Origin of the sequence: uncultured Sulfitobacter sp. (genome assembly GCF_964021855.1) — a bacterium.
GTDB lineage: Bacteria > Pseudomonadota > Alphaproteobacteria > Rhodobacterales > Rhodobacteraceae > Sulfitobacter.
Map to the genome: position 1 here is coordinate 402,488 of NZ_CAXHZD010000001.1, position 226,292 is coordinate 628,779.

At 57.7% G+C, this 226,292-nt stretch carries 226 protein-coding genes, 1 tRNA gene and 2 riboswitches (2 of these 229 running past the window's edge); of the genes, 132 read left to right on the forward strand and 95 right to left on the reverse strand.

All coding sequences use genetic code 11. From position 1 onward, the window contains the following. Positions 1-117, forward strand: partial view of an Hsp70 family protein gene (locus AADJ11_RS01895; RefSeq protein ID WP_341232867.1) — the 3' end only. It extends 1,155 nt beyond the left edge of the window; only the last 117 of its 1,272 coding nucleotides appear in the window; its start codon lies off the left edge, out of view; its stop codon occupies positions 115-117. Positions 118-120: 3 nt separating this feature from the next. Here AADJ11_RS01895 and AADJ11_RS01900 read toward each other — a convergent pair whose 3' ends face one another. Continuing rightward, entirely contained in the window at positions 121-1,401 is a 1,281-nt protein-coding gene (locus AADJ11_RS01900; RefSeq protein WP_341232868.1) for an acetylornithine deacetylase/succinyl-diaminopimelate desuccinylase family protein, read from the reverse strand. Between the two features lie 100 nt (positions 1,402-1,501). Then, entirely contained in the window at positions 1,502-2,752 is a 1,251-nt protein-coding gene (locus AADJ11_RS01905) for an aminotransferase class V-fold PLP-dependent enzyme (RefSeq protein ID WP_341232869.1), read from the reverse strand. A 144-nt stretch (positions 2,753-2,896) separates the two neighbouring features. Between AADJ11_RS01905 and AADJ11_RS01910 the strand changes: the two genes are divergently transcribed. Continuing rightward, entirely contained in the window at positions 2,897-3,748 is an 852-nt protein-coding gene (locus tag AADJ11_RS01910) for a formate/nitrite transporter family protein (protein WP_341232870.1), read from the forward strand. Between the two features lie 77 nt (positions 3,749-3,825). Then, the gene (locus tag AADJ11_RS01915) at positions 3,826-4,746 is read left to right on the forward strand and encodes a YihY/virulence factor BrkB family protein (RefSeq protein WP_341232871.1); all 921 of its coding nucleotides are present in this window, start codon (positions 3,826-3,828) and stop codon (positions 4,744-4,746) included. A 76-nt stretch (positions 4,747-4,822) separates the two neighbouring features. Here the strand turns inward: AADJ11_RS01915 and AADJ11_RS01920 are convergent, their stop codons facing one another. From AADJ11_RS01920 to AADJ11_RS01935, 4 genes are all read right to left on the reverse strand, one after another. Further along, a complete protein-coding gene (locus AADJ11_RS01920) occupies positions 4,823-5,200 on the reverse strand; it encodes a hypothetical protein (RefSeq protein WP_341232872.1) in 378 nt (125 codons plus the stop codon). Next, positions 5,200-5,529: a DUF883 C-terminal domain-containing protein gene (locus AADJ11_RS01925; RefSeq protein WP_341232873.1), complete on the reverse strand. Its 330-nt coding sequence runs from the start codon at positions 5,527-5,529 to the stop codon at positions 5,200-5,202. The genes AADJ11_RS01920 and AADJ11_RS01925 overlap by 1 nt, the downstream gene beginning before the upstream one ends. Positions 5,530-5,667: 138 nt before the next feature. Further along, the gene (locus AADJ11_RS01930) at positions 5,668-6,567 is read right to left on the reverse strand and encodes a glycosyltransferase family 2 protein (protein ID WP_341232874.1); all 900 of its coding nucleotides are present in this window, start codon (positions 6,565-6,567) and stop codon (positions 5,668-5,670) included. A 142-nt stretch (positions 6,568-6,709) separates the two neighbouring features. Further along, positions 6,710-7,519 carry a response regulator gene (locus AADJ11_RS01935; RefSeq protein ID WP_341232875.1) on the reverse strand — a complete coding sequence of 270 codons (810 nt, stop codon included), beginning with the start codon at positions 7,517-7,519 and terminating at the stop codon, positions 6,710-6,712. Between the two features lie 102 nt (positions 7,520-7,621). Between AADJ11_RS01935 and AADJ11_RS01940 the strand changes: the two genes are divergently transcribed. The 4 genes from AADJ11_RS01940 (at position 7,622) to AADJ11_RS01955 (ending at position 10,468) form a co-directional block, all read left to right on the forward strand. After that, positions 7,622-7,777: a NepR family anti-sigma factor gene (locus AADJ11_RS01940; protein WP_341233645.1), complete on the forward strand. Its 156-nt coding sequence runs from the start codon at positions 7,622-7,624 to the stop codon at positions 7,775-7,777. Beyond that, positions 7,774-8,331 (forward strand): RNA polymerase sigma factor, encoded by a 558-nt coding sequence (locus AADJ11_RS01945; protein ID WP_341232876.1) that lies wholly within the window; start codon positions 7,774-7,776, stop codon positions 8,329-8,331. Before AADJ11_RS01940 ends, AADJ11_RS01945 begins: the two co-directional genes overlap by 4 nt. 2 nt (positions 8,332-8,333) lie before the next feature. Next, positions 8,334-10,055 carry a sensor histidine kinase gene (locus AADJ11_RS01950; protein ID WP_341232877.1) on the forward strand — a complete coding sequence of 574 codons (1,722 nt, stop codon included), beginning with the start codon at positions 8,334-8,336 and terminating at the stop codon, positions 10,053-10,055. A gap of 254 nt (positions 10,056-10,309) precedes the next feature. Then, complete coding sequence (locus AADJ11_RS01955; protein WP_341232878.1) at positions 10,310-10,468, forward strand: hypothetical protein; 159 nt, start codon at positions 10,310-10,312, stop codon at positions 10,466-10,468. Positions 10,469-10,488: 20 nt separating this feature from the next. Here AADJ11_RS01955 and AADJ11_RS01960 read toward each other — a convergent pair whose 3' ends face one another. Beyond that, on the reverse strand, positions 10,489-11,040 hold the full coding sequence (locus AADJ11_RS01960) for a cupin domain-containing protein (RefSeq protein ID WP_341233646.1): 552 nt from the start codon (positions 11,038-11,040) through the stop codon (positions 10,489-10,491). 177 nt (positions 11,041-11,217) lie between these two features. On the opposite strand from AADJ11_RS01960, the gene gabT reads away from it, so the two are divergent. Next, positions 11,218-12,603 (forward strand): 4-aminobutyrate--2-oxoglutarate transaminase, encoded by a 1,386-nt coding sequence (gene gabT, locus AADJ11_RS01965; RefSeq protein WP_341232879.1) that lies wholly within the window; start codon positions 11,218-11,220, stop codon positions 12,601-12,603. 117 nt (positions 12,604-12,720) lie between these two features. Here gabT and AADJ11_RS01970 read toward each other — a convergent pair whose 3' ends face one another. Then, on the reverse strand, positions 12,721-14,337 hold the full coding sequence (locus AADJ11_RS01970) for an FMN-binding glutamate synthase family protein (RefSeq protein WP_341232880.1): 1,617 nt from the start codon (positions 14,335-14,337) through the stop codon (positions 12,721-12,723). Positions 14,338-14,783: 446 nt separating this feature from the next. Between AADJ11_RS01970 and AADJ11_RS01975 the strand changes: the two genes are divergently transcribed. The 7 genes from AADJ11_RS01975 to AADJ11_RS02005 all read left to right on the forward strand — a co-directional run bounded on the left by AADJ11_RS01975 (position 14,784) and on the right by AADJ11_RS02005 (position 26,518). Then, complete coding sequence (locus tag AADJ11_RS01975; protein ID WP_341232881.1) at positions 14,784-15,743, forward strand: TAXI family TRAP transporter solute-binding subunit; 960 nt, start codon at positions 14,784-14,786, stop codon at positions 15,741-15,743. 116 nt (positions 15,744-15,859) lie between these two features. Next, a complete protein-coding gene (locus AADJ11_RS01980; protein ID WP_341232882.1) occupies positions 15,860-18,628 on the forward strand; it encodes a TRAP transporter permease in 2,769 nt (922 codons plus the stop codon). A 169-nt stretch (positions 18,629-18,797) separates the two neighbouring features. Next, entirely contained in the window at positions 18,798-19,889 is a 1,092-nt protein-coding gene (locus tag AADJ11_RS01985) for a carbon-nitrogen hydrolase family protein (RefSeq protein WP_341232883.1), read from the forward strand. 78 nt (positions 19,890-19,967) lie between these two features. Beyond that, positions 19,968-22,706 carry an aminotransferase class I/II-fold pyridoxal phosphate-dependent enzyme gene (locus AADJ11_RS01990; protein WP_341232884.1) on the forward strand — a complete coding sequence of 913 codons (2,739 nt, stop codon included), beginning with the start codon at positions 19,968-19,970 and terminating at the stop codon, positions 22,704-22,706. A 17-nt stretch (positions 22,707-22,723) separates the two neighbouring features. After that, complete coding sequence (locus AADJ11_RS01995) at positions 22,724-24,184, forward strand: biotin carboxylase (protein WP_341232885.1); 1,461 nt, start codon at positions 22,724-22,726, stop codon at positions 24,182-24,184. An 18-nt stretch (positions 24,185-24,202) separates the two neighbouring features. Then, a complete protein-coding gene (locus AADJ11_RS02000; protein ID WP_341232886.1) occupies positions 24,203-25,174 on the forward strand; it encodes a C45 family peptidase in 972 nt (323 codons plus the stop codon). A 21-nt stretch (positions 25,175-25,195) separates the two neighbouring features. Then, positions 25,196-26,518 (forward strand): aspartate aminotransferase family protein, encoded by a 1,323-nt coding sequence (locus AADJ11_RS02005; RefSeq protein ID WP_341232887.1) that lies wholly within the window; start codon positions 25,196-25,198, stop codon positions 26,516-26,518. A gap of 55 nt (positions 26,519-26,573) precedes the next feature. Here the strand turns inward: AADJ11_RS02005 and AADJ11_RS02010 are convergent, their stop codons facing one another. After that, positions 26,574-27,134, reverse strand: coding sequence for a type 1 glutamine amidotransferase domain-containing protein (locus AADJ11_RS02010; RefSeq protein ID WP_341232888.1), 561 nt, complete (start codon positions 27,132-27,134; stop codon positions 26,574-26,576). Positions 27,135-27,299: 165 nt separating this feature from the next. Between AADJ11_RS02010 and AADJ11_RS02015 the strand changes: the two genes are divergently transcribed. The 7 genes from AADJ11_RS02015 to AADJ11_RS02045 all read left to right on the forward strand — a co-directional run bounded on the left by AADJ11_RS02015 (position 27,300) and on the right by AADJ11_RS02045 (position 36,275). Then, positions 27,300-27,947 (forward strand): paraquat-inducible protein A, encoded by a 648-nt coding sequence (locus AADJ11_RS02015; RefSeq protein ID WP_341232889.1) that lies wholly within the window; start codon positions 27,300-27,302, stop codon positions 27,945-27,947. Positions 27,948-27,958: 11 nt separating this feature from the next. Continuing rightward, positions 27,959-28,564 (forward strand): paraquat-inducible protein A, encoded by a 606-nt coding sequence (locus AADJ11_RS02020; protein ID WP_341233647.1) that lies wholly within the window; start codon positions 27,959-27,961, stop codon positions 28,562-28,564. Beyond that, a complete protein-coding gene (locus AADJ11_RS02025) occupies positions 28,557-30,641 on the forward strand; it encodes an MlaD family protein (RefSeq protein WP_341232890.1) in 2,085 nt (694 codons plus the stop codon). Before AADJ11_RS02020 ends, AADJ11_RS02025 begins: the two co-directional genes overlap by 8 nt. A gap of 3 nt (positions 30,642-30,644) precedes the next feature. Beyond that, complete coding sequence (locus tag AADJ11_RS02030) at positions 30,645-31,208, forward strand: ABC-type transport auxiliary lipoprotein family protein (RefSeq protein ID WP_341232891.1); 564 nt, start codon at positions 30,645-30,647, stop codon at positions 31,206-31,208. A gap of 235 nt (positions 31,209-31,443) precedes the next feature. Continuing rightward, positions 31,444-33,573: a polysaccharide biosynthesis tyrosine autokinase gene (locus AADJ11_RS02035; RefSeq protein ID WP_341232892.1), complete on the forward strand. Its 2,130-nt coding sequence runs from the start codon at positions 31,444-31,446 to the stop codon at positions 33,571-33,573. Positions 33,574-33,688: 115 nt separating this feature from the next. Beyond that, the gene (locus tag AADJ11_RS02040; protein ID WP_341232893.1) at positions 33,689-34,696 is read left to right on the forward strand and encodes a hypothetical protein; all 1,008 of its coding nucleotides are present in this window, start codon (positions 33,689-33,691) and stop codon (positions 34,694-34,696) included. Positions 34,697-34,712: 16 nt separating this feature from the next. Then, on the forward strand, positions 34,713-36,275 hold the full coding sequence (locus AADJ11_RS02045; protein ID WP_341232894.1) for a phosphate ABC transporter substrate-binding/OmpA family protein: 1,563 nt from the start codon (positions 34,713-34,715) through the stop codon (positions 36,273-36,275). On the opposite strand, the gene AADJ11_RS02050 is transcribed toward AADJ11_RS02045, so the two are convergent. From AADJ11_RS02050 to dnaK, 4 genes are all read right to left on the reverse strand, one after another. Then, positions 36,272-36,871: a hemerythrin domain-containing protein gene (locus AADJ11_RS02050; RefSeq protein ID WP_341232895.1), complete on the reverse strand. Its 600-nt coding sequence runs from the start codon at positions 36,869-36,871 to the stop codon at positions 36,272-36,274. The two genes, AADJ11_RS02045 and AADJ11_RS02050, sit on opposite strands and share 4 nt — an antisense overlap. 54 nt (positions 36,872-36,925) lie before the next feature. After that, positions 36,926-37,687: a DNA repair protein RadC gene (radC, locus tag AADJ11_RS02055; protein WP_341232896.1), complete on the reverse strand. Its 762-nt coding sequence runs from the start codon at positions 37,685-37,687 to the stop codon at positions 36,926-36,928. A gap of 100 nt (positions 37,688-37,787) precedes the next feature. Next, entirely contained in the window at positions 37,788-38,948 is a 1,161-nt protein-coding gene (gene dnaJ, locus AADJ11_RS02060; protein ID WP_341232897.1) for a molecular chaperone DnaJ, read from the reverse strand. Between the two features lie 77 nt (positions 38,949-39,025). Continuing rightward, positions 39,026-40,933 (reverse strand): molecular chaperone DnaK, encoded by a 1,908-nt coding sequence (dnaK, locus tag AADJ11_RS02065; protein WP_341232898.1) that lies wholly within the window; start codon positions 40,931-40,933, stop codon positions 39,026-39,028. A gap of 210 nt (positions 40,934-41,143) precedes the next feature. Between dnaK and AADJ11_RS02070 the strand changes: the two genes are divergently transcribed. Beyond that, on the forward strand, positions 41,144-41,746 hold the full coding sequence (locus AADJ11_RS02070) for an alpha-ketoglutarate-dependent dioxygenase AlkB (protein WP_341232899.1): 603 nt from the start codon (positions 41,144-41,146) through the stop codon (positions 41,744-41,746). Between the two features lies 1 nt (position 41,747). On the opposite strand, the gene AADJ11_RS02075 is transcribed toward AADJ11_RS02070, so the two are convergent. Then, positions 41,748-42,572: an ABC transporter permease gene (locus AADJ11_RS02075; RefSeq protein WP_341232900.1), complete on the reverse strand. Its 825-nt coding sequence runs from the start codon at positions 42,570-42,572 to the stop codon at positions 41,748-41,750. 113 nt (positions 42,573-42,685) lie between these two features. Here AADJ11_RS02075 and cysQ point away from each other — a divergent pair, with 113 nt between their 5' ends. The 9 genes from cysQ (at position 42,686) to AADJ11_RS02120 (ending at position 52,918) form a co-directional block, all read left to right on the forward strand. Beyond that, a complete protein-coding gene (cysQ, locus tag AADJ11_RS02080) occupies positions 42,686-43,483 on the forward strand; it encodes a 3'(2'),5'-bisphosphate nucleotidase CysQ (protein WP_341232901.1) in 798 nt (265 codons plus the stop codon). Further along, positions 43,483-44,283 (forward strand): manno-octulosonate cytidylyltransferase, encoded by an 801-nt coding sequence (locus AADJ11_RS02085; RefSeq protein ID WP_341232902.1) that lies wholly within the window; start codon positions 43,483-43,485, stop codon positions 44,281-44,283. Before cysQ ends, AADJ11_RS02085 begins: the two co-directional genes overlap by 1 nt. Further along, positions 44,280-45,512: a glycosyltransferase gene (locus AADJ11_RS02090; protein WP_341232903.1), complete on the forward strand. Its 1,233-nt coding sequence runs from the start codon at positions 44,280-44,282 to the stop codon at positions 45,510-45,512. The genes AADJ11_RS02085 and AADJ11_RS02090 overlap by 4 nt, the downstream gene beginning before the upstream one ends. A gap of 110 nt (positions 45,513-45,622) precedes the next feature. Next, the gene (galU, locus tag AADJ11_RS02095; protein WP_341232904.1) at positions 45,623-46,516 is read left to right on the forward strand and encodes a UTP--glucose-1-phosphate uridylyltransferase GalU; all 894 of its coding nucleotides are present in this window, start codon (positions 45,623-45,625) and stop codon (positions 46,514-46,516) included. Positions 46,517-46,537: 21 nt separating this feature from the next. Beyond that, a complete protein-coding gene (galE, locus tag AADJ11_RS02100; RefSeq protein WP_341232905.1) occupies positions 46,538-47,521 on the forward strand; it encodes a UDP-glucose 4-epimerase GalE in 984 nt (327 codons plus the stop codon). 1 nt (position 47,522) lies between these two features. Further along, positions 47,523-48,719, forward strand: a complete 1,197-nt coding sequence (locus AADJ11_RS02105) for a glycosyltransferase family 1 protein (RefSeq protein ID WP_341232906.1) — start codon at positions 47,523-47,525, stop codon at positions 48,717-48,719. A 64-nt stretch (positions 48,720-48,783) separates the two neighbouring features. After that, positions 48,784-49,794 carry a glycosyltransferase family 2 protein gene (locus AADJ11_RS02110; RefSeq protein ID WP_341232907.1) on the forward strand — a complete coding sequence of 337 codons (1,011 nt, stop codon included), beginning with the start codon at positions 48,784-48,786 and terminating at the stop codon, positions 49,792-49,794. Next, positions 49,791-51,488, forward strand: a complete 1,698-nt coding sequence (locus tag AADJ11_RS02115; protein ID WP_341232908.1) for a beta-1,6-N-acetylglucosaminyltransferase — start codon at positions 49,791-49,793, stop codon at positions 51,486-51,488. The genes AADJ11_RS02110 and AADJ11_RS02115 overlap by 4 nt, the downstream gene beginning before the upstream one ends. 2 nt (positions 51,489-51,490) lie before the next feature. Beyond that, entirely contained in the window at positions 51,491-52,918 is a 1,428-nt protein-coding gene (locus tag AADJ11_RS02120) for a nodulation protein NodH (protein WP_341232909.1), read from the forward strand. Positions 52,919-52,925: 7 nt separating this feature from the next. On the opposite strand, the gene AADJ11_RS02125 is transcribed toward AADJ11_RS02120, so the two are convergent. From AADJ11_RS02125 to cobO, 16 genes are all read right to left on the reverse strand, one after another. Further along, on the reverse strand, positions 52,926-53,390 hold the full coding sequence (locus AADJ11_RS02125; protein ID WP_341232910.1) for a PTS sugar transporter subunit IIA: 465 nt from the start codon (positions 53,388-53,390) through the stop codon (positions 52,926-52,928). A gap of 43 nt (positions 53,391-53,433) precedes the next feature. Next, positions 53,434-54,000, reverse strand: coding sequence for a ribosome-associated translation inhibitor RaiA (gene raiA / locus AADJ11_RS02130; RefSeq protein WP_341232911.1), 567 nt, complete (start codon positions 53,998-54,000; stop codon positions 53,434-53,436). Positions 54,001-54,251: 251 nt separating this feature from the next. Beyond that, positions 54,252-55,010 carry an LPS export ABC transporter ATP-binding protein gene (gene lptB / locus AADJ11_RS02135; protein ID WP_341232912.1) on the reverse strand — a complete coding sequence of 253 codons (759 nt, stop codon included), beginning with the start codon at positions 55,008-55,010 and terminating at the stop codon, positions 54,252-54,254. Next, positions 55,010-55,453: a lipopolysaccharide transport periplasmic protein LptA gene (lptA, locus tag AADJ11_RS02140; protein ID WP_341233648.1), complete on the reverse strand. Its 444-nt coding sequence runs from the start codon at positions 55,451-55,453 to the stop codon at positions 55,010-55,012. The genes lptB and lptA overlap by 1 nt, the downstream gene beginning before the upstream one ends. Positions 55,454-55,500: 47 nt before the next feature. Beyond that, the gene (gene lptC, locus AADJ11_RS02145; RefSeq protein ID WP_341232913.1) at positions 55,501-56,052 is read right to left on the reverse strand and encodes an LPS export ABC transporter periplasmic protein LptC; all 552 of its coding nucleotides are present in this window, start codon (positions 56,050-56,052) and stop codon (positions 55,501-55,503) included. Between the two features lie 62 nt (positions 56,053-56,114). Further along, positions 56,115-57,077, reverse strand: a complete 963-nt coding sequence (locus tag AADJ11_RS02150; protein WP_341232914.1) for a KpsF/GutQ family sugar-phosphate isomerase — start codon at positions 57,075-57,077, stop codon at positions 56,115-56,117. Further along, a complete protein-coding gene (locus AADJ11_RS02155; protein WP_341232915.1) occupies positions 57,074-57,688 on the reverse strand; it encodes a ribonuclease D in 615 nt (204 codons plus the stop codon). The genes AADJ11_RS02150 and AADJ11_RS02155 overlap by 4 nt, the downstream gene beginning before the upstream one ends. A gap of 55 nt (positions 57,689-57,743) precedes the next feature. Continuing rightward, complete coding sequence (locus AADJ11_RS02160; protein ID WP_341232916.1) at positions 57,744-58,514, reverse strand: PaaX family transcriptional regulator C-terminal domain-containing protein; 771 nt, start codon at positions 58,512-58,514, stop codon at positions 57,744-57,746. Further along, entirely contained in the window at positions 58,504-60,528 is a 2,025-nt protein-coding gene (gene paaZ / locus AADJ11_RS02165; RefSeq protein WP_341232917.1) for a phenylacetic acid degradation bifunctional protein PaaZ, read from the reverse strand. The genes AADJ11_RS02160 and paaZ overlap by 11 nt, the downstream gene beginning before the upstream one ends. Before the next feature lie 10 nt (positions 60,529-60,538). After that, positions 60,539-61,603 (reverse strand): 2Fe-2S iron-sulfur cluster-binding protein, encoded by a 1,065-nt coding sequence (locus AADJ11_RS02170; RefSeq protein WP_341232918.1) that lies wholly within the window; start codon positions 61,601-61,603, stop codon positions 60,539-60,541. Positions 61,604-61,606: 3 nt separating this feature from the next. Beyond that, on the reverse strand, positions 61,607-62,074 hold the full coding sequence (paaD, locus tag AADJ11_RS02175) for a 1,2-phenylacetyl-CoA epoxidase subunit PaaD (protein ID WP_341232919.1): 468 nt from the start codon (positions 62,072-62,074) through the stop codon (positions 61,607-61,609). Beyond that, positions 62,068-62,790 carry a 1,2-phenylacetyl-CoA epoxidase subunit PaaC gene (gene paaC, locus AADJ11_RS02180; RefSeq protein WP_341233649.1) on the reverse strand — a complete coding sequence of 241 codons (723 nt, stop codon included), beginning with the start codon at positions 62,788-62,790 and terminating at the stop codon, positions 62,068-62,070. Before paaC ends, paaD begins: the two co-directional genes overlap by 7 nt. Positions 62,791-62,819: 29 nt before the next feature. Further along, positions 62,820-63,113 carry a 1,2-phenylacetyl-CoA epoxidase subunit PaaB gene (gene paaB, locus AADJ11_RS02185; RefSeq protein ID WP_341232920.1) on the reverse strand — a complete coding sequence of 98 codons (294 nt, stop codon included), beginning with the start codon at positions 63,111-63,113 and terminating at the stop codon, positions 62,820-62,822. Positions 63,114-63,119: 6 nt separating this feature from the next. Beyond that, a complete protein-coding gene (gene paaA, locus AADJ11_RS02190; RefSeq protein WP_341232921.1) occupies positions 63,120-64,112 on the reverse strand; it encodes a 1,2-phenylacetyl-CoA epoxidase subunit PaaA in 993 nt (330 codons plus the stop codon). A 30-nt stretch (positions 64,113-64,142) separates the two neighbouring features. Beyond that, the gene (gene pcaF / locus AADJ11_RS02195) at positions 64,143-65,348 is read right to left on the reverse strand and encodes a 3-oxoadipyl-CoA thiolase (RefSeq protein ID WP_341232922.1); all 1,206 of its coding nucleotides are present in this window, start codon (positions 65,346-65,348) and stop codon (positions 64,143-64,145) included. Between the two features lie 224 nt (positions 65,349-65,572). Further along, a complete protein-coding gene (gene cobO, locus AADJ11_RS02200; RefSeq protein WP_341232923.1) occupies positions 65,573-66,184 on the reverse strand; it encodes a cob(I)yrinic acid a,c-diamide adenosyltransferase in 612 nt (203 codons plus the stop codon). A 37-nt stretch (positions 66,185-66,221) separates the two neighbouring features. Then, a riboswitch (cobalamin riboswitch) is annotated at positions 66,222-66,430 on the forward strand. A 93-nt stretch (positions 66,431-66,523) separates the two neighbouring features. On the opposite strand from cobO, the gene AADJ11_RS02205 reads away from it, so the two are divergent. Genes AADJ11_RS02205 through cobJ form a run of 7 tightly spaced genes read left to right on the forward strand, consistent with a single transcriptional unit; the run spans position 66,524 to position 74,540 of the window. After that, a complete protein-coding gene (locus tag AADJ11_RS02205) occupies positions 66,524-66,934 on the forward strand; it encodes a DUF1636 domain-containing protein (RefSeq protein WP_245764234.1) in 411 nt (136 codons plus the stop codon). 1 nt (position 66,935) lies between these two features. After that, on the forward strand, positions 66,936-67,994 hold the full coding sequence (gene cobW, locus AADJ11_RS02210) for a cobalamin biosynthesis protein CobW (RefSeq protein ID WP_339762060.1): 1,059 nt from the start codon (positions 66,936-66,938) through the stop codon (positions 67,992-67,994). Between the two features lie 6 nt (positions 67,995-68,000). After that, positions 68,001-71,309: a cobaltochelatase subunit CobN gene (gene cobN, locus AADJ11_RS02215; protein ID WP_341232924.1), complete on the forward strand. Its 3,309-nt coding sequence runs from the start codon at positions 68,001-68,003 to the stop codon at positions 71,307-71,309. Continuing rightward, positions 71,306-72,430 carry a cobalamin biosynthesis protein CobG gene (locus AADJ11_RS02220; protein WP_341232925.1) on the forward strand — a complete coding sequence of 375 codons (1,125 nt, stop codon included), beginning with the start codon at positions 71,306-71,308 and terminating at the stop codon, positions 72,428-72,430. Before cobN ends, AADJ11_RS02220 begins: the two co-directional genes overlap by 4 nt. Positions 72,431-72,436: 6 nt before the next feature. After that, entirely contained in the window at positions 72,437-73,066 is a 630-nt protein-coding gene (locus AADJ11_RS02225) for a precorrin-8X methylmutase (protein WP_341232926.1), read from the forward strand. After that, entirely contained in the window at positions 73,063-73,791 is a 729-nt protein-coding gene (cobI, locus tag AADJ11_RS02230) for a precorrin-2 C(20)-methyltransferase (RefSeq protein ID WP_341232927.1), read from the forward strand. Before AADJ11_RS02225 ends, cobI begins: the two co-directional genes overlap by 4 nt. After that, positions 73,788-74,540, forward strand: a complete 753-nt coding sequence (gene cobJ / locus AADJ11_RS02235) for a precorrin-3B C(17)-methyltransferase (protein ID WP_341232928.1) — start codon at positions 73,788-73,790, stop codon at positions 74,538-74,540. Before cobI ends, cobJ begins: the two co-directional genes overlap by 4 nt. On the opposite strand, the gene AADJ11_RS02240 is transcribed toward cobJ, so the two are convergent. Continuing rightward, positions 74,513-75,268 (reverse strand): cobalt-precorrin-6A reductase, encoded by a 756-nt coding sequence (locus tag AADJ11_RS02240; RefSeq protein ID WP_341232929.1) that lies wholly within the window; start codon positions 75,266-75,268, stop codon positions 74,513-74,515. The genes cobJ and AADJ11_RS02240 overlap by 28 nt on opposite strands. On the opposite strand from AADJ11_RS02240, the gene cbiE reads away from it, so the two are divergent. From cbiE to AADJ11_RS02295, 11 genes are all read left to right on the forward strand, one after another. Next, positions 75,267-76,466, forward strand: coding sequence for a precorrin-6y C5,15-methyltransferase (decarboxylating) subunit CbiE (gene cbiE / locus AADJ11_RS02245; RefSeq protein ID WP_341232930.1), 1,200 nt, complete (start codon positions 75,267-75,269; stop codon positions 76,464-76,466). The genes AADJ11_RS02240 and cbiE overlap by 2 nt on opposite strands. Next, positions 76,463-76,825: a cobalamin biosynthesis protein gene (locus tag AADJ11_RS02250; protein WP_341232931.1), complete on the forward strand. Its 363-nt coding sequence runs from the start codon at positions 76,463-76,465 to the stop codon at positions 76,823-76,825. Before cbiE ends, AADJ11_RS02250 begins: the two co-directional genes overlap by 4 nt. Further along, positions 76,822-77,616, forward strand: coding sequence for a precorrin-4 C(11)-methyltransferase (gene cobM / locus AADJ11_RS02255; RefSeq protein ID WP_341232932.1), 795 nt, complete (start codon positions 76,822-76,824; stop codon positions 77,614-77,616). Before AADJ11_RS02250 ends, cobM begins: the two co-directional genes overlap by 4 nt. After that, on the forward strand, positions 77,609-78,943 hold the full coding sequence (locus AADJ11_RS02260; protein ID WP_341232933.1) for a cobyrinate a,c-diamide synthase: 1,335 nt from the start codon (positions 77,609-77,611) through the stop codon (positions 78,941-78,943). Before cobM ends, AADJ11_RS02260 begins: the two co-directional genes overlap by 8 nt. Continuing rightward, the gene (gene cobA / locus AADJ11_RS02265) at positions 78,940-79,665 is read left to right on the forward strand and encodes a uroporphyrinogen-III C-methyltransferase (protein ID WP_341232934.1); all 726 of its coding nucleotides are present in this window, start codon (positions 78,940-78,942) and stop codon (positions 79,663-79,665) included. Before AADJ11_RS02260 ends, cobA begins: the two co-directional genes overlap by 4 nt. Then, positions 79,662-80,435: a precorrin-6A synthase (deacetylating) gene (cobF, locus tag AADJ11_RS02270; protein ID WP_341232935.1), complete on the forward strand. Its 774-nt coding sequence runs from the start codon at positions 79,662-79,664 to the stop codon at positions 80,433-80,435. Before cobA ends, cobF begins: the two co-directional genes overlap by 4 nt. A 57-nt stretch (positions 80,436-80,492) precedes the next feature. Continuing rightward, positions 80,493-80,691, forward strand: a riboswitch (cobalamin riboswitch). A gap of 143 nt (positions 80,692-80,834) precedes the next feature. Continuing rightward, the gene (locus AADJ11_RS02275) at positions 80,835-81,620 is read left to right on the forward strand and encodes a DUF4198 domain-containing protein (RefSeq protein WP_341232936.1); all 786 of its coding nucleotides are present in this window, start codon (positions 80,835-80,837) and stop codon (positions 81,618-81,620) included. Between the two features lie 7 nt (positions 81,621-81,627). Further along, on the forward strand, positions 81,628-82,245 hold the full coding sequence (gene cbiM / locus AADJ11_RS02280; protein WP_341232937.1) for a cobalt transporter CbiM: 618 nt from the start codon (positions 81,628-81,630) through the stop codon (positions 82,243-82,245). After that, positions 82,242-82,826: a cobalt ABC transporter permease gene (locus tag AADJ11_RS02285; protein ID WP_341232938.1), complete on the forward strand. Its 585-nt coding sequence runs from the start codon at positions 82,242-82,244 to the stop codon at positions 82,824-82,826. Before cbiM ends, AADJ11_RS02285 begins: the two co-directional genes overlap by 4 nt. Before the next feature lie 3 nt (positions 82,827-82,829). Then, the gene (cbiQ, locus tag AADJ11_RS02290) at positions 82,830-83,618 is read left to right on the forward strand and encodes a cobalt ECF transporter T component CbiQ (RefSeq protein WP_341232939.1); all 789 of its coding nucleotides are present in this window, start codon (positions 82,830-82,832) and stop codon (positions 83,616-83,618) included. Beyond that, positions 83,609-84,259 carry an ABC transporter ATP-binding protein gene (locus tag AADJ11_RS02295; RefSeq protein ID WP_341232940.1) on the forward strand — a complete coding sequence of 217 codons (651 nt, stop codon included), beginning with the start codon at positions 83,609-83,611 and terminating at the stop codon, positions 84,257-84,259. The genes cbiQ and AADJ11_RS02295 overlap by 10 nt, the downstream gene beginning before the upstream one ends. 17 nt (positions 84,260-84,276) lie before the next feature. Here the strand turns inward: AADJ11_RS02295 and cobS are convergent, their stop codons facing one another. From cobS to AADJ11_RS02360, 13 genes are all read right to left on the reverse strand, one after another. Then, on the reverse strand, positions 84,277-85,026 hold the full coding sequence (cobS, locus tag AADJ11_RS02300) for an adenosylcobinamide-GDP ribazoletransferase (RefSeq protein WP_341232941.1): 750 nt from the start codon (positions 85,024-85,026) through the stop codon (positions 84,277-84,279). Beyond that, a complete protein-coding gene (cobT, locus tag AADJ11_RS02305) occupies positions 85,023-86,033 on the reverse strand; it encodes a nicotinate-nucleotide--dimethylbenzimidazole phosphoribosyltransferase (RefSeq protein ID WP_341232942.1) in 1,011 nt (336 codons plus the stop codon). The genes cobS and cobT overlap by 4 nt, the downstream gene beginning before the upstream one ends. After that, on the reverse strand, positions 86,017-86,526 hold the full coding sequence (gene cobU / locus AADJ11_RS02310) for a bifunctional adenosylcobinamide kinase/adenosylcobinamide-phosphate guanylyltransferase (RefSeq protein ID WP_341232943.1): 510 nt from the start codon (positions 86,524-86,526) through the stop codon (positions 86,017-86,019). The genes cobT and cobU overlap by 17 nt, the downstream gene beginning before the upstream one ends. Positions 86,527-86,621: 95 nt before the next feature. Beyond that, positions 86,622-88,511: an ATP-binding protein gene (locus tag AADJ11_RS02315; RefSeq protein ID WP_341232944.1), complete on the reverse strand. Its 1,890-nt coding sequence runs from the start codon at positions 88,509-88,511 to the stop codon at positions 86,622-86,624. 483 nt (positions 88,512-88,994) lie between these two features. Beyond that, a complete protein-coding gene (pqqE, locus tag AADJ11_RS02320) occupies positions 88,995-90,101 on the reverse strand; it encodes a pyrroloquinoline quinone biosynthesis protein PqqE (protein WP_341232945.1) in 1,107 nt (368 codons plus the stop codon). Next, on the reverse strand, positions 90,098-90,373 hold the full coding sequence (gene pqqD / locus AADJ11_RS02325) for a pyrroloquinoline quinone biosynthesis peptide chaperone PqqD (protein WP_341232946.1): 276 nt from the start codon (positions 90,371-90,373) through the stop codon (positions 90,098-90,100). Before pqqD ends, pqqE begins: the two co-directional genes overlap by 4 nt. 3 nt (positions 90,374-90,376) lie before the next feature. Beyond that, the gene (gene pqqC, locus AADJ11_RS02330) at positions 90,377-91,126 is read right to left on the reverse strand and encodes a pyrroloquinoline-quinone synthase PqqC (RefSeq protein WP_341232947.1); all 750 of its coding nucleotides are present in this window, start codon (positions 91,124-91,126) and stop codon (positions 90,377-90,379) included. A gap of 1 nt (position 91,127) precedes the next feature. Then, positions 91,128-92,021 carry a pyrroloquinoline quinone biosynthesis protein PqqB gene (gene pqqB / locus AADJ11_RS02335; protein ID WP_341232948.1) on the reverse strand — a complete coding sequence of 298 codons (894 nt, stop codon included), beginning with the start codon at positions 92,019-92,021 and terminating at the stop codon, positions 91,128-91,130. 24 nt (positions 92,022-92,045) lie between these two features. Next, on the reverse strand, positions 92,046-92,150 hold the full coding sequence (gene pqqA / locus AADJ11_RS02340) for a pyrroloquinoline quinone precursor peptide PqqA (RefSeq protein WP_093916145.1): 105 nt from the start codon (positions 92,148-92,150) through the stop codon (positions 92,046-92,048). A 101-nt stretch (positions 92,151-92,251) separates the two neighbouring features. Beyond that, complete coding sequence (locus AADJ11_RS02345; protein WP_341232949.1) at positions 92,252-92,935, reverse strand: response regulator transcription factor; 684 nt, start codon at positions 92,933-92,935, stop codon at positions 92,252-92,254. A gap of 9 nt (positions 92,936-92,944) precedes the next feature. Further along, on the reverse strand, positions 92,945-94,516 hold the full coding sequence (locus AADJ11_RS02350; RefSeq protein ID WP_341232950.1) for a HAMP domain-containing sensor histidine kinase: 1,572 nt from the start codon (positions 94,514-94,516) through the stop codon (positions 92,945-92,947). Between the two features lie 34 nt (positions 94,517-94,550). After that, positions 94,551-95,342: an ABC transporter permease gene (locus tag AADJ11_RS02355; protein WP_341233650.1), complete on the reverse strand. Its 792-nt coding sequence runs from the start codon at positions 95,340-95,342 to the stop codon at positions 94,551-94,553. Positions 95,343-95,344: 2 nt separating this feature from the next. Then, complete coding sequence (locus AADJ11_RS02360) at positions 95,345-96,064, reverse strand: ABC transporter ATP-binding protein (protein WP_341232951.1); 720 nt, start codon at positions 96,062-96,064, stop codon at positions 95,345-95,347. A 251-nt stretch (positions 96,065-96,315) separates the two neighbouring features. Here AADJ11_RS02360 and AADJ11_RS02365 point away from each other — a divergent pair, with 251 nt between their 5' ends. From AADJ11_RS02365 to AADJ11_RS02425, 13 genes are all read left to right on the forward strand, one after another. Further along, complete coding sequence (locus tag AADJ11_RS02365; RefSeq protein WP_341232952.1) at positions 96,316-97,233, forward strand: hypothetical protein; 918 nt, start codon at positions 96,316-96,318, stop codon at positions 97,231-97,233. 94 nt (positions 97,234-97,327) lie between these two features. After that, positions 97,328-98,284, forward strand: coding sequence for a MoxR family ATPase (locus AADJ11_RS02370; protein WP_341232953.1), 957 nt, complete (start codon positions 97,328-97,330; stop codon positions 98,282-98,284). Then, positions 98,281-99,186: a DUF58 domain-containing protein gene (locus AADJ11_RS02375; RefSeq protein ID WP_341232954.1), complete on the forward strand. Its 906-nt coding sequence runs from the start codon at positions 98,281-98,283 to the stop codon at positions 99,184-99,186. The genes AADJ11_RS02370 and AADJ11_RS02375 overlap by 4 nt, the downstream gene beginning before the upstream one ends. Further along, complete coding sequence (locus AADJ11_RS02380; protein WP_341232955.1) at positions 99,183-99,551, forward strand: hypothetical protein; 369 nt, start codon at positions 99,183-99,185, stop codon at positions 99,549-99,551. Before AADJ11_RS02375 ends, AADJ11_RS02380 begins: the two co-directional genes overlap by 4 nt. Continuing rightward, on the forward strand, positions 99,544-100,506 hold the full coding sequence (locus tag AADJ11_RS02385; protein WP_341232956.1) for a VWA domain-containing protein: 963 nt from the start codon (positions 99,544-99,546) through the stop codon (positions 100,504-100,506). Before AADJ11_RS02380 ends, AADJ11_RS02385 begins: the two co-directional genes overlap by 8 nt. After that, entirely contained in the window at positions 100,503-101,402 is a 900-nt protein-coding gene (locus AADJ11_RS02390; RefSeq protein WP_341232957.1) for a VWA domain-containing protein, read from the forward strand. Before AADJ11_RS02385 ends, AADJ11_RS02390 begins: the two co-directional genes overlap by 4 nt. Next, on the forward strand, positions 101,399-102,073 hold the full coding sequence (locus AADJ11_RS02395; protein WP_341232958.1) for a hypothetical protein: 675 nt from the start codon (positions 101,399-101,401) through the stop codon (positions 102,071-102,073). The genes AADJ11_RS02390 and AADJ11_RS02395 overlap by 4 nt, the downstream gene beginning before the upstream one ends. Next, positions 102,070-103,293 carry a hypothetical protein gene (locus AADJ11_RS02400; RefSeq protein WP_341232959.1) on the forward strand — a complete coding sequence of 408 codons (1,224 nt, stop codon included), beginning with the start codon at positions 102,070-102,072 and terminating at the stop codon, positions 103,291-103,293. Before AADJ11_RS02395 ends, AADJ11_RS02400 begins: the two co-directional genes overlap by 4 nt. Positions 103,294-103,409: 116 nt before the next feature. Then, positions 103,410-104,129 (forward strand): response regulator transcription factor, encoded by a 720-nt coding sequence (locus AADJ11_RS02405; protein WP_341232960.1) that lies wholly within the window; start codon positions 103,410-103,412, stop codon positions 104,127-104,129. Between the two features lie 2 nt (positions 104,130-104,131). Further along, positions 104,132-105,298, forward strand: coding sequence for an FIST N-terminal domain-containing protein (locus tag AADJ11_RS02410; RefSeq protein ID WP_341232961.1), 1,167 nt, complete (start codon positions 104,132-104,134; stop codon positions 105,296-105,298). Between the two features lie 2 nt (positions 105,299-105,300). After that, the gene (locus AADJ11_RS02415; RefSeq protein ID WP_341233651.1) at positions 105,301-107,520 is read left to right on the forward strand and encodes a PAS-domain containing protein; all 2,220 of its coding nucleotides are present in this window, start codon (positions 105,301-105,303) and stop codon (positions 107,518-107,520) included. Positions 107,521-107,601: 81 nt separating this feature from the next. After that, positions 107,602-108,264, forward strand: coding sequence for a hypothetical protein (locus AADJ11_RS02420; RefSeq protein ID WP_341232962.1), 663 nt, complete (start codon positions 107,602-107,604; stop codon positions 108,262-108,264). Further along, positions 108,261-108,617 carry a hypothetical protein gene (locus tag AADJ11_RS02425; protein WP_341232963.1) on the forward strand — a complete coding sequence of 119 codons (357 nt, stop codon included), beginning with the start codon at positions 108,261-108,263 and terminating at the stop codon, positions 108,615-108,617. Before AADJ11_RS02420 ends, AADJ11_RS02425 begins: the two co-directional genes overlap by 4 nt. A gap of 8 nt (positions 108,618-108,625) precedes the next feature. Here the strand turns inward: AADJ11_RS02425 and AADJ11_RS02430 are convergent, their stop codons facing one another. After that, positions 108,626-109,441, reverse strand: a complete 816-nt coding sequence (locus tag AADJ11_RS02430; protein ID WP_341232964.1) for a quinoprotein dehydrogenase-associated SoxYZ-like carrier — start codon at positions 109,439-109,441, stop codon at positions 108,626-108,628. Positions 109,442-109,612: 171 nt separating this feature from the next. On the opposite strand from AADJ11_RS02430, the gene AADJ11_RS02435 reads away from it, so the two are divergent. Continuing rightward, positions 109,613-110,656 carry a quinoprotein relay system zinc metallohydrolase 2 gene (locus AADJ11_RS02435; protein ID WP_341232965.1) on the forward strand — a complete coding sequence of 348 codons (1,044 nt, stop codon included), beginning with the start codon at positions 109,613-109,615 and terminating at the stop codon, positions 110,654-110,656. 16 nt (positions 110,657-110,672) lie between these two features. Here the strand turns inward: AADJ11_RS02435 and AADJ11_RS02440 are convergent, their stop codons facing one another. Next, positions 110,673-111,290, reverse strand: coding sequence for a hypothetical protein (locus tag AADJ11_RS02440; protein ID WP_341232966.1), 618 nt, complete (start codon positions 111,288-111,290; stop codon positions 110,673-110,675). Between the two features lie 163 nt (positions 111,291-111,453). Between AADJ11_RS02440 and AADJ11_RS02445 the strand changes: the two genes are divergently transcribed. The 7 genes from AADJ11_RS02445 (at position 111,454) to AADJ11_RS02475 (ending at position 117,715) form a co-directional block, all read left to right on the forward strand. Continuing rightward, entirely contained in the window at positions 111,454-112,566 is a 1,113-nt protein-coding gene (locus AADJ11_RS02445; RefSeq protein ID WP_341232967.1) for an S-(hydroxymethyl)glutathione dehydrogenase/class III alcohol dehydrogenase, read from the forward strand. 5 nt (positions 112,567-112,571) lie between these two features. Continuing rightward, positions 112,572-113,396, forward strand: a complete 825-nt coding sequence (gene fghA / locus AADJ11_RS02450; RefSeq protein WP_341232968.1) for an S-formylglutathione hydrolase — start codon at positions 112,572-112,574, stop codon at positions 113,394-113,396. Positions 113,397-113,427: 31 nt separating this feature from the next. Continuing rightward, the gene (locus tag AADJ11_RS02455; protein WP_341232969.1) at positions 113,428-113,823 is read left to right on the forward strand and encodes a cytochrome c family protein; all 396 of its coding nucleotides are present in this window, start codon (positions 113,428-113,430) and stop codon (positions 113,821-113,823) included. A 125-nt stretch (positions 113,824-113,948) separates the two neighbouring features. Continuing rightward, on the forward strand, positions 113,949-115,751 hold the full coding sequence (locus AADJ11_RS02460) for a methanol/ethanol family PQQ-dependent dehydrogenase (protein WP_341232970.1): 1,803 nt from the start codon (positions 113,949-113,951) through the stop codon (positions 115,749-115,751). 68 nt (positions 115,752-115,819) lie between these two features. Then, positions 115,820-116,335, forward strand: a complete 516-nt coding sequence (locus AADJ11_RS02465; protein ID WP_341232971.1) for a c-type cytochrome, methanol metabolism-related — start codon at positions 115,820-115,822, stop codon at positions 116,333-116,335. Next, on the forward strand, positions 116,316-117,161 hold the full coding sequence (locus AADJ11_RS02470; RefSeq protein ID WP_341233652.1) for a substrate-binding domain-containing protein: 846 nt from the start codon (positions 116,316-116,318) through the stop codon (positions 117,159-117,161). The genes AADJ11_RS02465 and AADJ11_RS02470 overlap by 20 nt, the downstream gene beginning before the upstream one ends. A 50-nt stretch (positions 117,162-117,211) precedes the next feature. Beyond that, positions 117,212-117,715 (forward strand): PQQ-dependent catabolism-associated CXXCW motif protein, encoded by a 504-nt coding sequence (locus tag AADJ11_RS02475; RefSeq protein WP_341233653.1) that lies wholly within the window; start codon positions 117,212-117,214, stop codon positions 117,713-117,715. On the opposite strand, the gene AADJ11_RS02480 is transcribed toward AADJ11_RS02475, so the two are convergent. From AADJ11_RS02480 to AADJ11_RS02490, 3 genes are read right to left on the reverse strand one after another with little or no spacing between them, the layout of a single operon-like run. After that, complete coding sequence (locus AADJ11_RS02480) at positions 117,716-118,528, reverse strand: quinoprotein dehydrogenase-associated SoxYZ-like carrier (RefSeq protein WP_341232972.1); 813 nt, start codon at positions 118,526-118,528, stop codon at positions 117,716-117,718. It lies immediately after the preceding gene. Further along, a complete protein-coding gene (locus AADJ11_RS02485; RefSeq protein ID WP_341232973.1) occupies positions 118,525-119,514 on the reverse strand; it encodes a YncE family protein in 990 nt (329 codons plus the stop codon). Before AADJ11_RS02485 ends, AADJ11_RS02480 begins: the two co-directional genes overlap by 4 nt. Next, positions 119,456-120,001: an SRPBCC family protein gene (locus AADJ11_RS02490; RefSeq protein WP_341232974.1), complete on the reverse strand. Its 546-nt coding sequence runs from the start codon at positions 119,999-120,001 to the stop codon at positions 119,456-119,458. The genes AADJ11_RS02485 and AADJ11_RS02490 overlap by 59 nt, the downstream gene beginning before the upstream one ends. 260 nt (positions 120,002-120,261) lie before the next feature. On the opposite strand from AADJ11_RS02490, the gene AADJ11_RS02495 reads away from it, so the two are divergent. From AADJ11_RS02495 to AADJ11_RS02525, 7 genes are read left to right on the forward strand one after another with little or no spacing between them, the layout of a single operon-like run. After that, on the forward strand, positions 120,262-121,446 hold the full coding sequence (locus tag AADJ11_RS02495; RefSeq protein ID WP_341232975.1) for an ABC transporter substrate-binding protein: 1,185 nt from the start codon (positions 120,262-120,264) through the stop codon (positions 121,444-121,446). Positions 121,447-121,458: 12 nt separating this feature from the next. Further along, a complete protein-coding gene (locus tag AADJ11_RS02500; RefSeq protein WP_341232976.1) occupies positions 121,459-122,430 on the forward strand; it encodes a YVTN family beta-propeller repeat protein in 972 nt (323 codons plus the stop codon). A 42-nt stretch (positions 122,431-122,472) separates the two neighbouring features. Continuing rightward, positions 122,473-122,910 (forward strand): hypothetical protein, encoded by a 438-nt coding sequence (locus AADJ11_RS02505; protein WP_341232977.1) that lies wholly within the window; start codon positions 122,473-122,475, stop codon positions 122,908-122,910. 17 nt (positions 122,911-122,927) lie between these two features. Further along, positions 122,928-123,176 (forward strand): PepSY domain-containing protein, encoded by a 249-nt coding sequence (locus AADJ11_RS02510; protein WP_341232978.1) that lies wholly within the window; start codon positions 122,928-122,930, stop codon positions 123,174-123,176. Between the two features lie 26 nt (positions 123,177-123,202). Next, a complete protein-coding gene (locus tag AADJ11_RS02515; protein ID WP_341232979.1) occupies positions 123,203-124,168 on the forward strand; it encodes an ABC transporter substrate-binding protein in 966 nt (321 codons plus the stop codon). A gap of 6 nt (positions 124,169-124,174) precedes the next feature. Continuing rightward, positions 124,175-124,930 carry an ABC transporter permease gene (locus tag AADJ11_RS02520; protein ID WP_341232980.1) on the forward strand — a complete coding sequence of 252 codons (756 nt, stop codon included), beginning with the start codon at positions 124,175-124,177 and terminating at the stop codon, positions 124,928-124,930. Beyond that, a complete protein-coding gene (locus AADJ11_RS02525) occupies positions 124,927-125,523 on the forward strand; it encodes an ABC transporter ATP-binding protein (RefSeq protein ID WP_341232981.1) in 597 nt (198 codons plus the stop codon). The genes AADJ11_RS02520 and AADJ11_RS02525 overlap by 4 nt, the downstream gene beginning before the upstream one ends. A gap of 6 nt (positions 125,524-125,529) precedes the next feature. Here the strand turns inward: AADJ11_RS02525 and AADJ11_RS02530 are convergent, their stop codons facing one another. The 4 genes from AADJ11_RS02530 to motA all read right to left on the reverse strand — a co-directional run bounded on the left by AADJ11_RS02530 (position 125,530) and on the right by motA (position 127,863). Next, a complete protein-coding gene (locus AADJ11_RS02530) occupies positions 125,530-126,225 on the reverse strand; it encodes a YoaK family protein (protein WP_341232982.1) in 696 nt (231 codons plus the stop codon). Positions 126,226-126,314: 89 nt separating this feature from the next. Continuing rightward, positions 126,315-126,746, reverse strand: coding sequence for a hypothetical protein (locus tag AADJ11_RS02535; RefSeq protein WP_341232983.1), 432 nt, complete (start codon positions 126,744-126,746; stop codon positions 126,315-126,317). Then, a complete protein-coding gene (locus AADJ11_RS02540; protein WP_341232984.1) occupies positions 126,743-127,000 on the reverse strand; it encodes a hypothetical protein in 258 nt (85 codons plus the stop codon). Before AADJ11_RS02540 ends, AADJ11_RS02535 begins: the two co-directional genes overlap by 4 nt. After that, the gene (motA, locus tag AADJ11_RS02545) at positions 126,997-127,863 is read right to left on the reverse strand and encodes a flagellar motor stator protein MotA (RefSeq protein WP_341232985.1); all 867 of its coding nucleotides are present in this window, start codon (positions 127,861-127,863) and stop codon (positions 126,997-126,999) included. Before motA ends, AADJ11_RS02540 begins: the two co-directional genes overlap by 4 nt. A 97-nt stretch (positions 127,864-127,960) precedes the next feature. Between motA and AADJ11_RS02550 the strand changes: the two genes are divergently transcribed. The 6 genes from AADJ11_RS02550 to AADJ11_RS02575 all read left to right on the forward strand — a co-directional run bounded on the left by AADJ11_RS02550 (position 127,961) and on the right by AADJ11_RS02575 (position 133,585). Next, positions 127,961-129,079: a hypothetical protein gene (locus AADJ11_RS02550; RefSeq protein ID WP_341232986.1), complete on the forward strand. Its 1,119-nt coding sequence runs from the start codon at positions 127,961-127,963 to the stop codon at positions 129,077-129,079. 188 nt (positions 129,080-129,267) lie between these two features. Continuing rightward, the gene (locus AADJ11_RS02555; protein WP_341232987.1) at positions 129,268-129,702 is read left to right on the forward strand and encodes a MucR family transcriptional regulator; all 435 of its coding nucleotides are present in this window, start codon (positions 129,268-129,270) and stop codon (positions 129,700-129,702) included. A gap of 42 nt (positions 129,703-129,744) precedes the next feature. Beyond that, positions 129,745-130,701 carry a flagellar motor protein MotB gene (locus tag AADJ11_RS02560; protein WP_341232988.1) on the forward strand — a complete coding sequence of 319 codons (957 nt, stop codon included), beginning with the start codon at positions 129,745-129,747 and terminating at the stop codon, positions 130,699-130,701. 305 nt (positions 130,702-131,006) lie between these two features. Then, positions 131,007-131,642: a hypothetical protein gene (locus tag AADJ11_RS02565; RefSeq protein ID WP_341232989.1), complete on the forward strand. Its 636-nt coding sequence runs from the start codon at positions 131,007-131,009 to the stop codon at positions 131,640-131,642. Positions 131,643-131,683: 41 nt separating this feature from the next. Next, on the forward strand, positions 131,684-132,910 hold the full coding sequence (locus AADJ11_RS02570; RefSeq protein ID WP_341232990.1) for a flagellar hook-length control protein FliK: 1,227 nt from the start codon (positions 131,684-131,686) through the stop codon (positions 132,908-132,910). A 12-nt stretch (positions 132,911-132,922) separates the two neighbouring features. Beyond that, the gene (locus AADJ11_RS02575) at positions 132,923-133,585 is read left to right on the forward strand and encodes a flagellar hook capping FlgD N-terminal domain-containing protein (protein ID WP_341232991.1); all 663 of its coding nucleotides are present in this window, start codon (positions 132,923-132,925) and stop codon (positions 133,583-133,585) included. Between the two features lie 12 nt (positions 133,586-133,597). Here AADJ11_RS02575 and AADJ11_RS02580 read toward each other — a convergent pair whose 3' ends face one another. From AADJ11_RS02580 to flgF, 5 genes are all read right to left on the reverse strand, one after another. Next, the gene (locus AADJ11_RS02580; RefSeq protein WP_341232992.1) at positions 133,598-134,122 is read right to left on the reverse strand and encodes a hypothetical protein; all 525 of its coding nucleotides are present in this window, start codon (positions 134,120-134,122) and stop codon (positions 133,598-133,600) included. Positions 134,123-134,204: 82 nt separating this feature from the next. Beyond that, positions 134,205-134,975, reverse strand: a complete 771-nt coding sequence (locus AADJ11_RS02585; RefSeq protein ID WP_341232993.1) for a flagellar basal body L-ring protein FlgH — start codon at positions 134,973-134,975, stop codon at positions 134,205-134,207. Next, positions 134,972-135,631 carry a flagellar basal body P-ring formation chaperone FlgA gene (gene flgA, locus AADJ11_RS02590; RefSeq protein WP_341232994.1) on the reverse strand — a complete coding sequence of 220 codons (660 nt, stop codon included), beginning with the start codon at positions 135,629-135,631 and terminating at the stop codon, positions 134,972-134,974. Before flgA ends, AADJ11_RS02585 begins: the two co-directional genes overlap by 4 nt. Then, positions 135,631-136,416: a flagellar basal-body rod protein FlgG gene (gene flgG / locus AADJ11_RS02595; RefSeq protein WP_341232995.1), complete on the reverse strand. Its 786-nt coding sequence runs from the start codon at positions 136,414-136,416 to the stop codon at positions 135,631-135,633. Before flgG ends, flgA begins: the two co-directional genes overlap by 1 nt. Positions 136,417-136,441: 25 nt before the next feature. Continuing rightward, positions 136,442-137,185, reverse strand: coding sequence for a flagellar basal-body rod protein FlgF (flgF, locus tag AADJ11_RS02600; RefSeq protein ID WP_341232996.1), 744 nt, complete (start codon positions 137,183-137,185; stop codon positions 136,442-136,444). A gap of 100 nt (positions 137,186-137,285) precedes the next feature. Here flgF and AADJ11_RS02605 point away from each other — a divergent pair, with 100 nt between their 5' ends. The 12 genes from AADJ11_RS02605 (at position 137,286) to AADJ11_RS02660 (ending at position 148,422) form a co-directional block, all read left to right on the forward strand. Continuing rightward, positions 137,286-139,061, forward strand: coding sequence for a hypothetical protein (locus AADJ11_RS02605; RefSeq protein ID WP_341232997.1), 1,776 nt, complete (start codon positions 137,286-137,288; stop codon positions 139,059-139,061). A 102-nt stretch (positions 139,062-139,163) separates the two neighbouring features. Further along, the gene (locus AADJ11_RS02610; protein WP_341232998.1) at positions 139,164-140,432 is read left to right on the forward strand and encodes a flagellar hook protein FlgE; all 1,269 of its coding nucleotides are present in this window, start codon (positions 139,164-139,166) and stop codon (positions 140,430-140,432) included. A gap of 13 nt (positions 140,433-140,445) precedes the next feature. Then, complete coding sequence (flgK, locus tag AADJ11_RS02615) at positions 140,446-141,864, forward strand: flagellar hook-associated protein FlgK (protein ID WP_341232999.1); 1,419 nt, start codon at positions 140,446-140,448, stop codon at positions 141,862-141,864. 8 nt (positions 141,865-141,872) lie between these two features. Beyond that, the gene (locus AADJ11_RS02620; protein ID WP_341233000.1) at positions 141,873-142,955 is read left to right on the forward strand and encodes a flagellin; all 1,083 of its coding nucleotides are present in this window, start codon (positions 141,873-141,875) and stop codon (positions 142,953-142,955) included. A 16-nt stretch (positions 142,956-142,971) separates the two neighbouring features. Next, the gene (locus AADJ11_RS02625) at positions 142,972-144,072 is read left to right on the forward strand and encodes a flagellar basal body P-ring protein FlgI (protein WP_341233001.1); all 1,101 of its coding nucleotides are present in this window, start codon (positions 142,972-142,974) and stop codon (positions 144,070-144,072) included. A gap of 11 nt (positions 144,073-144,083) precedes the next feature. Next, positions 144,084-144,386: a hypothetical protein gene (locus AADJ11_RS02630; protein WP_341233002.1), complete on the forward strand. Its 303-nt coding sequence runs from the start codon at positions 144,084-144,086 to the stop codon at positions 144,384-144,386. Continuing rightward, positions 144,383-144,760, forward strand: a complete 378-nt coding sequence (locus AADJ11_RS02635) for a hypothetical protein (protein ID WP_341233003.1) — start codon at positions 144,383-144,385, stop codon at positions 144,758-144,760. Before AADJ11_RS02630 ends, AADJ11_RS02635 begins: the two co-directional genes overlap by 4 nt. A 104-nt stretch (positions 144,761-144,864) precedes the next feature. Further along, positions 144,865-145,701 (forward strand): flagellin, encoded by an 837-nt coding sequence (locus AADJ11_RS02640; protein ID WP_341233004.1) that lies wholly within the window; start codon positions 144,865-144,867, stop codon positions 145,699-145,701. A gap of 135 nt (positions 145,702-145,836) precedes the next feature. Next, positions 145,837-146,673, forward strand: coding sequence for a flagellin (locus AADJ11_RS02645; protein ID WP_341233005.1), 837 nt, complete (start codon positions 145,837-145,839; stop codon positions 146,671-146,673). A 90-nt stretch (positions 146,674-146,763) separates the two neighbouring features. Beyond that, positions 146,764-147,171, forward strand: a complete 408-nt coding sequence (gene flaF, locus AADJ11_RS02650) for a flagellar biosynthesis regulator FlaF (protein WP_341233006.1) — start codon at positions 146,764-146,766, stop codon at positions 147,169-147,171. Position 147,172: 1 nt separating this feature from the next. After that, positions 147,173-147,598 carry a flagellar biosynthesis repressor FlbT gene (locus AADJ11_RS02655; RefSeq protein WP_341233007.1) on the forward strand — a complete coding sequence of 142 codons (426 nt, stop codon included), beginning with the start codon at positions 147,173-147,175 and terminating at the stop codon, positions 147,596-147,598. 14 nt (positions 147,599-147,612) lie between these two features. Next, on the forward strand, positions 147,613-148,422 hold the full coding sequence (locus AADJ11_RS02660) for a DUF1217 domain-containing protein (RefSeq protein ID WP_341233008.1): 810 nt from the start codon (positions 147,613-147,615) through the stop codon (positions 148,420-148,422). 9 nt (positions 148,423-148,431) lie between these two features. Here AADJ11_RS02660 and AADJ11_RS02665 read toward each other — a convergent pair whose 3' ends face one another. Genes AADJ11_RS02665 through fliF form a run of 5 tightly spaced genes read right to left on the reverse strand, consistent with a single transcriptional unit; the run spans position 148,432 to position 153,109 of the window. Continuing rightward, positions 148,432-149,487 (reverse strand): flagellar motor switch protein FliG, encoded by a 1,056-nt coding sequence (locus AADJ11_RS02665; protein ID WP_341233009.1) that lies wholly within the window; start codon positions 149,485-149,487, stop codon positions 148,432-148,434. Between the two features lie 24 nt (positions 149,488-149,511). Further along, complete coding sequence (fliP, locus tag AADJ11_RS02670; protein ID WP_341233010.1) at positions 149,512-150,348, reverse strand: flagellar type III secretion system pore protein FliP; 837 nt, start codon at positions 150,346-150,348, stop codon at positions 149,512-149,514. Continuing rightward, positions 150,335-150,778, reverse strand: coding sequence for a FliM/FliN family flagellar motor switch protein (locus AADJ11_RS02675; protein ID WP_341233011.1), 444 nt, complete (start codon positions 150,776-150,778; stop codon positions 150,335-150,337). The genes fliP and AADJ11_RS02675 overlap by 14 nt, the downstream gene beginning before the upstream one ends. After that, the gene (locus AADJ11_RS02680; RefSeq protein WP_341233012.1) at positions 150,765-151,427 is read right to left on the reverse strand and encodes a FliH/SctL family protein; all 663 of its coding nucleotides are present in this window, start codon (positions 151,425-151,427) and stop codon (positions 150,765-150,767) included. Before AADJ11_RS02680 ends, AADJ11_RS02675 begins: the two co-directional genes overlap by 14 nt. Beyond that, on the reverse strand, positions 151,424-153,109 hold the full coding sequence (gene fliF, locus AADJ11_RS02685; RefSeq protein ID WP_341233013.1) for a flagellar basal-body MS-ring/collar protein FliF: 1,686 nt from the start codon (positions 153,107-153,109) through the stop codon (positions 151,424-151,426). Before fliF ends, AADJ11_RS02680 begins: the two co-directional genes overlap by 4 nt. Before the next feature lie 181 nt (positions 153,110-153,290). Here fliF and AADJ11_RS02690 point away from each other — a divergent pair, with 181 nt between their 5' ends. From AADJ11_RS02690 to AADJ11_RS02705, 4 genes are read left to right on the forward strand one after another with little or no spacing between them, the layout of a single operon-like run. Continuing rightward, positions 153,291-153,845 carry a flagellar basal body-associated FliL family protein gene (locus AADJ11_RS02690; RefSeq protein ID WP_341233014.1) on the forward strand — a complete coding sequence of 185 codons (555 nt, stop codon included), beginning with the start codon at positions 153,291-153,293 and terminating at the stop codon, positions 153,843-153,845. A gap of 2 nt (positions 153,846-153,847) precedes the next feature. Then, on the forward strand, positions 153,848-154,789 hold the full coding sequence (locus AADJ11_RS02695) for a FliM/FliN family flagellar motor switch protein (RefSeq protein ID WP_341233654.1): 942 nt from the start codon (positions 153,848-153,850) through the stop codon (positions 154,787-154,789). Next, the gene (locus AADJ11_RS02700; RefSeq protein ID WP_341233015.1) at positions 154,770-155,150 is read left to right on the forward strand and encodes a flagellar motor switch protein; all 381 of its coding nucleotides are present in this window, start codon (positions 154,770-154,772) and stop codon (positions 155,148-155,150) included. The genes AADJ11_RS02695 and AADJ11_RS02700 overlap by 20 nt, the downstream gene beginning before the upstream one ends. Then, positions 155,147-155,776, forward strand: coding sequence for a hypothetical protein (locus tag AADJ11_RS02705; protein ID WP_341233016.1), 630 nt, complete (start codon positions 155,147-155,149; stop codon positions 155,774-155,776). The genes AADJ11_RS02700 and AADJ11_RS02705 overlap by 4 nt, the downstream gene beginning before the upstream one ends. Before the next feature lie 3 nt (positions 155,777-155,779). Here the strand turns inward: AADJ11_RS02705 and AADJ11_RS02710 are convergent, their stop codons facing one another. Genes AADJ11_RS02710 through flgB form a run of 8 tightly spaced genes read right to left on the reverse strand, consistent with a single transcriptional unit; the run spans position 155,780 to position 162,001 of the window. Continuing rightward, on the reverse strand, positions 155,780-156,898 hold the full coding sequence (locus AADJ11_RS02710; protein WP_341233017.1) for a flagellar type III secretion system protein FlhB: 1,119 nt from the start codon (positions 156,896-156,898) through the stop codon (positions 155,780-155,782). Then, the gene (locus tag AADJ11_RS02715) at positions 156,899-157,657 is read right to left on the reverse strand and encodes a flagellar biosynthetic protein FliR (RefSeq protein ID WP_341233018.1); all 759 of its coding nucleotides are present in this window, start codon (positions 157,655-157,657) and stop codon (positions 156,899-156,901) included. A 3-nt stretch (positions 157,658-157,660) separates the two neighbouring features. Further along, positions 157,661-159,745 carry a flagellar biosynthesis protein FlhA gene (gene flhA, locus AADJ11_RS02720; RefSeq protein WP_341233019.1) on the reverse strand — a complete coding sequence of 695 codons (2,085 nt, stop codon included), beginning with the start codon at positions 159,743-159,745 and terminating at the stop codon, positions 157,661-157,663. Continuing rightward, positions 159,742-160,572 carry a lytic transglycosylase domain-containing protein gene (locus tag AADJ11_RS02725; RefSeq protein WP_341233020.1) on the reverse strand — a complete coding sequence of 277 codons (831 nt, stop codon included), beginning with the start codon at positions 160,570-160,572 and terminating at the stop codon, positions 159,742-159,744. The genes flhA and AADJ11_RS02725 overlap by 4 nt, the downstream gene beginning before the upstream one ends. Further along, positions 160,569-160,838, reverse strand: coding sequence for a flagellar biosynthetic protein FliQ (locus AADJ11_RS02730; RefSeq protein WP_341233021.1), 270 nt, complete (start codon positions 160,836-160,838; stop codon positions 160,569-160,571). The genes AADJ11_RS02725 and AADJ11_RS02730 overlap by 4 nt, the downstream gene beginning before the upstream one ends. Before the next feature lie 3 nt (positions 160,839-160,841). Continuing rightward, on the reverse strand, positions 160,842-161,168 hold the full coding sequence (locus tag AADJ11_RS02735) for a flagellar hook-basal body complex protein FliE (protein WP_341233022.1): 327 nt from the start codon (positions 161,166-161,168) through the stop codon (positions 160,842-160,844). Positions 161,169-161,175: 7 nt separating this feature from the next. Next, complete coding sequence (gene flgC, locus AADJ11_RS02740) at positions 161,176-161,586, reverse strand: flagellar basal body rod protein FlgC (protein WP_341233023.1); 411 nt, start codon at positions 161,584-161,586, stop codon at positions 161,176-161,178. A gap of 10 nt (positions 161,587-161,596) precedes the next feature. After that, positions 161,597-162,001, reverse strand: coding sequence for a flagellar basal body rod protein FlgB (flgB, locus tag AADJ11_RS02745; RefSeq protein ID WP_341233024.1), 405 nt, complete (start codon positions 161,999-162,001; stop codon positions 161,597-161,599). A gap of 68 nt (positions 162,002-162,069) precedes the next feature. Here flgB and AADJ11_RS02750 point away from each other — a divergent pair, with 68 nt between their 5' ends. Next, positions 162,070-163,413 (forward strand): FliI/YscN family ATPase, encoded by a 1,344-nt coding sequence (locus AADJ11_RS02750; RefSeq protein ID WP_341233025.1) that lies wholly within the window; start codon positions 162,070-162,072, stop codon positions 163,411-163,413. Positions 163,414-163,528: 115 nt separating this feature from the next. Continuing rightward, entirely contained in the window at positions 163,529-164,158 is a 630-nt protein-coding gene (locus AADJ11_RS02755) for a 4'-phosphopantetheinyl transferase superfamily protein (protein ID WP_341233026.1), read from the forward strand. On the opposite strand, the gene AADJ11_RS02760 is transcribed toward AADJ11_RS02755, so the two are convergent. The 6 genes from AADJ11_RS02760 to AADJ11_RS02785 form a co-directional block, all read right to left on the reverse strand. Continuing rightward, positions 164,125-164,688, reverse strand: a complete 564-nt coding sequence (locus AADJ11_RS02760; RefSeq protein ID WP_341233027.1) for a sigma-70 family RNA polymerase sigma factor — start codon at positions 164,686-164,688, stop codon at positions 164,125-164,127. The genes AADJ11_RS02755 and AADJ11_RS02760 overlap by 34 nt on opposite strands. A 148-nt stretch (positions 164,689-164,836) precedes the next feature. Continuing rightward, the gene (locus tag AADJ11_RS02765; protein WP_341233028.1) at positions 164,837-166,114 is read right to left on the reverse strand and encodes a lysine N(6)-hydroxylase/L-ornithine N(5)-oxygenase family protein; all 1,278 of its coding nucleotides are present in this window, start codon (positions 166,112-166,114) and stop codon (positions 164,837-164,839) included. Beyond that, entirely contained in the window at positions 166,111-167,160 is a 1,050-nt protein-coding gene (locus AADJ11_RS02770; protein WP_341233029.1) for a GNAT family N-acetyltransferase, read from the reverse strand. Before AADJ11_RS02770 ends, AADJ11_RS02765 begins: the two co-directional genes overlap by 4 nt. Then, positions 167,160-168,098 carry an alpha/beta hydrolase-fold protein gene (locus AADJ11_RS02775; RefSeq protein WP_341233030.1) on the reverse strand — a complete coding sequence of 313 codons (939 nt, stop codon included), beginning with the start codon at positions 168,096-168,098 and terminating at the stop codon, positions 167,160-167,162. Before AADJ11_RS02775 ends, AADJ11_RS02770 begins: the two co-directional genes overlap by 1 nt. Further along, positions 168,095-169,261 carry a PLP-dependent transferase gene (locus AADJ11_RS02780; protein WP_341233031.1) on the reverse strand — a complete coding sequence of 389 codons (1,167 nt, stop codon included), beginning with the start codon at positions 169,259-169,261 and terminating at the stop codon, positions 168,095-168,097. Before AADJ11_RS02780 ends, AADJ11_RS02775 begins: the two co-directional genes overlap by 4 nt. Next, positions 169,258-170,583, reverse strand: a complete 1,326-nt coding sequence (locus AADJ11_RS02785) for an MATE family efflux transporter (RefSeq protein WP_341233032.1) — start codon at positions 170,581-170,583, stop codon at positions 169,258-169,260. The genes AADJ11_RS02780 and AADJ11_RS02785 overlap by 4 nt, the downstream gene beginning before the upstream one ends. Before the next feature lie 183 nt (positions 170,584-170,766). Between AADJ11_RS02785 and AADJ11_RS02790 the strand changes: the two genes are divergently transcribed. Together AADJ11_RS02790 and AADJ11_RS02795 are read left to right on the forward strand one after the other, a co-directional pair. Beyond that, complete coding sequence (locus AADJ11_RS02790; protein WP_341233033.1) at positions 170,767-170,970, forward strand: MbtH family NRPS accessory protein; 204 nt, start codon at positions 170,767-170,769, stop codon at positions 170,968-170,970. Further along, on the forward strand, positions 170,967-174,842 hold the full coding sequence (locus tag AADJ11_RS02795; RefSeq protein WP_341233034.1) for an amino acid adenylation domain-containing protein: 3,876 nt from the start codon (positions 170,967-170,969) through the stop codon (positions 174,840-174,842). Before AADJ11_RS02790 ends, AADJ11_RS02795 begins: the two co-directional genes overlap by 4 nt. An 86-nt stretch (positions 174,843-174,928) precedes the next feature. Here AADJ11_RS02795 and AADJ11_RS02800 read toward each other — a convergent pair whose 3' ends face one another. The 4 genes from AADJ11_RS02800 to AADJ11_RS02815 form a co-directional block, all read right to left on the reverse strand. Further along, a complete protein-coding gene (locus AADJ11_RS02800) occupies positions 174,929-175,738 on the reverse strand; it encodes an ABC transporter permease (protein ID WP_341233035.1) in 810 nt (269 codons plus the stop codon). Further along, positions 175,731-176,498, reverse strand: coding sequence for an ABC transporter ATP-binding protein (locus AADJ11_RS02805; protein ID WP_341233036.1), 768 nt, complete (start codon positions 176,496-176,498; stop codon positions 175,731-175,733). Before AADJ11_RS02805 ends, AADJ11_RS02800 begins: the two co-directional genes overlap by 8 nt. Positions 176,499-176,560: 62 nt before the next feature. Next, positions 176,561-177,580, reverse strand: a complete 1,020-nt coding sequence (locus AADJ11_RS02810; protein ID WP_341233037.1) for an ABC transporter substrate-binding protein — start codon at positions 177,578-177,580, stop codon at positions 176,561-176,563. A gap of 31 nt (positions 177,581-177,611) precedes the next feature. Then, positions 177,612-178,289, reverse strand: a complete 678-nt coding sequence (locus AADJ11_RS02815) for a GntR family transcriptional regulator (protein WP_341233038.1) — start codon at positions 178,287-178,289, stop codon at positions 177,612-177,614. A gap of 179 nt (positions 178,290-178,468) precedes the next feature. On the opposite strand from AADJ11_RS02815, the gene AADJ11_RS02820 reads away from it, so the two are divergent. Beyond that, entirely contained in the window at positions 178,469-179,407 is a 939-nt protein-coding gene (locus AADJ11_RS02820; protein WP_341233039.1) for an alpha/beta fold hydrolase, read from the forward strand. Positions 179,408-179,438: 31 nt separating this feature from the next. Here AADJ11_RS02820 and AADJ11_RS02825 read toward each other — a convergent pair whose 3' ends face one another. The 3 genes from AADJ11_RS02825 to AADJ11_RS02835 are packed head-to-tail and all read right to left on the reverse strand — an operon-like array spanning position 179,439 to position 182,181. Beyond that, positions 179,439-180,227: an ABC transporter ATP-binding protein gene (locus tag AADJ11_RS02825; protein ID WP_341233040.1), complete on the reverse strand. Its 789-nt coding sequence runs from the start codon at positions 180,225-180,227 to the stop codon at positions 179,439-179,441. Then, entirely contained in the window at positions 180,227-181,168 is a 942-nt protein-coding gene (locus AADJ11_RS02830) for an iron ABC transporter permease (protein ID WP_341233041.1), read from the reverse strand. The genes AADJ11_RS02825 and AADJ11_RS02830 overlap by 1 nt, the downstream gene beginning before the upstream one ends. Beyond that, positions 181,165-182,181: an iron ABC transporter permease gene (locus tag AADJ11_RS02835; RefSeq protein ID WP_341233042.1), complete on the reverse strand. Its 1,017-nt coding sequence runs from the start codon at positions 182,179-182,181 to the stop codon at positions 181,165-181,167. The genes AADJ11_RS02830 and AADJ11_RS02835 overlap by 4 nt, the downstream gene beginning before the upstream one ends. Before the next feature lie 208 nt (positions 182,182-182,389). Here AADJ11_RS02835 and AADJ11_RS02840 point away from each other — a divergent pair, with 208 nt between their 5' ends. From AADJ11_RS02840 to AADJ11_RS02865, 6 genes are all read left to right on the forward strand, one after another. Next, positions 182,390-183,304, forward strand: coding sequence for an ABC transporter substrate-binding protein (locus AADJ11_RS02840; protein ID WP_341233043.1), 915 nt, complete (start codon positions 182,390-182,392; stop codon positions 183,302-183,304). 112 nt (positions 183,305-183,416) lie between these two features. Next, positions 183,417-185,564 carry a TonB-dependent siderophore receptor gene (locus AADJ11_RS02845; protein ID WP_341233044.1) on the forward strand — a complete coding sequence of 716 codons (2,148 nt, stop codon included), beginning with the start codon at positions 183,417-183,419 and terminating at the stop codon, positions 185,562-185,564. A 197-nt stretch (positions 185,565-185,761) separates the two neighbouring features. Next, a complete protein-coding gene (locus AADJ11_RS02850) occupies positions 185,762-186,454 on the forward strand; it encodes a MotA/TolQ/ExbB proton channel family protein (protein WP_341233045.1) in 693 nt (230 codons plus the stop codon). Between the two features lie 4 nt (positions 186,455-186,458). Next, positions 186,459-186,839, forward strand: a complete 381-nt coding sequence (locus AADJ11_RS02855; protein ID WP_341233046.1) for a biopolymer transporter ExbD — start codon at positions 186,459-186,461, stop codon at positions 186,837-186,839. 3 nt (positions 186,840-186,842) lie between these two features. Then, positions 186,843-187,280, forward strand: coding sequence for a biopolymer transporter ExbD (locus AADJ11_RS02860; protein ID WP_341233047.1), 438 nt, complete (start codon positions 186,843-186,845; stop codon positions 187,278-187,280). Then, entirely contained in the window at positions 187,277-188,128 is an 852-nt protein-coding gene (locus AADJ11_RS02865; RefSeq protein ID WP_341233048.1) for a TonB family protein, read from the forward strand. The genes AADJ11_RS02860 and AADJ11_RS02865 overlap by 4 nt, the downstream gene beginning before the upstream one ends. On the opposite strand, the gene AADJ11_RS02870 is transcribed toward AADJ11_RS02865, so the two are convergent. Next, a complete protein-coding gene (locus AADJ11_RS02870) occupies positions 188,118-189,032 on the reverse strand; it encodes a LysR family transcriptional regulator (RefSeq protein ID WP_341233049.1) in 915 nt (304 codons plus the stop codon). The genes AADJ11_RS02865 and AADJ11_RS02870 overlap by 11 nt on opposite strands. A gap of 127 nt (positions 189,033-189,159) precedes the next feature. Here AADJ11_RS02870 and AADJ11_RS02875 point away from each other — a divergent pair, with 127 nt between their 5' ends. The 6 genes from AADJ11_RS02875 to acnA all read left to right on the forward strand — a co-directional run bounded on the left by AADJ11_RS02875 (position 189,160) and on the right by acnA (position 196,704). Further along, positions 189,160-189,855 (forward strand): RraA family protein, encoded by a 696-nt coding sequence (locus AADJ11_RS02875; RefSeq protein ID WP_341233050.1) that lies wholly within the window; start codon positions 189,160-189,162, stop codon positions 189,853-189,855. Continuing rightward, positions 189,848-190,810 (forward strand): hydroxyacid dehydrogenase, encoded by a 963-nt coding sequence (locus tag AADJ11_RS02880; protein ID WP_341233051.1) that lies wholly within the window; start codon positions 189,848-189,850, stop codon positions 190,808-190,810. The genes AADJ11_RS02875 and AADJ11_RS02880 overlap by 8 nt, the downstream gene beginning before the upstream one ends. A 118-nt stretch (positions 190,811-190,928) precedes the next feature. Beyond that, the gene (locus AADJ11_RS02885; RefSeq protein WP_341233052.1) at positions 190,929-191,426 is read left to right on the forward strand and encodes a tripartite tricarboxylate transporter TctB family protein; all 498 of its coding nucleotides are present in this window, start codon (positions 190,929-190,931) and stop codon (positions 191,424-191,426) included. 10 nt (positions 191,427-191,436) lie between these two features. Next, a complete protein-coding gene (locus AADJ11_RS02890) occupies positions 191,437-192,939 on the forward strand; it encodes a tripartite tricarboxylate transporter permease (RefSeq protein ID WP_341233053.1) in 1,503 nt (500 codons plus the stop codon). A gap of 29 nt (positions 192,940-192,968) precedes the next feature. Next, entirely contained in the window at positions 192,969-193,946 is a 978-nt protein-coding gene (locus AADJ11_RS02895; RefSeq protein ID WP_341233054.1) for a tripartite tricarboxylate transporter substrate binding protein, read from the forward strand. A 151-nt stretch (positions 193,947-194,097) separates the two neighbouring features. Beyond that, on the forward strand, positions 194,098-196,704 hold the full coding sequence (acnA, locus tag AADJ11_RS02900; RefSeq protein WP_341233055.1) for an aconitate hydratase AcnA: 2,607 nt from the start codon (positions 194,098-194,100) through the stop codon (positions 196,702-196,704). Between the two features lie 192 nt (positions 196,705-196,896). Here the strand turns inward: acnA and AADJ11_RS02905 are convergent. Next, positions 196,897-196,982 (reverse strand) — tRNA-Leu (locus AADJ11_RS02905). Positions 196,983-197,186: 204 nt separating this feature from the next. Between AADJ11_RS02905 and AADJ11_RS02910 the strand changes: the two genes are divergently transcribed. Continuing rightward, entirely contained in the window at positions 197,187-198,170 is a 984-nt protein-coding gene (locus AADJ11_RS02910) for a complex I NDUFA9 subunit family protein (RefSeq protein WP_341233056.1), read from the forward strand. A 56-nt stretch (positions 198,171-198,226) separates the two neighbouring features. Here the strand turns inward: AADJ11_RS02910 and AADJ11_RS02915 are convergent, their stop codons facing one another. After that, a complete protein-coding gene (locus AADJ11_RS02915) occupies positions 198,227-199,030 on the reverse strand; it encodes an undecaprenyl-diphosphate phosphatase (RefSeq protein ID WP_341233057.1) in 804 nt (267 codons plus the stop codon). Positions 199,031-199,255: 225 nt separating this feature from the next. Here AADJ11_RS02915 and AADJ11_RS02920 point away from each other — a divergent pair, with 225 nt between their 5' ends. From AADJ11_RS02920 to AADJ11_RS02950, 7 genes are all read left to right on the forward strand, one after another. Continuing rightward, entirely contained in the window at positions 199,256-200,689 is a 1,434-nt protein-coding gene (locus tag AADJ11_RS02920; RefSeq protein WP_341233058.1) for an NAD(P)-dependent oxidoreductase, read from the forward strand. Positions 200,690-200,722: 33 nt separating this feature from the next. Continuing rightward, the gene (locus tag AADJ11_RS02925) at positions 200,723-201,166 is read left to right on the forward strand and encodes a GFA family protein (protein ID WP_341233059.1); all 444 of its coding nucleotides are present in this window, start codon (positions 200,723-200,725) and stop codon (positions 201,164-201,166) included. Beyond that, entirely contained in the window at positions 201,163-205,695 is a 4,533-nt protein-coding gene (gene gltB / locus AADJ11_RS02930; RefSeq protein WP_341233060.1) for a glutamate synthase large subunit, read from the forward strand. Before AADJ11_RS02925 ends, gltB begins: the two co-directional genes overlap by 4 nt. 136 nt (positions 205,696-205,831) lie before the next feature. Then, entirely contained in the window at positions 205,832-206,557 is a 726-nt protein-coding gene (gene mtgA, locus AADJ11_RS02935; RefSeq protein WP_341233061.1) for a monofunctional biosynthetic peptidoglycan transglycosylase, read from the forward strand. A gap of 58 nt (positions 206,558-206,615) precedes the next feature. Then, a complete protein-coding gene (locus tag AADJ11_RS02940; RefSeq protein WP_219579179.1) occupies positions 206,616-207,281 on the forward strand; it encodes a glutathione S-transferase family protein in 666 nt (221 codons plus the stop codon). Between the two features lie 63 nt (positions 207,282-207,344). Next, positions 207,345-208,373 (forward strand): tRNA epoxyqueuosine(34) reductase QueG, encoded by a 1,029-nt coding sequence (queG, locus tag AADJ11_RS02945; protein WP_341233062.1) that lies wholly within the window; start codon positions 207,345-207,347, stop codon positions 208,371-208,373. Between the two features lie 65 nt (positions 208,374-208,438). Then, the gene (locus AADJ11_RS02950; RefSeq protein ID WP_341233063.1) at positions 208,439-210,445 is read left to right on the forward strand and encodes a hydantoinase/oxoprolinase family protein; all 2,007 of its coding nucleotides are present in this window, start codon (positions 208,439-208,441) and stop codon (positions 210,443-210,445) included. Between the two features lie 284 nt (positions 210,446-210,729). Here AADJ11_RS02950 and msrA read toward each other — a convergent pair whose 3' ends face one another. From msrA to ade, 6 genes are all read right to left on the reverse strand, one after another. Continuing rightward, complete coding sequence (msrA, locus tag AADJ11_RS02955) at positions 210,730-211,239, reverse strand: peptide-methionine (S)-S-oxide reductase MsrA (RefSeq protein WP_341233064.1); 510 nt, start codon at positions 211,237-211,239, stop codon at positions 210,730-210,732. Next, positions 211,236-211,685: a peptide-methionine (R)-S-oxide reductase MsrB gene (gene msrB / locus AADJ11_RS02960; protein ID WP_341233065.1), complete on the reverse strand. Its 450-nt coding sequence runs from the start codon at positions 211,683-211,685 to the stop codon at positions 211,236-211,238. Before msrB ends, msrA begins: the two co-directional genes overlap by 4 nt. 74 nt (positions 211,686-211,759) lie before the next feature. Beyond that, positions 211,760-212,629 (reverse strand): DMT family transporter, encoded by an 870-nt coding sequence (locus AADJ11_RS02965; protein WP_341233066.1) that lies wholly within the window; start codon positions 212,627-212,629, stop codon positions 211,760-211,762. A gap of 132 nt (positions 212,630-212,761) precedes the next feature. Next, on the reverse strand, positions 212,762-213,052 hold the full coding sequence (locus tag AADJ11_RS02970) for an HU family DNA-binding protein (protein WP_175498591.1): 291 nt from the start codon (positions 213,050-213,052) through the stop codon (positions 212,762-212,764). 128 nt (positions 213,053-213,180) lie between these two features. Beyond that, positions 213,181-214,644 (reverse strand): AMP nucleosidase, encoded by a 1,464-nt coding sequence (locus AADJ11_RS02975; RefSeq protein WP_341233067.1) that lies wholly within the window; start codon positions 214,642-214,644, stop codon positions 213,181-213,183. Continuing rightward, a complete protein-coding gene (gene ade / locus AADJ11_RS02980; protein WP_341233068.1) occupies positions 214,641-216,443 on the reverse strand; it encodes an adenine deaminase in 1,803 nt (600 codons plus the stop codon). Before ade ends, AADJ11_RS02975 begins: the two co-directional genes overlap by 4 nt. 87 nt (positions 216,444-216,530) lie before the next feature. Here ade and AADJ11_RS02985 point away from each other — a divergent pair, with 87 nt between their 5' ends. The 7 genes from AADJ11_RS02985 (at position 216,531) to AADJ11_RS03015 (ending at position 224,345) form a co-directional block, all read left to right on the forward strand. Then, a complete protein-coding gene (locus tag AADJ11_RS02985; RefSeq protein ID WP_341233069.1) occupies positions 216,531-217,286 on the forward strand; it encodes a class II aldolase and adducin N-terminal domain-containing protein in 756 nt (251 codons plus the stop codon). A 24-nt stretch (positions 217,287-217,310) separates the two neighbouring features. Further along, entirely contained in the window at positions 217,311-218,471 is a 1,161-nt protein-coding gene (locus AADJ11_RS02990) for an acyl-CoA dehydrogenase family protein (RefSeq protein ID WP_341233070.1), read from the forward strand. A gap of 276 nt (positions 218,472-218,747) precedes the next feature. Beyond that, positions 218,748-220,763 carry an acetate--CoA ligase family protein gene (locus tag AADJ11_RS02995; RefSeq protein WP_341233071.1) on the forward strand — a complete coding sequence of 672 codons (2,016 nt, stop codon included), beginning with the start codon at positions 218,748-218,750 and terminating at the stop codon, positions 220,761-220,763. A gap of 12 nt (positions 220,764-220,775) precedes the next feature. Then, a complete protein-coding gene (locus AADJ11_RS03000) occupies positions 220,776-221,555 on the forward strand; it encodes a carnitinyl-CoA dehydratase (protein WP_341233072.1) in 780 nt (259 codons plus the stop codon). A 70-nt stretch (positions 221,556-221,625) separates the two neighbouring features. Next, the gene (locus AADJ11_RS03005) at positions 221,626-222,885 is read left to right on the forward strand and encodes a glycosyltransferase family 4 protein (RefSeq protein ID WP_341233073.1); all 1,260 of its coding nucleotides are present in this window, start codon (positions 221,626-221,628) and stop codon (positions 222,883-222,885) included. Between the two features lie 7 nt (positions 222,886-222,892). After that, positions 222,893-223,747, forward strand: a complete 855-nt coding sequence (locus AADJ11_RS03010; RefSeq protein WP_341233074.1) for an SDR family oxidoreductase — start codon at positions 222,893-222,895, stop codon at positions 223,745-223,747. Between the two features lie 13 nt (positions 223,748-223,760). Continuing rightward, positions 223,761-224,345, forward strand: coding sequence for an exopolysaccharide biosynthesis protein (locus tag AADJ11_RS03015; protein WP_341233075.1), 585 nt, complete (start codon positions 223,761-223,763; stop codon positions 224,343-224,345). Here AADJ11_RS03015 and AADJ11_RS03020 read toward each other — a convergent pair whose 3' ends face one another. Both AADJ11_RS03020 and AADJ11_RS03025 read right to left on the reverse strand, forming a co-directional pair. Further along, positions 224,346-225,038, reverse strand: coding sequence for an ATP-binding cassette domain-containing protein (locus AADJ11_RS03020; protein ID WP_341233076.1), 693 nt, complete (start codon positions 225,036-225,038; stop codon positions 224,346-224,348). Further along, positions 225,025-226,292: the 3' portion of a thiamine/thiamine pyrophosphate ABC transporter permease ThiP gene (locus AADJ11_RS03025; protein WP_341233077.1), read on the reverse strand. 289 nt of this gene lie beyond the right edge of the window; 1,268 of the gene's 1,557 nt are visible here — the last part of the coding sequence; its start codon lies beyond the right edge, outside the window — the gene reads right to left on this strand; it ends in the stop codon at positions 225,025-225,027. Before AADJ11_RS03025 ends, AADJ11_RS03020 begins: the two co-directional genes overlap by 14 nt.

The window sequence follows — 226,292 nt, forward strand, 5'->3', positions numbered from 1 at the left end:
ATCGACATGGCGATGCGCCGCGCCTTTCCGCAAGCTGAACTGCATCGGGGTGCCGCGATGACCGCCATCGTTGACGGGTTGGCCATCGCAGCATCTGATGCGTTTTCTGCCGGTTAGAGCCTATTCTTTCGGCAAAAGCAGCGTTTCCAAGGCCGCACCCATGACGCAGGCGCTGTCGATCATGTCATCGATGCCGATATATTCATCCGGCTTATGCGCCAGCTCCAGCAGGCCGGGGCCATAGGCTATACAGTTCTTGAGCTTGCCAATTCGGTCGATGTGTTTCTGGTCATATGACCCCGGCGAGGCGACGTATTCAGGGGCCTTGCCCATGATATCCTGGATCGCGTTGGCCACTGTTTGAACAACGGGCGCGTCGCGGTCTGTCATTGAGGGCAGGACCGAGTTTAGCTCGGTCAGTTCATAATCGAAATCGACCCGCGTTTCCCGCAAACCTTCGAGCAATGCGCGCACTTCGCCGCGCACTTGATCAAGCGGCTCTTCGAGCAGGAACCGTCGGTCGATGGTGATCCGGCAACTGTCAGGCACGCAATGGGCGGGCAGGCCATCGAAATCAGCGTCGTTTTCCTTTTGCCCGCCATGGATTGAATTGATGTTCATGGTCGAACTGCGCGCCCCTTCGGGTACCACGGGCATGTCAGTGTGACGCGCGGCCATGGCGGGGAACAGTTTGTTCTCAAATTCTGACAGGACGGCCCCCATGTGCCGCACCGCGCAATCGCCAAGGAAGGGCATAGATCCATGGGCGATCTCGCCTTTGGTTTCAATCTCGGCCCACCAGCCGCCGCGGTGACCCAGACAAATGCGGTCTTTTTGCAGGGGCTCTGGAATGATCACATGCTGGACACGGTCAGGGTTAAAGAACCCCTGTTCTGCCAGATAGGCCACGCCGCCGTAACCACCGGATTCCTCATCCGCAGTGCCTGAAATTTCGATGGCGCCGGAAAAGTCGGGATGGGTTTCGATAAACGCCTCGGCCGCGATGATCGATGCGGCCAGCCCGCCCTTCATATCGCAGGTGCCGCGCCCGTAAATCTTGCCATCCGAGATTTCGGCCCCGAAGGGATCAAAAGTCCAGCCGGCACCCACCTCGACCACGTCGGTGTGGCTGTTGAAATGCACGGTTTCGCCAGCGCGCGTCCCTTCGCGCCGGGCGATGATGTTCCAGCGCGGGTATTTCGTACTGTCGCCGGGGGTGCCATGGGCGCGGATCAATTGTGTCTCGAACCCGTGCTTTTTCAGCCGCTGGTCAAGGTATTCGCAAATCAATCGGTAGTCGCGGCCCGGCGGGTTAAGCGTCGGAATGCGGATCAAATCTTGGGTGAGGGCGATGAGGTCATCGCGCTTGGCAGTGATTGCTGCGGAAAGTATGCTTGTCATGGGCGCATGTTTGAACGGACGCGTCGATATGGCAAGCGGTGTCTTGGGTTGGGCCGTCGGATTTGAGTTTATTTTGCAAAATGAAACATACCCGGCGTGATTATTCAGCGATGTCCTTGATTGCAGTGAGAAATGCGCGGACTTCGTCGAGCGTATTGTAGTGGCACAGCGACACGCGCACGGCGGCATCAAGGCCAAGCGGCGTCAGGATGTTGCCCGAGTAATGATCGGCCTTGCGCAGGTGGGTGCGGATACCTTGGGCGTTCAGCTGTTCTACGATTTTGGCGGCGGGGACGGATTTGAGGGCAAAGCAAACCAACCCTTCGCGGTGGGGGTTGTCGGTGCCGCCCAGAATGGTGACATCCGGCAGATCGGCCAGACCGGCAAGGTTACCCGTGCCAAACAGCATGGCATCGGTCAGCTGTTTTTCATGGTCGTGGATGGCGGCACCGGCGGCTTCGATCTGGGCGCGGGGGTCGGTTTCGTCCGATACCTGCTGCCCTAGCCATTCGAAATAGCGCACCACGTCGCTGAACGTGGCATAGGATCCGGTATCGCGGGTACCCATTTCCCAATTGCCCGCCGGACCGCCCCGCAGCGTTTCAATAGGCAACGCGCTAAGGCGATCAGACACCCAAGCAATGCCATAGCCGTGGCGCGAGAACAGTTTGTAGGGCGAGATCACATAGCCGTCGATGTCATAGCTGGCGATGTCGATGCGCCCGTGGCTGGCGTGCTGAATGCCATCGACAAAGACGAACGCATCGGGGGCCACCGCGCGGATCGCTGCAGTGATACCGGCCACATCATTGGCGATGCCCGTAACGGGCGAGGTATGCAGGATCGTCGCGACCCGGACATCCGGCGTCATCAGCGCGGCATAGGCGGCGGGTGTGACCTGCCCCGTCGCATCATCATGGGGGACGTTGATATAGGGTTTGCCCGCCATGCCCGCCCAATGCTGCGCCGCACTGCGCGAGGCAGGGTGTTCAACGCTAGAGCCGATGACCGCGCCATCGGGGGTGCCCATGGCGGCGGTGCGGATCAGGCGGAATGTTAGCTCTGTCCCGCTTTCGCCGACGAAGAACTGGCCGCCCGTGGCATTAAAGAAGACCGCCATATCGGCCTTGGCCTGTTTGATTTTCGCCACAAGCGCATGAGAGGCGGGATTGTCGCGGCCCTGATTATCGGGGATCGCAGCAAAGAGCGCCGAGGTTTCAACGACCGCGTTCAAGGTCAAAGCGCCGCCTGCGTTCTCAAAGAAAATGCGCGGCCCTTGGAAGGGGCAGCTGTCGACATGGGCGAATTTGGCGCGGATTGCCTGTGTGAGTTCGGAATTTTCGGTGAACATTTTTGGCCTGCCTGCGTTAGCTTATGTGATTGTGTGATTTCTGCGCTAGATTAACCCCAAATCACAACCACAATTAATTGCTTTGGTCATATGCATCTGCGCGCGACCGGGCGCAGAACGTCACCTATTTGCGGGAGCAGCCAAATGGCCCCATTGATTCAACGCAGCGTGTCCCGGAAAAAACGCCAAGAGGCGGAAGACGACGAACGTTCAGTCTCGCAGGCGACATCCCTGTCGCCCAAGCTGATCTATGAGGTGATCCGCCGCGAAGGCGAGGAAGAGCTGTCGCGCACGAAACGGTCGCTGATCTGGTCGGGCATCGCGGCGGGCATCATGATCAGCCTGTCGGTTTTGGGCGAGGCGATCCTACGGACCTATCTGCCGGACACGCCTTACCGGTTTTTGGTCGAAAACCTGGGCTATTCGCTGGGTTTTCTGGCGGTGATAATGGGCCGGATGCAATTGTTTACCGAAAACACGATCACCACTGTCTTGCCGGTGATGCGCGCCAAAACATGGCATTCGATTATGTGTATGCTGCGGCTGTGGGGCATTGTTCTAAGCGCGAATGTGGTGGGCGCATTTGCCGCTGCGATGTTGTTTATCTGGACGCCTGCATTGTCGCCCGACATCATTCCGGCGATCTTGGAATTGTCGCATCACGCGACGCATATGGGCGCGTTTGAGGGGTTCTGGCGTGCTATTCCCGCTGGCGTGATTGTCGCGTTGATTGTGTGGATGTTGCCCCAAGCGGATGAATCATCGTTCTTTTTGATTCTGGTCTTTACCTGGCTGATCGCCGCCGGGGATTTCGCGCATATCGTCGCGGGATCGGTCGAGATGGCCGTGATGATCCTGGATGGTCAGTTGGGCCTCGGCGGGGCGCTGTTTGGTTTCTTTATACCGGTGCTTGCGGGTAACATCGTTGGGGGTACGATCATCTTTACCCTCGTGGCTTGGGGTCAGGTGCGCGACGAGGTAGAAGAAGAGGAATAGAACCTATGGCGGCGGTTGCCGTTTGATAGGTGGCGGGCGGCCAGCAAGAAAAGGCGCAGTTTTGGGGATATACTTTGGTGCATAGGGTCAAGCTTTATTGGGCGGCTTTCAAGGCAACCATCGCTGATATCAGCGAGTTGAATATCGCAATGGTCGCGGCCGGGGTCGCCTTCTATGGGATGTTGTCGCTGTTTCCGGCGCTGGCTGCTTTGGTGACGCTTCTTAGCCTGATCTCTGACCCTGTCGTTGTGATCGCCCAGTTGGAAGAGATGCGCGGCCTGCTGCCAGACGACGTTTACAAAATCATGAACAAGCAGATTGTGTCTTTGGTGACTACCAGTTCAGAGACCTTGGGGTGGGCGGGGGCAGTGTCGGTTCTTGCGGCGCTTTGGTCGGCGCGGGCCGGGGTTGGTGCGATGATGATCGGCCTGAACAGTGTCTATCACGAGCGGAACCGCAATTTTGCGCGGCATTATCTGCAGGCTTTGGTGCTGACCTTTGGGTTGGTGATGGTTGGGATCATCGCGTTGCTAACCGTGGTGATTGCGCCCATCGTCTTGTCGTTTATTCCGCTTGGCAGGTCAGGTGTGATCGTTGCGGATTTGATCCGGTGGAGCATTGCGATCACGGTATTGCTGGCGGGAATCGGCGTTTTGTACCGCTTTGGGCCGAACCGGCGTGGCGCACGGGCGCGGTGGCTGACGGTGGGGGCAGTGTTTGCCGTCGTGTCTTGGGCCATCGTGTCGTATTTATTCAGCTATTACGTCGCCAATTTCGGGAATTACAATCAGGTTTACGGGTCCATTGGGGCGGTTGTTGCGATGCTGGTTTGGCTGTGGATCAGCAGCTTTTTGGTGCTGATGGGCGCGTCATGGAATGCGCAGGTTGAATTGCGCATGCGCCCTGATACCACCATAGGCCCCGCGCGCCCGGCAGGGGAACGGGGCGCTGTCGTCGCGGATGGTTTCGTCACACCGGACGAAAGCGAACCCTTATAAGGGTCTAAGTTTTGGGGGAATGCGCCAGTGGCGTGAAAGCCCCGCCCATTGCCGGACGGGGCGTTGGTATAAGAGATTAAAGTCTCGTTTTTTTGCCAGCGTTGAAACCGTTGATCAGCGCGACCACGATGCCCACGATACCTTCGATTCCGGTTGGGCCCATTGCCCTGCGTTCGGCTTCTAGGCGCAGCAGTTCTGCTGCTCTTTTGCGTTGCAGGTGGCGTGACCGGATGTTCATTGCGGCGATCATCACCAGCCCAACGCCAAAAAACAGGCCGCCCATGATCAGGCAGGCCGTCAGCGCCGTGGTGATTGTGAGCAAAAAGAGCCACGCCGCAACGGCAAGAAATACCGATCCGACCATCAGGCAAATGCCAGCGCCCAGACCGATTGCTGCGGTCTGGGCTGTTTCGGTTGCCCGCAAGGCAACTCTATCCAATAAAACGTTCAGCATTACCGACGTGCCGCGATTAGCCCGACCAGAAAACCGACGCCTGCTGCGATACCCATCGCGGTCGCTGGCTGCGTGCGAATGAAATCTTCTGCGTTTTGCTGTGCTTCGGCGGCTTTTGCTTTGCCAAGGTCGGCATAGTCATGTGCGGCTGTCTTGGCTTGGTTCGCGGCATCACGAGAGGCCGTTTTGCCATATGTGCTGACAGAGCTTGTGAGCGCTGCGATGTCCTCTTTTAGGATCGAAATTTGCAGGGAAAGATCCTCTACGGTGACGTCCTTGGCCGCTTTTACGTCTTTTGCAGCGGCGTCTTTTGTCATTTCCTTAACCATTTCTAGTCTCCTTAATTAACTGAATATCTTGCATTACAAACGCGTGGGGAGTGATTCAGTTCCAGCCTATCATAGTCGATCTGCCGCCCGAACATAATGTGACGGACCGACGCGCAGCGGGTGGGCAGCGTTGGCCATTCAGCAGGCATTGGTTGTGCGTTCCTGATCTGCACCGAAATATGTCTTGAACCAGCTGGGCAGCGTGACGCGATGCTTGAACACCTTTGACGCGCTTCTAAGCACATTTTCTTTTGCGTCGCGGTAGGGATCGGAAATGATGGCCTCATATGCCTCGTCGCGGGCGCTGGCCCAGTCCTTGTCGTCATAGCGGACAAGATGCAGGTAAAACCGCGCGGCGACTTTGTCGGCCTCTTTCCATGCAGCGCCAGGCAGGCCTTTGCCAGCGGTGTTTCCGATGCCGATGCGGTGTTCATTGGCGATCTCAAGCGCCCTTAGGTTGGCGTATTTGAGATGGGCCAAATACACGCCCTTGGGCAGATTAAACGGTGCGGTGGCCAGCTTGTCCGGCGCAACCTTGATCCCGTGACGCCACAGGGCAGTGCCGCGTTTTGTTGCCCAGGCTTTGCTGTAATGTCCGGTAAAAACTGCCGTAGACCGGTGGCCCAACGCCATCTGACACTCAGCCAGAACCCGGTCATTGATCGTTTCGGCAACATCAAGACCCAAGGCAAAAACCGCATCCGAGGACGTTTCAAAGATATCCTCGAAAGACGTATAAATCGCCGGGTCAAAGCATACCAATTCGTCAACATCGGTCTGAATGGCCCAATCATAGGTCTGGCCCAAGTCATCCGCGAATTCATTCAGAAACTTGCCGCGCTTGCGGTCGAACCCTTCTAGGGTGTCGCGCGGAATCGTTGTGATATTGGCCTGCGGGCAGAGGTCGGCGATCATCGGGTCATGCCCGTGCGCGACGATATAAAGGTGCTCGTATCCCAGTAAGCGACCGTAATGCGTATACCACTGCGACAGCGCCCAGTAATCTTTGTAAACCATTGTGATCGCACAGGTGCTCATAGGGTCCTTTATGCCGCCTGCGAAACCTGTGACAAGGTTTTTTGCGATGTACGGCTGGCCAAGCGAACCCGGCCTAAGCCCCCCGACGCAAAAAGGCCGCGCAGTGGTGCGCGGCCTTTTAATTCCGGTCCTTGCAAAAGGATCAGGAGTTGAGCGTTTCCGTCGACGAAAAGAACATCGCCTGCGACACAGCCGAGACAACCTGATCAACGCTATAGGGCTTGGAGATCAGGAACGCGGGCTCAGGCTTGTCACCGGTCAGCAGGCGTTCAGGGAATGCGGTGATAAAGATCACGGGGCGGTGGCCCAGATCGGCCAGCAGATCGTTGACCGCGTCAATCCCGGAAGAGTTATCCGCAAGCTGGATATCGGCAAGGATCAGGTCAGGCACGTCGGCCTTGCCCAATTTAACCGCTTCGTCGCGGGTGCGGGCGATGCCGGTCACGCGATGGCCCATGTCGGCGACAATGGATTCAATGTCCATCGCAATGATCGCTTCATCTTCGATGATCATGACCGAACCTGTGACGCTATCGGCCATTTCACGGCGGGCGATTTGTACCAACTGGCCGGCCTCTTCCTCGTCCACATTGATGATCTGGCCAACTTCGGCAAAGGAGAAACCTTCGATGGTGTGCAACAGCAACGCTTCGCGGCTGTGGTTGGTCAGTTTCGCAAGGTGTTTCTGGGCACGTGCACGTGGGCCAGTCTCGCCTTCTTCGATCGGGGCACCGGCGCTTGACCAGATGCCGTACAGAACTTTGAAGATCCCTGTCCGAACGTCTACTCCGTCCAACATCGACCGATCTACCAGAATGGCCTCGAGCGCTGCTGCTGCAAATGCATCGCCGCTGGTTTGACTGCCCGTGAGTGCGCGTGCATAACGACGCAAGTATGGAAGGCATTGACCCAACGCGTCGCTGACACTCGTGTTTTCTGTGACGTCCGTCATTTATCGTTGTCCTTTTAAAATAATTATGGAACCAAACCCCGCAGATGCGTGTTTAGTTCCACATGGTGTGCAGAATATATGTCAAAGTCAGGAAAAATGTCGATGCAATTGGGCAATAACGAAGAAAAAGAACGTTTCATCGACGAAAACCTTCGACGTGTCTACGACGAGACGATGGAAGAGGGCATTCCCGACAAATTCAAAGACTTGTTGAACAAACTAAAAGAGCAAGAGAAAAGCGGCGGAAAATCCGAATGAACGGTTCAGACCCGCGTGATGAACTGGTCGAGCATTTGCCGGCCATGCGCGCCTTTGCCATCAGTTTGACCCGAAACGGGGCCATCGCGGATGACATGGTACAAGATACCGTGGTCAAAGCTTGGACCAATATCGATAAATTCGAGACCGGTACCAACATGCGGGCTTGGCTGTTCACCATTCTGCGCAACACCTATTATTCGTCGCGTCGCAAGTCGAACCGCGAAGTCGCGGACGTGGACGGTGTATTTACCGAAAGCCTGGCCGAAAAACCTGCACATGACGGCCATATGCAAATGACAGATTTCCGCAAGGCGCTGGGCGAATTGAAAGACGAGCAACGCGAGGCGCTGCTATTGGTCGGTGCGTCTGGTTTCTCGTATGAAGAGGCCGCAGAAATGTGTGGCGTTGCCGTGGGGACTATCAAAAGCCGTACCAACCGCGCGCGGGCCCGCATCGCCGAACTTATGGGCCTGCGGGATGACGAAAGCCTTGAGATGACAGATGATGCGACAATGTCAGTTATTTCGTCGTCAAAAGTTTCGTCCTTTTAACGATGACTTCGGGCTTTCCTGGCACTGATGTCTTTCGGGGGCTGACCTTTCGGGTTTTGCTGTTTCTATCGCTTGCGCTGTTGCCGATCGGGTTAATTTCGGTCGTGCAAACCCGCGAGATCGCAGAGCAAAGCATGATAAACGCCGAGCTTTCATTGCTGGCGATTACGGAACAGGCGTCGTCGAACGAAAGCAGCATTATTCAAGAAGCGTTTGGCGGGGCTGATGCGCTTGCGTCCGTGGTGAACCTGATCAAAGCCGACAGTTTCTCGTGCAGTGCGTTTTTGCGTGAATATCAAAAGACCTCCAACCTTTATACGCTGGTTAGCTTTGTCAGGGTCGACGGGCAGATGGAGTGTGTGTCGAACGGTATCGCCACCGACTTGAGCGAAAACACGAATTTCAAAAAGCTAATGATCAGCAAAAAGCGCACAGCGAATTTTTCGCTGCGACCCGCGGTCAGCCCGGAAGCTGTGCTGATCGTCAGCGCGCCGCTAAGGGTAGAGGGCGAATTGCTGGGCTTTGTGAACATGTCGATCCCTGAGCGTGTTTTCCGCGAGGGCGTGGAGCCTGACCTAGAGATCAGGCCCACCGCCATGGTAACCTTCAACGCCGAAGGTGAAATTCTGACAACCGAAAACGACCGCGAAATGGCCCGTCAAGAAATGCCGTCTGTGCAAGAGCTTAAGTGGTATGCTGGGCAATCGGGCCGCGTAATCCGCGCCACCAGCGTGCGCGGCGATGACCGCGTTTATGCAATCCTGCCAATCGTGCCCGGTGTCGTCTACGCGATGAGCGTCTGGCCCGAGGATTCCCCCCTTCTTACGGCGGGCGCATCGACGCGGCTGAACCTGGTGCTGCCGGTCGTAATGTGGATCGCCAGCCTGATCGTGGCATTCTGGGCGCTGAACCGGCTGGCAATCAAACACATCCGCAAACTGGGCCGTCAGATGCGCCATTTCGCGCTGAACAGAACCTTGCCGCGCACGGCGCTTGGCGGGGTGGTTCCGACCGAAATCGTCAACATGGAAGAAGCGTTTGTGGGGATGGCTGAATCGATCCTGCGGGACGAGGCCCGGCTGGAAGACAACCTGCGTCAAAAGAACATCCTTTTGAAGGAAGTGCATCACCGGGTTAAAAATAACCTTCAGCTGATTTCGTCCATTATGAACATGCAGATCCGGCAGGCCAGCACGCCTGACGCAAAGCGTGTTTTGCAGCGCCTTCAGGACCGTATTCTAAGCCTCGCGACGGTGCATAAAAGCCTGTATCAAAACGATAATCTGACCCGCGTTGATGGCGGTGTCTTGATGCACGAGATCGTTAACCAACTGCTGAGTGTCGGCCTGCCAAGTGGGTCCGGGATCACGGTGACCCAGAAATACGAGGCGATCCAACTGGACCCCGACGATGCGGCACCGCTGACATTGCTGGTGTCCGAAGCGGTCACCAACGCGCTGAAATATGTTGCGGTTGGTCAGACGGACAAAGGCTGGATCGAGGTTAATCTAAAGTACACGGCCCCTGAAATGGCCTTGCTGACCGTCAAAAACTCCACCGGTCACGGTGAAGTTGAAAAAGGCACCGGTTTGGGGTCACGGCTGATCAACGCATTCTCGCGGCAGCTGAATGGTCAGTTCGAGATCATAGAAGAGCCTGACAGCTATACCCTGTCGGTCGAATTCCCGGTGCCGCTGAAATCAAAGATCGTTTACGATTATTAGCGGCCCTTTGGGCGGCAGCTTGGCTGTCCACCCTCGGCCGCGGGTTCAGAAATCTTTAACCCTGCGCGCGTTAGACTGACGGAAATCTAGCGAAAAACCGTCAATCACAGCACCCCGGATGCCAATGCCGTGTGTTGCCTTTTGGGCGACTTCACGAAAGCAGCCGTGAAACGTGATCGCTGCTTTGGAACATTACGCAGTTCGGGCCGTTGACCCCCTGAATCGCGAAACACATTTTTTGAAAGGAGGTAGCTGTGACGATAGATCTATTCATAGGATCGCTGATGATCCTGACGCTGGCTGCCCTCGCCATAGTATCTTTGACGACGCGCAAACGGGATGACGAGAAACGCAACAAGTGGTCGTCATTTCGATCCGACGACGACGATCAAAACAATCTGCCGGGCATGTAAGTTAATGCGCTATCCGGTTATCAGAAGCTCGGTGGTGTACAGGCGCTGAACACGACGCAGACCGTGTCGCTGATGTTTCTGAACCGATGCGGCAGACGGCTGTCGAACAGATACCCGTCCCCCGCGGCAAGCACCTCAACCGTGCCATCGACAGTCACTTCGACTTCACCTGAAATGACGATCCCTGCTTCTTCACCCTCGTGAACGATCCACTCCGGCCCGGTGTCCGCACCGGGTTGATACGTTTCATACAACACTTGCAGGGTGTGCTTTTCCGCGTTGCCAAGCTGGCGCAGGGAAACCTGCTCTTCGCTTGACGGGGATACTTCGGTAAATTCATGCTTTCGGTAAAAGACTTTGGGGGTTTCTTGATCTTCCAGCGTGGCAAAAAATTCGGCCATGCTAATGGGGATCGCGTCTAGCAAGCTTTTGAGCGAGGCAACCGACGGGCTGGTTTTATTCTTCTCGATCAGTGAAATCGTGCCGTTGGTGAGCCCGGCCAAACTGGCAAGCTCTCGTTGGGAAAGCCCGCGTTCTTCCCGAATCTTTCTTAGCCGTTGACCTATGTTCACGTCTGGCCCCTGAATTTTTCTTTTTCGATCTCTAGCCTGTATCTGTGCGCGATCACAGGCAAATTTTGGCGCAGCATTGATATGGGCCATTGTTTGAATTGAAACATGATTGACAATTAAATTAAACGCAATAATAGGATTTTAAACGCACTCTGCTTCGTTCAAAAGGAATTTCATATGTCCAGCACAGTCAAAAAACAGCATCGCAAAGGCGCGGCCAAGAAATCGACTAAAAGCACAGTAGTTCCAGACATGCTGGAAGCGAATGTTGCAATCGCCACGAACGAGCAACTGATTGCCCGCCGCGAGCAGGCCGTGCCGCGCGGTGTTGCCTCTGCTGCCCCGATCTACGCGAAATACGCCGAAAACGCTGAGCTGTGGGATGTAGATGGCAACCGCTACATCGATTTCGTTGGTGGTATTGGCGTGCTGAACACCGGCCACCGTCACCCCAAAGTGGTCGCAGCTGCGAAGGCCCAAGAAGATCAGTACACGCACACCAGCTTTCAGGTTGTGCCCTACGGCCCCTATATCGAGCTGGCCGAGAAACTGAACGCGCTGGCGCCCGGTGATCAGCCGAAAAAGACGTTGCTGGTGACCACAGGTGCCGAGGCTGTTGAAAACGCGGTAAAAATCGCGCGCGCCGCGACGGGTCGCCCCGGTGTGATCGCCTTTACCGGCGGGTATCACGGCCGCACATTGCTGACGCTGGGCATGACCGGCAAGGTTTCCCCCTACAAAAAAGACGTGGGCCCGTTCCCGTCCGACATTTTCCGCGCGCCGTTCCCGTCGCAGCGTGATGGTATCACCGTCCAAGACGCGATTACCGGCCTGAAAAACCTGTTCCTGACAGATGCGCAGCCGGAACGCGTTGCCGCCATCATCATCGAGCCTGTCTTGGGCGAGGGCGGGTATACCCCCGTGCCGTTCGACATGATGCAGCAGCTTCGCGACATCTGCGACGAACACGGCATTCTGCTGATCGCGGATGAAGTGCAAGCCGGCTTTGGCCGCACAGGGACGTGGTTCGCGATTGAGCATTCCGGCGTTGTGCCAGACTTGATCACCGTGGCGAAATCCATGGCAGGCGGATATCCGTTGGCCGGCGTAATTGGCCGCGCCGACGTGATGGATGCCATGGCCCCCGGCGGTTTGGGCGGCACGTATGGCGGTAACCCAGTCGCATGTGCGGCGTCCCTAGCTGCCATCGCGGCAATCGAGGAAGAAGGCCTGCTGGCGCGTTCAACATCGATGGGCGAACATATCAAGGCACGTTTCGCCGAGATTGGCGCACGTTCGGCACCCTTCCGGATGTGGGACATTCGCGGCTTGGGCGCGATGATTGCGGTTGAATTCGTAACAGACTTTGACACAGCCACACCTGATGGTGATTTCACCAAACGTGTCATCGCCCATGCGCTAAAGCGTGGCCTGCTGCTGCTAAGCTGCGGCATGCATGGCAACGCGATCCGCGTGATGGTGCCACTGACCGCATCGGATGAGATTGTCGAAGAAGGTCTGAACATTTTCGAAGCGGCTGTTCAGGCTGCGATGGCTGAATAAACCCCAGACCTATAATATTGAAAAAGGCGCGCCGGGAAACCAGCGCGCCTTTTTATTTGGGCGGCGTTTTCTTTCAAAGAAAACGGGCTGGAATTTTTAAAAATTCCGGCACCTGCATCAATCGAAGGGCACGAAACTTGATGCCTGCGCGCGGTCCCAACGGGTCTTGTTGCCCCTATAATCCAACGCCTTGTCATCCAGCAGATACCCTTCGGGCAGATAGCCATAGACCTCGTCCCCTTGCACCATGCTTTTGTCGCCCTGACGCAGCATTAGGTGGCGCGGCAGGAATTCGCTGGGGTTCTCCAGCCCGGCAGCACCGGTCATTTCGCCCAAGGCTTTCAGCGTATTGCGGTGAAACCGTGCGACGCGTTCGCTTTTGTGACCGACATCCAGCGCGCGTTGGCGTATTGGGTCTTGGGTCGCGACGCCAACGGGGCAGTGGTTCGTGTGGCACGCCTGCGCCTGAATACAACCGATCGCAAACATGAACCCGCGCGCTGAATTGCACCAATCCGCGCCCAGTGCCAGACATCTTGCGATGTCGAATGCCGACACAACCTTGCCCGCCGCACCCAGTTTGACCTGATCGCGTATGCCCGCACCGCGCAGGGTGTTGTGCACAAAGGTAAGGCCTTCGACCATTGGCATCCCGACATGGTTCGCAAACTCAAGCGGTGCGGCACCTGTGCCGCCTTCGGTACCGTCAACGACGATAAAATCCGGTACGATCCCGGTTTCCAGCATCGCTTTGACCATGCACATGAATTCACGCTGGTGCCCGATGCACAGCTTGAACCCCACAGGCTTTCCGCCCGACAGGTCGCGCAACTGGCCCAAGAACTCCATCATCTCGATAGGGGTGGTAAAGGCAGAATGCGCGGCGGGTGACACGCAATCCTGACCCATGGGAATATCCCGCGCTTCGGCAATTTCGGCGCTGATCTTTGAGGCAGGAAGCATTCCGCCATGTCCGGGCTTTGCGCCCTGGCTTAGCTTGAGTTCGACCATCTTGATCTGGTCGCTGCTGGCTTGGGCTTTGAACTTTTGCGGATCAAATTGACCATCGGCAGTGCGGCACCCGAAATACCCCGAGCCGACCTCGTAAATCAGATCACCGCCGCCGTCGCGATGATAGCGGCTTACGCCACCTTCGCCGGTGTCATGGGCAAAGCCGCCCATCTTGGCCCCCTTATTCAACGCGCTGATCGCATTGGCGGAAAGGGAACCAAAGCTCATCGCGGAAATGTTGTAGATCGACGCATCATAGGGTTGTTTGCAAGCGTCATTGCCGATGCGCACGCGGAAATCGGTGTCTGTGATATGCACGGGTTGCACGGAATGGGTGACCCAGGAATAACCTGCATCGTAAACACGCATCCGCGTGCCAAAGGGCCGCGCGTCTTCTTGGCCTTTGGCGCGCTGATAGACCAAAGACCGGTCATCGCGGCTAAATGGTTCTTCGTCCTGATCGGATTCAATGAGGTACTGCCGGATTTCCGGGCGTATCCCCTCAAAGAAGAACCGCATGTGGCCCATTACGGGATAGTTGCGCAGGATCGAGTGCTTTTCCTGAAAAACATCATAGACGCCCATCATTGAGAGCGCCCCGAAAAGCGCGAGCGGTATGATGAACCAGATCGACCAAGTCACCAGAAAGACGAGGGAAAGCAGGGCTAAAAAAAGCACCCCCGCAAACGTTCCAAAACGGGCGAGGGACGGGATTCTTTTCATGCATTCTCCTGCGGGTGCGCCCATTTTAGGCAGTTTTTCGAGGCTGACATAGCCTATAGCATAAATACTTGGGATTTCACGAGGGTGCCACAATTTATCCGATACAATTAAAAATGCCGTCGTTTGATTTTCTCAACACTGCATGTGTGTTTGTAACTATCGTCACCGACCGTCTTTCCAAAAGCATTTTAAATCAATTGGTTGTATTGGTTCCATACCGGCACAAGTGACTGGCGAGCATTAAATCCAACGCCGATACACCAATAGGATGCAGGGGTGCGACCAAGGTCGCCGACGCTGAAACCGGTGTTTTTGACGTGTATTCAACCTCTAGACTGCAATAAATTGGCTTGTTTTACTCGAAAATATCTGCGCTCATTTCAGGTATCTATGAAACCCCGCGCTGAATGACGGGGGGTCTGGGAAAAAGTTGGGAGACTATCAAAATGACACTTTTCAAGTCCATCGCTATTGCTTCCGCGCTTGTCGCGGGCACCGCAGCGACAGCACAAGAAAAATTCATCACCATTGGTACCGGCGGTCAAACCGGCGTTTACTTTGTTGTGGGTCAATCGATCTGCCGTCTGGTGAACCGTGACAGCGCCAAAACCGGTCTGAAGTGCACAGCGCCTTCGACAGGTGGTTCCATCGCCAACATCAACGCGATCAAAGCGGGTGATATGGATATGGGCGTTGCCCAATCCGATTGGCAGTACCACGCCTATAACGGCACTTCTAAATTTGAAGGTGAAAAGTTCGACAAAGAGCGCGCGGTGTTCTCTGTACACTCTGAACCGTTCACTGTGATTGCACGCGCCGACGCGGGCATCGACAGCTTTGACGATCTTAAGGGCAAGCGCGTGAACGTGGGTAACCCCGGTTCCGGTCAGCTGGCCACAATGGAAGTCGTTCTGGACGCCAAAGGCTGGTCCATGGATGATTTCGCGCTCGCTTCCGAGCTGAAGCCAGCCGAGCAAGCCGCCGCATTGGGCGATAACAAGGTTGATGCGATCATCTATACCGTGGGCCACCCGAACGGATCGATCCAAGAAGCGGTTTCCACAGTCGACGCCAAGCTGGTTCCAGTTGAAGGCGAAGCAATCGACAAGCTGGTCGCTGAAAACCCGTTCTATGCATATGCGACCATTCCCGGTGGCATGTACAAAGGCACAGACAGCGATGTGAAAACATTCGGTGTGAAGGCGACGTTTGTGACATCGTCCGATGTTGACGACGCCGTGGTGTACGAAGTTGTAAAAGCTGTGTTCGACAACTTTGACCGCTTCAAAAAGCTGCACCCTGCGTTTGCGAACCTTCAAGAGGAAGAGATGATCTCTGGCGGTCTGTCCGCACCTCTGCATGACGGTGCTGCAAAGTACTACAAAGAGCGCGGTTGGATCGAATAATCTAACCCAAGCTAACCTAGAAAGCGGGCGCGCCCCGCTTTCTACGGGCTGCAAGGCCCGCCAGATACCAAAAAAGCGGCACTCGTCCTAAGATGGGGCCATCAGGGGGACTACACATGTCAAACAAAGATCAACAGCAAGCCGCTGCCGTCGAAGCCGGAGCCGCAGGGCGCGCGGGCCTAAGTCAGGCGGAACTGGATGAACTTGTTGCGTCTTCTGACACGGGCGGCCGTTCCGCGACGGGGAGCGTTGGCTTTTTCCTCGCGATGATTGCCCTTGCGTGGTCGCTGTTCCAGCTTTGGATCGCGTCACCCATTCCGTTTGTTGTGGGCTGGGGCGTGTTTAACGACACCGAAACCCGGTCTATCCACCTTGCGTTTGCCTTGTTCCTTGGCATCACCGCCTTTCCCGCCGCCCGCACCAAAGTACAGCTGGGCCTTGGTCTGATTGTGCCGATTGTGTTGGCCTATCTGTTTATGGTCGCTGCCAAAGACGGAACGCCGACATGGTGGATTCCGCTGGTCGCCCTTGGTGTTGTTGCCACCGTTTTGCTGGGCTCCCCCAAAGACCGCGTTCCGGTTTGGGAATGGGCCTTGGCCATCGTCGGTGCCGCAGCCGCGCTGTATTTGTTTGTTTACTATCGTGATATTTCCAGCCGCGTTGGCGCGCCCAACATGCAAGATACCGTGGTTTTCGTGATCGGTATCATGATCCTGCTAGAGGCAACGCGCCGCGCGCTTGGCCCGGCTTTGATGATCGTGGCCTCGGTCTTCCTGATCTACAATGTGCTTGGGCCGGTCATGCCCGACATCATCGCGCATAAGGGCAACAGCCTGTCCGAGATCGTGAACCACCAGTGGATCACCACCGAAGGTGTGTTCGGCATCGCGCTTGGTGTTTCGACGTCATTCGTCTTCCTGTTCGTTCTGTTCGGCGCGCTGCTGGATAAGGCCGGTGCGGGCAACTACTTTATCCAGGTCGCGTTCAGCATGATGGGCCACATGAAGGGCGGACCTGCGAAGGCGGCTGTTGTGTCCTCTGCGATGACGGGGCTGATCTCGGGTTCGTCCATCGCGAACGTGGTGACCACGGGTACATTTACCATTCCATTGATGAAAAAGGTCGGGTTCAGCTCTGAAAAGGCTGGCGCGGTCGAGGTTGCATCGTCCGTGAACGGCCAGATCATGCCGCCCGTTATGGGCGCTGCGGCGTTCCTGATGGTTGAATATGTGGGCATCCCCTATTTCGACGTGGTCACGCATGCGTTTTTGCCTGCGGTGATTTCCTACATCGCGTTGGTTTATATCGTGCATCTTGAGGCCTTGAAGGCCGGTATGGTCGGGCTTGAACGTCCCTATACGCCCAAGCCGATTGTGCAGCGTTTGCTGGTGACCGCGTTTGTCGTTGCGGCGATCTGCGCGCTTAGCTTTGCGGTGTACTATGGCATGGGCTGGTTGCGCCCTGCGTTCCCGAACAGCGCGGGCTACATCATCTTTGGTGTGCTCACGGCGGTTTATGCGGCGCTGCTGTATATCGGTTCCAAAGAAGAGCCGCTGAAGCTGGACGATCCGAACGAGCCTGTCACGCGTTTGCCGATGCCCGGTCCAACGGTGCGTTCCGGTTTGCACTTTATCCTGCCAATCGTCGTGCTGGTTTGGGCGCTTATGGTTGACCGTCTGTCCCCCGGCCTGTCGGCGTTCTGGGCGACCACCTATATGGTGTTCATCTTGGTCACCCAGCGTCCGCTGATGGCGATTTTCCGCGGCGAAAGCCAGTTCGCCAATGACGTGGTTGAAGGTGTCAAAGACCTGATCGACGGCTTGGTCGTTGGCGCGCGCAACATGATCGGTATCGGCATCGCCACTGCGACTGCGGGTATCATCGTGGGCGTTGTCAGCCAAACCGGTGTGGGGTCCGCTTTGGCCGATGTGGTCGAGGTCCTGTCGGGCGGCAATATCCTTGCCATTTTGTTCCTGACGGCAATCTTGTCGCTGATCCTTGGCATGGGTCTGCCGACCACGGCGAACTATATCGTTGTGTCCGCGCTGCTTGCCCCTGTCATCGTGACCTTGGGCCAGCAGAACGGTCTGATCGTGCCGCTGATCGCTGTGCACCTGTTCGTGTTCTACTTTGGCATCATGGCCGATGTGACGCCGCCGGTGGGTTTGGCGAGCTTTGCCGCTGCTGCTGTATCTGGCGGTGATCCGATCAAAACCGGTGTGGTTGCGTTTTTCTACAGCTTGCGCACCGCAGCACTGCCGTTCCTGTTCATCTTCAACACCGAATTGTTGTTGATCAATGTGACGATGGTTCAAGGTATATTCGTCTTCATTGTCGCGACCTTTGCGATGCTGCTGTTCGCGGCGGCAACCCAAGGGTGGTTCCTGGCCAGAAACCGCTTCTATGAAACCATCGCCCTGCTGCTGATTGCATTCACGCTGTTCCGGCCCGGTTTCTGGATGGATATGGTGTTCCCACCGTATCTTGAGGAAGCACCAGCCGAGATCGTGCAAGCCGCAGCCGATACACCCGTTGGCGAGAATTTGCGCCTGCGAGTGTCTGGTGTCGGTGATCTGGGTGATCCGATTGAATTTGTGGCGCTGCTGCCGATTGGCGAAGGAACCACAGGCGAGGAGAAGCTGGAAGCAGCAGGTATCGTGACGCGCATGGATGGCGACAAGATGATCATCGACGATGTGCTGTACGATTCATCTGCGGCAGCTGCCGGTCTGGACTGGGATCAAGAGGTTCTGCGCGTTCTCAAACCTGTGTCCGTGCCCAGCAAATACTGGATGTTTATCCCGGCGCTTTTGCTGCTTGCCTTGGTTGTGGTGCTGCAAAGAGGCCGGAATTCACGTGGCATTCGCCAGACGACAACGGGGTAAACAATAGAGCAATGTGCGTGTCACGCATACAAGCCATGCACAGGGCGCTTAAGGGGCCAGCACGTCACCTGTTTAGTATTCTGAACAGACGGGGTATGGACTGTCCAACTTGGGCCTCTGGCGGGAATATGTCCCGCCAGAAACGCCCCTTTGGACGGAGTAAGTTCTTATGACACCTTTTGCGATTGCAGGCGTGCAAATGTACGTCAATGCGTTGGAATCCAACGTCGATGGTATGATCCAGCGGCTGGATATTCTGATGGCGCGTTTCCCGTGGACACAGATGGTTCTGTTTTCCGAACTGGCCCCCTTTGGCCCGTTGGATCGCTTTGCCCTGCCGCCGGAAAATGAAGCGCTTGAGAAGTTTCAAGCCGCCGCGCGCAAGCACCGCGTTTGGCTGATCCCCGGATCGATGTTTTTGAAAAACCCCGAGGATGGCCGCGTTTATAACACTGCCGTGGTGATCAACCCCGAGGGCGAGATTATTCGCCGCTATGCCAAGATGTTCCCGTTCCGGCCGTATGAATCCGGCATCGCGGCAGGCACTGAATTCTGCGTCTTTGACGTACCAGAAGTCGGCCGTTTCGGCCTGTCGATCTGCTATGACATGTGGTTCCCGGAAACCACACGGCAACTGACCAGCCAGGGTGTCGAAGTTCTTTTGACGCCTGTTCTGACCGGCACCACCGACCGCGACGCCGAACTGGCCATCGCGCGCGCAACGGCGGCGCAATTCCAGTGCTATGTCTTTGCGGTAAACGGCCTTGGGGCGGGCGGTGTTGGCAAATCCTTGGTCGTTGATCCGACATCGATGGTGCTGCACCAATCCGCTGGCCAAGAAGACATGTTCCCGATCGAAGTTGACTTGTCGATGGTGCGCCGTCAGCGTGAAACCGGTATGAAGGGTTTGGGTCAGGTTCTGAAATCCTTCCGCGACCGTTCGACCGATTTTTCGGTCTATGATCGCAGCAGCGGAACCGATGCTTATTTGAACACGCTTGGCCCGCTTGAAATACCTCATCAAGGTACGCGTGCAGGTCTGCATGTTGATGTGCCCGCGCAACTTATCCCTGATGCGCCAACCTTTAAGGGGCAAGATGCGACACCCAGCTTCGCACACGAACCTTTACCAAACCCAACTGCTGGAACAGCGACAGTTCCGGCTGAACCTCATGTCGCTGCGGTCCCTGCCGCTGCACCACCTAATCCACCCGTAAAACCCGGCGCACCCGCCGGAAGCGGTCCAACATCCAGCGGCTAAGCTTGTGTATCTTGTCCCGGCCAATCTTTGGTCGGGACGCAGGATGCAAAAGCGGACGCCCTAACCGGAGTACGATTGATGCATTCTATGAACAACTATTCGTCGGCAATTCAGTTGCGGTCGGACAGGTGGAGCGCACTGCGCGGGGCGGCAACAGCCCTGACCCGCAAAGCAAGCCCCGCAGAGATCGAAAAACTGCGGGGAACATGCCAAGAGCTTTTTGCATCGCTTGCCCTGATTGAACCCTATTGGGCATTTCCGGGCATGCCCGCGTTCGAACATCTTCAGCGGATGCTGAATCACAACAACTTTGAAGACATGGCATTCGCCATCAACCGCATCGCCCGTGGGCTGACGACAGGGGCCTATCGCCGCCGGTCTATCCCGCTTGAGCGTGACAGCATCGACAACGAAGAACATGACGACGAGGCAATGCTGTCCCCCGAAGCGCGGGCGCTGACCAAGCCGTATTTCGAGGTGTTGATCGTTGACGATGTAAGCGAACAGCAAGAACGCTGGCTGAAATCCAACGTCAGCCGCATGCGCCGCCCCGAAGACCCGTTTCATTACGAGGCGGTGGTCGTCAAATCCATCGAAGACGCGCTGATTGCCGTGCTGTTTAACTACAACATCCAAGCCATCGTTGTGCGCCCGGGTCTGACGCTGAAATCCAAAATGGATAAACAGATTTTGACCCGTTATCTGGCGCGCGCCGGTGGTCAGGAAGAGATCGAAAAACTGCAGCCCGAAAACTATGGCCCCGAACTGTGCCGGATGATCGCCAAGGTGCGGCCTGAGCTGGATGCCTATCTGGTCACTGAACGGTCGGTCGAAGACATCGCAGGCCTTGATCTGGGTATCTGTCGGCGGGTTTTCTATAACCAAGAAGACTTTATGGAGCTGCACCTGAACATTCTGCGCGGTGTGCAGGCGCGGAACAAATCGCCGTTTTTCACAGCGCTTGTCGAATACTCCAAACAGCCCACGGGCGTTTTCCACGCAATGCCGATCAGCCGCGGCAAATCGATCACCCGTTCGCACTGGATTCAGGATATGGGCGCGTTCTATGGGCCCAATATTTTCCTTGCCGAAACCTCTGCCACGTCTGGCGGGTTGGACAGTTTGCTGGAACCTCATGGCCCGATCAAAGAAGCGCAAGAACTGGCGTCGCGGGCATTTGGATCAAAGCAGACGTTCTTTGCCACCAACGGTACATCGACCTGTAACAAGATCGTCGTGCAGGCGCTGGTACGGCCCGGTGACATCGTGCTGGTCGACCGCGATTGCCATAAATCGCACCACTACGGCATGGTGCTGGCGGGCGCGCAGGTCTGTTACCTTGATAGCTATCCGTTGAACGAATATTCGATGTACGGTGCCGTGCCCCTGCGCGAGATCAAGCAGCAATTGCTGACGCTCAAGGCGGCGGGAAAGTTGGATCAGGTGCGCATGTTATTGCTGACCAACTGTACCTTTGACGGGCTGGTTTATAACGTCGAACGCGTCATGGAAGAATGTCTGGCGATCAAGCCTGACCTCGTTTTCCTGTGGGACGAAGCATGGTTTGCCTTTGCCCGTTTCAACCCGACCTATCGCCAGCGCACCGGCATGAATGCCGCGAACACCCTGCGCGACAAGTTCAAAACGGCCAAACACGCCGAAGCCTATGAGGCACAGCAGGCAACGCTGAAAGATGCAGATGAGGAAACCCTGCTGAACACCCGGCTGATCCCGCCGCCGACGTCGCGGGTCAGGGTCTATACCACGCAATCGACACATAAAACGCTGACATCTTTGCGTCAGGGGTCGATGCTGCACGTCAACGACCAAGACTTTAAAGGCGAGGTGGAGCAGTCGTTCCACGAAGCTTACATGACCCACACATCGACATCGCCCAACTATCAGATCATTGCGTCATTGGATGTCGGGCGTAGGCAGGTTGAGCTGGAAGGGTTTGAATTCGTCCAACGCCAGATCGAAGCGGCCCTGTCCATGCGCCGTGCGATTGCCGACCATCCGCTGCTCAGCAAATATTTCAAGGTGCTGACCGCAGGGGACATGATCCCCGAGGAATATCGCGAAAGCGGGGTCACCAGCTATTACGATCAGGAACAGGGCTGGACCGACATGTGGGACTGCTGGGAGAAAGACCAGTTCGTTCTGGATGCCAGCCGCGTGACCCTGTTGGTGGGCGGCACGGGCTGGGACGGTGACACGTTCAAGACCGATATCCTGATGGATAAATACGGCATCCAGATCAACAAAACATCGCGCAACACCGTGTTGTTCATGACCAACATCGGCACGACACGATCCAGCGTAGCCTATCTGATCGAAGTGCTGGTCGAGATCGCCAAATCGCTGGATGATCTGCTGGATGATGCCAGCAAGATGGAACGCCGCTCGTTCGACAATCGCGTGTCGAACCTGATGGAAAACTATCCACCGCTGCCAGACTTCAGCCGTTTTCACGATGCATTCCGCGCCGATAACGTGACCTCGGAAGGGGATATTCGCACCGCGTTCTTCCTCGCTTATGATGAAAAGAACACCGATTATCTGGACCTTAACGGCACCCTACGGGAGGCGATGGATGCGGGTGAAACGGTCGTATCGGCCAGCTTTATCATCCCCTATCCGCCCGGCTTTCCGATCCTTGTGCCGGGGCAGGTCGTCAGCCAGGAAATCCTGTCCTTCATGCGCGCCTTGGATGTCAGCGAAATTCACGGCTACCGGCCCGATCTGGGGCTGCGTGTCTTTACCGATGCTGCGCTCAAACGTGTGCGCAAGAAAAACCTCTCGTCTTCACCTGAATAACAAAAGGAACCCATCCTATGTCCACGACTGTTCTCAAGAATATCTCGGAAATCCGCCGGTTCTTTCACCGTAACGAAGACCCGATCTATTTCATCTCGGCCACCAATTTTAACCTGTTGGGTCTCGATGAATGGGTGAAGAACTTTAAATATATCTGCTACATCGACTGCTACGGCGGCAAGCACCCTAACGTGTTCTGCCCGTCCGAACAGCCGCACGCCGAATTCCAAAGCATCGAAGACATCAACAACTATCTGTTGCAGCACAAAGAGGTGATTGATTTCATCAAACGTCGCGGTGGCAAGCCCAAGTTTGTGTTCCTGATGTTCGACGAGGAAACCGAGCGTCTGTCCAAAGAACTGGGTGCCGATGTCTGGTTCCCCAAGGCCAAACTGCGCACCAAGATGGACAACAAGATCGAAACCGTCCGGATCGGCAACAAGGCGGGCGTGCCATCGGTGCCGAACGTGCTGGCCGAAGTCAAAAGCTATGAAGATCTGAAAAAGACCTGCGAAAAGGCAGGTATCGGTCACGATCTGGTGCTGCAATCGGCCTTTGGTGACAGCGGGCACACCACGTTCTTTATCAAATCCGAGGCTGATTTCCGTCGCCACGAATCCGAGATTGTCGGCGAGGGCGAGATCAAGATCATGAAGCGCATCGATTGCCGTGGTTCCGCGATCGAGGCTTGTGCCACCAAAGAAGGTACAATCGTTGGGCCGCTGATGACCGAGCTGGTCGGTTTCAAAGACCTGACACCCTATCGGGGCGGCTGGTGTGGCAATGAAATCCTGTCCACGGCCTTCCCGCCCAAAGTGCGCCAACGCGCGCGCGAACTGACGTTCAAGTTCGGTGAACAGCTGCGCAAGGAAGGGTATCGCGGGTATTTCGAGCTCGATTTCCTGATCGACAAAAAGACCGGCGATCTGTGGCTGGGCGAATTGAACCCGCGCATCACCGGCGCGTCATCCATGACCAACCACGCGGCATTTGCCCATGCCGATGCGCCGCTGTTCCTGTTCCACTTGCTTGAGTTCTCAAAAAAGAAATTCAATCTGGACACGGCCGAGCTGAACGATCGTTGGGCCGACCCCGCGATGATCGACGGCTGGTCGCAAATGGTGATCAAACACACCGAAGACAGCGTTGATATCTGTAGCGATGCGCCGGAAACCGGCATCTATAAGATGCTTGAAGACGGGCGTGTGGTGTTTGACCGTTTCGATTATCACCGCCGTGCGGTCGAATCTGAAAACGAAGCGTTCTTTTTGCGCATCCTTCAACCGGGTGATTACCGCTATGAGGGGGCCGATATTGGCATCCTTGTGACCCGCGGCCGGTCGATGACCAAATCATTCCAGTTGAATGAGCGCGCGAAAAAGTGGATTCACGGCATCAAGCAGTCGGTGCACGGTCGGCCTTTGCCTGTGGCAGAGGCAGGTCCAGCGTTTTCAGACCCGGCTTTTAAAATTCTCTAAGCCCCGAGAGGCCAGCACATGCTTTGGCGTGCGATATCAGAAGAAACGCCCGGTCCCAAATGGGCCGGGCTTTTCGCAGAATACTGGCCTCACTACCGTAAATGGTGGTTGAAGGAGGGCGAATCCGTGCGCCCGACCTATGCGGAATGCCTGCGCGCGCTGAAAACCCACATGCCCGAGATGGTCCCGCTGTATGAGGAACTGTGCGAGCAGGCCGGCGGCGGTGATCTGGCCGCGCGGTTCCTAAGCTTTTATTGTCCGCCGCCCTATCTGTCGGGGTGCAGTCAGGCCGTGTGGGGCGGCAGAGAACCGGTTTTGGTGCGCAATTACGACTACAACATCAACGCTTTTGACAGCTTGGTTTTGCACACGGGCTGGCAGGGCCGCAAAGTTATGGGCACCTCGGACGGGTTGTTCGGGTTGGTGGACGGTGTGAATGACGCAGGCCTGTCGATATCGCTGACCTTTGGCGGCAGGCGCGTCGTGGGTGTGGGGTTTGGCGTGCCGCTTATCCTGCGCTATGTTTTGCAAACCTGCGAAACCACGGAACAGGCAGGCGAGGTGCTGGCGCGCGTCCCAACGCATATGAGCTATAACGTCACCGTGCTGGACCGAAAACGCAAGTATCTGACGGCTTTCATGGCCCCTGATCGCGAGGCATTGATCACCAATGCCGCTGTGGCAACCAACCATCAAGAAACCGTTGAATGGATCAGCCACGCACGGTTCACAGCCACGGTCGAACGCGAGCGGTATCTGCTGCAACGCTTGCGTTTCCACCGCGACCCCGAGGAAAAGTTCATCGGCACGTTTCTAAAGCCGCCCTTGTATTCGCATGCCTTTAATGCCGGTTTTGGCACGCTATACACCGCCGTCTACCGCCCCCGAAAACGCGAGATGGAACTGCGTTGGCCCGGAACGGTCTGGCCCCAGACGATTGACAATTTTGAGGAAGGGGCGCGCAACGTGTTGCTGCCCGGTGCTGCTTAACCCTTAGCCAAGGATAACCCCATGTCGCATGTCTTTCCCCGTCACACCCGCAACCTGCCCCCGGTCGCCGTCAGTGGCGAGGGGTGCTATCTGACCGACGCCAGCGGCAAACAGTATTTAGACGCCTCAGGCGGCGCGGCGGTGTCGTGCCTTGGCCATGGTGACCACGAGGTGATTGATGCGATCAAGGCGCAATTGGACAGCCTTGCCTATGCGCATACGGGGTTCTTTACCTCTGAACCGGCTGAGATCCTTGCCGATCTGTTGATCGAACATGCGCCGGGCGATCTGGATCGTGTCTATCTGGTGTCCGGCGGGTCAGAGGCGGTCGAGGCCGCGCTGAAACTTGCCCGTCAGTATTACGTGGAACGCGGCCAGCCCGACCGTGGCCGCATCATCGCCCGCAAGCAAAGCTATCACGGTAATACCATTGGCGCGTTATCGGCGGGCGGAAACGAATGGCGGCGCGCGCAATTTGCGCCGTTGCTGCTGGATATCAGCCATATCGATCCGTGCTATGAATACCGCCTGATGCACGACGGCGAAACGCCTGAGGAATACGGCCTCCGCGCCGCCAACCTGCTTGAGGCGGAATTGCTGCGCGTCGGCCCTGAAACCGTGATGGCATTCATTGCCGAACCTGTGGTGGGGGCGACGTCGGGCGCGTTGACCGCCGCACCGGGGTATTTCAAACGCATCCGCGAGATTTGCGATCAATACGGCGTGTTGTTGATCTTGGACGAGGTCATGTGCGGCATGGGGCGCACCGGTGCGTTGTTTGCTTGCACGCAAGAAGGCGTGAACCCGGATATCTTGTGTATCGCCAAAGGGTTGGGCGGTGGATACCAACCCATCGGGGCGATGCTGTGCACGGCAGAGATTTATCAGGCCATCCGAGACGGCACGGGCTTTTTCCAGCACGGGCATACCTATGTGGGCCACCCCACGGCCGCCGCCGCCGGTGTCGCGGTGGTTTCTGCCGTGCTGGGGCGCGATCTGCTGTCCAACGTGCAACGTCAGGGGAACAAGCTGCGCAGCGCGTTAAATGCGGCCTTTGGCCAGCATCCAAACGTCGGTGATATTCGGGGTCGGGGCTTGTTCATGGGCGTTGAAATGGTGGCTGATCGCAGCACCAAAGCGCCGTTTGATCCGTCCATGGGGATCGCTGCAAAGATCAAGAAACACGCGTTTGAAAACGGCCTGATCTGCTATCCTATGGCGGGCACGATTGACGGGAAAACCGGCGATCACGTGTTGCTGGCGCCGCCCTTTATCATCACGGATGCGCAAATTGACGAACTGGTCGAAAAGCTATCCAAAAGCATTACGCAGGCCTTGGGCTGAAAACCAAAAAGGCAGGGCGTGAACCCTGCCTTTCCGATACGATACGCAAGCTGGTTTAGGCAGCTTCGCGGTCGTGTTTGCCTTCTTCGACCTCTTCAACGATCTTTGCGATGAACGCGTCCAGATCTTCGGGCGAACGGCTGGTGATGATCGCTTGATCAACCACAACTTCGCTGTCCTCAAAATGCGCGCCGGCATTTTTCAGATCGGTGGCGATGGACCCGTAAGAGGTTGCTTTGCGGCCCTCGATAATACCGGCCTCGATCAGCAACCAAGGTGCGTGGCAGATGGCGGCAATGGGCTTGCCTGAATCGCCAAACGCTTTGATCAGCGCAACGGCGTCTTTGTTCGCGCGCAGAATGTCGGGGTTCATTTGACCGCCGGGCAGGACAAGAGCGTTGTAATCATCAACACTTACGTCGGCCAGTGCCTTGTCAGCGGGAACAGTGTTGCCCCAATCTTTCTGATCCCAACCTTTGATGTCTTCGCCATCGGGGGTCACAACATGCACTGTCGCACCTTTGGCGCGCAGGTCATTCAGGGGGCGCTCAAGCTCGGATTGCTCAAAACCATTGGTTGAAAGGATCATGATTTTTGCATTTGAAATCTGTGTCATCGTTACTCTCCTTCATGCTCGTTATTTGCTTCTCCCTCCCAACACTTGTGTGGCGAATTCGTTCCAGCCAGCGATCAAGGATTGCACGGGCAGATACGCGTTTTCATGACTAAATCGTGTGCGGATTTGCATATCAAATGCCGAAAGACACTGTATAAAAGCGCTATGAAGGACACCGCAGATCTAGACACACAAATTCCGCTGACAGACCTGATTGTCTGTCCCAAATGCGATGCCGTGTATCATCTGAAAATCCCCAAAATGGGTGAAAAGGCGGTTTGCCAACGCTGTCACACCTTGCTGATCGCACCCCGGCACAAAGCGGGCCTGATTATCATCGCCATCTCAATCGCGACGTTCATTTTGATCATTGGTGCGGCGTTTTTTCCGTTCCTCAATATCGACGCGGCAGGCAACAAAAACTCGGTTTCGGTGATCGATGCGGCATTGGCATTTTCAAGCGGGCCGCTTTTGCTGCTGGCCTTGGCGACGGCGGGTTTGATCCTGATCGTTCCGTTGATCCGGGTGGTGATCACGCTTTATGTGCTGGTCCCCGTTGTGCTGGATTTACCCCCCGCCCGATATGCGATGCAGGCCTTTCGCGCGTCCGAGGCATTGCGCCCGTGGTCGATGGCCGAGATTTTTGCACTGGGCTGCGCAGTGGCACTGGTCAAAATCGCCGATCTGGCAACGGTCGGGTTTGGGCCTGCATTCTGGATGTTTGGCGGTTTGGTGGTTCTGGTGGTCGCCCAAGAGAACTTTATTTGTAGATGGTCTGTATGGAATTCTCTGGAACACCCAAAAAAATCCTAAGCGCGCGGCAGATGGGCCTTGTGGCCTGTACCCGTTGCACCCAAGCGTGGCCGATGGGCACGCAGATTTGCGGGCGGTGCGGGCACAAGATGGTGTCGCGTGACTATGGCAGTCTGCAACGTGTCTGGGCATTCTGGGTGGTCGGGCTGATGTGCTATATCCCGGCAAACGTGTACCCGATGCTGCGCACCAAGACGTTGTTTCAGAACGACGAAAGCACGATCATCAGCGGTGCGGTGGAATTGGCCCATCACGGTGCCTTTGGGGTGGCGGCGATCATTCTGGTCGCGTCGGTCGTCATTCCGTTGGCCAAATTCTGGGCCATTGCTTATCTGGCGATCAGCGTCAAAAGCCGCCGTATGGCCTCGAACAACGCGCGGCATTTCATGTATGAAATCGTCGAATACATTGGCCGCTGGTCGATGATCGATATCTTTGTGGTTGCGATTTTATCATCTCTGGTGCAACTCAAGACACTAGCCACTATCAATCCCGGTCCGGCGAGTATGTTCTTCGCACTTTCCGTGATTTTCACTATGCTTTCCGCACAGGCTTTCGATTCCCGTATGATTTGGGATGACCAAGCAGGGGATGGGGATTCCACGCAAAATGACTGATACACCACCTGACGTGCCGATCAAATCTGCGCGCAAGATATTCCTAAGCGGCGCATCGATCGTTTGGATCATCCCGTTTCTGGCGCTTTTGGTTGCATTGGGCGTGGCCTGGCAAAGCTATAACGCGCGCGGACCACAAATTTTTATCGAGTTTGAAAACGGTGCGGGCATCAAGGCGGGTGAAACCGAATTGCGGTTTCGCGATGTAACCGTTGGCCGGGTCGAGGCGGTTGGGTTTTCGCAAGGTTTGGACAAGGTGGTCGCCACAATCCGCGTCGACAAGGACGTTGCCCCCTATATCGATAACAGCGCTGCCTTCTGGATCGTTCAACCCGAAGTGTCGGCCCAAGGCATTACCGGCCTAAGCACCGTTTTGAGCGGTGTTTACATCGAAGGGTCGTGGAATGATGAAATTGGTTCATTCGCCAACCGTTTTAGCGGCGCGGAATCTGCGCCCCTGATCAGGACCGGCCAAACCGGTTTGCAGATCGCATTTCGCACCGTAGGAAATGGTCAACTGACAGACGACGCGCCGATCCTGTATCGCGGCATCGAAGTGGGCCGTCTGGGCAAGGCCGAGATCGCACCCCGCGGTAATTTCGCAATCGTCGAGGCGTTGATCTATGAGGAGCACCGCAATCTGGTGAACAGTTCCACCCGGTTTTGGGATAGCTCGGGGTTCAGTGTTTCAATTGGCCCCGGCGGGGCCGAGATCGACTTTGCATCCATCGCCACCCTGATCGGTGGGGGCATCACCTTTGATACTTTCGTTTCAGGGGGCGGTCGCGTTCAAGACGGGACGGTTTTCGAAATTTTCCCAAGCAAAGAAGAGGCGCGCAACGCGGTCTTTAATTCGTCTGCGGTTGAACCGGTCGAGCTGAGCGTGATCTTTGACGAGAATATCTCGGGCCTTGCTGTGGGTGCGGTGGTCGAGCTGAGCGGGTTGAACATTGGTCAAGTCGAAGCACTGTCCGGAATCGTGGATTATAACCAGTTTGGCGACAGCCGGGTCCGGCTGAACGCGACCCTGTCTATCCAGCCCGCGCGTCTAGGCTTGCCCGGCGAAGTGTCTGCAGAAAGCGCCTTGGCGTTTTTGCAAGATCGCGTGGCGAACGGCTTGCGCGCCCGTTTGGCCAGCGCCAGTTTGCTGACCGGCGGCCTTAAGGTGGAAATGGTTATTGTCGAGGATGCCCCATTTGCGCGGCTCGAGGCGACGGCGGATGGTTTGCCTGTCATGCCGACCACCAAAAACGAGACATCGGACGCTGCCGCCACCGTTGAAGGCGTGTTTACCCGGATCAACAACCTGCCCATCGAGGAATTGCTGAACAGCGCCATCGGCCTGATGAATTCCGCTCAGGCATTTATTGGTAGCGACGAGTTGCAACAGACCCCAAAAGACGTGCGGACGCTTATCAACGAGGTTACTGGACTGGTCTCATCCGACTCCGTTCAGAACATCCCCGTCAGTCTGAATGCAACATTGTCGCGGGTGGAAACCTTGGTTGCGACGCTCGAGCAAGAGCAGATGGCCAAGCGTCTGTTGGATGCGCTGGATGCGGTATCCGGTGCTGCTGATGGCTTTTCGACCTCTATTGAGGGGGTGCCTGAACTCATTACAGAAGTGCAAGCTGTTGCCGCCAAAGCCAGCGATCTTGAGCTTCAGGAATTGGTGGACGAGTTGACGGCACTAACCCGCTCTGCCGAGGCTGTGATTGATACGCCAGAGGCAGTTGCCCTGCCGGGATCGTTGAAAAACGCCTTGGACGAGCTGAACTATACCTTGCAAGAACTGCGCGAGGGTGGTGCGATCGAAAACGTCAATCAAACCCTGGCGTCGGCACGCAATGCAGCCGACAATATCGCTGTATCAGCAAAAGATCTGCCTCAGATCGTGGACCGGCTATCGGCCCTTTTCGATCAGGCCAGCCGTACCATCGAAGGCTATGACGAGGGCGAGAAGATCAGCCGATCCGCACAGGAAACCATGCGGGATATCCAAAAAGCGGCTGATGCGCTTGCATCTTTGGCCAAGACCATTGAACGTAATCCAAATTCGCTATTGCTGGGACGCTAGAACATGAACGTCGTACAAAATATCGCAGCTCTGGGGTTGTGTTTGGCTTTGGCCGCTTGCGGGTCCGCGGACCGCTATGCCGTAACGCTCCCTCCCGTGACAGAAACGGTGCGCATTGCATTCCGGTCGGTAGAGGTGCGTGATGTCTCTCTGCCCAGCTATGCGGCGGCTGATGAAATACACATCCGGAAGAATGACGGTACCTTGGTCAGTTCGACCGACACGCTCTGGGCGGACGCGCCAGAACGGGCCGTGGCGCTGGAAATTAGCGAAAGCCTGTCCCGGTTGACCGGCCGGCCTGTCGCGTCAGAACCGTGGCCTTTCGAGGCATACCCCGACGCCCGGCTAGAGCTGCGCTTTACCGAGCTGTTGGCAACCGAAACAGGACAGTTTCGCGCAACTGGCCAGTACTTTGTCGCGGTTTCAGGGGGCGGCAGGGAACGGTCGGGCCTGTTCGACCAAAGCGTTTCATTTGACCCCAAAAGCGGCCCGGCGGGCATTGCCAGCGCACGCGGTCAGCTGATCTTTCGGCTTGCAGAATTTATTGCTAAAGAAGGTTTGAAGTAACAGAATGGATAATACGCGGCGAGCAAGTGGGTAAAAGTCAACTTTATGTTGAAATTCTTGCCTAACCCATTAGTAGTCCACCCCATATTCAGGGGTCTCGCAATTGTAGATGCTGGGCAGTACCGCACAGCTTGGGCAGGCGAAATTCAATCGATCAAGCTTTATTTGAAAGTGCTTTGGTAGCGGGACGGCCTCCAACACGTTGGCTGCCTCTTTTAAGAACGACAGGAACAAGATGAGCGATACTTTGCAAAAGAACCAAGGCAGTCTTGAAGCCGAAGAAGACACGATCGACCTTGCTGCTTTGATCGGGACCCTGTGGCGTGGCAAGTGGCTTATTGCATTTGTGACCATCTGCGTCATGGGTCTGGCCATATACTACGCTTATTTCAAAGCCGTTCCCATGTACCGTTCTACTGCGGTTGTTATTCTCGACACTAAACAGGACAATTTTGCAGGCTTGCCCTCAATCGCGGGTGGTTTGTCGGGAGATAATGCCGAGGTCAATACTGAGGTTGAAGTATTAAGGTCACGCGGCCTTGCCGAGAAGGTAGTCGAGCGACTGAATCTTATAGAGGATCCGGAATTTAACTCTGAACTCAGAGAACCTTCGCTCATCGGGCGCGGGATCAAGGCGGTCAAATCGGTTTTTGGTTCGGGTATGTCCGAGGAAATGGCCCAAAGTGAGACGCTACAAGAAAACAGAATTCGCGATAACGTCACAGAGCAATTGCTGCGCCAGGTATCCGTTGGCAATATTCGACAAAGCTTGGTTTTCAACATCTCTGCGGAAACCCAGTCGCCGGTCAAGTCTGCCAAGATCGCAGATACTTTCGCTGAAACCTATATTCGCAATCAGCTGGAAGTAAAATTCACAGCCACTGATCAAGCCACAGAGTGGTTGAGCAACCGTGTGTCCGAGTTGCAAATTGAACTCGAGACCGCTGAAAAGAAAGTGAAGAGCTTCACCGCGCAGACGCAGCTTGTGTCGATCGAAGGTCTAGAAGCACTTGAGCGCCAGATTAAGGATATGCGGGACCGGATCTCCAATGCCGAGATATCGAAGATAGAGCTTGAAACGACGCTGAGCGCTTTGAACAACGCGCAAACCACCGAGGAAAAGCTGGCTGCCGCAAAAGACGCCACACTGACCCGCATTGCACGCGATGGGCTCACGTCGGAAGCAAGCGAGAACGCTTTTAATGCACGATATCAAACAATCCTGGACCGTGTTCGGGTCGACACCGCAAGAGCTGAACAGCAATTAACCACGTTGCGTTTGTCGGAAGTTGAGTTGGGGAGACAGGTCGCGAGCCAAGGCGAAGACCTGATTGTGCTCCAACAGTTGACCCGCGAATCCGAGGCAACCCGCCTGTTGTACGAATATTTTCTAACGCGGCTGAAAGAGACCTCTGCCCAAGAGGGTATTCAGAAAGCAGACAGCCGTATTTTATCACATGCTGTTGTACCTGCTGTGCCAAGCGCACCCAAGAAAACGCAGATCGTCGCGCTTGCGATGATCCTTGGTGCGATGATTGGTGCGGGCATTGTACTGCTTCGTGAATACAGAATGAGCACATTCCGCACGGCAGATGAACTCGAGAGTCACACAGGCATTAATGTCTTGGGGCAGGTGCCGCTCATCCCGACCCGCGCGCGTCAAGATACCTTGCAGTATCTCTCAGACAAACCAACGTCAGCTGCGGCCGAGGCCATCCGAAATCTGCGGACCTCCTTGATGCTTTCGAATATGGATAAGAAACCGCAGGTCATCGTGTCGACCTCATCGATCCCGGGCGAGGGTAAGACCACTGTGTCGCTGTCCTTGGCGAAATTTCTGTCAGGCCTTGGAAAGTCGGTTCTGCTGATCGAGGGCGATATCAGGCGCCGCACGTTGAACGAATACTTCCCGACGCTGCCAACGACAGGAATCGCATCTGTTCTCAACCAAGATGTTGATTTTGCCGACGCGATTCATCGTCCAAAGGGCTTTGACGTAGACGTTCTGGCCGGCGAGAAAACCAATGTGAATGCGGCGGATATTTTTTCGTCTGATACATTCAAGGCATTTATCGCCGAGATGCGTAAGCGATATGATTTTATTATCATCGATACGCCGCCGATACTCGTTGTTCCTGACGCACGTATCATTTCGGAAAGTGCCGACGCGATCCTGTTCTCTGTGAAATGGGACAGCACAAGCAGGGCGCTTTTGGATGAATCCATGCGTATGTTCCAAAATTCGAACCAGCGTATTACTGGTTTCGTATTGAGCCAGATTGATGAAAAACGGATGAGAAAATACGGCTATGGTGACAAGGGCGGTGCCTATTCTCAGTACGGAAAAGGTTATTACGATATCTGATAGGGCAGGATAGGGCTGCCCAGAAAAAGCCATATTCATACCCCCACCCTGCCTTAGCTTAGACGCGGTTATGTACGACATTTAACTGGGAATCATTCCCAGTGAGGTCTTGGACATGTCACGTACGAAAGAAATCCTTACCGTTGCAGGCACATTGGGCTGTGCCCTAAGCATTGGTTTCATCATGCAAAACTCTGACGCGGCCGCAAAACGGTATGGTGCGGCGTTAGATGCAGAGGCGCGGGAGCGTCATCTTCAGTCTCTAGACGCTGAAACATCAATTCTTGAAGTTCAAGACATCGAGCTGACATCGGCAGCGTTCAGCCTTCAACCCGGTGAAATTGACAGCGCCAGCCCGGCCCCGGACAGAAATGTAACCTTGGCCACAACATCCGAGGGTGAGAGTTCTGCGCTTGAGCCAACACCGCAAGCCCCCCTTAATGCCTGCGAGATTACTGCCGAGGCGCGCCCGATGGCTGCTGCGATGGTAAATCTTACGCTTAAGGCGACGTGCCTCCCGAATGAGCGGGTTAATATTCATCATAAAGGTATGATTTTCACGCAAACCACGTCGGCGACTGGTGATCTGAATGTCACTGTTCCAGCGCTCAGCGAAACAGCGGTTTTTGTTCTCGCTTTCGGGAACGGGGAAGGTGCCGTGGCGCAGACCGAGGTTGAAGATCTGGTTGATTTTGATCGGGTGGTCTTGCAATGGAAAGATGTATCTGGTTTTCAGATGCACGCGTTTGAGTTCGGTGCCAGCTATGACGATGCCGGCCACATCTGGTCGGGCAACCCGCGCGATACGGCATCTGCAATCACGGGCGAGGGTGGCTTTGTCACACTGAACGGCGATACGGGCGCTGCGTCCCCCATGATGGCCGAGGTCTATACGTTTCCTGTGGCCCATGGCCGTGGCAACGGCAGTGTCGCGCTAAGCGTTGAGGCCGAGGTAACAACAGCCAATTGCGGTCAAGAAATCGAAGCACAGACGCTGGAATTGATGCCGGATGATGGTATCCGCACACGCGATCTGACACTGGCTGTCCCCGATTGTGATGCAGTGGGCAGCTTTCTGGTGTTGAATAATCTGTTCGAAGACCTGAAACTTGCCAGCAACTAAATAAAGCTGAGGTCACATGCTCACTTCTCTACGTGCGGCGGTTTTCGCCGCACTCTTCTTGTCTGGCTGGGCGATACAACTGGCGGCGCAAGATGTTGCGCTTACCTCACGTGATGGCAAGATCGAGCTGAGCGGTACCTTGCTCGGCTTTGACGGCGAGTTTTATCGGGTCGAGACGGAATATGGCGAACTGACCATCGATGGGTCAGGCGTTCAATGCGCGGGGCCAGGCTGCCCAAACCTTGAGAAATACGTGGCAGAGCTGCGGTTGTCCGGGTCGGCGACCATGGGGCAGGTGTTGATGCCCGCCTTGATCGATGCCTTTGCCAAGCGCAGCGGCTACCGTGCGCTGCGACAAGACGGTGAAGGCACCCATTTTAACTATCAGCTGAGAGACCAGAAAACCGATGATCTGGTCGGCCGCTTTAGTTTTCATGCCAGCAATTCTGACGAAGGGTTTGCGGATTTATTGGCGGATGAGGCCGATATCGTGATGTCGCTGCGCGAGATGCGCCCGCAAGAACGCCAGCGCGCCCGCGAGGCAGGGCTTGGTGACATGACGGGTCTGAACCGCAGCCGTGTGCTGGCCTTGGATGCGGTTGTGCCTGTCGTGTCGCCCTCTAACCCGATCACGTCAATTTCGCCGGCTATATTGGCGCAGGTGTTCGCGGGCGAAATTACAAATTGGGAAAAACTGGGCGGGCCGGATGCGCCGATTGATCTGCATCTGCCCAGCGACAGCAGCGGGTTGGCGCAGGCGATTACAGATCAGGTTTTGCGCCCTGCCGGATTGGAACTGACAACTGATATCACGCGACATGCCCTGCCCGAAGATCTGGCGAAGGCGGTGACGGGCGATACCTTTGCCTTGGGGATCACCAGCTATGCCGAGCGGCGCAACACCGATGTGCTGACGCTTACGGGAAGCTGCGGTTTTGCCTTGGACGTGTCCCGCAGGACGGTCAAAACCGAGGATTACCCCCTGACTGCGCCGATGTTTTTATACTTTCCGGCACGGCGCTTGCCGCAGTTGGCGCGGGATTTTCTATCTTTCACCCGCAGCCCCACGGCGCAGATCGTGATCCGTCGCGCCGGATTTGTGGACCAAACCCCCGAAGAAATCGCGATTGATGATCAGGGCAACCGTTTTGCCAATGCCATCAGCGTGGCGGGGCCGGAAACCTCGTTAGAGGAATTGCAGCGCATGACCGCGACATTAACCCCGATGGCGCGGCTTTCCACCACCTTCCGCTTTGAGGCGGGATCGGTGCGGCTGGACGCACAATCGCGGTCAAATGTGCAGCAACTGGCCCGTGCGCTTGAGCTGGGCCAATATGATGCGCGGCGTTTGCTGTTTGTCGGGTTCAGCGATGGCGAAGGGGCCGCGCGCGGAAACCGTGAAATCGCCCTGCGCCGGGCCGAGGCCGTGCGCCGCGCCGTCACGACTGCGGCGATTACGGTTAATCTGGAACGCGTTACACTGGATGTTGATGCCTTTGGCGAGGCGATGCCGATGGCCTGTGATGACAGTTCCTGGGGGCGTCAGGCAAACCGGCGGGTCGAGGTATGGGTGCGTTAGCGGAATTGCGGCGGATCGTATTTCAGCAAAACCGGTACAACCAATTCTTCCTCGTCCGTCAGATGACGGTTCAGCATCGGACGAAAGGCATCAAGCTGCCCCTTTAGCGCGGCTGTCGCATCGATAAACCCGTCGGTCGCGCCGTCATGTTGCAAGACAGCATTTGCGCTGTTTGCGAGGTCGGACAGGATGCCATCAAGGCTGTGATGGTCGGCATCCAGAATATCAAATCCCCGCTCGGCAGTTTTCTCAAGCTTTGCCATGATGGGGAAATATTGGGCATCTTCGATCTGGTGATGCCCGTGCAGCTCGTTAATCAGCATCCCGCCAAACCGGTGCAGCTTGCGCTTGTATTGGTCTGGCCCCTCAACCCGATCTAGGGCCGCTTTCGCATCGCTGTCCAACTGATCCAACAGGCGGCGGAACATCAGGTGACGGTCCAGCCAAAAGGCGATCAACTGCGAATAATTGGGATTCTGCACCCATCCGGCGCGGGGATATGCCTCGATCAGGCTGCGCAGTGCATCGGGCAGGCCGCTGCGTTGCGACAGGGACAAGTCATCGGGAATGGGCATATCAATCATGGTTAACGTCATATCCGGCGCAGCCTATGCCGTAAATTCCGCAATTCTGAACAGGTCAGCCGCGGTTTATAGGTAGCCTTCGGAACGAAAACTAAGCTCGGTTGATTTTCCGATGATCAAATGGTCATGCAAGGTCATCCCAAGGGCCGCGCAGGCGGCCAATACCTGCCCTGTCATGTCGATGTCAGCTTGCGACGGGGTTGGGTCGCCTGATGGATGATTATGCACCAAAATCAACGCACTGGCGTTCAGTTCAAGCGCGCGTTTTGCAACCTCGCGGGGGTATACGGGCACGTGGTCAACCGTTCCCTTGGCCTGTTCTTCGTCTGCTATGATCACATTCTTGCGGTCCAGATACAGCACGCGAAACTGTTCGGTTTCGCGGTGGGCCATCACGGTGTGGCAATAATCCAAAAGAGCATCCCAGCTGGACACCACATGTTGCTGCATGATTTTTGACCGGGCCATGCGGTGGGCGGCGGCCTCGATAATCTTGAGCTCTACGATCACGGCGTCCCCGACGCCTGCAATGTCACGCAAGCGGGCCTCTGGTGCGGTGACGACACGGTTAAAGTCGCCAAAACGATCCATCAGTGCATTGGCCAGTGGTTTGACGTCGCGGCGCGGAATGGCCCGGAACAAGACCAATTCCAGCAGTTCGTAATCGGGCAGGGGGTCGGCCCCACCTTGCATGAAGCGCGCCCGCAGCCGCTGACGGTGATTAGCGATGTAGGAAGGTTGCTTGGCCGGTGCGGGCGTTGTTTGCACGGCCTCGTCCCGCAGAAACGGGAACACGGGATCAGCAAAAGAGGAGGTATTTTTCCGCATACCAGCACCATTTCGCAATGGTGGTTAGGATTGCGTTAATTTGCGCGGATCGTGGCGCACGGGGCAGGTCAGGTGGGGCAGTAGTTGCCCCACCTTGGTGTTAGCCCTTCATCGTATCCCAAAAGGATTTCACCGAGGAAAAGAAGTTGCTGGATTCCGGGTTATTATTCTCGGATTCCTTTTCAAACTCTTGCAGCAATTCTTTTTGGCGGCTGGTCAGGTTCACGGGTGTTTCGACAGCCAGTTCGATAATCATATCGCCTGCGCCACCGCCGCGCAGGGGCGGCATGCCCTTGCTACGCAACCGCATTTGACGGCCTGATTGGCTGCCTGCCGGGATTTGCACACGCCCGCGACCACCATCGATGGTAGGCACCTCGATGCTGCCGCCCAATGCTGCCGTGCTCATCGAGACGGGAACGCGGCAAAACAGGTTTGGCCCGTCGCGTTCAAACAGCTCGTGATCCTGCACTTCGATAAAGATGTACAAATCACCCGACGGCCCGCCACGCATCCCAGCCTCGCCTTCGCCAGCAAGGCGGATGCGTGTACCGGTTTCGACACCGGCAGGGATGTTCACGGACAGCGCGCGGTCTTTTTCAACGCGCCCTGCACCCCGGCAAGATTTGCACGGGTTCTTGACGATCTGACCCATGCCTGAACAGGTTGGGCAGGTACGTTCAACGGTAAAGAAACCCTGCTGCGCCCGTACCTTACCCATACCTGAACAGGTGGGGCAGGTCGTGGGTTCAGCGCCACCTTCGGCACCCGACCCGTTACACGAATTACAGGCAACCGACGTCGGCACATTGATCGATTTTTGCATCCCCTTGAATGCTTCCTCGAGGGTGATGCCAAGGTTGTACCGCAGGTCAGCACCGCGCGCGGCACGACGTCCGCCGCCCCCGCCACCGCGTTGGCCCATAAAGTCGCCGAACAGGTCGTCAAACACGTCGGAAAAGGCAGACGAGAAATCGCCCTGACCACCGCCGCCGCCGAAACCACCGGGCCGTTGGCCACCGCCGCCCATGCCACCTTCGAATGCGGCGTGACCATAACGGTCATAGGCCGCTTTTTTCTCGGCGCTTTTCAGAACCTCATAGGCTTCGTTCGCTTCTTTGAACTGGGCCTCGGCCTTGGGGTTGTCGGCATTGCGATCGGGGTGCAATTCCTTGGCTTTGGTACGATAGCCTTTTTTGATCTCTTCGGCGGATGCCCCTTTGGCAACGCCTAGTATCTCGTAATAATCACGTTTGGCCATGTATTAGCTCCTACGCTGAAACGTGACGGGCCGGCCCAGCAATCGGACCGGCCCCATCAGTGGTTTCAATGGCACACTTACGTGCGCTTGTTGTCGTCCAGATCTTCGAAGTCGGCATCAACGATGTCGTCATCACCGTGGGGCGCATCTGCCGCCTCGGCCACGTCTTCGTTGCTGTCCTGAGCGTTCTTATAGATCGCTTCGCCCAGTTTCATCGCTGCTTCGGTGACGTTCTGAATGCCCGATTTGATCTTATCGACGTTGTCGGTTTCCAGTTCATCGTTCAGGGCCGCGATGGCCAGTTCGATGGCTTCGACGGTGGTTGGGTCAACCTTGTCAGAATGCTCTTCCAGCGACTTTTCGGTCGAGTGGATCAGCGATTCCGCTTGGTTTTTCGCTTCGATCAGCGCGCGACGCTCTTTATCTGCATCGGCGTTTTCTTCGGCGTCTTTCACCATCTGTTCGATATCCGCATCGGACAAACCACCAGAAGCCTGGATCGTGATCTTTTGCTCTTTGCCTGTGCCTTTATCCAGCGCGCCAACAGCAACGATACCGTTCGCGTCAATGTCAAAGGTCACTTCGATCTGTGGCATACCGCGTGGTGCTGGCGGGATGTTTTCCAGATTAAAGGCACCAAGGATCTTGTTGTCCGCAGCCATTTCGCGCTCGCCTTGGAACACGCGGATGGTCACAGCATTCTGGTTGTCTTCGGCAGTCGAGAAGACCTGAGATTTTTTCGTTGGGATCGTGGTGTTACGATCGATCAGACGGGTGAACACGCCGCCCAATGTTTCGATACCCAGCGACAGTGGTGTAACGTCAAGCAGAACAACGTCTTTCACGTCGCCTTGCAGAACACCGGCTTGAATGGCCGCACCCATGGCAACAACCTCGTCAGGGTTCACACCCTTGTGCGGCTCTTTGCCAAAGAATTTGGTCACTTCTTCGATGACGCGCGGCATGCGGGTCATACCACCAACCAGAACGACTTCGTCGATGTCGGATGCCGAGATGCCCGCGTCTTTCAACGCAGCGGCGCATGGCTTCATCGATGCTTTGATCAGGTCGCCAACCAACTGTTCCAGCTTGGAGCGGGTCAGTTTCATCACCATGTGCAACGGCGAGCCGTCTTTGCCCATCGAGATGAACGGTTGGTTGATCTCTGTCTGGCTTGCGCTGGACAGTTCGATCTTGGCTTTTTCTGCCGCTTCTTTCAGACGCTGAAGCGCCATCTTGTCTTTGGTCAGGTCAACGCCGTTGGATTTTTTGAATTCATCCGCAAGGTAGTTCACGATGCGCATGTCAAAATCTTCACCGCCCAGGAACGTGTCCCCGTTGGTGGATTTCACTTCGAACAGGCCGTCGTCGATTTCCAGGATGGTTACGTCGAATGTACCACCACCAAGGTCATAGACCGCGATTGTTTGCGTTTCTTTTTTGTCCAAACCATAGGCCAAAGCAGCCGCTGTCGGTTCGTTGATGATCCGCAGCACTTCAAGGCCGGCAATCTTACCTGCGTCCTTGGTGGCCTGACGCTGGGCGTCGTTGAAGTATGCAGGCACAGTGATAACCGCTTGGTTAACTTCTTCGCCCAGATACGATTCAGCTGTTTCTTTCATCTTACCAAGGATGAACGCCGAGATTTGCGAAGGGGAGTATTTCTCGCCTTTGGCTTCGACCCATGCGTCGCCGTTGCCGCCGTCGATGACTTTGAACGGCAGGTTCTTTTTGTCCTTGGCCAAATCCGGGTCATCATTGCGACGACCGATCAGGCGCTTAACGCCGAAAATTGTGTTTTCTGGGTTTGTGACCGCTTGCCGCTTGGCAGGCTGGCCGACCAGACGTTCATCGTCGGTAAAGGCGACGATGGATGGTGTTGTACGTGCACCTTCCGCGTTTTCAATTACGCGAGGCTGGCTGCCGTCCATAATGGCGATACAGCTGTTGGTGGTTCCTAGGTCGATACCAATTACTTTGGCCATGATTTGATCCCTCATTGAGTTAAGGCGATGACACGGGACTAGGGCCCATTGTGGCACCCACGCCCCGATCTTTGTACGCTAAAGGCCGGATGCCTTCAGCGGTTCGATGGGTATATAAGGAGCAGTTCTGGACCCTGCAACCGTTGCATGAGAAAGGAATAGGAGAATCTGTGTGGATTTTTCGGTATTCGGGCTAGGAGAGGCAAATAAATGACGGTTTTGCGTTTACGTGGCTTTGAAATCCACAAAGCGTTGCTTGATGCCGATGCGCAGCGGGCTGTGCTGGACGATGTCCGCACGGTTGTAAAAGCGGCCCCGTTCTTTCGTCCTGTCACGCCGGGCGGGCAAAAAATGTCGGTCCGTATGACGTCAGCCGGTAAATACGGCTGGATGACCGACGCCGATGGCTACCGCTATGCAGAGGCGCATCCAAACGGTCAGGTCTGGCCTGCGATCCCCGACCGGGTCATGGCCATCTGGGACCGTTTAACGGGTCTGGATCGCAAGCCTGAATGTTGTTTGATCAATTACTATGCGGCTGACGCCAAAATGGGCATGCACCAAGACCGCGACGAGGCCGATTTCAGATGGCCGGTCGTATCGGTTTCGCTGGGAGACGAGGCATTGTTTCGCATCGGCGGGCAAAAACGCGGCGGCAAGACCGACAGCGTCTGGCTGCAATCGGGGGATGTTGTGGTGATGGGCGGCGAGGCGCGGTTGAACCACCATGGCGTTGATCGCATCCGCGCAGGGTCATCCAAGCTGCTGCCCAAGGGTGGCCGCATCAATTTGACGCTGCGTGTGGTCGAATAACCTAGCGGCGCGCGTTCCAGCTGGCCGAGGCATGCTTGCGCGTATAAAATTCGCCCATTAGGCCAATCACCATCAAAACCACGCCGACCCAGACGGCATATTCCCAATTGCTGTAGCGCGGGTTGTAATTGATAAACGCAAAGCCGCGCGCCTGATCAATGATGTGAAACAGCGGGTTCCAGTCAAACATCGCCAGCATGAAGGTGGGCAATGTGTTGGCCAGAAACATCTTGCCTGACGCAATCATGTTCGCCCGCTGGTACAGCGACGTAAAGATGGTCGTGAATGAAGGGGCCCAGGGTTTGATCGCCAGCAAAACCATCCCCACGGCCACGCCGGTAAACCATGCCACCATCATCATACCAAACACGCCGGACCAGTCGTAGATATCCACCGGATTAAACGCGAGGTGATAGACCGACATGATCATCACCAGCGAAAGCATCTGGATATAAAGCGACCCTAACGCCGACGCCGCCAGCGCAATCATGGTTGTCATGGGCGCGTGTTGCATCATGGCGCTTGCCGGCCCTTCGGACCCGACCACGGCTGTCACCGTTTTCGTATGCATCATATACAGGAAAATGCCGCTCATGATGTAGATAACGAAATCGCCCCGGATGGCCGAACCGCGCATCCCAAGGACCGTAAACATCACATAAAACACGCCGACGAACATGACCGCCTGAAAGATATTGATACCAATCGCGGCAAAGGCGTTATTGTGCTGCTTGCGCACCTGCCGGACAACAGAATGGTACACCAGCTCTGCCATAGACAGGGCACTTGCCAATGGCCCTTTGGCCGCGCGTCGGTGTTGGAACATCTCAAAAGCCTCTATGCTTTAGGTGTTAGCACGGAATTCTTGCTGTTCCGTCAATCTGTAATCATAAGGGGTTTGCTTACAGTAATCAACGAAACTCAGGGGACCGCGTCATTATGGATTATCAAAAGCTGGTAACAGTTATGCGGCGTCTGTCGCTTGAGGCTGGCGACAAGATCATGGAGATCTATGGCGCTGATGATTTCGAGGTTAAGACCAAGTCTGACGAAAGCCCGGTCACCATTGCCGATGAGGCCGCAGACAAGATTATCTCGGACGGTTTGCGCGCCGCATTTCCGGATGTGATGCTGGTCACCGAAGAACAATCCGAAACCCATTCCGCGCGTGGTGATACGTTTTTGATCGTCGATCCGCTGGATGGCACCAAAGAGTTCATCAACCGTCGCGGTGATTTCACCGTGAACATCGCCCTTGTCGAAGGGGGCGTGCCGACCCGTGGCGTTGTTTACGCCCCTGCTCGCCGGCGCATGTTCTTTACGCTGGCAGATGGCAGCGCGGTCGAAGAAACCGGTGATTTCCCCAAAGATGAAATGGGTCCGGTCACGCCGATAACAGTCTCTACCGCGGATAATACGGCGCTGATGGTGGTTGCATCGAAATCCCACCGTGATCAGGCGACGGATGATTACATCGCCAAGTATAACGTGCAGGATATGAAAAGCGCGGGATCGTCTTTGAAATTCTGCCTAATCGCGACGGGCGAGGCTGATCTGTACCCCCGCGTGGGCCGCACGATGGAATGGGACACAGCAGCAGGTCACGCGGTGCTGAACGGTGCGGGCGGGGCAGTTGTCCGCTTTGATGATTTGACGCCGCTGAAATACGGCAAGGCCGATTTCGCCAACCCGTTCTTTATCGCCCACGCGCCGGGCGTTGAGCTAAAGGCCTCCTGATGTCTGTTCTTATTGTCATTCCCGCCCGCTATGCATCGACCCGCTATCCGGCCAAACCTTTGGCGATGCTCAAAGGGGCCAGCGGCACATCGCGCAGTCTGATCGAACGCAGTTGGCGCGCCGCCTGCGAGGTGCAAGGCGTCGATAAGGTGGTTGTCGCAACCGATGATGATCGGATCAAAACCGCCGCCGAAGCCTTTGGTGCCGAGGTCGTCATGACCTCGGTCGATTGTGCCAACGGAACCGAGCGCTGTGCCGAGGCACATGCGGTTTTGGGCGGTGGCTATGATATCGTTGTAAACCTTCAGGGCGATGCGCCCCTGACCCCGCATTGGTTCGTCGAAAGCCTTGTACAGGGTCTAATAAACGCCCCCAAAGCGGGCATTGCGACCCCAGTGCTGCGCTGCGATGGTGCTGCGTTGAACAGCTTGCTGGCCGACCGCAAAGCGGGCCGCGTAGGCGGCACAACATCGGTTTTTGCCGCCGATCATAGCGCGATGTATTTTTCGAAAGAGGTGGTGCCCTTCACCTCGAAAACCTATGGCGACGCTGATCCGACACCGGTTTTTCACCATGTTGGTGTCTATGCATATCGCCCCGATGCACTGGCGGCTTACCCGTCATGGCCCGTCGGCCCGCTGGAACAACTCGAAGGGCTTGAACAGCTTCGGTTTATGGAAAACAGCCATACGGTTTTGTGCGTTGAGGTTGAGGCAAAAGGCCGCCAGTTCTGGGAGCTGAATAACCCCGAAGACGTGCCCAAGATCGAGGCAATGATGGCGCAGATGGGTCTGGAATGACCGATCTGCCTGTCAGCGTTGTGATCGTCAGCCGTGGACGCCCACAATCGCTGGCACGCACGCTGACAGGCATTTCCCAACTACAATACTGGAACTTCGAGGTCGTCGTTGTCGCTGACCCCGCCGGTATCGCCTCGGCGGCTGCTTTACCCTTTTCTGATGCGTTAAAGCTGGTGCCGTTCGATGTGCCCAATATCTCGGCTGCGCGTAATCTGGGGATTGGCCATGCGGCTGGCGACATCATTGCATTTATCGACGATGATGCGGTGCCCGAACCGATGTGGCTGCGCCGTCTGGTGGCACAGGCCAGCCAAAGCGACGTTGCCGCGATGGGCGGCTATGTCCGGGGTCGCAACGGGATTTCCTTTCAATGGAAGGCGGCCAGCCTTGATCACCACGGGCTGTCCCACCCCCTGACATTGGACACGGATCAAGCGACGGTTTTGCGCCCAACGGAAACCAGCGCCATCAAGACCGAAGGCACTAATATGGCGTTTAGACGCGATGTGCTGGTTGATCTGGGCGGCTTCGATCCGGCCTTTCACTATTTTCTGGATGAAACCGATCTGAATATGCGGTTGGCAAAGGCAGGCCATGCCACGTCGATTGTCCCCCTCGCCGAGGTGCATCATGGATACGCCGAGAACCGAATGCGGTCGGCGGCGCGGGTGCCGACCGATCTGTATGACATCGGGGCAAGCTGGGCGGTCTTCCAACGTAAACATGTGGCTGAGGACGCAAGACCTGCCCAATGGCGCAGCCTGCGGGATGAACAACGCAAGAGGGTGCTTAGGTTTCTGCAATCTGGCCAGCTGGAACCACGCGACGTTAAGCACCTGATGAAGCAGCTGGATCTGGGATATGCTGAGGGACAGAACCGAAAAGAGGCACCAACTACGCTGCCGAAACATGGGATTGACCCGTTCCGGCGGTTTCCCGCTGTACCCAGACCGGCCAAGATGATCGTAAGCAGGCCGCTTACCGCTGCCGCCGATCGCAATCGGGCGTTGAACGAACTGGCTGCGGGCCACATCGTGACGTTGCTGATAATTTCACCAACTGCGGTATTTCACCAACTTTCCTTTTCCGATGACGGATTGTGGGTGCAAAGGGGTGGGCTGTTCGGTAAGGTCGAGCGCACTGATAAGTTGATTAGTCTTTCGTCCAGAGCCAAGAAGGCAAAGCGCGAAAAGCGCCGTGTTGCCGTGCAAAGAGGGTTTAGTCATTAGACGAAACGAAGATCCGGACTATATTAACGCCAAGCTATTCAAACAAAACGGATATAGTGCTTTGCTGTTTTGCAGGGCAAAACCGATAACGCACAAAAAAGGCTGCTGCTATGCGTAAGAAGGTAACAAAAGCAATTTTCCCTGTGGCTGGGCTGGGCACGCGGTTTTTACCGGCGACCAAATCGGTGCCAAAGGAAATCATGACCTTGGTCGACCGCCCCTTGGTTCAATACGCGATTGATGAGGCCCGCGCGGCAGGCATCAAGGAATTCATCTTTGTCACCTCGCGGGGCAAGGGCGCTTTGGAAGATTACTTTGACCACTCTCCCGTGCTGGAGCAGGAGCTACGCTCAAAGGGTAAGACCGAGCTGTTGGAGGTTTTGAAGAACACCAACATGGACAGCGGTGCGATTGCCTATATCCGCCAGCACAAGGCGCTTGGGCTTGGCCACGCGGTTTGGTGCGCACGCCGTTTGATTGGCGACGAACCTTTTGCTGTGATGCTGCCTGACGATGTGATTGCGGCCGATAAACCCTGCCTGCAACAAATGGTCGAGGCGTATAATGAAACCGGCGGTAACATGGTCGCCGCGATGGAGGTCGCCCCTGACCGCGTGTCGTCCTATGGTGTGCTGGACGTGGCGGATGATCAGGGCGAACTGGTCAAAATCCGCGGCATGGTAGAAAAACCCAAACCCGAAGACGCGCCATCGAACCTCGCCGTAATCGGGCGCTACATCCTGTCGCCCAACGTGCTGCGCAATCTTAATCAGCTTAAATCGGGTTCGGGCGGTGAAATCCAACTGACCGACGCGATTGCGGCCGAGCTGACACAGGGCAACGATGTCTATGGCTACCGGTTCAAAGGGCAACGCTTTGACTGCGGGTCCAAATCCGGTTTCTTGCAGGCAACGGTATCCTTTGGTCTGGCCCGTGCTGATCTGCGCGATGATCTGCATGGATATTTGCAAGATATCATGAGCGTCGATAAAACGGCTCAGTAAGGGTCTAGCAAAGGCAAACTGATGGCAAATGTATTGGTGACAGGCGGCGCGGGCTATATCGGCTCACACGCTTGCAAGGCGCTTGCCGCTGCCGGGTTCACGCCGGTGACCTTTGATAACTTTGTCACCGGTTGGCGCGACGCGGTCAAATTCGGCCCGATGGTCGAGGGTGACCTGCTGAATCGCGCTGAAATTGACGCAGCTTTTGCCGAATACAAACCTGTGGCCGTGATGCATTTTGCAGCGCTTAGCCAGGTGGGTGATAGCATGGTGCAACCGGGGCTTTATTGGCGCAACAACGTTCAAGGGTCGCTGAACCTGATCGAAGCGGCCGTCGCGGCCAATTGCAAAAACTTCGTATTTTCATCTACTTGTGCCACCTATGGCGATCACGACAATGTTGTGCTGGATGAGAATACCGTGCAGCTGCCCATCAACGCATATGGCGCATCGAAACGCGCGATCGAAGACATCCTGCGCGATTTCGAGGTGGCGCATGGCCTGAAAAACGTGATCTTTCGGTACTTTAACGTGGCGGGTGCTGATCCTGACGGCGAGGTCGGTGAATTCCACCAGCCCGAGACCCATCTTGTGCCACTGATGCTGGATGCCATTGATGGCAAGCGGGACGCGTTAACCATCTTTGGCACCGATTATGATACACCTGATGGCACCTGCATTCGCGACTATGTGCATGTTTGCGATCTGATTGATGCGCATGTTTTGGGGCTGAATTGGTTGCTGGATGGCAAACCCAGCCGCGTTTTTAACCTTGGCACGGGGACGGGTTTTTCGGTGCGCGAGGTGATTGATCGCAGTCGCGAGGTCACCAATCGTGCGGTACCGATCAAAGAAGGCGCGCGGCGCCCCGGCGATTGCACCAAGCTGGTTTCAGGATCAACCCGCGCGGCAGCGGAACTGGGATGGGCACCAAAGCGGTCGACCATGTCGCAAATGATTTCTGACGCATGGAGATGGCATCAAACTGGCCACTACAATTCATAATATGCCCGCCGCACGCTTGCTGGATGTCACGCGGACCCTGCGCCGCGCCAGACGTATGGCGACGGGTGTGGATCGGGTCGAACAGGCGTATCTGGCGCAGTTTCTGTCCGATGATACCCCGTGCTTTGGCCTTGCGCGCACGCCGCTTGGCTATCTGTTGCTGGACCGCGCGGGCTTGCAGGGCATTCAGGACCGCATTGGCGGGCGTGTCGATTGGGGTGCGCCTGACGGGCTGTCGCGGCTCCGGCGCGGCAGGGCGATGGAGGTAAGGCGCGCCGAGGCGGATTTCAGGCGGCTTGCCATCGCGCGTACTGCTGTTTGGCGACTGCCACGGTTGATCAAAAACCTGCCCGACCCCTGCCAGTATTTCAATGTGGGTCACAGCAATCTTTCGCGGCGCGTGTTATCGACGCTTAGCAAACATGGGCTCGATATTAACGTTCTTATTCATGATGTTATCCCGCTTGAATACCCGCAGTATCAGCGCCCCGGTTCCGTTGAACCGTTCAGAGACAAATTGAAAAACGTACAAAAATGGGCTGATCGTGTCATTTATAATTCGGCAGATACCAAGGCCAAAGCCGAGGCGCAGATGACGACGCGGGGCGAAACGCCCGCCGGTATTGTCGCGCATCTGGGAACAGTTTTGCCGAAACCTGACCCGTCTGAACTGCCGCATGGCCAGCCCCCGGCAGAACCCTATTTCGTCACTGTCGGCACCATTGAGCCGCGCAAAAACCATAAGTTTCTGCTGGATATATGGGATGAAATGGGCCCTGACGCACCGCTTTTGCTGATCTGTGGCGCGCGCGGCTGGAACAATGACGCAGTGTTTGCGCGACTTGACGCGTTGGGCCCCGACAGCCGGGTGCGTGAAGTTTCAAACCTGTCTGACCCGGCCCTTGCGGCGCTGGTGCAATCGGCCTCTGGCAGTCTTTTCCCCAGCTTGGCTGAAGGCTTTGGCCTACCGCCGCTTGAGGCGCTGATGCTGAAAACACCGGTTTTATGTAACGATCTGGACGTTTTGCACGAGTTTTTGGGTGACATCCCTGTTTACGCAAGCGTTTCCGATCACTATCAGTGGACAAGGATCATAAAAAACTGGGCGAACACAGCTGAAATGCAAGAAACCCCGAGGGGGCTCCAAGGGCCGACGTGGAAAAAACATTTCAACATAGTGTTAAGTCCGAGAGCATAGGCTGTCCGCGCGTGGGCAACTTTGGTAAGGGCGGCAAGCACACCCCGAGAATGAAGGGCAGTTTTTGGGTATAATTCAGTCATATCGGCTTCGGCTGCAGCGCAAGAGATGGCGCATTCGCGCGTTTCGTAAACGCCGCGAGCTAAAGCAGATCGTGAACCGTACCAACCAGATCAAGCCTGATGATATCTTGCTGTTTTGCACCCAGCGAAACGAGCAAATCCGCCTGCCGTATTTTCTGGATTACTACCGCAAAATGGGTGTCGGCCATTTCTTTATCGTGGACAATGACAGCGACGATGGATCGGCTGAATATCTGGCACAGCAACCCGATGTATCGGTATGGGGCGCGCGGGCCAGCTATAAACGTGCACGGTTTGGGGCTGACTGGCTGAACTGGTTGCAGATGAAATATGCACATGGGCATTGGACGCTGACGGTCGATCCGGATGAATTTCTGATCTATCCGTTTTGCGACACACGCCCCTTGCGCGCGCTGACCGATTGGCTGGATGCGTCGTCGATCAAATCCTTTTCTGCGATGCTGCTTGATATGTATCCAAAAGGGCGTCTGGACGAACAGCCCTATCAATCCGGCCAGAACCCGATGGAAATTGCATCGTGGTTCGACAGCGGAAACTATTCAATGTTCCGCAATTTTAGTTTTGGAAATCTGTGGATTCAGGGCGGGCCGCGTGCGCGTGTGTTCTTTAAGGACGATCCTGAAAAGGCACCTGCCTTGAACAAGGTGCCGTTGGTCAAATGGGACCGGCGCTATGTCTATGTCAGTTCGACCCATATGCTGCTGCCGCGTGGCTTGAACCAGGTCTATGATGAATGGGGCGGGGAAAAAGCATCGGGCGTGCTGCTACATGCGAAATTCCTTGATACCTTCAGCGCCAAGGCGCTTGAGGAGCTTGAGCGCGGCCAGCATTACGCGGGGTCGGTCGAATACAAGGCCTATGCCGATAATCTGCAAACGGATCCCCAGCTTTGGTGCAAATGGTCCGAACGCTATATCAACTGGCGCCAGCTGGAGATTTTGGGCCTCATGTCCAAGGGGAACTGGGCATGACGGTCGGTGTCGTCATGTTGGTGCACACGGCCCTTGGCCGTGCGGAGCAAGTCGCCCGCCATTGGTCGGCCGCCGGCTGCCCCGTTGTGATCCATGTCGACAAAAGCGTACCGCGCAAGGTTTACGATAACTTTGTAAGCAGCCTGTTGGATGTGCCGGATTTGGCGTTTTGCAAACGCTTCCGCTGCGAATGGGGGACGTGGGGCATCGTCCAGGCATCGCAAGCCGGATCAGAGATGATGCTGGCGCAGTTCGAAGATGTGCGCCACGTGTACCTTGCATCAGGCTCTTGCCTGCCGCTGCGCCCGGTCAAGGAATTGATTAACTATCTTGCCGCGCGGCCAAGAACCGACTTTATCGAAAGCGCCACAACCGCAGACGTTCCATGGACCGTCGGTGGTTTGGACGAAGAACGATTTACCATGCATTTCCCATTCTCATGGAAACGGCAGCGGTTCTTGTTTGATAAATCCGTCGCCATCCAGCGTGGCCTGAACCTGAAACGAAAGATGCCTAACGGGGTTGTCCCGCATATGGGGTCGCAATGGTGGTGCCTGACCCGTCAGACGCTGTCGGCCATTCTGCAAGACCCCGATCGCAAGGCATATGATACCTATTTCCGACGTGTCTGGATCCCCGACGAAAGCTATTTCCAGACCCTATCGCGGCTGTATTCGACCAAAGTTGAAAGCCGATCACTGACCCTGTCCAAGTTCGACTTTCAGGGAAAGCCGCATATTTTCTATGATGATCACCTGCAGCTTTTGCGCCGCTCGGATTGCTTTGTCGCGCGCAAGGTCTGGCCCTATGCAGATCGCCTGTACAACGCGTTCTTGACGGATGAAGATAACGCGCTGAGCAAGACCGAACCGAACCCCGGCAAGATCGACCGGATTTTTGCCAAAGCGGTTGAACGCCGGACCCGCGGGCGTTCGGGCCTGTATATGCAAAGCCGCTTTCCCAACGAAGACTGGGAAAATGGCGTGACCGCCGCGCCCTATTCCGTGTTTCAGGGGTTTTCTGAGCTGTTCGAGAATTTCGAGCCATGGCTGGCGAAATCCACGGGGTCGCGGGTGCATGGCCATCTGTTCGCGCCGGATCGGGTTCACTATGCCGACAACCAAACCGCGATCAACGGCGCGCTTAGCGACAGTGCGACGGTACGCGATTATAATGCCAAGGCATTTCTGACCAACCTGATCTGGAACACACGTGGCGAACGGCAGTGTTTTCAGTTTGGGCCCGGCGACAATCAGGATGTCTGCTGGCGGATCGCAAAAGACCCCAATGCGCAGGTTTCTGTGATCACCGGTGCGTGGTCTGTGCCCCTGTTCCGGTCAAACAAGGATTTTTCGGTCATCCGTCGCACCGCCGCCGCGTTGCAAAAGATTGAAAACGAACACATGAATATCCTCCGCTCGCCCTATACCAAGGCACGGGTGCGGATCTGGAACATGGCTGAATTTATCGAAGCCCCGATGGAGCCGCTTCAGGGGATATTGGACGAGATTGGCCATGCAAAGCTGAAACGCATCTCAGAAGTGCCTAAAATGGTTGATCTTTCCGGGTTCGGGCAGTTCTTGCAGAACCTCAAAAACCAAGGGATGCACCCGCATCTTATGGGGGATTTCCCGGTTGAACGGGGTGTTGCCGCTACTCAACCGTCGCCGCGCAAGCCCTATCTGGTGAAATAACCATGGCACCCAAATTCGAAAGCTTTGTCGTCTTTGCCGAAATGCGGACCGGGTCGAATTTTTTGGAGGCAAACCTGAACGCGTTCGAGGGTATCAGTTGCCATGGAGAGGCGTTTAACCCGCATTTTATCGGTTATCCGAACGCCACTGATATTTTAGGCGTCGATCAGGAAACACGTGACACCGACCCCACTGTGTTGCTGTCTGCCATTCGCAATACATCAACAGGCTTGGGCGGCTTTCGCTATTTTCACGACCATGACCCCCGTGTGCTGGACACCCTGCTAAACGACGACAGCTGCGCCAAGGTTATTCTGACGCGTAATCCCGTCGACAGCTATGTCAGCTGGAAAATCGCCCGGGCCACCGGCCAGTGGAAACTGACCGATATGAAGGCGCATAAAGCGGGCCAAGCCGTATTTGACGAGGCAGAATTTTCCGCCCACCTAGAGGCATTGCAGGCGTTTCAATTGCTGTTGCTGAACCGTCTTCAGACCTTGGGGCAAACGGCGTTCTATATCGCCTATGAAGACCTGCAAAATGTCGATGTGATGAACGGGCTGGCACGGTTTTTGGGTGTGGACGAGGTGTTGGAAGGCTTGGACAAAAGCCTGAAAAAACAAAACCCTGATCATATCTCGACCAAAGTCAACAACTACGATGACATGCTGGCCGCGCTTGGGCGGCTTGACCGTTTCGATCTGACCCGCACCCCGAATTTTGAACCGCGCCGGGGGCCGGTGGTGCCGTCCTATGTCGCGGCAGCTGATGCACCTTTGCTGTATCTGCCCCTGCGCAGCGGGCCCGAGCCACAGGTGTTGGATTGGTTGGCTGCGGTCGATGGCGTTGGCCGCGACGATTTGCGCAGCAAGATGAACCAAAAGGACCTGCGCCAATGGAAACGGCGCAATGTGGGGCATCGCAGCTTTACCGTGCTGCGCCATCCGGTGGACCGTGCCCATGACGCGTTTTGCCGCCACATCGTCACGACGGGCAAGGGCAGCTATACCCAGCTGCGCGCCAACCTGATCCGCCGCTATAAACTGCCCTTGCCCGAGGGGGAGCCGGATGCGAGCTATGACGTCGATGCGCATCGTTCGGCGTTCAAGGCGTTCTTGGTTTTCCTCAAGGGGAACCTGAACGGGCAGACCGCCATTCGTGTCGATCAGGCGTGGTGTAGCCAAGCGCAGGCGTTGCAGGGCTTTGGCGAATTTGCCCTGCCTGACCGCATTATTCGCGAGGCGGATCTTGCGCATGAACTGGCTGAGCTGGCCGAGGACGTGGGTCTATCGACGTCACCAGCGATCACGCTACGCCCGGCAACCACCCCGTTTGCGCTGTCAGACATCTATGATGCCGAGATCGAGAAGCTCGCCTCGGACGCATATCAGCGTGATTATATGATGTTCGGGTTCGACAGCTGGCAATAACGCGGGGCTAGGCCGCTTGCGTGGCCTGCGATTCGGTCAGGATGGTGTACAGCGTCGCAGGCTCAGGGTTGGCCCGCAGCTTGGAACAGACAGACGGGTCGCGCAGGGTCCGCGATACCAGCGCCAACGCCTTGAGATGTTCAACACCGGCATTTTCCGGCGCGAACAATGCAAAGGCGATATCGACCGGCTGGCGGTCGACTGCATTGAAATCGATCGGTTTGTCCAACAGCACAAATGCACCCAGAACAGAATCCAACCCTTCCAGCCGCGCATGCGGCAGCGCAACCCCATGACCGACACCTGTCGGACCAAGGGATTCGCGCGTTTGAAGCGCCTCGATTACGGCACCGGAATCCATACCATAGGCATGAAACGCCAGCTCACCAATATCATGGAGCAGGCGCTTCTTGCTTGATGCAGACGTCAGGACTTTTACAGCCCCCGGCTTTAGGAGTGTCGCAAAATTCATTCTGCTCGCTCAGTTCTGGGCCGCCTTCGTGCGATCCGTTGTGTTAGGACGGGTCGATCCAGCCGATGTTTCCGTCATCACGACGGTAAACAACGTTTATGCCTTCTTTACCCTCTTTGCGAAACACGACGACAGGTGATCCTGAAATCTCCATCTGCATCACGGCTTCTCCGACAGACAAGTTTGCGATTTTTGTCTGCATTTCGGCAATGATCATCGGTTGGAGGGACTCGGGTTCCTGCGCATCTGAATCGCTTTCTGAGGCGAGGATATACGAGGAAGCGCCGAAAAGTTCAACAGGGTCCGACCGCTCTCTGTGGTGATCTTTCAACCGACGCTTGTAGCGACGAAGTTGCTTCTCCATTTTGGCTGCGCACGAATCAAAAGATCCATAAATATCAGTAGCATGAGCTTTGGCCGAAGCGGTCAGCCCAGTCGAGAGATGCACCGTTGCTTCGCACACGAATTCATGTCCGGACTTGGAAAAGACGACATTCGCATCCGTTGGACGCTCTGCGTATTTTTTCACCGCTTCGCCCAGTTCCGTTTTCACATGAGTCTGCAGGGCTTCGCCGATGTCGATCTGTTTGCCACTGATTTGGTACCGCATATACTCTCCTTATTCATATCGTTCTGAACTGCGTCACAAACCGCGAAATTCGCGGCGTGGGGCGGGGTCAGATGCGGGTGAATGACGATCTGTCCAGATTGAATGCCATCGGCCCTTTGTTGAAAGGGTCAGATAGGACAAACATGGAACGCAGTGTCGCCATATCCCTATTGAGCGCCCGAATGACACTGATTGTCAAATGAATCTGGTAGGTAATTGTGCGAAAATCAGCTGAGCAATTTCATCAAAAATTAAGAAATGCGGAAATTGTCACCCAGATAGACGCGCCGCACGTTTTCGTTCTGAACAACTTCGGACGGAGTGCCTGACATCAGAACCTTGCCTTCGTGCAGGATATAAGCGCGGTCCACGATCTCGAGGGTTTCGCGCACATTGTGATCGGTGATCAGCACGCCAATGCCGCGTTTCTTCAGATCAGCGACCAGATGGCGGATGTCATCAACGGAAATCGGATCGACACCGGCAAAGGGTTCATCAAGCAAAAGGTATTTAGGATCGGCGGCCAGACAGCGCGCGATTTCAACGCGGCGACGTTCACCACCCGACAGCGCCAGCGCGGGGGCGCGGCGCAGGTGTTCGATGGAAAATTCGGACAGCAATGCCTCAAGCCGTTCACGGCGCTTGCGCACGTCGGGCACTGAAATGTCCAAGATGGCCGAAATATTGTCCTGCACGCTTAACCCGCGAAAAATGCTCATCTCTTGGGGCAGGTAGCCGATGCCCAGTTGCGCACGGCGGTACATGGGCAGCGTAGTGACATCCTTGCCATCGATGGTGACGGTGCCACCTTCGGGCATGACCAACCCGGCCACCGCATAAAATGTCGTCGTTTTGCCCGATCCGTTGGGGCCAAGCAGCGCCACGACCTCGCCCCGGTCCAGATGCATCGAAAAATCGCGGATCACGGTTTTCTTGCGATAGGACTTGCGCAGATGTTCGATCCGCAGCCCGCCGCCGCCTTGTTCTATCGTCAATGGGGGCGTTGGCATCAGTTGTCGTTACCTGTTTGCAGGACCGTTTTAACGCGCCCCGTCATTTGCGCCGTGCCGTCAGACAGATTTACGCTCATCTTTTCAGAGCTTAGCGCATTACGCCCTTGAACCAGTAAAACATTGCCGGACATCACGATGGTTCCGCTGTCGATATTATAATCCGCACGCTCCGATTCGGCAGCATCTGCACCAGATACCAGCGTAACGCCGCCTGTCGCCTCAAGCCGTGCGATACCTTCGGATTCAGCGCGATAAACGACGAGAACACGCGCCGCCGTCAGCCGCATTTCACCCTGACCGATCAATACATTTCCTGTGAAAATCGCTGTGTCTGTGGTCTGATCGACCGACAGGTTATCGGCCGTAATCTCGACCGGCAGGCTGGTGTCCTGGCGGATCGATCCAAAGGCGACATTGGCCCCTTGAGCCGCCACAGACATGGCGGTGAACAACAAAAATAGCGGCAGCAGAAGGTATTTCACGCAGGTTACTCTATTAAAGGTTTCGGTTTATATATCAGCTTCACCCGATTTGTGAAAAACAATTGGGTGGCACCGCCATCTTCTGATTGTTCGACTGTCATTGAACCCGCCTCAAGCACGCCTTCGGGCGTTGTGCCGTAGACGGGGCCGGGGGAATTGATGCTAAGCGACGACAGGCCCGACGTCATGAAATCGCTTGTCATGCGGTACCCGTTCGAGGTCATGATAATCACGTCATTGGTCAGTTGCGCGGTATTGCGGCTCAGGTTGATCTCGGCCTCGCCAGACTGCAGCCGATAGGTGGTGCCTTGCGCCGTTTTGATCGTCACGCGGATATTTTCCGCTTTGTTTGCGCCAATCTTTCCTTCCGGCGTGGTCAGGACGTCGGCATAGAACATCAGCTCGTCCCCTTGCGCGGTAGAACCGGTAAAGAAGGGCGCGGTGATCTGTTGGTCGCGCAGCCTTTCTTGAATCTCTTTTTCCGCGAACGGGATAGCCTCACCCGGGTCAATGGCGCGCGACAGCAAGAACAAGGTCGACAGCAGCGCCAGGGCCATAAGCGGGAACAGCACCTTTAGCCAAGAGACTGTTCTGGTGTAGCGGTCCCCCTGCACTTTGGTTACCCCAGTCCGACGCGCAGGCAGTCGTGAATATGGATCAGGCCCGCTGGGATATTCTTGCCATCCGGTTCAACGACCAGCAGGCAGGTGATCTTGCGCGCATTCATCATCGCAACCGCCTTTTCAGCCAGTGCATCAGGCGCAATCGTGACGGGCGTCGCTGTCATGACGTCGCGTGTGGTCTTGGACATCAACCCATCCAGATGACGGCCCAAATCGCCGCTGGTGATGATCCCGGCAAGGGTGCCCGCGGCATCGGTCACGATGACCACGCCGAATGATTTACTGCTCATCATCATCAAGGCGTCAGACATCGGTGCGTCGTCTTTGACCATGGGCAGGGCATCGCCTGTGTGCATCAGGTCGGCCACACGGCTTAGCCGCGCCCCCAATTTGCCGCCCGGGTGGAATTCGCGGAAATGTTCGGCTGTGAACGACCGGTTTTCCATCAGCGCAATCGCAACCGCATCGCCCATGGCTAATGTCATGGTGGTCGATGTCGAGGGGACAACGCCGGTGCCGCAGGCCTCGGGCAGTTGGGGCAGCAACAAAACTACATCGCATTGCGCGCCAAGGCTGCTGCCCTCGCGGCTGGTGATGCCGATCAAGGGTATGGAAAAACGCCGCGAATAGGCGATCAGGTTGGCCAGTTCAGGGGCCTCGCCGGAATTCGAAATCGCCAACACCACATCATCGCCGGTGATCATCCCCAGATCGCCGTGGCTTGCCTCGGCGGGGTGGACGAATTGTGCGGGCGTGCCGGTGCTGGCGAGGGTCGCCGCGATCTTCTTGGCGATATGGCCGGATTTGCCGATGCCCGTGACGATCACACGGCCACGGGTGGCGACCAGCACGTCAATTGCCTGACGAAACCGATCATCCAGACTGTCAGCCAAAGCCGTCAGCGCGTCAGCCTCGGTGCGGATCACGCGCCGGGCGGTATCTAGGAATGGGGTGCTCATACGTGTGCAAAAATATCCGTGTCGGGCCAGCCTGCCAGATCTAGTTGGGCACGGGTGGGAAGAAAATCAAAACACGCTTGCGCGATGTCCATGCGGTCTTCGCGCAGCAGCATCACGTTCAACGCATCGCGCAGCTTGTGCAGGTGCAATACATCTGACGCGGCATAATCAATTTGTGCTTTGGTCAGCTTCTCCGCACCCCAATCGCTGGATTGTTGTTGTTTGGAAATATCGACGCTCAGCAATTCTTGGCACAGCTTTGCCAGCCCGTGACGGTCGGTATAGGTGCGTACAAGGCGGCTGGCGATTTTGGTGCAATAGACGGGTGCGGCCTTGGCCCCGAACCGGTTCAGCATCGCGGCGATGTCAAAGCGGCCAAAGTGAAACAGCTTGAGAACGTCAGGGTTTTCCAGCAGCGCACACAGGTTGGGCGCGGTAGTCTGGTCCTTGGCGATCTGCACCAGATGCGCGCGGCCATCCCCGCCAGAAAGCTGCACAACGCACAGACGGTCGCGGTGTGGATGCAGGCCCATAGTCTCGCAATCAATCGCGACGATTGCACCCAGATCAAGGCCGTCTGGCAGGTCATTTTGGTGTACTTTATGTGTCATGCCATCCCTATATCGCCCTCGCGCGCTTTGGGAAAGCACCGCTTTTTGGCGAGGGTTAAGCGGTGGCAATCTGCGTCGGGTCGGGCTGTGGATAACGCGCCAGCAGATCAGCGACCAGAACATGGGCTTTAAACCCGACCCAATCATCCCTGATCAGCGGTTTTGGCAAGGCCGGATGCTTGAGCGCCAGCCGCCGCCAGTTGTGCACGATCAAGCAACGAAGGGTCGCGATTTCAAGCGGGGTCAGTGCGTCCGGGGCGGGCAGATTTTGCGCCGCATGGGTCAGTGCCGTATGCAGCTGGGTGTAGCTTTCGGTCAAGGTTTGCGGCTCTAACTCGGCCTTAAGCCAATCAGGCGCGTCCGTACCGGCTGTCACATAGGCATCTTTTGGCGGTGCGATATTTGCCGGGCCGACAAAGACGCGCGGTCCCACTTGGGTGAACCCCTCAAGACCCAGGCTGTCGATATCGGTGGATTTCAGCAACAGCATTTGCCAGCTCGGGCACAGATCATCCGGGGGCGTGTAGATACGCGCGCTTGCCGTATCCGCTTGGGCGCGGCCATCGGGCGTCAGGCTGTGCAGGCTGATGCGCCCTTGTTTTTCAGACGCGATCCAATTGTCCTTGCGCAGCCGGTGCAGGGCGACACGGGCGGCCTCGGGCCGGACATCCATCGCCGCCATGATTGTGGATAACACAGGCCCATCGATCACATCGCCTTCGCGCCGCGCAAGATCACCGAACAGGCTGATCATCAGGGACCAGACCCGCTGCCCGCCAAGTTTTTTCAGCGCAGAGGTCGCATGGGCGAAATCATCAGTAAGCATTCATCGTCAGCAGTTCATATTCGGCCACAGCGGCATCATTCTGATTGGTCAGGGTTACATGCCAGCGTACCTCACCATATTCGTCATTGCGAGGGGTCTTTGCCTTGACGCTAAGCCGTACTTTGATGCTGTCGCCCGCCTGAACAGGGGCCATAAAGCGCAGATTATCCAAGCCGGTGTTCGCCAAGACGGGGCCGGGATCGGGCTGCACGAACAGGCCCGCCGCAAAGCTTAGCAATAGATAGCCATGGGCCACGCGACCCGGAAAGAACGGGTTCGCCTTGGCAGCATCTTCGTCCATATGGGCATAAAACGTATCGCCGGTGAAATGCGCAAAGGTTTCGATATCGTCCAGCGTGATGGTCCGGCTGGCGGAATTGAACGTCTCGCCCAGATCAAGATCGCCAAAGACTCGCGTGAACGGGTGATCGCGGTCGGATATCTCAGTTGCACCCGGCACCCATTGTTTTCCGATGGCGGTCAGAATGTCGGGGCTGCCCTGAATGGCGGTGCGCTGCATGTAATGCATGACCCCACGGATGCCGCCCAATTCTTCGCCACCGCCCGCACGCCCCGGCCCGCCATGCACCATATGGGGCAGGGGGGCACCGTGGCCTGTCGCCTCGGCCATGGATGTGCGGTTGTTGAAGTAAAGCCGCCCGTGGAACGCACCTGCGCCCATCGCCATTTGCCGCGCGATATCCCCGTCGCGGGTGATGACAGAGGCGACCAGCGATCCTTTGCCCTTGTTCAGCAGCTCAATCGCATGGTCGGTGTCGCGGTAGGGCATGATGGTCGAGACCGGGCCAAATGCCTCGGTATCATGAACACGGACCGCGTCGTCTGGGTCTGCACAATAGAACAGCATCGGCGGGACGAATGCCCCTTTTTCGCGGTCAACACCATCAACGGTAAAGCTGTCAGGGTCACCAAAGACGCGCTCGGCCTCCGCCCCGATCAGCGCGGCCTTTTCCAGCACGTCACGGCGTTGAGATTGCGAGACTAACGCGCCCATTTTTGTGGTTTCCAACCGTGGATCACCGATGGTCACCTTGGCCAGTTGTGCGGAAATTGCGGCGATCATTGCGTCGATATGCGGCTCTGGCACCATGATCCGGCGAATGGCCGTACATTTCTGTCCAGCTTTCGCGGTCATCTCGCGCTGGACCTCTTTGACGAACAGATCGAATTCGGGCGTTCCTGGGGCCGCATCAGACCCTAACACGGACGCATTCAGGCTATCTTGCTCGGACGCAAAGCGAACCGACCGTTCCAACAACGCGGGATTGCTGCGCAGATTGTTTGCGGTTTCGGCAGAGCCCGTGAAGCTGACCACATCCTGACAATCGAGGTGATCCAGCATATCGCCCAACCCGCCGGTCACCAATTGGATCGCGCCATCTGGCAGGATGCCGGACTGGATCATCAGCCGAAAACACGTCTCGGTTACATAACAGGTCGCCGTTGCGGGTTTCACGATGGCGGGAACGCCGGCCAGCAGGGTCGGGGCGAGCTTTTCCAGCATTCCCCAGACCGGAAAGTTGAACGCGTTGATATGGACGGCGACGCCTTGCAGCGGCGTACAGATATGCCGGCCCATAAACTGACCCGCACGGCCCAATTGTTCGGGTGGACCATCCAGAAATACCTGATCATCCGGCATCTCGCGTCGGCCCTTGGCGGCATAAACCTGCATCGTGCCGATACCGCCATCCACATCGATCATATGGTCGAATTGGGTGCCGCCGGTGTCGAAACTCAGGTCATATAGGCTCTGTTTATGGTCTTTTAGATAGCCAGCTAGCGCCTTGAGCATCTTGGCGCGGTCATGAAACGTCAGTTTGCGCAGGGCGGGGCCGCCAACATCATGGGCAAACGACAACATCGCCTGAATATCCAGCGCGTCATTCCCCGCCTGCGCGATCACCTCGCCGGTAATGGCGCTGGCGATGCTGCGCGAACCGGCCCCCGGATTGATCCACTGTCCAGCGCCAAAGCTTTGAATGTCGCGCATGATAGGCTCCTTAGTGATGATCGTAATCGATAACGAGGGTGTCGCTGACCGGATAACTTTGGCAGCTCAAACGATAGCCGCGTTCGACTTCGTAATCCTCCAACGCGTGGTTCGACAGCATTTCAACCTCGCCCTCGGTCACCTTGCACATACAGGTTGAACAAACGCCCGCCTTGCAGGCAAATGGCGCATCCAGATTGTTTTCCAGCGCAGCCTCAAGCACGGATTGGCCTTTGGTCATGGTGAAACTATGGGCGGCACCGTCAATGGTTACGGTCACTTGCGTAAGGGCTTGGTCTTCGCTGCGCTTGGCCATTTCCTGCTTGGCCAGACGCCCTTGCTGGCTTTCGCTGAACAGCTCGAATTTGATCTGATCAGGCTCTAACCCGTGGGTTTTTAGAGATTCTGCAATGGCCAGCATCATCGGCTCCGGCCCGCAGATAAACGCGGTATCGATGTTTTTGATGTCGATCCAGGTCTTGAACAAAGCATCGCATTTGGCTTGATCGATGCGCCCTGTAAACAGGTCAATGTCCTGACCAGATTCAAGCATGTGGATCACACTCAGCCGCCCCATAAAGCGGTTCTTGAGGTCTTCGAGCTCTTCGCGAAACATGATCGTGTTCACGGCGCGGTTTGCATAGACCAGCGTAAAGGTCGATTGCGGCTCGCGCATCAAAACCGTTTTCAGGATCGACAACACTGGCGTGATCCCCGACCCGCCTGCAAACCCGAGGTAATTCTTCGAGATATCAGGCTCTAACGCGGTGAAAAACTTGCCTTGGGGCGGCATCGCGTGCAGCGTATCCCCGACCTTGAGCGTTTCATTCGCAAAGGTGGAAAAGGCCCCGCCGTCAACGCGTTTGATCCCAACCTGCAACACCCCATCATCCAATCCGGCACAGATCGAATAGTTGCGACGTAACTCTGTACCGTCGAAATCCTGCTTGAACGTCAGATATTGGCCTTGGGTAAAATCAAATGCGCTGGGGTCTTCGGGCTGAAGTGTCAGTACCACCGCATCGCGGATCGTGTGGTGAATATCAGTCACTAATAAGGGGAGAAATTGGTTCATAGGTCAGATGCACTTGAAATAATCAAAGGGTTCCAGACAGTCGGTGCAACGCCATTGCGCCTTGCAGGGGGTCGATCCGAACTGGCTGATCTTTTCCACATGCGTGGATTTGCAGCGGGGGCAGTGTTGCGGACCGCCGGCGGGTTGGGGCGGGGCGATCCCGTAACCTTCAAGCTTGGCGCGGCCGCTATCCGTCATCCAATCTGACGTCCAAGCAGGCGAAAGTTGCCGCTTTAGAGCCAGTTTTTCGATCCCATGCCCGCGCAAGGCGGTTTCGATATCAAGGTTGATGATCGTGGTGGCGGGGCAGCCGGAATAGGTGGGCGTTACCGTGACCTCAAGCGTATCATCCTGCCATTGGACATCGCGGATAATTCCCAGATCGGTCAGGGATATGACAGGAATTTCGGGGTCTGGCACAGCGTCAAGCCAGCCCCAAACAGTCTCTAACGTGGGTCTTTCGACTACCATGTGGCATCCGGATAGGCGCGTTGCAGCCATTGCATTTGCGTCAGCATATGGCCCAGATGTTCGGAATGCCGCTTGCCTGATTTACCACCCTGATGCCCAAAATCATCCTGCGGTTTCGTCAGCGTGGCGGCGGTGAACACATCGTCCAACAGCGCGTCATAGGCAGGCCGAAGCGACGTTGGATCGGGCGCAATGCCCGCATCAACCATCGCGGCATCCACATCGTCTGAGGTGAACATTTCCCCGACATAGGGCCACAATTTATCCAATGCGGCCTGCATCCGGGTGTGGCTTTCCTCGGTCCCGTCGCCCAGACCAATCACCGTGTCGGTGGCGCGTTCCAGATGATAGGTTACCTCTTTCGATGACTTCTCGGCGATGGCGGCTATCTGTGTGTTGCTGCTGTCCATCAGCGCGTGCAATTGCGACAGATGCCACGCGTCAAACAGGAACTGGCGCATCATGGTCTGGCCGAAATCACCGTTAGGCTGTTCGACTAGTAACAGATTGCGAAAATCCCAAACATCTCGGTGAAACGCCAGCTTGTCGGCATCGCGGCCTGCGTCCTCAACCTCTCCGGCTAGGTCCAGCCACAGGGTCGTTTGCCCGATCAGATCAAGCGCCGTATTGGCCAGCGCGATGTCTTCTTCGAGGACGGGCGCATGGCCGCACCATTCGGACACGCGGTGGCCCAGCACCAACGTATTGTCGCCCATGCGGCACAGGTATTCGAAAAGGTGGTCGCTCACATTGCACCCACTTCATCGGGGATGTCGAAAAACGTCGGGTGGCGATACACTTTGTCGTTGGCAGGCTCATAAAGCGACCCTTTTTCCTCGGGCGAGGAGGCGGCGATATCAGAGGCTTGGACGACCCAAATGCTGACGCCTTCATTGCGGCGGGTATATACATCGCGGGCGTTCTTGATCGCCATTTCGGCGTCAGGCGCGTGCAGTGATCCGACGTGGCGGTGGCTTAGCCCGTGTTGACCACGGATGAAAATTTCGAACAGGGGCCATTCTTGTGTGGGGTTGGTCATGTCAAATTACTCCGCTGCCAGTTTCGCTGCGCGCTTTTTCGCGGCGTGGGCCATCAGCCCGTCACGCACCCATGCGCCGTCATCCCACGCCTTGTTCCGCGCGGCCAAGCGTTCCTTGTTGCAGGGGCCGTTGCCGCGCAGCACGTCAAAGAATTCATCCCAATCGGGCTGGGTGAAGTCATAATGCCCGCGTTCCTCGTTCCATTTCAGATCGGGGTCGGGGACGGTCAGGCCCAGATATTCGGCCTGCGGGACGCATTCATCGACGAATTTCTGGCGCAGCTCGTCATTGCTGTTCATCTTGATCTTCCACGCCATGGATTGCGCCGAATGGACCGAATTTTCGTCAGACGGGCCGAACATCATCAGTGCGGGGCCCCAGAAACGATTCAACGCGTCCTGCGCCATCTTTTTCTGCGCTTTTGTGCCATTCGCCATTTTCATCATGATGTCGTAGCCTTGGCGCTGGTGGAAAGATTCCTCTTTACAGATGCGGACCATCGCGCGGGCATAGGGGCCGTAGGATGTACGCTGCAATGGCACCTGATTCATGATCGCGGCACCATCAACCAACCAGCCCACAGCGCCCATATCTGCCCATGTTAGGGTCGGATAATTGAAGATCGAGGAGTATTTCATCTTGCCCGACAACAAGTCGCGGGTCAGTTGGTCGCGGGTGACGCCAAGGGTCTCGGCGGCACAATAAAGATACAAACCGTGGCCTGCTTCATCCTGTACCTTCGCCAGCAGGATCGCCTTGCGTTCCAGCGTGGGCGCGCGGGTGATCCAGTTACCCTCGGGCAGTTGGCCGACGATTTCAGAATGGGCATGTTGGCCGATCTGCCGGATCAGGTTCTTGCGATACCCGTCCGGCATCCAGTCTTTCGGTTCAATTTTGCCGCCTGCGTTAATCCGTTCCTGAAAGGCGCGTTCTTGCGGATCCATTTCGTCGAGGGATTTGACGCCTTCGCCGGTGGATTTGATCATCTGTGCATACATCGTTCAGATCCTTTCAGGTGGGATTAACAGTTAGCTTGCGCGTTCCAAAATGATGGCGACCCCTTGGCCGACACCAACGCACATGGTGCACAAGGCATAGCGGCCGCCTGTGCGTTTCAATTGCAGCGCGGCGGTCATAACCAACCGTGCGCCGGACATGCCCAGTGGGTGACCGATGGCAATCGCACCGCCATTGGCATTCACATGCGGCGCGTCGTCGGCAACCCCAAGGGCGCGCAGGGTGGCGATGCCTTGGCTGGCGAAGGCCTCGTTCAGTTCGATCACATCCATCTGGTCGATGGTCAGACCGGCGCGGGCCAGAACCTTTTGGCTGGCAGGGACCGGGCCAATACCCATGACGCGCGGTTCAACACCGGCGGCTGAAATACCCACGACGCGGGCAATCGGGGTCAGGCCGTGCTGGTTGGCAGCGGCCTCGGACGCCATCAGCATCGCGGCGGCACCGTCGTTTACGCCAGAGGCATTGCCGGCGGTGACCGTCAGGTCGGGGCCGTTGATCGGGCGCAGTTTGGTCAGCGCTTCCATCGACGTGCCGGGCCGTGGGTGTTCGTCGCGGTCAAATACAATCGGATCGCCCTTGCGTTGCGGGATTGTGACTGGCGCGATTTCATCCGCGAAAATGCCAGCCTTGTCTGCAGCATCCCAACGGTCTTGGCTGCGTTTGGCAAATGCGTCTTGATCGGCGCGGCTGACGTCATAGTCGGTGGCCACGTTATCGCCGGTTTCAGGCATCGATTCGACGCCATATTGCGCCTTCATCTTGGGGTTCACGAACCGCCAGCCGATGGTGGTGTCATAGACGGCATTGTTGCGCGAAAACGCGGTTTCGGCCTTGGGCATGACAAACGGCGCGCGCGTCATGCTTTCAACGCCGCCAGCAATCGCCAGATCCATATCGCCTGCCTTGATCGCGCGGGCGGCGGCACCGACGGCATCCATGCCCGAGGCGCACAAACGGTTGATTGTGGCACCCGGCACATCCACCGGCAGGCCAGCTAGCAATGCGGCCATACGCGCCACGTTACGGTTATCTTCGCCCGCTTGGTTGGCACAGCCAAAGATCACATCGTCCACCTTTGACCAATCCAGGTCAGGGTGGCGCGCCATCAGCGCAGCGATTGGCACAGCAGCCAGATCATCGGCCCGAACCGATGACAAAGCCCCGCCAAAACGGCCAATGGGTGTGCGCTGTGCGTCACAAATGAAAGCGTCCATGAAAGTCTCCCTTGATTAATGAGCCTAGGGATAGTCGCGATTCGCCGCAACTTAAATGTTACTTAAATGAAGAATAATTTTACAATATGTAACATGATTAAGACGTCGCTAAACAGCATTAAACGCGTGGAGTCGAAGGGGCGAGACCACGCGTTCAGGGTCGCCGTAAGCGACGTAACTATATGAAAGAAGACAGGATAAACGCAGCAGCTTAGTGCTGCGGCTTACATCTCCACGCCGTTTTGCGCTTTGATACCATCGCGGAACGGATGCTTGACCAAGGTCATCTCGGTGACCAGATCGGCGGCTTCGATCAGCTCTGGCTTGGCGTTGCGGCCGGTCAGGCAAACATGGGTCATCGCCGGTTTCTGGTGCAGCAGGAAATCCACCACCTCGTCGATGTCCAGGTAATCATAGCGCAGGGCGATGTTGATCTCGTCCAGCAGAACGAACTGAATTTCGGGGTCCAGGATCTGTTCCTTGGCCATCTTCCAACCGTTTTGCGCGGCGGCGATATCGCGTTCGCGGTCTTGGGTTTCCCAAGTGAACCCTTCGCCGGACACGAAGAACCGGCATTCATCGGCAAAACGTTCGGTCAGGAACTTGCGCTCTCCGGTGACCCAATTGCCTTTGATGAACTGCACCACAGCGCAGGGCATACCATGGGCAATGCAGCGCATGATCATACCAAAGCCCGAGGATGATTTCCCCTTGCCTGCACCGGTATGCACGATGATCAAACCCTTTTCGTCGGTCTTGGTCTGCATCATCTTATCGCGCGCAGCCTTAATCTTGCGCATCTTTTCGGTATGGCGGGCGTTGATGTCCTCGGTCATTGGGGTTCCTCGTTCTTGACAAGTCTCGTGGATTAGGACCATCTGCCCTTATGCTGGTTCCTGTGTAAACAGGTGAAAAGGGAATGTGTATCCGGTTTTATATCGGTAAATACAGCCGCCCCCGCGACCGTGAACGGATTTGAGGAGGATCAACGCCACTGGCCGAAGGCTGGGAAGGCAGATCCACCGTGGGCCAACGCCCGACAACCGTGAGCCGGGAGACCTGCCAGCAAGAGATGCCAAGACCGGACGGGGTGTTCCGGTGTCGGGGTTTGTTCCGTGTGTCGGTTCGCCTCGTCATCAGACCCGCGTTCCATTTACCAGATGGGACCGAGGACCATGAAAGATACTGAACAAAACGCCACCGGCGGCGGGCAACCAACACAGCTTTTGGTTTGCGTGAAATGTCGTCGTGGCCAAGAAACGCCCGAAGATGACCGGCGGCCGGGTCAAGCGCTCTATGACCGGATTGTCGCACTTGATCTGCCCGATGGGGTGCAGGTGGCCCCGGTTGAATGTCTGCAAAACTGCGACCACGGGTGCACCGTTGCACTGCGCGGGGACAGTGACAAATGGACCTATGTTTTCGCCAATGTAGACGAGGGCGACCACCCCGAGATGATCCTGGACGGGGCCGCGCGCTATCATGCGACCCGCGATGGTTTGATCCCTTGGCGCGAACGCCCTGAACACTTCAAACGCAATTGCGTTGCCCGCATTCCCCCTCTTTCTCAACCGCTGGAGTCCTGAGATGACTGATTTCGCAAAATTGCCTGTAACCGTGATCACCGGCTTTCTGGGGTCTGGTAAAACGACACTGATCCGCAACCTGATGCAAAACCCCGGCGGCAAACGTCTGGCCATTATCGTCAACGAATTTGGCGATGTGGGTGTTGATGGTGATATCCTGAAAAGCTGCGCCATCCCCGATTGCCCCGAGGAAAACATTCTGGAACTGGCGAATGGCTGCATTTGCTGCACCGTTGCCGATGATTTCATTCCCACGATCGAGGCATTGATGGCGCTGAACCCGCGCCCCGATCACATCTTGATCGAAACCTCTGGTCTGGCGCTGCCCAAGCCGCTTTTGAAAGCGTTTGATTGGCCTGATATCCGGTCGAAGATCACTGTGGACGGCGTCATCGCGCTGGCCGATGCCGAAGCCGTCGCAGCAGGTCGTTTCGCGCCCAATGTCGCAGCGGTCGATGCGCAGCGTCTGGCGGATGAAAGCATTGATCATGAAACGCCATTGTCCGAAGTATTCGAAGATCAGATTTCCTGCGCCGATATCATTTTGCTGACCAAGCCTGATCTGGCTGGTCCCGAGGGCGTTGCCAAAGCCAAAGCATTGATCAACGCAGAAACGCCGCGCCCCTTGCCCATTATCGAGGTGGCCGAAGGTGTGGTTGATCCGCGGATCATTCTGGGGCTTGAGGCCGCCGCCGAAGATGACATGGACGCCCGACCCAGCCATCACGACGGCCATGATGATCACGAACATGACGATTTTGAATCAATTGTCGTGGATATTCCTGAACAGACTGACCCTGCCGCCTTGGTCGCCGCCATCGAAGGGCTGGCGCGCGATCACAACATACTGCGGATCAAGGGATACGCCGCTGTGACAGGCAAGCCCATGCGCCTTTTGGTGCAAGCAGTTGGTGCGCGTGTGCGGCATCAATATGACCGACCATGGGGCGCAGATGAGGCGCGCCAAGGGCGTTTGGTTGTGATTGCCGAGCATGATGATATCGCCCCCGATGTGATCCGCGCCGCCTTGGGCGCTGTGCAAAGCCAGGCTGCCGAGTAACCAGATATGCATGTCATATTTCGGGAAAGCCATGGGTTGGAGGAGACCGACACACCAACAGATCTGGGGCAGGACGCCGCAGATCTGGTGGTGCTTTCGCTATCTGATTCCGATCTGGGGGCCTTTGCCGAAGCATGGCATCGGGGCGGCGGGGCCGAGGGGCGTCTGCCGTCTTTGCGATTGGCGAATATCGCCGCATTAAAACACCCGCTGTCCGTCGATACCTATGTGGAAAACACATTGTCCGGTGCGCGCGGCATCTTGATCCGATTAATTGGCGGCGTGCCCTATTGGCCCTATGGGCTGCAACAAATCCGCGCGCTGGCCCAATCACGCGGGATTGCTTTGGCGGTTTTGCCTGCCGATGGCCGCGCCGATAGCCGTCTTGATGATATGTCGACATTGCCCGTCTCGACCCTGCGCAGGTTATCGCATCTGTGCACGACGGGCGGGGTGGTTGCGGCGCAGGCTGCACTGGCGCAACTGGCGCTGGCGGCGGGGTTATATGCCGGACCGGTGCAGGGGGCCAAAGGGTTGCCCTCCGTTGGCGCATGGACGCCTGAAACCGGGGCGGCCTGCCCGGTGGTGGCAATGGGTCACTCCGCCGCTTTGGCTGGGCGGTCGCGGATCGTAATTGTTTTTTATCGCTCGTATCTGGTGGCCGCTGATCTTGCGCCGATCACGGCGCTGTTTGACGCATTTCGCCAGCGCGGCTGCGATGTGATCGCGTTGTTTGCCCCCTCGCTCAAGGCTCCTGATGCGGCGGGCTGGCTGCGCAGGCAGATCACCCAACTGGCCCCCAGTGCCATCGTGAATGCCACCGCATTTTCGGGCAAGGGTGACGATGGCACCTCCCCCCTTGATGCCGCCGGTGTGCCCGTTTTTCAGGTGGCGCTGGCCACCTCGACCCGCGACGCGTGGAGTGAGGCCGAGCGCGGGCTATCCCCCGCCGACCTTGCAATGCATGTTGTCCTGCCCGAGGTCGACGGCCGTATTATGGCTGGCGTCGCGTCGTTCAAACAACCGGGCACGCGCGACGATCATCTGCAGTTTTCCCGCTACGCCCATCAGCCGGACCCCAGCCGGATCACGGCCATCGTCGGGCGTGTCATGGGCTGGCTTGATCTGGCGGCCAAGGCTCCGCAAGCGCGGCGCGTGGCGCTGGTGCTGTCGACCTATCCGGGCAAGGATTGGAACATGGGCCATGCGGTTGGTTTGGATGCCCCCCAATCGGCCACCGCTATTCTGGACGACCTAACCGCTTCTGGATATCAGACAGGATCGCCCGATGATCTGCCCCTGCAAGACGCCCTGCTGGCCCGCAGCGCCCGCTGGCCGCTCAGTGCTTACAAGGCCGCGTTGGCCCGCCTGCCGCAGCAATTGATCGATGATCTGGAGGAAGCTTGGGGTGCCCCCGAAGCAGATACAGACGTTGAAGACGGCGCATTTTGCTTTGCCGCCGTTCAGCGCGGCCATGTCGTGACCGCACTGCAACCCGAACGCGGCACACCGCAGGGGCGCGAGGACAGTTATCATGATTTGTCGCGGGTGCCGCGCCATGCCTATGTCGCCTTTTATCTGTGGCTTCAGCAAGAATGCGATGCGCTGGTTCATATTGGTGCCCATGGCACGCTGGAATGGCTGCCGGGCAAGTCCGTCGCGCTGTCGGACGCCTGCTGGCCAGAGGTACTGACCGGAAGCCTGCCGGTGATCTATCCGTTTATCGTCAATGACCCGGGCGAGGCCGCGCAGGCTAAACGGCGCATTGGCGCGGTGACGTTGGGCCATATCCCGCCGCCGATGCAAGTCAGCGAAACGCCCGACCGCTTGGCGCGGCTCGAGGCGTTGCTGGATGAATTTTCGAATGCTGACGGGTTGGACCCGCGCCGCCGTGACCGGCTTCAGGGCGATATCCGCGCCGAAGCACAGGCGCAGGGTGTCGAAGCTGATCTGGGGTTGGATGACGCGTCGTGCAGCGCCGAGGCGATTGGCCGGATCGACCGGTTTGTCTGTGACATCAAGGAAAGCCAGTTTGGCGTTGGTCTGCATATTTGGGGCCGACCACCTGCAAGTGATACGGCGTTTGCGACCGAAAGCTCGGTTCAAGGGGAACGCCGCGCGCTGTTGGACGCACTCGACGGGCGTCGCATTGCCCCCGGTCCGTCCGGTTCACCCTATCGCGGGCGGCGCGATGTGCTGCCGACCGGGCGCAATCTGTTCACGACCGATCCGCGCGCGGTGCCCACGCGGGCGGCCTATGCGCAGGGTCTGGTGCTGGCGCAAGAACTGGTCCGGCGGCATTTACAAGACGAAGGCGACTGGCCGCGCGGCGTGATCGTTGATCTGTGGGGGTCGGCCACCATGCGCACCGCAGGCGAGGAATTCGCCATGGCGCTGGCGCTGCTGGGCGTGCGCCCGGTCTGGGATGCGGGATCAGAGCGTGTTTCGGGCATTGAGGTTCTGCCCATCGCCGAGCTGGACCGCCCGCGCGTTGACGTGACCCTGCGGGTGTCCGGCCTGTTCCGCGATGTGTTTCCGACCCTGTCCGCACTTTATGCGCAGGCGGTGCGCGCTCTTGCTGCGCGTGAAGAGGCACCGGATTGGAACCCGTTCGCCGGACGTGCGGAACTTGCCCGTGTCTACGGGCCTGCGCCGGGGCAGTTCGGGTTTGGCATGGGGTCCGCGCTGGAAACCTATGACGATGCAAGCCGACGTGCGGCGGGGGAGGCATGGCTGAAGGCGAGCAGCTGGGCGCTGGATGGCGACGCCGCCGTGCAAGACCCCAGCGGTATCGCCAACCGGGTCGCCAGTGCCGACAGTTTTGTCCACCTTCAGGATTTGCCGGAAACCGATCTGCTGCTGGCCAGCGATTACGCCACTCACGAGGCCGGCTTTGCCGCAGCGCAACGGGTCACCGGTGGGCAGGCCAAGCTGTACCATCTGGACAATACCGATCCCGAAAACCCTCGCGCGCGGGGCCTGACCGAAGAAATTGCCCGCGTGGTTCATGCCCGTGCGGCGCATCCGGGCTGGATTGCAGGCATGAAACAGCATGGATTCCGCGGCGCGGCCGAGATGGCGGCGACTTTGGATCACATGGCCAGCTTTGCCCATCTGGCAGGTGCCGTACCGCCGCATTTGTTCGATTTGTACCACGATGCCACCTTGGGTGACCCTGAAACCGATGATTTCTTGCGCGATGCGAACCCGCAGGCCCATGCAGCGATGCAGGCGCGCTTTGCCGCGTTGTTGCGGGCCGGGCTATGGCAAACGCGGCGCAATTCGGTGCTGGCAGGTCTGGAGGCATTGTCGTGACCCAAGCGCCCATGGTCAAAGGCTGGTGCCCCGGTGCCTATCAGCCGATGATGGCGGCCGATGGGTTGGTCATGCGGGTGCGGCCAAAACTAGCGCGGCTCACGGTGGATCAGGCGCGGGGGCTGTGCGATATCGCTCTGCGCTATGGGTCGGGCCATATTGATCTGACCAACCGCGCAAACCTGCAAATACGCGGTGTAACCGAGGCCGATCATGACGCCGTTTTAATGGGGCTGGGCGGGCTTGGCCTGCTGGATGAAGACCCCGCGATGGAGCGTCGTCGCAATATCCTTGTCGCGCCGTTCTGGACCGCTGACGATATGACGGCGACCCTGACCGCGCAGCTTTTGGCGCGTTTGGGGGATTTGCCGGACTTGCCAACCAAGGTGGGCTTTGCCGTTGATTGCGACCCCGCTGGCCCGCTGTTGTCCAACGATCCCGCCGATATACGGCTGGAGCAGGGCCATGACGGCCTGATCCTACGGGCCGATGGCTGTGCCACTGGTCGCCCTGTGACCCTGCACACCGCAATCCCTGCGTTGATCGAAATGGCGATCTGGTTGGCGGATCATGTCACACCACAGGCGCGGCGCATGGCGGCTGTGGTCGCTGATACGCCCTTGCCCAAGGCTTGGACGGCCAGCCCGCCTTCGCCACCGCAGTCACGCCCGCACTTGGGTAGCAACTTCGGTGGCCCCTTAATCGGCGCGCCCTTTGGGCAAATCGATGCGCGTGCCTTGCTGCGCATACTTGGCGATGCGCAGGGGCTGCGGGTCACACCATGGCGGGCGTTTGTGCTTGAGGGGGCCACCGCCCCCAGTGACCCCGCATTTATCACCACTGCTGATGATCCGCTGATGCGCGTCGATGCCTGCCCCGGTGCGCCGCTTTGTGCCTCGGCCAGCGTGGAAACCCGCGATCTTGCGCGCCGATTGGCACCGCTGGTCACGGGCAGCCTGCATGTGTCGGGCTGTAGCAAAGGCTGCGCACGGGCGCGGCCGGCTGACCTTACCCTCGTCGGGCGGGACGGGACATTTGATCTTGTGCGGGGGGGCCGCGCAGGTGATACCCCCCTTAAAACAGGGCTGCGCCCTGATAAACTGCTGACCGGAGAATTCTGAACCCTCATGTCTTACAGCTATGAAATGGATGGCGCGGCCATCTACAAACAATCCTTTGCCATGATCCGTGCCGAGGCCGATCTGGACGCGTTTTCACCGCAAGAGGAACCCATCGTCGTGCGCATGATCCATGCCTGCGGGATGGTCGGTCTGGAAAAACACGTGCGCCTGTCGCCGGGTTTTGCCGATGCGGCGCGCGCGGCTTTGGCGAATGGCGCACCGATCCTGTGCGATGCGCGCATGGTGTCCGAAGGGGTGACCCGGGCCCGCCTTCCGGCGGACAATCAGGTAATTTGCACGCTGCATGATAGCGCCGTGAAAGACATGGCGGCCCAAATGGGCAACACCCGCTCTGCCGCCGCGCTCGAGCTGTGGCGGCCCCATCTGGCGGGTGCGCTGGTTGCGATTGGTAATGCACCCACCGCGCTGTTTCATCTGCTGAATATGCTGGAAGACCCCGATTGCCCGCGTCCGGCTGCGATCATCGGCTGCCCTGTCGGCTTTGTCGGGGCGCGCGAAAGCAAGGATGCCTTGTGGGCGGATCAACCCGTGCCCAGTTGCATTGTCGAAGGGCGTTTGGGTGGCAGTGCCATTACCGTCGCGGCGGTCAATGCCATCGCGAGCTATGCCGAATGACCGTTGGTACGGTTCATGGTGTCGGCCTTGGCCCCGGCGATCCTGATCTGATGAGCCTGCGCGCCCACCGTTTGCTGACCGGCGCGCGCCATGTCGCGTTTTTCCGCAAGGCGGGGCGTGATGGTCAGGCCCGCAAGATCATCAACGGGTTGCTGCGGCCTGATGTGGTCGAATTCGCCATGGAATATCCCGTTACCACGGAAATCCCCCTGACCGACCCGCGCTATAATGAAATTTTGTCGGGTTTCTATGCTGATTGCGCCGCGCATCTGCGCGGGCTGGCAGAGGGCGGCGAAGATGTGGTTGTGCTCAGCGAGGGCGACCCGTTCTTTTATGGATCGTTCATGCATGTCTATACGCGGCTGCGCGATCACGTGCCGGTTCAGGTCGTGCCTGCCATCACCGGCATGTCTGCCGCTTGGACAGCCACGGGCGCGCCGATCACGTGGGGCGATGATATCCTGACCGTGCTGATGGGCACCTTGAACGCGCAAGAGCTGACAGCGCGGATGAAAACCACCGATGCGCTGGTGGTTATGAAAATCGGCCGCAACATCGACAAGGTACGCGATGCGCTAAAGGCGGCGGGCAAATATGACGATGCGTGGCTGGTTGAATATGCCAGCATGCCGGGCCAGACCGTGCAACGCCTGTCAGAGGCCGAAGACCGCGTGACACCGTATTTTTCGATCATTGTTGTGCACGGGCAGGGACGGCGGCCATGACCGGTTGGGTGAAAATCGTCGGGCTTGGCCCCGGTGCGGATGATCTGGTCACCCCGCAGGTGGCGGATGCCTTGGCCCAGGCCACCGATGTGATCGGCTATATCCCCTATGTCGCGCGTGTTGCTGCGCGCCCCGGCCTGACCCTGCACCCCAGTGATAACCGGGTCGAGCTGGACAGGGCGGCCCACGCACTGACCTTGGCAGCAGACGGGCAGCGCGTTGTGGTGGTATCGTCTGGTGATCCGGGCGTTTTCGCCATGGCCTCGGCCGTTTTCGAGGCGCTTGAGGACGGGCCAGCTGAATGGCGCGAGTTGAAAATCGACGTGCTGCCGGGGATCACAGCAATGCTTGCCGCCGCCGCGCGGGCTGGCGCGCCACTGGGGCATGATTTCTGCGCCATTAACCTAAGCGACAACCTCAAGCCGTGGGCGTTGATCGAAAAACGTCTGCGACTGGCGGTCGAGGGCGATTTCGCGATGGCGTTTTATAACCCACGGTCAAAATCGCGGCCCGATGGCTTTGTCCGCACGCTTGAGGTGTTGAACGAAGCCTGCGGCGATGAGCGGCCCATCATCTTTGCGCGCGCGGTTTCCACACCGGATGAAAATATTCGCGTGGTGGCATTGCCCGATGCACGGCCTGAAATGGCAGACATGCGCACAGTCGTTATTGTCGGGGCGTCAAACACGCGGGTGATCGAAGGGGCGGATGGCCCCATCGTTTATACTCCCAGATCGGTCCTGCCATGATTGATCCAGTCCAGAACCGCAGCCACATCATGGGCCTCGGGGCGGTTGGGCAATGCGGGTCGGTCGATCATGATCATAGGGATTCCAAGGGTACGGGCGGCCAACAGCTTGGCCTGCGCGCCGGTCCCGCCGGAGTTTTTGGAGACGCCACGGGTAATACCGTGGTCGCGCATAAGCGCCAGATCGCCGTCGGCGGTGAATGGCCCGCGATCCAGCACGATTTTATGATCGGGAAAGGGCAATGGCCCATCGGGCGCATCAATCAGGCGCAGCAGATAGAAATGCTGCGGGTTGGGCGCGAATTCGGCCAGATGCATCCGGCCGACGGCCAGAAAGATACGCTCGGGCGGGCCGTTAAGTGCGGCAACGGCACCTTTGATGTCGGGCACGTGGGTCCAACTGTCCTGCGCGGTGGCCTGCCACGGCGCGCGGGTCAGCGCGATCAGCGGCGTGCCGGTTTGCCGGGTGGCGATAACGGCGTTGTGGCTCATCTGCGCGGCAAAGGGATGCGTCGCGTCGATCACATGGGTGATGTTGTTATCGCGGATGTAGCGTGCCAGCCCTTCGGGACCGCCAAACCCGCCAGAGCGTTGCGGCAGCGGTTGACGGATCGGTCTGGCCACACGGCCCGCCAGCGACACGGTGCCGGACAGCCCAACGCGGTGCATTTCGTTGCACAGCGCTGTGGCCTCGGTCGTGCCGCCCAGGATCAGGGGGTTGGTGTGCATGGCTGACTCGCTTTGGTTGACCATCATTGGACTGGGCGAAGATGGCGCAGATGGCCTTGGCTCTGCAAGCCTTGCGGCGTTGGCAGAGGCAGAAATCGTCATGGGCGCGCCGCGTCATCTGGATTTGCTACCAGATGTGCAAGCCGAACGGATCGTCTGGCCGGTGCCCTTTGCCGATGGGGTTGATCAATTGCTAGCGCTGCGCGGTCGGCGGGTTGTGATGCTGGCCTCGGGTGATCCGTTCTGGTTCGGGGCGGGGACCAGCATGATGCGCCACCTTGCACCGGGGGAATGGCGCGCATTGCCGGGCGTATCGACCTTTTCACTGGCAGCGAGCGCGATGGGTTGGCCGCTTGAGGCGACACAATGTTTCGGCCTGCACGCGGCCCCGTTGACCCGGCTGCGCCCGGCCCTTGCCCAAGGCGTGCGGCTGATCGTGTTGTTGCGCGATGGGGCTGCGGTTGCGGCGCTGGGGGACTACCTGACGGCGCAAGGTTGGGGCGCTTCAAATGTTTGCGTTCTTGAGGCGCTGGGCGGACCGCGAGCACGGCGCAGTGATCTGATGGCTGCCGATTTGAGCGGCGCTGAATTCGGGCATCCTGTCTGCGCCGCAGTGCAGGTTGCGGGCGATGGTGTTCCCCTGCCGCTTGCCAGTGGCCGCCCCGATGAATTCTTTGACAGCGACGGCACCATGACAAAGCGCCCGGTGCGCGCGCTGACCTTGTCGGCGCTGGCCCCGCGCCCGTTTCAGCATTTGTGGGATATTGGTAGCGGGTCAGGATCCATCGCGATTGAATGGCTGCTGAGCGATCCAAGCCTAAGCGCCACCGCGATCGAGCTAGACACCACGCGTGCGGCGCGGATTGTGTCAAACGCCGCCGCCCTTGGGGTGGACCGGTTGCACGTGGTCGAAGGCGCTGCACCGCATGCGTTGGCGACACTCCCCATGCCCGACACGGTTTTCGTGGGGGGCGGTTTGTCGGCGTCGCTGCTGGATTGGATTTACGACACTGTACCATCCGGCACGCGGTTGGTGGCAAATGCCGTGACATTGGAAAGCGAAACGCTGTTGATGCAGGCGCAATCGGCCCGTGGCGGCGATCTGCTGCGGATTGAGCTGGCCCAAGCGGCACCGCTGGGCACAAGACGCGGCTGGAAATCCAGCTACCCCATTGTGCAATGGAGCGTGACACTATGATCGTTGCAGGTTTCGGATTTCGCAAGTCGGCTGACGTGAACAGCCTGCGCAGTGCCCTTGCGCTGCATGATGTCACACCCGATCTGATCGCCACGGCGGCGGCGAAAGCGGGCGATACACCCTTTGCCGATCTGGCGCGGGCGCTTGGCGTGACTGCCAATGCCGTGCCGCCTGAACACCTGATGGCGCAACCGGTGCTGACCAGTTCCACCGCTTCGCAGAAAACCTATGGCACTGGCAGCGTCGCCGAAGCGGCAGCCCTTGCGGCAGCCGGACCGGGCGCACGTTTGCTAGGCCCCCGCCTGATTTCACCTGACACGTTGGCAACCTGCGCCATCGCTATTGGAGACCCAACATGACCATTCATTTCATCGGCGCTGGCCCCGGCGCACCTGACCTGCTGACCCTGCGTGGCCGCGATATCATCGCATCCTGCCCTGTGTGCCTATATGCCGGATCGCTGGTGCCCGAGGCGATTTTGGATCACTGCCCCGAAGGGGCGACCATCATCAACACTGCGGCGCTGGATCTGGATGCGATCATCGCACATATGCAAACCGCCCATGCGGCGGGGCAGGATGTGGCGCGGCTGCATTCGGGGGATTTGTCGGTCTGGTCTGCCATGGGCGAACAGATGCGCCGTTTGCGCGCGTTGGACATCCCAGTTTCGGTGACACCGGGTGTGCCGTCTTTTGCCGCTGCTGCTGCCGCCCTTGGGACGGAACTGACCCTGCCGGGGTTGGCGCAGTCGGTTGTGCTGACCCGCACGCCGGGCCGCGCATCCAGCATGCCCAAGGGCGAGACGCTGACCAACTTTGCAGCAACGGGCGCGACGCTTGCCATTCACCTTTCGGTGCAAAATATCGCATCTGTCACCGCCGATCTAACCCCGGCCTATGGCGCTGATTGCCCCGTCGCCGTGGTCTACCGCGCCAGTTGGCCGGATCAGCAGATTATCCGCGGTACGCTGGCCGATATCGGCGGGCGGCTTGGCGCGGATATTACCCGCACGGCGCTGATCCTTGTGGGGCCTGCGCTGGCGGGCGAAGGGTTCGACGAAAGCTGCCTATATTCGGTGGATTACGACCGCCGCTATCGCCCGCAAACGGCGGACAGCCCATGGGCAGGATGGAGCGAAGGCGATGACTGATACCGCAGGTTTCCCGCCCGGCCTGATGATATCGGCCCCGTCATCGGGCACCGGCAAAACAACCGTGATGCTGGGCCTTTTGCGCGCTTTGTCCGAGGATGGGCTAACCGTGCAGCCCTATAAATCGGGGCCTGATTATATCGACCCCGCGTTCCACCGCGCCGCCTGCGGGCGGGCGTCGTTTAATATGGACACCTGGGCCATGGGGCCGAATTTGCTGGGGGCCGTTGCGGCGCAAGCCCAAGGTGCAGATATCTGTATCGCCGAAGGGTCGATGGGTCTCTATGATGGTGTAGCAACGCGCGGGCAGATCGGATTTGGCAGCAGTTCCGAAACCGCTGCGCGCATGGGCTGGCCGGTTGTTCTGGTGGTTGACGTCAGCGGGCAGGCACAGTCGGCGGCGGCAACGGCATTGGGATTCAAGGCGTATATGCCGGATCTGCCCTTTGCTGGCGTGATTTTGAACCGGGTCGCATCGCCGCGCCACGAACGGTTGGCGCGTCTGGGGATGGAGAAAGCGGGCCTGACGGTACTGGGGTCCTTGCCCCGGCGCGGTGATCTGGCGCTACCCGAACGCCATCTGGGTTTGATCCAAGCGGTCGAACATCCCGATCTTGAGGAAGCGATCAAGGGTTACGCCAATTTCCTGCGCGATCATATCGATCTTGCGGCGATCCGCGCGGCGGCTACTGGTCAACCTGCGCAAGCCGGCATGTTCCACTTGCCCAAACCACCCGCGCAACGCATTGCCTTGGCGCAAGACGCGGCGTTTTCGTTCACCTATCCGCATCTGCTGGAAGGCTGGCGCGCTGCAGGGGCCGAGATATTGCCATTCTCGCCCTTGGCGGATGAAGCGCCGGATGCCAGTGCGGATCTGGTCTGGCTGCCGGGGGGATACCCCGAATTGCACGCCGGACGTCTGGCAAGCGCCGACCGTTTTCGCGCGGGGCTGGTAAAGCACGCGCAAGATCGCCCCATTCATGGGGAATGCGGTGGCTATATGGCGCTTGGCGCTGCCTTGATCGACAAAGACGGGGTATCGCACCAGATGGCTGGGCTTTTGGGGCTGGTGACAAGCTATGAAAAGCGCAAGTTCCACCTTGGTTATCGTCGGGTTGAACTTGTCGCGGGGATGCCGGGATTTGACGCAGGGGACAAGCTGTTCGGGCATGAATTTCACTATTCGACGATCCTTGAACAACCTGATGCGCCGCTGGCCAAAGTGTCGGATGCTGATGGCAACCCCGTGCCAGAAACCGGATCGCAGAACGGGCATGTGACGGGCACGTTTTTCCATCTGATTACACCACAAGAGGCCCCAAAATGACCGGATTTGTCAGCTTTGTCGGGTCGGGTCCGGGGGATCCTGAGCTGTTGACGCTAAAGGCCGTTGACCGGTTGAAACGCGCCGACGCGGTTTTGTTTGATGACCTAAGCGCCGGGCCGATCCTTGAATATGCGCGCAACGGTGCGGATCTGATTGGCGTGGGCAAACGCGCCGGACGGGCCTCGCCCAAACAGGACCACGTTAGCCGCCTTTTGGTGGATTACGCACAGATTGACCAACGGGTCGTGCGTCTGAAATCCGGCGATGGCGGGTTGTTTGGCCGTCTTGAGGAAGAGCTGGTCGCGTTGAGAGCCGCTGGCATCCCCTACGAGATTATCCCCGGTATTCCGTCGGCGGTGGCGGCTGCGGCGGCCATCGGCATTCCACTGACGCGCCGGTTGACTGCGCGGCGGGTGCAATTTGTAACGGGCCACGATGTGACAGGCAAATTGCCGGGGGATGTGAACCTGCTGGCGCTTGCCGATCCTGCCGCATCAACGGTTGTCTTTATGGGCAAACGCACATTTCCGGCGTTGCTGGAAAAGCTGTTGGCCCATGGGTTGCCCGCCGACACCCCTGCCATTATGGCCGAGGACGTCAGCCGCCCAGAACAGCGCATCACACGGGCGACGGTCAGCGATCTGGCCGAGCAGCTGGCGCTTGAGGTCGGCAATAGCGCGGCATTGATCCTTTACGGCCCCTTGGCGCACGAGCTGCCATGAGCGCCGCACCGCATCATACAATCGAGGACCTTTGGCTGATTGGCATTGGTACAGGCAGCCCCGCCCATGTCACGGGCGAAGGGATGCAGGCGTTGCGCGATGCGGCGGTGATCCTTGTACCAGACAAGGGCGACGATAAGGGCGATCTCTTAACCCTGCGACACAATATCTTGACGCAAAGTGGCACGGCGGCGCAGGTCATCCGGTTTGAATATCCGGTGCGCGATCCGGCGTTGCCCTATCAGGACCGCGTCGCGCAGTGGCACGATGAAATCGCGCGCCGTTGGCAGGCAGCCATGGCCGAGGCTGACCGTGCAGGCCCCGTCGCGTTGTTGGTGTGGGGCGATCCGTCGCTGTATGACAGCACCCTGCGCATTGCGGGCAGGCTTGCCCCCGCACCGCGTCTGCGCGTTGTGCCCGGGATCACCGCCATTCAGGCGCTGACGGCGGCACATGCCTTGCCCCTGAACACGGTCAATGGCCCGGTCACGATCACCACCGGTCGCCGCCTGCGCGATCAGGGATGGCCGCAAGGGGCCGAAACAGTGGTTGTGATGCTGGACGGCGATTGCACCTTTCAAGACTTGCCCGCCGATACGCTGATTTGGTGGGGCGCGTTTTTGGGCATGCCAGAGCAAATTCTGGATCACGGCCGGATTGGCGATGTGGCAGACCGGATCGCCCAGACAAGGGCAGATGCCCGGGCGCAGCATGGCTGGATCATGGATACCTATCTTTTGCGCAAGGATGCTAACGGTTCTGGCGAATAGACTGACCCGCAGGTTTCGGCGCAGCTTTAGTGATTGACGTTGCCCGCACCGATCTGCCAAGACTGAATTATGACCGGTCCCGATCTTTTCGGGCGAAAGAGGGAATGTAGTGCGGCGCATCGGCGTCAAATCTACAGCTGCCCCCGCAACTGTCAGCGGCGAGCAGGGCCAAATACGTCACTGGAGCAATCCGGGAAGGCTGGCCCAACGCATTGACCCGCAAGCCAGGAGACCTGCCGGACACGCGCCCCATGGTAAACGGGGTGCATTCACTGGGCGCCGGGGTGTGCGTTTGGCCGTGGCAACCGCGCGCCAGTTTGGGTGTGTCGTCCCGGTCCAACCATATCCTTGGCGGTCGAATTTATACGTGCCGGGTGTGGCGCCAAGATGAGACTACTGATGAAAAAACTACTGCTCGCCAGTGCCGTTGTGCTGACACTGCCTGCGATGGCTTCGGCGCATTTCTTGTTGGAATATACCACCAATACCATGATCGACCGGCCCGGTGATGTGCCGGTCAAACTGATCTTTTGGCATCCGATGGAAAATAGCCATGTGATGAACCTGGAACGCCCGCAAGAATTTTACATGATTCACAATGGCGACAAGACCGATCTGATGGACAGCCTAGAGCCTGTACAATTCACCGGCGGTCAAAACACCGGTGCAGCGTTCAAGGGTTATGTGCCTGTCAAACGGTCGGGCGATTACGTTTTGGTCACGGTACCCACGCCGTATTACGAAGAGGCCGAGGATATTTATATCCAGCAGATCGCCAAGGCATTCCTGAACCGCAACCAGTTGCCAACAGATTGGATGAACCCGGTTGGCCTGCCCACGGAAATTGTACCCCTCAACAAACCCTATAACATCATCGCCGGATCGACATTTACCGGCCAAGTGCTGGCAGACGGCCAGCCGGTTTCCGGCGCGCAGATCGAGATTGAGTATATGGCGGCAGAGCCGGACATGAACAGCGCATCGGCCAGTATGCCGGTTGTCAGCGCCATGCCGGGCGGCGCGATTGTCGCGATATCGGATATGAACGGGTATTTTTCCTTTGGGGTGCCACGGGCGGGCTATTGGGGCTTTGCCGCGCTTGGGTCTGGACCCGTCACAGAACATGAAGGTAAGGAACTGAGCCAAGACGCCGTGATCTGGATCCGCGCGTGGGACATGGAGTGATACGCGCATGCATATCGTAGACGGAGCGCTGTCCAATACTGTTGTGATCGCTGGTGCAGTTGCTGCAGCGGGCGGTATCGCAATGGGTCTGCGCAGCCTGACGTTGGAGCGTATTCCAACGGCGGGTGTGCTGTCGGCCAGCTTTTTCGTGGCGTCGTTGATCTATGTGCCTGTTGGGCCGTCTTCGGTGCACCTGATTATGAACGGTCTGGCCGGAATTTTGCTGGGCTGGGCCGCCTTTCCTGCGCTGTTTGTCGGCCTTGTGCTTCAGGCGATATTCTTCGGCTTTGGCGGGTTGACGGTTCTGGGCGTCAACACCGTCAACATTGCCCTTCCGGCGGTTGTGGTCGGGTTGATGATGCGCCGGCTTGTGGCATCTGGCACGCCGACGGCGGGGGCGATCTGGGCCGGGATTGGTGGCGCGTTGGCAATTGCGCTGACAACCGGCGTCGTGGCCATTTCGCTGGCAGCATCGGGGGATGAATTCATTCCGGCCGCCAAGCTGGTGTTCTTTGCCCATATCCCTGTCATGATCATCGAAGGGCTGTTGACCGGCTTTGCCATTCTGCTGGCCCGCAAGGTGAAACCGGAACTGTTTGACACCGCGAAGGGGGTACATGCATGAAACGCTTTGTCCTGCTCTTGCTGCTATGTGCGGCCCCGATCCCCGCGATGGCGCATAAAGTTCTGCTTTCGGTTTTTCCATCCGGTGACGTGATTGAGGGCGAGGTGGGATTTTCAAACGGGACCATGGCGGTTGATCAGTTGATTACCGTGAGGGCCCCCGATGGCACCGTACTGGGTGAAACAACAACAGATTCCGACGGCTTTTTCCTGTTCAAGCCGGTATTGCCAGTCGCCCATATCTTTCGCGGCAATCTGGGGGCGGGGCACGTGGCCGAGGTGAAGCTGCCCGCCGAAGAGGTCGCGGAAATTTTGGGCAAACCGGTGCAATCCTTTGACACGGCAACGACGTCTGGTGCGGGTGTCCCTGTCGGCGGAGCCACGACCGGTGCGTCACTGTCATCCCAGCAACGTGCGGCGATCGCCGAGATTATGCGCGATGAAATTCGCCCGCTGCGCCGCGAGATGGCCGCGACACGCGAACACCGTGATTTGCAGTCTATCTTGGGGGGCATCGGATATATCGTTGGTCTGTTCGGCCTAGGGTTTTATCTGGCGGCGCGCCGCAAGCTGGCGGCTTAGACCTTGGCGCATGTGCTAGAGCAAGGGGACACGACGCTGACCGAAACTGGTGCGGCGCAGGTGTCGGGCCTCATCGGCGGCTTGGACCCGCGGGTGCGTATTCTGGCGGCCATCGGCTTTGGTATTGTGGTGGTTGGCCTATCTTCGCTGACCGCGCTTGGCACCGCGATGGTGCTGTCAGCCGCTTTGCTGTGGGCGTCTCGCTTGCCCCTAAGGCCCACCTTGAAACGCATGGCAATGATGGATGGCTTTATCATCTTTATGCTGGTGCTTTTGCCGTTTTCCATTCCCGGCGACCCGATCTTTACCCTTTGGGGGATTGCGGCCAGTTGGCAGGGGCTGTGGCGTGCTGTGGAAATTGCGCTGACGGCCAATGCGGTGATCCTTGCGCTGATGACGCTTGTCGGCACGATGGAGCCTGTGACGCTGGGCCATGCCTTGTACAAAATGCGGGTGCCTGAAATCCTGGTGCATCTGTTGATGTTCACCATCCGCTATATCGAGGTGCTGCGCGAAGAATACCTGCGGCTGCGCGGCGCGATGAAGGTGCGCGGTTTTCGCCCCGGTACGAATTGGCACACCTATCGCAGCTTTGGCTATCTGGTCGGCATGATGCTGGTGCGCGCGATTGAACGATCCGAACGTATTCTGGGCGCGATGAAATGCCGTGGGTTTTCCGGGCGTATCTATCTGTTGCAGAATTTCACCCTGACGTCAGCCGACAGGCGCTTTTCCCTTTTGTTCGTGATAGCCATGGGCCTGCTGATTTTTCTGGAGCTGGCATGGCGCTGATCGAGCTTGATGATATCCATTTTTCTTACCACGGGCAGCCGCCAATCTTGTCGGGTGCGTCTTTACGGCTGATGCCGGGGCAACGGCTGTCGCTGACCGGGCCAAACGGGTCCGGCAAATCGACGCTTTTGCGGGTGATCCTTGGCCTGCAAACCCCACAACACGGAACCGTGCGCGCCTTTGGCACAGAGCGCAGCCAAGAGGCCGATTTTCACGAGGTCAGACGCCGTATCGGGTTGGTTTTTCAGGATGCCGACGACCAGCTGTTTTGCCCCACCGTGGCCGAGGATATCGCCTTTGGCCCGCTGAACCTTGGTAAATCCAAGGACGAGGCGATTGAAATTGTCGACTGTCTGTTAGAGCAATTGCGCCTCACGCATCTGCGCGACAGGATCACGCACAAGCTGTCGGGGGGCGAAAAACGTCTCGTGACCTTGGCGACGGTTCTGGCGATGGAGCCTGAGGTGCTGTTGCTGGACGAGCCGACAAACGCGCTGGATACTCAAAACGAGGCCCGGCTGGTCGAGATTTTGCAAGATTTGCCACAGGCGATTTTACTGGTGAGCCATTCTGCTGAATTTCGCAGCCAGATCACGCAGGAGAAGGTCGAAATCCGCGCAGGTCAAATCTTCGCGGCCTAAGCCAACGACGCTGACGATCAACCGGCCAGCATTGCAAGCGTTGCCCATGCGCTGGTCTCGGATAAAAACTGTACCGTCCCCAATACGTCACCGGTTTGGCCCCCGATGCGGCGTCGGGCAATAGCGGCCACAAGGGTCGCAACCAAGGTGACCACAGCCAACACAATCACCCCATGCCAGCCCAGCACGAGAATGGCGACAAAAGCCAAGCCCGCCCAAAGCATCCAGCTTGTATCGCCACCGCTGGAGAGCACGCCTAGACCATCTGTTCTGGCCAAGGGCATCGTTGCCGAGCAAACCGTCATCGCAATCCGGCTAAGAACGCCGATGGCCAGAAAGCTCAGGATGCCAGCCTGCCCGCCAAGCTGTGTCAGGGCAGCAATCCAAACCGCGCAGCACAGGATCAGCGCGAGCACGCCATAGCTGCCGATCGCGCTGTCGCGCATGATTTCAAGGCGGCGCGCCTTGTCTTGGCCGCCCCAGATGCCATCGGCAAAATCGGCCAGCCCGTCCTGATGCATCGCACCGGTGGTCAGTATCACAGCCCCGAGCGTCAGGACCGCAGCAAGGGCAGGAGTCGCCCCGATACAGATGCTTAGGCCGTGGACACCCCACGCGATCAACCCGACGATCAAGCCCACCAAGGGGTAGGCCCACCGTGCCTCGGCCAGTGATGGTGCGGGGTCTTGCAGATGGCCGACGGGCAGACGCGTGAGCATCATGACCGCCAGCCGTACCTCGGCAAGTCGCCCCGCGAAATCGGTCATCCGCCAGAAACCCCGGCCTGGGCAAAGGTTGCCATACCGTTGTGGCATTCCAGTGCGGCGCGCAATACGCCAAGCGCCAAGGCGGCACCGGACCCTTCGCCAAGGGCCATGTTCATCGACAGGATCGGCGTCTTTTGCATCGCGTCGACCATCAGCTTGTGACCGGGTTCGGCGCTGGCATGGCCAACAAGGCAATGATCCAGCAGCGCAGGTGCGGTATCGTAAAGCGGCGCAACCGCTGCGGTGCAGATGTAGCCATCCAGAATGACGGGGATCGAATGCGCCCGCGCGGCAAGGACCGCGCCGCAAATCGCTGCCTGTTCACGACCGCCCAGTGCGGCCAGCATCGCCATGCCGCGCGCCGCGCTGTGCAAGGCAACGCCGGTTTCGACAACCAGCGCCTTCAGCTTTTGACCATCGCTGTCTGACCCGGTGCCGCGCCCGACCCATTGCGCTGCACCCCCGCCAAAGGTGGCACAGGCCAAGGCGGCGGCGATTGTCGAATTACCAATCCCCATCTCGCCCAAGATCAACACCGATGCGTCGGGATCAACGGCCTCTGCGCCGGTTTGCAGCGCCTTGATTGTCTCGGCCTCGGTCATTGCGGGGCCTTGGGTGAAATCCTGTGTGGGCTGGTCCAGATCCAGCGCCACAACCGACAAATCCGCCCCGCTGGCGCGGCACAGCTGGTTAATCGCGGCACCGCCCGCCTCGAAATTTGCGACCATCTGCACGGTGACTTCTTGGGGAAACGGGTTGACCCCTTGGGCGCAAATGCCGTGGTTGCCAGCAAAGACCAAGGCCTGCGCCTTTTTGATGACGGGCATTTCACTGCGCTGCCATCCCGCCATAAAGATCGCCAGTTCCTCAAGCCGGCCCAGCGATCCGGGCGGCTTTGTCAGGGTGTTTTGGCGTTCGGATGCTGCGGTCGCAGCGGCCTGATCGGTTTCAGGAAGAACCAGTTTGGCAATATCATCAAGGGACGTCAGATCAGACAGGATGGTCATTAGTTTTTACTTTCATTGGATAGCCCGCAACACACAGCACAACAGAGCCGCACGCCCGCGCAATAGTTTGATTGACCCAGCCAGCTGCATCACGGAAATCGCGGGCCAGTTTGTTTTCAGGAACGATACCGCCGCCGACCTCGTTTGTGACAAAAATCACCGGGGCAGTTTGGGCCGCAATTGTCTCAACAAGGGTTTCAGTCTCGGTGCGCCAGTCCTTGTCCGATAGCATAAGATTGGTCAGCCACAGCGTGAGGCAATCGACCAGACGCGGGTCGCCGCCATCCGATTGCGTAAGCGCGTTTTCCAGATCAAAGGGGGCTTGAACGGTTGTCCATTCAGGGCCGCGCCGCTTTTGATGTTCAGCGATGCGCGCTTCCATTTCGCTGTCATGTGCTTGGGCGGTTGCGATGTAAATCGCCTTGCCGGTCGGCTCCAAGGCATAGCCTTCTGCCAGTGCAGATTTGCCTGATCGCGCGCCGCCTGTAATCAATAAAGACTGTCCCATGGATAAGGGAAAAAGCAGGTTTCGACATGAAAGGGAAGCCGAAAGGCCACGCAAACCGCGCCAAAAACCACCGCGTCGTTTCAGGCACCGCCCTTGCCGCCATCCGCATCCAGCGCACCGTTGATCGCGGCCAACAAATCGCGGCGCATCACCGGCTTCATCAGCCGGATATCTTCGGGGCGCAGGCCGTTGCCGTGTACCGTCGCCTCTGACGCGTAGCCGGACATAAAGACCACCGGCAAGGTGCCTCTGATCTCGCGCAGTTCTTTGGCAAGGCCGGTACCCTGAAGCCGCCCGGGCATTACTATGTCGGTCAACAACAGATCATATGTCGGGTCCGCTTCAAAAATCTCTTTGGCCTGATCGCCGGATTGGGCAGGTTGAACTGCATAGCCAGACGCCTGCAACATGGCTGTCAGAACCGCGCGCACCTCTTCTTCGTCTTCGGCAAGCAATATCCGTTTGCCTTGCGGTTTCGGGTCCAGCTCGTCGGGATGCTCCAATACCGTGCTGGGTTGATCTGATGTTTCTGCGGGGAAATACAGCTTGAACGTGGTGCCAACGCCGATCTCGGAATAGACTTGGACCGTGCCACCCGATTGCCCCATGAAACCCATGACCATCGGAAGGCCCAAACCCGATCCGTGGCTGACCGATTTGGTGCTGAAAAACGGGGTGAAAATCTTCTCAAGGTCTTCGTCCGCGATCCCGTGTCCGGTGTCGGACACAGCCACCAAGACATATCTTCCAGCCTCCAGCTTTTCGTCGCGGCCATCAATATAACCGGCCTCGATCCTGACGTTCGAGGTTTCAATGGTAAGCCTGCCACCGTCCGGCATCGCGTCGCGGGCATTCAGAATAAGGTTCAAAAGCGCGCTTTCCGCGGCGACCGGATCGGCTTTGACCTTCCACAATCTCGCAAGAAGCGAGGTCTCGATCTCGACATTCGAGGGGAGCGTGCGGCCGGCCCAGTTCTTGGTGTCGAGGACCAGCTTGTTCATATCCATGATTTTGGGCTGCAACGGGGCGCGGCGCGAATAGCTCAGCATATTCCGGGTCAGCTCCGCCCCGCGCAAGGTTGCGTCGATGCAGGGCTGGATCATCACGCGCAGTTCCTCGTCGGTGCATTCTTCCTGCATCAGTTCGAGATTGCCAAGAATGACGGCCAGCAGGTTGTTGAAATCATGGGCCACGCCGCCGGTGAGCTGCCCGATCGTTTCAAGCCGCTGCGACGCGGCCAGCTGCGATTGCAATTCCTCGCGGTGCTTTTGATCGGCCAACCGTTTGGTAATGTCGGAAATATTGGCGCGGATTAGGGTCTTGTCATAGGGCGGCACCCGCAACAAGGTGACCTCGCAGTGAAACTCTTTCTTGTTCACATCAATATGGGTCCAGTCGAATGTGGGATGCCCGCCCGCAATCGCGTCTTGCAGATATTTTGTTGCCAGCTCTTCACTGCGTGCGCCAGATGGCTGAAATTCCGGGGTGAACTCGGCCATCGTACGGCCGTATAACAGTTTTTCCCGTGGCACCCCGAACAATCGTTCGGCTTGGGCGTTGACGGAAACCAGATACCCTTTTTCCATATCATAGGTCATGATTCCGCTGGGTGCGTATTCGACAAGCGTTTCAAATCTTCTGTGGTTCTCTTCGACCTCCTCCGAGGCTTTTTCCCAAAATTCACTGATGTTGCGAATGAGGACGATCATCAAGGCACTGGCCAAACAGTTGCTGCCGATGGCGACCATCCAATTTCGCGGGTTTTGGTTCCACTGGGTGACGGCATCATTTGGATGCTCCAAGGTCCCTGAGACAAACAGGTAGGCAAGCACCACAAGTGCAATGGTCAAACCGGCCAATGCAAAATAGGCTAACCGCCGGGTATAGAATGTGGCGAGCACCGCCAGAACACAGGGAAAACCATACAAGGCCGCAGCGGCAAGGCCCAAATTGGCGACCGCTGAAAACATGGCAAGGCTTATACCCGTTAAGGTTAGCAAACCTCTTGTTTTTAGGTGTTTTTCTGCCCTTAGAAACAGCATCGGTAAGACGCTGAATATGAGGAGCATAGCAATCGTCGGGAGATAAATACTCCCAAACTGAGAGGCACGAAGCAGCGTGAGCAATAGCGCGACGACGACGACCAATGAAACGAAATCAAGTATCCCGCGGAGCGCTTTTTGTAATCCGGTATCGAATACTTTTGTGGGTTGGATTTCGTCTCTTTTAGGCATCAAGCTTCCTTATTCCCCCCACGATTTTCTCTTGCTAACACAATATTTACTCAAAACCGTAGTTTTTTCGACGACCCCTTTTGGGGGCGATACGCAAAACAAAGCGGGGCCATAATCTGGGGCAATTAGGCGAAGAACCATCAAAGGGTCAATGATGTCATTGGATGCTGTGGCGGGCTTTGATCAACGCGCCGATACTGTTTCGTGCGACAGGCGGTCTTATTCAGCCGGTTCGGACGTTTTCGCGGGGCCGTCGCGATACACAAGCGGGGCGTCATCGCGCCCTGAAAATACATCTGCTTGGGTTTGCAGGTCCTTGTGGTGGGGCGATTTGATGCACACCGGATCGGTGGCGGATGCATCACCGACCACAGCCATTGCCTGACAGCGACAGCCGCCGAAATCGATGGTCTTGCGGTCGCAATCACTGCACGGGTCCTGCATCCAATCGGTGCCGCGATAGGCATTAAAGGCGGCCCCGTTGTGCCAGATGTCGGAAAGCGGTTTGTCTTGGACGCGGTCAAATGTCAGATGGGGAATGGTTTGCGCCGCGTGGCAGGGCAGGACCAATCCGTTCGGGGTGACGTTCAGACCCGTCGTACCCCAACCGCCCATACAACGTTTGGGATAGCTTTCGTGATAATCCGCTGGCACATAATCAATCACCAACCGACCCTTAAGCCGTGTGCGGGCTGCAATAACGATTTGCGTCGCTTCTTGGGCCTGTTCGCGGGTTGGCATCAGCGCGTCACGGTTCTTTAACGCCCAGCCGTGAAACTGCACGGTTGCGACCTCGATCCGGCGGGCCCCCATTTCCTCGGCCATCTCGATTGCGCGGGGCAGTTGGTGCAGATTGCGGCGGTGCAAAACGGCATTCAGGGTCAGCGGGAAACCGATTTTACCGATCCATTCCGCCACCTGCATTTTACGGGCAAAGCCGCCGCGATACCCGCCGATTTCGTCGGCCATTTCCGGGCTGGTACCTTGGAGGGACAGCTGCACGTGATCAAGCCCCGCGTCATCCAGCTGCATCAACCGCTTTTCGGTCAGGCCAATGCCGGAGGTGATCAGATTGGTATAAAGGCCGGCCTCGCGGGCGGCGGTCACCAGCTCTGTCAGGTCACGCCGGGATGCGGGTTCGCCCCCAGACAGATGCAATTGTAGCACACCCATGTCTGCCGCCTCGCGAAAGACGCGCGCCCAGGTAGCGGTGTCCAGCTCGCTGTCTATGGCGGCCATTTGAACGGGGTTCGAACAATACGGGCAGGCCAGCGGGCAGCGATAGGTTAGCTCTGCCAGCATCGCGATGGGGGCTGGCGCAGTCATTGTGAGACATCCAGAAAACGACGGCTGCGCAGCGCGTCCAGAAACCCGGAGCTGTCCTTGCGAATTTCATCGACAGGCGCGCTATAGCGTTCGGCCAGCGCGCCGGTGATTTCGCCAAAGCTGCGGGTACCGTCAACCTCGGTCAGGATGGCATGTCCCACCGCATCCAGCGTGATCGCCCGCTCCGGCGCCAGCAGCACCCACGTATCACGGACTTTGTCGTGATGCAGCCTTACGCCGCGGGGCAGGGTGGGGATATCAGCGGTTTGCACGGGTCAGGACGCCTTTTGCAGCAAAAGACCCTGATCGGGTTGCCACGCGCCCGGCGGAATGCGGGCGGGGGTGACGTAAGCGGCGGACAGCGCATCAAGCTGCGACCACAAAACATCGGTCTTAAAGATCAGCGCGGCGGCGGCGGCGTCTTGTTTCTCAGCGGTGTCCGCATTGTCCAACACCCAAGCAAGGCCAAAGGCGACGTCTTTGGGGGCTTCCTTCAGGCGGTTCTTGAAATACGAAAGCGAACTGTCATCGGCAAAATCATAGTTTTTCAGTAGCCCTTCGATCCGGTTGGCATGGATCTTTGGGGCGAAAAGCTCTGTCAGGGATGCGGCCACGGCTTCAAGCAGGGTTTTTTCGCGTACAAACCTTACATAGGCGTCCACGGCAAACTTTGTCGCAGGCAGAACGCCCTGACACGACGCCACATAGTCAGGATCAAGACCAACCGCTTCGGCCAGACGCAGCCAACGGCGAATGCCGCCTTCGTTGGTGTCGGTGCCATCGTGGTCTTCGATACGGGATCGCCATTGCCGCCGCAGCGCGGGGTCTTCGACCCGAGACATAAAGGCCGCGTCCTTCATCGGGATCGAATGTTGGTAATAGTAGCGGTTGATGACCCATGCGCGCACCTGATCCGCATTACACGCACCGCCATGCAGCATGTCGTGAAACGGGTGCAGATCGTGATACCGTTCGGCCCCGATCTGGCGCAGGCGGGCCTCAAATTCACTACGGGTTTGGGTCATGTCAGGTGATCTCCATTCCGTCTTGTCCGATTGTCCAACCTGCCGCCTCTGCCGTGGCTTTTTCCGCCGAATCCGGTCGCAAGACGGGGTTGGTGTTGTTCATATGCACATAGATTTTCTGCGCGATGTTCAGCGCATCAAAAGCGCGGAGCGATCCGTCTGGTCCGTCCATCGACATGTGGCCCATCCGCTTGCCGGTTTTCTGGCTTAGCCCGGCGCGGACCATTTCATCATCCTGCCAAAGCGTCCCGTCGAAAAACAGCAGATCGGCCCCATCAAGCCGCGCGCGCAAATCGTCGTTTAGCAATGCGCAGCCGGGGATATAGAATACCGTCTTGTCGGTCGTTTCAAGTTTCACCCCGACGGTTTGATCGCCGATTAGATCGGTCTGAACCTCGTCCCCCTCAAGGTACAATGGCACCTTGCCGGGGACGGCAAACAGCGTCGCGGTCATGCCGGGCAGTAATGGGAATGGTGTATCAAGCGCGATGGTTTGGCGTGTCACCTCATCACGGTTCAGCGCATCAAACATTGGATTTTGGGCCAAGACGTCATGAATGCCCGCTGTCGCGAACAGGGTAAATGGCTGCATTTCGCGCAAGGTAAGCAGACCCGCCACATGATCGATATCGCCATTTGTCACCAGCACTGCCGTCAGCGGCAGGCGGCGCAAATCCGTCGGGTGAAGTGGCGGGGCGGCAGCAAGCTGTTGCCTAATGTCGGGAGAGGCATTGAGCACAGCCCAAGATGTTCCATCGGCTGTAACTGCAAGTGATGACTGGGTTTGCGATGGAATAACCCCGCCCCGCGCGAAATTGCAGTTTTCACAACCACAATTCCATTGAGGCAGGCCGCCACCCGCGGCTGCCCCAAGGATATGCGCGCGGAAAGTCATAGCTGCCACCGCGCGCTGTCTGTCTTAGAACAATACGCCGCCGGCGTCTTCGCCGTCGCCATCTGGTCCGTACATGTTGATTTCCATACCGCATTCAATTTCGCGGATGATTGGTTTCGTCCATGCCATGATCGTGTCCTCCTCCTGATTGAAATATACCCCCACGCTGACAGAGAGATGCTGTTCAGGCGACTCTTATTTACTAAGAGAACCTTAGACTTTGGTGGGTATTAGACATCATTCAAAACGGGTGCCTGACCGGAAAGAACAAAACCTTTGTTCCGTACTGTTTTGATTTCAAATGGAAAATCATCGGAGGATAGTTTTTTGCGCAAATAGCCGATATAAACATCAACGACGTTCTCGTTTCCCGATCCGTCGCCGGCCCAAAGCGTATCAAACAAGAATCCACGCGAAATTGGCGTGCCTGCGTGCTGTATCAACAGCTCCAAAAGCTCGAATTCGCGCTCTGTCAGGGGGGTCTCGGACGCCCCGTTTTGCAAGATACGGGTCTGGCGTGACAGTTTGCACGGGGCAGGGCGTTCGGTGCTGACCCGGTGTTCCTGCACCCGCAACCGCGCCACCAGCTCGTCAAAATCAAACGGCTTGACGACATAGTCATCTGCCCCGGCCTCAAGCCCTGCGGTGCGGTGTTCCACGTCAGATAGGGCCGATAGCATCAGGATGGGCAGGGTGGCCCCGCTGGCACGGATGGTACGCACCAGATCAATACCGCTGTCGGCCCCCAGCATGACATCGACGATGGCGCTGGAATACTGACCCGTCTGAAGCCGTTCCAACGCGCGACCCGCACGGTTTTCCGTCTCGGCTGCATAGCCATGCAGTGCCAGCCCCCGCGCGAGGGCAGACGTGATTTCGGGGTCGTCATCAATGATAAGCAAACGGCCGGGCATGGGTGTATTCTAATCCTTGGCGATGGGAAGGCGAACCGAGATTTTAGTACCGGCTGCGGGGCCAAGCGCGTCGGATCGAGGGAGCGGGCTGGTCAGGGTGATGTCGCCGCCCTGTTCAGTGATCACCCAGTGGGCCAGCGCCAGCCCAACGCCAAATCCCTGTTTGGCGGATTTCGACGGCCCCTGCACAAACCGGTCGAACACGCGCGACTGATCTTGCGGGTCAATGCCGGGGCCGTTGTCGGTCACGGACAGCCCTGCCAATGTCGTGTCGGTTTCGGGGGCCAGCCGCACGATGCCGCCGTCCCGGGCATAGCGGATGGCGTTTCGGATCAGGCTAACGATCACTTGCCGGATCCAGTTGGGATCACTGCGCAGCACAATATCGGGCATCTGTGCGACCTCAAGCGTCATGCCCGCGTTGTCGATCTCGGCCTGAATTTCGGCCTGCACCTCATCGATTAGTTCCGGCAGGCGCACCGACTGCGGCTCTAACGCGAGCTGGCCGGTATCGGACCGCGCCAGCCTAAGCAGATCATCAATGCGCCGGTTCAGCCGCCGTGCCTGATTTTCGATGGTCGAAAATGCGGCATGGGTGTCATCGGGGCCTTTCTTGCCAATCTGCGCCTCCATCAGCATGACGGTCAGCGGCGTGCGCAATTCGTGGCTGACATCCGCAAAAAACCGACGTCTGTTGCTGTCGATCTCCTCCAACGCGGCATTCGCGGCGCGCAACGCTTTGGTACGGTCGGCAATCGTTTCGTTTAAACGCGCCCCTTCTGCCGCGACCTGCTGTTGGCGTTCGTGCAATGCGGCAGCCATCCGGTTTGTCTCGGCTGCCAGCAACCCGATTTCATCGGGTCGCGATACAGGAAGTGCGACGGCAAAATCCCCCGCACCAATTTGCTGGGCGGCGGCGCGCAGTTGATCCAGCCGCCGGAACTGTGGGCGGATCAGACCAAAGTAAAAGGCCGCGACCAGAACAACCGCAGCCGCTGCAATCAGCACCGCAAAAAACGCCAGCCGCTGCCGCAGTGTGTCGATCCCTGCCAGAATGGTATTGCGGAACATGACTTCGGTATTGATGGCTTGGCCTAGCAGCGGATCAAAGCCCGAGGCAAAACTGTCGATATAGGCGCGTAGATGTGATGCGTCGGTTGTGTCCGTCTCCAACCCTTGCAACGTTCTGTCCAGCAAGGCCTGCATCCGCGCCAAGCCAAGCGATTGCGTCCCATAGCGAGATTGTTCATCAAGGCCGAGGGTTTCGGCAGCGGCGACCGCTTTGGCCACATCGTCATGCAGTTGCACAAAGGTGCGGCTTATCTGGTCGGCGACGGGGGAAATACGCTCGGTCCTTGTGGCGACGGGCAGGCCGGTTTGCACAACCTCTGTCGCGACCACCAAAAAGGTCGCCGCCTGTGTCGACAGCCCGGCATAGCGTGACATCCGCGTTTCCGAGGCAAGCGCGGTGTCCAGCCTGCGCCCGACCTCGCCCAGCCCCAGATACAGCATCAAGGCGATCAGGATCGTCGATAAGCCCAGCAATGCGGCCCCAATCGCAAGGCGAAGCTTTAAGGACATTACTGGTTTGAGCGTGATACCTGATTGCACCGGATCAGCCCTTGCGTTTGATCAGACCGCGCGCCGGATCATAGCCCCAGACGGCGATCAGGCTAAGCACCAAGGTACTGACAATCACCCAAGCCAAGGCGGATAGGTTCAACTGTAGATACAGCAAAAACCGGATCAATTCGACCACATGGGTAAAGGGATTGAACGCGCAGATGTCGCGCAGCAAGGGCGAGCTTTCTGCCATTTTCCAAAGCGGATAAAGCGCGGAGGACAGGAAAAACATCGGAAATATGACAAAATTCATGACGCCCGCAAAGTTTTCAAGCTGCGAGATAAAGCTGGACAGAACCAGCCCAAGCGCCCCCAGCATCAGCCCGCCAAGGATCAAGCCGGGCAAGACGGCGACATACCCCCATGGCGGCATCGTAATCCCAAAAAGCGCGGCAATGCCAAGGAAGGCATAGACCTGCAAAACCGATATGGTGGTGGACCCGAACAGCCTGCAAAACAACAGCCACCATCTGGGATAGGGGCTGGTCAGCAGCAGGCGCATCGACCCCATTTCGCGGTCATAAACCAGACTAAGCGAGCTTTGCATGCTGTTGAAAAGCAGCACCATCGCGCACAGGCCGGGCACGATATAGGTCTCGTAGGTGATGTAGGTGTCATAGGGCGGTATAATCGACAGGCCGAGGGCGGCGCGAAATCCCGCAGCAAAGATGAACAGCCAGACGAGCGGGCGCACCAGCGCTGCGATGAACCGTTCACGTTGATGCACGAAACGCAAAAATTCGCGAATGACAATCGCACGGGTGACGCCCCAATAGCCCATCATGTTCATACTGAGGCCCCAGTGCGGGCCAAAAACCAATCGGGCAGCGGGGTATCACCGCGCAAGCTGCCTGCTTGGCCTGCGTTGATGATCTGACCCTGGTGCAGAACAAGCAGCGCGTCGGTATCGCGAACCTCGTCGGTTAGATGTGTTGTCCAAAGAACGCTTAGCCCCTGATCAGCTAGATCATGAACGTGGTCGGTAATCGACTGGCGCGCGGCGGCATCCAGACCCACGGTGGGTTCGTCCAGCAACAGCACCTTGGGATCGTGCAGCAAGGCGCGTGCCAGTTCGGTCCGTCGACGGTGCCCGCCATTTAGGTCGCGCGCCTTTTCGTCGATGCGTTCTCGCATGCCCAGTTGTTCTAGCGCGGCATCGATGCGGGCGGGGACTTCGCCGCGGGGCAACCCGTGCAGGGCTGCGAAATAGGACAGGTTTTGACGCACCGTCAGGCTAAGGTCGAGGGTGGATTGTTGGAACACAACGCCCAGTTCAGCCATCGCGCGGCGCGGTACGCTGCGCAAATTATGCCCTGCAATTTCAATGTCACCGGCGGGTGCGACCAACAGACGCGTTAACAGCGATATCAGCGTGGATTTGCCAGCCCCGTTCGGCCCAAGCAAGGCGCAAAACTCCCCCGGCGCGATGGAAAACGACACGTCTTGCAACGCTTTCTTTGCGCCGTAGTTAAAGCTGAGCCCGCGAACCGATAGACCGTTTGTCATTGTATTTCATACATAAAATAGACCGCTGTCATGCTGCACCTTTGGTTTTTGTGCCCGTGACGGTACTGTGCATTGAAAGCCCTCGCACGACAAGCCACGTCGCGAGACAGGATTTTCCCCGTGCTGTTTGGGCAAATCTTAACGCCCTTTTTACCATGTCTCGCTCAAGGTTCACGCGGCCCATTACCCCTAAAACGTTGGACGTATCGGGCTGTCTGACCTACGCTTGGCCAAACCTAAGGGACCAGATTATGCAACGGTTGATAATCACCGTGCTGCTCGCTTTGGGCATCGCCACGCAAGGCAGCGCAGATCGGGCGCGGTTTGTTGAACTTGCCCGCCGCGGATGGGGGTACGAGCTGCGCGCGGCACTGCCCAGCCGCGCGTTTACAGCACCGGTACATATCAACGGGCGCGATCTGGCGGGGTCCAGTCTGTGCGTGGTGGGCGATTTGCCCCATCCAAGCTCGCTTAGAACACTCAACGCGTTTCGCGCGCTGATCGAACACACATTCGGCAAGCCGTTGACCATGCGCCATGCGGGCAGGTCGGCTGAACAATGCGGGTCGGGCCGGACCGTTATCCTAAGGCTTTATTCAGGGCTTCCGCCCAATCGGGCGCTTACGGCTGACCTTGCTTGGATGAACCGTGTCCATGTGTTGGGCTTGCCGAAAGACAGCTATTACACCGCAACGTCGCCCGCCATGGCGCAGACCTTTTTTGGCAAGCGGGGGCAGGGGACACATATCATGGTCAAGCAGCCCGCGTTCGCCCGTCCGGGTGCCTTGGCAAGCGCGTTCTATAAATCCATTCTGATCGAAGAGCTGTTCCAGTCCTTTACCTTTGGGATGGACATCATGCTGTTTGACCGCGCAGCCGCATTTGAATCAAAACTGCAAGAGACACCCGTTAATCTGCACAGGCTTTCGTGGGAATCGCGGGATTTCATGCGCGCGCTTGTAAATTCAAACCCCGCCGGCCTGTGCTTTTTCGATATTTTCATGCTGCACGCCGTGGCCCAAGCACCGGTGGATCAGACCATAGATCCGGAGTTCATCGCATTCATTGATCACGCCTATGATCGCCTTTTGACACAGACGCAAAGCACCGTGGCAGACCCCAGATTTGTCGATCTTCTTGCGCCCGGATGCGCGGTTCTGCCCCAGTAAATCCGCAGGAATACGGCCCGATACTTTCGGGGGTGTATGCGCAGGCGGCTGTTCTGGCTAACCTGAAGGGGCGAAATACGCGCCGGGGGGAAGCATGAAAAAGGGATCGGATAGTCCACAAACAGGTGTAGCCGGGCTTGCCGCGCATCTGAAGCAGGGTCTGGTCGGGCACGACGCCCTGATCGAGCGGCTGTTGGTGGCATTACTGGCAGGCGGGCATTTGCTGGTCGAAGGGCCGCCCGGTCTGGCCAAAACCCGCGCCGTCAAATGGTTGTCAGACGCGGTCGAAGGGTCCTTTGCCCGTATTCAGTGCACGCCCGATCTGATGCCGTCCGATCTGACGGGCACGCCGGTCTATCATCCGCAAGACGGGACGTTTGAATTTGTGCCCGGTCCGGTTTTCAATAATCTGGTGCTGGTGGACGAGATCAACCGCGCGCCGCCCAAAGTACAGTCCGCGCTGCTTGAGGCGATGGCCGAGCGTCAGGTGACGGCAGGTAATGACACGCATCCACTGCCTGATCCATTTCTGGTGGTGGCGACCCAAAACCCGATCGAACATGACGGGACTTTCCCCTTGCCCGAGGCGCAGCTGGACCGGTTTTTGCTGCATGTGATGCTGGAACTGCCGGGGATCGAAACGGAACGTCAGATCCTTGATCTGGTCGAGGCCGAAGCCCAAGGGGCAACGTCGCCCGCGCCGTCCTTGTCCCTGACCGATCTGGCAAAAGCGCGCGCGCAGGTGCAGCAGGTTCATCTGGCACCGGAACTGCGCGATTACATCGTACGGCTGGTGATGGCGACGCGCGAAGGGCCGTTGGCGCAAGATATCGAACACGCCGTTTCACCGCGCGGGTCGCTGTCGCTTGCCGCCGCCAGCAAGGCGCGTGCTTTTTTGCATGGTCGTGATTTCGCCCTGCCCGAGGACGTCGCGGCCTTGGCGGGTGACGCGCTGGCCCACCGCATGGTGCTTAGCTGGCGCGCTGTCGCGGATGGTCGCCGCGCCCGTGATATCGTGGCTGATATTGTCACTGCGGTCGAACCGTTGTGAATACGGCGCTGGAGGCCCCCGGCGTTGCCCTTACTTCTGCGGCGTTGATCGCGTTGCGCGGGGTCGCGTTGAATGCGGATGCCGCCCCTGTGTTGGCAGCTTTGCCCGGCGGGTTCGCCACACGTCGCAAGGGGCATGGTCTGGAGGTCGCATCGACGCGGGAATACGCGGTCGGCGATGATCTACGGCATCTGGATCGCGGCACAACGGCCCGGACGGGCCGGTTACATGTGCGGCAGTTTCAGGAAGAACGTGATCGCGTCACGCTGCTGATCGCTGATTTTCGTCCGGCGATGTTCTGGGGAGTCCGGCGTGCCTTCCGGTCTGTCGCCGCGGCCGAGGCATTGACGCTGGTCGGCTGGAACGTGGTGGAAAGCGGCGGGCGTGTCGGGCTGCTGGCGCTGACGGCGGTGGGCCCTGTCATTGCAATGCCGCGCGGGCGCACCCGTGGCATGCTGGATGTTATCGGTGCAATGGTGCAGGCGCATGCCGATGGGTTGGCTGCAATGATGGACGGGCAAGTGGACGATCCCCTGCTTGATCAAGGCTTGGCGCGGGCTGACCGTCTGGCCCCGCCGGGGTCCGAATTGGTAATCGCCTCGGGGTTTGATGCGCCGGGTGCCGGATTGGCGGATCGTTTGAATGCATTGGCCCGTCGACGGTCGCCCCGGTTGTTGTTGATCACAGATACCGAGGCGGGGGATTTGCCGCGCGGGCGGTATCCGATCCGACTGCCCGATGGTCGCCGGATCAGGGTGCATCTGGGCGGGCAGGGCCAGCGTAACGCTGAACCGCTGCGCCAGATCGCCGGACGCACTGCGCTGGTGCTGGATGCGGGCGAAGCGGTGGAACAGACGGCGCGGCGGCTTGCTGCTGTTTTCGTGGCGGAGCGGGCAGCATGACCGATCAAGCGATGAGCGAAGCCGCAATGCTGATCAGTCTGCGCGATATCACCCTGCCCGTTGATGCGGCGGGCGGTCTCGGCGCAGATATCGCAGCGACCGTGGGGCTTGCCGGAATCTTGGCCTTGATCATTGCGGGTATGTTTCGGTTGTTTTCCATGCGACGACCGGCAGCGGCGTCCCCCTTGCGCGGGCAGCTTTTTGCGATCCGTGAAATGCCGGATGACGCCCGCCGGATCGCCTTGCTGCACCTATTGAGACAAGCACAGCCCGAACGCTACGCCGTCATTAAATGCGCACTTTATCAGCCGGGGGGCGGCGTGGATATCGACACGCTGGAGGCGGAGGTCGCGCGCCTTGTTTGAGCTTGCCGATCCTCTGTTTCTGCTGTTGCTGCCAGTGCCGCTGTTGGTCATCTGGCTCTTTGGAACGGCACCAATGGCGGGGGGCGCAATCCGGGTGCCGGACCGGATCGCAGAGGCCCTGCTGGCCGCACGGCAGTCCCGAACACCACATGGTGGGGTGCACCTGCGTTCTGGCGTTTTGTGGGTCATTTGGGGGCTGATGATCTTTGCGATTTCTGGCCCTCGTGACCTTGCCCCTGTGTCGGCGTTAAAGGTCACGGGGCGCGATCTGGCGATTGTTCTGGATCTGTCAGGCTCGATGGTGCGCGATGATTTTCATCTGGGGGACAAACCGCTGACCCGGCTTGAGGCGGTGACCACCGTCGGCGCTGATTTCGCCAGACGGCGCGGGGGCGACCGTGTGGCGCTGATCGTCTTCGGGTCAGAGGCGTATTACGCCGTCCCTTTTTCCTTTGATGTCGAAGCTATCGCCCGCCGGATTGAAGAAGCGCAAATCGGTATATCGGGCCGCGCGACCAATATTTCAGACGGGCTGGGCCTTGCGCTGAAACGGATGGCACAAAGCGATGCGGCGTCGCGGGTTGTGATCTTGTTGTCTGACGGTGTGAACAATGCGGGCGCGACCAACCCGCGCGGTGTGGCGGAACTGGCCGCCGATATGGGGGTGCGGGTGCATACAATCGCGCTTGGCCCCAAGGATCTGACGACTGCTGAGGCCGGCGAACGCGGCGTCGTGGATGCAGCCACCCTGCGGGCGATTTCCGAGATTTCGGGCGGTGAGAGTTTTCGCGTCAAAACCACAGAAGATTTGGCGCAGGTGGCCGATGCGTTGGACCGTTTGGAATCCACCGACAGCGACGGATTGGCGGCAGAGGTATTTCGCGATTATTGGCCGTGGCCTGCCAGTTTTGCCGCGTTGTTGGGGCTTTGGCTTGCATGGAGAGAACTGTCGTGAGCGCGGTGGATATCATCCTGCTGCGGCCTTGGTGGTTGCTTTCGTTGCCGGTGTTGGCGCTGGCGGGTTGGTGGCTTTTGACCCGGCGGGGCGGGCTGGGCGATTGGCAAAAGGCCAGCGATCCCGCGTTGCTGCGCGCCATGGCCGCGTTGGGGCGGATCGATACATCGTCAAGCCGCGCGCCAGTGCTGGCGATGCTGGCAAGCGTGACGGTTACATTGCTGGCCCTGTCCGGTCCTGCGATTGAACGGCGCGATACGGTGTCGTTTCGAAACCTCGACGGCGTGCTTTTTCTGATCGACACATCCGCCAGCGTGACGGACGATGCGCGTTGGCCGCAGATGCAGGCGATGGGGCGGTTTGGGCTGGCATCGCTGGGGACACGCCCCGGCGGGCTGATCGTTTACGCGGGTGACGCCTATGCCGCGGTGGATATGACGCTGGACCATTTGCAACTGGGTCAGACGTTGTCGCTGATTGATGCCAAGACCGTGCCTGATGCGGGCTCACGCCCTGCGCGGGCGTTAAAGCTGGCCGCCGATATGTTGCGCGAGGCGCAAGTGATCGCGGGGGACGTGGTCCTATTCTCGGACGGGGATGGGTTGGATGCCGCATCATTGCGCCAAGCGGCTGCCATCGCGGGGTTGGGCGCACGGTTGTCCGTTGTGTCCCTGAACGCGCCGTCTGCTGGGGTTGATACCCATGTCGCGGCGGGCGCGGGCAGAGTTTTCACGCTGGCTCAAAGTGACGCGTTTGCAGCGTGGATCGGGGAAACGGCCCGCACGCGGTTAGAGGCCCAAGATTATCCGCTGCTGTTTTGGAAGGACATTGGCCGTTACTTGTTGTTGCTGGCCCTGTTCCCGTTGCTGCTGCTGTTTCGCAGGCAAACCGCATGAGGGCGCTTGTTTTCATAACCTCGCTGGCCTTGACGCTTGCCGTGATAATGGGCGGCGGCGCACCGTTCGGGCGCGTGCTTTTGGCGCTTGGTCTGCCAAAGGTTGCCGCGCTGCTTTTCGATGATCCGGCATGGCAGGGGGCCGCCTTGTATCGCGCCGGTGATTTTGATGCGGCGGCGGATCGGTTCGCGCGGGCAGACGCCTATTATAATCTGGGCAATGCAGAGGCATATGCAGGCCGTTACGCAGCAGCGCTAGAGGCGTTTGATCTGGCAAATGCGCGTGGTCACCCCGATGCGCAGGCCAATTTCGATGTGGTCGCGGCTTTTTATGCGGGGCTTGGTATTGATCCAGAGGCGCTGGCCCTGTTCGAGCGACAAAAAGACGGGGCGGAAGCAGATAGCTTTGTCGCGCGGGGCAATGCGCGGGCTGCGGGGACCGGCAGTGAGGTGACCAACAACAATACGATGTTGGGATTAGCGCAACTGGACAGCCGGGGCCGCCAAGGGGTGCGGCGCATTTTTGATGACAAGTTTATGCAGGCCGATGCCAGATGGCTGGCCCAGCTGGCGGATGTGCCGGGAGAATATCTGGCGGCGCGTATTGCGCAGGAACACAAGCGCCGCGCAAAGCTGGGTCTGTCGCCCCCCAAGGCGGAGGACCCGCGATGAGATGGCTTTTGGCCCTGATCATGGTTGCTTTGCCGGGGCTGGCGCTGTCGCAATCAAAAACGGTGCTGCCCCAAGATTTGGAGCTGTCGGTGGAGGTGACCGAAACGGAGCACACGCCGTTTGTCCGCGAGATGGTGCTGATCACCATCAAAGGGGTTTACCGGCGTCACATCACCCGCGAAAAACTGGTTCAGCCCGATTTTGAAGGCTTCAGTTGGACGCAACTGGGCGACGACACATGGCGCGACGAGCGGATCAATGGCGAGTTGGTCAAAACGTTCAAGCGGCGCATGGCGGTTTACCCGGCCCGGCCCGGCGCGCTGACCATCGGGGCGTTCACGCACCAACTGACCTTGACCGATGAAGGCGATGATTGGTTCGATCACCAGATCATGTCAGCGCCAGTTTCGATTGACGTTGCCGCGGCTCCTACGGGTGAGGATTGGTGGTTTCCGGTCAAATTCCTGAAGGTGTCCGACCAATGGTCGAATGCGCCGGATCAGCTGGTCCCGGGCGAGGGCGTCTTGCGGGTGGTACGGGTAGAGGCCTTGGGCGTAACAGCGGAAATGATCCCGCCGATGCCAACGTTGCATTCGCCGTCTGCCATGATTTTCCCGCATCCTGAAAAACGCTTTGTCGAACTTACGCCCCAAGGGCCGCAGGCATTTGCGTATTGGCGTTGGACCATCCGGCCAAGCAACGACACATCGACCATCGTGGAACCGCTTAGCTTTACCTATTTCGACACGGTCAACCGGGTCGACCGGCAGGTCACGATTTCGGCGCAGCGGGTCGCTTACGGATCGGTGATCCCTGATCCGGGGGACGATGTGGCGGTCGAATTGCGTGGCGCTTCTACGCAATTGCCGGGCTGGCCAATGGCGGTGTTGGCGGCCCTGATCTGTGCTGGTGGCGTGTTTGTCACCCTAAAGGGGCACCGGATCGCAGGCATGTCCGCGCTTAGACGTTTTTGGTGGGCTGATCCGCTGGCCCGCCAGTTGCGGCGTGCAGCACGGGGCGGGCGCGGGGCAGAAATGCGGGGCCACGCGGCGGCGATGCTTCGGCGGGACGGGGTGACAGCGCGCCGCCAAGAGCTGCTGCATCAGCTTGATCTTGTTTTGTTTGATCCAAGCGCCCGACCCGATTCCATGCCGGATTTCGCCCGCGATTTCCTGCGTGCGGCAGATACGCCCCCTAAAGGGGACAGGCCGGTTTCATGATTGTCGTTGTAAAGAAGCGGTGATTAGCAACTTCCCGCATAAATTGAGTTTATTTTGCGGAATCTGTTGAAAAGTTTCTTGTTCTCCGTAGCATCGCGGCTGGGAGGACTACTATCATGGAACATTTCGGTGTGCCAATACAGCAGGACTTTGTGTCGTCCATGCTGATTGTTGATGACCATCCACTATACAGCGACGCCTTGGAATCGGCGCTGGAACTGGTGTTTGAAGATTGTGATATTCGCAAGGCAAGCACCCTAAAAGGGGCTTTGGAAATGGCGAAAGGCGGCTTTGAGCCGGACCTGGTCATGTTCGATCTTAAGCTGCCGGACGTGACCGGAATTTCCGGCTTCCGCACCTTGCGAAAGCATTTTCCAGACTCGCGGGTATTGGTGATTTCTTCGCTGGCCTCGTTCGAGCTGGTGCATTCCTTGTTGCGCGATGGCGCGTCCGGGTTTCTGCCCAAAGACACATCCGCACAAGCGTTGCGGGGTGCCCTGGCCGAGATTATGGCCGGCGGTGTTTATGTGCCCAAAGGGTTCCAGCAACCCAGCGGCGGGGATCGCGACGGGATCTGGTCAAAATTCGATCACCCAAAACTGGCAGAAATGACACCGCAGCAAAAACGGATCATGCGGCTGATTTGCCGGGGCAAAGCGAACAAGCAAATCGCCTATGAGCTGTCGCTGGCCGAAGCAACGGTCAAGGCGCATATCACCGCATTGCTGCGCCGGCTGGGGGTGCGCAACCGCACGCAGGCTGTTGTGATGGTCGAGGGCGCAATCGCCCAGCAATTCGGGGATGAGCCGGAAGCGCGCGCCTTTCTTAGGCATTGAGCATGCTGCACACGCACCCCGAGCAAACCGAACCAACCTGCGTTCGGGTTGCGGTTTCGCGCGCCGCAGATGCAGAAGAAGCCGCCCGCGAGGCGGCCGCGCAGATCAAAAACTCTGCGACCTGTTTTGTTTTGTGTTTCGTTCCGGGTCGTCTGGATTGCCAGGTCGTTGCATCGGTTTTGGATGACGCGCTGCACGGCTTGCCGGTCTTTGGTTGTTCGACGGCGGGCCAGATCACCACCCAAGGATACGAGACCGACGCGCTGTTATTGATGGCCTTCCCCAAAAGTCATTTCCGCTGCTCTTCGGTTTTGTTCGAACCCATGAACCCGCTGTCATCGACCGATGTGGCGGCCCAAGCGCAGCGCGCCGATCAACGTTTTCAGCACACGGCGGGATGGCATCGGTTGGGGCTGATTTTCACCGACGGGCTGTCCAAACAAGAGGACATTCTAAGTTCGACACTGGAAACCGTGCTGACCGATCTGCCGATTTTTGGCGGGTCGGCTGGTGACGGTTTGTTGTTTGAAAAAACCTTTGTGTTGCACAAGGGAAACGCCCTGAGCGACGCGGCGGTGTTGTTGTTGGTGGAAACGGATTTGCCTTTCCAAGGGGTCGGGTTTGATCATTTCCTGCCTGCCGGATCGCATATCATTGTCACCGATGCCGACCCCGAACAACGCAAAGTGTTCGAGATCAACGGCGCACCGGCGGCGCAGGAATATGCGCGGTTGGTCGGCAGTTCGGTCAAAGATCTGTCGCCCGAGATTTTCGCGGAGAACCCGTTGTTGATCCAATACAACGGCAATCACTATGTGCGCGCCATTTCAGATGCAGACGAGGATGGCGCGTTGTCGTTTCTGGCGGCCATTGATGACGGGCTGATCATGACGCTGGGACTGGGTCAAGAGATCACCAAGACGCTTAAAACGGGGTTGGATATCCGTGACCGACGTGGCCAGCGCCCGGATTTCATCCTTGGGTTCGATTGCGTGCTGCGCAAGCTTGAGATCGAACAAAAGCAACTAGGTGGGGCCGTGTCGGAAATACTAGCTGACGCGCGTCTGTTCGGGTTCAACACCTACGGCGAACAGCACTGTGGTGTGCACATGAACCAGACCCTTGTCGGCGTGGCCTTTTTCGGACCAGATGAGAGGACATTCTTTTGACCATGATTGATCCTCAGGCTCCGTTGCCGGAGCAGGTGAAAAGGCAGTCAAAAATCATTGATGCGTTGGTGCGCCGCGCCAGTCAGCAAAAAGATGTGGGGCCTTCTGCCTACCGCGCGTTTCAGTCTGCGATTGATCTGCAACAGCAGGTCGCGGCCCAAACGCTGGAACTGGAAAGCGCACGATATGAACGCGAACGCACGCGCAAGGCACTGGTGGAGGCGTTGGCCTCGATGGAGGAAGGCTTTGCGCTGTTCACCGATGGCCGGTTGAACATCTGCAACGAGCTGTTCAAGGAACTGCTACCTGATGTTTCCAGCATGGTCGTGCCGCAGCTTGAGCTGAAGCTGTACTTTGACTTGATGGCGACCAGCCGTTTTCTGGTGTCGACAAACCGCAAGCTGGTGAATGTCTGTAAGGATTTGGAAGACGCAGGCGCATCCGATCCGGCGGTGTCCATCGTGGCTGAGCTGCTGCGCGACCGTTGGTATCAGCTGAGCGTGCAAAAAACTTCGCCCGAGAATACGGTGCTGTTGCTGACGGAAATCACCGCGCTGGTGCAGCACAACCGGCGCGAAAAAGAACACCTGATAGACCAGCAAGAAGACTACCTTCAGGCGGTTTTCCAAAACATGAGCGCGGGCGTTTGCACCTTTTCTGCCGAGGGGCAGGTGATGATGCACAACGGGCGCTTTGGCGATATTCTGGGTGTTCCATTATCTGCTTTGCAACCGGGCACGCCGGTGCAGTCGCTGCTGGGTTATATGACCCATCGCAACCTGATCGAAGACAGCGTGCTGACGCAGATGGAAGCGTGGCAGCAAGAGATGGTGAGCAAAGGCTCGCTAAGCCGTCGTTTACTGCATGGCGGCGGGCGGGTTCTGGATGTCTATGCCAACGTTTTGCCAGACGGCCATTTTCTGGTTGAACTGAAAGACGTCACCCTTGAGGCGCGGTCGACCGAGCTGTTGGAAAACCGGGTGATGGAGCGCACCGCAGAATTGACCCGTGCCAATGAAAAGCTGACCGCGCAATACGAAGAGAAAGCACGCGTCGAAGAGGAATTGCGCATCTCGAAAGAACGTGCCGAAGCTGCGGTATCTTCGAAAACGCGGTTTCTTGCGGCGGCGAGCCATGATTTGCTTCAGCCGATCAATGCCGCGAAATTGCTGATTTCCACCCTAGAGGAAACCACCCGAGAGACCCGGTTCCTGCCCATGGTCGAACGGTTGGGCGGCGCGTTTGCGTCGGCAGAATATCTGTTGCATTCGTTGCTGGATATATCGCGATTGGAAAGCGCAGACCCTGATACGGTGTCAGCCAGCGATGTGAACCTTGGCACCATCATGATGGGGGTCAAATCGGACCAGATGCTGCTGGCCGAACAGAAATCAGTACAACTGGATGTGGTGCCCAGTTCGGTTTTCGTGCGCTCTGATCCGGTGTATTTACTGCGATCGGTGCAGAACCTTGTGGTGAACGCCATACAATACACCAATGTCGGCGGCCGCGTGTTGTTTGGGTGCCGACGCAAGGGTGACAAGATCGTGCTTGAGGTGTGGGATACCGGGATCGGTATCCGTCGCAGGGACCAAGCGCGCATTTTTGACGAATTTACCCGCGCTGAAAACGTACCGATCGGGTCGGGTGTTGGGCTGGGTCTGTCGGTGGTGGATCGCGCGTGCCGGTTGCTGGGTCACCGTCTAAGCGTGCGGTCCAAGCCCGGCCTTGGCTCCGTGTTCAGCATCGAGATGGACATCGTGCACGACGCCGCGCCCGTCGCGACGCAGCATATCCCCGTTCGCGAGCTTGAGGCGGAATCAGTGGATCACATCGTGGTGGTGATCGAGAATGACGCGGATGTTTTGTATGGCACGACCCAGTGGCTTCAACAGTGGGGGGCAAGCGTTCTGTCCGCCAGTTCAACCCGTCAGGCGGTGGAGTTTGTCCAGGACATGGGAATGGCCCCCGATATTATTCTGGCTGACTATCAGTTGGATGACGCAGATACCGGCATTCATGCAATTTCCGAGATCCGCGCGATGACGGGTGTCCAGGTCCCTGCGATTTTGGTGACTGCAGATCGCAGCGAATCTGTCAGACGCACCGGAGAGCAAAACGACATATCAGTCATGACCAAACCGGCGGATTTGCTGCGCCTTCGGGGGCTGATCGAATGGAGAATCCGGTCAAACAAGCTCCCTGCGGACATGTCGGGGTAGGCCAGACAGCAAGTATAGACAAAAGTCGAAGGTGACAGTGATGCACAAGCCCCGCACAGTTGACCACGAGAGGATACAACAATGATCATCAAAACCTTGGCCGCTGGGATTTTTGCGATCTGTATCGCGGGGGGCGGTGTGGCGGCCCCGCTGGGCGGCGATCAAACCTATGACATGCTGTTCCGCAACGGCACCTTGGATGACATCAACCGGGATGAGGCACTGGTGTATCGCCGTGTTGTTGAAAACGCGTTGAACCCCGAATTTGCTGCCCGTGACACGGGCGACATCGCGCTTAGCTTTCGCGAGGGGCAGGCCACGATGGCGATGCTCGAGTTCCAGCAAGATGGCAAACATCGTGTGCTGGGAACATTCCCGGCCAGTGTGGGCAACCCGATGATCATGTATTTCTACGAAGCCGTTGTGCGGGATATGGCAGAATCTGCTGGCGGCAGCCCTTTTTATATTCGCAACCGTGTCAAAGAGGCGTTGATTCAACCGTCTGATGTTGAAGTCGGCGAAGCCCGGTTTGACGGACGCGTTATCAAAACTCAGACCATTCGGCTTTACCCCTTTGAGGGCGACAAGAACCAAGACAGGATGAAGGGCTTTGGCGATCTTGAGCTGCGCGTGACCATGTCCGACGAGGTGCCGGGCTGGTACCTAAGCCTTGTTGCCGAGGCTGCGGGCGGTGACTTATTTCGGTCAGAACTGTTGTTCGACCATCTTGAGGACGCGCAATGAAGCGGCTGATTTGCGCCTTTGCCGTAGCCTGTTCCACCCTAGCCACTGCTGTGTCAGCGCAATCGGTGGCGGACCGGTTGAACGATTATCCCACAGCCGCGCGGGCGGATTATGTGTTCGCTTGTATGGTGACGAACGGGCAGACCCGCGAAATGCTGGATCGCTGCGCCTGTTCAATTGATGAAATCGCGTCGATCCTGCCTTATGCAAAATACCTTCAAGCCGAGACCGTGTTGTCGATGCGCCGGGTGGGGGGCGAACGGATGTCGTTTTTCAAAAGCGCCTCAATGGCTGAGCATTTGGTCGCTGATATGCGACGCGCCCAAGCCGAGGCCGAGATTGTCTGTTTTTGATGGCCTGATCACCCGCTGACGGCTTTGGGCAATACAGTCTCGAACATGTTGCCTTCGGTGTCTGTCGCTTTGACCGTCAATGCGGTCGACCCGTTGTCGTTATAGGCAAAACGGAACACCGGATTTTCCGAGATTGAAATGCCGCCATCCATGGTGAACAGCAATGCGTCGCCCTGCCAGACCTCCATATGGTCAATGAAATGTGCGGGAATGAACAGCTGTGTGATCTGGTCGCGCTGCAGCCCTGAATAATTGGGGTGACGGATCATAATCTGCGCTTCGCGGCGTGGGGTCGACATCTGAACGCCATCGCCCGCGAACTGGCGCAGCTTCATCGCACCCATACCAGCAAGCGCGGCTTGCGGGTCTTTGGTAGCGGGTGCCGAACAGCCACCCGACGCTTTGACATAGCGGCCTGTCATATAAAGACCGTCTTGCGTTTCAGCGATCACCCTGATGTTGGAATACTGGTTCACACGCACCCGCATTTCGAAATCCAGCACGCCCATATCTTTGCCAAAACCGAACACCGCCGCAACAGGCGCGGGGTTTTCGTCAATCACCACAGTTGCGGTGGAAATGGTCGCGGCGGGGTCCAACTGTTTGAGAACAATGGGCACGGTGGCTGCATCGTGCGCGCGGTAAGGCGCGTCGATGCTTAGCAGGCCATCGGCATTTTCCAACAGGGCATCGCCGACGACATCCCCCCTAAGATCATCCCACGTCGCGCTGGCTTGGAGCGGGTTTTGCGCCGTATCAGTCGCCCAAACAGGGCCCGCAAACAGCGTGGCCATCGCAGCCGCGATTGTCAGTTTAAAGAGCATTGCAGTCTCCTTCGGCATCCAATCAGCAAGTTTATCGCATATTTTGCGTGAAAAATATATCGATACCTAAGGCTGATTGGGTGTCACGTTTTCGTGTGAAACGATGGTCGGGGGTATTATGGGTGTTACGCTGCGCCCGTTGGAGTTTCAGATGAGCAGGGGGGAATACATGTGTTTGAAGCCGTTGTATCGCTGTGTCTGACGCTAAGCGACGGGCCTTGCCGCGATCAGCTTTTGCCGGGTCACGAGGCCGCAACCCGCGCGGCTTGCACCGCATCGCTTGCCGCATCCGCGCCGTCCTTGGCCAGCTTTGATGGCCTTGGCATTCTGGGGGAACCTACCTGCAAACCTGTGGGAAAGGCATTGGATGTCACAGAGATGACCGAAGGTGTCTTTGTGCATATGGGGCTAATCGAAGAGCCGAACCCAACCAACCGTGGCGACGTGGCCAATCTGGGATTTGTCATTGGCGAAAATAGCGTCGCCGTGGTTGATACTGGCACAGCGCGCTGGATGGGGGAGGCTTTGTGGCGTGCCATCAGGCGACGCACTGATCGCCGGGTGACCCATGTCGTGCTAACCCATATGCACCCCGATCATGCCCTTGGGGCGGCCCCTTTTGCCGCTGCTGGGGCGCAGATCATTGGCCACGCCAACCTGCCGCGTGCGCTTTCTGATCGACAAGGCAACTACCTTGAAAGTCTGAACCGTTTGATCGGACCCGCGCAATTTCTGGGAACGCAAACCGTACCGATAGATGTGCTGGTCCAAGACAGGCTGGACATTGATCTGGGCGGTCGCGTGCTAAAGCTGCGGGCGTGGCCCTTGGCGCATACGGCCGCTGATCTGACCGTGTTGGATACGAACACACAGACGTTGTTTGCGGGTGACCTGATTTTCCACAGACACACGCCCGCGCTGGATGGCAGCCTGATGGGCTGGCAAGCGGTGCTGACAGAGCTGCAAAAGATGGAATTGGCCAGGCTGATACCGGGGCATGGCGGCCCTGCGCTGGATTGGCCAGACGGGTTGGAGGCGATGACACGGTACCTGCGCGTGCTGGAGACAGATACACGTGCCGCGATTGAAGCCGGTGCCAGATTGGGCGATGCGGTTGAGACAATCGCGCAGGGAGAGTCCGCGCATTGGGAGCTGTTCGAGGCCTATAACCCGCGCAATGCAACAGGGGCCTTTACCGAGCTGGAATGGGACTGACCGCGCGGCGTTAACCCTAGTCCGCCGCGACCTGTTGCAACATCTGCGCGATGCTGAACAAACGGCGTTCCAGCAGAACCGGTGTTTCGCAGATATACTGAATGCTGCGCTGCCGATCCGTGTAAATGATCTGGTCCCAATCCAGTTGTTCTTCCAACGCGTCGACGCGATCATAATCAGGCTCTGACTTGGCCATGATCGCATCCATCTCGGCGCGGGCGGTGTCGATTTTCTTGGCCAGCGCAATCTGGCTTAGGGAAAAGTCGCCAATGCCGCCAATGATTCGTGTTCTGCGCTTCGAAAGCGTTTCAAACGCGCGGGAAAATACCAACCCTAGCAGTTCAGGATCGCCGTCATGCGCCTTGGCAAAGGCATCAACCTGCGGCTTTGCCTCGTCCAGATCGACCCGTCGCAAGGACAAACGGCTTGCCAGATCGTCGATCTCGGCGCGGGTTTTGGGGTCTTCGGGCATGGATTCAGGATCAACCGGAAAGGGCCACATCAACCCCAAGGATAGCGTTTCAACCTTGCGCTGCACACAAGGCCATGTCGGATCCGAAAAATCGGCAGCCAACCCCGGAAGGGCCGGCACCATCAGAAGAACCGATAACGTGAGGTGCTTGAACAAGGTCATTATGGCCCCCGAATTTATACTGCAACTATGGCCAAGCATCGCGTGCAAGTCCACTGCACCCAATACCCACCATTGTCCTAGTTGATTTGCAAATCGGGCGGTCACCATACTGATACAAACGTAAATCTGGCAGCCAATGCCATGAATGCTGGGGGGATTCTGGATGAGAACACGAGCGGCAGTAGCTGTTGAGGCGGGTAAACCGCTTGAGGTCATGGAGGTGAACCTTGAGGGTCCCAAGCGGGGCGAGGTTTTGGTTGAGATGAAGGCCACGGGCCTGTGTCACACCGATGAATTCACCCGCTCGGGCGATGATCCCGAAGGGATCTTTCCCGCCATTCTGGGCCACGAGGGCGCAGGCATCGTCATGGAGATCGGCGAGGGCGTGACCACGCTTGAGGTCGGCGATCACGTGATCCCGCTTTACACCCCTGAATGCCGCGAATGCGAATATTGCCTGTCGGGTAAAACCAACCTCTGCCAAGCCATTCGCGTCACCCAAGGCCAAGGTCTGCTGCCCGATGGCACCACGCGGTTTTCGATGCTCGATGGCACGCCGATCCACCATTACATGGGCTGCTCGACCTTTGCCAACCATACGGTTGTGCCTGAAATCGCGCTGGCCAAGGTCCGCAAGGACGCGCCGTTTGACAAGATTTGCTATATCGGCTGCGGCGTCACCACGGGCATTGGCGCGGTGATCAACACCGCCAAAGTCGAAATCGGCGCGCGCTGCGTGGTCTTTGGGCTGGGCGGCATTGGCCTGAACGTGATCCAAGGGCTGCGTCTGGCTGGCGCGGATCAAATCGTCGGCGTCGATCTGAACGACGACAAGGAAGAAACCGGTCGCTATTTCGGCATGACCGATTTCGTGAACCCCTCCAAAGTTGACGGCGACATGGTGGCCCATCTGGTGGAACTGACCAAGGGCGGTGCGGATTACACCTTCGACGCCACGGGCAACACCAAGGTGATGCGCCAGGCGCTTGAGGCGGCCCATAAAGGCTGGGGTGAAAGCATCATCATCGGGGTCGCACCCGCAGGTGCCGAAATCTCGACCCGACCGTTTCAACTGGTCACCGGCCGCGTCTGGCGGGGGACCGCATTTGGCGGGGCCAAGGGCCGCACTGACGTGCCCAAAATCGTGGATTGGTACATGAACGGCAAGATCGAGATCGACCCGATGATCACCCACAAACTGACGCTGGACGAAATCAACCACGGCTTCGAGCTGATGCACCAAGGCAAATCAATCCGCGCCGTCGTGGAGTTTTGAAGACGATGGAGCTGATCTCGGAAAACCGGAGTTTTGGGGGGCGGCAGAAAGTGTTCAAGCACCCGTCGAACACCTGCGGATGCGAGATGACGTTCGCGGCCTATCTGCCGCCGCAGGCCGAATTTGGCCCCGTGCCGGTTTTATGGTATCTTAGTGGTCTGTCCTGCACCCATGAAAACGCGATGACCAAGGCGGGTTTTCAAGAGCACGCTGCAAAACATGGGTTGGCGGTGATCTTTCCCGACACATCGCCACGCGGGGCCGGCGTCAGCGACGATGAATCGTACGATTTGGGGCAAGGCGCGGGGTTTTACGTCAATGCGACCCGCGATCCGTGGAAAAGCCACTATAGGATGTACGACTATATCGTGAGCGAGCTGCGGTCGGTCGTGATGTCGAACCTTCCGTTGCAGGACCGCCATGGCATTACAGGTCATTCGATGGGCGGTCTTGGCGCGATCACAATCGCCATTCGCAACGCCGATTTGTTTGAATCCCTGTCGGCCTTTGCGCCGATCGCGCATCCGACCCAATCCGATTGGGGTCGCAAGCAACTCAGCGCGTATCTGGGCGACGATGAAAGCACTTGGGCAGAATACGATGCGACCCTGCTGCTGGAGGAGCATGGTTGGAAGGGTGACATGTTGGTGGACCAAGGATCGCGAGATCAGTTCCTTGACCTGCTGAAACCCGAGGCACTGGCAAACATGATGGCCCGCCGTCGGCAACCCGGACAGGTCCGCATCCAGCAGGGGTACGACCATTCGTATTTCTTTGTGAACAGTTTTGCCGGTGACCATGTGGCATGGCACGCCGGACGACTGAACTAGTTGAATAATGAAAGGCCCAGAAAGGCTTGATATGTTGAAAAGAATTGTTGCTGTTACCCTTTTGACGATGCTCCCCTTTGGGGCATTTGCCGACGTTGCTGGCGATGCGAAAGCCGGTGAAAAGGTTTTCCGCAAGTGCAAGGCCTGCCACGCCGTGGGGGCGGAGGCCGAGAACAAGGTGGGTCCGGTCCTGAACGGGATCGTGGACCGCAGCGTCGCGGCTGTGCCGGATTTTAAATATTCTTCTGTTCTGACCGACATGGGCGAAGCCGGGAAAACCTGGACCGCCGAAGAACTGGCGGCGTTTCTTGAAAAACCGCGCACCTACGCCAAAGGGACCAAGATGTCCTTTGCAGGGCTGCGCAAGGAAGCTGATCGATTGAACATAATTGCGTATCTCGCGACCTTTGAAGACGGAGGATCGTGAGGACAGAATTTCCTCGTATTGCCCAGGCTCAATTAGGGCGAACGGAGAAGAACTGATGTCTTTCCCTGTGTTGGGACCGGACGTCATTTAGCGGCAATACCGCCGCATACTAGGGAGGTACTTTGATGAAAAGGCTATCGCTTTTAACGGCCGGGATTGCCGTTTGTGTTGCCGGTATGGCATCTGCAAACGACGATCTGATGACCCAGATGAGCAACTCTGCTCAGTGGGCTATTCAAACCGGCGACTATAAAAACCAACGCTACTCGGAACTTGATGAAATCAACGCTGACAACGTTGACGATTTGCAGGTTGCGTGGACATTCTCCACCGGTGTTTTGCGCGGACACGAAGGTTCGCCGCTGGTGATCGGGGATATGATGTATGTCCACACACCGTTTCCGAATATCGTTTACGCACTGAACCTTGCCGACGAAGGCAAGATCGTTTGGAAATACGAACCCAAGCAGGATCCGGACGTTATCCCGGTCATGTGTTGTGATACCGTGAACCGCGGTGTGGCATATGCAAACGGCAAGATCTTCTTGCATCAGGCGGACACCAAGGTTGTGGCACTTGATGCCAATAACGGCGATGTCGTTTGGGAAGTTCAAAACGGTGACGCGGCGATTGGCGAAACCAACACTGCCACGGTTCTGCCCGTCAAAGACAAAATCATTGTCGGCATTTCGGGTGGTGAGTTTGGTGTGCGCGGGTCGGTGACAGCGTACAACATGGAAACAGGCGCACAAGAATGGCGTGCCTATTCGATGGGACCAGACAGCGACATCCTTGTTGATCCGGTCAACACCACGCATCTGGGTCAGCCTATTGGCGAAAACTCGGGCACAAACACCTGGGAAGGCGATCAATGGATGATCGGTGGCGGCACCACGTGGGGCTGGTACTCGGCTGATATGGACGAGAACCTGTTCTATTATGGCACCGGTAACCCGTCGACATGGAACCCTGCCCAACGTCCTGGTGATAACCGTTGGTCGATGACAATCATGGCCCGCGATATCGATACAGGCGTGGCCAAGTGGTTCTATCAGATGACCCCGCATGACGAATGGGACTTTGACGGCATCAACGAAATGATCCTTTCGGAGCAGGAAATTGATGGCGTGGAGCGCAAGCTCTTGACCCACTTTGACCGCAACGGTCTGGGCTATACCATGGACCGCGTATCAGGCGAGCTGCTGGTAGCCGAGAAGTTTGACCCGGCTGTCAACTGGACCACAGGCGTTGATATGGATCCAAGCTCGGATACCTATGGTCGTCCTGCGGTTGTTGCCCAATACTCGACCGAGCAGAACGGCGAAGACGTCAACTCGACCGGTATCTGTCCTGCGGCCCTTGGGTCCAAGGATCAGCAACCTGCGGCCTATTCGCCAAAGACCGAGCTGATGTATGTGCCGACCAACCACGTGTGTATGGACTATGAACCATTCCGCGTCAGCTATACCGCCGGTCAACCTTATGTGGGTGCCACATTGGCGATGTATCCTGCCCCTGACAGCCACGGCGGCATGGGTAACTTCATCGCGTGGGACAACACAAACGGCGAGATCAAATGGTCCCTGCCCGAGCAGTTCTCGGTCTGGTCTGGTGCCATGGCAACAGCTGGTGACATCGTGTTCTACGGGACCCTCGAAGGGTATCTGAAAGCCGTGCATGCGGAAACCGGCGAGGAACTGTACAAGTTCAAAACCCCGTCGGGCATCATCGGTAACGTGATGACATACGAGCATGGTGGTAAGCAGTATATCGGCATCTTGTCAGGTGTTGGCGGCTGGGCCGGCATCGGTCTGGCGGCTGGTCTGACCAACCCCAATGACGGTCTGGGTGCTGTGGGTGGTTATGCCGCTCTTAGCGACTACACCGCCTTGGGTGGTCAGCTGACAGTGTTCGCACTGCCTGACTGATACAGCAAAACACTAGATGGGCGCGGCCTTGCGGTCGCGCCTGCATCAAAATGAAAAAGGCGAGACGAATGAACACCACAGGAAGATTGTTGGCCTTGTTCCTTGCAGCGGGCATATCGCAAACTGCCATTGCTCAGGACATAGATAACCTGACTGCCGTCTATAACGAGGACGGCAAGTATTTTACCGAAGATGATGTGCCGACGTATAACGTTCAGGAAGATGGGACCATCGACTGGCCCACCTATTCCGGTTTTCGCCGCTATCATTCCGAATGCCATGTCTGCCACGGGCCCGAGGGCGAAGGGTCTTCCTATGCCCCGGCGCTGAAGACGTCGGCCATCGACATGGATTACTATGATTTTGTGGACGTCGTCGTGAATGGACGCACGCGCGTTGGTGCTGCGGAAAATTCGGTGATGCCGTCCTTTGGTAACAACCCCAACGTGATGTGCTATCTTGATGATATCTATGTCTACCTCAAGGCACGCGGTGCCGAGGTTGTGCCACGGGGCAGACCCCGCAAGAAAGAACCCAAACATGATGCAATTCGCGAAGCCGAAAATGCTTGCTTGGGGTCATAGGTTTTTAGCCCTTTGGGTGACCCTTGTTTTCGGGGTCACCAATATTGATGCCGTGCAGGCGCAAACATCCGATCTGGTGTCCGGCAATGCGTTGCGGGTCTGTGCGGACCCGGCGAACTATCCCATGTCGTCCAAGGATGAGTCCGGGTTTGAGAACGATCTGGCGAAACTTGTCGCCAGCAAGCTGGACCTGCCGCTGCAATACACATGGTATCCGATGGCGACGGGCTTTATCCGCAATTCGCTGGGGGCCAAGAAATGCGATCTGGTGATTGCATATGCACAGGGTCACGAGCTGGTTCTGAATACCAACCACTATTTCACATCTGTCTACGTTTTGATTGTCCCCAACGACAGCGATCTGGCGGGGGTGGAAACGCTGTCCGATCCGGCGTTAAACGGCCGCCGCATTGGCGTTATTGCGGGTACGCCACCATCGGCACATATGGCGCGCAACGGTTTGATTGGCAAAGCCAAGCCTTATAATTTGGTGGTCGACCGCCGTCACGAAAGCCCGGCCGAAGACATGCTGTCAGATCTGGAGAGCGGCGATATTGATGCGGCTATCCTTTGGGGACCATTGGGCGGGCCGCTTGTTCATTCGGATCATCCCGATTTCAAGGTGATCCCCCTGATCAAAGAGCAGCTACCGCCCCGCCTGTTTTACAGGATTACCATGGGTGTGCGTCAGGGCGAGAAAGTCTGGCAGCGCAAGCTAAATTCACTGATCCGGCGCAATCAGGATGAAATCAACGCGTTGCTTCATGACGCCGGGGTGCCGTTGGTGAGCGATCTTGGGACGGAGGTTTTAGAGGTTTCGAATTGAAACGATTTTTAGCAATCGCGATACTTTCAATCGTACCTCAGACCGGCGTGATGGCGCAGCCGGTGCCGGAACCTTCAGACTACCGCATGGATCACTATCGCAGCCCGGTGCCCAGCGTGCTGTCCGGCGGGACGGTCGTGGGCCCGGAAGAGGCCTATGACATATGGCGCGCGGGCAATGCGGCCTTTGTCGATGTGCTGCCGCAACCGCCCAAACCAAGCAACCTGCCCAAAGGCACGATCTGGCGCGACAAACCGCGCCATTCCATCCCCGGTGCGATCTGGCTGCCCAATGTTGGCTACGGTGCCATCGCCGATGTGACAGAGGATTATTTTCGCACGGGATTGGAGAGCGCGGTACAGGGCGACACGGCGCATCCGGTTGTTTTCTTTTGCCTCGAAGATTGCTGGATGAGCTGGAACGCCGCCAAACGTGCCATCGAATGGGGATACACATCGGTTTATTGGCTGCCTGAGGGCACCGATGGTTGGGCACTATGGGGCTATCCGCTTGAAACGATTACCCCTGCACCGGGTCAGCCACAAACGCAGTGATCAGAAACCGGCAAGGTCCTTGTGCGCTGTGCTGACGGTGCCGTCTGTATCGGTCATGGTGACATCGACAGACCGGGTGCTTTGCGGAACGGCCAACCCGACACGCGGGTTTTCAGACAATGAGATTGACCCGGTCATGTCCACAAAACCCGCGCCGTCCAAATCAATCTCGACCTTTTCAACATAGCGCATGGGAATAAACAAAAGCGATATTTGGTCCATCTGCATGCCAGACAATGACGGGTGCGAAATATCCACGTCCATCCGGTTCAGCCGCGACGCCAGACTGGTCAGCGCACCACTGCCCAAAGCCGGTTTTTTGTTCGAGACACTGATGTTCATCTGACCCAGTGTGGCAAGCGCAAGTTCAGGATCAGTGCCGGGCGGGGCCGCGCAGGCCCCCGTGCCAGATGTCTTAACAAAGGTTTCTTTGACAAACAGCCGACCGTCGGTGGTTTCCGCAATCACGCGCAGCGGGGTTGGCCCGTTTACGCGCATGGTGATGTCAAAATAGAAACTTGGCTGTGGCGTATTCAGCGCAAAGATGGCCGATACCGGCATCGGGTTTTCATCCAGAACCACGGTGACTTTGCCAAGGTTCACCCCCTGTGGTGCCACAATCTGCGCCGCCAAATTGGTGCGTGTATCGTCAGGTGTGCGGTAGGGCGCATCGATCGCGATGAACTGCGCGCCGTCCAATATCGCGCGTTCGCCATATAGCTCGGTTTTGATGGCATCCCAGGATTCACTGCTTGCCAAGACCGGCATCGCGGTCGCACATATTAACGCAGCGGTTAAAGCAATTCGTTTCATCTGAAATCCCTCTGAACAAACTCCCCGAACGCGCGGGGACCATCGCAGGTCTCGATCTCTTTTATCACAGAAAGCGTAACTGCGTCGATTATTGTGACTGAATTGTCGAACCAATTGGCGACAATGATAGATTGGCCGTCGGTGCTTGTGTCGATCCCTTCGGGGTATTCACCGGAGGGCAGGGTGGCGAGCGTCTGATACGTGCTGGTGTCAACGACGCTGACCGTGTCGGCATATTGATTGGTGACAAAGGCCCGACCTTGGGCAAAGGCCACGCCATAGGGCCGTTCCCCCACGGAAAAGGTGGTAACAGCCCTATCCACCTGCGGATCAATCACCGTGACGTCATGGCTGCCGACATTCGCCACAAACAGCCGACCATCCGGTGCAAAGCGCAGGCCGAAGGGGCGGGTGCCCACATCAATGCGCCGATGTAGTGTCAGGGTATCCGCATCAAAGATCGAGACCTGATCCGCATCCCGGTCAGCAGAGGCAAGAAAGCGACCGTCGTCTGAAAGGGCCAACCCAGCGGGGGCTGCGCCGGTGGGCAAGTCAGCCAAATGCGACAGATCGCTTGCCGTCAGAACCCAGACGCGGGCGTTGTACCAATCGGACACAAACACCCGGCCCCGCGCCGGATCATGTGCGACGCCAATTGGCCCGCCCTCCAGCTGGATTTCTGCCGTGACCTTGCCCGTTGCTGCCGCATGACGGCGCACGGTTTTGCTGTCGGGTGCGACGGTAAAAACAACCGCGTCCGCCACTGCGACGCCAGCGGGTTTTCCGGGTACGGACCACTGTGAAATCTGCGTGCCTGCGTCCAAATCAAGCACGCTGACACCGTCGCCGTTTTGGCAGGTGACAAAGGCCAGATCACCGGCGATTGCTGGCGCTGCAGCAAGGGCGAAACCCGCCGCAGCGACCAATCTACCTGGCAGGCGCACCGAATTTCTCGACCAGTGCATCAAGGCCGGTTTGATAGACACCGGTCACCGCTGCGATTGCCGCCGCGTCGTTCAGGTTTTCCGGCGGGTCATTGTTGGGGTAGCCGCGATAAAAGGCACCGCGCCATTCGACCAGCGACCCGCCCCCGTCGCGGGGTTTGACCGTCAGGTGCGACGAATAATTCGTCACCGGCAAAACCTCCACCAGTACATCGGTGATCCGGTAGGAATAGCTCATCTTCTCATCGCTATACTTATACAGGATTTCAGAGATCGTCGGGTCGCCGTCTGCGGCTAATGTCAGTACGCGGGTCGCATCAATGGCGTTGCCGTTTTCCCCGACTGATGACTGCACGGCTGGATGCCAGGACATGTCCTGAAAATTTCCAACGGTGGCCCAGACCGTGGCGGGATCTGCGGCGACCTCTGCGGTTATGGTGACCTTTTGCCGTGTGGGGCCGTGGGCTTGGGCCACAGCAGGCAGCAGGGATGCCGCCGCCAAAATCATCAGGAATTTCCGCTTTTGCATTACTGCTCCTCCACTAAAAGCTGGTCGTCAGGCGATGGGGCATGCCGCGCACCTGTTGTTGTCACCATCGTCGCCCAACGGGGATAAAAACATAAGGTCAGCCGCATAACTCCGTTCTTAAAAAATAAGAGTCGAGGTCTATCGTGGCCCTGTTAGGCTGATTGTCACAACCCGGCCAAAAGTATCGGTTCACGCGCCAGTGCAATCAGTGCGTAGTGCAAGAAACCGAAACAAATTGATCGGGGAGGGAGGTCTTAGTCTTGAAACTTCACACGCTGTTTGCAGCTGCAGTTGCCCTATTTTTATCGACCCAAGCGGCCAGCGCTGTTGACGTAAAAGCGGCGGTGCTGCGCGTCGATTACCCCAGCTTGCTGCCCATCAGCCGCTATGATTTGCGGCCCGCTGATATCGGTTTTGCCGGGGCCGCTTTGGCGGATGAGGATAACGGCACCACGGGCAGTTTTCTGGGCCATAAATATGAAACAACGACCCGCGCCGTGCCGCCTGGGGACGCTGATAGCGCATTGGATGATATACTGGCCGAGGGCATCGACCTGATCGTGATCGCAGCGCGCAAAGATGATCTGCTGCGCCTTGCGGACAAGGCCGCGCAAAACGGGGCGCTGGTGTTCAACGCGATCACCCCTGACAATGATCTGCGCAGCGAGGGGTGCCGCGCCAACCTGCTCCACGTGGTGCCGTCGCATGGCATGATGGCAGATACGGTGGCGCAGTTCGCCGTCTGGAAAAAATGGCGCAACTGGTTCCTGATTTCAGGGTCAAACCCGCAAGATATCGCGCTGGCAGATGCTTACCGCAAAGCCGCCCGCAAGTTCGGTGCAAAGATCACCGAAGAACGGTCTTTTGAGGATACCGGCGGGTCGCGGCGCACGGATTCCGGCCATGTGCTGGTGCAGCGGCAATTGCCTGCGTTCACCCAAGGTGCTGCAGAACATGACGTTGTGATTGCCGCCGATGAAACGGATTATTTCGCCCGCTACCTTAGCTATCATTTGTGGACGCCGCGCCCGGTTTTGGGGTCGGGTGGGTTGGTCCCCGTCACATTTCATGGTGCGCATGAGGCATGGGGTGCCACGCAGTTTCACACCCGCTTCGAGGAATTGACCGGGCGTTATATCAAGCCCGAGGATTACAACGTCTGGCTCGCCCTGCGGATCATCGGAGAGGCGGTAACCCGCACCTCAAGTGCCGACCCGAGCGCTATACGCGACTACGTGATTTCGGATGAATTCGAGCTGGCCGCGTTCAAGGGGCAAAAGGTGACCTTTCGCGATTGGAACGGTCAATTGCGCCAGCCGATCCTTTTGTATGACGGATCGATAACCGTCAGCGTCAGCCCGCAAGAAGGCTTCCTGCACCAGACCTCCCCGCTTGATACGTTGGGTCTGGATCGCCCTGAATCTGCCTGCACCGCATTTAATTAATTGGAGTTTGCTTTGAGACACCATTTTATAGCCACGGTTTTGGCCCTTCTGCCCGCCCTTCCTGCAATGGCAGAAAAGGCTTTTGTGTCGAATGAACGCGGCAATACGATCAGCGTTGTGGATACAGCCACATGGGAAGTCGTCCATGAGTTTTTCGCCGGAAACAGGCCGCGCGGGATCACGGCCAGCCCTGACGGAACCAAGATTTATGTCTGCGCCTCGGACGACAGTTTGGTGCGGGTGTTTGATGCAAACACCTATGAGGAACTGCCAAGCCTGCCCTCGGGCCCTGACCCTGAGTTGTTCGTGCTCGAGCAAAGCGGCAAGCGGCTATACATCGCGAATGAAGACGACAATCTGGTGACGGTGACCGACACAGAGACCCGTACGGTGATCGCTGAAGTTCCTGTCGGTGTAGAGCCAGAGGGCATGGGGCTAAGCCCGGATGGCAAGTTCGTGGTGAACACATCCGAGACCACCAATATGGCGCATTTCATTTCGACGGATGACTACAAGATCAAGCATAACGTGCTGGTCGATCAGCGCCCGCGTTACGCGCAATATTCTGCGGACGGCAAATTGCTTTTCGTCACGTCCGAGATCGGCGGCACCGTAACGGTGATGGATATCGCCGAGGATGGAACCCCGACAGTTAAGGGCAAGATCACCTTTGAAGTTGCAGGCGTTCAGGACGAGTGGCTGCAACCCGTTGGCGCGCGGGTCACCTCGGACGGGCGGCGCTTGTTCGTGGCGTTGGGGCCTGCAAACCGCGTGGCGGTGGTCGATGTCGAAACGTTGGAGGTGCTGGATTATATTCTGGTGGGCCAGCGGGTTTGGCAGCTTGGGTTTACGTCTGACGAAAAATACCTGCTGACCACCAACGGCAATTCCAACGATATTACCGTGATCGATGTCGCCAAGGAAAAAGCCATCAAATCAGTCCAAGTGGGTCAGCAGCCGTGGGGCGTCGTGGTGGTGAAATGACCTGCCAAAGGGGTGCAAATGCTAAAAATGGGGAGAGTAACGATGAGAAAGACAATGATAGCTGCGGTTTTCGCCGCATTGGCCGGGCCGGCGATATCGGCACCGCTTTGTAATGATATGGGCTTTGCCGGACTATTGGCGAAATGCAATCGGGGTGAAACGATCAACCTGTTGCTCGCCTCTGGCCAACCGTTGGGGGAAGACGTTCAGCTGCAATCCGGGGCCTATTACAAGCTTGAGATCACGGCAGATGGGTCTGCCGAGCTGGCCGTTGAAGGCCCCAGCTTTTTCCGGGCGATCTGGATGAATGAAATCGTGATCAACAAGATCGAAATTCGCCCGATGGCCATCGACAGTATTGAATTCGACAAGGCAGGCACGGTCGAGTTGTCCTTTGTCGCGATCAAGCCGGGCAACCATGTTCTGCGCATTCCTGGCAGCAGGGGCGACAGCCAATCCGTGACCATTTCTATTCAATGATACTCTGGGAGGGTAAGATGAAAAAACTTGTTATGATGATAGCCGTCTGTTGCGCGGGGACTGCGCTGGCCAGCGACGAAATTGATGCCGGAACCGTGGCAAAGATCGAAGCCTATCTGGCGTCGATCGAGTGCCAGATGGATCCCGATGATATTGAGGTCGAGGATGAAGGCTACGAGTTGGATGACGTGATCTGCAAAGGCGGTCTTCAGTTCGATATCATGTTGGACAAAGACCTGAACGAGGTATCGCGCCGCGCAGAATAGGCCCCGCTATTGAAAAGGATAACCCCATGCGACTGATCCGCTTTTTCTGCGCCTTTGTGGCCGTGCTGTCATTGCCCGCATTTGCGCAGGACCTGCCAACCCTCCGCGCTGCGGTTCTTAAGATCGGGACCGTGAATTGGGAGCTGGCGACGATTTCCGCGAACGGGTTGGACAGAAAGCATGGGTTTGTTCTTGAGGTGCAGCCTTTCGCCGACAATGGCGCGACGCGCATCGCGGTCGAGGGCGATGCGGCCGATATGGCCGTAGCCGATTGGATTTGGGTCGCCCGTCAACGGGCGGCGGGCAAGGATTATGTCTTTGTCCCCTATTCAAAAGCGGTGGGCGGGATTGTGGTGCCCCAAAACAGCAGCGCCACATCGCTCAAGGATCTGGTGGGCGGCAAGATCGGCATCGCTGGTGGTCCGCTTGATAAATCATGGCTTATTCTGCGCGCCTATGCCCAGCAGGCATATGGCACCGACCTTAAGGCCGAGACAGAGCAGGTCTTTGGCGCGCCGCCGCTGATTTTTAAGACGGCGATGGGGGGTGAATACGCTGGCGCGATCAATTTTTGGCACTTCCTTGCCAAAAGCAAAGCGGCAGGGATGAGAGAGCTTATTTCCGTTCAGGAGGCCGGTGGCGCGCTTGGTCTGGATGCCAATACCCCGCTGTTGGGGTATTATATGAAGGATAGCTTTCTGGCGCAGCATCCCGGTCTGGCCCAATCGTTTTTCAACGCCAGTCGCGACGCCAAGGATTTGCTGGCCAGCTCTGATGCGGCTTGGGATGCGATCCGGCCCATTATGAATGCCAATTCTGATGCGCAGTTTGATCAGCTAAGGGCCGATTGGATTGCGGGCATTCCCGAACGTGCGCCGGTGAACCAAGCGGCTGTCGATAAAATGTTGACGCTGATGGGCACCCTTGGCGGTGCCGAGCTGGTGGGCAAGGCAACGTCGGTGCCAAGCGGCCTGTTCGCCGACGTAAACTGACCGAAGATGCAACCCCCTCACTCGCGCCTTACGCCGCTTTTCTCGATCCTTGGTTTGTTGGCCTTGTGGAGCGTGGCCGCGCTTGTGACCAATGATGTGCAGGTTCTGCCGCCGCCTTGGGGGTTGCTGGGGCCCTTGCAGCAGGAATTCGCCTCGGGTGAGTTGATTAGACATTTGGGCGCGACGCTGTCGCGTGTGGTCTGGGCGTTTTGCCTTGCGATGATTTTAGGGGTCTCGCTGGGCCTTGCGATGGGGCGTTCTACACGGCTGAATGCGTGGCTGGACCCGTGGTTGGTGATCTTTCTGAACCTACCTGCGCTGGTGCTGATCGTGCTGTGCTATCTGTGGATTGGCCTGACCGAAGCGGCCGCAATCATCGCCGTCACCCTGAACAAAGTGCCCAACGTCGCCGTGGTATTGCGCGAGGGCGCGCGCGCCTGTGATCCGGCGCTAGATGCCTTGGGCCAAGTGTACCGCATGTCGTGGCGGGCCCGCATGCGGCATATTTTATTGCCGCAGCTTGCGCCGTTCATTGCCGCGGCGGCGCGGTCGGGTGTGGCGGTGATCTGGAAGATCGTACTCGTGGTTGAGTTCCTCGGCCGATCATCCGGTGTGGGGTTCCAGATACATCTGTATTTCCAGTTGTTCGATGTGGCGATGGTGCTGGTCTATGCGCTGTCTTTCATTGGCGTGATGCTGATGGTCGAATGGCTGATCCTGCAACCGCTTGAACGGCATGTCAGCAGATGGCGGCGCGCATGATCAAGGTTGATATCCAGTCGAAATTCTTCGGCGCGACACCGGTTCTGGGGCCAATTCGTTTCGATGTTCCCCAAAGCCAGACGGTCGCGTTGGTCGGGCCGTCGGGCATTGGTAAATCGACGCTGCTGCGCATTGTTTCGGGCGTTGATACTGATTTTAAGGGGTCCGTCACCCGGCCTGACAATCAGGCAGTTGTCTTTCAAGAACCAACGTTGCTGCCATGGCGGTCGACCCTAGAAAACCTGTGCATCTTTCACCCCGAGCTGTCCAAAGACCGTGCATTGGATATGCTTGAACGTGTGGGTTTGGGCGGGATGGCCGCATTGTTCCCCGGTCAGTTGTCACTGGGCCAACAACGCCGCCTGTCGCTGGCGCGCGCCTTTATTGGCACCCCTGAGATGTTGATCATGGATGAACCCTTTGTCTCGCTTGACCCCAAGACGGCGCAAACCATGCTGACCCTGACACAAGAGCTGATCGCCGAAACCCGCCCCGCGACGCTGTTTGTGACACATGACAGCCAAGAGGCGGATGTGTTGGCGGATCATGTACTTAGACTGCAAGCTGGCCCGCAGGGCGCAGTACTGGTGTAACGCGGGCTAGCTGCGATGCGCGCGAAGGGCTTCGGGTGCGGCGATCAGCAGCAATATCGCGGCGGCAATTACGAACAGCCAATAGCCGACAAAGCCGAACAACAGGGCACCGCAGACGCCGCCCACCGCAAAACAGGCAAGGGTCAGGCTGTGCAGGCTTAACTTGGGCAGCGCATCTTGGCGCGAAGCATCCCCGCCCACCAATGCGGCCAGTTCGATCCCGATGTCGGTGGCCATGCCGGATACGTGGGTCGTGCGCACCCGTGCCCGCGATATCATCGTTGTAACGGCATTCTGCAGCCCCATCACAAAGCTAAGGATCACAACCAAAAACGTCTCGTGCATGCCCAAGGGGGCCAATACCAGTGCGGCGCTAAGCAGCAACAGGACCACAGCTTCGGCAGCGATCGCCAAAGCATAAATAGAACGAATTTTCTTGCGTTCCCCTGCCTGTATCACAAGCGCAGCTATACCCGCGCCAAATATAAAGGCGACCACCAGCCCCGCAAATGAAAGAGAGATAAGAACAGCGCCATCGGCAAGCGTATCCGCAAAGGCCGAGATATTGCCGGTCATGTTCGCGGTGAATGACCCCGCAATCAGGAACCCGACAGCATTTAGCGCCCCCGCAACCGATGACAGCAGCCCGGCCAGCGCGAGATCGATATTTGCAGTGCGCTCATCGCCAACTCTGATAAGCATTTTGGGGCCTTTTTGGTGGGTTCGGTCATATGATAGGTCAGTCTTTCACCCGACGCAAAGCCGTTTGAGCAGCCCACCGTTTTGCCGTGTCAGGCATTCGCACCGTTTTGCAGCCAGATCGAGAGAAAGCCCTCGTCTTGGGCGGCGGTTGCGGCGTCGTCTGCTGCGCGTTTGCGCGCCTCTGCGCGGCGGTGTCTGATCAGGTCGATGCGCTTGGCCTCTGCAAACAGGTCGTTAAGCTGTCGGTGCATATCGGCGCTGTTTTCCCGCAAACGGTTCGCCTGTGTTTCCTTGTGGTGGATCGTCGCAGACACATTGCGGATGAAGTCGGACAGAACGCGTGTGGCTTCGACAGCGTCGGGATCACCGCGATCATTCAACTGTTCCATCAGCGCCTGTCTTTCCGCTTCGATCTGGTTCAGGGCGCGGTTCACCTCGGCCATCTCTAACGCCACGTTTTCAGTCTCGTGGCGTTTCAGCCGGGCCAACACCGCCAACCCATCCGTGCGCCGAGACGTCATTCTCGGACGTTCAGCGATATCAGGACGAGCCGTTCACGCATGCGCGCAAGGATATCCGGATCAAGAATGTCCATGCCATCAGGCAGCGGGACCCGGCCGATGACACCATGACGACGCATTGATGCGGGCAAGGGGGGCTCGGTCGGGCCCGCCTCCGCTTCGGTTTCTTCTGCGGCTTCTGGTGCGCCTGCTGCCTGACCAGTGTCGGGGACTGCCCAAAGGGCCAGCAGCGCCAAAAGCAAGCAACCCCTCATACGGCAGGCAGTTCCCGCTGCGATGCCTCAACGCTTGAGAAACCGGGCTGTTTGGTCGTTGGAATGTTGCCGCGGCCCAACTCGATGCAGACGCTAGGCGGGTGGCCCGCGACGATTGCAACGATGATATCGCGGATCACGGTATAGATGGCACCGTCTTCCTCTTCGATCTGCTCCAGGCGCCCTGCAATGGGTTGAACCATACAATAAGCAAGGAAAACCCCAAGGAATGTACCAACAAGCGCGCCACCGATCATCGCGCCAAGGATTTCCGGCGGCTTGTCGATAGATGACATGGTTTTGATCACCCCAAGCACAGCGGCAACAATACCGATCGCGGGCAGGCCGTCGGCCATGCTTTGGATGGCGCGGGCAGACACCAATGTTTCGTGGTGGTGTTTTTTGATTTTGCGATTGATCACGTCTTCCATTTGAAAGTGGTCATCAAACTGCATCGACATGATGCGAAAGCTGTCGCCGATCAGATCGGTAATAAAGTGATCCTTCATCAGCCGCGGATAGCGTTGGAAGATGGCGCTGTTTTCTGGGTTCTCGATATGCTCGTCCATCGCCACGATACCTTTGGTCCGGAACAGCCGTGCCAGTTCGAACATCAGGTTCAGCAGGTCATTGTAATCTTCGGATTTCCAGCGCGGCCCCTTGAACACCCGCATCACCCCGACACAGGACGATTTTACCACGCCGAACGAATTGGCAATGACAAACGCGCCCAAAGAGGCACCGCCGATCATCATGCCTTCGTAGGGAAGAGCGTGAAGAACGATGTCCATATTGCCGCCTGACAGCATAAAGCCGCCAAAAACCAAACCAAAGACCATAGCAAGGCCAAGTAAGAGTGTCATTGAGGTCGTGCCTCCAAAGAATAAAACTATTCTTAGTTTATCCTTGAGTAGTGGCGTTTTCACAAGTAGTATATCGGAAAGAACTTGGATTTATTCAATGAATAGTAGTCTTTTGATCAAGAAACGTGCCCCGAGGATCGCAAAAGCGCCCTCTGACGTCGATGCGTTCGCGTATTTCGTGGACCCGGCGGAGCTGTCGCTTCTTGTGCCGGGTTGGCCTGCTGAGATGCGGCTGCTGGTTTGCATGGACGCGGCAGAGCTGTGCGAGTTTGTGGTCTTTCATGATGATGAAGAAGATGCGGTATTCGAGCGTGTCGCAGAAATTCTGGACCGCCCCGTGGGGGGCTTTGCAGTTAGTCCGGATGTTGCAGGTCACCCGCAGCGGCGCTTGTTGTTCTCTGAGGAAAACGCGCTTCTTAAGGCCATTCAGGACAGCGAGAACCTGAAAGAGATCGCAGCGGACTATTTGATTAACTATGACTTCGCCCTCGAAGAGGGGTTGGATTTCGACGCGCTTATGCGCCCGCGGCCAAGTGTCAGTGTCGAGGAAGATCAGGTATCCCGTGTGACGACGGACAAGATATTCCCGCTGACCTCAAGGAAAGCGCGCAAGAAACGCAAGGTTAGATCAGGCCCGCCCGAAGGTTATGCATCTGTTGAAGAGACTGCGCCGGAAGAGTGTTTCTATCTAGGTCTTGAGATGTGGTTGACCGGCGGCCGCGTCCGCATCGCGGCCCGCCCAGATTTGCCGCTGCCAATGGTGCCGATTTTCGTGCGCGAGGTGGCGTTTCGCGATGATTTCTCCTCTGTCTATATACCGCGCAATATCTTGCCGGGGCATTGGTCGCCCGAAGATCAGATGGTCATAGACATTCCCGCCGAACTGTTTCCTGCGGGCTTTTCCGACAACTGTGTACACCGCAAGGTGCAGGTTGCTGTGATGCCCCGCGGTGTGTTCGTCGAGTTTGGCGCACCTGTTCATGCGTCAATTTTGGCCGAGAAAGCTGTGGTTGAAGATGATGTCGTTGCCCCCTTGCCCAAGCAAGGTTGGCGCAGGCAGCCGCTAAGAAACCTGTACATTCCGTTGATTGCGGTCGCGGGCTTGGGTGTAACGGGTTTATTTAGCACTATTATTGCGCAGACGACCGCGACAGAAGTCGCGACAAAGTTTCCAAAATCGGCGATTTACGGAACCGTACCCCAGTCACAACCATGACGTGAAAGAGCTGTTTGAGCAAAAATATGCTTGTCGTAGCTTGATAAAGTTACAAAAACAGTTCGAATCGTGTTAAGAATAGATCGCGAAGATGTATTTATCTTTGAGGTATATTAAGTAGAGCTCGAAATTGAGCTTTTATTGAACTTGCAGAAGGCAAAACTAACTCATCTAACGAAAGTTTCCTCATGCCTACCCTGATCACAAAGAATAACCTGAGCGATACCGCGGTTGCGTCTATCGCGGCGGGTTTTGCAAGCCGCTCTGATGTTTCTATCGACGATATTGTGGCACTTGTTGAACGGTTAATGGCAATTACGCCTGAAGCCGGCGCACGCAACGTGCAAAAATCCAAGGCCATTCCATCCGCGCCCGCCCAGCAGAAAATGACCGAAGACACGATCTTTTGCCTGTGCTGCGGCAAGGGCTTTAAGATGCTCAAGCGTCACCTTGGTGCCGAGCATGGCCTAACCGAAGCAGAATACCGTGTCATGTTCGACCTGTCTGCCGACACGCCGCTGGTTGCGCCAAGCTATAGCAAGCGCAAAGCAGAATACGCCAAAAACTCCGGTTTGGGAAAATACAACCGTGACAAATTCGGCAAGAACGCAGAGATTTCTTAATCCGGCGGTCTACCTGTCCATGACACGTCCGGAGATATCCTTGTGAGTAACAAAAAAAACGTGACAGTCATCATCAAGCGTTACGATGATGGGGGCGGTCACGCGCATCATGGTGGTGGTTGGAAGGTGGCTTATGCCGACTTCATGACCGCCATGATGGCCTTTTTCTTGTTGCTGTGGATTCTTGCCGCGTCGGACGAAGAAAAACTGCGAGGGTTGGCGAATTACTTTACGCCTACCTTGTCAGATAGTGGTGCCCGGTCTGATAGCGCTGCGGATTTGCGGCCATTGACGGCACCCGGTGTGATGACCGGCGGCGTTGATAATACCGGCACGGTGCAGGCCCCTAGTTTCGGCCGCGACAATCCGATGATGGTGTTCGATAGCCGCTTGCGCGATAGACCTGCCGAAGTTGTCGTCGAATATGCCGACGCGCCGGAGCCGTCCGATGCACCAGATCCGACGGATGTGCAGGACCCGACGAACCCGGCGGATGTTTTGGCGGCCCAAGAAGCCGATAAGCGCCGCCGCGAGATTGATCGCATGGCCGAAGACATCGCCGAGCGTATTACATCGGACGCAGGCCTGCGCGATTTGGCACGCAATGTCCGGTTGGAAAAGTCTGACGGGGCGCTGACCGTCCAGGTGTTGGATCAAGACGAACGGTCGCTGTTTGAGACCGGTAGTTCCGAAATCAGCCCCAAAACCCGCAAGCTGTTGCAGGCCATTGGCGGGGTCATTGCAACCCAGTCAGAGCCGGTCGAGATCGTCGGCCATACGGATGCCGCCACGTATGACGGCACAACCGGGTATTCGAACTGGGAATTGTCGGCGGATCGTGCGAATGCCACCAGACGGACGCTTATGGATGCGGGTATCTCTGCAGCCCGATTTATGCGTATTTCGGGTGTGGCAGATACCCAACCAATCAACACGATGGACCTATTTGCCCCGGAAAACCGCCGCATATCGATCAAGTTGTTTTACCAAGCGGAATAACGAAGCGTGATAGACGACGCGCATAGATATTGAGCATTAATGCTTTAGTCGTAACTAGATAGGCTAAAAAATTTTCAATAACTACTAATTCGGACTATGCTAATGGCAGGGAACGTTCTACACTTGTCACGAGAACTGACGATCTAACGGCAGCCAAATGCGAATATAACGCTGGCATTGGTTAGTTTGAGATCGAAATAACCAAGGTGGGGGCCGAGGTGCACGAGAAATTTGTTATTGGGGGCATCTGGAAAGGTGCCTGCTGCTTAAGTGATGCTGCAGATAATCAGCTTTTGAAGACCTGGATGCGGGCGCTGGTTCCGGTTCAAACGTCTATTTTCGAGATGCAGGGGTGGTCGCTTGACCCCGCTGCCATGCCCGAAGATGTTGAGCCGTTTCCGGGGATTTCCCTTGGCGATATCTTGGCGGAAGAGCTGGACGCAGTTGTGCCTTATGGGTCGCTTGTCATCATCCGAAGCCAGAACGCATTCCCGAACCTGTCCAAAGCTGCTGGGACCTTGGTTGGGGAAATTCTGCTTCGGGTTGTCGGGCGGGGATTGTTCCCGTTGATCGACGAAGACAGCCTGCTGTACGCGTTGGGTTTGTCCTATTATCGCGCCGCATCTTGCGATGAGCTGTCAAAGTTAGGCGTTGAGCCGACTGCGTTCCGGTCGGGGCTAAGCGCCGTTCTTACCAAATATTGGGCGCGCCCTTGCGAGGATATCGGCTTGTTCTCTCCGAGCCTGTCGCCAAGAAATATACCGGCTCAGCGCCGCGACTTTATCGAGCGTAATTTGGCGGCACCGTCTTTGGTGGCGCTGAACGATTTTGACGCTATTCCGACGCTAAACCAGTGGACGATGAAATTGAAAATGCTGGTCGGCGGTAATCCGGGGCGCATTACGCAGCCCCCGCTGCATGGCAATGTTGGGATCGCTTGAAAGAACACCCGACACGCTGATCACTGTTACGGAGGGCACATATGATACCCCAAGCACTGCCCGCTAATGCGCCGCAAAACGCGGCCAAAACCGATACGATGCAGCAGGGCGGTAAAGCGGCCTCTGCTTTTGCATTGCTGATGCAGCAAACCACGGCGTTGCAGTCTTCCGATGGGTTAACGACAGCGCTTCAGCCAGCACCAGCCAAAGGCGGGTTGGCCGAGGCTATGCCGGAAATGACACTGCCCGAAGGGATCGACCCCGAAACGCCCGAGGGGCTCACGGCGCTGCTTGATCACGTCATTACGGAGCTTGAAAACAGCGGTGAACAGCCGACACCAACCAAGGTGTTGGCAGAGGTTGCCAAGGCGTTGGGTGTGGAACCCGCCCCAACCATCGTTGACTTCGCGGAGGTGGCCCAGCTTGATGATCCCGCGCTTGAGGCAGTGTTGACCGAACGTATCGCGAATGCCGTGCAAACTGCGACGCCGATCAGCCAGCTAAGCATTGCTGCGGCTGGCGTTCCGGCGGTCGATCGTACGGCAACACAGGCGACGCCCTTAGTTGCCGAAGCAGCCGTGACAGAGACCGCGGCGAAACAGGTAAGCGCAGCAGCAGCACCCACGCCACTGCGTGATTTATCTATTGAAAACAAAGCCCAAACGGTCACGCTAGCAGTTAATTCTGCTGAAACGCTTGTCGCCAAGGAAGCCACTGTTGCTGTGCCGGGGCAATCGGTCCCGACAGGCGAGGGCGCGCGGGACCTGCCGCAGCCGGCTGGCAACGTTCAACTGTCGCCAGAAATCCAACGCAGCGTGCCAACGCCTGAACGGGTGCAGGCCCCGACGACCGCTGCTGATGACCAACTACGCCAGCATGTTGCGACGCAAATTCGGGCAGTCGACACAAGCGATTCAAAGTTCCGCTTTTCGCTGTCGCCCTACGGTATGGGCGAGATCGAAGTCGAAATTGGCCGCTCTGAAACCGGACGGGTGCAGATCTCGATGGTTACGGAAACCGCATCGGTGCTGAACGTCCTGCGTCATGACCGCGAACAGTTGCTGGACGCGCTGCAATCGCGTGGCATTACGGCCGAGAGTTCAGATCTGGACTTTCAAACCTTTGGCGAACGGGGTCGCAATGACCAGCAACAGCCCGAGGGTGGCCTGACCACCGCAGATCAGACCGAGGCGCAGGGCGATAGCAACGAAACCGTGCAGGTGACGGCCCCCACAACGGGCTCAGGCTCTCTGGATATCCTCACATAAAGGGAAACGAACATGATTGATGCGACCACCACGAGCGGCCTTGTTACATCGACCACAGCGTCGTCGACCGCCGCGTCCGAGCTTGAGGAAACCTACAACAGCTTCTTGACCCTGCTGACCGCGCAGATTTCCAATCAGGATCCTCTTGAACCTGTTGATTCAACACAATTTGTTTCGCAGTTGGCGCAGCTGACACAGGTCGAACAAAGTGTGACAACCAACGCCAATCTGGAATCGATCGGGAGCATGCTATCCGCCGTGGCGGCCATGTCCGATCTTCAGTTGATTGGCCGGGATGTTCTTGTGCCATCGGATCAAATTCGCCTGACAGAAACCGACTTCCCGCTGAGCTATCAGGTTGGCGCAGGTGCATCCGAGGTGAAGATCAAGATTTATTCGGGCGAAGACCTTATCCGCGAGATCGACGGCCCCTCAACTGCTGAGGGCGAGCTGATCGATGTCACATGGGATGGTCTGGATGCAGACGGCATACCTGTGCCACCCGGTGCCTTCCGGGTGGAGCTTACTGCCGCTGATGATAATGGTGATGCGGTCGCCGTTGCCGGCCTGACCACAGCCAAGGTCGAGCGCGTCGACTTTACGGCGCAGGGGCCTCAATTGCTGCTAGGCAATGGTGAAACTGTGCTGTCTCAGGTCGTTCAATCGGTTCTCTGACGCGAAATCAGATTACAGCCGGGCGACGTCTTGTTTGTAAAGCGATACAAACAGCACGTCCTCGACGCCTTCATAATCCTTGCTCAGCAAATCGCGGATCAAAGCCGACAGTTCATCACTGTCGATCGCCACGCCACGCAATACCGTGCCTTCTGCGGCCAGGTTCATCGCGGTCAAAAGGGAGTCGCGAAGCCGTGTCGCCTCTTCTACGCGCTTGTAACGCTCTGCTACTTCAAGGCTTTCCAGTTTTAGCGCGAAATCTGCCACGACATAGGAAACGCTGTTGGCTTTTTCGACGGGGATTGTCATCTGCCCAAGGCGGATGATTGTCCGATCCTCTGCCAGCAGATGCCCTACGCTTACGTCTTCTTGGACGTGCTGGGTATCGTCTGCGGCGCGCTGAGCGGGTTCGTCAGTCACGCTGTCAGAAACAGCAAGGCTGTCGGTGGCGGGCGGAGCCAGCACCATCCCTGTTGCATAGCCACCACCCAAACAGGCCAGAGGCAGCGCAACAATAGCGATTGCAAGTTTGTTCATGATCGACCTTTCAACAAATGCTTGAGCAATTGATACAGGTCGAATTAGACAGTTTTGGTGTAACTTTGTGACTTAGTTATGGTTAATACGGAAGGATCACATCCAACGCATCTTCGCCATAACTACGCTGCTGTGTACGCGACAAACTGCCCCGACCACCATAGGCGATACGGGCCTCGGCGATCTTGTCATAAGAGATTGTGTTGTCGTTTCGGATATCTGCGGGGCGCACAATACCGGCCATCCGCAGCTCTCTTAGCTCGTGATTCACCTTAATTTCTTGACGCCCTGCGACCACCAAGGCCCCGTTCGGCAATTTATCAATCACCAGCGCGGCGACTTTCAGGTCGATCTGTTCATTGCGGTTGATGGCACCTGAACCGCTGGCCTGAGTTTGCGAATTGATGTCAACAATGTCGCCAGTCGGTAGATCGTCGCGGCTGATTCCGGGCAGAATTGAGGCGATTTTCGCACCATACCCAAAGAATGTCGGGAATCCGATCGAGCTGCCGCCGTCGCGTTGGCGGTCTGTCGAATTGCTAAGTTGGGCGCTATCGTCGATCGAAATGATGACGGTGACGATATCCCCCACATTGTCCGCACGTTGGTCGGCAAACAGCGGTTCGCGCATGCTCGAGAAAAGCGACGCCCTGGCGCTGCCGGAGCGCGGCGCGGCTGTGGTCTGTGCAGGCATGGGCACCTGCACCCGTGCGACCTCGGGGATGGTCTGGCCATCCACCACGAGATCAGAGGTTCTGGGTTCGCGGTCAAAATGCTGGGAGGCATCACAGCCAGCCAGCACCAAGGCCGAACCAAGAATGAGAGCGTTTGTATGGCTGCGTAGGGAAGTCATCGTTTAATCTCCACGGTGCCGTCGCCGGTGGCGACAGCAATGACCGTCTTGTTGCTGATTAGGTTTACGATACGAATTTCTTGACCACGGTGCGCATCACTAAGCGCGCGCCCGGGGGAGGACAAAGCCAAAAGGCCGTCGCTGAAATGGATGTCGACCCGGTCGCCACGGTCGATGACCAAGGGCTGAATGATGGATTGCGCTTGAATGGGCCGCCCTTGCGATAGAACACGGCGGACCTGTTTACCGATCACTTCGGCCGGGTTGGTGATGGCATAGCTGCCGATCCGGCCAATGGGCAGGTGGGCAATGACCAGATCAGCCTCGGCTACGATTTCACCGGGCAACAGCCGCTGGTTTGGTACCGGTACGGGGATTGTGATCTGTGCCAGCCCCGAAATCCGTTGGACGTCCCCAGTATTCAGCACCGCATTGGCCAAAAACTTGCCTGTGCGCGGGTCCATCCAGAATTCTGCCAGCGCTGCAACCTCGCCCTGCAACGTATCCTTAACCGTGATAGCAAAGTCGCCCACGTCTGGCAGGTCACTGCCATAATCGGCGCGCGCGCGTTCCTCGATCAGCACGTTGACGGATGCGGACAGGGCCGGGCCTGCCAACATCACCAGCGCCGTAAGGATCGCAGCGAGGTATCGCATTAGCGGATTTGGTTTGCCGAAGACAGCATCTGGTCAGCTGTTTCGATGGACTTTGAATTCATCTCGTACGCGCGCTGCGCCGAGATCAGATCGGTGATTTGCTGAATGACGTTAACGTTGGACGCCTCAAGATAGCCCTGCCGGATCAATCCGGTGCCGGGATCACCGGGGTTCACGGTCTGTGCGTCGCCCGATGCTTCGGTGGCCAGCAAGAAGTTGTTGCCGACCGGGCGCATGCCGGGTTCATTGATAAAGGTCGCGATGCTGAGCTGCCCCAGTTCCACGGGTTCTGGGTCACTCTCGATATAGGCCATCACGAGACCTTGTTCGTTGATATCGATCGAGGTGGTATTCTCGGGCACCACAATGCCGGGGTCTACTTGATAGCCTTGCATCGTCACGATCTCGCCCTCGGCAGACAGTTGGAAAGACCCGTCGCGCGTGTACGCTTGGCTGCCATCCGGCATCAGAACCGAGAAATAGCCCCGCCCGTCAATGGCAACATTGAGCGAGTTTTCTGTAGATACCATGCCGCCTTGGGTGTTCAGCCGTACTGTGCCGGCGGTTTGCACGCCCAGGCCGATGTCGATGCCGACGGGCCGGGTCGATCCGGCCTCGGACGTTAACGCACCCTCGCGCTGCATGGATTGATAGATCAGATCCTGAAAGGCCGCGCGGCTGGATTTGAAGCCCGTGGTATTGGCGTTCGCGATGTTGTTGGAGATGACATCAACATTGGTCTGCTGTGCCATCATGCCGGTTGCGGCGATGCTAAGTGCCTTCATCGTTTCACTCCTTCCGTTTGGGGGATCAGACGTTTTGCCCGATACGCTTCAGCGCGTCGCGGCGCAGGGTGTCTGCATTGCCCATCAGGGCGTTGGTACGCTCGTAAGCGCGCTGCACGTCGATCAGCCGCGTCATTTCCCGGATCGGGTTGACGTTGCTCAGTTCCAAAGCGCCTTGCATGACTTGGGTGGTTTCAGCCGGCTTTGGTGCCTCGGCACCTTCGGGTGCGGTTAGCATGCCAAATCCGGCGCGCTTGTAGCCTTGGATGTCAGGGATGTCGAAAACGCCGATCTTGGCCAGCGGCCCGGTGCCCTCGCCCGAGATCGTACCGTCTTCGGAAATGCTTAGCGCGCCGATGCCTTCGGTTGGCAGTGTGATCGGCCCGCCACCTTCGTCCAGCACCTTGGCACCGGAAAGTAGGGTCAGATTGCCTTGTGGGTCCAGCCTAAAGCTGCCGTCCCGACCAAAAGCTTCCTGTCCTTCGGGTGTTTCATAGCTAAACCAGCCTTCGCCGTGCAGGGCCACATCCAGCGGATTACCTGTCTGTGACAAGGCACCGGGACGGGTGTCGATATATGATCCTGTATCGCTGACAAAGGCAGCGGGGTCTTGGTCCGCGCCCGGATTGTTCTGCAAAAGACTTTCGAAAACAACGTGCTCGCCTTTGAAACCAGCGGTGCTGGCGTTGGCGATGTTGTTCGCTGTCATGTCCAGTTGCCGCTGCAAGGACGATGCTAGGGACATGCTGATATGGCTTGTTTCTGTCATCAGTGGCCTCAAGGTTAGCGCGGGAAATGTGGCGACTTTAGCCGACACTGTGAAATAAAGAATGGACCTTTACAAGAATAAACTGCATCTATTCATAGAAATGATGCGTTTGATAAACATTATCCTTGCTTTTTTCTTGACCCTTGCGCCGCCTGTTTGGGGTCAAGAGGGCGAAGTCTTTGCGCCTTTGGCGCTGGCTGAGTTTGGCGAGCGCGATTTTTTGCAGGAACGCAGGGCGCTACTGCTTGAGATGGTCACGCCAGCGTCGCAGGGTGGCGCTGCCCCATCATTAGAGGCAGAGACGCGGGTGTATCTTGATCTGGCGGAGCTTCATCTGGCCAAGATGATGCGGCCCGAAGCGGCGAATTATCTGTCAGCGGTTGACGTAGACACCGCATCGCCGCAAGCGCAGCGTCGGCACCGGACCTTGAAAATCGCCCTTGATTTAATGGCGGAGCCGGCAGTCTTGGGGCAGGCGGTATCGCGTTCTGTCGGTTGGACGCAGGGGCAGGCGTTACGTGCTGCGGCCTTTGCCCGGTTGGGTGAAGATGACGAGGCCGCAAGGTTGCTTCCCGTCACCCTTGACGCATTATCCGGGCTTTCATCAGCCATGACGGCGGCAATCCTGCCCGATCTGTTCGAGGCCGCCCTTATCGCGGAAAACTGGGCAGTGGCCGAAGGGCTCGCCGCCCGCTTCCCCGATCATGCAGAGCTGCGCGACGCCGCCGCGTACCGGTTTTTGCTCGCCCGCGCCTCGGAAATTTCCGGTGATTTGCTGATGGCCTATGATGGCTATGCCCATGCGGCACGGGGGCGTGACGCCTATGCGCATCGGGCGCGGTTGGCCCTTGTGCAATTGGGGCGACGGACCGGAACGCTCCCCCTTGATGATGCTGTGGCGCTTTTGAAAACCACCAGATGGGCGTGGAGTGGGGATGCCTTCGCGAAGGAAGGCGTTGGACTGTTGGCTGACTATGCGTTGGAGCTTGGTGATTATCAGACCGCGTTATGGGCTTTGGGGCAGTTACTGACCGACGCGGCATCGCCGAAAGAGGCTGAAGCGGTGCGCCAGCGTGCTCGCGATGCGATCGACGGTTTCTATCAGGCGGGGGCCGCCGGTGATCTGGATCTGGCAGCTTTTATAAACGGCCATGCCGCCATATCCGCACGGTGGCGATATGACGATAAATTTGTTGAAAGCGCCGTTGCCCTGCCGCAAACATTGCTTGGTTCTGGCATGACAGCGCTTGCCGCGCGGGAGTTTCGCAACTTGCGCACCATTGCCGAGGCCGCCGAAGAGTTAGAGCTGTTTACACCTGACCCCGACCTGATCCGGCACCTGCTGCGCGACGAGGCAGGCGCCCTACTTGCGGGCGGGCAGGCCGATGCGGCCGTTGATCTGCTGGGCGGCCTTGCGCAGGGGCAGGGCGATGATGCGGAGGCGGAGCGGTTGTTGGTTCGGGCGCTTAGCCAAGCTGGCAGATCAGATGAATTGGCCGCGTGGCGTGGCCGCGCGCTTGACATAGACTCGCGGCGCGGCAGGGCCGTCACACTATATGAGACCGGCAACTGGCGTGCGGCGCGTCACGCATTGCTTGATCTGTGGGACGCCTACCCGGCGCAGTTCAGCTTTTCCGACGCCACCCGTCTGACCCTTGCGGCCTATGAGCTTGGCGACGGGGCGACCGTCAGCCGGGCCGCGACTGCATTTCCATCCCTGTCGGATATGCCCGGCTGGACCGAAATCGCAACGCGGCTTGAGGCGCAAGCACCAACCACGGCCGATCTGAACTGGGACTCGATCCGTTCCAGCGTGGAAAGTGCCAACCGTGTTCTTGACGCGGTAAACGAGGTCAACGACGCCATGGATAAATAATACCCTAGATAAAACATCAATTTTATTCTTGCTTTATGTTTAATAATTTGCATTAATCATGCGAAAATCAAGAATAAATTACAACGGAAGCAGGATAAGTTCATGAGCATTACCAGCGCCCTTCAAATCGGGGTTAGTGGATTGCAGGCCAATTCCAACCGCGTTGAAAATATCTCGAGCAATATCGCAAACGCCAGTACGGTCGGTTATCGCCGTACTTTTTCCGAGTTTGTGACCCAAAATACAGGCAGTTCGCAGGCCGGTGTGCTGACCGAAGTACGCGCCAGCATCAGTACAAACGGCAATCTGCAAAATACCGGTCGGGCAGCTGACCTTGCGGTTGAAGGCGCGGGTTTCTTTGTCGTATCGCGCACCCCGAATGATCCGGTTGAATCGAATTACTACCTGACCCGCGCGGGTTCTTTCACGCCTGACCAAGACGGCAATCTGCGGAACACGGCCGGATATTACCTAAGCGGTTTTCCGGTGGATGAGACCGGGACAACCGGTGCGGTATCTGGTGGTGATTACGGCGATCTGAGCACGGTCAATGTGTCGTCCTACCAGATGGAAGGATCGCCAAGTTCGCAAATCACCATGTCAGGCAATGTTCCAGCGCAGGAAACGGGTCTTGCGACCCCGGGTGATCCTTTCACGTCAAGCGTGCGCTATGTGAACCAGCTTGGCGGTGCAGAGGAGCTGACGCTTTCGTGGCAGCCCGGTTCGACAGGCAGCGAATGGACGGTCAGCATCACCGATTCCGACGGCACGAGCTATGGCAGTGCGACTGTGGCGTTTAATGACAGCGGCCCCAATGCGGGCAGCCCGGCCAGCTATGTTTCGGGCGGTCTGCCGATTGACCCAGCAACAGGTGTTATCAGCCTGACCATCAACAACGGAACAACGCCGCAGGCGCTTGATATCTCGCTTGGTGCGCCGGGCAGCTTTGATGGCATGACGCAATTCGCCGGTGATTATACGCCGCCAAGCTATACGGGTGACGGTACAGAAACCGGCAGTCTGGTACGTGCCGAGATGAGCGACACCGGTGTGCTGTATGGCGTGTTTAGCAACGGCGAACGCCGCGCAATTTACGAGGTTCCGTTGGCGAATGTCACCAACCCTGATCAGCTGCGGTCGGTCGCGGGTAACGCCTATATCGCCACACGCGATTCCGGCGCGGTCAGCATGAGTTCGGCACTGACCAATGGTGTGGGTGCCGTCGTGAGCGGTGTTCTGGAGGGGTCCAACGTGGACATCGCCCAAGAGCTGACGGACCTGATTCAAACCCAGCGGGCCTATGCCTCTAGCGCCAAGATCATCACGACCAGTGATGAGATGTTGGACGAAACCCTTCGTATCAAGCGCTAATCTGGAACGCTGAATGAGCATCTCGTCCGCATACAATATCGCGCGCAGCGGTTTGCAAGCCACCAGCGGGCGCGCCAATCTGGTTGCGGGCAATATCGCGAATGCACAGACAGCAGGCTATGCCCGCCGCGACGGCTTGCAGGTCAGCGGGGGCGGTGTGCAGGGCAGCACGGTCGAATTGCGTATTGTGCGGCAAATCGACGAACGGCTTGCCGGTATGACGCGGGTTGCCGGTGCCGAGCTGGGCAGCGCCAATGTCACCGGAGAGATCTTGGGTGGCTACCTGCTCACCTTGGGTCAGCCGGGGGACGAGGTATCGCCCGCCGCGCGTATGGCCGAATTTCAGGTGGGGTTGGACCTTTTGGCCAACAACCCGTCGGATGCCTCGGTGCAAAATGACCTGTTGAAGCGCGCCAATAGCCTTGTGACCAGTCTGAACAGCGCAGCCAGCGCGCTTGACCGCAGTCGCGCGCAGGCAGCAGACAGCTTTGAAACAAGCGCGGCGCAGGTGAATGATGCCCTGTCAGGGATCGCTGCGCTGAACGAACAATTGAGCGGTACAAACTCGGGCACATCAACCGCCGGCGGTTTGATGGATGAAATGAACCGACGGCTTGATGCTTTGGGCGAACACATGGATTTTCAAACCCGGTGGGAGGCAGACGGCACGTTGTCGCTGCACACGTCGGGCGGCACCGAATTGGTGCATCGCGGTGATGCTGCGGTGTTAACGGCAGATGGGCAAACCGGTGCGCTGTTTGCGGATGGTGTCGATATCACGCCGGGCCAAGCTGGCGGGCGGGGCTTCTCGTCGGGGCGGCTAGCGGGGCTAAGCGACATGCTGTCGTCGGTTATTCCGCAAATGAACCTTCAGTTGGATGAACTTGCGCGCGGCTTGGTCCAAAGCTTTGAGACGGCGGATGCCTCTGTCGCACCGGGTGATCCGGGGCTGTTTACCGACGCCGGTGCGGCTTTTGATCCGGCGAATGTTGACGGGCTGGCGGGCCGTTTGGCGGTTAATGTCAGCGTGCAGCCTGAAAAAGGCGGCGCGCTGTGGCGGTTGCGCGACGGCCTTAATGTTAGCACCCCCGGAGACCCGGGTGCTACAGATCAAATCAATGCTATGATCGCCATTTTTGACGAATCTCAAGCGATGGATCCGGCGGCAGGGCTGGGCGCGACTGCGCGGCTAGGTGACTATGCCGCTGAACTGGTTGGCCATCAGCACAATATCCGCGTCAGCGCGGATACCCGCGCTGAAACCGCCACAATCCGGCTGGTGTCATATGAAGATGGCCGCAGCAATATCGAGGGTGTGAACGTGGACACCGAGTTGCAAAAACTGCTGGAAATCGAACAAGCCTATGGCGCGAATTCTCAGGTTCTCAGCAGTCTGAGCGACATGATCGATACCCTTTTGAATACGGTGTGAGACGGTAAATGACTGAAATATCCCGCACAGTATCGACTGCCCTGCAAAGCTTGCGCCAGCGCGAGACCTCCAGCCGTATTGCTGCGCAAATCTCGGATGCGTCATACGAGGTGACGACAGGTCTGAAAGCCAAGCCCTATGATGCGCTTGGCCATAAATCTGCGGACGCCATCGCCATCCGCATGCAGATCGTGCGCAACGACGGCTTTCTTGCATCGAATGCGCTGTTGGATCGCCGGTTTCTGGCGGTTGAGACGTCGCTTGGTGCGATGCGCGAGGCCGGGCAAGAGGTTCTGGAACAATCGTTTCTGGCGCAATCCTCTGCCGGGCAAACATCGGCGCAGTTGTCGCAGGCCGCGCGTGCCGCACTTGATACATTGATCGAACGGAGTGCGGTCAGCGACAGCTCCGGATATCTGATGTCTGGCACGGCAAGCGATACGAAACCCTTGCAGGGGTGGGATACGCCGCACCCTGATACGGGGCTGTCACCCTCGAGCATTGTGGATGACGTGGTAAGCGGCGGGCTGAATTCGCTGGCGGATGTGCAGGCGGCTATCGACGCCCTGACCGATATGTTCAACGATCAGCACACGGGCGACCCTGCGCGCAACTTTGAGGCCAGTTTTTACAACGGCACCCCTGCGATGGATGGCGGTGGGCAACCGAACGCACCGCTGACGGCACGGATTTCCGAAACCGAAACGATTTCCCAAACCGCCCAAGCAAACGACCCCGCCATGCGCGATCTTATGCGTGGGTTGGCGATGCTAAGCGCCGTTGACGTTAACCAGATCAGCGATCCTGACGCCCGCGAGGCGTGGGCGACTGCCGCACGCAACGCAATCACCAGCGGGTTAAGCGGTCTGACAGAGCTTGAGACCGACACCGGATTGAAACGCACCCGTCTGGCCGACACGGTCGCCGCCCAAGAAAGCCGCGCGGGTTTTCTGGATGGCGAACGGTTGCTGCTGGAAGGGGCCGACCAATATGACGCCGCGACCCGCCTGACCCAACTGCAAACACAGCTTGAATCCAGCTACGCCGTGACGGCGCGGCTCTCAAGCATGTCATTTTTGAACTTTATGTAGGCCGGTAACGCAGACCATGAATATCATAGTCAAATTCCTGTTGGTCGGCCTGATGGTTGGGCTTTGCGCGCCCGCCAGCGCGCAGGTGCGGATCAAGGATATCGTTACCGTTGAGGGTGTTCGTTCGAACCAACTGGTTGGCTATGGCTTGGTCGTTGGGTTGAACGGCACTGGCGATTCACTGCGCAACGCACCGTTTACCCAAAGTGCTATCGAAGGCATGCTTGAACGGCTGGGCATCGGCAATCTGAGCGAAGACCAGATGCGTACCGCAAATACCGCCGCCGTTATGGTTACCGCTTCGCTGCCAGCTTTTGCGCGCGCGGGCAGCACCATTGATGTGGTCGTGTCCTCCTTGGGCGATTCATCATCGCTGCGGGGTGGTACCCTGATTGTGACCCCGCTTTCTGCTGCGGACGGAGAGACCTATGCCGTCGCACAGGGCCCGATTGCGGTCGCGGGCTATGCGGCGCAGGGGCTGAATGCGTCCATCGTCGAAGGTGTCCCAACCGGTGCGCGGATCGAAAACGGTGCCATTGTCGAACGCGAGGTGCCTTTCGCCTTTAACGATATGGACCGCGTTCTTTTGGCGCTGCGCAACCCCGATTTCGTCACGGCCAAACGGGTTGAAGAGGCCATTAACAGCGCGATTGGCCCCATCGCCACTGCGCTTGATCCCCGTACAATCGCCATCGAAGAAGGCGGCAAGATGTCCTTGTTCGAATTGATGGCCGATATTGAGCCGCTGCTGGTGGAGCCGGATCAGGTTGCCAAGGTGGTGATCGACGCACGATCCGGGACCATCGTTATCGGGGCCAATGTCCGCATTGACCGGGTCGCGGTCAGCCAGGGCGGCCTGACGGTCACCGTGCGGGATGATTTCGATGTCAGTCAGCCTGAACAGCTGTCCATCGGCGGGACCACGGTGGTTGTTCCCAATTCAACAGTCGAAGTCGAAAAACGCGATGCGAAATTTGCTGTGATCGACGGGTCAGTAAGTTTGCAGCGTCTGGTCGACGGGTTGAACGCCATTGGTGTCGGCGCGACCGAGACGATTTCGATCTTGCAGGCGATCAAGGCGGCAGGTGCTTTGCACGCCGATCTTGAGATTATTTAGGAGGTATTTGCATGGAACTCCCTCCCCTATCCGCCGCACCGCTTTCCACGTCTGCTGGCGTGGCTGCGTCACCAAGCCAGCAAGCGCCGTCGCAATCGGCGGTGGATTTCGAAGCCATGTTTTTGGGCCAGATGGTGGATGAGATGTTGTCGACCGTGAACCTCGGAGATTTCGGCGGTGGCCATGCCGAAGAGACCTGGCGCAGCTTCCTGTCTGACGCCATCGGCCGGAGTATTGCAGAGCAGAATACGACGGGAATTGCCGGACGGATCGATACCGCGATCCAGCGTTATCAGACGGGGCAAGACCTATGAGCAATCAACGCAAAGCGCTGGCAGCCGTCGATGCATTGGGCAATCTGCTGCGCAAGGAAATCGCAGCGGTCGAGGGCGGAGAGTTTTCGCAACTGGTTGAATACGCCGGGGAAAAAGCACGTTTGAGCGCGGTTCTGGAAAAGCAATTGCAAGAGAACCCCCAAGCGGTAAGCAAGGAGCAGCTAAGCGGCCTGAAAGAACTAATTTTGCGCGACCAGCAGCATTTGCAGCAGGCACAGCGCGCAACCGCAGAGATAATCCAAGAAGTCACTGACACGCGGGAACGCCATAGTATCGCAGGGCTTTACGGACGCGGTGGCGCGAAACGTGTCAACCGCGCAACACCTTCCCAATCTGTGGACAAAAGCTTTTGATTTGCCTCAATGTTGACAGATTTTCGGATAAAACAGTTTACGCGGGCAACCCCCGCAGTTGTCAGAATGACGACATGACGTACTAAGAATAGTCAGGAATACACATGTCCTCAATCCTCACAAACAACTCCGCAATGAACGCACTTTCCACTTTGCGGAACGTGAATAGCAACCTTAGCGAAACCCAAAACCGTATCTCTACCGGTATGAAGGTTAACTCCGCCAAGGATAACGCTTCTTATTTCTCGATCTCTACAACGATGAAATCAGAAGGCGGCATGAACAAAGCCGTAAACGAAGGTCTTACACTGACCAAAAACTCGATCTCCACCGCCCGTCTTGGCGCTGAAACAATGGTCGATTTGTCGCAGCAATTCGTTGACCGTCTGGCATTTGCTCAGACCGAAGGCGTTGACCAAGCTGATGTTCAAAAAGAACTTACATCCTTGGCTGCGCAGATGGCGACCGCGATCAATCAGTCTTCCTTTAACGGTGAGAACCTGATTTCGGCCGCTGGCGCTGGCCCCAAAGAAGTCGTTTCCGGTGTAAGCCGTTCAGGTGCCACTTTGTCGACAACCAAGATTTCGTTCTCTGCCACCGATCTTGAAGCCGTACAGACCACTTTTGCAGCGATTGCGATCGATAACACAACGACCGCTGCCGATCTGGAACTGGCCCTGACAAACGCCGAAGGGTATCTTTCGGCCGTGACAGATGCTGCGACTGATCTTGGTATCGCCGAGAAGCAGGTCGAAACTCAACAAAACTTCCTGAGCGAGCTGGGTGACCGTCTCGACTCCGGTGTCGGCTCGATGGTTGACGCCGATATGGAAAAGGAAGCCGCACGCTTGCAGTCCCTCCAAGTGCAGCAGCAGCTTTCCACACAATCTTTGTCGATCGCAAACCAAGCTCCACAAAACATCCTGAGCTTGTTCCGTTAATGCCAACCTAGGCACTAAAAACACCTCCGGCCCCGGATATTTTTTCGGGGCCGGAACTCTACCAGACTAGGACGGACGATGGGTTGCGGTTGTCAGAAGACGACTTGAAAGAAACTAGAACAGTACGGAGACCACATGTCCTCAATCCTCACGAACACATCGGCGATGAACGCGCTATCGACTTTGCGCGGCATTAACGATCAGCTTAGCGAAACTCAAAACCGGATTTCCACCGGGATGAAAGTTAACTCCGCTAAGGACAACGCTTCCTATTTCTCGATTTCGACCACAATGGATTCCGAAAGCGGCATGAACAAAGCCGTGAACGAGGGCCTGACGCTGGCGAAAAACTCCGTCTCTACTGCCCGCCTTGGCGCTGAAACCATGGTCGATCTGGCACAAGAGTTTGTGGACCGTCTGGCATTTGCACAGACCGAAGGCGTTGACCAAGGTGATGTTCAAAAAGAACTTACATCCTTGGCCGCACAAATGAAGACCGCGATCGAACAGTCTTCCTTTAACGGGGAAAACCTGATTTCGACAGCCGGCTCTGGTGCCAAAGAGGTCGTTTCCGGTGTGAGCCGTAACGGTGGCACGCTGTCGACCACGACCATTGATTTCACCGCAGGGGACCTTGAAGGTTTGCAAGGCAGCTTTGCCGGGATCACGATCACCAACGCAACGACCGCTGCCGATCTGGAACTTGCCCTAACAAACTCCGAAGGCTTTCTGGCATCCGTGATCGATGCGGCGACTGATTTGGGTATCGTCGAAAAATCGATCGAAACGCAGCAGAACTTTCTGAATGAATTGACCGACCGCTTGGATGCTGGTGTTGGGTCTATGATCGATGCCGACATGGAAGAAGAAGCGGCACGTTTGCAGTCCCTCCAAGTACAGCAGCAGCTTTCCACACAATCCTTGTCGATTGCGAACCAAGCACCGCAGAACATTCTAAGCCTGTTCAAGTAAGGCGATAGATATGGCCGTAGCCACAACAGGTAAGAAAAGTCTCCGAATGGGGGCAATACGAGCAGGAAATACAGTAAAAGAGGCAACTACATGAGCTTGGCCGCATATAAAAAGACCATCCGGGAAAGCGAAACACCCCGCCAGATCGAACGTCGGATCCTGTCGCGCGTGACGCATGACCTTGCCGAAATGGGCAAGGAATTTGACGCGAGCGAGAGCCCGGCGGAACGTCTGGCGATCCTTTCCCAAGGGTTGCGTGACAGTCTTTATGAAAACCAGCGCTTTTGGGCTGCTCTGCGCCATGATCTGGCCGAGCCCGACAACGCGATGCCTGCTGCACTCAAGGCTTCGCTGATCTCGTTGGCGCTTTGGGTTGATCGTCAAACATCGGGTTTGATGGCCGGCCAAGGGACCGTCGCCGGGCTGGTTGAAATCAATACAAATATTGTGGCCGGACTTGCAGGTCAGGCGGCCACAACTGCGGTGCAGGAGGTTTAACATGCTGAAACTAACACTAAAGCCGCGCGAACGGGTTGTGGTAAACGGCTGCGTGATCCGGAACGGTGACCGCCGTCAGGCTCTGACGGTCGAAAACCGCGCCGATATCGTGCGTGAATCCGATCTGCTAAAACCCGAGGCGCAATCGACCCCGGTATCCAAGGTATATTTCCTGTTGCAGACCGCCCTGATCCGGCCCGAAACCCGCGATCAGGTGATTACAATGATCCAACAAGGCCTTGCTGAACTGGCCTGTTGCTTTGGCCCCGAAATGCGAATTCGCATTATGGAAGCCGCCAACTACGTGAGCATGTCGGACTACTACAAGGCGATGAGCGAGCTGCGCGGCGTGCTGAAATACGAGGCCGAGTTGATGCAAATCAGCCCGATCAAGCGTCCGCCCCCTCAGGAAATGGTGCACGTGTGATATCGCTAGGCGGAATGGGCACGCAGCTGGCTGTCAAACTGTTTGACGCGACCCGCGACAAGCAGCTTGATATGGTTGCGAACAATGCCCTGAACGCCCGGCAGGTTGCCGCATTCAGCGAACGTATCGCGTCCATCGGGTCTGCCAAAGAACTGGTTGCGGATACCGAGGTCTATACCTTTGTGATGCGCGCATTTGATCTTGAAGATCAGATTTTCGGCAAGGCCTTGGTCCGTAAAGCATTGGAAAGCGATGTTTCGGATCGCACATCCTTGGTCAACCGCCTGACCGATCCCAAAATCCGCGAGATGTACGACGCCCTTGGTTTCGCCCCCGATGGTGGGCCAAGCGCGAATTTTGACGATCCCGATTGGCAGGCCGAGATGATCGACCGGTTCAAGGAACGTCTGGTGATCAACAACGCCGCCGAAGATAACGTCGGGGCCGGTATTGCGCTTGAATTCAAGGCCAAAGCGTCTGAGATCAACACGTGGTTCGATGTGCTGAAGGACGAAGACCTAGGCATATTCATGCGCCGCGCACTTGGCCTGCCGGACGCGGTTGTTCAGGTTGATATCGACCGTCAGGCAGAGCTTTTTGCGCAGAAATTTGACATCGAGAAACTGAAAGACCCGGTAGAGGTCGACAGGCTCGTGTCACGTTTTTCTGCGGTTTATGATGCCATCGAAGGGATCAACACCCAAACGAACGGGGCGTTGACCTTGATGGCAAACGCGGTTTCCGCCTCGCAAGGCGACAACTTTAATATCATCACGATTGATATCCCCGCGATCGTTCGAAATGGCTACGGCAACTACAGCTGACCGGTTGGGCTATTCGAACAGCTCGTCGTCATCATCGTCGGCGCTGGAAGGCAGCTCAATCGTGCCTTCATCGGCAAGGCTCTTGGCATAGTTCACCATTTCTGCCTGAGCGGCACGCACATCGCGTCCGCGCACGGGGCCGGTGGCCTCCATCTCGTCCATGAGCATTTGGCGCGACCGCTGCGGCAGGCATTCCATCAGGTGATCGCGCAGTTCTTTCTTGGCCCCGCGCATGGCAAGGGGCAGGGTTTCCCCCTCTAGCCCGCGCATGACCTGTGCGATGTCCTGCATGTTCAGTTTGATCAGATCGTCAAAGACAAACATGCGTTGTTTGATGGATTGAAACGCCTCGGGCACCCGCGTGTTCAGCGCACCGGAGAGTTGTTCAAAGGCCTGCGCATCAAGTTTGTTGAACAAATCCGCCATGCGCTGATGTGTTTCGGCCGAACTGGTATGGATCGCGTCCGACATGATGTCCAGTTTCAACGTTTCTTCGATCTGTTGCATCATGTGCAGGGGGACGGCCTCCATCGTGATCATCCGCTCGGCCACGTCATGCATGCGTTCGGCCCCAAGCAACGGCAGAACCTTGGCCGCGACGGCCGTATCAACATTGTTCAGGATCGCCGCCGCCGTCTGATCATGTTCACCCTTCAGGTAGTTCGCAATCACCGTTTCGTTCAGCGCCCCAAACCCGCGCCACATGGCGTCTTCGCGTTTGCTGGTGCGGACGTTGTTCAGAATATCGGCGACCTGATCTTCTGGCAGGAATTTGCGCAGCATCGCTTCAGCCGTCGACATCGACCCCACGACCGCTCCTGTGCCGCTCACCACCTTCTGTGTGAATTCGCCAAGCACGGCCTCGACCACCTCGGACGGAATTGGCCCTAGCTGGCTCATCGCGGCTGTAATGCGTTCAATCTCGGCACTGCCAAGCTGCTGCATCAGTTTTGATCCGGCCTGTTCGCCCAAGCATAAAAAGGTAATGGCGGCCTTGGTTGGCCCCTTCATCTTTTTAAGCATGACCGCAGCGGTGCGATCTTCGGTAAGCGTATTGGTGGACATGAAACACTCCTTCTCAAGCGCAGGTCATCCGCTGGCCAACGGTACGTAGCTTTCGATCAATGACCCGGCAAGCATGTACCAACCATCGATCAGCACAAAGAAAATCACCTTGAACGGCAACGAGATCAGAACAGGGGGCAGCATCATCATCCCCGCGCTCATCAGGACCGAGGCGACGATCAGATCAATCGCGACGAAAGGCAGGTAAATCAGAAATCCGATGGTAAACGCCCGGCGCAGTTCGGATATCATGAAGGCCGGTACAAGATGGCGAAAGGTGGCTTCGTCGGCGCTGGCGGGCAGCGGTGTTTCTGCGGCCTCTTCATCTGTTTTCGAGACGTTCAGAAACAGGGCGTAATCCTCGGGCCGCGTGTTAACGAACATAAACGCGCGGAACGGGTCCGCGATCCGCTCGATCGCCTGTTCTTCGGCCAATGTGTTGTTCAACAGGGGAACAACCCCGCCTTCATACGCGTCCTCAAACACCGGCTGCATAACAAAAAAGGTCATAAACAACGCAAGCGAGGTCAGCACGATATTGGGCGGCGTCTGGTTCAACCCGAGGGCCGAGCGGAGCATCGACAGAACGATCACAAAGCGGGTAAAGCTGGTCATCACCACCAACAGGCCCGGCGCGATACTAAGAACCGTAATCAGGGCGATGAACTGTACGATACGACCGGACAGATTGGCATTGTCGTCACTGCCGGGGGCCGCATTGCCAACCACATCGGACAATGTGCCCAAAAAGCCGCCATCCTGCGCTGCTGCTATGCCGGTCGTGGCAAACAGCAACAGCCCGGCCAGCAAAAGCTGGCCCGGCACATAGCGAAGCAGATGATGGTTATTAGTCAGGGACATAGTCCTTGACGATCTGGGTCAAAGACACGCCCAGACGGTCTTCTCCGACTTTGACAAGGTCACCGCGTGCGACCAACCGGTCACTGACCATCAAATCGACGGGCGCGCCGATCTTGCGGTTCAGTTCCACAATCGACCCGCGCGTCAGCTCTAGCAGCCGCGAAATCGGCATGCGCGCTTGTCCCAGCACGACCTGCACATCCAGCCCGACGTTCAGCATCGCGTTTATCCCCGCCCCGCCTTTTTCAAGGCGCGCAGCGTCAAGACCGTCTTGGGTCGGGTCGTCTTGATCCAGGTTCGGGAATACGGTTCTCTTGTCTTGATCCGGGTCAACCGGCTGGCCAAGCGCATCGGCAAGCGGCGACGACGCTTGGGGTTGTGCATCGGCGTCCGCGTTGGTTTTAGGGTTTTGCAAGTCAGGCTTGTCCATGTCCGTCCTTTTCCTTTTGAGCGTTTATCGCCCGTTGATGAGTGTCGCGCAGTTCGACCAAAAGCCGATCGCAGATCTTCTGGAAGCCGTAATCAAGGTTGCCGTGATCCCATTCCATCCGCGCATCACCAGCGTGCAGTTCCGGATCGGCCTGAAGCTCAAGCGCATGATCGCAGTGATGTTGCACGGCCTGCATCCGCAGTTCGGGGCCGATCTCGGCCAGAGTTGCGGGCGACAGGCGCACCCGAATGCGGCTTGATCCGATGGCCATCTTCAATGACTGCGTCGCGGTTTTTCTGACCCGTTCGGCAGACATGCGTTCGATGATCTCGGGAAAGATAATCTCGCAGGTCTGAAGCGTGAACCCGACCACCTGAGCGACCAGCGCCTCGTGCCGTTGTTCGGCGGCGATGGCAAGGCGCGCCAGCTCTTGGCCCAGGGTTTCGACCATTTCGGTCTGCGCCTTTTCCATTGTCTTGGCCATTTCGGCGCGCCCTGCGTCGGCACCGGTCAAATACCCCTCGATATGACCCTGTTTGTGGGCCTTTGCGATCCGTGCTTCGATCTCTTCGTTGGTGGCAGCGTGATGATCATCGGGCGATGTGGTGCCATCGTCGTCAAAATTGCGCAGGTTCAGTCTGGTAATCATTTATCGTCCCTTTCCGCCAGCCATTCGCCCAGTACACGCAAGGCGTCTTCCGAGTTGTTCTCGGCCAAGGCGGCGACGGCTTTGATCTGGCTGTGACGTACTGCGCCTTGCACCGACGCGAGCTGCACCATTTCGCGGGGCACTTCATCGTCGGGGCCAAGCAGCGTTCCGGTTTGTCCGGTAGGCGGTGTTGCCAGTTGCGGTGCGGCGGTTTGATTTGGCAACGCGCGCTGTTTAGGCTCTGGCCCGGTCAGCAGCGCGGCATTCGGGCCAACGCCCGCCAACGACGGGGTAAGCGTCGTGGCATCAAGGATCATGCGCAGGGGTTTGGCACCCAGCACCATGATGATGGCGACCAGCGCCAACCCGAATACAGCGCGCAGGATCGACATGGTGTTATCGGCCAGAATGGCCATGAAACCGCGCCCGATGGGGCTGTTGAAATCAGCATCGAAATCCAAAAACTGCAGGCTGTCCACTTGGACCTGATCGCCGCGCGTTTCGTCAAAGCCGATGGCGGTGCTGACCAATTGCCTTAAAAGCTGCATTTCTTCATCGGAACGCGCAATATATCCCTCGGTGCCGTCGGGCAGGGTTCCGTAGCTGCCATTCACCAAAACGGCGACAGACACCCGTTCGATATCTCCCGGTTCACGGACCACTTCGCTTTGGACCGAACCGATTTCATAATTGATGACTTCGTCGTTTTCACTGCGGGTTGATTGCCCGCCAGCGCCGGCCCCATCTTCGCGCAGCTCGTCGGGGATATTGTTGGCCACGTCTACGGTGCCCGCGGCAGGGTCCGTTTCGCTCGAGTTGCGAACACGGGTTTCAATCGAACGGGCGACCTGCTGATTGGGGTCAAAGCTGCGCGATACGCGGACCTCGCGTTCGGTGGTCAGGTCCACGCTGACCCGCACGCGGGTATTGCCGGGGCCGACACGGGCGTTCAGGATCGCCTCTACTTTTTGGGCCAGCTGTTCTTCGATCATGCCCCGTTGGCTTTGCAACGAGAAATCCGAACTGCCCCCGTCTTCCTTGGCAAGGATCGTCTCGCCCGAGGCGGACAGCACAGTCACGTCTTGGGCATCAAGATCGGCCACAGCCGAGGCCACCAGCGCTTGAATGGCCTGCGCCTGCCTGCGGGTCATGGTTGTGTTGGCCTGTGAGCGTACAATGACCGAGCCGCTGGCCTCGGGCCGCGACCGCGAGAAAGCAGCACGCTCCGGCAACACCAGATGCACCCGCGCGGCTGTGATGCCATTGATGGTTTGAATGGAGCGGGCCAATTCGCCCTCAAGCGCACGCAGCCGGTTCACCTTTTGCATAAAGGAGTTCATCCCCATGCCGGACATGTTGTCGAAGATTTCCCAGCCCGGCACGCCTTCGCCGGGCAATCCCGCATCGGCAAGGGCCATGCGTGCCCGTGCGATGTCGGTTTCCGCGACCGAAATTGTATCGCCATTGCGCGACAGATCGACGGAAAGCCCCGCTTGCTCAAGCGTTTGCATCATCTGCGACGCGGTGCCGGGGCTAAGCTGGCTGTAAAGCGGAACAAAGGCTGGCGCGAATATGGTGCGGGCACCGATGAACACAGCCGCGACGATGGCCAAGCCGATACCGCCTAACAGGGCCAGTCTCCGTGGGCCTAGATCTCTAAGGTTGTCGACAATCTGACGCACATGTCCTCGCTTGGCAGTAAGGCCTCCAAAGTCCTCGGGTGACCCGTAGGAGGCAAGTACATATAGATTTATACTTGATTATCGAATAAATAAACATGTTTCTGTTGCATTAAAACTTGTTTTGAGGTCTATCTATTCTTGTTCTCCATGTAATGTACAGGTCTTTATCAGAGCTATGAAAGTGAAAAAGACTCTTGTCATTGTCGCTGTAATTCTTCTTTGCATCCTTGCCGGGGTTGGCGGGGTCACGCTTGCCATCGGGTCGGACAAGGTGCTGGCGATGGTCGGTCTGGGCCAAGATGAAGCATCGGAAGAACAACATGATGACCACGGCGACGATCATGCGGAAGCAGGTAATGAGGACGACGGCCACGGGGACGATGGCCACGGCGAGGCGAAAGAGGCAGACGCGGGCGATATGCCGGTGATGCCGTTTCCTGAAATCATCGTTAACGTCACCGATACCAGCATAAACGGACGGCATTCGAGCCGGTTTCTAAAGCTGAACATGCTGATGGTGTATGATGACACCCGCGAGGGCGCTGACCGGCTGGTCGCCCGCGAGATTTACTTGCGCGATACGTTTCAGGATTTTCTGCGCCAGCTGCACGTCAGCGACCTGAAGGGCAGCCAGGGGTTGGCCCTGATTAAGACCGAACTGCTGCGCCGCGCGCGGGCTGTCGGGCATACCGAAGCCCCGGTTGAAATTCTCATTGCAGATATGGTGGTTCAGTGAGCATGACAGCAACCCGGCCGGACGAAACACTAGAAGAAACGATGATCCGCGAGGCGCGTGAAAGCTTTGAGCGGCTGCCCACACTAGAGATCATCATCGACCGGCTGCTTTTGGCGCTGGTGCCTGATTTGAAATCCTATTGCACCATCGCCCCCGAGATTGATCTGATCTCGCTTGATTACATGCCCTATGAGGACGCGATGGAAACGGTGACGACGCCGTCGCTGATTGCCATCGCATCGGCCGACCCTTGGGACAGTCAGGTGGCCTGCGTGATCGAACCGGATCTGTTGTTTTCGGTGCTTGAGATCATGCTGGGCGGGCGCAGGGCGTCGCCAAACGAATGGAAACCACGCGGGTTGACCGCGATTGAACAAAAGCTGGGGCGCCGTCTGGCCGAATTGTGCCTGAACGGTCTTAGTAGTTGTTTTGCCGAGATCAGCCCGGTCACCTTCAACACGCATACGCTGGAATCTAACCCAAGGTCAGTACTGCTGGCACCGCCATCCACGGCAACGTTGCGCGTCCGGATGTGCCTGAACTTTGAAGATCGCAACGGGCATATGACCCTGATCCTGCCCTATGGCGCGCTGGACGAGGTAAGCGCACAGTTGGCCCAGCCGTTTCTTGGGGGCCGCTCTGGTGCGGACAGCAGTTCGCGCCGTGAAATGAACACGCAAATATCCGGCACCAATGTAACGGTTACCGGCGTTCTGCGTGAACTAACTGTGCCGCTGCACGAGGTGTTGAACTGGGCACCGGGCGATATCATTGATCTGGGCATGACACAGGACACGCCGGTTGTGGGAATGGTGAACGCAAAGCCGATGTTCGAGGCTTCGTTCGGCCAGCGCAGCAATGGCGCATTGGCGCTGCGGGTTATTCATTCTTTGCTGCCAAAGAATAAGGAAGAGGGGATCGCGGATGCTTCCAGCTTTGATTGACGTCATTATCGTTGTGTTGCTGATCGGCACGCTGGTCTATGCCTATATACTGGATCGGCGCGTGCGCAATCTGATGCTGACCCTGCGCGAGATGGGGCCGATGGTTGGTGAATTTTCCAACGCGGTAGAGCAATCCACCAAATCGGTCGAAGACCTGCGAAGCCTGAGTACCGCCGCCCGCCGCGTAGAACCGCCGGTGAAAAAGACGCGCCAAGGCATGGTTGATCGGGAGCAAGTTAAAGAACCCGTAATGCCAGAGCCGGTTAAGGTAAGAAAACAGGTGCGGGGTCAAACCTCGGTCCCCGGGAAATCTGATCTGGTGCGCACGTTTTTTGACATCACCAAGGAACGCAAGGAATGAGCTGGCTTTCAGTGCCGAAAATGATCGTTTTGGGATTGGGCGTTACGGCAGTTTTGAAACTGACAGTCGGTCTGGTTCCGATGGCGGCGACTGCCGAAACAGCGGCCAGTAACGCACCCTTATCGCTCGACATTGACCCGACCTTGCCTGCCGAGCCCTATGATGTGACTGCACCGGGTGCCAACGGGATGTGCGAACCCAGTCATGTGATTGCCGAAGCCATCGCCGAAGAACGCGCCCTTCTGAATGATCAGCGTCAGGCCGTTTCAGATAGCGAGGCGCGTCTTGCCCTTGCACAGGAAAGCCTGAAGGCCGAACAGGTACGTCTTTCCAAAGTGCGGGACGAAATCGGTGTCCAGTTGCAGGTGATACAAGACGCCAACGCGCAGGACATGACCAAACTGGTCGAGCTTTACCGCAACATGAAGCCGCAGGTGGCGGCGGGCATCATGGATGAAATTGACGCTGAGACCGCAGTGCAGGTGATTAGTGCCATGCCGGAACGCGATGCGGCGCAGATTATGGGTGCCGTTAGTCTGGTCCGTGCACGGCTGATCACCAAGATCATCCTCGAGCGTTCCAAGCTGCCTGCCGACAGAAACCTTGAAGGGCTGCGCCTGCGCTAAATGCTAGTCCTCGCGCAGGCTTGACCCTTCTGGCGGCTTGCGCCGCACGTTCCGGCGCATGTCCATCACAAAGCCAATGATTTCCGCCACGGCCTGCCAATGTTCCATTGGAATGCGTTGATCGACCTCGACGGTGCTGTGCAATGCCCGCGCGAGGGCACGGTTTTCGATCATGGGGATATCATGTTCGCGCGCCAGTTCGCGGATACGATGCGCCATCACATCGGCACCTTTCGCAACACAGACCGGCACATCGTCTTGGCCCTGCTCGTATTTCAGCGCGACGGCGAAATGGGTCGGGTTGGTCAGAATAACGCTGGCGGTGGGGACAGCCTGCGCAATCCGCTGGCGGGCCCGTGCGCGGCGCAGATCGGCACGTCTTGCGCGAATATGCGGGTCGCCTTCGCTGTCTTTATGCTCATCGCGGACTTGTTTCAGGCTCATCATCTGCTTTTTCTTCCACTGGGCGCGTTTCCAAATGATGTCGGCCAGCGCAATCGGGACCAGAAACACTGTTGTAGCGATGAAAATCCAACGCACCTTGTGCAGCGTTGTTTCGGCAAGGCTTTCGGGCAACAGCCCTTGGGCCTGTCCCAGCTGTTGCGCGACGTCGATCACCGCCCAGATGGTGAGCGCCCCAATCACAAGAACCTTGGCGGTATTCTTGAGGAACTCCACGAAGGCATCGATTGAGAACAGCCGTTTGAACCCCGACAACGGGTTCAGTTTCGACAGCTTTGGTTTGATCCGTTCGACGGCGACAACGGTGTCGCCCTGCACCATGACCCCAAAAAGTGCTGCCATGACCATGATCGCTGCGATGGGGATCATCGCCATGCCCAGGGTGAACCCCAGCGTTTTCATAACATTACCCGCCTCGGCCACGCCTGTGTCGCCGGTGCCAATGACGGTGACGCCAGCGCCCAACAGGGGGCTTTGCAGCGCCTCAACCAGACGGCCGGTCGCCCCCGGCAATACAAAGGTCAGGATCATCAGCAGCGCAAAGACCACCATGGCGGTGCCGGTTTCACGCGAATGCGGCACGTCACCTTTCTTGCGCGCGTCGCGTAATTTCTTTTCCGTTGGCTCTTCGGTATTTGAACTTTTGTCTTCTTCCGACATCTATCTAAATCCGTAGGTTGCCAGCCATTCCGCAAAGGGTTCAAGGAACCCGCGCATCATGGTTGGAATTGCCAGCACCATCAACGCCAGACCTGCGGCGATCAACAACGGTTGCGCGATGAAAAAGACCTGAAGGCTGGCCATCATGCGGTTTGCCAGCCCCATGCCAACGTTCAGCACCAGCCCTGCCACATAAAACGGCCCGGCAATCGACAGGCCAAGATACAGACTGTACTGAACCGCCCGCGCATACTGGTCCATCAGATCAGCCAGCATAAAGCTGCCCGGCTTGAACACCTGATACGACATCAGCAGCGATTCAATAATGAGGTGATGCAGATCGGTGGCAAAGATCAATGCGGTGGCCCCGACCAACAGCATCGCCGCCATGCTGGTTGCCCCCTCAAACGCGCCGATATTGGGGGCAAGAGCATTGGCAAGCCCCGACATCAACGCAATCTGGTAACCCGCGAATTGCAGTGCTGACATCAAAGTGCGGGCAACCAGACCAATCCACAACCCGATTGTGATCTCTGCCCCAAAGATCAGCAGCAGCGCCGCCGGGCGATCTTCGCTGATGGGGCCCACGCCGGTGGCCGGATATAATGCGGCGCTTAGAATAAGCCCGAACAACAGCCGCTGCCGTACGGGCACCGTTTGTTCGGCAAAGCCCGGCATAAACAGCAAAGCCGCCCCAAGCCGTGCGAAAACCACAAAGTACCCCATCAGCGCGTCGGTGAGAAAGGCAGAGAGGTCCACTGCTCAAGCTCCGATGGTGGCGACCGTCCGCAACGACACCTTGCGGTGTATTTCGGCGTTGGAAATAACCGGTGTCATCGGACTGACCCGTTCCAGCATCGACCGCACATAGGTACGTGCCTCGGGGTTGACCATCAACGCGGGCCACGCGTCATCGCTGGCAAAGCGCTGGATTTGCTGGCGGGCTTGCAGCACGAATTCCTGCACCCGTTTTGGGGACATCACAAAGGTGCGGTCGTCGCCGACGACTTTCACCGCCTCGATAAACTCGGTCTCCCACGCGGGGGATAGGGTGATCACGGGCACAAAACCCTGATCGTCGGACAGCCCCTGGCAGATCTGGCTCGACAGGCGGCGGCGTACGGTTTCAAGGATCAAAGCGGGTTTGCTGGTTTGCCGCGTGGCTTCGGCCATGGCTTCGACGATCAGCGGCAGGTTGCGGATAGAGACCCGTTCTAACAGCAATGCCTGCAGCACTTGTTGCACCATGATCGCGGGTGACGGCACAGGCAGGTCCGTCACCAGTTTTTGATAACTGCGGTCCAACCCATCAATGGCTTCTTTTGCGCAGCCATAGGTCAGCAGCTCGGCCATGTTTTCCTTGACCACTTCGGTCAGGTGGGTGGTGATGACGCTTTCGGGGTCTACCACGGTAAAGCCGTTAGCCTCGGCTTGGCCAGCGACATTGTGATCAACCCAAAGCGCCTCAAGCCCGAATGTCGGTTCGCGGGTCTGTTCGCCGGGCAGGTGCAACGCGGCACCGTCAGGATTGATCACCATCATCTGATTGGCGCGAATATCGCCGCGGGCCACGTCGACGCCGTGGACCTGAAATGTGTAGCTGTTGATCGGTAGGGCAGGGTCATCTTTGATCCTGACCGACGGCATCGGAAAGCCGTATTCTTCGGAAAAATGTTTACGCAGCGATTTGATCTTGCTTGGCAGAACCGCATCAGGGCGGTTGGCCAGCCCGACCAATCCTTCGCCCATGACCAGACGCAATTCATCCAGCCGCATCGGGTTGGCATCCACATCGGGGGTCGCTTTTTGGTGCAGTTCCAGCGCTTCGACGCGGCTTTGTTCAATGGCGGCTTCTGCGGCGGTCCGTTGGATGAAATAACCCAGAACGCTCATCGCGGCGGCAAGAACGGCAAAAACCAACAGCGGAAAACCGGGCAATAGGCCGATGCCAAACAGCAGCATCGCGGCCATGTATAACGCCTTGGGAAAGCTTGATAGCTGATCAAGAACCACCTCGTTTGCCGCACCGCGTGTCCCGCCCTTGGTGACAATCAGGCCAGCAGCAAGCGACACGACAAGTGCGGGAATTTGGCTGACCAGCCCGTCGCCAATGGTAAGCGAGGTAAAGACGCTGGCCGCATCGCTTACTGACATGCCGCGTTGCAAAACGCCGATCAGAATGCCGCCAATAACGTTGATCAACGTAATGATAAGCCCGGCCACCGCGTCGCCGCGGACGAACTTTGACGCACCATCCATCGCACCGAAAAAGGCGCTTTCGTCTTCCAGTTCTTTACGGCGTTTGCGCGCCTCGTCTTCGTCGATCAGGCCTGCGCCCATATCGGCATCAATCGCCATCTGTTTGCCGGGCATCGCATCAAGTGAGAACCGCGCGGCGACCTCGGCGATACGGCCCGAACCTTTGGTGATGACGACAAAGTTGATCACGATAAGGATCGCAAAAATCACCACACCGATGACGAAATTATTCGCCACGATGAACTTGGAAAACCCTTGGATCACATCGCCAGCAGCATGCAAACCGGTGTGACCCTGACTAAGGATCAACCGCGTCGAGGCCACGTTAAGCGACAGCCGCAACATGGTCGTGACCAGCAGCAATGTGGGAAAGGAGTTGAACTGCAACGGCGACGGAATCCAAAGCGCGACCATAAAGATCAGCACGCTCAGCGAGAGCGACAGCGCCAACCCTAAATCCAACAGGATCGGGGGAAGCGGCAGAAACAGGACGGCCAATACCAGCGCCATCCCAAGGGCAAAGCCGATGTCTTTGTTGGCGCGCAGCATCGCAAGGCGCGGCAACGTGGAGGGAGGGGTGTCGCTCATCCGGTTGTCTCTGCGGTAATGATCGTGAACTGCGGCAAGATCGGTTGGATTTCCTGCGCCGAGTAAAGCGAGGTTCGCGCCGTTGCATCCCCGCCCAACTGAGCGCCCCATGTGCCCCGCGCTACAGTGGCGCTGCGGGCAGAGTTCTCGGGCGTTGCACGGCGCATGTCGCGATCTGGGATCGTGTCATTGGCGAGCGCGAGGAAGGCGGGCAAACCTGCGTTTGCAGCCGAAATGTTCTTTTTCAGCCGGCCGAGGTAGGCATCGCGGTATTCTGGTTCAAAAGAATGATACGCCCCTGCGGCCTGCATCCAATCGCCGGTGCGCTTGCGTAGCTGTTTCAGAAACCGAGCCGCATAATCGACATTTGTCCGCGGATCGAACCCTTGGTCCGCAGTGGCAAAGGCATCGGGATGCCAGCGCAGGTTAATCTGCATACAGCCCACGTCGATTGATTCCACGCCCGCACGCTGCCGCGATGTCACCCATTCAAGCGCTGCGGCGCGGGTGTCGAAAAGACGCCCCGTGCCAGCGGCGTTGACGGCAAAGGGCCAGACCGTGAAATGCCCGTTCCTGCGGGTGCCGGCCTCTTGCAGGCCAATGGCCAACAGCAGGTTGTCGGGAATGCCGTGACGGCTTTGCGCGGCCAGAATTTCGCGGATGCAAATGCCCATGTCGTCACCGCGCGCCGGATCGCTTGTGATGGTTGGTTCGGTCGCGGGTTTTTGCGTGGGCACATAGAACCGCGCCCAGCCTTCGGCCCCCGCCGCATTGCACAGCGACAGCCCCAGCACAGCAGTGCAGAGGAACGACCGCAGGCCTCTCATAGTCCGCCGCTTCCGATAAGATCGAAAACCGTGTCTGCCAGTGCTTTTAACGTGGCATACATGAATGGGGTCGCGGCCAGCAGCGTCACAAAAATCATCAAGATTTTGGGCACGAATGTCAGCGTCATTTCCTGAATCTGCGTCAATGCTTGAAAGAATGCGATCACAAGCCCGATGACCAGCGCAACACCCAGCACCGGGGCGGATGCCAAAAGCACGGCCAACACAGTGTCTGAGATTACCTCATAGGCTTGGACTTCTGTCATACCCTAGATCGGCATCCGCAAGATTTCCTGATACGCTTCGACAAAGCGGTCGCGCACAGAAACGGCCACTTTGACCGTCGATTCCATCGCCAGCATCGCTTCGACTACGTTTTGCGTGTCCGCCTCGCCGCGCAATCCGGCCTGCGCTGTTGCCTCGCCTGTGCGCACGGTTTCAAGCGCGGCTTCCGAGGCGCTGCGCACCATGTTGGAAAAGCTGTTGGCGCTGATCTCTTCGGCGGCACCTTCACCCTTTTGGCCCGTCAGCGATTGCGAGGACCGATAGGCACCGCGAACGGCGGCAGAGGAGATAAGGGAGGCGGGATCGCTCATTTTGATATCACTTCAGCAGGTCGAGCATTTGGCCACGCATCCGGCGACCGGCTTCGAACATGTTCATGTTGGCTTCATAGTTGCGCGACGCTTCGCGCATGTTTGCCATCTCGATGATCGGGTCGACATTCGACCGTTTCACATAGCCGGTTTCATCCGCTGCGGGGTGCGAGGGATCGAAATCGAGCCGGAAATCAGATTGGTCGCGCCCGATGCGCCCCACCTCGACCATGGACGCGCCATTGTTGCGGTCAACCAGCTCTGAGAAACTGATGGTCTTGCGGCGGAACGGGTCCGCGCCGGGTGTAGTGCCGGTGGATTCAGCATTGGCGACGTTTTCCGAAATAACCCGCAGGCGGGCTGTTTGCGCGGTCATGCCGCTGGCGGCGATACGGGCGATAGACTGAAGAGGATCCATTGGTTTTTCCTTACCTGCTTCCGGTGACTGCCATTGTCAGAAGGTCATAGCTCTTGCGGTAGAGCTGTGCGGCCATTCTGTACTGGTCACTGATATCCGCCGAACGGATTGCCTGATCTTCAAGGCTTACAGTGTTGCCATCCAGCGTTGCGGCCGTTGCCGAGGCATCGGTGACCTCGCGGATGCCCGAAGTGCTCACGGATCGGCCAGAAATGTGATTGGCGTGGGTTGTGACAAGCCCGGCATCGGTGGATGTGCGGTTTTCCAACATCGATTGAAAGGACGTCACGTCGCGCGCCTGAAAATTGGGCGTCGCCGAATTTGCGATATTTTCCGATGTTACCTGTTGCCGTGCAGCAAGCCATGTCATCCGGTCAGAAGCTAGGCCAAAGATAGAAAGATTAGACAAGTTCATTTTTATACTACCCCCTAGTTAATTCTTGTATAGTAAATAATAACCTTCTCTCATAGAGGAAATTATCCATGCAAACCATCTTTTCCGAGCTAACAAGCTTTGCGCGGAACGCCGGCGATGCCCAAATCACCGGCGAGGTGCGCGCGATCACGGGTATTACGCTGACGGCGGTCGGGCTGGAACGGGTACTTGGGATCGGGGATCGTTGCATTGTTTATGGTGCGGATCGGCCCGTTCACGCTGAAGTCGTGGGCCTAAGCGCGCAAGGGACCGAGCTGTTGCCCTTTGGGTCATGGCGCGGTGTGGCAGCGGGCGACCGTGTCGAGGTCGAGACCAGCGGCGATGTGATCCGCCCCGACGAAAGCTGGAAAGGTCGGGTGATCAATGCGTCAGCCAAGCCACTGGATCGCAAGGGCCATCTGCCCGAAGGCAACATGGCATATCCATTGCGCGGGTCGCCGCCCGGTGCATTTGATCGCAAGCGGATCGGGCCGAAACTGGCGACGCATGTGCGTGCGCTTGATATCTTTACGCCGCTATGCCGGGGTCAGCGGCTGGGCATCTTTGCCGGGTCGGGCGTGGGTAAATCAACCTTGATGGCGATGCTTGCCCGCCACACCGAATGCGATGTGGTGGTAATGGCGCTGGTCGGTGAACGGGGTCGCGAGGTGCAGGATTTCATCGCCTCTGATCTGGGGCCGGAGGGCATGAAAAAGGCCGTTCTGGTCGTGGCAACGGGGGACGAGCCGCCCCTCACACGGCGTCAGGCGGCGTGGACCGCGATGGCGGTGGCCGAATATTATCGCGATCAGGGGCAGCATGTGCTGCTGCTTATGGATAGCGTCACACGTTTCGCCATGGCGCAGCGCGAGATCGGCCTCGCCTCGCGCGAACCGCCAACGGCAAAGGGCTATCCGCCGACAGTGTTCTCCGAGCTGCCCCAGATGTTGGAGCGCGCGGGGCCGGGCCCCGAGGGCAAGGGCGATATCACAGCAATCTTTACGGTGCTGGTGGATGGTGACGACATGAACGACCCGATTGCTGATGCCGTACGCGGGATCACCGACGGGCATATCGTGCTGGACCGGCGCATCGCGGAAAAGGGGCGCTATCCCGCGATTGATCTGTTGTCGAGCGTGTCGCGGACCCTGCCTGACTGCCACAGCGAGCTGGAATATACGTTGCTCACTGCAGCGCATCGGGCGTTGGCGGCCCATGCCGATATGGAGGAGTTGATCCGCATCGGTGCCTACCGCAGCGGCAGCAATCTGGAACTGGACCGCGCGATTGCCTTTGCTGGCCCGTGCGAGGCTTTCCTGACACAGCGCAAGTCAGAGCAGACCACGCCCGACGTCTCGTTTTCATCCGTTGCGACGTTGCTGGACAATGCGGGCATCAGCCCGGACGGGTAAACCTAGGGTGGCCTTCACCTGAGTGGGCATTCGGGTCTTACGGGCTGGAGGAAACTGATCGTAGTCTCTATCTTGATCTGTGAATGCGGATGCAATTGGGGGCGGATCAAACGCGATGGAACATCACGCTCCAGAGTATTTTGAGTTGCAAGGTGCCCCGGTCGAAGCGGTGTTGGCCCTGTATGATCGGGGTGCCGACGGGCCCATACGCGCGGATATAATAAACGCAACGCAGCGCCGTCTTGGGGTGCCCGAAATACCCATCCCTTCAGGACCAGACGGCGCGCCCGTTTGGCCGCACACCCATCATGGAAGTTTGAGCCATTGGGGTCGCAAAACGGTATGTTTGCTGGCCAAGGGAAACGCATGGGATTGGGGCGTTGATATAGAAGGCCACGCGGATGCCGAGACGGTTCAGGCCATTTCGGATGAGGCAATGGACGCGAGCGAGCGCAGCATTCTGGCGCAGGCCGATGACAAGGGACGTTTCAGCGCCTTGGTGTTTTCTGGCAAAGAAAGCTTCTTTAAGGCGGCGTTCCCCTGCGTTGGCCGTGTGTTCGGGTTCGAAGTGCTGAGACTTGTATCGCCCCCTCGCTCTGGTCAGATGCAGTTTATTACCACTCTCCCGCTGGCACCGAGCCTGCCGCGCGGCACAAGGGTCACGGTCAACTTTGTTGATATTCAACACGCGGTCATCACCTGGACGGTGCTTCAGGCCTTTTCGCATAATTCGTTGGCCAAATAGGTCTGCGCGGCGTGAATAAGCGCGTGCACGCGGGCTGGCGATAACCCCATTTCCGATGCGATCTCATTCTGGCGGCGGGCTTTAAGCCGATGCTCTGTAAAAGCATGTTTCTGGGTCTCGGGAAGCGAGATAATAGCGCGGGCCAGTGCGGCAATTATTTCGCGTGAAACCAAAGACTGCTCTGCCGTTGGGCCGTTCGCGACCGGCTCTGGTGTGGTGTCATCCATCGATGTTTCATGGCCACCGCGACGCCAATGGTCCAAGGCCAAATTACGCACCATTCTGCGCAGCAATCCGCGCGGACTGGTGGGTTGGGCTGTGATGGCGCGGCTGGATAAACAGCGCAAAGCGGCGTCTTGCAGCACATCTTCGGCGCGGTCACGCGACCCAAGAATTCTTACGGCATCACATAGAAAAAGCTCTCGCTCTTGCATGAGATGGTCGATCAGCTTGTGACGCGTGGCAATGCAAGCAGGTGCATTCGGAGACAAATTTGCGGATAAAGGCGCAGAATTCCGTATCTCAGACATGACGTATCCCGATGTAGACTTGGGCACGAATCTACCGGGCGGGGTGCTGAGTGGATGCGGGGTTTCGGTAACATGGAATCCGCGCGGCCGCCAATATGGTGCCCGCGCGATAAGAAAAATTTCCCGCGATAGTTGAAATTTAAGACGATTATTCCGCAGCGATTTCCCGGGCCTGTACGGGCGCTGAAGCAAGGGTCGCGACGATCTCTTCGGACCTTTGCGCAAGCACGGATAGCAGCGTATCGCTTAGCCCGTGGGTCGGCTCACTATAGCCTTGGACATAGATCGACGGCGCAAACCCATCCGTCATCGGCAAGCGATAGTCGCGGCCCGGTACCGTGTTGAGGCAGTATTGCGCAATCCCATGCAAAACCTGCTGGTCAAGCGCGCGGGTGTATCCGGTTGCACAGATGATATGGTCATACCGTTCCGTCCGCATTTCCTCGGCTTGTGACAACGTTAACGCCAGTGTGTCGCCTGCCGTTTCCATCTGGGTCACCAGCGTATCTGGCTGAATCGAAAGACGTTTTTCCGAAACCACTGATTGCTCGTAAACCATTTCGTAGATGGCACAAATCAGGTCCTCATCCACGACCGAATAGTTTGTCGCGGCCAGTTCATCCAGCGCGGCATGGCGTGCGCCGTCGGGCAAGGCATAGAATGCATCGGTCTGGCTGGGGTCAAAAATCTCGTTCACGAAGGGGCTGTCATCAGACGGTTTGATGGTTCTGCCACGCATGATCAGGTCAAGCTGCGGTGCCTCGGGACGGTCGGCCAGATCGGCAAAAATCTCGGCAGCACTTTGCCCCGCACCAATGATGGCAATCCGTTCACCGGGGCGCAGGCTGGGGACGACGGATGTCATATAATCCTTGGAGTGTACGACGCGGGGGTCATCGACATGATCATTGCAAAACGCGGGGAATTTGGGTGCACCGCCCGGCGCGATCACAAGGTTGCGCGCCCGATATCTGGTTTCGTTACCGTTGGCCGCACGTGTGACGACATCGACGGCATCAACCGCGCCATGACGGTCCACCGCTTCGATCCCGACGACCCGGCGATCATAGTCGCAGACCGGAAATTGCGCGGCCACCCACGACAGGTAATCGTTGAACTCCACACGGCTGGGAAAGAACGTTTTACGATTGATGAACCGGTTCAACCGCCCCTTTTGGTGCAGATAGCTTACAAAGGTATAGGGGCTTTGCGGATTGCGTTGGCCCACCAGATCCTTGAGGAACGAAATCTGCATATCCGCACCGGGGATCATCATACCGGGGTGCCAGGCAAAACGCGGCTGCGCCTCAAGGAATTTTGCACGGATCGGCGTTTGTGCTTCGTCCAATGCGACAGCAAGCGAGAGGTTCGAGGGGCCAAAGCCCACACCGATAAGATCGTATATCTCTTGATCAGATGTCGTCATGTCCAGTCTCCTGTGGTGGGAAGGCGCGCGGGGGAAAAGCAAAGCGGTGTCCCGCGCCCGGTTTCGGGCCGCGCCCAAAGGCGGGCTTCAAAGAAGTGCTGGCGTTCGAGTTGAACAAGGCTTGCGCGTTTATGGGAAAAGTCGAATTCGCGGATATGAGCAAAGCCACCGCGTGACAGGTTTTTCAGCTGTTGGGCGTGGCTCGCTTTCGGTTCGCCCATCAAGGATTGCGTGCGGGGTTCAGACAGAAACATGTAATGCATCAATGACGGTAGCCATGCGGTGACATAGTCGGCACCGCGCACGTTTTCTTCGCCAATCAGCACATGCCAGCCCCGATCCCATGGGGCGGCGTCATAATGTGCCCCGATCCGGTTTTCACGCGCCCAGTATAGTTCGAAATATGCAAAATCCTGACCGTCAAGCGCACCAATCACGGGCAGCATATGCGGATCAGCCATAAGCGTTTCCAGATAGGCACGGTGTTGTTCGATTGTACCGGCTTCTTCGAAAAACTCGGCGACGCGCGGATCGTTTTGCCAGCGGTGAAACGTCTCAAGATCGCTGTGATCCAAGGCGCGCAGGGTTAGCACTTGATCAAGCCAAGGGATATGACGCTGATACAACAGCCCCTTTGGTTTGGGTGGGCGGATGGGGTGGCGCCCCTGTGGCCCTTGTTGCCAAAGTGTCGGGTAATTTGGCGCAGGGTGCGGACACCAGCGGTCTGGAACCTGCCAGAACGCAGCAGGCAAAACCACTGCTCCAATCTCGGTCTCAAGGGCAATGCCCTTGGCCAAGAGGTCTGGCAAAAGCGGTGCCCAATCCGAACCCGTCAAACGGATTGCGCATTCTTCGCCGTGGTTGGTCAGCGTCTCAAAGGCGGCAAGCGCGATGTCTAGGGCAACAGCACCCGCTTCTTGCGGGGCAGAAAGCTCAAGCCGCCCGCCGCCAAGGTCGGCCAGTGCCAACGACGCATGGTTTGCCACACGCACAAAACTGCCATCGCGCTGCGCACGGATCGGGGAGGGTGTTAGATCGCGGGGCATCAAATGTCCTTTTCCAATATTTGAGGGGGATGGGGCGTTTGCGCCGATGTTTCCCAAAGATCGAAATGTGATCGATCAATCGCAAAGGCCCAGCTGAGCGCGCGGTTCACGGCAACTGGCAGAACAGACATGTGCGTCTCGCCAGCGTAGGTTTCATAGGCGACGTCCAGCCCGCGCGCGGTAAGTTCGCTGGCCATTTCCTGCGCGGCGGCAACGGTGCGTGTGACGGCTTTTTCCGCAATGCGCGTTTCAACCTCGTCCCCGGTGCGTTGAAACGGGGCAAGGTCGGCCCCTTCCCATTCTCCGGCAGACAGATGAACGCGCGGGGCGTTTTCAGGCGGGGTGAATGCCTCAAGATGATCCAGCAATGCGCTGTCTTCCCACGTGATCGCGGGGCTGGCAGCAATCAAATTGCGAAAGCCGCCGGGGTGGTTGAACAGCATCCAAAGAGCAAACAGCCCGCCAAAGGAATGGCCAAACAAGGACTGGTTCTGAAGATCAAGCCGGATGTGATCCGCCAGAAATTCGCGTGCATCCTCAAGTAGGAAACGCGCCATCTCGGCACCGCCGCCAGTTTTGACCTCTGGCCCGCCCTCATGAAACGGCGGATAGCTGCGGCCCGGCGGTGGCCCCAAATCCCAACTGCGCCGAAAACTGTCATAGGCGTCATCGCTTGGGTAGCCCACGGCGATCAGCGCGCCCCAGCCAAGGTTCGTACCGCTGGGCCAAAAGGCCTGCGCCCGCATGGCATCCACGGCCGTGCCGATCACCGCGTTTCCGTCCATCAACCACAGTGCGGGCCAGCCTGCTTCGGGCTCTGGCGCGGGCGGGGTCCACAAAAATACTCTCCGCACGGCCCCCGTGACGCTATCGCGCAGGTCAAACCAGCGGATGCCGCCAACGGTCCATTGTCCTTGATCGACCAGAAGGTTGCTCATGCTGCGATGGCCAGTGCTTGGCCGATGGCTTGAGATAAATCCGCCAGCAAAACATCTGCGGGTTCCAAGCCCGCCGCCAGCCGGATGGTACGGGGGCTGACATTGAAACGCTGGAACGAATTGGCAGCACCGGCCAGTCCGCAGGCGGCTTGCCCCGGCACGATCAGGCTTTCCGGCCCGCCCCAGCTTACACCCAACCGGATCACCTGCAGGGCATTGCAGAACTGTTCGACGTTCACGCCTTCAGCCAGATCAAAGGCGAACAAACCGCCATAGCCGCGCAGCCCGGCGGGGTGCTCTGACAGCAGGCCGGGATGGTGCACCTTTGTCACCATCGGATGCGCGTTCAAGGCCCCCGCCAGCGTCAGACCGGTTTGCATATGGGCATGCATGCGCAGTTCGAGCGTTCGCATACCACGCAGCACCAAAAATGCATCCATCGGCGACATGCGTCCGCCAAACAGATGTGTGGCCTCGTGATCGATCTGTTTGATCATCGCCGATGATCCAGTGACCAGCCCGCCCAATGTATCGCTGTGCCCGGACAGGTATTTCGATGCGGCATGCACGATCAGATCAATGCCAAGCGCGGCAGGGTTCTGGAAAATCGGTGTTGCCCAGCTGTTGTCGATCACTGAAATAGCGCCGTGGTGCTGTGCCGCCGTGGCGATGGCCCCAAGATCCTGCAGCTTAAATGTCCAGCTTGTCGGGCTTTCCAGATACACCATCCGCGCGCCCGGAAGGGCCGCAATCACCGCCGCTGTGTCGGTGCCATCGACATAAACCGTTTCAACGCCGAACCGGCGCAGGACAGTCTCAAACAGGCGGTAGGCGTCAGAATACACATGCTCAATGGCCACGATCCGGTCACCCGATTTAACAAAGGGCAATACCGCGCCGCAAATCGCCGCCATGCCCGAGGAAAAGCCGCGCGCGGCTTCGGTCCCCTCAAGCCGTGCAATCAGCGCTTCAAGCTCGCTGACGGTTGGATTGTCGCCGCGTGAATAGACCAGTTGATCAGACCGCCCCGAGAACACAGCCTCGATCTGGGCATAGGTGTCGAACAAGAACGACGACGCTTGGAAGATCGGCGGGGCACTGGCAGCAAGCGGCGTTTCGCGGGCCGGCGTGATCAGGTCTGGCACGAAAGTGTGATGGGTCATGCGGATACTCCGATTGGGTGTGGTGAAGCGCTGGTAATTTTCAGCAAAACAAGGGCGACGCAGGCGGACAGGTAAGCGGACAGCGTTATGGCCATCGGCAGGGCGGACACCCCATAGGTTGGCAGCAGGAACGCCAGCGTGGGCCAAAGCAGCCAACCCATCGGGGCCAGCCCCAAGAGCATGGCCAGACGGGGGCGGATCGCCGCTTGAAGGCTGATCTGCCCGATAAGGCGGATTGCAAATGCGGGAATAGACAGCGCAAGCCAGCGCAAATGTGTCGCTGTTTCTACGACGACAGCGGGTACATCGCTCATCACGCTGGCAAGAGGCGTGGCACCGATCCACAGCAAGGCCGCGCACATCAGGCAAATCATTGGCGCGAACCGCAGCAACAGGGATTGCGCGCGCGCGACCCGCTGGCCATCCCCGGCACCATAGGCATAGGACAGGATCGGTTGAACGCCGATTGCGAACCCTTCAAGCGGCAAGGTCACGAACAGGATCAACCGCAGCGCCACACCAAGGGCCGCTACGGATTCCAAGCCCCCGTGCTCTGCCGCGAGGCGCAGCACCGCCAGCAAACCAAAGGTGGTGACCGCAAAGCTTGCAGCTTCGGGCATGCCGACGCGCAGTACCGGCGCAAGCAACCGGACAGATCCCCAAGAGGGGCGGCGCGCTGGGGTGTGAAACCACACGGCCCAGACGGATAACGTGACAAGCTGCGCCGTGATCGTGGCCCACGCCGCACCGTCTAGCCCAAGACCGAAACCAAAGATGTACAAGGGGTCCAGCACCATATTCAGGCCAAAGCACAGCGCCAATGTGCGCATGCTCATCCGGGCGTGCCCGCGTCCGATGGCGGTGAAATCGCAGACGATTTGAATGATCCCAAAGGCGACGGTCAGCGTTTGGATAGGATAATACGCCCGCGCCATCGGCAGTGTTTCTTGTGGCATCGACAGCAGATGGAGCACCGGCGTCATGCCCAGTTGAAGGGCGGCCCATAACACAGTTGCCAGCGCTGCGGCGGTCGCAAAGGACAGGCCGGATATCTTGCGCGCGCGCTCGGTCTCGCCTGCGCCCAAGGCCCGCGCCACGCTGCTGGCTGCCCCAATGCCGATACCGATCCCGACGGCCACTGCAAACCCCGCAAGCGACGCCATCAGCGCCAAAACAGCAAGGGGGGACGCGCCAAGTTGGCCGACGAAAGCGGCATCCACGATTTGATGGCTCGCGTTCAGCGACAGGCCCACCATTGCAGGCAGCCCAAGACGCAGCATCAGCTGTGGCAGCTTTTTATGCGAAAGGTCGACGTCGGGCATAGTTTGTCCTGAATGATGCGGGATACGCGTGCTTCAATGACAGGACGGGAGAGCATGGAGGAAATTCACCTTTCCGCGAAATATTTTTCAAAATCGCAAAATAATCTGCCTGCCGGGTGAATTTCGAACCGGCTCATACGTCTGGGTGACAGGATCCACGAACTGTACTCAAAGGACAGGCGCATGACACATTCCACACTGGCCCATGCTCAATGGCGCATTTTGCGCAATCACGAGGGACGCTATTCGGTTTATCCCGCCACGCGACCCGCACCTGATGGGTGGGATGTTGTCGGCGAACCAGGGACCCGTGAGGCCTGCCTGGAAACGATTTCCGCGCGCTGGACTGACATGCGACCCGATGCGCTGAAGGAGGCGATGTCATGAGCAAAGACCTTGATTTCCCGACGCCCGCCCGCACGCTGAACAGCCACGAAAAACGTATCTTTGCCCATGAACAGGTGGGCGATCTGGCCCCCTTTACCCCTGAAGTTCTAGTGCTGAAGTTCGAAAGCGGGTGGGACGAGGAACATCTGACCGATGCCGTGGAACGGGTTCTGACCGAGCATCCAGCCTTTACCGCGCGGTTTGAAATCCAACCCGGCGGAGAGGCGCTGCGCCATTCCGACCGCGAAACAAAACTAGCGCTTTGCGGTTTCGGCGATGCGGCGATGGCGCAAGGTGCAGCTCAGGCGCACCTCCCGTCGCTTGAGGGTACCAGCGCCTTTGCCGACTTCTGGTCGGCTGCCGATGGGGGGTATATTCTGGCGCTTACATTGCACCCGATCTTGGGGGGTGATGGGGTCTATGCCTCGATCGAGCGGGCGATTTGGAATGCGCTTGATGCAGGTCAGCCGGGCGAGCCCGCCGTCGAGGTCGAGGAGCCCCAGATCGACCGTAAAACCCGTGCGCAACGTCTGAACACATGGCAATCTTTGATGGACAGCTATGGCGTGGTGCGGGTGCCGCATCGGTTTGACGCGCAGGAAGGGCCGCAACGGTTGCGCGAAATCCGGATTTTGCCACAGGCGTTTTGCAAAGAGATATCGGGCACCGATGGCAATGCTCAACTGGAAACCACTTTGGCCGCCGCGACGGCTGTTGTGCTGTATCGATACAGCGGCATGAACGCGTTTCGGTTTGCCTGCGGTCAGACTGTGGAAAGCACCCAAAGGACAGCAGGGGTTTTGCCGGTCTGCATCAGTGTGATCCCCGAACGGGGCTTTGGTGCGGTACAAACTAAAATCGAACAAGTCATCGGTGAAGGGCGCGCCCATCAACTGCCCAGCGAAACATTGGTGCAGGATCGGCTGGCTCGTGCGGATGCTGATCCCCACCCCCTTGGTGCGGTGTCGTTGCATGTCTTGCCCACGCGCGCCTTGCCCAATGGTGTGACGCGGCTGGCCCGCCCAATGCCACCGCTGGCCGAAGAGATTGTGATCGTCGCCGAGGAAACGGACGCCGGGCTGGTTCTGACGGCTGACGCGGATACAGGGTTGTTTACCGCGCCGCAGATCACGCGGCTTTTGACCCATTTCGAACGTGTGTTGTACGGCGGGCTAGAGACGCCAACCGAGCCGGTCGCGCTATTGCCGATGGTGAGCGACGCCGAGCTTGACGCGCTTTCCGCGCCTTATCCTGACGACACGCCGGTTGATCCACGGCCAACCCATGAAATCATCGCCGAACATGCGCAGCGCACGCCTGACAAGGTGGCTGTGATCTGTGGGCAAGATCAGATTACCCACGGCAGGCTGGACGCGCAGGCGAATGCGCTTGCCCATCGGTTGGTGGAAATGGGTGTCGGCCCTGACGTGTCGGTCGCCATTCTGATCGAACGTGGTACCCACGCAGTGATGGCGATCCTTGCAGCATTGAAGGCAGGGGGGGCCTATATCCCGGTCGAGCCGGATCACCCGACCAGCCGCAACCACCACATTCTAACAGACGCCGGTGTGCGTGTGGTGTTAACGCGTCGCGGGTTTCTGGATCGCTTGCCAAAGGGGCTAGAGGCGCGTGTTCTGTGCCTTGAGGACTTTGCCGATGTCCCGCGCGTCGATGCGCCAGATGTGACCATCCATCCCGAACAGCTGGCCTATGTGATGTACACATCGGGATCGACGGGCAAACCCAAAGGCGTGGCCGTCGAACACGGGCCGCTTAGCCATCACAACCAGACCACCGCCCGCGTGTACGAGATGAGCGCGGAAAGCCGCGAATTGCCGTTCTTGCCGTTTTCGTCAGACGGGGGGCACGAACGTTGGATGGTACCGTTGATGATGGGCGGTTCGGTGGTGATCCCCGACGGCCCGCTTTGGACGCCTGAACAGACGCTGACAGCAATGCGCGAACATGGGTGCAATAACGCATCTATCCCGACGACTTACCTGCAACAGCTTGCCGAATGGGCCGAGGATACCGACAGTGCCCCGCCCATGCGGCTGTATTCCTTTGGTGGAGAAGGTCTGGCGCAATCGACATTCGATCTGTTGTCGCGGGCGCTAAAGGCGAAAACCCTGATCAATGGCTATGGGCCGACCGAAACGATCATGACGCCGATGGTGTGGAAAGTGGACGCTGGCACACGGTTTGAAGGCACCTATGCGCCGCTGGGGCGCGCGGTCGGGGATCGCCGGGCCTATGTGCTGGATGTTGAAATGATGCCCTGCCCGCAGGGTGTTGTGGGGGAAATATATCTTGGGGGGACCGGTGTCGCGCGCGGCTATGTTGGCAAGCCAGACGTGACCGCCGACCGGTTTATCCCTGATCCCTTTGGCCCCGTGTTGGACGGCACATCGGGCGCGCGGCTGTACCGCACGGGCGATCTGGGGCGCTGGCGCGAAGACGGCACAATTGAATTCGTCGGGCGTGTTGATCTGCAGATCAAGATCAACGGCTACCGGATCGAACCGGGAGAGATTGAAGCCGCCCTTTTGACCGACCCAACCGTGAGCGAAGCCTTGGTGTTGCTGCGCGAGGATAGGGCCGAAAAACGGCTTTTGGCCTATGTGGTCGGGCCTGACCTGAACGCTGGCGATGCGCTGTTGAATGGTCTTGGCACGAAGCTTCCCAAGCACATGCTGCCAGATGCGGTTATCGTGCTGGCCAAAATGCCAACCAACCCGAATGCAAAGCTGGACCGTGCCGCCATGCCAATGGCCCCTGTGAAACGGCACGGCGGGGAAGGTATAGCGCCCACAACCAAGGACGAAAGCACGATCTTGGACATTTGGCGTGATCTGATCGGTGCCCCGCAGATGGGGGTTACGGATGACTTTTTTGCCATGGGGGGCAAATCGCTAGTCGCGCTTAAGGCGCTTGCAGCCATGCGCAAACATTGGCCCGAAACCGCCCTTACCATTGCTGATTTGTTTGACGCGCCGACGGTGCGGGGGATCGCGGAACGGATTGCAGCGGGCGGTCAAACCGGGCGCAGCGCGATTGCATTGCGCGCCAGTGGCACCAAGCCGCGGCTGTATTGTTTCCCCGGATTGCTGGTTTCAACGCGTGAATATCTGCACCTGACAGATCATTTGGGGCCGGATCAGCCGGTGACCGGTTTCTTGTGCCATTCGCTGAACGAAGAAAAGCAGTTGAACGTATCGGTGGAGGACGTCGTGGGCGAATACGTCGCCCATATCCGCGCTGAAAGCGCGGGGCAGCCCGTCGCATTCCTTGGTTGGTCTTGGGGCGGCCTGCTGGCTTGGGAGGCCGCGCGCCAACTGCAAGGTGATGTGGATGTGCAGTTGATTGGCATGGTTGACGTGTGTGATTTGGGGACAGATTTCACACCCAACGCCACCCCGAAGTTCGAACCCGGTGAACGCGCGCAGCTAGAACAGGACCTGTTGGTCTGGCTCGAAAAGACCAAAATGCGGGCGCAATGGGACCGGCTGATTGGCACGATGGACGATGAATGCTTTGATCAGTTTCTGCGGTTCATCGGTAATGAGGCGGAACCCCTGCCGTTCGACGGGCCTGACATCTCTAGCCGGGAACATACGTTCTGGGTCTTGATCGACAACGCGCTGGTGTTCCGGCGTCACAAAATGGCCGCGCTCGATGTGCCTGTCGCCTCGTTCAGCGCCGGTGACAGTCTAAGCCGTGGGCTGAATCTGGTCGATTGGCGCAAGCTGTCGCCGCGCGCCACAGCGGCAGACACGGTCACCGGCACCAACCATCTGCGCATTATTGGCGACACCAGGTTTCACGAACGCTTCAAGGCGCGGCTTGACGCGGCCTTTGCGCCAGACGCCTAGATCGGGCCCTTGCCCTGACGAAACATGACGGTGCTGCGCGTATTTGACATCGCGCAGCACCAGCCAAGAGCATTCGGGTTTGCGGCTTACTCCCGCCACCCCAATAGGCGACGTTCAATGAACCCGATCACCGTGCTTAGGATCACGCCGAGCAGGGACAGAATAACGACGCCCGCAAACAAGCGCTCCAAATCATACAGCGACCCAGCTTCGAGGATATAAGCGCCGATCCCGTATTCGGCCCCCAGCATTTCAGCGGCGACCAACAAGATGATCGCGATGGCAAGCGAGATGCGCAGGCCAGACAAGATACCGGGCATGGCACCGGGCAGCACAATCTTGCGCACGATGGAAAACCACGACAAGCCAAAGCTTTGACCCATGCGGATCAAAGAGCGGTCCACATTATCGACCGCGCCATAGGTGGCCACCACGGTGGGGGTGAACGTGCCAAAGGCGATCAGCGCATATTTGCTGGCCTCGTCGATGCCGAACCAGATCACAAACAGTGGCAACAGGGCGATTTTGGGGATTGGGAAAATGGCGGCCACCAGCGGGACCAGACCCGCGCGGACATAGGAAAAGAGGCCGATCATTACGCCGACACAGATCCCGACCGAGGCACCGATTGCGGCCCCGACAGCCAAGCGGCTAAGCGACGGCAGCAGATGTTTGAACAACATCCCGCTGTCCCACAGCTCTTTAAACGTTGCCAGAACGTCGGATGGTTTGGGCAGTGTCAGGGCAGATATCCAGCCGCTGCGTGTGCCGATCTCCATGATCGCGATCAGCACGACAAACACGGCCAATCCGACCCAACGCCGCGCCTTTGGGGCAAAACCGCCGCCGCGAAACCGGACTTCGATAGGTTGGGCTTTGATCGTTGCATCAGACATCTAGCAATTCCTCATCAGCTGCGCGGGCCTCGTCGCGCATCATATCCCACAGGTGTTTCTGGATCTGCTCAAGCTCGGGGTTGCCGTGGCTGCGCTCTGCCAGCGGCATATCAATCTCGACCATTTCGCGGATTTCACCGGGTCGGCGTGACAGCACAACAATGCGGTGGCCCAGGCGCACAGCCTCGGCCAGATTGTGGGTCACATAGGCGGCGGTAAAGGGCTGGCGAGTCCACAAGGCCACCAGATCATCCATCAGCAATTCACGCGTCTGGCTGTCTAGGGCGGACAGCGGTTCGTCCATCAACATCACGGCCGGTTTGACGGCCAGCGCGCGGGCAATCGCCACGCGTTGCTTCATGCCGCCCGACAATTGGCGCGGCAGGGCATTGCTGAAATCGCTGAGCTTGGTGCGGGCCAAAACGTCAGAGATGATCGCATTGGCAGCGGCCCCTTTGATGCCGTGGTCCTCAAGCACGAGGGAAATGTTCCCGTGCACAGTGCGCCAAGGCAGCAGCGCGAAATCCTGAAACACATAAGTAAGCGGGTTAAGACATCCGGCAGGCGGCGTGCCAAGTTGCAAGACACGGCCCTTGGTTGCGCGTTCCAGCCCGCCGATCAGGCGCAGCAAGGTGGATTTGCCACAGCCGGACGGCCCGACAAAGCAGACGATCTTGCCCGTTGGAATATCCAGCGAGATGTCGCGCAATACCTCAGTGTCGCCATAGGAATGGCTGATCGCATCCAAGCGAATGTCCATGAAACTGCCCTTAGAAATGAAACGACTGGCCGCGCGATTGGCGGCCAGTCTTGGGTTTGGTCTTAAGCCTCGAACGTCTCGACAAAGCTGGTGTCGACAAACGTATCCAGCGTGATGTCACCGTCGATCAACCCTTCGGACTGGAACCAGCTAAGCTGATCCTGAACCGAAGCGACGTTCAGACGCGCGCCTTCGTTGATGCGCATGGTGCCGTTGATGATCGACGGGGCCGCTTTGGCCCGCTCGCGGTCTGTGTAGACGTATTTATGGATCAGATCGACCATCTCGTTCACGCCGTCTTCGCCGCCGGATTTATCGATCATGGTGGAGTTGTAATCAGAAGCCCCCATGCTGAACGCCTTGAGGAAATCTGATGTCTGCTGGCGTTCATCATTGGCGTTCTTGGCCGATGTGAACACGGTCGTGACCTGATAATTTGGCAGATAATCAGACACATTGCCGATGATATGCACCGCACCAGAGCCCGCCAATGGCTTGGCGATATGGGGCACAATGGACCACGCATCAATCTGGCCAGATTTCAGCGCGCCAATGATGGCACCCACTTTTTGCAGCGGCGTAAAGGACACATCGACGCCCTCGGCTTGGGCAATTTTCGAGCCCATATAGTGGAACGACGACCCAGCCGTTGAGATGCCGAATTTCTTGCCACCAAGGCCTGCTGGCGATGTCAGGCCCGCTTGGAAAGCTGCGTCCGAGGCAAGGATTTTCTGGCCATCAATGCCCGGCTCTTCGCTCAGCGCGCCGCCGATAACCTTGATTGCGCCCTTATCTGCCAGCGAAATCAAGCCACCCGAGACCGCGGTCACGGCATAGTCTACGTCACCCGACGCAATCGCGACCGCCATCGGTTGCGCCGCTTGGAAAAAGCGCAGTTCAACATCAAGGCCAGCATCGGCGAAATAGGCGCGTTCGGCGGCGATAAAACTTGCGGAATGCGATGTGAAGCGCAGCGCGCCCACAACAATCTTTTTGTTTTGCGCAAGCGCTGGTGCTGCGAGGCCTGATGCCGCCGCTGCCCCGATCAGACCCAGTGTCTGACGTCTGTTAAAAGTGACCATTGTTTCCTCCCTAAATGATCTTTTCGTTTTTTTAGGCACCCAAGTCGGCACCGATTTCGTCTTCTAGAACTTGCAAAGCGCGCTGTTCGTCGCGCGCGATGACAGCGTTTTGTAGCAAAGCCCGACGCGATGCGCGGGCGGCAAAGTCGATGCGCCCTTCGCGCAAGAGCGCCAAGCGAAAGCGACGCGACTGACCGTAAAACTGCGCGGCCATGTCCATCAGTCTGGGTGATCCGCTGGCCGAAATCAGCGCCATGCTCAGATCGCGGCAGGCCTCGTCCCACTCCAGCGCGGTGACATCATCAGGATTGTTTTGAACGACCGTGTCGGCGCGGCTCACCGCATGAAGTGCGGCAATCACACGGCCTTCCCAAGCTACATCCCCACGCTCGATCGAGCGTTTCAGGCCAAGCTTTTCAACCTCGAGCCTCACTAGCAGAATATCACGCAGATCATCCTCGGTCGCCGAGGTGACGCGGAACCCGCGCTGGCTGATCGCCTCGACCATCCCTTCGGAGGATAAAATCCGCAGCGTCTCGCGCATTGAATGGTTCGAGCCACCATAGGACTGGCGCAAATCTGCGAGCTTTAGTTTCTGATCGGGGCGCAGCAGGCCAAAGGAGATGTCGCGCCGGATCGCAGAGGCGAGCATTTCGACAACTGTATCGTCTTCCGATTTACGACCACCAAAAAGCAATTTGCCCACCATTCCAAATAATGTTGGATATTACTGGGTATATTCGCAACATCGAGTCAAGGCGGTTTTTGGACAGATGCGCCGACTTAACCTTCGCGGCCCCCCGTAACCTAAACGCCATTTTGCGGCAAAACGCGTTGCGCGGCCTGCCTGAAATACCTAAGTTAATTTATAAACTATCGGAGAACATCATGCGCCTGACCTGTCTTGTCCCGCTGCTTTTCCCTGCATTGGCGGTGGCCGGACCTGTGCAAATTCCCGGACCTCAGGGGCCATTAGAGGCAGAGCAGATCACCGTCGAGGGTGCCGATCATGCGGTGGTTATTATCCCCGGATCAGGGCCGACTGACAAGGACGGGAACGCGTCGGTAATGGGGATCAAGACGGATGCCTACAAGCAGTTGGCCGAGGCGTTGGCCGAACAAGGGGTCGCGTCACTGCGCATCGATAAAAGGGGCTTTTACGGCAGTGCCAAGGCCATCGCAGACCCGAATAATGTCACCATCGCCGCCTATGCCCAAGATGCCCGCGATTGGGTGGATCACGCGTCCGCCCTTGCCCCTTGTGTCTGGATTGCAGGGCATTCCGAGGGCGGGTTGGTGGCGCTGGTCGCCGCGCAGGACCAACCCGAAAACCTGTGTGGTCTGATCCTGATGGCAACGCCCGGGCGGCCAATGGGGCAGCTGCTGATTGAGCAGTTTGAGGCCAATCCCGCCAACGCCCCGCTGATGCCCGAGCTTAGAGAGATCGTCGAAGGTCTTGAGGCTGGCCAGACCCGCGACCCCGCAGCGCTGACGCCAATTTTGCGACCGCTCTTTTCGGAAGGCATCCAACGTTTCATGGTCGACGGATTTTCTTATGACCCCGCGATGATAGCCAAAGATTGGCAAGGCCCTGCGCTGATCATCCAAGGGGACGAAGACATTCAGGTAAACGCCCGCGACGCCGGTTTGCTTCAAGGGGCGCTGCCGCAGGCGCAGTACATAGACCTTGCTGGCGGAACACATATGATGAAGGCGGCGGTCGCTGGAAACCCCGTTGCCACATATACAGATCCAAGTTTACCGCTGCATGAGGCGCTTATACCGGGCATTGCGCGTTTCCTGATTGAGCATACCAAGCCTGAATAGGCGAACAGGGCGGCGAACGCATAGCTGCCCTTTATTCCTCCGGATACACAACCGGGCGTGCGAAAACCGGATCGGGCCGCACCTGCGCGCGAAGACCATAAAGCTGCATGACAGTTTGGGGGGTTAGGGCTTCGGCGGGGGCTCCGGCGCAGACCAGCTTGCCCTCGGACAGGCCCACAAGCGTGTCGCAGAAACGTGCCGCAATGGTCAGATCGTGTAGCACCACCACGACGCGGCAGGCCTGCCGCTGTTCATCCACAAGTTGCCGCAGCAGCTGCATCAGGCGGATTTGGTGTGGCAGATCAAGGTAGGATGTCGGTTCGTCCAGCAGAATGACGTCGGTTTGCTGGGCCAGCGCCATTGCAATCCACGCCCGCTGTCGCTGCCCCCCTGAAAGCGCTGTTAACGGGCGCTGACGCAATGCGCTCAGCTGTGTGGCCTCAAGTGCCTGCGTAACGGCGTCACGGTCGGCCCGCGAAGGCGGCAGAAAGGCCTTTCGCCACGGTGTACGGCCCTTGGCGACCAATCCCTCGACGGTCATATCGGCCAGCATTGGCGGTTCTTGCGGCAAGAACGCGATTTGGCGTGCCCGCGCGATTGAGGGCATCTGAGCAATATCCGCCCCCCGCAATTTGACGCTGCCATTGTCGGGTGTTTTCAGACCGCCAAGGCAACGCAGCAGCGTTGATTTTCCGCAGCCGTTGGGGCCGATGATACCTGTGATCCCCACATCCGGCAGACGCGCGCTGAACTGGGAGTAAACCGTTTGATGTCCTAAGCTTACCGTCAAGTCGTGGATGTCAAAAAGGGGCTGTTTCATCACGCGGTCTTTCGCTTCTCTGACCATAGGAAAAAGATAAGATAGGGCGCGCCGATCAGGGTCATGATCAAGCCTGTCGGCAGAGTTACCAATGGCGCGATCAATCGGGCGGCCAGATCGGCGGCTGTTAGCAGACAGGCCCCCATAAGGGCCGCGGGGAACAGGGCGGGTGGTTCGGCCCCGGTGACCGCGCGGGCAAGGGGGGCGGCGGTAAAGGCGAGAAACCCGATCGGCCCAACCGCCAACGTGGCCGCTGCCGTCAGCAAGGTGACCAGCCCAAGCACGGTGAAACGCAATACGGTCAAGTTGACGCCAAGCCCCGTCATCACGTCGTCACCCAGCCAAAGCGTACGCAGATCACGCGCGCGACACAGCACCACAAACATTGCGCAGCCAACGCCGCCAAGCAGCATGCTGGCGGTCGTCAAATCGGCACGGGCAAGCGAGCCGGACAGCCACAACATCATCTGGCTGATTGTCGCATCGGGCGCGCGCAAGAGGATCACGGTCGTCGCGGCCGACGCGGTCGCGCCGACGCCAATGCCATATAGAACAAACGCAATTGGTCCCTGATTGCGGGCCAAGGTGATCACGGCAAACAGGGCAACGGCGGCACCAACGGTTTCACCCAGAAAGACAGAGGTACCCAACCCAAGCGCCACGATGTGGCCAAGGCTGGCCCCCTGCACCAGACCGATCACATCAGGTGTGGCCAAGGGATTGCGGGTCAGCCCCTGCATCAAGGCCCCTGCAAGACCAAGCGCCAGACCGGCGGCAACAGCCAGCGCAGTGCGTGGCAGACGCAGCACTTGGATTACGAAATCATCCGTGTCCCAAAGCCCCCGCCAGACCTCGGTGGGCGACAGCCAGTCGCGCCCGCCCGATAGGGCAAGGAACACAAGGCAGACCAACGCAAGCAACAGGGTAATCACAGGCTTCATTCCGCGCGCCACCGTGTTGGGCGCAGGACGCGGCGCAACACCATAATCAGCGCTGGCCCCCCTAAAAGGGCAGCGATAATACCGGCATGGACCTCTCCGGGGCGGGCGATCACGCGGCCGATTGTGTCTGCTAAGACGAGGGCGGAACCGCCAAGCGGTAGGGCAAGAAGATAGGCCCGCCGCAACGACCCTGCCGCCAGACTGCGGGCGACAAAGGGAACGAGCAGGCCCAGAAACGCCAAGGGACCCGCAATCGCGACGCTTGCGCCGCTGAGCATGGTAACGCAGGCCAACACAAGCGCGACGGTGCGGTTGGGATTGCGCCCCAAGCTATCGCTTTGCTCTGCCCCAAGGCTCAGCAGTTCAAGCCGTTCACAGGTGAAATACCCTGCGACAAGCAAAACTGAGATCACTGCCAAAGGGGCAATCTCAGTTCGGGCGACCGCAGGAATAGCGCCGGAAATCCAGCGCAAGTATCGCGCCTGCATTTCCGCATCGGCCAAGATCAGGGTTGAGGCGAGCGCAAGGCACAAGGTTTCAATGGCGAGACCGGCAAGGGGCAAGCGCAAGGCAATGCCGCCGACCCCTGCCACGGGGTCAGTTCCCGCCAGATGCCACAAGGTGTATCCTGCCAGACCTGCCCCGACACTTGCCGCCAACAGAATAGCCATGCCGCTGCTGAAGGGGGTAAAATAGGCCAAGGCGATGGCCGCCAGCGCGGCCCCTGCGTTGATCCCCGTGATCCCCGGATCGGCCAGTGGGTTGCCCGTTAACGCCTGAAGCATCAATCCTGAAATGGCCAATGCTGCCCCGACACATATTGCGCACACCGTTCTAAACGCGCGGCTTTCGAGCAGGCCAATTGTGTCGTTGAACAACGCGTTCAGTGTCACCGGGGCGGCGCCGAACCGCAACGACAGTGCTGCGCTTAGGCATAAAACCAAACACAGCAAAACAAGGCTAATGGCGAAAGATGCGCGTGACATGACATTCCCGTTGGTTCCGGCTGGCATGACGCTTGCCCTTAACGGGTATTCATATTCGTAAGGCGCTGCAAGAGGGCGCACGGCCGTCTTGACACCCGGCAGGGATTGCGAGAGCACTGCCAAAACCGCCAAGCCAGACGCCAGGCCCGATCTGCTGGAGAGTCTGATGCGTCTTGTTGCCCTTATATGCTGTGTTTCATTCCTGCTTATGCCTGTCAGGTTAAGTGCCGAGCCAATGATCATCGCGCACGGTTTCGGCGAAACCCGCATCCAAGACACGCCGCAACGCATTGTGTCGGTCGGCTATCATGAGCAGGACTTTCTATATGCGCTCGGCATCGCGCCCGTGGGTGTTCACGAATGGTTCGGCGCGCGCCCCTATGCGACGTGGAGCTGGGCAGAAGACGCACGCGCGGCGTTGGGCGCAAAGCCGGATGTCCAGCGCGGGTTCGAGATTGATCTGGAGTGGGTCTGGCAGCAAAAGCCGGACCTGATCGTCGCAACCTTTGCGCCCCTTGACCAGCGAACCTATGACCGGTTGTCACAGATCGCACCTGTGGTTGGCCCGCCACTGGGCTACGCGGCATGGACCGCCCCCTGGCAGGCGGAAATGCAGCTTATCGCGCAGGCCATGGGCCGGCAGGAACAGGGGGATGCCGTAACCGCCAGGGTTGAACAGGAGTTGGCCGATCTGGCCGCTGCTTATCCCCAGCTGTCCGGCACCGAAGTCGCTGTTGCATATGTTTCCGGGACCGAGCTGATCGGGTATAGTTCAGGCGACGGTTCGAACCGGTTGATGGCCGCACTTGGGATGAAAATACCGGCCGAATATGACGGCCTTGCATCTGGGTCCGGCAATTTCTCGGTCAGCCTCGAACGCCTTGATCTTTTTGAGAAAGACGTCGCCCTGTGGTTGTCTGACGAGGCTGGGCGCGCGCTGATCGAAGGGCTGCCTGCCTACCGCGAAAGCGCGTTGTCCCAAAACGGCCGATCCGTCTGGGCCGATGCCGAGGAAATCGGGGCGATGAGTTTTCAAACCCCCCTGTCTATTTCGTGGGTCGCCGGGCGGTTGATGCCCCGATTGGCCAAAGCGGTCGGCAACCACGGCGGGAACCAAGGTAATTCGTCAAAGACCCCCTCAGGCGATTGACAGCGGCAAACTTCGCGGTATTTTGCCCTAATCCCAGGACAGACCCAGGTGAGACCCGAGCCTCTTTGCTCGTCATCCGGGTGCGTTTTCGCGCCATTTCCTGGGGAGCTACATGACCTATTTTGATATCCGTCAATCGTTGCGTTTGCCAACGAGACCCAAACTGCTGTGCCAAACCGCACTGGTTAGTTTGGCCGCCACATTTCCTGCCCACGCGCAAGAAGATGTCATCGACCTGTTGCCAATTGTTGTTGAAAACGAACTGGCCTATTCGGGTGAAATCGATGGCTACCTTGCGCTTGCAACCGAAACCGGCGTGAAATCCGGTGTGCCGCTTGCCGAAGTACCGCAATCCATTTCGGTCGTGACCTCGACAGAGCTTGCATCCCGTGCACCGCGTCAGGTCGAAGACAGTATCGCTTATGTGCCCGGTGTGTTGCCGTCGACATGGGGTATGGACAACCGGTTCGACCAATTCGCCATCCGCGGCTTTGATATGGGGTCTTCTTCGCTGTACCGCGACGGGCTTCCGCAAAAAGTGCTGAACTTTTCCGGCTTTACGACTGACCCCTACATGATCGAACGTGTTGACGTTCTGCGTGGTCCTGCGGGCGTGCTCTATGGTTCGAACGATGCGGGCGGTATGGTGAATCTTGTCACCAAACGTCCGGTGTTTGGGCGTCTGGCCGAGGGTAAAATCGGCTTTGACAGCAACGGGTCGGCCTTGGTCGGTTTCGACTGGTCGAACGTGATCAACGAGGAAGGCACAGTCGCCGCGCGCATCACGGGGCTGGTACGGGACGGTGAAACCGAAGTTGATCGCTCTGCCGACGACCGCAGTTTCCTTGCGGGTGGTCTGACATGGGCACCGACTGACAACACATCGCTGACTATCCTGGGCCACATCCAAAAGGATTCGCTGACGCCGTTGATTTTCTCACCGGTGAACGGCGAAGACGTTGACAGCGCATGGGGCACGTTGCCCGAGGGCTATAACCTCAAGCAGTCGGCCTATAACCACTTTGATACAGAGCAAGAGACGATTGGCTGGGAGTTCACGCACAGCTTTGCACCGAACCTGACCTTTAACCAAAGCTTCCGCTATGCGCATCAAACGACCGACTATGCGCAGTTGGATTATTCTTCGGCGTCCGCGAGCGGGCTAAGCTATTACGCTTTCTCGAATGATGAAGACGCGGAAACCTTTGGTATCGACAATCACCTGAAATGGACGACGTCCTTTGGTGCTGCCAAGAATACGCTGACCGTTGGTTTGGATCACCAAACATCGCGCTATGATGTGACACAGTACCTTGATTACACAATGTACACGGTGCCCTACAGCGACCCAAATCTGGATTTCGCAGTTGCTGATCCCGCGCTTGGTTCCAGAAAAAGCACGGAATACGGCGAAACAGGTTTCTACCTGCAAGATCATCTGGATCTGGGCACGGGCACCAAGATCACCATGGGTCTGCGCCACAGCAGGTTTGATACCACCATTGACGATCTGGTCGCCTCGACCCAAAGCAGTCAGAAAAACGAGGCAACCACAGGTATGATCGGAGTCACCCATGAATTTGCCAACGGTCTGACCCCGTACCTAAGCTATACTGAAGGGTTCACCCAGAACGTTGGTAAAACGCTTGCCGGTGATGTGCTTGACCCTTCTGAGAGCACCCAGTGGGAGGCAGGCCTGCGCTATCAACCGTCTGCCGATCTCATGCTAAGCGCGGCGGTGTTCGACCTGAGCAAGACCAATGTAAAGGAATACGACACAAGAGACACGACATGGTCCAGCTTTACCCAAACCGGCGAGGTACGTTCGCGCGGTCTGGAATTGGAAGCGCGTGGGCGTTTGAATGAGGCGTTAGAAGGCGTGTTTAGCTATGCCTATCTGGACTCAAAAGTTAGCAAATCCTCGAACACCGCGCTGATTGGCAATCATAATTCGATGGCACCGCCCCATCAGCTTGCCCTGTGGTTCGACTATGACGCCGCTAATTTCGTGCAAGGTCTGACGGTCGGGGCAGGGGTGCGCTATGTGTCCTCGTTCTATGCAACCCAAAGCAACGGTCGCAAAACGGACGGATATGCGCTGGCTGACCTGAGCCTAAGCTACGAGATGCCGGAAATGACGGTGAACCTTGATGTGAACAACCTGTTCGACAAGGATTACGAGGGCCTTTGCTATGACAGCTACGGCTGCACCAAAGGTCAGGGACGGGTTATTTCCCTGACACTCAGCCGCGAATTCTGATTAATATCGCAAAACATGACCAAGCCGGGCCTTATGGGCCCGGTTTTTTTGTGCGAGGCGCGGAAACGTATGTTGGCGCACGTCTGAGAGGGTTTTTGCCAGCACTCCGTCAGTTACTTGACAAAAATAATCAAGATTATAAACCACAGGTAGAGGCAAGCCACATCAGCCAGCCATCATGTTAAGGATGCTTACTGATGTTGGATTTCGCGCCACTATCCGATGCAACTCTATCCGCGATTGCGTTCTTAAAGGCTGGCGGCCCTTCGATCTGGGCTATCGCCGCTTTGTCAGTGATAACGGCCGCCCTTATTCTTTGGAAGATTTGGGATCTTATCTGGCTGGGTGCGTGGACAGGTGGCCGCCGGGTCGAGGGGTCACTTACCGCGTGGCAAGACGGTAATTCAGACGTTGTTTTGGCTGACCTTCGTAACCGCCGAACCATTCGCGCCCGATTTGCCCGCACCGCATTTCAAGCGTCTTCCAACCCTGAATTTGACCGGGAAACAGCGCAAGACGAAACCCTGCGGGTAGCAAAGCTGTGTCTGGCCCGTGCCCGTGCGGGTTTGCGCCCGTTAGAATTGATCGCGACCATTGCCCCGCTGCTGGGGCTGCTGGGCACCGTTCTGGGCATGATTTCCGCGTTTCAAGCGCTGCAAGAGGCTGGCGCGCGGGCTGACCCGTCGATGTTGGCCGGCGGCATTTGGGAGGCATTGCTGACCACAGCGGCGGGTATGGCTGTCGCCATCCCGGCCTCTGTCGCATTGACGTGGTTTGAAAGCATCACGGACCGGCTGCGGCTTGAGATGGAAGACATCGGAACGCGGATTTTCCAAACGACACGCGCACAGGAGATTACGCAGGCGTCAACCGGGCTGGCGGCAGAGTGAACCCATGCAAATTGCTGAAGCACGCAAGCGTCGCACTCCATCATTGACCCCCATGATTGACGTGGTTTTCCTGTTGCTGGTCTTTTTTATGCTGGCATCGCGCTTTGGCATGGATATGCAAATCCCGCTGAGCCTTGCGGGTGGGTCTTCCGGATCTGCCTACGAAGGCCCGCCACGGTTGATCGATATCACCGTCGATGGGTTGCTGTTAAACGGGAATACGGTCGCGCGAGAGGCATTGCCCGCTCAGCTAAGCGAGCTAACCTCTAAACCCTCCGACACAATCATTTTGCGCCCAAAGAGCGGTGCGAAGCTACAAGCCATGGTGCAAATTCTTGGCGATCTGGGGGATGCAGGTTTCACGCAGGTTGTGGTGGTGGATTAACCCATGGATTTCAGCCAGCATAGCCAGCGTAAGCCGCGTGAAGAAAACGTCATTCCGATGATTAACGTGGTTTTTCTTTTGCTCATCTTCTTTTTGATGACCGCGCAAATCGCCCCGCCTGACCCGTTCGAGGTTACTCCCCCCACCGCGTCCTCCGAAGCGCCGGATGACAGCGCATTAACGCTTTATATCAACACCAAGGGGGATATTGCTTTTCGCGACGCCATTGGCGAGACCGCAGCGATTGACGCGCTTGAGCTGGCGTATATCGATCTTTGTGCCGATGTCATCTGTACCGGTTCAGATGCCCGCCCACCCCTTACAATCCGGGCCGATGGGGGGGCAGATGCCCTGCTGATCCCAACCTTGCTCAAGACACTTGCCGCGCGCGAGATCACAAATGTCTTTTTGACGACACGCGTTGAAACGGCTCAGCCATGATACGTGTGTTCATCAACGGCGCTATTTTTCTGCTGATTGCTGTCGGCCTGCACGTTGCGGCCTTTTGGGTAAAGCCCAGCGATGGTGCTGCAGCGTCGGCCGGTGCGGGGGGAAGCGGGTTGATGACGATGGTCGCGGCCCCAGAAAGCTATGGTGATCTGATCAAAGCATGGGAAACGCCCCCGGATGTCGCCGAGGCCAGCGTTGAACTAACGCCGCCCGAAACCGTTTTGGCTGAACCCGTCGCGCCGGTTTTGGACGCTACTGTTACCACGCCAATCGCACTGCCACAGATGCTGCAAAGCCCAAGCGTGCTGGATGACGTGCCAGTTGTTCAATCCGCGCCGCCGCCGCCCGAACCCCCTGTCCACCCCCTGTCCAAGATAAAGCCCCCGCAAAGGCCCAAGCCGCCGGTCAAGAAGCCTGCCAAGCCGGCACCTGTCAAAAAGCAACCGGCGCAGGCGACCTCGACACCGTCCAAGGCGGCGACTGCGGCGGGGACGGGCGGCACATCCAATGCAGGAAACCGCCAGACCTCGGCCCATTCGAACCTGTCAAAGTCCGAAAAGCAGTCTTTGGTCGCGGCATGGGGCACCTCCATTCGCGCCAAAATCGACCGTGCAAAGCGACGTCCCCGTGGCGGCGAAACCGGGGTCGTTACCGTCGTGGTATCCGTGGGGCACAATGGTGCGCTGTTGAACGTAGGTCTTGCCCGTAGCTCTGGTCAGCCAGAACTTGACGCCGCCGCCATCGCGGCGGTCAAACGGGCAAGGCGCTTTTCAAAGGCCCCAAAACAACTGGCTAAAACAAACTATAAATTCCGACTAGAGATACAGTTCACAGGTTAGTCTGATCCATCCCGTCCACACGTGGTGCCGTGGAATCGCGGATGATGTCGAATAACAGCCGCGTGGCCGGAGACAGACTTGCCGGGTCGCGACAGACAAACGCGAAGGATCTGCGAAGCCGCTCACCAGCGACGTTGATTTCGGTAAGATGCTGCCCCGTGACATCGTCCTTTAGGTTCTTTGTGGACAGAAGGCTTAGCAACTGCGTGCCCCCGATAAGTGAGGGGAGATACAGAATCGATGTTGCCTTTACCTGGGCTTTTGGGGCTGGGCAGCCGTGCCGGTGAAACAGGTCCTGTAGCCAAGGCAGGATGGCTGATTTCGTCGGTAGGACCCAGTTGTAATGAGTGAGATCCGGCACCTGCACCTCGCGGGCCGCGAGGGGATGTGACCAACTGGCGACGATTGCAACTTCGTCATCCATCACCGGGGTGACGTGAAACCCGTCAATCGGACCTGTAACATGGGTCAGCACAGCGTCCAGTCGGTGTTCCCGCAGCGCCTTGAGCAAGGGGCCGCTTACATTCGTTTCAAGGTCGATTGTCACGCCGGGGCTTTGGTCCAGCAGCTGGCGCATGATCTCTGGAAGGTAATATTTGGCCAGTGTCGGGGCGCATCCAAAACGGATATGGCCCGCTTCCCCCCGCGCAAAACCGCGCAGTTCGCCGTGGGTGGCATTCATCATCTGCTCGATTACTTTGCTTCTCTCAAGCAGAACCCGCCCGAGCTCAGTTAAGGCGATGCCGCGCCCCTCACGAAGGAAGATCTTTCCCTCGATAGACTCTTCAAGCCGTTGCATTGCTTTGGTCAGGGCGGGTTGGGTTAGAAATAGCCGTTCGGCTGCCTGACCCATATGCCCCAGCTCGGCAATGGTTCGAAAGTAAACGAGATCACGAAAATCCAATGATGCCTCCAAGTTATCAATTCATGATAATTATGAAATTGTAATTATTAAAGCCTTTTGCAATGTTTCTTTCAACATCGGCACCCGCGTCGAAAAGACCGGGCATAATAAACTGGAGGAATTCACGATGAGCGTCGGCTTCCGCGTGTTCAATAAACGCAAGCTTCCCACCCCTCAGGTCGTCAAAGCCCTGGGCGAACTGCCATCGGCGAACGTCGCGGACGTTATGAACCGTTTGAATTCCTTGCCGGCAAGCACGCGCCTACAAGGCCCCCGTCTTGCCGGTCCCGTATCCGGGGTAGCACTGACGGTACAGGTAAGCGCGGGCGACAACCTTGCCATTCACAAGGCGCTGAATATGGCGCAAGAAGGCGATGTAATCATTGTCTCTAACGGTGGTGCCCAGACTCAGGCCCTTATGGGCGAGGTCATGTTCAGCTATGCCAAGTTTAAAGAGGTCGCCGCGATTGTCTTTGACGGACCGATCCGCGATCTGGATTCCCTCGATCATCTTGATTTGCCTGTCTATGCCACGGGTACGCGTCCGGGTGGCCCGATGAAGCAGGGACCGGGGCAGATCAACGTTCCGATCTCGTTCGAGGGATGCGTAGTTAGTCCGGGCGATGTGGTCCTTGCCGATAACGATGGCGTTGTGATCATTCCGCGCGCGGACGCCGAGGCCGTGCTGGCCGCTGGTCAGGCCCTGTCCGAAAAGGATCAGGCCAAGGTGGCTGCGGCCAATGACGGCACGCTCGACCGAAGCTGGGTTGATGCCGCGTTGGCCAAAGCGGGCTGCGAGATCATCGATGCTGCCCATGAATGACGCGCGCAAAACAGTGTTCCTACGCTCGCCCATCCATGACGATGCGGTAGCGTTTCTGAAGGCTGACGCGCGGCTGGATGTGGTCACGTGGGACAACGCGCGGATGGACAACTGGCGCGAAGAGGCGGACGCCGTGATCCTGCGCGGTATGGATTTGCCCGGTGAAGACATCCGCGCCGCCAAACGGCTTAAGGTCATCGGGCGGCACGGGGCCGGGGTCGATTCAGTTGATGTTGCCGCCGCCCGCGAGCGCGGGATTGTGGTTCTCAACACGCCGTTCGAGAATTCCCAATCGGTGGCTGAACTGTCGGTCACCCTGATGCTGTCGGCGGCCCGACGGGTGGTTTATGCCGATCACCTTGTCCGCAATGATGGCTGGGCCGAGGGACGCAAGGGCAAGGGCTGTCGCGAACTTTACCGGAACCGTGTCGGCTTTGTCGGCTATGGCCGGATCGCGCGAATGACCGCAGATATCTTGCGCAACGCATTCGAGATGGAGGTCGTCGCCTACGACCCGAAAATTCCCGCCGAGTTCTGGCAAGAGGTGGACGATATCGTTCGCGCAGACACGCTGGGCGATCTTTTCGCAGCCTGCGATTTCGTGAGCATCAACCTGCCGCGCACGCCTGAAACCACCGGCCTGATCTCTGAATCAGTGCTGGCGCATGCCAAGCCGGGCTTGATTTTGGTGAACACATCGCGAGGCGGAATCGTGGACGAGGTGGCGCTGGCCACAGCGCTTGAAACCGGTCAGATAGGTGCGGCGGGGATGGATGTTTTCGAACAGGAACCACCGTCGCCCACGCACCCGCTGCTGTCCTTACCGACGTTTATCGCAACGCCCCACTATGGCGGCGCGACCGAGGAAAGCCTGCGGCGCGTAGCCTGTTCCATCGCGCGGGAGACCGCACAGGCGTTGTTCGGGACAGCGACGGAAAGCTATCGGGTGGCATGAAATGAACCAATACTTATCAGACAGATTTACAGGATGTTAGGGACGACGGCGGCTGCATGATGCCGGTGACACGGGGACATGCATAGACGTTTGGCAGTGCTTTTGGGAGGAGCCTGAAATGACAAAGAAAATGACCGACGGGATCAGCGGTGCAGTCATCCTGCTTTTCGCGATTGCGATGTATACAAGTTTACCCGGTCCGGGAGAGACCGTGATTGCTGGTCTGGACATGAGTCTCGCGCCGCGACTGGTCGCTTTGATCTTGGGCGGGCTAAGCGTCGTGTTGCTGATCATGACCTTCGTGCCGTTCAAAGGTCTGGCTGCAATTGCGGGCGACACCGTTGACGACGAATTGCTGCACAAACGGCGGTTCGCTTATCCGGGCCGTCTGATCGCTACGGCGGCTCTTATCATCGCGGCGGCCGCTGTGTTCGAATGGCTCGGATTTGTGATGACCTCGGTGATCTACATCTTTGTGCAGTGTTACATCCTTACCTACGACGCGGGGGCGTTCAAACCCATCCGCACAGCGATCATCGCCATAGCCTTTCCCGTGGCTGTCTATCTGATGTTCTGGCACTGGCTGTCTATGCCGCTGCCCCAAGGCATCCTGTGAGGAGCATGTAATGTTTGACGTATTCCTTCAGGGCGCTTCAGCCGCACTCGATATCTACTGTATCCTTCTGGTTTTTGGCGGGGTCGCTTTGGGCATCGTCTTTGGCTCTGTGCCTGGCTTGACCGCATCAATGGGTCTGATCCTGTGCTTGCCGCTGACCTTCACCATGCCAGCCTTGCACGGACTGTCGCTGCTATGCGGGCTTTTCATTGGCGGCATTTCGGGCGGGTTGATACCTGCGATCCTGATGAACCTGCCTGGAACGCCCGGTTCGGTCGCGACACTGTTTGACGGCTATCCGATGGCGATGAAGGGCGAGGCGAAAAAGGCCCTGAGCGCGGCGGTGTTGTTCTCGTTTCTTGGGACCGTGTTTGGCATAATTGTGCTGGCCGTCTTTGCGCCGATGCTTGCCCGTTTCGCACTGCGGTTTACACCGTTTGAATATTTCGCCGTCTCGTTCTTTGCGCTGTCCCTGATTGCCAGTCTTAGTGCCGGGTCGATGGTCAAGGGTTTCATCAGTGGCGTGATCGGGATTGCCTTGGCCATGGTGGGGATGAGCCCCGTTGGCGGAATCGAACGCCTGACCGCTGGGCAGGTGGACCTCCAAAGTGGCTTTGCCATGGTGCCGTTTCTGGTGGGGCTATTTGCAATCTCGGAGCTGCTGCACGACGCGGGCAACGGGCCGGCGCGCGCCACCATGCGCAAGCAGGGCAAGGCGATCAAGGAGGTCGGGCTCAAATTTGCTGACGTGGTCGGCAACATCCGCACCTTTTTCGTTGCCGCCACAGTTGGCACCGGCATCGGTATTCTGCCCGGAATTGGTGTCAGCACCGCCAGCCTTACCGGTTATCTGGCGGCCAAGAAGACGTCGCGCCGCGGCGATCAATACGGCACCGGTATCGTCGATGGGGTTGTGGCATCGGAAAGCGCGAACAACGCCTGCATTGGTGGCGCGCTGGTACCATTGCTGGCCTTGGGTATCCCGGGTGACACCGTGGCCTCGATCTTGCTGGGCGCGTTCATCATGAACAATGTCCAGCCCGGTCCACTGCTTTTTCTGACTCAGGGAGAGTTGGTATACGGCATCTTTACCTCGCTTATTGTCGCCTCGGTCGCCATGGCCACGTTTATGTTTGCGCTGATGCCGGTGTTCATCCGCATTGTGCGGACCCCCAAGAACGTACTGATGCCGCTAGTTGTGGTGATGTGCTTTGTTGGAGCCTTCGGCCTCAATAACCGGGCGTTTGATGTGTGGTCGATGGTGATGTTCGGCGGGCTGGGTTTTGCGCTGCGGACCTTTGGCTTCCCGCTGCAACCGGCGGTCCTGGGGTTCATCCTTGGGCCTATCGTCGAAACCAATTTCTACCGTGCCCTGACTGCATCCAAGGGCGACTACACCGAATTTCTGACACGTCCGATCAGCGGCACCTTTCTGGTGCTGTCGCTGATCTTTATCGCGCTGCCCTTGTTCAGCGCGCTCTACACACGATTTCGTCCGGCTGTCCAAAGCTGACTGAACCAAATTAACAGGAGGAGAGAACCATGAAACTGAAGACACTAAAGATACTCGCCGCAGCGGCCATTCCGGCGCTTGGCCTCGTTGCCGCCGGATCGGCGACAGCGCAAGAATACCCGTCCGAGCCGATCCAGCTTGTGATCCCCTACAACCCCGGCGGTGACAGCGACCTTGTGGGCCGTCTTTTTGCAGGCCAGCTTGAGCGGGTTCTAGGCAGCACAGTCGTGCCGGTGAACGTGGCAGGTGCGTCTGGCAGCATCGCCACGACCAAAGTGTATCAGGCCGATCCGGATGGCTACACCATGCTGTTCCACCACTCCGGCGTGTTGGGAAGCATGCTGACCGGTGCCATCGACTTTGCCTTTGACGATCTGACGGTGCTTGGCTCTGTCGGCCTGTCCGAAGGATCGATCTGGGTGACCTCGAGCAGTTCGCCCTACCAAAATATGGAAGAACTGGTCGCAGCCGCAAAGGCCAACCCAGGCACGGTCAAAAACGGTATCAACTTTGGCAGCCAAACCCATGTCCACGCCGCTGCCTTTGAAGAGGCGGCAGGTGTAGAGATGCATAACGTTGATGTTGGCGGGATCGGTGAGAAGATCGTGAGCATCCTTGGCCAGCACGTCGATGTGTCCGAAGTGCAGGTCGGCGCGGTCCAAAGCTATCTTGAGAGCGGTGACATGCGCGCGCTTGGTACCCCTGCCGGGCAGCGGTTCAGCGGTTTGCCGGATGTGGCAACGTTCCAAGAGCAAGGGATCGACGTTGCGATGCCTGACCGCTTGTTCTGGGTAGCTTTGCCACCAGAAGCACCTGCGAATGTCGTCGAGACGCTGCAAGCGGCGCTGGCGGAACTTGGTGAAAGTGACGAGTTGGCAACCGAATACGCCAAGGTCCAGATTACGCCGCAGTTCCTCTCTGCCGAGGACACGGTGGAGTATCTGAACAACGAATTTGAGTTCAATTCGCAATACAAAGACATCTTCCTCTCGCGTAAGAAGAAGTAACAGATTGCTCCGGACCTCGCGTCCGGGGCGATTTGTTGATTTTCTTGGTAGAGAACCCTGAATTTCACACTGATCCGCGCGGTTTGTATTTTAATTTGATCCGCGCGGATCGCCTCGTTTTACCGTTTCAGCAGGACCCCAAGGGATGAGAATGAACAGCTTTGATCTGATCTCCGAAACAGCAGGTACTCGGTTCATCGATTTGTCAAAGGCCGTGAAGCTTTTCCCGTCGCTGGGCGAAATGCCCCTTAGCATCAAGCTTCTTTTTGAAAACCTTGCCCGTCACGAGAATGGCGAAAGCATCACCCAAGACCAGCTTGAAAGGCTCGCTTGCGGTAACGCGCACGGCGTCGAAATAAACTTTCATCCGTCGCGGGTTATCATGCAGGACAGCGCCGGCATGCCCGCTTTGATCGACATGGCAATGCTGCGCGACAAGGCCCGTGAGCAGGGCATAGACCCCGGCACGCTGAACCCGCAGGTGCCCGCCGATCTGATCATCGACCATTCCATCATGGCCCACCATTCGCGTGGAACGGATGCGTTGCTGCGCAATCAAGCACGAGAATTTGCCGAGAACGAGGAACGCTTTGCCTTTTTGAAATGGGCGCAAAAGAAGATGGATAACCTGACAGTGATCCCGCCCGGGCGCGGGATTATCCATCAGATTAACATCGAACACCTCGCCGACGTTGTATCCTCGCGCGATATAGATGGTGTGCGGTGGCAATTTCCCGACACCGTGATCGGCACCGATAGCCACACCACAATGGTCAACGGCATTGGCGTACTGGGCTGGGGTGTCGGCGGTATCGAGGCCGAAGCGGTCATGCTGGGCGAAGCGATATCCATGTTGGTCCCGCCGGTGATCGGGGTGCACCTGACGGGAACGCTGCCACCGGGTGTGCTTGCCACCGATCTTGCCCTCACGCTGACTGCCGCGCTTAGGCGTTTTGGTGTGGTGGGCAGCATTGTTGAGTTCTTTGGCCCCGGGGTTGCCGCGCTTTCTGTGGCCGACCGCGCGACGATTGCGAACATGAGCCCTGAATTCGGGTCCACCTCCGCGCTATTCCCCATCGATCAGTCAACCATCGACTATCTGCGCCTAACCGGGCGGGATAGCGGCCGGGTCACAGCGGTAGAAGACTATTGCCGCCACACCGGTTTGTGGTTTGATCCCTCGGCGCGGCCCCGCTTTGACGATGTGATGGGTTTTGATCTGTCCACGGTTCGGCGCACTGTCTCTGGTCCCTCACGCCCTGAACAGGGCCGGGATATTGATGCTATCCCGGCCGTCGTGGACAAGGCCATTGGCCGCAAAGTCAGGACGGAAGGCGGCGTTTCAGACGGCGACATTGTCATCGCTGCGATTACCTCTTGCACCAATACCTCAAATCCCGAGGCGATGATTGCTGCCGGTCTGTTGGCCCGGAATGCGCGGCAACGCGGGCTGACTGTGAACCCCCGGATCAAATCCTCGCTCGCGCCTGGTTCGCGCGCTGTGATGCATTACCTTCGCGCTGCTGGCCTTGATGCTGAGCTTTCCGCACTTGGGTTCAACCTGACGGCTTTCGGCTGCACGACCTGCGTTGGCAACTCGGGCGAAATCGACGCGGACGTGGCAAAGGCGGTGACCGATGGCGATTTGTGCGTATCGGCCGTCCTGTCCGGGAACCGCAATTTCGAGGCGCGTATCCACCCGTTGGTAAAGGCCAACTTCCTCGCCTCGCCGCCGCTGGTCGTGGCCTACGCCATCGCGGGTACGATGCGAACCGATCTTTCCGTTGTCGGCATCGACCCAGATGGGAAACCGGTCAGCCTTGCCGATCTTTGGCCCTCCGCCGAAGAGATCGACAACTTACTTCGCACAGTGGTCGTGCAAGAGGGTTTCACCGCGTCTTATAGTGATGTCACACGGGGTGATGACAGCTGGGAAGCACTGGATGTCGTTGGCGGTGACACTTTTGGCTGGTTGGACGAAAGCACCTATATCCAGCGCCCGCCGTTCTTTGATCTACCCGCGCATTTCGCGGGGACGGGCAAGATCCTGGACGGTGCCCGCCCGCTGCTGATCCTCGGGGATGCGGTGACAACGGACCATATCTCTCCGGTAGGGACCATCGCTCGCGACAGCGAAGCCGCGGCGTATCTTTTAGACCGGGCTGTAGAGCAGGGGAGCTTCAATAACTACGGCGGCCGGCGGGGCAATCACGATGTGATGGCACGCGGGACATTCGCGAATTTGCGGATACGGAACGAGATGGTCGATGGTATCGGCCCCCGCACGCTGGTGATGCCAGAGGGGCGCGAAACCACGGTATTCGATGCCGCACAGGCCTATGCGGCGCGCGACGAACAGGTCGTGGTCATCGCCGGTGAGCTTTACGGTGCAGGCTCTGCGCGGGATTGGGCGGCCAAAGGCACCCGGCTTCTTGGCGTTCGTGTGGTGATTGCAGAAAGCTTCGAGCGGATACACCGATCGAACCTTGTCCGGATGGGGGTACTGCCGTTGCAGTTCTCGAAAGGGGAGGGTCGAAAATCGCTCGGGCTCTTAGCCGAAGACCGTTTTGCCATCGAGGCAGGATGCGACACGCTAGGCCCAATGCAGCAGGTTTCGGTTTCTGTTATCGATCCAGGTGGAGCCGTACGCATGGTGTTTAACGCTCAATGCCGCGTGGATACCGCAGAGGAGCACCGCTATCTCCGAGAAGGTGGAATCCTGCCCAGTGTGGCAAAACGGTTGCTTCAAAACCCATAGGTGAAACCGGTTCCTGCTGGCTTGTACCGATTGTTCGTCCGGGGGTGGAATGACGCGTTAGAACGTCCCTCAATACACACCGCTCAAACCGGTAGATGCCGTTCTTGGAATAATGAGAACGGTGCCGGTCCATTGGACGCTTCCGAAGCTTCCTAAAGAACACTAAAGGCTGTCATGGGGTTGTAAGATAAATGGTGCCCAGAAGAGGACTCGAACCTCCACACCGTTGCCAGTACTAGCACCTGAAGCTAGCGCGTCTACCATTCCGCCACCTGGGCACAGGGGGGTTGTGAGGGCTGCTCTAATCGTGCGGGGCGGGGGTGTCAATTGGATTCGCTGACATTCTTTGATCTTGTTGCCATGCCGCGCAAACGACGCAGCGCTGTCTTAACCAGTTGGATCAAACTGGTCTGATTTGAAGCTTGTTCCCAAACTGGCAAAACTGTATCTATCGATCAGATTTTCTGGACAGGAGCATCATCATGTCAAAGCTGGTGACGATCTATGGCGGCTCGGGGTTTGTGGGGCGCTACATTGTGCGCCGTATGGCCAAAGCAGGATGGCGTGTTCGTGTTGCGGTGCGCCGCCCGAACGAGGCGATTTTTGTGCGCCCTTACGGTGCTGTCGGTCAGGTTGAACCGGTTTTCTGCAACATCCGCGATGACGCGTCTGTGCGCGCCGCGATGCAGGGCGCAGATGCTGTTGTGAATTGCGTGGGTATTCTGGCGGAAACTGGCAAAAGCACGTTCGAGGCCATCCAGTCGGATGGGGCTGAGCGGATTGCCCGTATTGCTGCGGCTGAGGGTATCAGCCGGATGGTCCATATCTCGGCCATCGGGGCGGATACTGAAGCGGCCAGCGAATACGCGCAGACCAAGGCGATGGGCGAGGCGGCGGTGTTAAAGCACGTGCCGAATGCCGTTATCTTGCGCCCCTCGATCGTGTTTGGACCTGAGGATGAATTCTTTAACCGGTTTGCCGGTATGACGCGGCTTAGCCCGGTTGTGCCAGTGATCGGCGCGGGTACCTTGTTCCAGCCGGTGTATGTGGATGACGTCGCCCACGCGGCCGAGATGGCCGTTGTTGGCGATGCCGCTGCAGGTGTTTACGAGCTTGGCGGCCCGGATGTGGAAAGCTTCCGCGCATTGATGAAGCGGATGCTGCACGCCGTACATCGCCGCCGCTTGGTTTTGGCAGTGCCGATGTTTGCGGCCAAGATTATGGCATTTGCCTTTGATCTTTTGCAGTCCGTCACGCTGGGTTTGGTCAAGAATGGCGTGGTCACCCGTGATCAGGTCAAAAACCTGGGCAATGACAATGTGGTCGCAGAGGGTGCTAAGGGTTTTGATACGCTTGGCATTGCGCCGGTGTCGATGTCCTCGGTTCTGCCGGATTATCTGTGGCGCTTCCGCCCATCTGGTCAGTATGACGACATCATGGCTTCGGCCAAGGATTTGCGCAGCTAATCAACCCCGTTCTCTTGCAAAAGGCCCTGCCCAAAACCGGCGGGGCCTTTTTGCGTTTACGAATAGGCGTAGGCCAATAGCGCGATGCCCAAGATGACGCGATAGATCACGTAAGGTGTAAAGCTGACGCTGCGCAGCAGGCGCATCATAAGCACCAGCGCCAGCATTGCCGCGACAAAGGCGAATGCCGCAGCGATTGATGCGTCTTTGGCTAGCTGCCAGTCCGCCTCTCCAATCACATCAAGCGATAGCAGCGCGCCCGAGGCAAGGATCGTCGGGATCGACATGAGCATCGACAGGGTCGCGGCGCTTGTCCGGTCATAGCCCAGCTTGCGCGCTGCCGTAATGGTGATGCCTGAGCGGGACGTGCCGGGGATCAGTGCTACGGCTTGGGCAAGGCCCATCCAGACCGCGTCTTTCATACGCCAGCTGGCGGCACTTCGTGATTGGCCGCCGGTTTTGTCGGCCCAATACAAGACAAGGCCAAAGATCAGCATGGTCCAGCCGATCACGGCCACAGACCGTAGCATTTCGTCGATGCCCAGCAGTTTGAACAGCAGCCCAACCACCAGAACCGGAATGGTTGCGACAATCAGCAAAAGCGCGGTACGCGCGCCGGGCGTATCAACCTTGCCGCGCAGCAGGCGACCAATGCCAATGGTGGCTTCTGTGACTTCGGCCCTGAAATACAAGATAACAGCCAGCAAGGTGCCGACATGAACGGCGACATCAATCGCCAACCCTTGATCGGGGCCACCTGTTACAAAAGGCAGCAGGATAAGGTGGCCGGATGAGGATACCGGCAGGAATTCCGTCAGGCCTTGGATGATCGCGACGAGTAAAATTTGAAACAAGGTCATTAATCTGTGCCTGCGGGTTTTGAGGTTAACGCGAGGTATAAACCCACCATAAAGAATGCAAAGCGCAATATTTGATCCGGATCGGACCTAATATTCGATAATATCAGCAACATTCATTTCTGCGCCCTGAAAATATTTGCATAAAGGTCAGCAATGCTGCCTTTATTATCTTTCTGCACCTGTGTAAGGGAAGTTAACACAGTTTTTCTGGCGGAGTTTTCAATCATGGCAAAGCAGCCAATGCTCAAGTTTATATCGGTTTCAAGGGACATGCCTGAAAAACGGCTCCCGAATCTGCGCCGTGAAGATTTCAACGAGATTTACGCAGAATACGCGGATGAGAAAGCAAAAGAGCAGTCCAGCCGCTGCAGCCAATGTGGTGTTCCCTATTGTCAGACCCATTGCCCGTTGCACAATAACATCCCCGACTGGCTGCGCCTGACCGCCGAAGGCCGCCTGAAGGAAGCGTATGAAGTGTCCCAAGCCACTAATACATTTCCCGAGATTTGTGGCCGTATCTGCCCGCAGGATCGCCTGTGCGAAGGCAATTGCGTGATTGAGCAATCCGGCCACGGCACTGTGACCATTGGGTCGGTCGAAAAATATATTACCGATACCGCATGGGAAAACGGCTGGGTTCAGCCGATCAAGCCGCACGCTGAGCGTTCCGAATCCGTTGGTATCATCGGTGCGGGCCCCGGTGGTTTGGCTGCTGCTGACGTATTGCGCCGTCAGGGCGTGCAGGTCACCATCTATGACCGCTATGATCGTGCGGGTGGTTTGCTGACCTACGGTATCCCCGGCTTTAAACTGGAAAAAGACGTGGTGATGCGCCGCAATGACCAGCTTGCCCAAGGTGGCGTAAAGTTTGAATTGAACTGCGATGTGGGTGTCGACATCAGTTTTGCCGATATTCGGGCCAAGCATGACGCAGTGATCATCGCGACCGGCGTTTATAAAACCCGCGAGATTCAGGCCCCCGGCGTGGGTGGTGTAGGCCTTGAGCGTGCGATTGATTTCCTGACCGTCAGCAACCGCAAAAGCTTTGGTGACACGGTCGAGGAATTTGAATCCGGTCGTTTGAACGCCCATGGCAAAAAGGTTGTTGTCATCGGCGGTGGCGATACCGCGATGGATTGTGTGCGCACGTCGATCCGTCAGGGTGCCACATCGGTCAAATGTCTGTACCGCCGTGACCGCGCCAACATGCCGGGCAGCCAGCGCGAAGTACAAAACGCCGAGGAAGAAGGCGTGGTATTCGAATGGCTGTCCGCGCCCAAAGGGTTTGTCGGCGATCCTGTGACAGGCGTTATGGTGCAAAAGATGCGTCTTGGCGCGCCGGATGTTTCGGGCCGTCAGGCACCCGAGGTGATTGAAGGGGCTGACTACGTTGAAGAGGCCGATCTGGTTATCATGGCGCTTGGTTTTGAGCCCGAAGATCTGCCAACCCTGTGGAAGACACCGGAATTGCCCGTGAACCGCTGGGGCACGATCAAGGCCGATTACATCACCGGTGCGACCGACCTTGATGGTGTCTATGCCGTGGGTGACATCGTGCGCGGCGCGTCGTTGGTTGTTTGGGCGATTAAGGACGGGCGTGATTGTGCACAGGCGATCCTTGAAAAAATAGGCGCGTCAACTGCCATCGCCGCTGAATAAACGGCCAATAGCCACCAGACTGGGAAGCAAAGATTGAACGAAGATAAGACACCACTGGAATTGTCAGGCAGCTGCTTGTGCGGTGCGGTCACGGTCACAGCGACCGCGTCTGACCCCATTTTGCGGGCCTGTCATTGCACCATGTGTCAGCAACATACGTCTTCGGTTTTTGTGAACATCCGCGCGGATCAGGACAGCATTGTCATGAATGGCCCTGTCAAAGTCTTCAAATCCTCGGATTGGGCACAACGCGCCTTTTGCGAGGTTTGCGGATCGACGCTTTGGTACGGGTTGATCCACGACAATTCGCGCAATCTGGCCGCTGGCCTGTTTGAAAACGCAGGCGGTGCCGCCTTGGCCATAGAATATTTCACTGATGATTGTCCGCAGGGATATGCCCTTGCTGGTGATCATCAGAAACTGACTAGAAAACAAACTTTTGCGCTGTTTGCGCCCGATGAAGGAGAAGCCCAATGACCAAGTATGATGACGCCTGGGTGGCCCGCGAAGAAGCGAAACGCGCGTATATGGCCGAGAACGGTCTGTATTCCGAGGAAGAAGAGCATTCTTCCTGCGGTGTCGGCCTTGTGGTGAACATTGATGGTTCGTGCAGCCGTGATGTGGTTTTGTCGGGCATCAAAGCGCTTAAGGCGATCTGGCACCGTGGTGCTGTCGATGCCGACGGTAAAACCGGCGATGGCGCGGGCATTCACGTACAGATTCCGGTTAATTTCTTTTATGATCAGGTGCGCCGTACAGGTCACAGCCCGCGCGAAGGAGAACTGATCGCCGTGGGTCAGGTGTTCCTGCCGCGCACCAACTTTGCCGCGCAAGAAACCTGTCGGACCATCGTTGAAACCGAAGTGCTGCGCATGGGCTATTACATCTACGGCTGGCGCCACGTGCCGGTTGATATCTCTGTGCTGGGTGAAAAGGCGAACGCCACCCGCCCCGAGATTGAACAAATCCTGATCTCGAACGCCAAAGGCGTGGACGAAGAAACATTCGAGCGCGAGTTGTATGTGATCCGCCGCCGGATCGAAAAGGCCGCGCTCGCCGCGCAGGTGCCGACACTGTATATCGCGTCGATGTCCTGCCGGTCGATCATCTACAAAGGTATGATGCTGGCCCAGGACGTGGCCAACTTCTATCCCGATCTGATGGATGACCGGTTCGAATCCGCCTTTGCGATCTATCACCAGCGTTATTCCACCAACACCTTCCCGCAGTGGTGGCTGGCGCAGCCTTTCCGCATGTTGGCCCATAACGGCGAGATCAACACCCTCAAGGGCAACCTGAACTGGATGAAGTCGCACGAAATCCGCATGGCGTCGGGCACTTTCGGCGACATGGCCGAAGACATCAAACCAATCGTCGCTGCAGGGTCGTCTGACTCTGCCGCCTTGGACGCGGTGTTCGAGGTTCTGGTTCGCGCAGGCCGCAACGCGCCGATGGCAAAGACAATGCTGGTACCTGAATCATGGTCCAAGCAAGCGGTTGAGCTGCCCGAAGCATGGCGCGACATGTATTCCTATTGCAACTCGGTGATGGAACCGTGGGACGGCCCCGCCGCCCTAGCGATGACCGATGGTCGTTGGGTTTGCGCCGGTCTTGACCGCAACGGTCTGCGCCCGATGCGTTATGTCGTCACCGCTGACGGTATGCTGATCGCCGGTTCCGAGGCGGGCATGGTCCCGCAGGACGAGGCCAATGTGATCCATAAAGGCGCGCTTGGGCCCGGCCAACTGCTGGCCGTCGATATTGAAGAAGGCAAGATGTTCGGCGATACCGAGATTAAGGACAAACTGGCAGCATCCCGCCCCTTTGGGGAATGGGTCGGCAAGATCAATGAGCTTGACGAAGCGCTGAGCAACATTGACGAAAAGCCATTGTTCCAAGGCAATGAATTGCGCCGCCGTCAGGTGGCTGCGGGCTATACCATCGAAGACCTCGAACAAATCCTTGCCCCAATGGCCGAGGATGGCAAAGAAACATTGGCGTCGATGGGCGATGATACCCCGTCTGCCGTTCTGTCGAACCAGTACCGACCGCTTAGCCACTTCTTCCGCCAGAACTTTAGCCAGGTCACCAACCCGCCGATCGACAGCTTGCGCGAATTCCGGGTGATGAGCCTGAAAACACGTTTCGGTAACCTGAAAAACGTGTTGGACGAATCCAGCGCCCAGACCGAGATTCTGGTGCTCGACAGCCCGTTCCTTGCCAATGCGCAATTCGATCAGTTGATGGGTGAATTCAACGCGGATTCCGTGACCATCGACTGTAGCTTTGAACCCGGTGGCAGCAACCTGAACGAAGGCTTGCGCCGTATCCGCGACGAGGCCGAAGATGCCGTGCGTTCGGGTGCCGGACACATCGTGTTGACCGACCAATTCAGCGGCGAAGGCCGCGTGGCGATGCCGATGATCTTGGCGACCTCTGCCGTGCACAGCCAGCTGACCCGCAAGGGCCTGCGCACATTCACATCGCTGAACGTCCGTTCGGCTGAATGTGTTGACCCTCATTACTTTGCCGTTCTGATCGGCTGTGGTGCGACCGTGGTGAACGCCTATCTTGCCGAAGATTCGCTGGCTGACCGTATCGAGCGTGGCCTGCTGGACGTGAACCTGACCACAGCAATGGCCCGCTACCGCGAGGCGATTGACCAAGGGTTGCTCAAGATCATGGCCAAGATGGGGATTTCCGTCGTGTCGTCTTATCGCGGCGGTCTGAATTTTGAGGCTGTTGGCCTTAGCCGTGCGATGTGTGCCGAATATTTCCCCGGCATGACCAGCCGTATCAGCGGTATCGGCACCACAGGTATTCAGCGCAAAGCCGAAGCCGTGCATGCCCGTGGCTGGAAGGGCGACGGCACCGTGCTGCCCATTGGCGGCTTCTACAAGGCGCGCACCTCGGGCGAGACTCACGCTTGGGAAGCGTCCTCAATGCACATGCTGCAAATGGCCTGCAACAAAGCATCCTATCAAATGTGGAAGCAGTACAGCGCCAAGATGCAAAGCAACCCGCCGATCCATCTGCGCGACCTGCTGGATATCAAACCGCTGGGCGAGGCGATCCCGATTGAAGAAGTCGAAAGCATCACCGCGATCCGCAAACGTTTCGTGACACCCGGTATGTCGCTGGGCGCGTTGTCGCCAGAGGCGCACAAGACCCTGAACGTCGCGATGAACCGCATCGGAGCCAAGTCGGATTCCGGCGAGGGTGGCGAAGATCCGGCGCATTTTGTGCCTGAATCCAACGGCGACAACCCGTCGGCCAAGATCAAACAGGTCGCGTCAGGCCGTTTCGGTGTGACCGCCGAATACCTGAACCAGTGTGAAGAGCTGGAGATCAAAGTCGCCCAAGGGGCCAAGCCCGGCGAGGGTGGCCAACTGCCCGGTATGAAGGTCACCGACCTGATTGCCCGTCTGCGCCATTCGACCAAGGGCGTGACGCTGATTTCTCCGCCACCGCACCACGACATCTATTCAATCGAAGACCTTGCGCAGCTGATCTATGACCTCAAGCAGATCAACCCGCGGTGTAAGGTGACCGTGAAGCTGGTCGCGTCTTCGGGCGTTGGCACGATTGCCGCCGGTGTGGCCAAGGCCAAGGCGGATATCATCCTGATCTCGGGCCACAATGGTGGCACCGGTGCATCGCCCGCGACATCGATCAAATATGCAGGTTTGCCGTGGGAAATGGGCCTGACCGAGGCGCATCAGGTGTTGTCGATGAACAACCTGCGTGACCGCGTGACCCTGCGGACCGATGGCGGTTTGCGCACAGGTCGCGACATTGTCATGGCGGCAATGATGGGGGCCGAGGAATACGGCATCGGCACCGCCGCGCTGATCGCGATGGGCTGTATCATGGTGCGTCAGTGCCAGTCGAACACCTGCCCCGTGGGCGTCTGTACCCAAGACGAGGCGTTGCGCGGCAAGTTCACCGGCAATGCCGATAAGGTCGTGAACCTCATCACCTTCTACGCCACCGAAGTACGCGAATTGCTTGCGTCCATCGGCGCACGCAGCTTGGATGATGTGATTGGCCGTGCCGATCTGCTGGCGCAGGTCAGCCGTGGTTCTGCCCACTTGGATGATCTGGACCTGAACCCGCTGTTGATCACCGTCGATGGCGCGTCCGAGATCGTTTATGACCGCAACAAGCCACGCAACGCTGTGCTGGATACGCTGGACGCTGAAATCGTGCGCGACGCTGCGCGGTTCCTTGAAGACGGGGAAAAGATGCAGCTAAGCTATGCGGTGCAGAACACGCACCGTACCGTTGGCACGCGGACATCTAGCCATATCATTCGCCGCTTTGGCATGAACAACCAGCTGCAACCTGATCACCTGACGGTGAAGCTGACGGGATCGGCTGGTCAAAGCCTTGGCGCATTTGCGGCACCTGGTTTGAAACTGGAAGTGTCCGGCGATGCCAATGACTATGTCGGTAAGGGGCTATCGGGCGGCACAATCGTGGTGCGCCCGTCGATGGCCAGCACGATCACTGCGGCTGAGAACACTATTATCGGGAACACGGTTCTATACGGTGCGACCAAAGGGTTCTTGTTTGCAGCGGGCCGCGCCGGTGAACGTTTTGCGGTGCGCAATTCCGGCGCGCATGTCGTGATCGAAGGCTGCGGCAGCAACGGGTGTGAATATATGACCGGTGGTGTTGCCGTGATCCTTGGCAGCATCGGTGCAAACTTTGGTGCCGGTATGACCGGCGGGATGGCCTATCTGTATGATCCCGAAGGGCGTGCGGATTCAATGTTGAACACCGAAACGCTGGTGACCTGCCCGGTCACTGTGGATCATTGGGAAAACGAGCTGAAAACGTTGATCGAGCGGCATTTGGAGGAAACAAACAGCCGCAAGGCTGCTGATATTCTCCAGCATTGGTCGATTGAAAAAGATCATTTCGTGCAGATTTGCCCGAAAGAGATGTTGATCCATATTCCGGCACCGTTGAGCCACGATAGCAAAGCGATCCCAGCCGAATAGGCTTTGGAAAACAGCCGGGCATGACTGCGTATCATGCCCGGCTGATTGCTGCGTAAAGCCACGGATTCGGCAAAAGGCGATTTCAGGGTGTAACGCCCGTTCACAAGAACCGCTCTGGGCAGTATAGCTGGTGCCCATGGCTAAACGCGCAACATCGAAAAAGACCAAAGCGGCCGCGAAATCGCGCAAGAGCTTTAAGCAGCGCGTGATACGTGCGGCGTTGAAGGTGACGTTGGTCATTGTCGGAATCTTGCTGGCATTTATCTTGCTGTTTGCCGTGATAAATCCGCCCACGACACCCTATATGTTCAGCGAGTCGCGCAGGTTGGGTGGTGTTGATCATCAATGGGTCCCGCTTGAGGATATCGCCCCGGTTATGGCACGGTCCGTTGTGGCGGCTGAGGATGCGAATTTTTGCAATCACTGGGGCTTTGACCTGCCGGCAATCAAAAAGGCGATTGCCGAAGGATCGAACCGTGGCGCGTCGACCCTAAGCCAGCAAACGGTCAAGAATGTCTATCTTTGGCATGGCCGCACATGGGTACGAAAAGCGTTGGAAGCCGCGATCACCCCGCTTGTCGAGGCGATGTGGTCCAAGCGCCGTATTGTAGAAGTTTACCTAAACGTCGCAGAGTTTTCCGAAGGGGTGTTCGGTGTTGATGCGGCGGCCCATTATTACTTTGGCGTCACCCCTGCGAACCTGTCGCCGACCCAAGCCGCACGGCTTGCCGCGATATTGCCATCGCCCAAAACCCGGTCTGCATCAAACCCCGGCAGCTATACCAAAAAGCGGACTGCGCGGATCCGCGACGGGGCGGCGACAATCAGCAAGGATGGGCGCGCCGCTTGTTTCGAGAGTTGAAAATGCCAGTTAACACAGGCATGAGTGGATAAGCTCAACCCTAGTTTTGGATCCCCATATGGCCCGCCTGTTTCACGTCCCTCTTTCTCCTTTCTGCCGAAAGGTCCGGCTTAGCCTTGCCGAAAAGAAGATCGAGGTAGAGCGGGTAGAAGAAAGATATTGGGAGCAAGACCCTGATTTCATGCGTAGAAATCCCGCTGGCAAAGTGCCCGTTCTGCAGTTGGATGGCGTTATGATGTCTGAAAGCGCGGCGATCTGCGAATATATCGAAGAAACCCGCCCGGAACCGTCCCTGATGCCAAGCGATCCGGTTCAGCGCCTTGAAGTGCGCCGTCTGGTCAGCTGGTTTGATGACAAATTCCATGCCGAGGTCACATCAAAGCTGCTGTATGAGCGGGTGAACAAAAAGGTCATGGGCCAAGGTTTCCCTGACAGCCGCAACGTCAAGGACGGTGCCAAGGCTATCAAATACCACATCGATTATATGGCGTGGCTGCTCGACCATCGCCGGTGGTTGGCGGGTGATGTCATGACGCTGGCCGATTTTGCGGCGGCTGCGCATCTGTCGTCACTTGATTATATTTCGGACGTGGATTGGAACCGGTCTGACGTCGTGAAGGATTGGTACGCCAAGATCAAATCGCGCCCTGCGTTTAGATCGCTGCTGGCCGATCAGGTACCGGGGTTTCCGCCGCCAAAGCACTATAATGACCTTGATTTTTAAGCGGAAAACGTTGGGGGCTGTCTGCCCCCAAACCCCCAAGGATATTTTTGAGCCAGAGAAGACATGGACGATTTAAAGGATCGTTTGGTGGCTCAGGCCTTGGCCGAGGGGTTTGTGGCCTGCAAAGTGTGCCGCCCATCGGATGTTCCGGAAGTGCCCGCGCGGTTGGCGGCCTTTGTCGAGGCGGGGTATCACGGGCAGATGGCGTGGATGGCGGACCGGATGGCGTGGCGCGGTAATCCGGCGGCTTTGTGGCCCGAAGCGGGGTCGGTCATTATGCTGGCAGAAAGCTATGCGCCCGAGCATGATCCGACGGCGGTGTTGGAGCATACAGATAAGGCCGCGATATCTGTCTATGCCCATGGCCGCGATTATCATGACATTGTTAAAAAGCGTCTCAAGCGGTTGGCGCGTTGGCTGATCGAGCAGGAAACCTGCGAGGTGAAGGTGTTTGTCGATACCGCCCCCGTACCGGAGAAGGCGTTGGGTCAAGCCGCGGGTTTGGGGTGGCAGGGCAAGCACACCAATTTGCTGAGCCGTGATTTCGGCAACTGGGCCTTTCTGGGCGCGATTTTCACCACGCTTGAGCTGCCTGTGGACGGTGCCGAGGTTGATCATTGCGGGTCTTGCAGGTCGTGTTTGGATGCCTGTCCGACAGATGCATTTCCCGCGCCCTACCGGCTGGATGCGCGGCGCTGCATTTCCTATCTGACGATTGAACACAAAGGCCCAGTTGATCTGGAGCTGCGCAGCAAGATGGGCAACCGGATTTACGGCTGCGATGATTGCCTTGCCGCGTGCCCGTGGAACAAGTTCGCCGTTGCGGCCAGCGATATGCGTTATCACGGCGGGGTCGGCGCGCCTGATCTGGCGGAGCTTGCTACGCTTGATGACACGGCATTTCGGGCGCGGTTTTCCGGATCACCGATCAAGCGGATCGGGCGGGACCGGTTCATTCGCAACATTCTTTACGCCATTGGAAATTCCGGCAAGCCGCAGCTTGCGGCAGCGGCGCAAAGCCTTGTGCAGGACCCTGATGCGACTGTGGCGGATGCGGCGCGTTGGGCAACGGCCCGCTTGGCCGCAAAATGACGCAAACGGGCTGGACCTGAACGGCGTTATCACTACACCCGTGGCAATAGTTCAAGGAGAAGACGATGGCGTTGCTTCTGGGTGTTGATACCGGCGGAACCTATACCGATGCGGTTTTGATCCGCGACGAAAAGACTGTGATTGCATCGGCCAAGGCGCTGACCACCCGGAATGATCTTGCGATTGGTGTCGGAAATGCCGTGCGTGCGGTGCTGGCCAAGGCGGATGTTAATGCGGCTGATGTGTCGCTTGCATCGCTGTCGACCACACTGGCGACCAATGCGCTGGTCGAAGGGCAGGGCGGTCGCGTTGCGTTGATCTATGTCGGCTTTAAGGAACGGGATTTGCAGGCCCATGGCTTGGCCGACGCGTTAAAGGGCGATCCGTATCTGATTTTGGCGGGCGGCCATGACCACGCTGGCAGCGAAGCGACCCCGTTGGATGAGGAGGCACTGGTTGCCTTTCTTGAGCAGCACAAGGGTGATGTCAGCGGTTTTGCCGTCGCCAGCCAGTTTGCCACGCGCAACCCTGCGCATGAGCTGCGTGTTGCTGATCTTGTGACGCGGTTGACGGGCAAGCCTGTATCATCGTCGCATCAATTGTCGGCCAAGTTGAACGGGCCGAAACGCGCGCTGACGGCGGTTTTGAATGCGCGTTTGATCGGGATGATCGACCGGCTGATTGGCCGCGCCGAGGATGTGCTGACCGAGATTGGCGTAACGGCCCCGTTGATGGTGGTGCGCGGAGATGGTGCGCTGATTTCAGCGGGCCAAGCCCGCGAGTGCCCGATCGAGACGATCCTAAGCGGGCCTGCGGCGTCTATCGTCGGGGCGCGTTGGATGACGGGTGCGGATCATGCGCTGGTCAGCGACATAGGCGGGACCACAACCGATGTTGCCTTGTTGCGCGAGGGGCGGCCTGCAATTGATCCGGCGGGTGCGCAGGTCGGGCCCTACCGTACGATGGTCGAAGCAGTGGCCATGCGCACGACGGGTCTGGGTGGCGACAGCGAGGTGCATTTCCTGACCGAGGGGTTACAGGGCGGTATCACGCTTGGGCCAAAACGTTTATTGCCGGTCTCGCTGGTGGCGGTTGATGCGCCGGATATTGTTCACGACGCATTGGATGCGCAATTGCGCAGCGCGACACCGGGTGAATTTGATGCAAGGTTTGTGCGGGCCGTCGCCGGGCAAACCCATGAAGGCATTGGCCCCCGGGAAAGCACCCTGCTGGAACGTATTGGTGACGGGGTGCATCCGCTGGGGAAAATCTTGCGTTCGCGCATCGAAACTGGTGCGCTGCAGCGGTTGGTTGAGCGGGGTCTGGTGCAGATTGCGGGCGTGACTCCGTCGGACGCCAGCCATGTGTTGGGCCGGGTTAAGATGTGGGATGCAGATGCGGCGCGCAAAGCCTTGGCGCTGTTCGGCCGTCGGCGGACGGGAGCGGGCAATATGTTGGCCCCTGATCCGGACGTAATGGCGCAGATGATCGTGGATCAGTTGACACATCAAACTGCGCTGGCGTTGCTGGAAACCGCTTTTGCAGAGGAAGATCCGGCGTTCGATATCGCCCCTGAAGTGCTAGCGCGTCATGTGCTACTGCAACGGGGGTTAACGGGGCATCGGGGACTTTTGCGGATAGATGCGGGGCTGAATGTCCCCGTGATCGGCTTGGGTGCGTCTGCGGCGGCTTATTATCCTGCGGTTGGGAACGCGCTTGGCGCGCAGATGATTCTGCCGGAACACGCGGATGTGGCAAATGCCATCGGTGCCGTGGTGGGCCGCGTCACAATGCGCGAAAGCGGCACGGTCACATCGCCAAGCGAAGGGCGGTATCGGGTGCATCTGGACAGCGGGCCACAGGATTTTACCGATCAGGCCAGCGCGATTAAGCAGCTTGAGGATGCTTTGCGCCACAAGGCGATTTCAGCCGCGCAGACCGCTGGTGTGGCGGACCTTCAAGTGAATGCGACGCGCGATATTCGAACCACCAGCGTGGAGAGCCGCCAGGTGTTTATCGAAGCTGTGATTACGGTCGAGGCGACGGGCCGCCCCAGAATTGCGAACGGATAAATATTAACGTAATCTAGATTTTGTTAACCTTTTGTTAATAAATTGCGTGGTGACCATGGTATCGCCATATTTAATCACTAGTGCTGCGCGCGGTATCGGAGCGCAGTGACAATATTCGCTGACCAATCCGCGACCACATAACTAGTTAAGCGCGCGTTTCTCTTGCGAAAGTGGGGGAATGCTTTGCTGTACGTTAAAAAGTAAACCGCCAGCGGAGAAATCCGCTGGCGGTACGTTAACGAATGGGGGGCGGCCCCCAACTTTAATCAGATATTAAGAGCAGCTTACTCAGCAGCCGCACGTTTGGGCAAAACCCAATCGGCGCGCGGGAAATGGCAAGTATAGCCATTTGGAATCCGCTCAAGGTAGTCTTGGTGCTCGGTCTCTGCTTCCCAGAAATCACCAACGGGCTCGACTTCGGTGACGACTTTGCCGGGCCAGATGCCCGATGCGTCTACGTCCGCGATTGTATCCAAGGCGATGGCCTTTTGATCGTCGTTTTCATAGTAGATTGCCGACCGATAGCTTAGTCCGCGGTCATTGCCCTGCCGGTTGATCGTCGACGGGTCGTGAATTTGAAAGAACAATTCTAGCAAGTCGCGATAGCTTAGCACTGCGTCGTCAAAGATAACTTCGATCGCTTCTGCGTGGGTGCCGTGATCGCGATAGGTTGCGTTGGGCACGTCGCCGCCGGAGTATCCGACACGGGTTGAAATGACCCCATCGCGTTTACGGATCAAATCTTGCATGCCCCAAAAGCATCCGCCGGCCAATACTGCGCGTTGTTGTGTCATGCTACGTCCTCCACCTGATTGATGTAATCGCCATATCCTTCGGCCTCCATTTTGTCGCGATGCACAAAGCGGAGCGAGGCCGAGTTGATGCAATACCGCAGACCGCCACGGTCTGCCGGACCATCGGGAAAGACATGCCCCAAATGGCTGTCGCCATGGGTGCTACGCACTTCGGTGCGGATCATGCCAAGGGTGTCGTCGCGCAACTCGCTTACATAAGCTGGTTCAATCGGTTTGGTGAAACTAGGCCACCCGCAGCCGGATTCGTATTTATCGGCTGACGCGAACAGCGGCTCGCCTGAAACGATGTCGACGTAAATGCCTGGCTCTTTGTTGCTGAGCAGTTTGCCCGTGCCGGGGCGCTCTGTCCCGCTTTGTTGGGTGACGCGGTATTCCTCTGGCGACAGGGCCGCGACGGCGTCGGGTGTCTTTTGATACTTTGGCATGGATGTCTCCTTTGCGATCTTAATATATTATATGGGGCGGCAACGGAGTTTTTCAAAACTCCAGTCCGGTTTCTTTAGGCGGCACGTTGCCGTGAAATCTGAACGGCCAGAATGCCAAAGGTGATGATGATCACGCCAAGGATATCCTGCCCGCCTAACGGTTCGCTGAGCAGTACAGCCGCAACCGCCACGCCGAAAAACGGGTTCAAAAAGTGGAAGGTCGCAGCACGTGTTGCCCCGATGCGGTTGACCAGCCAGAACCAGACGACGGTGGCCAGCAGACCCGGCACCAGACAGGTATAGGCGAACGCCGCCAATAGCGTCCAGCTTGGGGTGATGTGCGGGGTTTCGAACAATACTGTCGCGAGCGATAGCGTCACGCAGCCCACCAGCATTTGCAGGCCCACAACCATCATAAAGTTGCCCCCCGACGTTGCCCCGCGCACCAGCAAGGTTGCGGCGGTCAAGGCCAGCACGCCTATCCCGCACAGCATCAGGCCCATCATATCGACACCGCCGCTGATCCGCGCGCCCATGATGATCGACACGCCGACCACGCCCGCCACCAAACCGGCAATGCCCAGTGGTTTTAGTTTCTCGCCAAGGAAAATCCAAGTGGCCAAGCCAACCAAGAGCGGCATTGTCGACGCAATGATCGCGGCGAGTGAGGCTTGGACCGTTTGCATCGCGACAAAGTTCAGGCCCAGATAAACGGCGTTTTGCAAGATGCCAAAGATGATCGTTGCACGCCATTGTGCCTTTGTCAGTCGCCAGGTTTGCCCCAAGGCCAGCGCGATACCGACCCCTAGCAACCCCGAGATAAGATAGCGCGCCGAAAGGGCCATCAGTGGCGACGCATCAGAGACGATAATGCGCGCCGAGGTAAAGGCGGAGGACCACATGAAAGCAAAGGCTAGCCCCACGAGAATTGCGCGAATATCCATGGGCAGCCTTTCTGAAACCTGGGGTCGGCCGACCTTTTCCCAGATAGGTTTGATGCGCAAGGGGCGGTGCGCCGGCGGCAATAAAAAAGGGCCGCCCGAGGGCGACCCTTTTGGATAAATCTGTTGCCAGACTTAGCCGTTAACGCTGTCTTTCAACGCTTTCGCGATGGTCATCTTAACGACCTTGTCCGCTTCTTTTTTGAACTGTTCGCCGGTCGCAGGGTTGCGAACCATGCGCTCTGGACGCTCACGGCAATAGATTTTGCCGATGCCAGGAAGTGTCACAGCACCGCCGCCGGAGACTTCTTTTGTGATCAAAGCACATACTGCATCAAGTGCAGAGCCAGCCGCTTTTTTGTCTGTGCCCATTTCATCGGCCAGAGCTGCGACGAGCTGGGTTTTTGTCATTGGTTTTGTAGCCATCTTTTTTTCTCCTTCGTCCGCCCGGATTAGGGCCTCACGGGCAGAATGTAACGGTATGTTGTGTGAGAACACAACGAATAGGTGCTGAAAATGAGCGAAAACATGCGCTTTTCTGCTTTTTTACACGTTTAAAGGAAGGCGGTTTCTTCAAATGAACGCAGTTTTCGGCTGTGAAGCCTTTCAAGCGGCATATCGCGCAGCAATTCCATCGCGCGAATTCCGATCATCAAATGGCGTGCGACCTGGGTTTTGTAGAATCCGGAGGCCATGCCGGGCAGCTTTAACTCACCATGCAGGGGCTTGTCGGACACGCATAAGAGTGTGCCATAAGGCACGCGAAAGCGATATCCGTTTGCTGCGATTGTGGCGCTTTCCATGTCCAACGCGACGGCGCGTGATTGCGACAGGCGTTGCACGGGGCCGGATTGGTCGCGCAGTTCCCAGTTCCGGTTGTCGATGGTTGCCACGGTGCCGGTGCGCATGATGCGCTTTAGCTCGTACCCCTCAAGCTGGGTCACCTGTTCAACAGCATCTTCCAACGCGATCTGGATTTCGGCGAGCGCGGGGATCGGCACCCAAACTGGCAGGTCATCGTCCAGCACGTGATCTTCGCGCAGATAGGCGTGGGCCAGAACGAAATCGCCAAGCTGTTGCGTATTGCGCAGACCGGCGCAGTGGCCGACCATCAACCATGCATGGGGGCGCAAGACGGCGATGTGGTCTGTGGCGGTTTTCGCGTTCGACGGACCAACCCCGATGTTCACCAGCGTGATGCCAGACCCGTTTTCCCGTTTCAGGTGATAGGTCGGCATTTGCGGCGTCTTGCCCGTGCCGGGCAAAGGCGCATCGCCATCGGTGATCTCTACATCGCCGGTCGATACAAACGATGTATAGCCGCTGTTCGGGTCGCGCAGCATGGCGCGGGCGTATTCTTCGAACTCGGTCACATAGAACTGGTAGTTGGTGAACAGCACGTGACACTGGAAATGATCGGGATCGGTCGCCGTGTAATGGGCCAGCCGCGCCAGTGAATAGTCGACACGTTGCGCGGTGAAAGGGGCCAAGGCACCCACACCGTTTGGCGGCGTATATGTGCCGTTCACGATGTCATCATTTGTGGTGCTTAGATCAGGCACATCGAACACATCGCGCAGGGTGAATTCTGCCGCCCCATCATGAGGGACCGTAATCGCGGCATCCCCCGACACAGCAAAATGAACCGGGATTGGGGTGTCGGATACGTCGATGACAACGGGCTGGCCGTGATTTTCGATCAGCAGACCGATTTGTTGTGTCAGGTAGTGTTTGAACAATTCGGGCCGCGTGATCGTCGCGGCATAGGTGCCGGGGCTAGATACGTGACCGAAGGACAGCCGCGAATCAACCTGTGCATAGCTTGAGGTCGTGAACCGGATTTCAGGATAGAACGCCCTGATCCGGGTGTCCGGTGCCGCATCATCCATGGCTTTCTGAAAATGCTCGGTCAGAAAATTAGTCGCCTGCTGGTACAGCGAGATCAACCGCTCCACCGCTTTTTCTGCATCGGTAAATTGCTCGGCGGGCGGGCTGTCGGGGCTTAGAATACGGGTCATGAATGCGGCTCTAACACTGGGATAAATTCAAAGCTACGGACATCCACCAGCCCAAGGTCCGAAATGCGTAATTCGGGGATCACAACGAGGGCAAGCAGGGAATGCTGCATATAGGCGTTATTCAGGGTGCAGCCACAGTCGCGCATCGCTTGCATCATAGCTTCGGTCTTTTGGGCCACCTCGGATGCCGGGCTATCGGACATCAACCCGGCGATGGGCAGCTCGACCAAGGCAAGCTCCTCTCCATCTTTAAAGATCGTGATGCCGCCGCCGACCTCGCCCAGTCGGTTTGCAGCCATCGCCATGTGGTCGGCATCGGTGCCAACGACAATCATGTGATGGCTGTCATGGGCCACGGTGGATGCCATGGCCATCGGACCCTCGTAGCCAAACCCCGAGACAAAGGCGTTTACCACGGTGCCCGTCGCGCGGTGTCGTTCAACCAGTGCGATCTGGCATACTTCGCCAGTCGCTTGCACGCGCCCCTCGGTCACGGGCAGTTCGAACTTTAGCGCGCGTGTGGGGGCCTGATTTTCGACCACGCCAATGACATTCGCTGTGACCGCGTTTGCGCCCTTGGGGGCCTTAATCACAAAATCGGACGCATCCAGCGTCTTGCCCATATGCACCGTTTGTCGCGCGGCGTCCGGCCAGTCGTAATGCGGGCAATCCACCACACATTCACCCGCCTGTGCCACGATCTGCCCGCGTGCGATCACAGTTTCAATCGGCAGGGTCTTCAGATCAGAGGTCAGGATTACATCCGCCCGCCGCCCGGGGGTCAGCGACCCAATCTCGCGTTCTAATCCGAAATGGGTGGCCGTGTTGATCGTCGCCATTTGCAAGGCAACCAAAGGATCACAGCCACACTCAATCGCGTGACGCGCGACCCGGTTCATATGGCCGTCATTGACCAAGGTGCCGGAATGACAGTCATCGGTGCACAAGATCATATTGCGCGAATCCAGCCCCTTTTCCGTGATCGCCGTGATCTGTGTTTCCACGTCATACCATGCCGACCCCAACCGGATCATCGACCGCATCCCCTGACGCATCCGCGCAATCGCGTCGGCCTCGCAGGTGCCCTCGTGATCATCCGCCGGCCCGCCTGCGACATAGGCAGCAAAGGCCGGCCCCAGATCGGGCGATGCATAATGCCCGCCGACCGTCTTGCCGGCACGCTGGGTCGCGGCGATTTCTGCCAGCATTTTCTCGTCGCCGTTGGTAACGCCGGGAAAGTTCATCATCTCGCCCAGACCGATGATGCCGGGCCATTCCATCGCCTCTGCCACATCTTCGGCGGTGATCTCAAAACCCGTCGTCTCCATCCCCGGTGCCGAGGGCGCGCAGGATGGCATCTGGGTGAAAATATTGATCGGTTGTAATAACGCCTCGTCATGCATCATCCGCACACCTTCAAGGCCCAAAACATTGGCGATCTCATGCGGGTCGGTGAACATCGACGTCGTGCCATGGGGGATCACCGCGCGGGCAAATTCCGCAGGCGTCAACATGCCGCTTTCAATGTGCATATGCCCGTCACACAAACCGGGGATCATATAGCGGCCTTTGGCGTCGATCACCTGCGTATCATCGCCCTTACAATGCTGCGCATCGGGGCCAACAAACGCAATGCGGCCTGCAACAATGGCAATGTCATGATCGGGTAACACCTCTCGGGTGTGGACATTAACCCACGTGCCGCCGGTGATAATCATATCCGCCGCCGCGCGTCCCGCAGCGACCGATACCAATTGAGCAGCCACATCGGGCCAAGAGGGGAAAGGAGTATGTGTCATGCCTGACGTTGACACGAAGATTGCACGAGGTTCAAGGTTATGCGACGCAAGGGCAGCCGATCACTTGTGCAAATCAGGGAGACACCGATGACCGTGACGCAAATCCGCCATAACATGGACCACTGGCAGGAACGGGTCGATATGGCCGCCGCGTTTCGCTGGACCGCGCGGTTGAACATGCACGAAGGGGTCGCAAACCACTTTAGCCTTGCTGTGAATGACGATGGCACCAAATTCCTGATGAACCCGAACCAGGTGCATTTCAGCAGGGTCAAAGCCAGCGATCTGATCGAGGTGGATGCCAACAATCCTGATACGCTGAAAGGCCCGGATGCGCCTGATCCCACTGCTTGGGGTTTGCATGGTGGTGTGCACCGCGCCTGTGCCCACGCGCGCTGTGTGATGCATGTGCATTCGATCCACGCGACGGTATTGGCCAGCTTGCAAGACAGCCGCCTGCCGCCGATTGATCAAAACTGCTGCACGTTTTTCAACCGTGTTGTGATCGACGAAGACTACGGCGGGCTGGCCTTCGAGGACGAAGGCACCCGCTGTGCCGGATTACTGACCGATCCCAAGCAAAAGGTGATGGTCATGGGCAGCCACGGTGTGCTGGTGATTGGCGATACCGTTGCCGATACATTCAACCGCCTGTTCTATTTCGAACGCGCCGCCGAGACCTATATTCGCGCCCTGCAAACCGGCATGCCCTTGCGCCGTATCCCCGACGATATCGCAGAGAAAACCGCGCAAGAATTGGAAAGCTACCCCGAACAAGACGCGCGCCATCTGGCAGAGCTGAAGGCGATTTTGGATGAAGAAGGATCAAACTATGCGCAGTGACCTTCTCGGTTCAGGAGGCCAGCAATGAATTACGGTCTGTCCGAAGAGAACCTGATGATCGCCGACACCGTGCGCAGCTTTGTCGAAAAAGAGATTTACCCGCACGAGACATTGGTCGAACAAACTGGCGAGGTCCCGCAAGAGATCGCGGACGAGATCAAGCGCAAGACGATTGAGTTGGGGTTCTATGCCTGCAACTTTCCGGAAAGCGTCGGCTGCGCGGGGCTGAACCATCTGGAATTCGCTTTGGTCGAACGTGAGTTGGGGCGCGGATCAATGGCGCTGAACCACTTTTTCGGACGCCCGCAGAATATCCTGATGGCTTGCGAGGGCGACCAGATCGACCGCTATCTGATGCCCGCCGTGCGTGGCGAGCGGATGGATGCGCTGGCGATGACCGAACCCGGTGCCGGATCAGATGTGCGCGGCATGAAATGCATGGCGCGGCGTGATGGCGGCGATTGGGTGGTGAACGGTACCAAGCATTTTATCTCGGGCGCGGATCACGCCGATTTTATCATCGTCTTCATCGCGACCGGTGAAGATATGACGCCCAAAGGCCCCAAAAAACGGATCACCGCCTTTCTGGTCGATCGTGGCACGCCGGGCTTTACCATCCGCGACGGGTACAAATCAGTCAGCCACCGTGGCTATAAAAACATGATCCTGGAATTTGACGATTGCCGCCTGCCGGACGCGCAGGTTCTGGGCGAAGTGGACAGCGGGTTCGACGTGATGAACACATGGCTTTATGCAACCCGTATCACGGTCGCGACAATGTCGGTTGGGCGTGCGCGCCGGGTGTTCGACTATGCCATGGACTATGCTGCGACCCGCGAACAGTTCGGCCAGAAGATCGGCAAATTTCAAGGCGTGAGCTTTCAACTCGCCGACATGATCACCGAGATTGACGCGGCGGATCTGCTGACACTTGCCGCCGCGGATCGCTTGGACAAAGACCTGCCCGCGAACCGAGAGATCGCCAGCGCCAAGCTTTATGCCTCCGAGATGCTGGCCCGCGTGACTGATGCAACCTTGCAGCTACACGGGGGCATGGGGCTGATGGATGACTACCCGATTGAACGTTTTTGGCGCGACGCGCGGGTGGAACGGATTTGGGACGGTACCAGCGAAATCCAGCGCCATATTATCAGCCGCGAGATGCTGCGTGCATTGGGAGCCTAAAGTTCCGCTGCCTTGCGGCATCGGCCGGGAAGGGGGGCCAGCCCCCCTGGGCTTACGCCCCTCCCCCCGGGATATTTTAGAGCCAGAGAATGCGGGGCTTAAGCCTTTATTCAGCATAAGCGGAATAGCTTATCTGTGCGGTACAGGCGGGGACGCCGATGACCGCAGCCGGAGAAGCCCCCTATCTGCGATATTGGATAGGGGGCGGACCCGTATTCTCTGGCTCTTAAATATCCTCGCCGAAGGCATAAAAACTCTTTGGGTGCGTAGCTGGATATGAGGCGCAACCTTGATAGATTGTTGCGGCCAAAATCGGTTGTTTTGATTGGCGGGGGTGCGTGGGGCGCGCAGGTTATCCGGCAATCCCAACGAATGGGGTTTCAAGGTGCGCTTTATATTGTTCATCCAAAAGGGGTGAGCATTGAGGGTATTAGGTCCGTCGCTTCGCTGGCTGAATTACCCGAGGTTCCAGACGCTGCTTTTATCGGGGTGAACCGGCTTACGACAGTTGATGTGGTCGCCGAATTGTCAGCCATGGGGGCGGGTGGCGCGGTGTGTTTCGCGTCGGGATTTTCAGAGGCAGACGCTGAGGATGAGACTGCAACTGCGCTACAGGCCCGTTTAGTAGCGGCAGCAGGTGCGATGCCAATTTTAGGCCCTAACTGCTATGGGTTTATCAACGCTTTGGATGGCGCGCTTTTATGGCCGGATCAGCATGGTTGCGCCCCCGTCGCCAGCGGCGTCGCGATTCTGACGCAGTCGTCCAACATCGCGATCAATTTGACCATGCAGCAGCGCGGCTTGCCGGTTGCCTATATGGTGACCTGCGGAAATATGGCCCAGACCAAGCAGGCCGAGATTGCTCTGGCTTTGCTGGATGACCCTCGGGTCACGGCGATTGGTCTGCATATCGAGGGGTTCTCGGATACCTCTGCGTGGCATAGTCTGGCCATTGCGGCGGCAGCGAAAAACATCCCCCTAGTGGCGCTTAAGGTGGGCGTGTCGGAGCAGGCCCAGCGTGCAACCGTGTCGCATACGGCCTCCCTTGCCGGTGGGGATGCGGGTGCCGACGCGCTGTTGCGTCGATTGGGGATCGCCAGGTTGCGGGACTTGCCCAGTTTTGTTGAGACGTTGAAGGTTCTGCATATCAACGGGCGTCTCGACGCGCCGTCGCTATCTTCGATCAGTTGTTCGGGCGGAGAGGCGAGTTTGGCAGCAGACACGGCGCATGGTCGCGCGGTGTCATTTCCCGCCCTGACCGATGCGCAAAAGCTGGCGTTGCGCGATGCGCTTGGCCCGATGGTCGCGCTTTCCAACCCGTTGGACTACAACACCTATATCTGGCGCGATGTTGAGAAAATGACAGCCGCGTGGTTGCCGATGGCAGCGAAACATGTCGGTCTGACATTGGTGATTGTTGATTATCCACATACGGATGCGGAGGATTGGGAATGTGCCACGCAAGCCGCACTGAATATTTGTGCCCGTTCAGGACGGCCCGTTGCCGTTGTCGCGACATTGCCGGAATTGATGCCGCTTGATGTGATCGAGCGGTTGATTGACGGGGGTGTCACCCCGATCTGCGGTCTGAGCGAAGCAATCGCGGCGGCAGAGGCTGCGGCGTTCGATATGCCGCCTGACCCTGTGCCGCCCTTACAGCCCGGTGCTGACCGCGACGCGCAGTTGACATCCGAGGGCGCGGCGAAACAGATGTTGGCCGAGTTTGGGCTTCGGGTGCCTAAAGGGCATGTCGCAAACACCCCTGCTGAGGCTGGCGCGATTGCCATCAAAATCGGCGGTTTGGTTGTGCTGAAAGGTCAAGGGCTGGCCCATAAGTCAGAGGCCGGTGCCGTGATCGTCGGGCTTGCCCCTGACGCAGTCGAGGCACGCGCCAAAGCCATGCCCACCGACAGCTTTCTGGTAGAAGAGATGGTGGAAAAGCCCGTTGCGGAGCTGCTGGTTGGCGTAACGCGTGACCCTGCTCATGGGTTTTTGTTAACCATCGGGGCGGGCGGTGTGCTGACGGAGCTTTGGCAAGATACGGTGTCGATGCTGTTACCCGTGACGCCCGCGCAGATCCAAGACGCGCTGCAAAGCTTGCGTATTGCGCCGTTGTTGAACGGGTATCGGGGCAAACCGGGCGCTGATCTTGGGGCGATTACCAAGGCGATCCTGTCGGTTCAGTCCTATGTGATTGCGCATCAAGATGCGATCAGCGAGGTTGAGGTTAACCCGCTGCTCTGTGGCACCGACAGCGCAATTGCTGTCGATGCCCTGATCCGCCGCACCTAAAAGGAACATGTCATGAGTGTTGTGAAAACCGAAACCGACGGAAGCGTGTTGCTGGTGACTTTGGACCGGCCCAAAGCGAATGCAATTGATCTCGAAACCTCGCGATTGATGGGCGAGGCGTTTCGCGATTTTCGCGACAACCCTGACCTGCGCGTGGCGATCATCACGGGGGCGGGCCCCAAGTTTTTCTGCCCCGGTTGGGATTTGAAAGCCGCCGCTGGCGGCGATGCCGTAGATGATGACTATGGCGTGGGCGGCTTTGGCGGGTTGCAGGAGTTGCGCGGCATGAACAAGCCGGTGATCGCGGCAGTGAACGGCATCGCCTGCGGTGGCGGGCTAGAGCTGGCGCTGAGCGCGGATATGATATTGGCGGCGGATCACGCGACATTTGCGCTGCCTGAAATCCGGTCGGGCACCGTGGCAGATGCCGCGAGTGTAAAGCTGCCCAAGCGTATCCCCTATCACATCGCAATGGAGCTGTTGTTGACCGGCCGTTGGTTTGACGCCGCAGAGGCGAAAGGCTGGGGTCTTGTGAATGAGATCGTGCCAGCGGATCAGTTGATGGATCGGGCATGGGAACTGGCGCGGCTTTTGGCGTCAGGCCCGCCCTTGGTCTATGCCGCGATCAAGGAAATCGTGCGCGATGCCGAGGATTCCAAATTTCAAGATGCGATGAACCGCATCACAGGGCGGCAGTTGGAAACGGTAGATCGGCTTTATGCGTCCGAGGATCAACTGGAAGGGGCCCGCGCCTTTGCCGAGAAACGCGACCCCGTTTGGAAGGGCAAGTAACGGCAGTGTTTGCAATGCGCGGCTGGCTTGGGCTATCTGAAATCGCAGCGGTCACTTTCGGGCGAAACCTATGAAGATCATGTTTGTTCACCAGAATATGCCCGGCCAGTATCGCGAGCTGGTGCAATGGTTGGCGGACACGGGTGAACACCAGATTTACTTTCTGACGCAGCGCCAAAAACCGCCCAGCTTTGATGGGGTGGCGACGCGTATCTACAAACCGCACCACAAGCCTGCTGAAGGTGCTTACGGTCTGTCCAAAAATTGGGAAGAATGCGCCGGAAACGGTTTGGGGGCTGCCCGCGCGGCGCGCCGGATTGAAAAAACCGAAGGGTTCAAACCTGACATCGTGATCGGGCATGTGGGCTGGGGCGAGCTGACGTTTTTTAAAGATGTTTGGCCGGATGTACCCATCATCGGCTTCTTTGAATACTTTTACAGTGACAAGGGTGGTCCCGTGGGGTTCGACCCCGAAGACCCGGTGTCCGAAGATACCGCGTTTTTGCTGCGGGCGCGCAATGCCGTGCCGCTTGCGAATATCGAAACGGTCGATCTGGGGCTTAGCCCGACCTATTGGCAGCGTGACCGTTTCCCCCAAAGCTTTCACGAGAAGCTATACGTTTGCCATGATGGCATTCGCACGGACCAGCTGAAATCGAACCCCAAGGTGACGCTAAAGCTGGGCCGCTTGGATCATGAATTAACCCGCGACGACGAGATCGTGACCTATATCGCTCGCAACCTTGAGCGGACGCGCGGGTTTCATGTGTTCATGCGCGCCTTGCCCAAAATCCTAAAAGAACGCCCCAATGCGCGGGTCTTGGTGCTGGGCGGCAATGACACGTCCTATGGCGGCAAAAGCAAACACCCCGGCGGGCTGCGCGCCGAGATGGAGGCTGAGGTTGGCAAAGACATCGATTGGAGCCGCGTGCATTTCCTGGGCAAGCTGCCGTATGCTGAATACCAGAAGGTCGTCCAAATCAGCCGCTGCCACATCTATCTGACGATGCCCTTTGTGCTGTCTTGGTCGCTGCTTGAAGCCATGTCGATGGAGGCGACGATTGTCGCGTCCGATGTGGCACCCGTGCGCGAGGCGATCACCCATGGCGAAACCGGTTTGCTGTGTGACTTTTTGAAGCCCCAAGCGCTGGCGGATCAGGTGATTGATGTCTTGGCCAACCCCACCAAATACAACTACCTAGGGTTAGCAGCACGCCAGCATGTGGTTAAAAATTATGATTTTACGACCAAATGCCTGCCCGAACATATCGCGCAGATCAACGCCTTGGTCAGTAAAGAAAAGCGGATAAAACTGCCGCTGGAAATGTGATGTTGTGATGGAAAAAACACTTTTATCGATTGGCCACGGGTACAGCGCGCGGGCCTTGGCAGAACGGTTGGTCCCGCAAGGGTGGCGCATTGTTGGTACCACGCGCAGCGCCGATAAGGCGGATCAAATAGCCGCGACTGGCGTCGAACCCGTTGTCTGGCCGGGCACCGATCTGGCGGCGCTTGTGGCGGGGTTTCCCAACATTCTTGTGTCAGCCGGGCCGGGGCCGGATGGCGATCCGGTCTTGAACGCGGTGCAGGATGATATCGCCCTAGCTGCGCCAAATCTTCGCTGGCTCGGCTATCTGTCGACCACGGGCGTTTACGGCGATCACGGGGGGGATTGGGTGGATGAAACCACGCCGCTCAGCCCCTCTACCAAACGAGGGCAGGCGCGGGTGGAGGCCGAAGCGCGTTGGCAGGCTATCCCTGATCTGCCGCTGCATATTTTCCGACTGGCGGGCATTTATGGTCCCGGTCGTGGCCCCTTTGCCAAGGTGCGCGCGGGGACGGCACGGCGCATCATCAAGGATGGTCAGGTGTTTTCACGCATCCATGTGGATGACATTGCCCAAGCGTTGGAGCTATCGCTGCACAGCCCGGACCCCGGTGCGATCTATAATCTATGCGACGATGATCCGGCCCCACCCCAAGATGTGATCGCCTATGCGGCCAAGTTGCTGGGGGTCCCGATCCCGCCTGCCGTTGCGATTGAAGACGCTGAAATGACCCCGATGGCGCGCAGTTTTTATGCCGAAAGCAAAAAGGTTCGGAACGACCTGATCAAGCAGGCGTTGGGTTGGACGCCAAGATACCCGACATATCATGAAGGGTTGAATGCGATGCTTGCCTTGGAAGGCTGATCTAGAGGGTCTGATGCTGACTGCGACCAACAACAGTTTGAACGACCTGCTGGACGGGATGCAAAGTGCCGCCGAGCAAGAAAACGTCACATTGCGCGACGTGCTGGACGAGTTCGGCGACCGGTCGATCACGCCGTTCATTTTATTGGCGTCGGTGTTGCTGGTGTCGCCCCTGTCCGGTGTGATCGGGATGTCGACCTTTATGGCGATCTTGGTATTTATCCTGTCAGCGCAGGCGCTTTGGGGCCGCAAGCGGCTGTGGTTGCCGGAATTCCTGCTGAACAAACAGATGAAATCATCCCATCTGCACAGCGTCGTGCGGTGGCTGCGCAAGCCATCGTCGTTCTTTGACCGGCATTCAGGCAAGCGGTTGCAGTTTATGACTACCGGGCCAATGCGCGTACTCACGTTGCTGATGTGCACGATCCTGCCCATCGGGTGGCCGTTTCTGGAATTCGTACCTTTTGCATCGTCAACGGGTGGGGCCACTGTGGCACTGTTCGCCTTTGGGCTTTTCACACGAGACGGGCTATATGTGCTGTTGGGCTATCTTGCGATGCTTGGCGTTGCGCTGGCATTCTATCTGGTGATTTTCTGACTACCCCAGATAGCTGCGCAGCTCGGCCGGTGGGTTATCCATCAACGCCTTGGCGGGTTGCGGGGCATGGGCGATGCCGCCCGCAACAAATATCACCTCATCCGCTATGCGTGCCACGTCTTTCGGGTCGTGGGTGACCATAATCAGCGACGCGTGCGTCTCTGTAACCAGCTGTTGCACCAAATCCAGCATCTCGTTTCGCAACGCGGGGCCAAGTGCTGCAAATGGTTCATCAAGCAGGACGAGCGGCCGCGCCTGAACCAAGACGCGCGCAAGCGCGGCGCGGCTTTGCTGCCCGCCGGACAGCGAGCCGGGTTTTCTATCAGCCATCTCTGCCAGTCCGACCCGTGACAGGGCGCGTTCTACATCTGCCTTGTCGCTGGCGGTCAGCCGCATGTCGCGGCGCAGGCCAAGCCCGACATTCTGCAAAATGCTGAGGTGTGGAAACAGATTGTTGTCCTGAAATAGCATCGTCATTGGCCTGGCACCGGGCGCATCATTGGTGATGTCGCGCCCTTGCCACATCAATCGGCCCTCGGTTATGGGGGCAAACCCGCACAGCGCGCCCAGCAGCGTTGATTTACCAGCACCGGAGGGGCCAATAACCGCATATTTCTTTTGCGGTTCAATCGACATATCGGCCCGCAGTGAAAAACTGCCTTGGGTGATAAGCACCTGTTCAAGCTTGAGCATGGGCGCGTCCTGCCTTGTCGAAAATCCAAAAAATGCCCAGCGATAGCGCCAAAAGAATAAGCGCGGCCCCGGCTGCGGCCTCCATCTGGTAGCTGCCCATAAGACGGTACATTTGCAATGGCAATGTGGTGTGGTCTTGATCTGCGAATAGGGCGATCACACCAAGATCCCCCATGGAAAGCGCCCCGGTCAGCCCCATCGCAAAACCGATCTGCGGGCGCAATCGCGGGAAAACGACCCAACGCCAAAACGGCCAGCATTGCAGGGACAACGCTTGGGACAGACGCCCATAAACCTGCACGGTGTCACGCAAGGGTGGCACAAGGATGCGCAGCGCAAAGGGCAGGGCCATCAATGCGTTTACCAAGGCCGTCACGGGCAGCGCAAATAACACAGGATTCGCGACCGGGTGGATCAGAATAAACCATCCGGTGCCGATCATCAGGGGGGACGCCGCGATGCCGAACAGGCCGATGGCCTCGACGCTGCCGCGTTTCGCGGTGGCGATCCAGCCCGCCATGGGCAATGCCAGCAACAGCAATACGGCCACACTGCACAGGGCAACGCCGATGGAGGTCACGGCCGATTGCCAGACGATTGCCGGTGTTACCAACAACCCGGCCAGCCCTTGCGCGATGATGGCACCAAAGGGCAGCAGCAAAAACAGCGCGCCGATGGTGATGACGATGCCGTCTAGCAGTCGTTGGACCCCGCCCCGTGCGTCCCAGCGTCGGCGCAGACGGTCTTGGCCGCCGCCAATGCTGACGTTTGGGATGATCCACAACGCAAAAAATGCGGCGCTGCCAGCCAAAACAAGCTGTACCAAGGAGAGTAAGGCGGCGCGGCTTAGGTCGAAATCAAACCGGAACGCCTGATAGATTGCCAGTTCGATGGTCGTGGCGCGCGGGCCACCGCCAAGGGTCAGTGCGACGGCAAAGCTGGTCAGGCAAATGACAAAGATAAGTGCCGCCGTTCCGGGTAAAATCTGCCTTAGCATAGGCAATTCGATTGTTTGGAAAACGGCGCGCGGCGTTAGATCAAGCTGTCCCGCCAATCGAAACCGTTCAGCAGGAAGCGTTTGCCACGCTTGCAACAAAAGGCGCGTCGCAAGCGGGAGATTGAAAAACACATGCGCCAGAACAACCCCGTGCAGCCCGTAAATCGATATCGTGGGCAGGTTCAAACCGGCAAGCGCCATGTTGAGCCAACCCGCCCGCCCAAAGACGGTCAGCAGGCCCAGAACCGCGACAATAA

Coding starts and splice junctions, on each gene's coding strand:
- AADJ11_RS02405 (WP_341232960.1), top strand. CDS start 103,410: ATGGAACATTTCGGTGTGCCAATACAGCAGGACTTTGTGTCGTCCATG.
- AADJ11_RS02705 (WP_341233016.1), top strand. CDS start 155,147: ATGAGCTGGCTTTCAGTGCCGAAAATGATCGTTTTGGGATTGGGCGTT.
- AADJ11_RS02695 (WP_341233654.1), top strand. CDS start 153,848: ATGACAGCAACCCGGCCGGACGAAACACTAGAAGAAACGATGATCCGC.
- AADJ11_RS01995 (WP_341232885.1), top strand. CDS start 22,724: ATGTCCACGACTGTTCTCAAGAATATCTCGGAAATCCGCCGGTTCTTT.
- flgB (WP_341233024.1), bottom strand. CDS start 162,001: ATGAACTTGTCTAATCTTTCTATCTTTGGCCTAGCTTCTGACCGGATG.
- AADJ11_RS02860 (WP_341233047.1), top strand. CDS start 186,843: ATGGATTTCAGCCAGCATAGCCAGCGTAAGCCGCGTGAAGAAAACGTC.
- AADJ11_RS02520 (WP_341232980.1), top strand. CDS start 124,175: ATGCAACCCCCTCACTCGCGCCTTACGCCGCTTTTCTCGATCCTTGGT.
- AADJ11_RS02090 (WP_341232903.1), top strand. CDS start 44,280: ATGACCGATCTGCCTGTCAGCGTTGTGATCGTCAGCCGTGGACGCCCA.
- AADJ11_RS02710 (WP_341233017.1), bottom strand. CDS start 156,898: ATGTCGGAAGAAGACAAAAGTTCAAATACCGAAGAGCCAACGGAAAAG.
- queG (WP_341233062.1), top strand. CDS start 207,345: ATGGACGATTTAAAGGATCGTTTGGTGGCTCAGGCCTTGGCCGAGGGG.
- AADJ11_RS02975 (WP_341233067.1), bottom strand. CDS start 214,644: ATGACCCGTATTCTAAGCCCCGACAGCCCGCCCGCCGAGCAATTTACC.
- AADJ11_RS02040 (WP_341232893.1), top strand. CDS start 33,689: ATGTCACGTACGAAAGAAATCCTTACCGTTGCAGGCACATTGGGCTGT.
- AADJ11_RS02150 (WP_341232914.1), bottom strand. CDS start 57,077: ATGAGCACCCCATTCCTAGATACCGCCCGGCGCGTGATCCGCACCGAG.
- flgA (WP_341232994.1), bottom strand. CDS start 135,631: ATGCGATACCTCGCTGCGATCCTTACGGCGCTGGTGATGTTGGCAGGC.
- AADJ11_RS02730 (WP_341233021.1), bottom strand. CDS start 160,838: ATGACAGAAGTCCAAGCCTATGAGGTAATCTCAGACACTGTGTTGGCC.
- AADJ11_RS03005 (WP_341233073.1), top strand. CDS start 221,626: ATGAAGATCATGTTTGTTCACCAGAATATGCCCGGCCAGTATCGCGAG.
- AADJ11_RS02855 (WP_341233046.1), top strand. CDS start 186,459: ATGCAAATTGCTGAAGCACGCAAGCGTCGCACTCCATCATTGACCCCC.
- AADJ11_RS01910 (WP_341232870.1), top strand. CDS start 2,897: ATGGCCCCATTGATTCAACGCAGCGTGTCCCGGAAAAAACGCCAAGAG.
- AADJ11_RS02400 (WP_341232959.1), top strand. CDS start 102,070: ATGAGATGGCTTTTGGCCCTGATCATGGTTGCTTTGCCGGGGCTGGCG.
- AADJ11_RS02850 (WP_341233045.1), top strand. CDS start 185,762: ATGTTGGATTTCGCGCCACTATCCGATGCAACTCTATCCGCGATTGCG.
- AADJ11_RS02820 (WP_341233039.1), top strand. CDS start 178,469: ATGCGCCTGACCTGTCTTGTCCCGCTGCTTTTCCCTGCATTGGCGGTG.
- AADJ11_RS02295 (WP_341232940.1), top strand. CDS start 83,609: ATGGCGCTGATCGAGCTTGATGATATCCATTTTTCTTACCACGGGCAG.
- AADJ11_RS03000 (WP_341233072.1), top strand. CDS start 220,776: ATGAGTGTTGTGAAAACCGAAACCGACGGAAGCGTGTTGCTGGTGACT.
- AADJ11_RS01975 (WP_341232881.1), top strand. CDS start 14,784: ATGACACTTTTCAAGTCCATCGCTATTGCTTCCGCGCTTGTCGCGGGC.
- AADJ11_RS01900 (WP_341232868.1), bottom strand. CDS start 1,401: ATGACAAGCATACTTTCCGCAGCAATCACTGCCAAGCGCGATGACCTC.
- AADJ11_RS02250 (WP_341232931.1), top strand. CDS start 76,463: ATGATCGTTGCAGGTTTCGGATTTCGCAAGTCGGCTGACGTGAACAGC.
- lptB (WP_341232912.1), bottom strand. CDS start 55,010: ATGCCAACGCCCCCATTGACGATAGAACAAGGCGGCGGCGGGCTGCGG.
- AADJ11_RS02800 (WP_341233035.1), bottom strand. CDS start 175,738: ATGTCTGATGCAACGATCAAAGCCCAACCTATCGAAGTCCGGTTTCGC.
- cbiM (WP_341232937.1), top strand. CDS start 81,628: ATGCATATCGTAGACGGAGCGCTGTCCAATACTGTTGTGATCGCTGGT.
- paaA (WP_341232921.1), bottom strand. CDS start 64,112: ATGTATGCACAGATGATCAAATCCACCGGCGAAGGCGTCAAATCCCTC.
- AADJ11_RS02630 (WP_341233002.1), top strand. CDS start 144,084: ATGGAACTCCCTCCCCTATCCGCCGCACCGCTTTCCACGTCTGCTGGC.
- AADJ11_RS02620 (WP_341233000.1), top strand. CDS start 141,873: ATGACTGAAATATCCCGCACAGTATCGACTGCCCTGCAAAGCTTGCGC.
- cysQ (WP_341232901.1), top strand. CDS start 42,686: ATGGATTATCAAAAGCTGGTAACAGTTATGCGGCGTCTGTCGCTTGAG.
- AADJ11_RS02735 (WP_341233022.1), bottom strand. CDS start 161,168: ATGAGCGATCCCGCCTCCCTTATCTCCTCTGCCGCCGTTCGCGGTGCC.
- AADJ11_RS02575 (WP_341232991.1), top strand. CDS start 132,923: ATGATTGATGCGACCACCACGAGCGGCCTTGTTACATCGACCACAGCG.
- AADJ11_RS02775 (WP_341233030.1), bottom strand. CDS start 168,098: ATGAGCAACCTTCTGGTCGATCAAGGACAATGGACCGTTGGCGGCATC.
- pqqB (WP_341232948.1), bottom strand. CDS start 92,021: ATGACTTTCCGCGCGCATATCCTTGGGGCAGCCGCGGGTGGCGGCCTG.
- AADJ11_RS02360 (WP_341232951.1), bottom strand. CDS start 96,064: ATGACAAACGGTCTATCGGTTCGCGGGCTCAGCTTTAACTACGGCGCA.
- AADJ11_RS02430 (WP_341232964.1), bottom strand. CDS start 109,441: ATGCTCTTTAAACTGACAATCGCGGCTGCGATGGCCACGCTGTTTGCG.
- AADJ11_RS02770 (WP_341233029.1), bottom strand. CDS start 167,160: ATGCCCCGCGATCTAACACCCTCCCCGATCCGTGCGCAGCGCGATGGC.
- AADJ11_RS02285 (WP_341232938.1), top strand. CDS start 82,242: ATGAAACGCTTTGTCCTGCTCTTGCTGCTATGTGCGGCCCCGATCCCC.
- msrB (WP_341233065.1), bottom strand. CDS start 211,685: ATGCCAAAGTATCAAAAGACACCCGACGCCGTCGCGGCCCTGTCGCCA.
- AADJ11_RS01940 (WP_341233645.1), top strand. CDS start 7,622: ATGCAATTGGGCAATAACGAAGAAAAAGAACGTTTCATCGACGAAAAC.
- AADJ11_RS02655 (WP_341233007.1), top strand. CDS start 147,173: ATGCTGAAACTAACACTAAAGCCGCGCGAACGGGTTGTGGTAAACGGC.
- AADJ11_RS02445 (WP_341232967.1), top strand. CDS start 111,454: ATGAGAACACGAGCGGCAGTAGCTGTTGAGGCGGGTAAACCGCTTGAG.
- AADJ11_RS02780 (WP_341233031.1), bottom strand. CDS start 169,261: ATGACCCATCACACTTTCGTGCCAGACCTGATCACGCCGGCCCGCGAA.
- AADJ11_RS02765 (WP_341233028.1), bottom strand. CDS start 166,114: ATGACGACATCTGATCAAGAGATATACGATCTTATCGGTGTGGGCTTT.
- dnaK (WP_341232898.1), bottom strand. CDS start 40,933: ATGGCCAAAGTAATTGGTATCGACCTAGGAACCACCAACAGCTGTATC.
- AADJ11_RS02995 (WP_341233071.1), top strand. CDS start 218,748: ATGAGGCGCAACCTTGATAGATTGTTGCGGCCAAAATCGGTTGTTTTG.
- cobF (WP_341232935.1), top strand. CDS start 79,662: ATGAGCGCCGCACCGCATCATACAATCGAGGACCTTTGGCTGATTGGC.
- AADJ11_RS03010 (WP_341233074.1), top strand. CDS start 222,893: ATGGAAAAAACACTTTTATCGATTGGCCACGGGTACAGCGCGCGGGCC.
- AADJ11_RS02915 (WP_341233057.1), bottom strand. CDS start 199,030: ATGACCTTGTTTCAAATTTTACTCGTCGCGATCATCCAAGGCCTGACG.
- AADJ11_RS02660 (WP_341233008.1), top strand. CDS start 147,613: ATGGGCACGCAGCTGGCTGTCAAACTGTTTGACGCGACCCGCGACAAG.
- cobN (WP_341232924.1), top strand. CDS start 68,001: ATGCATGTCATATTTCGGGAAAGCCATGGGTTGGAGGAGACCGACACA.
- AADJ11_RS02580 (WP_341232992.1), bottom strand. CDS start 134,122: ATGAACAAACTTGCAATCGCTATTGTTGCGCTGCCTCTGGCCTGTTTG.
- AADJ11_RS02890 (WP_341233053.1), top strand. CDS start 191,437: ATGTTTGACGTATTCCTTCAGGGCGCTTCAGCCGCACTCGATATCTAC.
- flgK (WP_341232999.1), top strand. CDS start 140,446: ATGAGCATCTCGTCCGCATACAATATCGCGCGCAGCGGTTTGCAAGCC.
- AADJ11_RS02700 (WP_341233015.1), top strand. CDS start 154,770: ATGCTTCCAGCTTTGATTGACGTCATTATCGTTGTGTTGCTGATCGGC.
- AADJ11_RS02415 (WP_341233651.1), top strand. CDS start 105,301: ATGATTGATCCTCAGGCTCCGTTGCCGGAGCAGGTGAAAAGGCAGTCA.
- AADJ11_RS02555 (WP_341232987.1), top strand. CDS start 129,268: ATGCCTACCCTGATCACAAAGAATAACCTGAGCGATACCGCGGTTGCG.
- flhA (WP_341233019.1), bottom strand. CDS start 159,745: ATGAGCGACACCCCTCCCTCCACGTTGCCGCGCCTTGCGATGCTGCGC.
- AADJ11_RS02000 (WP_341232886.1), top strand. CDS start 24,203: ATGCTTTGGCGTGCGATATCAGAAGAAACGCCCGGTCCCAAATGGGCC.
- AADJ11_RS02455 (WP_341232969.1), top strand. CDS start 113,428: ATGTTGAAAAGAATTGTTGCTGTTACCCTTTTGACGATGCTCCCCTTT.
- paaC (WP_341233649.1), bottom strand. CDS start 62,790: ATGGGCGACAATACGTTGGTGCTGGGCCACCGCGTGTCCGAATGGTGC.
- AADJ11_RS01945 (WP_341232876.1), top strand. CDS start 7,774: ATGAACGGTTCAGACCCGCGTGATGAACTGGTCGAGCATTTGCCGGCC.
- AADJ11_RS02465 (WP_341232971.1), top strand. CDS start 115,820: ATGAACACCACAGGAAGATTGTTGGCCTTGTTCCTTGCAGCGGGCATA.
- cobI (WP_341232927.1), top strand. CDS start 73,063: ATGACCGTTGGTACGGTTCATGGTGTCGGCCTTGGCCCCGGCGATCCT.
- AADJ11_RS02810 (WP_341233037.1), bottom strand. CDS start 177,580: ATGGTCACTTTTAACAGACGTCAGACACTGGGTCTGATCGGGGCAGCG.
- AADJ11_RS02490 (WP_341232974.1), bottom strand. CDS start 120,001: ATGCAAAAGCGGAAATTCCTGATGATTTTGGCGGCGGCATCCCTGCTG.
- AADJ11_RS01970 (WP_341232880.1), bottom strand. CDS start 14,337: ATGAAAAGAATCCCGTCCCTCGCCCGTTTTGGAACGTTTGCGGGGGTG.
- AADJ11_RS02585 (WP_341232993.1), bottom strand. CDS start 134,975: ATGACTTCCCTACGCAGCCATACAAACGCTCTCATTCTTGGTTCGGCC.
- AADJ11_RS02410 (WP_341232961.1), top strand. CDS start 104,132: ATGCTGCACACGCACCCCGAGCAAACCGAACCAACCTGCGTTCGGGTT.
- AADJ11_RS02920 (WP_341233058.1), top strand. CDS start 199,256: ATGGCAAAGCAGCCAATGCTCAAGTTTATATCGGTTTCAAGGGACATG.
- AADJ11_RS02625 (WP_341233001.1), top strand. CDS start 142,972: ATGAATATCATAGTCAAATTCCTGTTGGTCGGCCTGATGGTTGGGCTT.
- AADJ11_RS02815 (WP_341233038.1), bottom strand. CDS start 178,289: ATGGTGGGCAAATTGCTTTTTGGTGGTCGTAAATCGGAAGACGATACA.
- fliP (WP_341233010.1), bottom strand. CDS start 150,348: ATGTCCCTGACTAATAACCATCATCTGCTTCGCTATGTGCCGGGCCAG.
- AADJ11_RS02365 (WP_341232952.1), top strand. CDS start 96,316: ATGCAACGGTTGATAATCACCGTGCTGCTCGCTTTGGGCATCGCCACG.
- AADJ11_RS02260 (WP_341232933.1), top strand. CDS start 77,609: ATGACTGATACCGCAGGTTTCCCGCCCGGCCTGATGATATCGGCCCCG.
- AADJ11_RS02225 (WP_341232926.1), top strand. CDS start 72,437: ATGTCTTACAGCTATGAAATGGATGGCGCGGCCATCTACAAACAATCC.
- AADJ11_RS02680 (WP_341233012.1), bottom strand. CDS start 151,427: ATGATTACCAGACTGAACCTGCGCAATTTTGACGACGATGGCACCACA.
- AADJ11_RS01980 (WP_341232882.1), top strand. CDS start 15,860: ATGTCAAACAAAGATCAACAGCAAGCCGCTGCCGTCGAAGCCGGAGCC.
- AADJ11_RS02755 (WP_341233026.1), top strand. CDS start 163,529: ATGGAACATCACGCTCCAGAGTATTTTGAGTTGCAAGGTGCCCCGGTC.
- AADJ11_RS02940 (WP_219579179.1), top strand. CDS start 206,616: ATGGCCCGCCTGTTTCACGTCCCTCTTTCTCCTTTCTGCCGAAAGGTC.
- acnA (WP_341233055.1), top strand. CDS start 194,098: ATGAACAGCTTTGATCTGATCTCCGAAACAGCAGGTACTCGGTTCATC.
- AADJ11_RS02895 (WP_341233054.1), top strand. CDS start 192,969: ATGAAACTGAAGACACTAAAGATACTCGCCGCAGCGGCCATTCCGGCG.
- AADJ11_RS01950 (WP_341232877.1), top strand. CDS start 8,334: ATGACTTCGGGCTTTCCTGGCACTGATGTCTTTCGGGGGCTGACCTTT.
- AADJ11_RS02645 (WP_341233005.1), top strand. CDS start 145,837: ATGTCCTCAATCCTCACGAACACATCGGCGATGAACGCGCTATCGACT.
- AADJ11_RS02425 (WP_341232963.1), top strand. CDS start 108,261: ATGAAGCGGCTGATTTGCGCCTTTGCCGTAGCCTGTTCCACCCTAGCC.
- AADJ11_RS02825 (WP_341233040.1), bottom strand. CDS start 180,227: ATGAAACAGCCCCTTTTTGACATCCACGACTTGACGGTAAGCTTAGGA.
- AADJ11_RS02015 (WP_341232889.1), top strand. CDS start 27,300: ATGAAGGACACCGCAGATCTAGACACACAAATTCCGCTGACAGACCTG.
- AADJ11_RS02070 (WP_341232899.1), top strand. CDS start 41,144: ATGACGGTTTTGCGTTTACGTGGCTTTGAAATCCACAAAGCGTTGCTT.
- AADJ11_RS02910 (WP_341233056.1), top strand. CDS start 197,187: ATGTCAAAGCTGGTGACGATCTATGGCGGCTCGGGGTTTGTGGGGCGC.
- flgG (WP_341232995.1), bottom strand. CDS start 136,416: ATGAAGGCACTTAGCATCGCCGCAACCGGCATGATGGCACAGCAGACC.
- AADJ11_RS02795 (WP_341233034.1), top strand. CDS start 170,967: ATGAGCAAAGACCTTGATTTCCCGACGCCCGCCCGCACGCTGAACAGC.
- gabT (WP_341232879.1), top strand. CDS start 11,218: ATGTCCAGCACAGTCAAAAAACAGCATCGCAAAGGCGCGGCCAAGAAA.
- pqqE (WP_341232945.1), bottom strand. CDS start 90,101: ATGACTGCGCCAGCCCCCATCGCGATGCTGGCAGAGCTAACCTATCGC.
- AADJ11_RS02025 (WP_341232890.1), top strand. CDS start 28,557: ATGACTGATACACCACCTGACGTGCCGATCAAATCTGCGCGCAAGATA.
- paaZ (WP_341232917.1), bottom strand. CDS start 60,528: ATGCGCGACATTCAAAGCTTTGGCGCTGGACAGTGGATCAATCCGGGG.
- cobS (WP_341232941.1), bottom strand. CDS start 85,026: ATGACCGATTTCGCGGGGCGACTTGCCGAGGTACGGCTGGCGGTCATG.
- AADJ11_RS02020 (WP_341233647.1), top strand. CDS start 27,959: ATGGGCCTTGTGGCCTGTACCCGTTGCACCCAAGCGTGGCCGATGGGC.
- AADJ11_RS01985 (WP_341232883.1), top strand. CDS start 18,798: ATGACACCTTTTGCGATTGCAGGCGTGCAAATGTACGTCAATGCGTTG.
- AADJ11_RS02535 (WP_341232983.1), bottom strand. CDS start 126,746: ATGACGTCTCGGCGCACGGATGGGTTGGCGGTGTTGGCCCGGCTGAAA.
- AADJ11_RS02315 (WP_341232944.1), bottom strand. CDS start 88,511: ATGTTTTCAGCGGTCGCCAATTTGGGCCTTGCCGCTGCGGCCTTGTAT.
- AADJ11_RS02205 (WP_245764234.1), top strand. CDS start 66,524: ATGAAAGATACTGAACAAAACGCCACCGGCGGCGGGCAACCAACACAG.
- AADJ11_RS02120 (WP_341232909.1), top strand. CDS start 51,491: ATGGCACCCAAATTCGAAAGCTTTGTCGTCTTTGCCGAAATGCGGACC.
- lptA (WP_341233648.1), bottom strand. CDS start 55,453: ATGTCTGTGGCGGCTCAAGGGGCCAATGTCGCCTTTGGATCGATCCGC.
- AADJ11_RS02460 (WP_341232970.1), top strand. CDS start 113,949: ATGAAAAGGCTATCGCTTTTAACGGCCGGGATTGCCGTTTGTGTTGCC.
- AADJ11_RS02480 (WP_341232972.1), bottom strand. CDS start 118,528: ATGAAACGAATTGCTTTAACCGCTGCGTTAATATGTGCGACCGCGATG.
- pqqA (WP_093916145.1), bottom strand. CDS start 92,150: ATGGCATGGACGAAACCAATCATCCGCGAAATTGAATGCGGTATGGAA.
- AADJ11_RS02675 (WP_341233011.1), bottom strand. CDS start 150,778: ATGGACAAGCCTGACTTGCAAAACCCTAAAACCAACGCGGACGCCGAT.
- AADJ11_RS02160 (WP_341232916.1), bottom strand. CDS start 58,514: ATGCTTACTGATGATTTCGCCCATGCGACCTCTGCGCTGAAAAAACTT.
- AADJ11_RS01930 (WP_341232874.1), bottom strand. CDS start 6,567: ATGAGCACCTGTGCGATCACAATGGTTTACAAAGATTACTGGGCGCTG.
- AADJ11_RS02530 (WP_341232982.1), bottom strand. CDS start 126,225: ATGCTTATCAGAGTTGGCGATGAGCGCACTGCAAATATCGATCTCGCG.
- AADJ11_RS02155 (WP_341232915.1), bottom strand. CDS start 57,688: ATGACACATAAAGTACACCAAAATGACCTGCCAGACGGCCTTGATCTG.
- AADJ11_RS02790 (WP_341233033.1), top strand. CDS start 170,767: ATGACACATTCCACACTGGCCCATGCTCAATGGCGCATTTTGCGCAAT.
- AADJ11_RS02805 (WP_341233036.1), bottom strand. CDS start 176,498: ATGGACATTCGCTTGGATGCGATCAGCCATTCCTATGGCGACACTGAG.
- AADJ11_RS02240 (WP_341232929.1), bottom strand. CDS start 75,268: ATGCACACCAACCCCCTGATCCTGGGCGGCACGACCGAGGCCACAGCG.
- AADJ11_RS02470 (WP_341233652.1), top strand. CDS start 116,316: ATGCTTGCTTGGGGTCATAGGTTTTTAGCCCTTTGGGTGACCCTTGTT.
- AADJ11_RS02875 (WP_341233050.1), top strand. CDS start 189,160: ATGAGCGTCGGCTTCCGCGTGTTCAATAAACGCAAGCTTCCCACCCCT.
- cobT (WP_341232942.1), bottom strand. CDS start 86,033: ATGACCATCCTGTCTGATCTGACGTCCCTTGATGATATTGCCAAACTG.
- AADJ11_RS02965 (WP_341233066.1), bottom strand. CDS start 212,629: ATGGATATTCGCGCAATTCTCGTGGGGCTAGCCTTTGCTTTCATGTGG.
- AADJ11_RS02115 (WP_341232908.1), top strand. CDS start 49,791: ATGACGGTCGGTGTCGTCATGTTGGTGCACACGGCCCTTGGCCGTGCG.
- AADJ11_RS02005 (WP_341232887.1), top strand. CDS start 25,196: ATGTCGCATGTCTTTCCCCGTCACACCCGCAACCTGCCCCCGGTCGCC.
- AADJ11_RS02275 (WP_341232936.1), top strand. CDS start 80,835: ATGAAAAAACTACTGCTCGCCAGTGCCGTTGTGCTGACACTGCCTGCG.
- AADJ11_RS02550 (WP_341232986.1), top strand. CDS start 127,961: ATGAATAGTAGTCTTTTGATCAAGAAACGTGCCCCGAGGATCGCAAAA.
- AADJ11_RS02075 (WP_341232900.1), bottom strand. CDS start 42,572: ATGTTCCAACACCGACGCGCGGCCAAAGGGCCATTGGCAAGTGCCCTG.
- AADJ11_RS02170 (WP_341232918.1), bottom strand. CDS start 61,603: ATGAACCAATTTCTCCCCTTATTAGTGACTGATATTCACCACACGATC.
- AADJ11_RS02030 (WP_341232891.1), top strand. CDS start 30,645: ATGAACGTCGTACAAAATATCGCAGCTCTGGGGTTGTGTTTGGCTTTG.
- flgF (WP_341232996.1), bottom strand. CDS start 137,185: ATGACAGAAACAAGCCATATCAGCATGTCCCTAGCATCGTCCTTGCAG.
- fghA (WP_341232968.1), top strand. CDS start 112,572: ATGGAGCTGATCTCGGAAAACCGGAGTTTTGGGGGGCGGCAGAAAGTG.
- AADJ11_RS02475 (WP_341233653.1), top strand. CDS start 117,212: ATGGCGCAGCCGGTGCCGGAACCTTCAGACTACCGCATGGATCACTAT.
- AADJ11_RS02610 (WP_341232998.1), top strand. CDS start 139,164: ATGAGCATTACCAGCGCCCTTCAAATCGGGGTTAGTGGATTGCAGGCC.
- raiA (WP_341232911.1), bottom strand. CDS start 54,000: ATGCGGTACCAAATCAGTGGCAAACAGATCGACATCGGCGAAGCCCTG.
- AADJ11_RS02505 (WP_341232977.1), top strand. CDS start 122,473: ATGAGAAAGACAATGATAGCTGCGGTTTTCGCCGCATTGGCCGGGCCG.
- AADJ11_RS02510 (WP_341232978.1), top strand. CDS start 122,928: ATGAAAAAACTTGTTATGATGATAGCCGTCTGTTGCGCGGGGACTGCG.
- AADJ11_RS02845 (WP_341233044.1), top strand. CDS start 183,417: ATGACCTATTTTGATATCCGTCAATCGTTGCGTTTGCCAACGAGACCC.
- AADJ11_RS01935 (WP_341232875.1), bottom strand. CDS start 7,519: ATGACGGACGTCACAGAAAACACGAGTGTCAGCGACGCGTTGGGTCAA.
- ade (WP_341233068.1), bottom strand. CDS start 216,443: ATGACACATACTCCTTTCCCCTCTTGGCCCGATGTGGCTGCTCAATTG.
- AADJ11_RS03015 (WP_341233075.1), top strand. CDS start 223,761: ATGCTGACTGCGACCAACAACAGTTTGAACGACCTGCTGGACGGGATG.
- AADJ11_RS02985 (WP_341233069.1), top strand. CDS start 216,531: ATGACCGTGACGCAAATCCGCCATAACATGGACCACTGGCAGGAACGG.
- galE (WP_341232905.1), top strand. CDS start 46,538: ATGGCAAATGTATTGGTGACAGGCGGCGCGGGCTATATCGGCTCACAC.
- AADJ11_RS02105 (WP_341232906.1), top strand. CDS start 47,523: ATGCCCGCCGCACGCTTGCTGGATGTCACGCGGACCCTGCGCCGCGCC.
- AADJ11_RS02035 (WP_341232892.1), top strand. CDS start 31,444: ATGAGCGATACTTTGCAAAAGAACCAAGGCAGTCTTGAAGCCGAAGAA.
- AADJ11_RS02345 (WP_341232949.1), bottom strand. CDS start 92,935: ATGCCCGGCCGTTTGCTTATCATTGATGACGACCCCGAAATCACGTCT.
- AADJ11_RS02515 (WP_341232979.1), top strand. CDS start 123,203: ATGCGACTGATCCGCTTTTTCTGCGCCTTTGTGGCCGTGCTGTCATTG.
- cobO (WP_341232923.1), bottom strand. CDS start 66,184: ATGACCGAGGACATCAACGCCCGCCATACCGAAAAGATGCGCAAGATT.
- AADJ11_RS02880 (WP_341233051.1), top strand. CDS start 189,848: ATGAATGACGCGCGCAAAACAGTGTTCCTACGCTCGCCCATCCATGAC.
- AADJ11_RS02990 (WP_341233070.1), top strand. CDS start 217,311: ATGAATTACGGTCTGTCCGAAGAGAACCTGATGATCGCCGACACCGTG.
- pqqC (WP_341232947.1), bottom strand. CDS start 91,126: ATGACCCAAACCCGTAGTGAATTTGAGGCCCGCCTGCGCCAGATCGGG.
- AADJ11_RS02950 (WP_341233063.1), top strand. CDS start 208,439: ATGGCGTTGCTTCTGGGTGTTGATACCGGCGGAACCTATACCGATGCG.
- AADJ11_RS02370 (WP_341232953.1), top strand. CDS start 97,328: ATGAAAAAGGGATCGGATAGTCCACAAACAGGTGTAGCCGGGCTTGCC.
- AADJ11_RS02380 (WP_341232955.1), top strand. CDS start 99,183: ATGACCGATCAAGCGATGAGCGAAGCCGCAATGCTGATCAGTCTGCGC.
- AADJ11_RS02760 (WP_341233027.1), bottom strand. CDS start 164,688: ATGTCTGAGATACGGAATTCTGCGCCTTTATCCGCAAATTTGTCTCCG.
- msrA (WP_341233064.1), bottom strand. CDS start 211,239: ATGACACAACAACGCGCAGTATTGGCCGGCGGATGCTTTTGGGGCATG.
- gltB (WP_341233060.1), top strand. CDS start 201,163: ATGACCAAGTATGATGACGCCTGGGTGGCCCGCGAAGAAGCGAAACGC.
- flaF (WP_341233006.1), top strand. CDS start 146,764: ATGAGCTTGGCCGCATATAAAAAGACCATCCGGGAAAGCGAAACACCC.
- cobW (WP_339762060.1), top strand. CDS start 66,936: ATGACTGATTTCGCAAAATTGCCTGTAACCGTGATCACCGGCTTTCTG.
- cbiE (WP_341232930.1), top strand. CDS start 75,267: ATGGCTGACTCGCTTTGGTTGACCATCATTGGACTGGGCGAAGATGGC.
- pcaF (WP_341232922.1), bottom strand. CDS start 65,348: ATGGACGCTTTCATTTGTGACGCACAGCGCACACCCATTGGCCGTTTT.
- AADJ11_RS02395 (WP_341232958.1), top strand. CDS start 101,399: ATGAGGGCGCTTGTTTTCATAACCTCGCTGGCCTTGACGCTTGCCGTG.
- cobJ (WP_341232928.1), top strand. CDS start 73,788: ATGACCGGTTGGGTGAAAATCGTCGGGCTTGGCCCCGGTGCGGATGAT.
- AADJ11_RS01990 (WP_341232884.1), top strand. CDS start 19,968: ATGCATTCTATGAACAACTATTCGTCGGCAATTCAGTTGCGGTCGGAC.
- cobM (WP_341232932.1), top strand. CDS start 76,822: ATGACCATTCATTTCATCGGCGCTGGCCCCGGCGCACCTGACCTGCTG.
- flgC (WP_341233023.1), bottom strand. CDS start 161,586: ATGGATCCTCTTCAGTCTATCGCCCGTATCGCCGCCAGCGGCATGACC.
- AADJ11_RS02830 (WP_341233041.1), bottom strand. CDS start 181,168: ATGAAGCCTGTGATTACCCTGTTGCTTGCGTTGGTCTGCCTTGTGTTC.
- paaB (WP_341232920.1), bottom strand. CDS start 63,113: ATGACCAACCCCACACAAGAATGGCCCCTGTTCGAAATTTTCATCCGT.
- galU (WP_341232904.1), top strand. CDS start 45,623: ATGCGTAAGAAGGTAACAAAAGCAATTTTCCCTGTGGCTGGGCTGGGC.
- radC (WP_341232896.1), bottom strand. CDS start 37,687: ATGCGGAAAAATACCTCCTCTTTTGCTGATCCCGTGTTCCCGTTTCTG.
- AADJ11_RS01905 (WP_341232869.1), bottom strand. CDS start 2,752: ATGTTCACCGAAAATTCCGAACTCACACAGGCAATCCGCGCCAAATTC.
- AADJ11_RS02785 (WP_341233032.1), bottom strand. CDS start 170,583: ATGCCCGACGTCGACCTTTCGCATAAAAAGCTGCCACAGCTGATGCTG.
- AADJ11_RS02540 (WP_341232984.1), bottom strand. CDS start 127,000: ATGAGGGGTTGCTTGCTTTTGGCGCTGCTGGCCCTTTGGGCAGTCCCC.
- AADJ11_RS02570 (WP_341232990.1), top strand. CDS start 131,684: ATGATACCCCAAGCACTGCCCGCTAATGCGCCGCAAAACGCGGCCAAA.
- AADJ11_RS02050 (WP_341232895.1), bottom strand. CDS start 36,871: ATGACGTTAACCATGATTGATATGCCCATTCCCGATGACTTGTCCCTG.
- AADJ11_RS02420 (WP_341232962.1), top strand. CDS start 107,602: ATGATCATCAAAACCTTGGCCGCTGGGATTTTTGCGATCTGTATCGCG.
- AADJ11_RS02635 (WP_341233003.1), top strand. CDS start 144,383: ATGAGCAATCAACGCAAAGCGCTGGCAGCCGTCGATGCATTGGGCAAT.
- AADJ11_RS02440 (WP_341232966.1), bottom strand. CDS start 111,290: ATGACCTTGTTCAAGCACCTCACGTTATCGGTTCTTCTGATGGTGCCG.
- AADJ11_RS03020 (WP_341233076.1), bottom strand. CDS start 225,038: ATGCTCAAGCTTGAACAGGTGCTTATCACCCAAGGCAGTTTTTCACTG.
- AADJ11_RS02885 (WP_341233052.1), top strand. CDS start 190,929: ATGACAAAGAAAATGACCGACGGGATCAGCGGTGCAGTCATCCTGCTT.
- AADJ11_RS02970 (WP_175498591.1), bottom strand. CDS start 213,052: ATGGCTACAAAACCAATGACAAAAACCCAGCTCGTCGCAGCTCTGGCC.
- AADJ11_RS02865 (WP_341233048.1), top strand. CDS start 187,277: ATGATACGTGTGTTCATCAACGGCGCTATTTTTCTGCTGATTGCTGTC.
- AADJ11_RS02045 (WP_341232894.1), top strand. CDS start 34,713: ATGCTCACTTCTCTACGTGCGGCGGTTTTCGCCGCACTCTTCTTGTCT.
- AADJ11_RS01925 (WP_341232873.1), bottom strand. CDS start 5,529: ATGGTTAAGGAAATGACAAAAGACGCCGCTGCAAAAGACGTAAAAGCG.
- AADJ11_RS02750 (WP_341233025.1), top strand. CDS start 162,070: ATGCAAACCATCTTTTCCGAGCTAACAAGCTTTGCGCGGAACGCCGGC.
- motA (WP_341232985.1), bottom strand. CDS start 127,863: ATGACACTCTTACTTGGCCTTGCTATGGTCTTTGGTTTGGTTTTTGGC.
- AADJ11_RS02125 (WP_341232910.1), bottom strand. CDS start 53,390: ATGAATTTTGCGACACTCCTAAAGCCGGGGGCTGTAAAAGTCCTGACG.
- AADJ11_RS02355 (WP_341233650.1), bottom strand. CDS start 95,342: ATGATGGGCTATTGGGGCGTCACCCGTGCGATTGTCATTCGCGAATTT.
- AADJ11_RS02725 (WP_341233020.1), bottom strand. CDS start 160,572: ATGAGAGGCCTGCGGTCGTTCCTCTGCACTGCTGTGCTGGGGCTGTCG.
- AADJ11_RS01920 (WP_341232872.1), bottom strand. CDS start 5,200: ATGCTGAACGTTTTATTGGATAGAGTTGCCTTGCGGGCAACCGAAACA.
- lptC (WP_341232913.1), bottom strand. CDS start 56,052: ATGGCCCTGGCGCTGCTGTCGACCTTGTTCTTGCTGTCGCGCGCCATT.
- AADJ11_RS02010 (WP_341232888.1), bottom strand. CDS start 27,134: ATGACACAGATTTCAAATGCAAAAATCATGATCCTTTCAACCAATGGT.
- AADJ11_RS02085 (WP_341232902.1), top strand. CDS start 43,483: ATGTCTGTTCTTATTGTCATTCCCGCCCGCTATGCATCGACCCGCTAT.
- paaD (WP_341232919.1), bottom strand. CDS start 62,074: ATGGTAGTCGAAAGACCCACGTTAGAGACTGTTTGGGGCTGGCTTGAC.
- AADJ11_RS02350 (WP_341232950.1), bottom strand. CDS start 94,516: ATGTCCTTAAAGCTTCGCCTTGCGATTGGGGCCGCATTGCTGGGCTTA.
- AADJ11_RS02525 (WP_341232981.1), top strand. CDS start 124,927: ATGATCAAGGTTGATATCCAGTCGAAATTCTTCGGCGCGACACCGGTT.
- AADJ11_RS02835 (WP_341233042.1), bottom strand. CDS start 182,181: ATGCCAGCCGGAACCAACGGGAATGTCATGTCACGCGCATCTTTCGCC.
- mtgA (WP_341233061.1), top strand. CDS start 205,832: ATGGCTAAACGCGCAACATCGAAAAAGACCAAAGCGGCCGCGAAATCG.
- cobA (WP_341232934.1), top strand. CDS start 78,940: ATGACCGGATTTGTCAGCTTTGTCGGGTCGGGTCCGGGGGATCCTGAG.
- AADJ11_RS02665 (WP_341233009.1), bottom strand. CDS start 149,487: ATGTCCACCAATACGCTTACCGAAGATCGCACCGCTGCGGTCATGCTT.
- AADJ11_RS02605 (WP_341232997.1), top strand. CDS start 137,286: ATGATGCGTTTGATAAACATTATCCTTGCTTTTTTCTTGACCCTTGCG.
- AADJ11_RS02840 (WP_341233043.1), top strand. CDS start 182,390: ATGATCATCGCGCACGGTTTCGGCGAAACCCGCATCCAAGACACGCCG.
- AADJ11_RS02640 (WP_341233004.1), top strand. CDS start 144,865: ATGTCCTCAATCCTCACAAACAACTCCGCAATGAACGCACTTTCCACT.
- AADJ11_RS02565 (WP_341232989.1), top strand. CDS start 131,007: ATGCGGGCGCTGGTTCCGGTTCAAACGTCTATTTTCGAGATGCAGGGG.
- dnaJ (WP_341232897.1), bottom strand. CDS start 38,948: ATGGCCAAACGTGATTATTACGAGATACTAGGCGTTGCCAAAGGGGCA.